166 protein-coding genes, 2 pseudogenes, 3 riboswitches and 1 other annotated feature (1 of these 172 cut by a window edge) are annotated in these 178,440 nt (G+C 31.3%); of the genes and pseudogenes, 44 read left to right on the top strand and 124 right to left on the bottom strand.

Translation table 11 applies throughout. The features are described from left to right. The 12 genes from CCE28_RS08465 to CCE28_RS08410 form a co-directional block, all read right to left on the bottom strand. On the bottom strand, positions 1-1,321 hold a 1,321-nt coding region (locus CCE28_RS08465), incomplete at its 3' end, for a coiled-coil domain-containing protein (RefSeq protein ID WP_141228338.1). A 29-nt stretch (positions 1,322-1,350) separates the two neighbouring features. Next, positions 1,351-2,499: an S-layer homology domain-containing protein gene (locus CCE28_RS08460; RefSeq protein ID WP_176461729.1), complete on the bottom strand. Its 1,149-nt coding sequence runs from the start codon at positions 2,497-2,499 to the stop codon at positions 1,351-1,353. A gap of 112 nt (positions 2,500-2,611) precedes the next feature. Then, a complete protein-coding gene (locus CCE28_RS08455; protein WP_095132923.1) occupies positions 2,612-3,247 on the bottom strand; it encodes a TasA family protein in 636 nt (211 codons plus the stop codon). A gap of 118 nt (positions 3,248-3,365) precedes the next feature. Next, on the bottom strand, positions 3,366-3,938 hold the full coding sequence (locus CCE28_RS08450; RefSeq protein ID WP_176461728.1) for a TasA family protein: 573 nt from the start codon (positions 3,936-3,938) through the stop codon (positions 3,366-3,368). Positions 3,939-4,116: 178 nt separating this feature from the next. Beyond that, entirely contained in the window at positions 4,117-4,695 is a 579-nt protein-coding gene (locus CCE28_RS08445; RefSeq protein ID WP_095132920.1) for a signal peptidase I, read from the bottom strand. A 221-nt stretch (positions 4,696-4,916) separates the two neighbouring features. Then, positions 4,917-6,485 (bottom strand): DUF3794 and LysM peptidoglycan-binding domain-containing protein, encoded by a 1,569-nt coding sequence (locus CCE28_RS08440; protein WP_095132918.1) that lies wholly within the window; start codon positions 6,483-6,485, stop codon positions 4,917-4,919. A gap of 463 nt (positions 6,486-6,948) precedes the next feature. Continuing rightward, positions 6,949-7,215, bottom strand: a complete 267-nt coding sequence (locus CCE28_RS08435; protein ID WP_095132916.1) for a Veg family protein — start codon at positions 7,213-7,215, stop codon at positions 6,949-6,951. Positions 7,216-7,398: 183 nt separating this feature from the next. Then, positions 7,399-8,829 carry an N-acetylmuramoyl-L-alanine amidase gene (locus CCE28_RS08430; protein WP_095132914.1) on the bottom strand — a complete coding sequence of 477 codons (1,431 nt, stop codon included), beginning with the start codon at positions 8,827-8,829 and terminating at the stop codon, positions 7,399-7,401. Positions 8,830-8,955: 126 nt separating this feature from the next. Then, positions 8,956-9,633: a YkgJ family cysteine cluster protein gene (locus tag CCE28_RS08425; RefSeq protein WP_095132912.1), complete on the bottom strand. Its 678-nt coding sequence runs from the start codon at positions 9,631-9,633 to the stop codon at positions 8,956-8,958. Between the two features lie 93 nt (positions 9,634-9,726). Next, the gene (locus CCE28_RS08420) at positions 9,727-10,902 is read right to left on the bottom strand and encodes an acetyl-CoA C-acetyltransferase (protein ID WP_095132909.1); all 1,176 of its coding nucleotides are present in this window, start codon (positions 10,900-10,902) and stop codon (positions 9,727-9,729) included. Positions 10,903-11,244: 342 nt separating this feature from the next. Next, positions 11,245-12,627, bottom strand: coding sequence for a recombinase family protein (locus tag CCE28_RS08415; protein ID WP_095132907.1), 1,383 nt, complete (start codon positions 12,625-12,627; stop codon positions 11,245-11,247). Positions 12,628-12,798: 171 nt separating this feature from the next. Next, entirely contained in the window at positions 12,799-13,359 is a 561-nt protein-coding gene (locus CCE28_RS08410) for a YhcN/YlaJ family sporulation lipoprotein (RefSeq protein WP_095132905.1), read from the bottom strand. Between the two features lie 493 nt (positions 13,360-13,852). Here CCE28_RS08410 and CCE28_RS08405 point away from each other — a divergent pair, with 493 nt between their 5' ends. The 3 genes from CCE28_RS08405 to CCE28_RS08395 all read left to right on the top strand — a co-directional run bounded on the left by CCE28_RS08405 (position 13,853) and on the right by CCE28_RS08395 (position 16,667). After that, positions 13,853-14,302, top strand: coding sequence for a hypothetical protein (locus CCE28_RS08405; RefSeq protein ID WP_095132903.1), 450 nt, complete (start codon positions 13,853-13,855; stop codon positions 14,300-14,302). Between the two features lie 254 nt (positions 14,303-14,556). Further along, positions 14,557-15,483, top strand: a complete 927-nt coding sequence (locus tag CCE28_RS08400) for a DUF2156 domain-containing protein (protein WP_176461727.1) — start codon at positions 14,557-14,559, stop codon at positions 15,481-15,483. 8 nt (positions 15,484-15,491) lie between these two features. Next, positions 15,492-16,667: a GNAT family N-acetyltransferase gene (locus CCE28_RS08395; RefSeq protein WP_095132899.1), complete on the top strand. Its 1,176-nt coding sequence runs from the start codon at positions 15,492-15,494 to the stop codon at positions 16,665-16,667. 315 nt (positions 16,668-16,982) lie between these two features. Here CCE28_RS08395 and CCE28_RS08390 read toward each other — a convergent pair whose 3' ends face one another. The 3 genes and pseudogenes from CCE28_RS08390 to CCE28_RS23010 all read right to left on the bottom strand — a co-directional run. After that, positions 16,983-17,288 carry a metal-sensing transcriptional repressor gene (locus CCE28_RS08390; protein ID WP_095132897.1) on the bottom strand — a complete coding sequence of 102 codons (306 nt, stop codon included), beginning with the start codon at positions 17,286-17,288 and terminating at the stop codon, positions 16,983-16,985. Positions 17,289-17,300: 12 nt separating this feature from the next. Continuing rightward, positions 17,301-19,421 carry a heavy metal translocating P-type ATPase gene (locus tag CCE28_RS08385; RefSeq protein WP_408607022.1) on the bottom strand — a complete coding sequence of 707 codons (2,121 nt, stop codon included), beginning with the start codon at positions 19,419-19,421 and terminating at the stop codon, positions 17,301-17,303. 147 nt (positions 19,422-19,568) lie between these two features. Next, positions 19,569-19,703, bottom strand: a pseudogene (locus CCE28_RS23010) (cation transporter); the annotation flags it as partial. Between the two features lie 264 nt (positions 19,704-19,967). Between CCE28_RS23010 and CCE28_RS08380 the strand changes: the two are divergent. Then, a complete protein-coding gene (locus tag CCE28_RS08380; protein ID WP_095132895.1) occupies positions 19,968-20,411 on the top strand; it encodes a hypothetical protein in 444 nt (147 codons plus the stop codon). 244 nt (positions 20,412-20,655) lie between these two features. Here the strand turns inward: CCE28_RS08380 and htrA are convergent, their stop codons facing one another. From htrA to CCE28_RS08365, 3 genes are all read right to left on the bottom strand, one after another. Next, on the bottom strand, positions 20,656-21,882 hold the full coding sequence (htrA, locus tag CCE28_RS08375; RefSeq protein WP_242972933.1) for a serine protease HtrA: 1,227 nt from the start codon (positions 21,880-21,882) through the stop codon (positions 20,656-20,658). Between the two features lie 72 nt (positions 21,883-21,954). Then, complete coding sequence (locus CCE28_RS08370; RefSeq protein ID WP_095132893.1) at positions 21,955-23,367, bottom strand: sensor histidine kinase; 1,413 nt, start codon at positions 23,365-23,367, stop codon at positions 21,955-21,957. Between the two features lie 12 nt (positions 23,368-23,379). Continuing rightward, positions 23,380-24,057 (bottom strand): response regulator transcription factor, encoded by a 678-nt coding sequence (locus CCE28_RS08365; protein ID WP_095132891.1) that lies wholly within the window; start codon positions 24,055-24,057, stop codon positions 23,380-23,382. A gap of 124 nt (positions 24,058-24,181) precedes the next feature. Between CCE28_RS08365 and CCE28_RS08360 the strand changes: the two genes are divergently transcribed. Further along, entirely contained in the window at positions 24,182-24,442 is a 261-nt protein-coding gene (locus CCE28_RS08360) for a cysteine-rich small domain-containing protein (RefSeq protein ID WP_095132889.1), read from the top strand. Between the two features lie 37 nt (positions 24,443-24,479). On the opposite strand, the gene CCE28_RS08355 is transcribed toward CCE28_RS08360, so the two are convergent. After that, entirely contained in the window at positions 24,480-25,715 is a 1,236-nt protein-coding gene (locus CCE28_RS08355) for a putative manganese transporter (protein WP_176461725.1), read from the bottom strand. A gap of 52 nt (positions 25,716-25,767) precedes the next feature. Beyond that, complete coding sequence (locus CCE28_RS08350; protein WP_095132885.1) at positions 25,768-26,097, bottom strand: hypothetical protein; 330 nt, start codon at positions 26,095-26,097, stop codon at positions 25,768-25,770. A 144-nt stretch (positions 26,098-26,241) separates the two neighbouring features. On the opposite strand from CCE28_RS08350, the gene CCE28_RS23100 reads away from it, so the two are divergent. Further along, the gene (locus CCE28_RS23100; protein WP_095132883.1) at positions 26,242-26,784 is read left to right on the top strand and encodes an RNase H family protein; all 543 of its coding nucleotides are present in this window, start codon (positions 26,242-26,244) and stop codon (positions 26,782-26,784) included. A gap of 39 nt (positions 26,785-26,823) precedes the next feature. Here the strand turns inward: CCE28_RS23100 and CCE28_RS08340 are convergent, their stop codons facing one another. Genes CCE28_RS08340 through CCE28_RS08325 form a run of 4 tightly spaced genes read right to left on the bottom strand, consistent with a single transcriptional unit; the run spans position 26,824 to position 30,345 of the window. After that, entirely contained in the window at positions 26,824-27,255 is a 432-nt protein-coding gene (locus CCE28_RS08340) for a tetratricopeptide repeat protein (protein ID WP_095132881.1), read from the bottom strand. A 56-nt stretch (positions 27,256-27,311) separates the two neighbouring features. Next, positions 27,312-28,274 carry an acyl-CoA dehydratase activase gene (locus CCE28_RS08335; RefSeq protein WP_095132879.1) on the bottom strand — a complete coding sequence of 321 codons (963 nt, stop codon included), beginning with the start codon at positions 28,272-28,274 and terminating at the stop codon, positions 27,312-27,314. A gap of 15 nt (positions 28,275-28,289) precedes the next feature. Beyond that, positions 28,290-29,384 (bottom strand): hypothetical protein, encoded by a 1,095-nt coding sequence (locus tag CCE28_RS08330; protein ID WP_095132877.1) that lies wholly within the window; start codon positions 29,382-29,384, stop codon positions 28,290-28,292. After that, positions 29,314-30,345: an acyl-CoA dehydratase activase-related protein gene (locus tag CCE28_RS08325; protein WP_095132875.1), complete on the bottom strand. Its 1,032-nt coding sequence runs from the start codon at positions 30,343-30,345 to the stop codon at positions 29,314-29,316. Before CCE28_RS08325 ends, CCE28_RS08330 begins: the two co-directional genes overlap by 71 nt. 151 nt (positions 30,346-30,496) lie before the next feature. Next, positions 30,497-30,677, top strand: a riboswitch (cobalamin riboswitch). Between the two features lie 45 nt (positions 30,678-30,722). Between CCE28_RS08325 and CCE28_RS22200 the strand changes: the two genes are divergently transcribed. Continuing rightward, entirely contained in the window at positions 30,723-30,884 is a 162-nt protein-coding gene (locus tag CCE28_RS22200) for a hypothetical protein (RefSeq protein WP_176461724.1), read from the top strand. A 126-nt stretch (positions 30,885-31,010) separates the two neighbouring features. Here CCE28_RS22200 and CCE28_RS08320 read toward each other — a convergent pair whose 3' ends face one another. The 8 genes from CCE28_RS08320 to CCE28_RS08280 all read right to left on the bottom strand — a co-directional run bounded on the left by CCE28_RS08320 (position 31,011) and on the right by CCE28_RS08280 (position 39,616). Next, on the bottom strand, positions 31,011-32,120 hold the full coding sequence (locus CCE28_RS08320; RefSeq protein WP_095132873.1) for a M20/M25/M40 family metallo-hydrolase: 1,110 nt from the start codon (positions 32,118-32,120) through the stop codon (positions 31,011-31,013). A 110-nt stretch (positions 32,121-32,230) separates the two neighbouring features. After that, the gene (locus CCE28_RS08315; protein ID WP_095132871.1) at positions 32,231-33,784 is read right to left on the bottom strand and encodes an AbgT family transporter; all 1,554 of its coding nucleotides are present in this window, start codon (positions 33,782-33,784) and stop codon (positions 32,231-32,233) included. Positions 33,785-34,519: 735 nt separating this feature from the next. Further along, positions 34,520-35,608 carry a YibE/F family protein gene (locus tag CCE28_RS08305; protein WP_095132867.1) on the bottom strand — a complete coding sequence of 363 codons (1,089 nt, stop codon included), beginning with the start codon at positions 35,606-35,608 and terminating at the stop codon, positions 34,520-34,522. Positions 35,609-35,617: 9 nt separating this feature from the next. Then, positions 35,618-36,610, bottom strand: coding sequence for a dipeptidase (locus CCE28_RS08300; protein ID WP_095132865.1), 993 nt, complete (start codon positions 36,608-36,610; stop codon positions 35,618-35,620). A 108-nt stretch (positions 36,611-36,718) separates the two neighbouring features. Next, on the bottom strand, positions 36,719-36,862 hold the full coding sequence (locus CCE28_RS23000) for a FeoB-associated Cys-rich membrane protein (RefSeq protein WP_095132863.1): 144 nt from the start codon (positions 36,860-36,862) through the stop codon (positions 36,719-36,721). Next, complete coding sequence (gene feoB / locus CCE28_RS08290) at positions 36,862-38,826, bottom strand: ferrous iron transporter B (protein ID WP_095132862.1); 1,965 nt, start codon at positions 38,824-38,826, stop codon at positions 36,862-36,864. The genes CCE28_RS23000 and feoB overlap by 1 nt, the downstream gene beginning before the upstream one ends. Before the next feature lie 121 nt (positions 38,827-38,947). Beyond that, the gene (locus CCE28_RS08285; protein ID WP_242972932.1) at positions 38,948-39,235 is read right to left on the bottom strand and encodes a FeoA family protein; all 288 of its coding nucleotides are present in this window, start codon (positions 39,233-39,235) and stop codon (positions 38,948-38,950) included. Positions 39,236-39,310: 75 nt separating this feature from the next. Continuing rightward, a complete protein-coding gene (locus CCE28_RS08280; protein ID WP_095132858.1) occupies positions 39,311-39,616 on the bottom strand; it encodes a DUF2325 domain-containing protein in 306 nt (101 codons plus the stop codon). Positions 39,617-40,059: 443 nt separating this feature from the next. Between CCE28_RS08280 and hydG the strand changes: the two genes are divergently transcribed. After that, positions 40,060-41,475: a [FeFe] hydrogenase H-cluster radical SAM maturase HydG gene (gene hydG, locus CCE28_RS08275; RefSeq protein WP_095132856.1), complete on the top strand. Its 1,416-nt coding sequence runs from the start codon at positions 40,060-40,062 to the stop codon at positions 41,473-41,475. Positions 41,476-41,520: 45 nt separating this feature from the next. On the opposite strand, the gene CCE28_RS08270 is transcribed toward hydG, so the two are convergent. From CCE28_RS08270 to CCE28_RS08260, 3 genes are all read right to left on the bottom strand, one after another. After that, positions 41,521-42,207 carry a TIGR00266 family protein gene (locus CCE28_RS08270; RefSeq protein ID WP_095132854.1) on the bottom strand — a complete coding sequence of 229 codons (687 nt, stop codon included), beginning with the start codon at positions 42,205-42,207 and terminating at the stop codon, positions 41,521-41,523. Between the two features lie 63 nt (positions 42,208-42,270). After that, positions 42,271-44,028 carry a methyl-accepting chemotaxis protein gene (locus CCE28_RS08265; RefSeq protein ID WP_095132853.1) on the bottom strand — a complete coding sequence of 586 codons (1,758 nt, stop codon included), beginning with the start codon at positions 44,026-44,028 and terminating at the stop codon, positions 42,271-42,273. Between the two features lie 126 nt (positions 44,029-44,154). Then, complete coding sequence (locus CCE28_RS08260) at positions 44,155-44,631, bottom strand: QueT transporter family protein (protein ID WP_095132851.1); 477 nt, start codon at positions 44,629-44,631, stop codon at positions 44,155-44,157. A 566-nt stretch (positions 44,632-45,197) separates the two neighbouring features. Between CCE28_RS08260 and tyrS the strand changes: the two genes are divergently transcribed. Then, on the top strand, positions 45,198-46,427 hold the full coding sequence (gene tyrS / locus CCE28_RS08255; protein ID WP_095132849.1) for a tyrosine--tRNA ligase: 1,230 nt from the start codon (positions 45,198-45,200) through the stop codon (positions 46,425-46,427). A 251-nt stretch (positions 46,428-46,678) separates the two neighbouring features. On the opposite strand, the gene CCE28_RS08250 is transcribed toward tyrS, so the two are convergent. From CCE28_RS08250 to CCE28_RS08220, 7 genes are all read right to left on the bottom strand, one after another. Next, complete coding sequence (locus CCE28_RS08250; RefSeq protein ID WP_095132847.1) at positions 46,679-47,179, bottom strand: GAF domain-containing protein; 501 nt, start codon at positions 47,177-47,179, stop codon at positions 46,679-46,681. Between the two features lie 11 nt (positions 47,180-47,190). Next, on the bottom strand, positions 47,191-48,351 hold the full coding sequence (locus tag CCE28_RS08245) for a class I SAM-dependent methyltransferase (RefSeq protein ID WP_095132845.1): 1,161 nt from the start codon (positions 48,349-48,351) through the stop codon (positions 47,191-47,193). Between the two features lie 82 nt (positions 48,352-48,433). Next, a complete protein-coding gene (locus CCE28_RS08240) occupies positions 48,434-49,261 on the bottom strand; it encodes a GGDEF domain-containing protein (RefSeq protein WP_095132843.1) in 828 nt (275 codons plus the stop codon). Positions 49,262-49,345: 84 nt separating this feature from the next. Beyond that, entirely contained in the window at positions 49,346-50,083 is a 738-nt protein-coding gene (locus CCE28_RS08235) for a polysaccharide deacetylase family protein (protein ID WP_095132841.1), read from the bottom strand. Positions 50,084-50,204: 121 nt separating this feature from the next. After that, positions 50,205-50,432, bottom strand: a complete 228-nt coding sequence (locus CCE28_RS08230; protein WP_095132839.1) for a hypothetical protein — start codon at positions 50,430-50,432, stop codon at positions 50,205-50,207. Positions 50,433-50,435: 3 nt separating this feature from the next. Further along, entirely contained in the window at positions 50,436-51,620 is a 1,185-nt protein-coding gene (locus CCE28_RS08225; RefSeq protein ID WP_278277531.1) for a Ger(x)C family spore germination protein, read from the bottom strand. Next, positions 51,621-53,177: a spore germination protein gene (locus tag CCE28_RS08220; RefSeq protein WP_095132835.1), complete on the bottom strand. Its 1,557-nt coding sequence runs from the start codon at positions 53,175-53,177 to the stop codon at positions 51,621-51,623. A 152-nt stretch (positions 53,178-53,329) separates the two neighbouring features. On the opposite strand from CCE28_RS08220, the gene CCE28_RS08215 reads away from it, so the two are divergent. Beyond that, on the top strand, positions 53,330-54,457 hold the full coding sequence (locus tag CCE28_RS08215; RefSeq protein WP_095132833.1) for a GerAB/ArcD/ProY family transporter: 1,128 nt from the start codon (positions 53,330-53,332) through the stop codon (positions 54,455-54,457). A 10-nt stretch (positions 54,458-54,467) separates the two neighbouring features. On the opposite strand, the gene CCE28_RS08210 is transcribed toward CCE28_RS08215, so the two are convergent. The 5 genes from CCE28_RS08210 to CCE28_RS08190 all read right to left on the bottom strand — a co-directional run bounded on the left by CCE28_RS08210 (position 54,468) and on the right by CCE28_RS08190 (position 57,027). Next, positions 54,468-55,541: an NAD(P)/FAD-dependent oxidoreductase gene (locus CCE28_RS08210; RefSeq protein WP_095132831.1), complete on the bottom strand. Its 1,074-nt coding sequence runs from the start codon at positions 55,539-55,541 to the stop codon at positions 54,468-54,470. 88 nt (positions 55,542-55,629) lie between these two features. Then, positions 55,630-56,079: a hypothetical protein gene (locus tag CCE28_RS08205; RefSeq protein WP_095132830.1), complete on the bottom strand. Its 450-nt coding sequence runs from the start codon at positions 56,077-56,079 to the stop codon at positions 55,630-55,632. 25 nt (positions 56,080-56,104) lie between these two features. Further along, positions 56,105-56,557, bottom strand: coding sequence for a hypothetical protein (locus CCE28_RS08200; protein WP_095132828.1), 453 nt, complete (start codon positions 56,555-56,557; stop codon positions 56,105-56,107). A gap of 12 nt (positions 56,558-56,569) precedes the next feature. Next, positions 56,570-56,797 (bottom strand): hypothetical protein, encoded by a 228-nt coding sequence (locus CCE28_RS08195; protein ID WP_095132826.1) that lies wholly within the window; start codon positions 56,795-56,797, stop codon positions 56,570-56,572. An 11-nt stretch (positions 56,798-56,808) separates the two neighbouring features. Further along, positions 56,809-57,027 carry a hypothetical protein gene (locus CCE28_RS08190; protein ID WP_095132824.1) on the bottom strand — a complete coding sequence of 73 codons (219 nt, stop codon included), beginning with the start codon at positions 57,025-57,027 and terminating at the stop codon, positions 56,809-56,811. A gap of 128 nt (positions 57,028-57,155) precedes the next feature. On the opposite strand from CCE28_RS08190, the gene CCE28_RS08185 reads away from it, so the two are divergent. After that, positions 57,156-58,211, top strand: a complete 1,056-nt coding sequence (locus CCE28_RS08185) for an FAD-dependent oxidoreductase (protein WP_095132822.1) — start codon at positions 57,156-57,158, stop codon at positions 58,209-58,211. Positions 58,212-58,357: 146 nt separating this feature from the next. Here the strand turns inward: CCE28_RS08185 and glsA are convergent, their stop codons facing one another. The 8 genes from glsA to ribD form a co-directional block, all read right to left on the bottom strand. Beyond that, complete coding sequence (gene glsA, locus CCE28_RS08180) at positions 58,358-59,275, bottom strand: glutaminase A (RefSeq protein WP_095132820.1); 918 nt, start codon at positions 59,273-59,275, stop codon at positions 58,358-58,360. A 127-nt stretch (positions 59,276-59,402) separates the two neighbouring features. Then, positions 59,403-60,740 carry a sensor histidine kinase gene (locus tag CCE28_RS08175; protein ID WP_095132818.1) on the bottom strand — a complete coding sequence of 446 codons (1,338 nt, stop codon included), beginning with the start codon at positions 60,738-60,740 and terminating at the stop codon, positions 59,403-59,405. A 76-nt stretch (positions 60,741-60,816) separates the two neighbouring features. Beyond that, positions 60,817-62,214, bottom strand: coding sequence for a sensor histidine kinase (locus tag CCE28_RS08170; RefSeq protein ID WP_095132816.1), 1,398 nt, complete (start codon positions 62,212-62,214; stop codon positions 60,817-60,819). Then, entirely contained in the window at positions 62,211-62,864 is a 654-nt protein-coding gene (locus tag CCE28_RS08165; RefSeq protein WP_176461723.1) for a response regulator transcription factor, read from the bottom strand. The genes CCE28_RS08170 and CCE28_RS08165 overlap by 4 nt, the downstream gene beginning before the upstream one ends. Positions 62,865-62,968: 104 nt before the next feature. Beyond that, complete coding sequence (gene ribH / locus CCE28_RS08160) at positions 62,969-63,430, bottom strand: 6,7-dimethyl-8-ribityllumazine synthase (protein WP_095132812.1); 462 nt, start codon at positions 63,428-63,430, stop codon at positions 62,969-62,971. Between the two features lie 277 nt (positions 63,431-63,707). Continuing rightward, positions 63,708-64,895 carry a bifunctional 3,4-dihydroxy-2-butanone-4-phosphate synthase/GTP cyclohydrolase II gene (locus tag CCE28_RS08155; protein ID WP_095132810.1) on the bottom strand — a complete coding sequence of 396 codons (1,188 nt, stop codon included), beginning with the start codon at positions 64,893-64,895 and terminating at the stop codon, positions 63,708-63,710. 20 nt (positions 64,896-64,915) lie between these two features. After that, complete coding sequence (locus tag CCE28_RS08150) at positions 64,916-65,554, bottom strand: riboflavin synthase (RefSeq protein ID WP_095132808.1); 639 nt, start codon at positions 65,552-65,554, stop codon at positions 64,916-64,918. Beyond that, on the bottom strand, positions 65,554-66,651 hold the full coding sequence (ribD, locus tag CCE28_RS08145) for a bifunctional diaminohydroxyphosphoribosylaminopyrimidine deaminase/5-amino-6-(5-phosphoribosylamino)uracil reductase RibD (RefSeq protein WP_095132806.1): 1,098 nt from the start codon (positions 66,649-66,651) through the stop codon (positions 65,554-65,556). Before ribD ends, CCE28_RS08150 begins: the two co-directional genes overlap by 1 nt. Before the next feature lie 307 nt (positions 66,652-66,958). Next, positions 66,959-67,073: riboswitch (FMN riboswitch) on the bottom strand. A 141-nt stretch (positions 67,074-67,214) separates the two neighbouring features. Between ribD and CCE28_RS08140 the strand changes: the two genes are divergently transcribed. Genes CCE28_RS08140 through CCE28_RS08130 form a run of 3 tightly spaced genes read left to right on the top strand, consistent with a single transcriptional unit; the run spans position 67,215 to position 68,239 of the window. Next, a complete protein-coding gene (locus tag CCE28_RS08140; RefSeq protein ID WP_095132804.1) occupies positions 67,215-67,382 on the top strand; it encodes a spore coat associated protein CotJA in 168 nt (55 codons plus the stop codon). Between the two features lie 11 nt (positions 67,383-67,393). After that, a complete protein-coding gene (locus CCE28_RS08135) occupies positions 67,394-67,648 on the top strand; it encodes a spore coat protein CotJB (protein WP_095132802.1) in 255 nt (84 codons plus the stop codon). Between the two features lie 18 nt (positions 67,649-67,666). Beyond that, a complete protein-coding gene (locus CCE28_RS08130; RefSeq protein WP_095132800.1) occupies positions 67,667-68,239 on the top strand; it encodes a manganese catalase family protein in 573 nt (190 codons plus the stop codon). A gap of 42 nt (positions 68,240-68,281) precedes the next feature. On the opposite strand, the gene CCE28_RS08125 is transcribed toward CCE28_RS08130, so the two are convergent. The 3 genes from CCE28_RS08125 to CCE28_RS08115 all read right to left on the bottom strand — a co-directional run bounded on the left by CCE28_RS08125 (position 68,282) and on the right by CCE28_RS08115 (position 70,404). Next, the gene (locus CCE28_RS08125) at positions 68,282-68,659 is read right to left on the bottom strand and encodes a RidA family protein (RefSeq protein ID WP_095132798.1); all 378 of its coding nucleotides are present in this window, start codon (positions 68,657-68,659) and stop codon (positions 68,282-68,284) included. A gap of 83 nt (positions 68,660-68,742) precedes the next feature. Further along, the gene (locus CCE28_RS08120; protein ID WP_095132796.1) at positions 68,743-70,131 is read right to left on the bottom strand and encodes a tryptophanase; all 1,389 of its coding nucleotides are present in this window, start codon (positions 70,129-70,131) and stop codon (positions 68,743-68,745) included. A 96-nt stretch (positions 70,132-70,227) separates the two neighbouring features. After that, positions 70,228-70,404, bottom strand: coding sequence for a PAS domain-containing protein (locus CCE28_RS08115; protein WP_278277532.1), 177 nt, complete (start codon positions 70,402-70,404; stop codon positions 70,228-70,230). A gap of 146 nt (positions 70,405-70,550) precedes the next feature. Between CCE28_RS08115 and CCE28_RS08110 the strand changes: the two genes are divergently transcribed. After that, the gene (locus CCE28_RS08110; protein WP_095132792.1) at positions 70,551-72,164 is read left to right on the top strand and encodes a sensor domain-containing diguanylate cyclase; all 1,614 of its coding nucleotides are present in this window, start codon (positions 70,551-70,553) and stop codon (positions 72,162-72,164) included. A gap of 10 nt (positions 72,165-72,174) precedes the next feature. Here CCE28_RS08110 and coaBC read toward each other — a convergent pair whose 3' ends face one another. The 10 genes and pseudogenes from coaBC to CCE28_RS08060 form a co-directional block, all read right to left on the bottom strand. Continuing rightward, positions 72,175-73,374 (bottom strand): bifunctional phosphopantothenoylcysteine decarboxylase/phosphopantothenate--cysteine ligase CoaBC, encoded by a 1,200-nt coding sequence (gene coaBC, locus CCE28_RS08105; RefSeq protein ID WP_095132790.1) that lies wholly within the window; start codon positions 73,372-73,374, stop codon positions 72,175-72,177. 366 nt (positions 73,375-73,740) lie between these two features. Then, a complete protein-coding gene (locus tag CCE28_RS08100; RefSeq protein WP_095132788.1) occupies positions 73,741-74,970 on the bottom strand; it encodes an NAD(P)/FAD-dependent oxidoreductase in 1,230 nt (409 codons plus the stop codon). A gap of 3 nt (positions 74,971-74,973) precedes the next feature. Next, the gene (locus tag CCE28_RS08095) at positions 74,974-75,417 is read right to left on the bottom strand and encodes a 4Fe-4S dicluster domain-containing protein (protein WP_095132786.1); all 444 of its coding nucleotides are present in this window, start codon (positions 75,415-75,417) and stop codon (positions 74,974-74,976) included. 14 nt (positions 75,418-75,431) lie between these two features. After that, positions 75,432-77,297 carry an anaerobic carbon-monoxide dehydrogenase catalytic subunit gene (gene cooS / locus CCE28_RS08090; RefSeq protein ID WP_095132784.1) on the bottom strand — a complete coding sequence of 622 codons (1,866 nt, stop codon included), beginning with the start codon at positions 77,295-77,297 and terminating at the stop codon, positions 75,432-75,434. A 109-nt stretch (positions 77,298-77,406) separates the two neighbouring features. Continuing rightward, on the bottom strand, positions 77,407-77,808 hold the full coding sequence (locus CCE28_RS08085) for an RrF2 family transcriptional regulator (protein ID WP_095132782.1): 402 nt from the start codon (positions 77,806-77,808) through the stop codon (positions 77,407-77,409). 170 nt (positions 77,809-77,978) lie between these two features. Continuing rightward, positions 77,979-78,854 (bottom strand): type III pantothenate kinase, encoded by an 876-nt coding sequence (locus tag CCE28_RS08080; protein WP_095132780.1) that lies wholly within the window; start codon positions 78,852-78,854, stop codon positions 77,979-77,981. A 470-nt stretch (positions 78,855-79,324) separates the two neighbouring features. After that, on the bottom strand, positions 79,325-80,092 hold the full coding sequence (locus tag CCE28_RS08075; protein WP_095132778.1) for a type III pantothenate kinase: 768 nt from the start codon (positions 80,090-80,092) through the stop codon (positions 79,325-79,327). Between the two features lie 62 nt (positions 80,093-80,154). Next, on the bottom strand, positions 80,155-80,742 hold the full coding sequence (locus tag CCE28_RS08070; protein ID WP_095132776.1) for an ECF transporter S component: 588 nt from the start codon (positions 80,740-80,742) through the stop codon (positions 80,155-80,157). A gap of 212 nt (positions 80,743-80,954) precedes the next feature. Next, positions 80,955-81,518: pseudogene (locus CCE28_RS08065) on the bottom strand (peptide-methionine (S)-S-oxide reductase MsrA); the annotation flags it as partial. 59 nt (positions 81,519-81,577) lie between these two features. Further along, the gene (locus tag CCE28_RS08060) at positions 81,578-82,168 is read right to left on the bottom strand and encodes a DNA-3-methyladenine glycosylase (protein ID WP_095132772.1); all 591 of its coding nucleotides are present in this window, start codon (positions 82,166-82,168) and stop codon (positions 81,578-81,580) included. Positions 82,169-82,253: 85 nt separating this feature from the next. Between CCE28_RS08060 and CCE28_RS08055 the strand changes: the two genes are divergently transcribed. Both CCE28_RS08055 and CCE28_RS08050 read left to right on the top strand, forming a co-directional pair. Next, the gene (locus CCE28_RS08055) at positions 82,254-82,778 is read left to right on the top strand and encodes a hypothetical protein (RefSeq protein WP_095132770.1); all 525 of its coding nucleotides are present in this window, start codon (positions 82,254-82,256) and stop codon (positions 82,776-82,778) included. A 125-nt stretch (positions 82,779-82,903) separates the two neighbouring features. Continuing rightward, positions 82,904-84,103 carry an MFS transporter gene (locus CCE28_RS08050; RefSeq protein WP_095132768.1) on the top strand — a complete coding sequence of 400 codons (1,200 nt, stop codon included), beginning with the start codon at positions 82,904-82,906 and terminating at the stop codon, positions 84,101-84,103. A 57-nt stretch (positions 84,104-84,160) separates the two neighbouring features. On the opposite strand, the gene CCE28_RS08045 is transcribed toward CCE28_RS08050, so the two are convergent. Beyond that, complete coding sequence (locus CCE28_RS08045) at positions 84,161-85,039, bottom strand: DegV family protein (protein WP_095132766.1); 879 nt, start codon at positions 85,037-85,039, stop codon at positions 84,161-84,163. A gap of 241 nt (positions 85,040-85,280) precedes the next feature. Here CCE28_RS08045 and CCE28_RS08040 point away from each other — a divergent pair, with 241 nt between their 5' ends. Genes CCE28_RS08040 through CCE28_RS08030 form a run of 3 tightly spaced genes read left to right on the top strand, consistent with a single transcriptional unit; the run spans position 85,281 to position 87,690 of the window. Continuing rightward, positions 85,281-86,255: an ABC transporter substrate-binding protein gene (locus CCE28_RS08040; protein ID WP_095132764.1), complete on the top strand. Its 975-nt coding sequence runs from the start codon at positions 85,281-85,283 to the stop codon at positions 86,253-86,255. Further along, positions 86,236-86,985: an ABC transporter permease gene (locus tag CCE28_RS08035; protein WP_095132762.1), complete on the top strand. Its 750-nt coding sequence runs from the start codon at positions 86,236-86,238 to the stop codon at positions 86,983-86,985. Before CCE28_RS08040 ends, CCE28_RS08035 begins: the two co-directional genes overlap by 20 nt. Continuing rightward, positions 86,986-87,690: an ABC transporter ATP-binding protein gene (locus CCE28_RS08030; protein WP_095132760.1), complete on the top strand. Its 705-nt coding sequence runs from the start codon at positions 86,986-86,988 to the stop codon at positions 87,688-87,690. It begins immediately after the preceding gene. 82 nt (positions 87,691-87,772) lie between these two features. Here the strand turns inward: CCE28_RS08030 and CCE28_RS08025 are convergent, their stop codons facing one another. From CCE28_RS08025 to CCE28_RS08005, 5 genes are all read right to left on the bottom strand, one after another. Then, positions 87,773-88,684, bottom strand: a complete 912-nt coding sequence (locus CCE28_RS08025) for a M14 family metallopeptidase (protein WP_242972931.1) — start codon at positions 88,682-88,684, stop codon at positions 87,773-87,775. A 100-nt stretch (positions 88,685-88,784) separates the two neighbouring features. Further along, on the bottom strand, positions 88,785-90,146 hold the full coding sequence (gene bioA, locus CCE28_RS08020; protein WP_095132758.1) for an adenosylmethionine--8-amino-7-oxononanoate transaminase: 1,362 nt from the start codon (positions 90,144-90,146) through the stop codon (positions 88,785-88,787). Positions 90,147-90,190: 44 nt separating this feature from the next. Beyond that, positions 90,191-90,880, bottom strand: a complete 690-nt coding sequence (gene bioD / locus CCE28_RS08015) for a dethiobiotin synthase (protein WP_095132756.1) — start codon at positions 90,878-90,880, stop codon at positions 90,191-90,193. Between the two features lie 259 nt (positions 90,881-91,139). Further along, the gene (locus CCE28_RS22915; protein WP_408607021.1) at positions 91,140-91,253 is read right to left on the bottom strand and encodes a DUF378 domain-containing protein; all 114 of its coding nucleotides are present in this window, start codon (positions 91,251-91,253) and stop codon (positions 91,140-91,142) included. Between the two features lie 126 nt (positions 91,254-91,379). Continuing rightward, positions 91,380-92,726, bottom strand: a complete 1,347-nt coding sequence (locus CCE28_RS08005) for an MATE family efflux transporter (RefSeq protein WP_095132754.1) — start codon at positions 92,724-92,726, stop codon at positions 91,380-91,382. Between the two features lie 133 nt (positions 92,727-92,859). On the opposite strand from CCE28_RS08005, the gene CCE28_RS22995 reads away from it, so the two are divergent. Further along, a complete protein-coding gene (locus tag CCE28_RS22995; RefSeq protein WP_095132751.1) occupies positions 92,860-93,153 on the top strand; it encodes a transposase in 294 nt (97 codons plus the stop codon). 261 nt (positions 93,154-93,414) lie between these two features. Here the strand turns inward: CCE28_RS22995 and CCE28_RS07995 are convergent, their stop codons facing one another. The 8 genes from CCE28_RS07995 to CCE28_RS07960 all read right to left on the bottom strand — a co-directional run bounded on the left by CCE28_RS07995 (position 93,415) and on the right by CCE28_RS07960 (position 106,654). Continuing rightward, the gene (locus CCE28_RS07995; protein WP_095132749.1) at positions 93,415-94,113 is read right to left on the bottom strand and encodes a response regulator transcription factor; all 699 of its coding nucleotides are present in this window, start codon (positions 94,111-94,113) and stop codon (positions 93,415-93,417) included. Positions 94,114-94,219: 106 nt separating this feature from the next. Beyond that, complete coding sequence (locus CCE28_RS07990) at positions 94,220-95,326, bottom strand: efflux RND transporter periplasmic adaptor subunit (RefSeq protein WP_095132747.1); 1,107 nt, start codon at positions 95,324-95,326, stop codon at positions 94,220-94,222. Continuing rightward, positions 95,313-98,597, bottom strand: coding sequence for an efflux RND transporter permease subunit (locus tag CCE28_RS07985; protein WP_095132745.1), 3,285 nt, complete (start codon positions 98,595-98,597; stop codon positions 95,313-95,315). Before CCE28_RS07985 ends, CCE28_RS07990 begins: the two co-directional genes overlap by 14 nt. Positions 98,598-98,781: 184 nt before the next feature. Beyond that, positions 98,782-99,480 (bottom strand): response regulator transcription factor, encoded by a 699-nt coding sequence (locus CCE28_RS07980; protein ID WP_095132742.1) that lies wholly within the window; start codon positions 99,478-99,480, stop codon positions 98,782-98,784. Positions 99,481-99,502: 22 nt separating this feature from the next. Then, positions 99,503-100,948, bottom strand: a complete 1,446-nt coding sequence (locus CCE28_RS07975) for a sensor histidine kinase (RefSeq protein WP_095132740.1) — start codon at positions 100,946-100,948, stop codon at positions 99,503-99,505. Positions 100,949-100,960: 12 nt separating this feature from the next. Further along, the gene (locus tag CCE28_RS07970; protein WP_095132738.1) at positions 100,961-102,067 is read right to left on the bottom strand and encodes an efflux RND transporter periplasmic adaptor subunit; all 1,107 of its coding nucleotides are present in this window, start codon (positions 102,065-102,067) and stop codon (positions 100,961-100,963) included. Beyond that, positions 102,054-105,338, bottom strand: coding sequence for an efflux RND transporter permease subunit (locus tag CCE28_RS07965; protein ID WP_095132736.1), 3,285 nt, complete (start codon positions 105,336-105,338; stop codon positions 102,054-102,056). Before CCE28_RS07965 ends, CCE28_RS07970 begins: the two co-directional genes overlap by 14 nt. A 269-nt stretch (positions 105,339-105,607) precedes the next feature. Then, positions 105,608-106,654: a cache domain-containing protein gene (locus CCE28_RS07960; RefSeq protein WP_095132734.1), complete on the bottom strand. Its 1,047-nt coding sequence runs from the start codon at positions 106,652-106,654 to the stop codon at positions 105,608-105,610. Positions 106,655-106,804: 150 nt separating this feature from the next. Then, positions 106,805-106,923, top strand: a riboswitch (molybdenum cofactor riboswitch). A gap of 111 nt (positions 106,924-107,034) precedes the next feature. On the opposite strand from CCE28_RS07960, the gene CCE28_RS07955 reads away from it, so the two are divergent. The 5 genes from CCE28_RS07955 (at position 107,035) to CCE28_RS07935 (ending at position 112,539) form a co-directional block, all read left to right on the top strand. Next, positions 107,035-107,910, top strand: coding sequence for a substrate-binding domain-containing protein (locus tag CCE28_RS07955; protein WP_207652871.1), 876 nt, complete (start codon positions 107,035-107,037; stop codon positions 107,908-107,910). Positions 107,911-107,974: 64 nt separating this feature from the next. After that, positions 107,975-108,664, top strand: a complete 690-nt coding sequence (locus tag CCE28_RS07950; RefSeq protein ID WP_095132732.1) for an ABC transporter permease — start codon at positions 107,975-107,977, stop codon at positions 108,662-108,664. Continuing rightward, positions 108,664-109,395, top strand: a complete 732-nt coding sequence (locus tag CCE28_RS07945; RefSeq protein ID WP_095132730.1) for an ABC transporter ATP-binding protein — start codon at positions 108,664-108,666, stop codon at positions 109,393-109,395. Before CCE28_RS07950 ends, CCE28_RS07945 begins: the two co-directional genes overlap by 1 nt. After that, complete coding sequence (locus tag CCE28_RS07940) at positions 109,382-110,608, top strand: molybdopterin molybdotransferase MoeA (protein ID WP_095132729.1); 1,227 nt, start codon at positions 109,382-109,384, stop codon at positions 110,606-110,608. Before CCE28_RS07945 ends, CCE28_RS07940 begins: the two co-directional genes overlap by 14 nt. 11 nt (positions 110,609-110,619) lie before the next feature. Then, entirely contained in the window at positions 110,620-112,539 is a 1,920-nt protein-coding gene (locus CCE28_RS07935; RefSeq protein WP_095132728.1) for a molybdopterin biosynthesis protein, read from the top strand. Between the two features lie 59 nt (positions 112,540-112,598). On the opposite strand, the gene CCE28_RS07930 is transcribed toward CCE28_RS07935, so the two are convergent. Together CCE28_RS07930 and CCE28_RS07925 are read right to left on the bottom strand one after the other, a co-directional pair. Beyond that, positions 112,599-113,108 carry a nitroreductase family protein gene (locus CCE28_RS07930; protein WP_330396831.1) on the bottom strand — a complete coding sequence of 170 codons (510 nt, stop codon included), beginning with the start codon at positions 113,106-113,108 and terminating at the stop codon, positions 112,599-112,601. Between the two features lie 16 nt (positions 113,109-113,124). Beyond that, positions 113,125-113,622 (bottom strand): lactoylglutathione lyase family protein, encoded by a 498-nt coding sequence (locus CCE28_RS07925; RefSeq protein WP_095132726.1) that lies wholly within the window; start codon positions 113,620-113,622, stop codon positions 113,125-113,127. 130 nt (positions 113,623-113,752) lie between these two features. Here CCE28_RS07925 and CCE28_RS07920 point away from each other — a divergent pair, with 130 nt between their 5' ends. From CCE28_RS07920 to CCE28_RS07905, 4 genes are all read left to right on the top strand, one after another. After that, the gene (locus CCE28_RS07920) at positions 113,753-114,088 is read left to right on the top strand and encodes a winged helix-turn-helix transcriptional regulator (RefSeq protein WP_095132724.1); all 336 of its coding nucleotides are present in this window, start codon (positions 113,753-113,755) and stop codon (positions 114,086-114,088) included. 303 nt (positions 114,089-114,391) lie between these two features. Beyond that, positions 114,392-115,261 (top strand): FAD binding domain-containing protein, encoded by an 870-nt coding sequence (locus CCE28_RS07915; protein WP_095132722.1) that lies wholly within the window; start codon positions 114,392-114,394, stop codon positions 115,259-115,261. A gap of 30 nt (positions 115,262-115,291) precedes the next feature. Continuing rightward, entirely contained in the window at positions 115,292-115,789 is a 498-nt protein-coding gene (locus CCE28_RS07910) for a (2Fe-2S)-binding protein (RefSeq protein WP_095132720.1), read from the top strand. After that, positions 115,789-118,062: a xanthine dehydrogenase family protein molybdopterin-binding subunit gene (locus CCE28_RS07905; protein ID WP_095132718.1), complete on the top strand. Its 2,274-nt coding sequence runs from the start codon at positions 115,789-115,791 to the stop codon at positions 118,060-118,062. Before CCE28_RS07910 ends, CCE28_RS07905 begins: the two co-directional genes overlap by 1 nt. 57 nt (positions 118,063-118,119) lie before the next feature. Here the strand turns inward: CCE28_RS07905 and CCE28_RS07900 are convergent, their stop codons facing one another. The 5 genes from CCE28_RS07900 to CCE28_RS07880 all read right to left on the bottom strand — a co-directional run bounded on the left by CCE28_RS07900 (position 118,120) and on the right by CCE28_RS07880 (position 124,331). Continuing rightward, positions 118,120-119,391 (bottom strand): methyl-accepting chemotaxis protein, encoded by a 1,272-nt coding sequence (locus CCE28_RS07900; RefSeq protein WP_095132716.1) that lies wholly within the window; start codon positions 119,389-119,391, stop codon positions 118,120-118,122. 176 nt (positions 119,392-119,567) lie between these two features. Further along, positions 119,568-120,245: a HesA/MoeB/ThiF family protein gene (locus tag CCE28_RS07895; protein WP_095132713.1), complete on the bottom strand. Its 678-nt coding sequence runs from the start codon at positions 120,243-120,245 to the stop codon at positions 119,568-119,570. 1 nt (position 120,246) lies between these two features. Continuing rightward, positions 120,247-120,471: a MoaD/ThiS family protein gene (locus CCE28_RS07890; RefSeq protein WP_095132711.1), complete on the bottom strand. Its 225-nt coding sequence runs from the start codon at positions 120,469-120,471 to the stop codon at positions 120,247-120,249. A gap of 10 nt (positions 120,472-120,481) precedes the next feature. After that, positions 120,482-122,293: an aldehyde ferredoxin oxidoreductase family protein gene (locus CCE28_RS07885; RefSeq protein WP_095132709.1), complete on the bottom strand. Its 1,812-nt coding sequence runs from the start codon at positions 122,291-122,293 to the stop codon at positions 120,482-120,484. A gap of 124 nt (positions 122,294-122,417) precedes the next feature. Continuing rightward, the gene (locus tag CCE28_RS07880) at positions 122,418-124,331 is read right to left on the bottom strand and encodes a sigma-54-dependent Fis family transcriptional regulator (protein WP_095132707.1); all 1,914 of its coding nucleotides are present in this window, start codon (positions 124,329-124,331) and stop codon (positions 122,418-122,420) included. Positions 124,332-124,721: 390 nt separating this feature from the next. On the opposite strand from CCE28_RS07880, the gene CCE28_RS07875 reads away from it, so the two are divergent. Beyond that, positions 124,722-125,894 carry an MFS transporter gene (locus tag CCE28_RS07875; protein ID WP_095132705.1) on the top strand — a complete coding sequence of 391 codons (1,173 nt, stop codon included), beginning with the start codon at positions 124,722-124,724 and terminating at the stop codon, positions 125,892-125,894. Here CCE28_RS07875 and CCE28_RS07870 read toward each other — a convergent pair. From CCE28_RS07870 to CCE28_RS07850, 5 genes are all read right to left on the bottom strand, one after another. Then, the gene (locus CCE28_RS07870) at positions 125,891-126,106 is read right to left on the bottom strand and encodes a hypothetical protein (protein WP_095132703.1); all 216 of its coding nucleotides are present in this window, start codon (positions 126,104-126,106) and stop codon (positions 125,891-125,893) included. The two genes, CCE28_RS07875 and CCE28_RS07870, sit on opposite strands and share 4 nt — an antisense overlap. 71 nt (positions 126,107-126,177) lie before the next feature. After that, positions 126,178-127,539: a hypothetical protein gene (locus tag CCE28_RS07865; protein WP_095132701.1), complete on the bottom strand. Its 1,362-nt coding sequence runs from the start codon at positions 127,537-127,539 to the stop codon at positions 126,178-126,180. A gap of 271 nt (positions 127,540-127,810) precedes the next feature. Next, entirely contained in the window at positions 127,811-128,794 is a 984-nt protein-coding gene (locus CCE28_RS07860; protein WP_095132699.1) for a YeiH family protein, read from the bottom strand. Between the two features lie 112 nt (positions 128,795-128,906). After that, positions 128,907-129,788, bottom strand: coding sequence for a LysR family transcriptional regulator (locus CCE28_RS07855; protein WP_095132697.1), 882 nt, complete (start codon positions 129,786-129,788; stop codon positions 128,907-128,909). Further along, positions 129,781-130,881: a GerAB/ArcD/ProY family transporter gene (locus CCE28_RS07850; RefSeq protein WP_095132695.1), complete on the bottom strand. Its 1,101-nt coding sequence runs from the start codon at positions 130,879-130,881 to the stop codon at positions 129,781-129,783. Before CCE28_RS07850 ends, CCE28_RS07855 begins: the two co-directional genes overlap by 8 nt. Before the next feature lie 257 nt (positions 130,882-131,138). On the opposite strand from CCE28_RS07850, the gene CCE28_RS07845 reads away from it, so the two are divergent. Then, on the top strand, positions 131,139-132,743 hold the full coding sequence (locus CCE28_RS07845; protein WP_095132693.1) for a peptide chain release factor 3: 1,605 nt from the start codon (positions 131,139-131,141) through the stop codon (positions 132,741-132,743). 52 nt (positions 132,744-132,795) lie between these two features. Here the strand turns inward: CCE28_RS07845 and CCE28_RS07840 are convergent, their stop codons facing one another. The 4 genes from CCE28_RS07840 to CCE28_RS07825 form a co-directional block, all read right to left on the bottom strand. Further along, a complete protein-coding gene (locus CCE28_RS07840; protein ID WP_095132691.1) occupies positions 132,796-133,257 on the bottom strand; it encodes a RidA family protein in 462 nt (153 codons plus the stop codon). Between the two features lie 65 nt (positions 133,258-133,322). Further along, on the bottom strand, positions 133,323-134,531 hold the full coding sequence (gene thrC / locus CCE28_RS07835) for a threonine synthase (protein ID WP_095132689.1): 1,209 nt from the start codon (positions 134,529-134,531) through the stop codon (positions 133,323-133,325). Between the two features lie 121 nt (positions 134,532-134,652). Next, complete coding sequence (locus tag CCE28_RS07830) at positions 134,653-136,107, bottom strand: APC family permease (protein ID WP_176461722.1); 1,455 nt, start codon at positions 136,105-136,107, stop codon at positions 134,653-134,655. Between the two features lie 420 nt (positions 136,108-136,527). Further along, a complete protein-coding gene (locus tag CCE28_RS07825; protein ID WP_095132685.1) occupies positions 136,528-137,085 on the bottom strand; it encodes a helix-turn-helix domain-containing protein in 558 nt (185 codons plus the stop codon). Between the two features lie 502 nt (positions 137,086-137,587). Here CCE28_RS07825 and CCE28_RS07820 point away from each other — a divergent pair. Continuing rightward, on the top strand, positions 137,588-138,424 hold the full coding sequence (locus tag CCE28_RS07820) for a hypothetical protein (RefSeq protein WP_095132683.1): 837 nt from the start codon (positions 137,588-137,590) through the stop codon (positions 138,422-138,424). A gap of 205 nt (positions 138,425-138,629) precedes the next feature. Here CCE28_RS07820 and CCE28_RS07815 read toward each other — a convergent pair whose 3' ends face one another. From CCE28_RS07815 to CCE28_RS07765, 11 genes are all read right to left on the bottom strand, one after another. Further along, entirely contained in the window at positions 138,630-140,066 is a 1,437-nt protein-coding gene (locus CCE28_RS07815) for a putative bifunctional diguanylate cyclase/phosphodiesterase (protein WP_176461721.1), read from the bottom strand. Positions 140,067-140,443: 377 nt separating this feature from the next. Next, a complete protein-coding gene (locus tag CCE28_RS07810; protein ID WP_095132679.1) occupies positions 140,444-141,211 on the bottom strand; it encodes a formate/nitrite transporter family protein in 768 nt (255 codons plus the stop codon). Between the two features lie 114 nt (positions 141,212-141,325). Continuing rightward, positions 141,326-142,330 carry a sulfite reductase subunit C gene (gene asrC / locus CCE28_RS07805; RefSeq protein WP_095132677.1) on the bottom strand — a complete coding sequence of 335 codons (1,005 nt, stop codon included), beginning with the start codon at positions 142,328-142,330 and terminating at the stop codon, positions 141,326-141,328. Between the two features lie 12 nt (positions 142,331-142,342). Further along, on the bottom strand, positions 142,343-143,134 hold the full coding sequence (asrB, locus tag CCE28_RS07800) for an anaerobic sulfite reductase subunit AsrB (RefSeq protein WP_095132675.1): 792 nt from the start codon (positions 143,132-143,134) through the stop codon (positions 142,343-142,345). Next, positions 143,127-144,149 (bottom strand): anaerobic sulfite reductase subunit AsrA, encoded by a 1,023-nt coding sequence (gene asrA, locus CCE28_RS07795; RefSeq protein ID WP_095132933.1) that lies wholly within the window; start codon positions 144,147-144,149, stop codon positions 143,127-143,129. Before asrA ends, asrB begins: the two co-directional genes overlap by 8 nt. Positions 144,150-144,357: 208 nt before the next feature. Beyond that, a complete protein-coding gene (locus CCE28_RS07790; protein ID WP_095132673.1) occupies positions 144,358-145,107 on the bottom strand; it encodes a tRNA threonylcarbamoyladenosine dehydratase in 750 nt (249 codons plus the stop codon). 205 nt (positions 145,108-145,312) lie between these two features. Continuing rightward, entirely contained in the window at positions 145,313-145,495 is a 183-nt protein-coding gene (locus tag CCE28_RS07785) for a hypothetical protein (protein ID WP_095132671.1), read from the bottom strand. Between the two features lie 5 nt (positions 145,496-145,500). Further along, a complete protein-coding gene (locus tag CCE28_RS07780) occupies positions 145,501-146,610 on the bottom strand; it encodes an NAD(P)/FAD-dependent oxidoreductase (RefSeq protein ID WP_095132669.1) in 1,110 nt (369 codons plus the stop codon). A 249-nt stretch (positions 146,611-146,859) separates the two neighbouring features. Then, positions 146,860-147,483 (bottom strand): flavin reductase, encoded by a 624-nt coding sequence (locus tag CCE28_RS07775; protein WP_095132667.1) that lies wholly within the window; start codon positions 147,481-147,483, stop codon positions 146,860-146,862. Positions 147,484-147,771: 288 nt separating this feature from the next. Beyond that, a complete protein-coding gene (locus tag CCE28_RS07770; protein ID WP_095132665.1) occupies positions 147,772-148,845 on the bottom strand; it encodes a sensor histidine kinase in 1,074 nt (357 codons plus the stop codon). Beyond that, entirely contained in the window at positions 148,842-149,525 is a 684-nt protein-coding gene (locus tag CCE28_RS07765; RefSeq protein WP_095132663.1) for a response regulator transcription factor, read from the bottom strand. Before CCE28_RS07765 ends, CCE28_RS07770 begins: the two co-directional genes overlap by 4 nt. 511 nt (positions 149,526-150,036) lie before the next feature. Here CCE28_RS07765 and CCE28_RS07760 point away from each other — a divergent pair. Continuing rightward, positions 150,037-150,681 carry a TVP38/TMEM64 family protein gene (locus CCE28_RS07760; protein WP_176461720.1) on the top strand — a complete coding sequence of 215 codons (645 nt, stop codon included), beginning with the start codon at positions 150,037-150,039 and terminating at the stop codon, positions 150,679-150,681. Positions 150,682-151,064: 383 nt separating this feature from the next. Here CCE28_RS07760 and CCE28_RS07755 read toward each other — a convergent pair whose 3' ends face one another. The 8 genes from CCE28_RS07755 to ilvA all read right to left on the bottom strand — a co-directional run bounded on the left by CCE28_RS07755 (position 151,065) and on the right by ilvA (position 159,760). Then, entirely contained in the window at positions 151,065-151,550 is a 486-nt protein-coding gene (locus CCE28_RS07755; protein WP_095132659.1) for a shikimate kinase, read from the bottom strand. A 309-nt stretch (positions 151,551-151,859) separates the two neighbouring features. Beyond that, entirely contained in the window at positions 151,860-152,966 is a 1,107-nt protein-coding gene (locus tag CCE28_RS07750; protein WP_095132657.1) for a chorismate mutase, read from the bottom strand. Next, complete coding sequence (gene aroC / locus CCE28_RS07745; RefSeq protein WP_095132655.1) at positions 152,954-154,054, bottom strand: chorismate synthase; 1,101 nt, start codon at positions 154,052-154,054, stop codon at positions 152,954-152,956. The genes CCE28_RS07750 and aroC overlap by 13 nt, the downstream gene beginning before the upstream one ends. Further along, positions 154,032-155,330, bottom strand: a complete 1,299-nt coding sequence (gene aroA / locus CCE28_RS07740) for a 3-phosphoshikimate 1-carboxyvinyltransferase (protein WP_095132654.1) — start codon at positions 155,328-155,330, stop codon at positions 154,032-154,034. The genes aroC and aroA overlap by 23 nt, the downstream gene beginning before the upstream one ends. 29 nt (positions 155,331-155,359) lie before the next feature. Next, complete coding sequence (aroB, locus tag CCE28_RS07735; RefSeq protein WP_095132652.1) at positions 155,360-156,409, bottom strand: 3-dehydroquinate synthase; 1,050 nt, start codon at positions 156,407-156,409, stop codon at positions 155,360-155,362. After that, the gene (locus CCE28_RS07730; RefSeq protein ID WP_176461719.1) at positions 156,397-157,251 is read right to left on the bottom strand and encodes a prephenate dehydrogenase; all 855 of its coding nucleotides are present in this window, start codon (positions 157,249-157,251) and stop codon (positions 156,397-156,399) included. The genes aroB and CCE28_RS07730 overlap by 13 nt, the downstream gene beginning before the upstream one ends. Positions 157,252-157,264: 13 nt before the next feature. Then, entirely contained in the window at positions 157,265-158,278 is a 1,014-nt protein-coding gene (gene aroF / locus CCE28_RS07725; protein ID WP_095132648.1) for a 3-deoxy-7-phosphoheptulonate synthase, read from the bottom strand. A gap of 276 nt (positions 158,279-158,554) precedes the next feature. Further along, complete coding sequence (ilvA, locus tag CCE28_RS07720; RefSeq protein ID WP_095132646.1) at positions 158,555-159,760, bottom strand: threonine ammonia-lyase; 1,206 nt, start codon at positions 159,758-159,760, stop codon at positions 158,555-158,557. A 189-nt stretch (positions 159,761-159,949) separates the two neighbouring features. Then, positions 159,950-160,202, top strand: a binding site (T-box leader). A gap of 126 nt (positions 160,203-160,328) precedes the next feature. Between ilvA and CCE28_RS07715 the strand changes: the two genes are divergently transcribed. Both CCE28_RS07715 and ilvB read left to right on the top strand, forming a co-directional pair. Next, positions 160,329-160,556 (top strand): hypothetical protein, encoded by a 228-nt coding sequence (locus tag CCE28_RS07715; protein ID WP_095132644.1) that lies wholly within the window; start codon positions 160,329-160,331, stop codon positions 160,554-160,556. Positions 160,557-160,571: 15 nt separating this feature from the next. Next, the gene (ilvB, locus tag CCE28_RS07710) at positions 160,572-162,212 is read left to right on the top strand and encodes a biosynthetic-type acetolactate synthase large subunit (protein ID WP_095132642.1); all 1,641 of its coding nucleotides are present in this window, start codon (positions 160,572-160,574) and stop codon (positions 162,210-162,212) included. A 364-nt stretch (positions 162,213-162,576) separates the two neighbouring features. On the opposite strand, the gene CCE28_RS07705 is transcribed toward ilvB, so the two are convergent. After that, complete coding sequence (locus CCE28_RS07705; RefSeq protein WP_095132640.1) at positions 162,577-162,750, bottom strand: aspartyl-phosphate phosphatase Spo0E family protein; 174 nt, start codon at positions 162,748-162,750, stop codon at positions 162,577-162,579. Positions 162,751-163,112: 362 nt separating this feature from the next. Here CCE28_RS07705 and CCE28_RS22195 point away from each other — a divergent pair, with 362 nt between their 5' ends. Together CCE28_RS22195 and CCE28_RS07700 are read left to right on the top strand one after the other, a co-directional pair. Continuing rightward, positions 163,113-163,271, top strand: a complete 159-nt coding sequence (locus tag CCE28_RS22195; protein WP_176461718.1) for a hypothetical protein — start codon at positions 163,113-163,115, stop codon at positions 163,269-163,271. A gap of 270 nt (positions 163,272-163,541) precedes the next feature. Further along, positions 163,542-164,600 (top strand): Gfo/Idh/MocA family oxidoreductase, encoded by a 1,059-nt coding sequence (locus CCE28_RS07700; protein ID WP_095132638.1) that lies wholly within the window; start codon positions 163,542-163,544, stop codon positions 164,598-164,600. A gap of 116 nt (positions 164,601-164,716) precedes the next feature. Here the strand turns inward: CCE28_RS07700 and CCE28_RS07695 are convergent, their stop codons facing one another. The 3 genes from CCE28_RS07695 to CCE28_RS07685 are packed head-to-tail and all read right to left on the bottom strand — an operon-like array spanning position 164,717 to position 168,941. Continuing rightward, entirely contained in the window at positions 164,717-166,225 is a 1,509-nt protein-coding gene (locus CCE28_RS07695) for a glycine betaine uptake BCCT transporter (protein ID WP_095132636.1), read from the bottom strand. A 15-nt stretch (positions 166,226-166,240) separates the two neighbouring features. Next, positions 166,241-167,590: a betaine reductase selenoprotein B gene (gene grdH, locus CCE28_RS07690; RefSeq protein WP_095132634.1), complete on the bottom strand. Its 1,350-nt coding sequence runs from the start codon at positions 167,588-167,590 to the stop codon at positions 166,241-166,243. A gap of 16 nt (positions 167,591-167,606) precedes the next feature. Further along, positions 167,607-168,941 (bottom strand): glycine/sarcosine/betaine reductase component B subunit, encoded by a 1,335-nt coding sequence (locus tag CCE28_RS07685; protein WP_334293511.1) that lies wholly within the window; start codon positions 168,939-168,941, stop codon positions 167,607-167,609. A gap of 246 nt (positions 168,942-169,187) precedes the next feature. Between CCE28_RS07685 and CCE28_RS07680 the strand changes: the two genes are divergently transcribed. The 3 genes from CCE28_RS07680 (at position 169,188) to CCE28_RS07670 (ending at position 172,223) form a co-directional block, all read left to right on the top strand. Then, positions 169,188-169,853 (top strand): TetR/AcrR family transcriptional regulator, encoded by a 666-nt coding sequence (locus CCE28_RS07680; RefSeq protein WP_095132630.1) that lies wholly within the window; start codon positions 169,188-169,190, stop codon positions 169,851-169,853. Between the two features lie 296 nt (positions 169,854-170,149). Continuing rightward, on the top strand, positions 170,150-170,845 hold the full coding sequence (locus CCE28_RS07675; RefSeq protein WP_330396830.1) for a response regulator transcription factor: 696 nt from the start codon (positions 170,150-170,152) through the stop codon (positions 170,843-170,845). Beyond that, the gene (locus tag CCE28_RS07670) at positions 170,838-172,223 is read left to right on the top strand and encodes a sensor histidine kinase (protein WP_095132628.1); all 1,386 of its coding nucleotides are present in this window, start codon (positions 170,838-170,840) and stop codon (positions 172,221-172,223) included. Before CCE28_RS07675 ends, CCE28_RS07670 begins: the two co-directional genes overlap by 8 nt. Before the next feature lie 208 nt (positions 172,224-172,431). Here CCE28_RS07670 and CCE28_RS07665 read toward each other — a convergent pair whose 3' ends face one another. Continuing rightward, positions 172,432-172,887 carry a pyridoxamine 5'-phosphate oxidase family protein gene (locus tag CCE28_RS07665; RefSeq protein WP_095132626.1) on the bottom strand — a complete coding sequence of 152 codons (456 nt, stop codon included), beginning with the start codon at positions 172,885-172,887 and terminating at the stop codon, positions 172,432-172,434. Positions 172,888-172,899: 12 nt separating this feature from the next. Continuing rightward, positions 172,900-173,439 carry a TetR/AcrR family transcriptional regulator gene (locus CCE28_RS07660; protein ID WP_095132624.1) on the bottom strand — a complete coding sequence of 180 codons (540 nt, stop codon included), beginning with the start codon at positions 173,437-173,439 and terminating at the stop codon, positions 172,900-172,902. Between the two features lie 148 nt (positions 173,440-173,587). Here CCE28_RS07660 and CCE28_RS07655 point away from each other — a divergent pair, with 148 nt between their 5' ends. Further along, positions 173,588-174,667 carry an HD-GYP domain-containing protein gene (locus CCE28_RS07655; RefSeq protein WP_095132622.1) on the top strand — a complete coding sequence of 360 codons (1,080 nt, stop codon included), beginning with the start codon at positions 173,588-173,590 and terminating at the stop codon, positions 174,665-174,667. Positions 174,668-174,687: 20 nt separating this feature from the next. On the opposite strand, the gene CCE28_RS07650 is transcribed toward CCE28_RS07655, so the two are convergent. Beyond that, positions 174,688-175,422, bottom strand: a complete 735-nt coding sequence (locus CCE28_RS07650) for a response regulator transcription factor (RefSeq protein ID WP_095132620.1) — start codon at positions 175,420-175,422, stop codon at positions 174,688-174,690. Between the two features lie 202 nt (positions 175,423-175,624). Here CCE28_RS07650 and CCE28_RS07645 point away from each other — a divergent pair, with 202 nt between their 5' ends. Next, positions 175,625-176,935 (top strand): YjiH family protein, encoded by a 1,311-nt coding sequence (locus CCE28_RS07645; RefSeq protein ID WP_095132618.1) that lies wholly within the window; start codon positions 175,625-175,627, stop codon positions 176,933-176,935. An 80-nt stretch (positions 176,936-177,015) separates the two neighbouring features. Continuing rightward, positions 177,016-178,440: the 5' portion of a sensor histidine kinase gene (locus CCE28_RS07640; protein WP_095132616.1), read on the top strand. 435 nt of this gene lie beyond the right edge of the window; the window shows 1,425 of its 1,860 coding nt (coding positions 1-1,425); it begins with the start codon at positions 177,016-177,018; its stop codon lies off the right edge, out of view.

Here is a 178,440-nt window from a genome sequence, read left to right as displayed (position 1 = left end):
CATTATCTGATGAATCGTTGTCTTCTCCATCATCCGGTTTTGGATCTGGCGTCGGATCTGGTGTCGGGTCTGGTGTCGGATCTGGCGTTGGATCTGGTTTACTACTTCCACCTCCGCCTCCACTAGAAGTACTACTTGACTTAGATTTTAGCCTATCTATTTTATCATTTAGTTTATCTATCTTCTTATTCAGATCTTTGTTAGAATCTTGTAACTGATCGTTTAAATCTTTTAAATCTTCATTATCTTTTTCTAATTTTTCTATTTTTGCTAACAATTCTTCCTTTTCCTTTTGAAGATCAGATTTTTCTTTGTCTAATATCTCTATTTTTGAAGTCAATTCTGTAATTTCTTTAATTTTTTTATTTATCTGTTCCACTATATTATCTATGGTATCATATACTTCATTTAAATATTCTGTTAATTTAGGAACTATAATATCCATAATCTCTATTTGTTCTTCTGTCAACTCAACTTTCGTTATAGGATTTTCTATAGTTTTGAAACTAGAATCCTCTGACTTCAATTCCATTGGCATTGCCATTGGCACATACATCATAGCTTTACTGCTTGTTACTTTTTTTGATGTATAATCGAGATCATTTAATTTCTGTATCGTATTTTCAGTTCCATTTTTCCACTTAACCTCTTTCCAAATTCCATAACTTGCTGCCTCTAGCATTATGTTATTTATCTCTTTTCTAAATAAACCTTCATCTTCAGATGATAATTCTTTTACAGAGGTCTTTTTCATTGATTTGCTTCTAATAGGGCTCTTAAATTGATTTTTCAAATATTTTATAGAAACTTCAACATTCTTTTCTTCATCAATATATTCGTTAAGATACTTTGCCCTTATTTTCCCTGTGACCTTTCTCTTATCATTACATCCACTTACCTTATCTAGATACATTCTTTGAAATAGATTCACATTCATCCTTAAAGGAATCTTATATACTGTATCTTTTTCTAGTTTAATAGGGTTTATATGCAATGTATAATCACCCAAATTAGTAAGATTCTTAGCACTACCTTTTGATACCTCAAAGTATATTATTGGATCATATGTTAAATTAGGTGCTTTTTGTACACGTATTATTGGTGTACGTTTTTTATCATAGCAGATATCATATTTTATAAGTATATCCTTTGTATCAGCGGCACTAACCTGCATATTTCTTTTCATGGTAGAAGTAAACCAGGAGAAAGTGTCTATTCCTCCTAACATAGCCATGCTCACTAATATACTACAAATGAAGCAACAACATATACGAAGTAACAGGAGTTTTATGTTGTCCTTTTTTCCTCTGTTTCTTTTCACTCTTTCACCTCCTTATAAATAATTTTGTATTACTTTTTGTGTTCATCGTGATAACCTAATATTTTACAGATTATAGTAAAGGCTTCTGCCCTTGTTATATTATTTTGAGGTTTAAAAGTATTGTCTGAGTAGCCTACTAACATGCCCTTTTCTACTCCAGTTTTTACATATTCAATTGCCCAATCTGATATGTCTTCTCCATCTGTGAATTGAAGCATTATATTTTTGTCTCGTTTTATATTAAAGGCTCTTATTAATACGGTAGCTATTTCTTCACGGGTTATGTTTTCATTTGGTTTGAACAAAAATCCTGGATATCCCTTAAATACACCTGCATCCGATACGGCAATTATATGACCTCTGGCCCATTTAGGAAGGGCGTCCACATATCCTGAGAAGAATCTGTTTACAGGTTTTAGTTTTAACGAATTTGCCAGTACCACAGCAACCTCTGCCCTAGTCATACTAGTCTCTGGGTGAAGTTTTATACTAGGATAGCCATTAATTATGCCTTTAGCTAATAAGGTTTTAATACAGTCATGGGACCAATGTTCTTTTACATCCTCGCTTTTTTTACTTCCTCCTCCACTACTACTAGTGTGAGTTGTATTATTATGGACTGAGTTTATAATAAAGTCCACTGTAGCCTTTAACCCCTGCATATTGTTTCCTGCTCGCTCTTCCATATGTACTGTGTATTCTAAATCTAAATCATCATTCACTTCTATCTCTACTGGATTTTCTAATGCTGGATTTTTTTGCATATCATTAAAATCACCATCATATACAGTGCCTTTAAATACAAGCATTTTCCCCTGTCTAATCTGAAGTTTCATATTTTTTCCGTACTCTTCTTCTATGGCAGGAGTAACAGTTTTTCCATTTACATATTCCAAACTCATAGTCATACCTAAATTTGTTATTTTCATCTTGTCTGAGTAATTATTATGTATTCTTAAAATGCCACTTTCCGTCTTTCCAGGATACCAAAGTCCATTTCCTATATCTCCCGATTGATGAAAAATTGGACCACCTCTACTTTTTTCTCCTTGAATATATAAATCTACTACTTTCTCTTCATCTGCTGCATATACAAGTATATTTTCTAAAGGTAAAAGTCCAAAAATCATGATAAGAATTAGTATAGTGATTGATAAATGTCTATATAATTTTTTCACACGTTCTCTCCCTCCTTTGTTCATAAAATCAAGAAGAATTTAAAAGATTAAATTCTTCTTGATTTTATAAAGTCAGAATATAGACAAGCCGTAACTTTATATTATTTAATTTTTACGGATTTAATAACTCATCAACTGCTGCATCATCATCTTGAGTTCCATACAGGATTAAGTCCACTGTTGCACTAACCCCTTGTATAGCATTACCAGCCTTCTCACTCATTATTGCTTCAAAATCTAATTCTGCTTCTAGGCCAGGACTAACTTTTATGGATTTAGTTTCACCCTCTTTAGTGTAAGTTAATTCTTGTGGCGCTGCTAATAATTCACTTAATTTTCCTCTAAAGCAAACATAGTCACCCTTCGTTATAATTATAGTCATTTTATCAGCAAACTCATTTTCAGCATCTGGGTTATTTTTAGGATTGACAAATGTGTCCATGTCAGCTGATACAGCACAAATGCGCGCTGTAAGAGTTCCATTGTTTACTATTCTCAAACTTCTACCATTAACACTTAGCCCTGGATACCATTCGCCCACCCCATATTCATCATCATAATTTGGATCATCATACTCAGTTGCAAATAATGGTTGAGGAATTTCCGAAATACCCAAATCTACAGTTCCTGCTTCAAATACATTGTCTTGACTAGTTGTTGTACTAGTAAACCAGGCATATGTTCCCATTCCTGCTAGCATACATACCAACATAACTGCAATAAATGTAAGTGCTACCTTATGTTTCACATTTTCACCGCCTTTTAACTAAAATTCTATTGTTTAAAGTAATATAAAGTATTTTATAGTATTAGAAGTCAGAATTTTTCTGACTTCTAATACTATATTCATGAAATTATTTTATTTTTTATAGACCACTTTCAGTATAAGCGTTATTTCCTACTTGAGTTGCTTCAAATAAGAAATCAAAATCTCCTGTTGCATTTTTATATAAATTGTTTGCTGCTGTTGGCAGACTAAATTCAATTGTAAAAGTACCAGATTGGTTAGCTGGTATAGTTCCTAAATTAACAAATCCGTTTACTCCAAGTGCATTAATATTTTGAGGAGTACCACCATTTATACTTACTTGAAGTGGAGTAGCTCCATCATATAACAGAGTATTCATGCTTGCTGGCAGACTGTCTATAGCTGTATCATTAAATTGTGAAACACTCATTCTATATTGAAGCTCTAAAGTACCATTATTATTTACATTAATTGTTTTTACCCCAGATGTCCATCCTGGGTATATACCTGTGCTACTAGCAGCTATTGTTACCTGATCCATCGTATTTATGTCACCAATTTCCAATGTTCCTGTTTCAAATAAGTTATTTTCACTTGTTGCTACACTAGTAAAGTATGCGTATGTTCCCATACCTACTCCAAACATTAATACACCAATTAACAACATACTAAGTAAAACCTTTCTGTTCATGTAAATTCTCCTCTCATTCTTGTAATAAAATATTTTTTTAATTTTTTCTTTATAGGTTACCATCCCTAAGGTGACCTATTTTTTTCACTCTCTCTAACCCCAATTACACCTCCCATATTAAATCTTTCGTTTTCTGTTTTGACTAAATAGTACATTTAATATCAAAATTATATTTAAGCTATACTCCCATATTATCTTTTGGATTTGGGTTATCTTTGTTATCCTTTTCATCTTTTCCCAATTCCAGCAATATGCTTTTTAGCTCATAGGCAATTAATAAAATAATAGGTACTAGGATAAATAATACAAATCCCTTTGGACTTTTAGCAAAATTAGATATATATCCTCCTTTAGGAATATTAAAGGATAATGTTCCTATTATTTGCTCGCTTTTAATCAATTCAAAGTCCTCTGTATTGTTTGCATCTCCCTTTGTTCTAAATAGTAGATTTCCATCTTCATTTATTATTTCTACTACCCTATGGGTAACTAATGTATCTTTGTTCATTCTATAGGTAATTACATCTTTTTCCTTTATATCTTCTGGATTTATTTCTTTAATGACAATCATATCTCCCGGTTCAAGTACTGGCCTCATACTACCTGTCAGTACAGATAATAGCTTATATCCCACAATCGAAGGAATATATGTTGGATTCCTCTTTCCTTGAATCATGGTAAATAAAGCCAGGAAAATAAGCAGCACCAAAAAACCAGTCATAATATTGCCAATCCATTTTAATATTGTTCTTGTCATTTGTCTCTACCCCCTAATTCTTTACCCTCTAAAAGTATATACATATGCATCTATTTTTATTCCACATTTTAGTTTATAAATTAATTATTTATATTTTTTTAGTTTTCAGGTTAATTATTTTTCATTCCTTCCTTTTTACATAACTATATTTACGTAACTTTTGCCAATTTATTCCTAAAAAATTTTATTAAAAAGAAAAAGCTGCGACTAAAAGTCACAGCTTAAAATTTATATTTATATATTTTAGGAATTATCAATACATCACCAGGCATTATCATATTTGGGTCTTCTATATCATTTGATCTTACTAGGGCAGGTATGGTTGTATTATATCTCTTAGCAATCTTCCATAGGCTATCTCCTGGTTGAACATAATATACAATTATGCTTGGCATGTTATTTATATAATCCTTTTCTTCTAACTCTTCCATGTTCATAACAGCATCTAATGCATACTTGTGATTAACACTACACATGGCCACAATACCGTTTCTAACTTCTATTTGCTGAGGATTTATAAGTGAATAGGAAACATCACTTAAAGTTAAATGAGCTGTAGCAGCCATGCCTTCTTTAGCATTATGCACATCTACAAAATGTCTAAATGGTATTTCTTGTTTAAAGGAATGGGCCTTCTGATTTTGACACATATAAACTATGTCCGTTTCAGCAATACCTTCTATTATTACTTTCTCATCTACTACACTTGTATCTGTAATTACTGGCTTTGCATATACATTAAGTACTTTGAAAATATCTGGATCCTGTGGTTGGATACTAAGAGTTTCTTTTACCATCATACTTGCATTATTTTCACCAATTACCTTATAAAAATCTACCTTTTCTTTTTCCAATTTTAGATTCTTAGTAGGAGAGTACACATCTGTTATTACTTCTTTTTCTTCCTTGTCTATTACGGAAGCATCTACTTTTACAACAGCTTCCATTTCATATAACTTTCTTTCTCCTTCTAAATTTTCTCCCACATCAGTGTATACTTCATCTATTTTTAATGTGAGCTTAGGCTCCATTCCTTTTAAAGCACCAGTGACTTCTACAAAGTGAGTGAATGGGATTTCATGCTTTAGAACATGAAGAGAATTACTTTCGTCATCAGCCACATATAGGGTATTAGTTTTAACCGTACCACTTACAATAACTTTTCCATCTGTTACCTGTCTTTCCTTTTCTACTGCATAGGCATCACACTTAAGAATTTCTGCTATTTCTGGTGAATCCCCATCTAATTCAAATTTTTCTCTAATCATAGTATCCGATTTATTACTTCCTACCATATTAGTATAGGAAATTGTCTTTTTAAGAGTTTGTAAATCATTAAGTCCACTTATATCCTTTATAACTTCTATTCTATTACTACTTAAAGTTTTTCCATCAAGATTTACTACTGCCTTTACTGATAATTTTCTTTCATTTATTATGTCAAAATCTATATGTTCTATATTACATGATACTTCTTCATTCATACCTACTGTTGTTCCTGGTATATCTATGTTTTGACTAAATCCCGCATTGGCATTCATACTATATACAGAATAGTCTCCTGCATCAGAATTATAAAGTATCTTAAAATTAACTACCCCATCTACAATTATTTTATCTTGTACTGATTCTCTTTTAGTAACAATAACATCTCCGTCTGCACATAATATATTAGATATATCTGGTTTTACATCAGGAACTAAAATATCCCCTTCAACTAGAACCTGTGTATCTCCCTCCCCTAATATCTGATCTATTTTCAGTAAATCTGTTATAAACTCCATGGCCATATTCCTTATCCCCCTTTACTATGTACTACTTATTATAATCATATTTAATAATCTAGAAAATATGTATAAGTTATACTTACTTATTCAGATTCTTTACAAGTATATTTTCTATAAGTAGGCTTATTTATCTATATATATGTATGCATTTTTATAAAAAAAAAGAAGTGAAAAATTAAATTTTCACTTCGAAATTCCATTATATCTATTAAGTTTCATATCAAATTAATAAAATCACCCATCTTCACATATTCCCTTTTGAACAGAAAAATAAATTTTATTAAATGAACCTTTTGTATTGACTCAAAAACTATTTTATCATTGTCAAATAAAAAAGTCTTCCTCATAGTAGGTTGATTATTTTATAACCTAATTATGTAGGCTATAAAATATCTCATCCCTATAACCTGGAAGGATGACTTTATAGATAAATGTGTTGGTAAAAATACCTTCACTATCTATTATATTAGCTTACTTGCATATCGCTATCATTGCTACTTCTGATTATTTCTACCGTTTCTGTTAATATGTCTGAATAGCTATAAGATACTCTCCTTACTGTGTTGTATCCTCCATCTATACATACCACAAAGATGTTAGGGTAAGCTTTCTCTATAATACCTTCTTTTACAGATACTTTCTTTCTACCCTTATTAGCTCGTAGCTTTACCTTTTCACCTACCAGAAATTCCACATTTTTCTTGATTTCCGTTAAAGTGCGTTTAGTAGCCACCTAATCACCTTCTTTCGCAATTTACACTCTAATTATAGCATATGCTAATACTTTTGTCAAACATAAACTAAATATTATACAACTTCTAAAGGCCTATGTCAATACTCTTTAGAATTTTAACAAGGAAAACATTTTCACACGCCAAACATCCCAAAAAAAATTCCCTATATAGCGGGAATTTTTTTAATTATAATTATAGTATTCGACTATTGCCTTGCTAATATTCATTCCTATATTGTTTTGAAATTCTTCGTCTAAAAGTCTTTTTTCTTCCTCCTCATTGGTTATGAAACCAACTTCAATTTGAAGAGCACTAGATCTTACTTCTCTTAATAAGAAAAAGTCTGCTATCTTCACTCCTCTAGATACTACTTTTGCATTTTGAGAAAGCTTCTCTAATATAATTTCTGCCAAAGTAGCACTTTCTTCATCTCCCCTATATATATATATTTCACTTCCGCATATATTAGAATTCTTAAAAGAATTTTGATGTATACTTAAGAAAAAGTCTGGCATAATTTCATTTGAAATATTAGCCCGTTTACCAAGGGACACATATTCATCCTTATCTCTCGTAATAATAACCTTAGCACCTAATTCTTCTAAAGACTTTTTCAACTTAATTCCTATACTTAAATTTATATCCTTTTCTCTAGTTCCCAATATTCCCTCATTGTCCTCAGAGTGTTCTCCTCCATGGCCAGGGTCTATTACTATTACTTTATTATATAGAGGTTTTTCTTTGTTAGGCATTTGTAACTCTTTTATCTTTACGCCTGTGAAATAATATTTTAAAATTTCTTCATAGTTTTTTCCCAAAATGGCCATTTTATTAGCACCATACTGACAAAGTCCTAATCCATGACCTTTACCCCTTGTATATATTTTAAATTTTATGGGCTGCCATCCAAACCTAGTAGAATTTATTCCTAGTTTTTCCACTAATTCAATGCCCTTTAGTTCTTTATCTCCAACTTTTATACTCTTTATTCTTCCAGTTTCATCCCTCTTAGTGTCGTATATTATGCCCTCCATACGAGGACCACTTGTGGGGGTACTTTTATCTATTGATATTTGGAGTTTTTCTAAAAACTCTTCTATAGATATTTCTGTACATTCTTCATAATATGGTGAATCTGTACAATATTCACAAAGCACCTTTCTTAGATACATGACCCTATGTTTTCCTACCATCTCTGAATTTTCAGTAGCTCCACCGCAAGTTTCATGAAATCTAGGATATACAGAGTTGTTATTCATAGTGATAATTTTATTTCTGGTATTTTTAACTGCATAACTTATAGTTTCTTTTATATTATCATATTGTTCCTTATACTTACATTTAATTTCTTCTAAAGATTTAAGGATAAATTCTCCCTCTCTATTAGTTATATCACATCTTTCATATTCTACTCCCATACCACCAAAGACTCTCATTTTCCTTACTAAATAAGTTCTTATGATTATGGCATGGGCTTTTAATGCTTCCATATGAAAAGATGAAATATCTAAACTCATCAAAATTTCCTCTATAGCATCCTCCATGAACTTCTCTACTATATTATTTTTATCTAGGTTATATATTTTTACTTTTAAACTATTATTTTTTTCCAAGACTCCCCCTCCTTTGTACTCTACATGTTTGTTCTGGTTATTAGGAGGATCATTTTCTCTGGAATCCACTAGTATGGTTTGTAGATAGTTAAAGGGTGTAATGAATTCATTACACCCTTTAACTATCTATCTACATATTTCTTTAGCCCTATTTATTTTTTCATTAAATATATCTGTACCATATAACTTATACATAAACCAATCTACCAGTCCTAAATTCATATAATCTTCATCGATTAATTCCATAATAAAATATTTTGAGTCAATATTTAAAATATTCTCTTGTATTTCTAATCGATCTTCTTTACTTAATCTACTATCTGTACTAAATTCGCTACAATAGGATATTTTTTTATTTACTACATCTTCTGGAACGGTAAGGTCATATTCTTCTTTTAAGTATTTTTTAATACTCTTATTAGTTTCTAACACATTCATGTAGTTTTTTTCATGTTCATCCTCTGTATAATGGCCAAATAATCTACAAACCAATGGACGTACTTCATATATATGACATTGACCTTTTTCATTTAAAAATGGACACTTATTATTTTTATATAATTCTTCAAAATAATACTTTTTTATTTTGGGGATTAGTATATCATATACATCCTTGTTTTTCATAAGGTAATCATATATATTTAGAAACTCCACATAGTAAGTATGAACAGACTCTGCACAACAATTTGTACATCCTGCACATTTTCCACCATCTATTTTTTTATATTCTTCATTTAGTTTATTAAAATAGGACTGCTCTTTGGCTAGTTCTATAGATTTTTTAATAGTATTTTCACTTAACATTATATTTGCTCCTTTTGTAGATATTTTTACTTTTTCTACAATAGAATAACATAAAAAGGGGGCTAATAAATAGCCCCCCTTGTTTATATTATATTATCTCTTTACGATTAAAGATGTACCCATTCCGCCACCGATACATAACGTAGCTAAACCATACTTAGAATCTCTTTTCTTCATTTCGTGAAGTAATGTTACTAAGATTCTAGCACCACTTGCTCCGATTGGGTGACCTATAGCAATAGCTCCACCATTTACATTAACCTTTTCCATATCAAATTCTAAATCTCTAGCAACTGCAAGAGATTGAGCTGCAAATGCTTCATTAGCTTCAATTAAATCCATATCTTCTATAGTTAATTGAGCCTTTACTAAAGCTTTCTTAGTTGCAGGAACTGGACCGATTCCCATTATAGATGGATCCACACCAGCAGTAGCAAAAGATACTATAGTAGCTAGAGGCTCAACACCTAATTCTTCTGCTTTTTCCTTAGACATAACTATCACTGCAGCTGCACCATCATTGATTCCTGATGCGTTAGCAGCAGTTACAGTACCATCTTTTTTGAATGCTGGTCTTAATTTAGCTAAACCTGCAGCAGTTGCACCTTCTCTAATAAATTCATCTTCTTCAAATACGAAAGAACCTTTTCTACTCTTAACTTCTACAGGAACTATTTCATCCTTAAATTTACCAGCTTTTTTAGCTGCTTCAGCTTTATTTTGACTTGCTGCTGCAAAAGCATCTTGTTCTTCTCTAGTTAATCCCCACTTTTCAGCAATGTTTTCTGCTGTAATTCCCATGTGGTAGTCGTTGAAAGCATCCCATAATCCGTCTTTAATCATTTCATCAACAACTTTTCCGTCACCCATTCTGTGACCCCATCTTGCCTTTGGCATTAAGTAAGGTGCCTGGCTCATTACTTCAGTTCCTCCTGCAACAACAATGTCTGCATCTCCAGACATGATCATTTGTGCTGCCATAGAAACACTTCTAAGTCCAGATCCACAAATAATGTTTAAAGTTGAAGCTGGTACTTCTACTGGAATTCCAGCTTTAACTGCCGCTTGTCTAGCAACCCCTTGACCTTGACCTGCTTGTAATACACAACCATATAATACTTCATCTACTTTTTCTGGAGCGACTTTAGCTTTTTCTAAAGCGTCCTTAATAACGATTGCTCCTAAATCACTTGATTGAAAATCCTTTAAACTTCCACCATAGTTTCCTACAGCTGTTCTCACTGCACTTGCAATTACTACTTCTCTCATAATCTTTTCCTCCTCAAATCCTATGTTTGAAATTTTATAGTACTATACATTATATATAAATCCACCAATAAAATTCTTAATTTTATTAATTTAATTTTATTTTTTTCGTAATAATTATTAAGCAAATACCTTGCCAACTTTTTAATTTCCCCTCTGTTTCGCCATACGCTTTTGAGATTTTTCTACTAAATTCCCCATATTTCCTGTTTCCTATGAACATTTAGTTTGAAAGTTAATTTTATAACATATCCCTTCTAATTTACCCATTGGTGGATTCTTATAAACACACATAAAAAGTGTCCATTTCCCCACACAAGTGTGCGTTTTTTTGGACATGTATATTTAAAGATTTACCCTATATTCAATTTCTATATTTTCTTTAGATACAACTATTCTTTTTACATACCTACTGATAAATTCTTTATCAATGGTACAAATTTTATCACTATCTTTTATTATTTTAGAAATTCCTTCTCTTTCTTTTTTTAATAATTCTATTTCCCTTTCTAAAATAGAGCTTTTCACTTTATAAGTATTCTCGTCTATTACTACATCTAATAGATAATCTACTAATTTATTTTGTCTATTTTTAATGGTTTCTATATTTTCATCTATATTTTTAATAGTTTTTTCTATTTCCTGATTATCATAATATGAAATTTTTGTTAAAATCCCATCCTTAATTTCATCTATGAATTTTTCTTTTATCCTATCTTCTTTTATAGATACTCCAGAACAAATATGCTTTCCCTTTTTAATATAAGTACTACACAAATATCTGTCAGCATTTTTTCTATAATACATTTTACAACCACATTTTTGGCAATATAATTTATTTGAGAATAGGCTAGTATTTGGACATTTCTTATATTTATTATTCCTTAATTTCTTCTGTACCTCATAAAATAGATCTTCATCTATTATAGGTTGATGAGTTTTTAGCTTATATATAAATTCATTTTTTTCCTTTTTATACCTTTTTTTTGTTAATAAATTTTTATTCTTACTTCTATTTTGTATTAAATTTCCTATATAGAATTCATTAGATAATATATTTCTTATGGTACTCTCATGCCACTTATTTTTTTGTATTATTCCCCTACTTTGTGAAGGGGTAGGATATTTATTATTATTAAGATTCCTTGCAATAGATGCTAGACCTTCTCCACTTGCATACATATCAAATATCTTTTTAACCACTAATGTACTAATGTCCTCCTTTGGCAAAATAGTATTTTTATCTAATTTCATATACCCATAGGGTACTATACTTCCATTAAAGTGACCTTCCTTTGCCCTACACAATTTCCCAAAGGAAATTCTTTCACTAATTTTTTCCGATTCCTTTTGAGCTAAGGATAATAGTATGGTAAAAGTAAATTCATCATATTCATCTGAATCAAAACTATCTTCTATAGTTATAAATCTTATATTTTTCTCTTTAAATTGTCTTATTATAGTTAATCCTTCTAAGGTATTCCTGGCAAATCGAGAAATGCTCTTCGTAAGAACTATGTTAAATTTTTTCTCTTCACTATCTTTTATTAGTTTTTTTAACCCCACCCTATTTTTTAAACTACAGGCACTTTCCCTATCCTTATATATTTTATATATGGTAAGGCCCTTTTCTCTCACATACTTTTGAAAAAATTTTTCTTGATGTGCCATACTGCTATCTTGTATCTCTTTTTCTGTAGATACCCTTACATATACAGCACAATTCATAACCTTTCCCCCTTTTTCACAAACTACATTCTATTAGTATGAAATGTAGTGAACTCACACATAATTCATAATATGCTTGTTTTAGTTAAAATGTGAAAAAACAAAAGCCATTTTTTTAATATGACTTTTGTTTTTATATTCTTTTAAAGGCTAGTATTAAATTGATTGTTATTACATATCAGTACCTGGTCCTGTCATGTTTTTTATGGGTGATTTAAATAAGGATTCTATTTCAGGTATTAAGGTTCCATTTCTAATATTTTCATTCTCATATTTTCTTAATTTTCCAATTGTGCCTTCTTCTGCTGAAAAGTATACATTTGCCACTTTAGGATCTTCTCTTTTTACAATATTTTTTATTTCTGTTTCTAATAAATTTAATCTAGTTGAATTGTTTACTCCATCTTTTAGCCTTACTGCCACATAAGCATTTCTGTCACTTAGTATTACACTTGTAGCGTCTACTTCTGGAATATTGTTTATTTTTTCAATCATTCTTTCTTCTGTATCATTATTTTGATCTGGCAAAACAGTGTCAGGTCTATTTCTCATTTCAGCATCTCTTAATGGTCGATTGTTAATCTCATCATCTCTTAATCGTCGATTGTTAATTTCATCATCTCTTAATTGTCGATTATTAATAGGTTTTTGAGCACCTTCTCTAGTACATGCACCAAATGTTCCTATTAATAAAACGAATATTAATAAAATAAATACATATTTATTTTTCATAAGATTCTCCTTTCATTTGTATTTTCAAGTTTATTTTTTGTTTTAATTAAAGGTATTACACTAGTAATTTGATACAGTTTTGTAAAAGAAAAAATTATTTATAACACATATATTTAAAAGTTAAATTATTTCCTATATTTACATTTTTTTTACGAAATCATTACATGACTTTTTTATAGTATTTTCCATGATATAATTTAATTAACAATTATTTGGTGGTGATGTGGATGGATTTCTTATTTGTATTATTTTTTGTAATGTTATATAAAATAATTTGATTTAATACTTATATTTTTTTGAACTCATATTTTATTTACTTAAATCTAAAATCAATAACCCTGTATACCACTAATGAAGATATTTATGCAAAAGACTTGATTTTTACAATCAAGTCTTTTTTATTAATGTTATAATAAGATTAGTAAAGTAATAAACTTTATAAAAAACTTACTGAAATGTAGTGAAAAAACAAATCCTATTTTAGAGGTGTAATATGGTAAAAAATAAAAATTATAATAAGGGTATATTAGTAAGAACTTGCAAAAAGTGTAAGAAGATAATTGATGAAAAATCATTATATGACTACTGTCCTGAATGTTTCAAAAGGATTGAGGAGATATTTGAAAAAATCGAAGCATATTTAAAAGAATATCCTGGCGCTACTGCTTTTGAGATTGAGCAAGAAACAAAGGTTCCATATCATGTTATTAATAATTTTGTCAGAGACGGAAGACTTATCGAAATTCCAAATGAATACTTAAATTTTGAATGTAAAAGATGTGGATGCTTGCTTCTTTCAGCCCATCACAAATATTGCCCTATTTGTAGGAAAGAATTAGAAAAAGAAATGGAGTTAGCAAAGATGCAATTATATAAATCTATGCATCATGGAAATGCAAAAATGCATATTAGACATGGTGATACCAGACGGAAAAAATATTAGAATAAAATTTTAATGTGTCAATAATTATCCACTAAAAAAATCTAGTCATGGGCTAGATTTTTGTGATTTATTGTATTCTTTTAATTTATAGGAAATTATAAAATTATAATTTCCTATAAATTAAAAGAAAGATAAAAAAACAAAACGAAATATAACATAATATGCTATCATGAATATGTTATATCTATGGATATGTGGGTATATTATTAGTTATGTGTAGTTATATAATCAATACTAAATTAAAGGAGTTTTTTATGTTTGAGAAAAAGATTTCATTAGAAGATAAAGATTTATTCGAGAAATATATATATAATAACAACCATGAGACTTCAGGTTTAAGCTTTGCAAGCTTGTATATGTGGAAGGATATAAATGATATTCACTACGAAATAATAAATAATCATCTTTGTATTAGGGCTCTTAATTATTTAACAGAAGAAGGAAAACCACAACATTTCATATTCCCACCCCTTCCAGTCGGTGAATATGATTCAGATACATTTAATGATACTTTAAAAATATTAGAAAAAAATTTCAAAAAAGATAATCAAAATTTAACTATAAAACTTGCTCCTGAAAAATATATTAATTACTTTAAAGAAACTAACAATAGTAATGTATTAATAAAAGAGGACAGAGAAAATTTTGATTATGCCTATTTAAGTGATAATTTAGCTACTTTAAAGGGACGAAAGTATCAGTCTAAAAGAAACCATCTAAACTACTTTTATAGAAACTATTCCTTTGAATATAGACCATTAACAAAGGATTTAATGGAAGAATGTATTCATTTAAATGATAGTTTAATAGAAAATAAAACCTTTGAAAATGATATGGCTGAGGAATTAATGTCACATGAAAGAAAGGCTATAGAAGAAGCCCTTTATAACATGGATACACTAGGTTGCAGGGGTGGAGCAATTCTAATAAATGATAAAGTTGAGGCCTTCACTTTAGGATATAAAATAAATCCAGATATGATGGTAGTCCATATTGAAAAGGCTAACCCTTCTATTAGAGGATTATATCAGGCTATCAACCAACAATTTGTTCAAAATGAATGTACCGATGTAACTTATATAAATAGGGAAGAAGACATGGGATTAGAAAGTCTAAGACGTGCAAAGCTTTCCTATAGACCTGATAAAATGATTAAAAAGTTTGATATTGAATTTAAGTAGGTGAGAAAATGAAAATTAGTCTATTAAATAAAAATGATAAAGAGAAGGCTAAAAGTTTATGGGGTTATGCCTTTGAAACGGATGAACCCTTTTATAGTTGGTATTTTGATAATGTATATGATGAGAATAATTGTGTAGGAATTTATGATGATGAATTAGTTTCATATTTACAGCTAAATCCCTACAATTTAAAATTGAATAATAATATTTTCCCATGTTCCTATGTGGTAGGAGTAATATCTGCACCAGAATACAGGAACAAGGGCGCTATGAAAAAACTACTTCCTAAGGCACTAGAAGAAATGAACAACAAGGGGCACGCCATATCTATTCTCATGCCCTTTGATACTAAATTCTATAGTACTTATGGATGGGAGCTTTCCTATAGTCAATTAAAATACCATGTTCCCATAGATGTAATTAAGGGACTTAAAAATAAATCTGGTGATTTTAAAAAAGTTAAAATTGGCAGTTCTACAGATTCATTAAATGAAATTTATGAAAGTTATTTATGTAAATACAATGGATATGTTAAAAGGGATAATATAGAGTGGGAATACATTATGCGTGAGATAGATTCCTATGGTGGGTATATGTATCTACTAACTATAGATAATAAGCCTTGTGGATATATATTTTACTATATAGAAAACAAGACATTAAACATAAGGGAGATGGCTTATACTAACTTAGAAGGTATGGGAGCTTTATTTAATTTCATATATTCACATACATCTCAAGTAAAGTATGTGGATTGGCCTGCTCCTATAGGAGATAATCTTTATCTATTTATAAAGGATACTATAAAGCCTGAATTCACTAACGATATTAGGGTACATCCTTTCATGTGCACAAGGGTTATAAATGTTAAAAATGCCATAGAAAATTGTATATTTGAAAATGATGCTGAGTTTATTTTCACTGTAGATGATACTTATGCTCCTTGGAATAATCATACTTACAAAGTAATTGTAAATGATACTAAAGCTAAGGTCATCATGATAGATCCTATCCATTCTCAATTTTCATGTAATATAAATACTTTCTCTCAACTATTCTTTGGAAGTATAGATATTTATGAAGCCATATTTTTAAATAAGGTAAACGTGACAGACGAATCAGGAATTCATGAGTTTAACAAGGTTTTTTATAAAAAGAATAATTTTATAAATGAATATTTTTAAGGACGGTTTTCACCGTCCTTTAAATTATATATAGACAAACTGTCCAATCTAAATGTGTATGAACTTACTTCGGTCATATGGATAAAAAATATTTTATAAGGTAAGTCACTATCATAATATATGGTTTTTATCTCATAACAACTACAGAAAGTTCATAAATGTTTGCAGCAAAGTGAATACTGATGTTCCACCTTCTAAAAATTTTTCATCCATATTCCCTTGTAAGTAGCTATGTGCTTTTGAACTGAAATAGGTCAACATAAGTAAAATTTAGAAGTGGCATATCTATATAGATATACCACTTTTAGACTAAACTTATTTCATCATTCTATTTATGCTGTTTAAAAGTTCATCTACTGCAACCTGTTCATCTTCTTTCATCTTATCTAAGATACAAGTTTTCACATGATTTTCAAACAAAATCTTGCTTACACCCTTCATGGCCGATTGAACTGCAGATATTTGAATTAAAATATCATCACAATAGATTCCCTTTTCTATCATGCCCTTTATACCTCTAATTTGTCCTTCTACCTTATTTAATCTACTTACTAATTTCTTTTCAATTTCCTTGTCCCTATAGTTTACTGTTCTCTCATCATTACAATTATTACATGCCATATTTTTTTCTCCCTACAGGTTTTCTATTTTTACTACCTCATATCCTAAATCTGCCACTACTTCTTTAACTGTATCATCTACATTGCTACTAGTCTCTATTAAAGCATACTTTTCTTCTAAGTTTACGTCAACCTTATCTATTCCTGGTATTTTACTTAATCCATCATTTACATGCTTTTGACAATGTCCACACATCATACCATTAATATATATTTTCTTCTCCATTTTATTTTCCCCTCTTTCTTTTAGTTTAAAACTTTTAAGTCTAAGTGCATTAGTCACAACAGATACGGAACTAAATGACATGGCCAAGGCTGCAAACATGGGGTTTAACTTAGGTCCCCCAAATATATAAAATATACCTGCTGCCAGTGGAATTCCTAAAATGTTGTAGAAAAATGCCCAAAATAGATTCTGTTTTATATTCTTTATGGTAGCTTTACTTAGACCAATACTAATGAGTAGATCCTTTAAGTCACTTTTCATTAAAACTATATCGGCCGATTCAATGGCCACATCTGTACCTGAACCAATGGCAATTCCCACATGGGCTTTAGTTAAAGCAGGTGCATCATTTATGCCATCTCCTACCATGGCAACTATTTTGCCTTCTTCTTGAATCCTAGCTATTTCATCAGTCTTATCCTTAGGCAATACTTCTGATAAAACCCTATCTATGCCAACTTTCTTACCTATACTTTCAGCAGTTATTTTATTGTCTCCTGTTAACATTATAACTTCAATTCCAGCTTCTTTTAATTTATCTACTGTATATTTACTATTTTCCTTTATGACGTCTGCTATGAATAGCGCACCCTTATATATATTATCTATTGCCACATATACTGGTGTTTTTCCTTCTTTCAGATATTTTTCAACAGATATTTTTTCCATATCTATGTTATATTTTTTCATTAATTTATCATTTCCAATAAGAACATGCTTATTATCCATATATACTTCTATACCAAATCCTGATATGGCCTCTAAATTTTCTACGGGAAGCAATTCTATATTCTTATCTAATGCATATTCTACTATGGCTTTACCAAGGGGATGTTCTGAACCCTTTTCACTAGATGCAATTATTTTTATGAATTCTTCTTCATCCATGGAAGTGATTATGTCAGTGACCTTTGGTTTTCCCAAAGTGATTGTTCCCGTTTTATCAAATACTATAGTATCTATTTTGTGCATAGTTTCTAGAACTTCTCCACCTTTTATCAATATACCATATTCTGCTCCCTTTCCCGTAGCAACCATTATGGCCGTTGGTGTAGCTAATCCTAAAGCACATGGACATGCTATAACTAGTACAGATATGAATATACTCAAGGAAAACTCTAAATCTGAAGTTGCAATATACCAACCTATACCAGCCACTAATGCTATAACAAATACAGTAGGTACAAAATAGGATGAAATCACATCTGCAAGTTTTGCTATGGGTGCCTTTGATCCTTGGGCCTCTTCCACCAGTTTAATAATCTGGGCCAGGGCCGTTTCTTCTCCTACCCTAGTAGCTTTAATATCTACCATATGATTTCCGTTTACTGTTCCTCCTGCTACTGCGTGACCTATCTCCTTTTTAACAGGTATACTTTCACCTGTAAGCATGGATTCATCCACATAAGTGCTACCTTTAACAATTTCACCGTCTACTGGAATCTTTTCTCCTGGTTTTATTCTTACCAGATCTCCCACTTGAACTTCATCTATGGGAATTAATATTTCTCTGTCCCCTTCTATTACTAAAGCTTCCTTGGCAGATAGACCTGCTAACTTTTTAATGGCTTGGGAAGTCTTATTTTTACTATTTTCCTCTAGATATTTTCCTAGGGATATTAATGCTATTATAACCCCTGCCGATTCAAAATATAAATCATGGACAAAGTGCATATTTCCAGTAAATATTTTATATATGGCATATATACCATATACTAATGCAGCACTAGTTCCAAGAGCCACTAGAGAATCCATATTTGGACTTCTTCTTATTATTGCTGGAAATCCACTTATATAAAATTTCTTTCCAGAATATAATATGGGAATAGTTAATATTAATTGAACTAAAGCAAAGTTTTTAGGATTATAATCAGGACTTATAACCTTTGGAAGCTTAATTCCCACCATAGGTCCCATGGCTATAATCAATAATAGGGATGCAAATATTATAGATATAATAAGTTCCCTCTTATTTTTTTTCCTTTCTAGCTCTTCTTCATTCTCCTTTAGATCATTTCTTTTATTTTTTTCTATATCTAAAGGTTCATAGCCAGCCCTCTTAATAGCATCCTTTATTTGAGATATTCTAACTAAATCATTATTATAGATTACCTTAGCCTTATTAGTAGCTATATTCACATTTGTCTCTATAATACCGTCTAACTTGTTGATAGCCCTATCAACACTGCTAACGCAGGCGGCTCATGTCATGCCTTTTATAGGTATGTTTACTTCTTTTATATTTTCCATATACTATACCCCCCTATGGTATAATTATAAGATTAATATGTACTTATTGTCAAGTATATTTCTTATGAATATCATGTCCAATTATACTAATAATATTATTTCCTTTTTTACATGCAACAACCTATTTGTGTCAAATGAATATGACTATGCATATTTTAAAAGGGAAAGGATTTTTATTAATTATTAATTACAGGGGGAAAGAAAATGGATAAATATATTGAAGATCTAGATTATGATATGGAAAAGGATGATGCGATGGCTCAATCTATCCATCCTATGATGCCACCTATGGGTAGTTTTCCTTCCATGAAACCAAGAATGAACATGGACTCATCCGCAATGGAAATGTCCTACATTCCACCAAGACCACCTATGGGTAGACCTTATATGGAAGAAGAATCTCATATTCCTGAGGCCCCTTATATGCCAGAAAGATCTCATATGCCTCAAGGTTCTTATATGCCAGAAGGATCTCATATGTCTCAGGCCCCTTATATGTCATATATGGATCAAATGCCTATGATGCCATCTATGGAGCATATGGATATAGATGAAATGCGCTATATGGAACATATGAATGAGTATATGACTGCCATGTATCATGCTGAAGCATGTAGGATGAGAGCTCTGCAATGCCTAAAGAAATAAAGTTATTAAACTTCCATTTAATAATCTAAACTATTCTATCAGTTAGAAGCAAAAAGGCATGCGACCTATGCGATCTTATGGAACCCTATGGTTCCCTTCGACGATTGCTGTCGCAATCTGAACACCCTTCTTTAAAGAGGCAGGGGAATACTTCCCCTACAACCCCTTTATTTTTTATCTACAAATTTTAAAATATTATAATTCCCTTAGGGATAAAAAATAAAAGTCAATTTAAAATTGACTTTTATTTTTCGTTATAGTAACCCTTAGGACTCTTTTGTAATTTTATACTTACTTCCTTTTCTTTTCCGTCCCTTAGGATTTTCATATTTATAGTATCCCCAGGCCTATACTTGTATAATATTCGTGATACTTCACTCATACTGCTTATATTTTCATTTTCAATAGACTGTATTACATCGCCTGAAGTAAGGCCTCCTTTAGCAGCTGGTGAATCAAGTATAACTTCTACTATATATACCCCTTTTTCAGCCTCTATATCTACACCTATTGCCCTTTCAAATCGATCTACTTCCATTCCCCTTATTCCCATATATACCTTCTCATATTGGCCGTTTTTTATAAACTGTTCAATGATGGGTTTTGCCACATTTATAGGCACTGCAAATCCTAGGCCTTCTGCAGTTTTAATTTTTGCAGTATTTATACCAATTACTTGTCCTTTAGAATTTAGTAAGGGTCCACCACTATTTCCTTCATTTATTGATGCATCTGTTTGAATTAGACCTTCTATAGAATCATATTCGCTTATATCAATCCTTCTTTCAAGTCCACTTATAATACCAGATGTAACAGTTCTTTCAAATTGTAATCCCAATGGATTTCCTATAGCTACAGCCACTTCTCCAACTTCTAAGTCCGTAGAATCTCCTAATTCTGCTGCCACTAAATTTACATTATCCACTTTAAGTACGGCTAAATCTAATACAGGATCTTGCCACAGAATTTGACCTTCTGTCTTAGTTCCATCATAAAATAAAACATTTACTTTCTCTGCATTTCCATTATTTATTACATGGGCATTAGTAAGTATATACCCTCTAGAATGCACTACTACTCCTGTACCTACCCCTTGTGCTTTTCTCTCTCCAAGCCAATAGTCCCTTTGTACAATTTCTGTAGTTATACCCACAACAGATGGCATGGCCTTTTTAGCTATAGCAGATACTAAAAACTCCGTATTAGCATTATCCACTTGTATAATTTCCTTTGTGTCATTTCCGAAATAATTATCTGGATATGGTATTATTTTTCCAAATATGAATACGGGCATTATATAACTTGAAATTAATCCTCCAATTAAAGCTGAGATTATTATTATAGTAATTAATTTAAAATTTTTATTATTTCTTTTCTTATTGTTCTTTCTGTATATTCCATCATTATTATCAACTTCTTGGGTGGATTCCATCTGTTCTTCATAAAGATTTGAATAGTTATTTTCAGTCATTTTATTCCTCCTTTGAGATTAATTATAATTTATTAATATTAATAAATTATGAATAATCCATTAAGGATTTTTCTAATTATTCTTATGTAGTTGAAGGTAGAATACAAAGTATGTTCCCACACCCACTTCTGACTTTATTTCTATTTTCTCATTGTGTATATCTATAATCTTCTTTACTATATGAAGTCCCAGACCAGTGCCCTTTTTATTTCTGTTTCGAGATTTATCCTCTTTGTAAAATTCTTCCCATATATTTTGTATATTTTCTTTGCTAATGCCAATGCCGTTGTCCCTTATTATAACTTTGCATTTATTACCTTTTTTCTTAGTTTTAATAGTAAGTACAGGATCTTCTTTCATAAATTTAATAGCATTATCCACTAAATTAATTAGTACTTGTTGAATTGAATCCTTATCTGCACAAACGTATATATTATCCTCTAAATCTAATTGTACTTCAATATTATTTTTTTCTATTTCCTCTTCATATCTTATTAATGTCCTACTTATCAACTCATTCATATTAAATTCACTTTTATTTATAGGATATTTTCCAGACTCCATCCTTTGTATATCCAATAAATTTGTGATTAAAGCATTAAGTCTCCTAGTTTCTCTCAAGATTATATCCAAGTATTTAGGATGATCCCTCTCTTCAATAGTGCCATCTACCATTCCTTGGGCAAATCCTTTTATTAGGGTAAGGGGTGATCTCAATTCATGGGCCACTGCTGATATGAAGCTTTTTCTATTCTTTTCTATCTCTCCTAATTTTTCAGTCATTTTATTAAAAGTATCTATTACCTTACCAACTTCTCCTTCTTCCTCAATTTCTATTCTATAAGAAAAATCTCCATAGGATATTTTTTCTGCCCCTATTACTAATCGCTTTAATGGATAGGATATTTTCTTTGAAACTATCCACAATAATATGAAAGCTCCTACAAAGGTTATGCTCATAGAAATTATAACCATCTTATGAACTTCTCCTATAACATTAGTAACTTCATATAGGGGTGTATGCATTATTATGGCATTACTCACTTCCCCGTTTATATATATGGGCATTCCCACCGTTAATAGTGGAACTGTTTCATTTTCATGATACATACCCTTTTTAGTTATTATTTTGCCTTCTAAAACTTGTAGCATTTCCGTTGCCGTAATCTGCTTTCCTATCCACTCCTCATCATCTCCCGATACGCCATATATGATTCCTTGTTTATTAATAATCCATATTCTTGTATTTAAAAATTTCTCCACTGCCTGTAATTCCAATTTTAATCTTTCATTAGTTATATCATTATTTAAATAATCTATAACTAGATAGTTTATCTTCTTCCCTTCATTTAGTAATACCTTTTCTTGTCTATTGAAATAATAACTACTAAATAATTGGGAAAAAGCTATTCCAAGTATTAAAAAGGATAAAAGTATTATTACAAAATAAAAATATAACAACTTCTTAAATACTGTATTTCCCATATTTTTCTCCTTTTATATTATTTCAAATTTATACCCTACACCCCATATGGTCTTTATATTATATTTATCGCTTAGATTAGATAACTTTTCCCTTAATCTTTTTATATGTACATCTATAGTCCTTGTATCTCCAAAGAAATCTATTCCCCATATATTATCTATGAGCTGTTCTCTTGTGAATACTTTACCCTTATTTTTAACTAAGAAGTATAATAACTCCATTTCCTTTTTAGGCAATTTCATATCTTCATCATCTATTCTAACTATATATTTATCTAAATCTATATACAAATCTGGAAGACTTATACTTTTAGTAGACACAGTAGAGCCGTATGTTCGTCTTAAGACCGCATCTATTCTGGCTATAAGTTCTCTAGGTTCAAAGGGCTTGACCATGTAATCGTCAGCTCCTAATTTTAATCCTAATACCTTATCAAAGGTATCTCCCTTTGCACTTAACATTATTATTGGAATGTCACTTATTTTCTTCATTTCTGTACATACATCCCAACCATCCATCTCTGGAAGCATTATATCTAGTATAACTAAATTAGGTCTTTCCTTCGCTAACACATCTATGGCACTTTTACCATCATGGGCAAATACAATTTCATATCCTTCTTTTCTTAAATAGAGTCCTATTAACTCACAAATATTTATATCATCATCCACAACTAATATTTTCTTCATGGGTATTTCTCCTTCTTTTAAATTTTTAATATACAAATAACAATATCATTATATACAATTTTTTTAAATATTATATTGTTACTTATTTAATTATAATATACAATTTTTCTAGGAGGGGATAAACATGAGTGAGAATTATAAGTTTAACCAAAATAGAAAATGTGAATATTTCCCATGTCATAAGGTAAGTGATCCTGAAAAGTTTAATTGTCTATTTTGTTATTGCCCACTATATATGTTAAAAGAAAATTGTGGTGGTAATTTTAAATACAATAATGGCATAAAGGACTGTAGTGGATGTCTTGTGCCCCATGGGCCTAATGGATATGATCATGTTATGTCTAAAATGGGAGATGTAATTAGAATAGGAAGCGAAAGAGAATAGAAACTAGCTGTGATTAAACTAAAATGAGGATGGTTATTTAAACCATCCTCATTTCTATGAAGTAAATTATTAATCCTATAATTAAAGCAGGAATAGTAGTTATTATAGTTGCCCACAGTGAACTTTTCCTATCTATTACTAATAGTGGAAACAATGCATCTCCATCTTGAGATATGGCATTAGCAACTAGAGCTCCAAAGGGTACTAGTCCCTTAGTAAATAAAGCGACAAATATTACTTGTGGACCACAACCTGGTATTAATCCTATTAATGCCCCTACTAATACGGCATATAATCCAGCAGATGTCATAAGATTTGTCATTATAAGTTCTCCTGCTCCATAGTTTCCTTTACCTAGAAAGAATATACCAAATTCATATATTAAATAGGCCAAATAGACCCAAGTAGATACAAATGCCGTTTCAGAAGCACTATGGATAATAGTCTCCTTTAAGGATATACTCTTTAATTCTGCTTCTTCGTGGGTGTCATCTCCAATAAATTTCTTACTCATAATCATTAAAATTATGGATAATATTGTTCCTCCTATACCTACTATTTTTCCTAAATCCTTTATAATTAGATCATTAACATCCATTTGGAACAATAACATAATACCTAGTATTAATCCTATAACAAGAACTCCCCAATATATTATGAATCCCTTATGGGTTATTTCATATGCAACGGTCCCATGCTCTTGATGACCTTTGGCATTGTGGTGAAGAATTACATCTATCTCATCCCCTTCATCATGACCTATATGAACAAATTCTTCTACGCTCTCATTATTGATAATATTATGATCTGATTTTTCATTTATAATATGAGCTTCTTCTCTTGTTATTATATTCATATTTTTGAGTAATTTATCACCCACATGATAATAGTCTACTACGTACCCTGTTATTATGGCTGCAATAAAAGAAATTACACTAACTAGTATATATTCCAAGGGCAAAGTAGATATTATTACAAAGGCCGAGTCTCCCATAGTGGCTATTAGGGTAGCTATTATGGTTCCAAAAGTAACCTTCCCTTTTACAAATAAGGGCATAACGAAGATAGCTCCCCCACAGCCAGGTGTTAGTCCTAATAAGGCTCCCAATATGGGTTGTATTTTTTTTGATTCTTCTATTTTTCTTATGAAATTTCCCGATTGCTTATAATTAATATAGCCAAATAGTAATAGAACAGCTCCTACAAAAACACCTACCTGCAAGAAAGCATTTTCTGCACTATTTAGTATGATGCTTAATACTTCACTTCCCATAGGTTCCCCCCTTAAGTCTTTTTCATTAGTTATATACCCATTCATTCATATTTTATTCTTCCCAAAGTTCAATTATATAATCTTCTATAATGTTCATTATACTCTCTAACCAATCTTCTTTTATACAATCCCCCTCGTATGTCATCTCTGGAGAAATTATTATGGTAGCAGTGGTTTTTCCCCTAATATTTTCTATATTAATACATAAAGTTTCAACCTTTTCATCTCTTAATTTATTTTTTTCAAAGACCATGTATATAATTTCTTTTTCTCCATCTAATCTGAATGAATCCTTATATATTAAATCTGCATCAATATCCATAATAAATAAACTCATAACCTCTTTTGGATCTGCTGATAGAGATGCAATCTTTGTACACATCTTATTAACCTCCTTGTGCTTTTATTTTATCTATATTCACAAGGAGCATAAATATTGCATAGGTTGTTAACAAAATTAACAGTTTTTTAATTAATGATTTTGTTATAATATAAATATGCTATGTATTTTAAGGGAGGATTACTTATGGATTCTATTTACATATATACGGATGGTGCCTGTTCGGGAAATCAAAATGATACTAATTTAGGTGGCTGGGGAGCCATATTAGTTTATAAAGGCCATAAAAAAGAATTATATGGTGGAGAGAAAAATACTACTAACAACAGGATGGAAATGACTGCATTTTTACAGGCATTAAAATCTTTAAAAAAAGGTGACCTATCAATAAATATCTTTTCTGATAGTGGTTATTTAATAGATTGCTTTACTAAAAAATGGTATGTTAATTGGCAAAAAAATGGTTGGAAAAATGCTTCTAAAAAGCCCGTAGAAAATAAAGACCTTTGGGTAGAATTACTAGATGAGGTTAAAAAGCATAAAAAAATAAACTTTTATAGGGTAAAAGGCCATTTAAATATTAACAGTGCAGCTCAAATGAATAAATGGTTTCCTAAATTCAAATCTTGGAATGGTCCTAATTTCACCATGGAAGAATTTGTACATGTTACTAAAATGAATATTCGTGCCGATGAATTGGCAAATATGGGTGTAGATGAAATTAGATAATAATTATTAAAGACTAGGAATTTATCCTAGTCTTTTAAATTACAATCTTTCTTTGTAAATGGCTTCTGCTGCTCTTTCTATGTAATCATTTCTCTTTTTCATGATTTTTTCAAAGTAATCAGCAATCTTCTCATCTTCTATTTCTATCATTTGTGTCATACTATCAAAATTATTTAACATGTCAAAACCAATTTCAAGATAAGCCCTTGCAATATCGATTTGACATAATTCATAGAGGTTATCTTCCCCTTCATATTCATTAATTATCTTTTGATATAAATCAATAGCTTGGAAAAAATCTTTTCTTGTCAAATGTCCTACTATGTCTCCCAAATATTTAAAAGACCAATAATATACTTTAGGCTCATCCTTATATTCTCCTAACATATTATTAAAATGGCTAATAGCTCCATTATAATCTTTTACTCTGATTAGTTCTTCACCTTCTTTAAATTTATCTTGCCAACTCATGAAATTTCCTCCTTGGTATTTAAGCTTATAATATATTTTACCATGTTTTGTGAATTTTAAAAGCTATTAGTCCATTTTCCACATTTGTCCCCCCACATGGCCACTACTTCCTTATTTACTTCCACTTTTATAACTTCACACACGTTACTGCATCCACTACACTCAAAGGTAGTAGGCACAAAATCTATATTGGCAGTTTCAAACCCCCTAAAGTTGGTTTTCCTTTTAGTTTCATAAATAAATTCTTTTGCTAATATGGCTACTCCTAGTGCTCCCATTACATGAAAATTTTCTGGTACAAATACTTTGGCACCTAGTTCCCTTTCAAAGGCATCCTTTATTCCATTGTTAGCTGCAACTCCACCTTGGAACACATAGGGAGGTTCTAATTTTTTACCCCTACCTAAGTTACTTAAATAGTTTCTAACTAGTGCTTCACATAATCCATTTATTATATCTTCCTTTGAAAAACCAAATTGTTGTTTAGATATCATATCTGACTCTGCAAATACGGTGCATCGCCCTGCTATCCTCACATTTCTATTAGCCTTTCTAGCATGGTCACCAAATTCTTCTATGGGCACACCTAGTCTCTCGGCTTGATGATCTAAAAAGGAACCTGTTCCTGCTGCACAAACTGTATTCATGGCAAAATCTGTTATGAACCCATCCTTTAAAAAAATCATTTTGGAATCTTGACCACCAATTTCAAAAATTGTTCTAGCATCTTTTACATAATTCATTGTGGCTGTGGCATGGGCTGTTATTTCATTTTTTACCACATCTGCTCCCAACATCATTCCTATTAATTGTCTACCACTACCTGTAGTTCCTACACCACATATTTCATAGTTACCATCTAGCTTATCTTTTAAATTCAATAGAGCTTTCTTAGTAGATATAAGTGGTTGACCGTTGCTTCTACTATATTCCTTAAATATTATTTCATTATTATAATCTATAGCAACTAAATTTATACTTACAGAACCAATATCTACTCCTAAGTACACCTTTTTCATACTATCACCACCATCTTAAGAAACTATTTTTCTTTTTTTCTTTGTTTTTATAATGTCTACAAAGGCCTCTATTCTAGTCAGATTATTAGAAAGGCCACTTTGTTCATCTAGGGCAATACTAAGTATGGGCATGTCTATTTCCCTAGACATTCTAGGTATAATGCTTTGTGATACTAATTCTGGTAGACAACCAAAGGGAAGTAAATGGATTATTCCATCCAAGCCCTTTTCCTTATAGTCCACTATGTGGCCTAAGGTCTCCTTAGCATGACCACCTATTTGTACTTCTATATAGGGTTCTCCCTTTTTTAATATTTCTTCTTCCCTGTCATGTCTGAATATTTTAGGAACTATATTATGCTCTGCCCAATCAGATAGATAATGACTTCTTCTTACTTCACAGCCAAGGGATGCCAATACTTCTTCTATTTTCATATTTACAGATGATTCCATAACCACATATATTTCACCCACTATACCTATTCTTATTTTATGATCTTCCTCCACATATTTTATAGGTATATTGTCTACTATATATTCACTTGTTTTTTTTATTTTTTCTAGTTCTTTATGGTCTTGTACCTTATCATATAAACTAATAATTTCTTGCAATGCCTTACTACATTCTCCCTTATTAATTTCATAGGCCCTTTTAGTTTGTATAATCTTCTCAAAATAATCTATGTCTTTAGTAATCTTATAAACTAGTCTAAAACTCTTATATACTTTTAGAAGGGACGAGTGTTTAACAAGTTTCATCATATTCTTCATAAAGCCTTTAAAGTCCTTATGTATAGAGTCAAACACAATAAACTCCACATCATATCCCATATTATTTAAAATTTTCTTATGGACTTCACCATAAAAACCAGCTCTACAAGGGCCATGTCCTCCTGATGTAACTATAACGTCTGCTCCCCTTTCTAAAGATTCTATATAAGTTCCCATTATGGCTTTCATAGGAAAGCAGGCAAATTCCGGACTATGTTTTACACCTAGTTCTATGGTTTTTTTAGTTGGTTTATTAGGACATACTATCTCATGCCCCAGTAGTTCTATTAATTTTTTGTAAATTATAGGATTTCCCATGTGAGGAAAAGTCATCTTCACTTTTAATCACCCCTATCTTTTTTCTTTTAATCATATCTACAAAGGCTTCTATTCTAGTCAGCAAATGATTTTCTCCCGTATGTTCATCAATCCTAATGGTCATGAAAGGTGTCTTATAATTGTCGCTATCTATTTCTAGAACTTTTCCTATAAATGAATCTGGCCCACATCCAAAGGCAGTAAGATGAATTACACCATCCACATTATCATCATTAAAAAAATGGTAACCAGCCCCTAGGAGTCTATTACTGAAGGTCCAAAATAATTTTTTCCTCATAAAGTCTATAGATTTATCTAACTCCTTTTCCTCTATCATTTCAAAAGTTTTAACGTTAACCCCTAAGTTCTTTAATTTCTTTATTATATCCATGCTAATATATTCATCATATACATTGTATACATATCCTAATAGGCCTATATTTATTTTTTCATTTGTTTTTTCTATTATTTTATTTTCCATTATTTCATCTATGGTATATCCTTTTTTACTTGTCTTTCTAAAATCTTGCCATTCTTTACGAGCCACCTTTAAAGCCCTTTTTAAATCTTTATAAGTAATAGGGAGTTTCTCTATTAATTCCTTATAATTTTTTATATTTGATATATCTTCCTCTAATGATTGAATTTTAGGGCTTAAAAGTTTATCTTCTACCCTAGGAATTGTATATTTAATCATATCTGGAAGACCCATGAACTTAGGACAGAAATATTCATTTCTACCTATTTTCATCATCCTTGGAACAAAAATATAATCTACCTTGTCCAATAAGTAAACCACATGACCTGAAAATATCTTCATAGGCACACATATTTCAGATGCTGAATATTCTATCCCCTTGTTGAGTATTGACTTTGAAGTCTTAGGTGACACTACTACTTCCATTCCTAATTCCTCAAAGAGCCGTTTAAAAAAGGGATAATAAAAATAGTAAATCAATGCTCTAGGAATACCTATTCTCACATATCTCATCTCCTTGTTGTGTATTTGTTAAATTAATCTGTATGTTCTATAAATATGTATGAAATCCTCAGTTATTCCTAAAATCTATCATGTCTTTTCCTAATTTCATATGTTTATATTTCTTCTAATAAATGGTATAATTATGATGGAATAATCATTTACTGCTAAAGGTACTCTAGTAGAGTTTAATAGGGAAGATTGGTGTAAATCCAACACAGCCCCCGCTACTGTAATTAGGGACGAAACCTCAGTTTACCACTGTTTTTTAACGGGAAGGAGAGGAAGTAGGTTGATCTATTAGTCAGGAGACCTACCTTATGTAGATGTACATTCTTCGGTGGGAAGAATAGTATTTTATTAAATGAGGAGTGATATAAATGAATATGTACAAAAATTTAGGTAAACCAACTGATAAGGTCTTTACTGGCAACAAAGAAGGAGATAAGATTATATTCTATACCCTAAAGGAAAACTGCGCCAAAGACAAATCTGAGCTAAAGAAAAAATTTTTTAGTAGCATGATACGCCTATTTAAATAATATGGATGTTGATCCCATAGCCCTTAAATCTTCCCACCAGAAAAAGGGCCTACCAACAAGCCCCTAAATTACTTTCATATATAATTTTCTAGTAATCAAAAAAAGAATTTGCCCGAGGGCAAATCCTTATGCATTCTTAATTATTTCTAATACTAACTTAGCAGTTTTTGTTAAATCATCTATGCTAATATACTCTTCTAGTGTGTGAACCTTTTTCATTCCAACACCTAAGTTTATGGCCTTAATTCCATTTCCATTTAGTATATTAGTATCACTTCCACCACCAGATGCTTTAGTAGTAGCTTCAAATCCTAATATGTCACAAGCCTTTTTAACTAACTTTACTATCTCATCATTTTCGTCTACACTAAAAGCTGAGTAGGCACGTGGCGTTTCTATTTCTGCCTTAGCTCCAAACTCTTCACAAGCCTTTTCAATACACTCAACCATATGACCAGTTTGCTTATCTAATTTTTCGTTTACTAAACTTCTAGCTTCTCCTGTTATAGTAACTTCTGGACAAACTATATTAGTAGCTTTACCACCTTCTATTATACCAATATTAGCAGTAGTTTCTTCATCTATTCTAAGTAGATTCATCTTAGCTATGGCTGCTGCTGCCACTTGAATAGCACTTATTCCTTCTTCTGGACATACTCCCGCATGGGCTGGTGTACCTATAATCTTAGCCACTAATTTATCCTGAGCAGGTCCCTTTATTATAATTTCCCCTGGTGATCCACCACTGTCTAGTACAAAGGCCCTTTTAGCTTCAATCTTATCATACTCTAGGTTTTTAGCTCCATAAAGACCGCCTTCTTCATAAATACTAAATACTACTTCTATATTTCCATGATCTATGTTTTCTTCTTTTAATACTTTTACTGCTTCTATAACTGCTGCTATACCTGCTTTATCATCTGAACCTAATATGGTAGTTCCATCACTGTATATTACTTCATCCTTTATAACAGGCTTAATTCCTATACCAGGAGTAACAGTATCCATGTGAGCACTAAATAGGATAGGCTCAGCATCCTTATTACCTTCTAATTTAGCTATGACATTTCCAGTGTTTGAACCTACCTTTTCTCCTGCCTTATCTATGTATACACTAAAACCTAGTTCTTCTAATTCACCTTTAATTTTCTCTGCAAATTCCTTTTCGTTCTTTGTTTCACTATCGATTTGAACGTACTCTAAAAACTTTTCAACTATTCTTTCTCTGTTTATCATAAAAATCCCCTCCTAAGCATATATTATACACCAATTATTCTAATTATATAAGCTAATAAATAGGACGGTTATTTTAAAATAACCGTCCTTAATAATAAGTCTTTATTTAATTACATAGGTAATTTAATGAATGCATCTGGTCCAATTGGAGCTCCAGTTATGAACCATATGATTAATAATATTGACCATCCTAATAAGAACATCATAGAGTATGGTACCATTGTAGAAATTAATGTACCAATACCAATTTTCTTATCATACTTTTGTGCAAAAGCAACGATTACTGCAAAGTATGACATAAGTGGAGATATGATGTTTGTAGTTGAATCTCCTATTCTATATGCAACCTGAGTAAATTCAGGGCTGTATCCTATTCTCATAAGCATTGGGATAAATACTGGTGCCATAATAGCCCATTTTGCAGAAGCAGAACCAATGAATAAGTTAATGAATGCAGATACGATGATGAATCCTATGATCATAGGAAGTCCTGTCATACCTGTAGCTTGTAAGAAGTCTGCTCCCTTTACTGCTAATATAGTACCTAAGTTTGTGTACTTGAAGTATGCAACGAATTGAGCTGCTACGAAAGCTAATACTAGGTATCCACCCATTGTGCTCATAGCTTTAGACATGAATCTTACTACATCCTTATCTGATTTTACAGTCTTAGCTGCTATACCATATGCAACACCTGGTATTAGGAAGAATAAAGTGATAATTGGAACTAATCCAGCCATGAAAGCTGATCCTTTCATGATTCCACCAGTTTCTGGGTTTCTTAATATAGCACCCTCTGGTACTACTAATGCTACTATAGTTCCAACGAATATTAATAATGCAATTCCAGCCATTCTTAGACCACGTTTTTCATCAGCAGTTAATTCATCTAAATCAACAGCTTCTTCACCTTTATATTCACCAAGTCTTGGCTCTACGATTTTTTCTGTTACTAAAGTACCTATTGCTGTTATTATGAAAGTAGATACAATCATAAAATACCAGTTAGCTGTAGGTGCTACTGTATATCCCTCAGAAATAAATCTAGCTGCTTCTGTAGATATACCTCCAAGTAGTGGGTCAACAGTACCTACAAGTAAGTTGGCACTGAATCCTCCAGATACTCCAGCAAATGCTGCTGCAAGTCCTGCTAATGGATGTCTTCCAAAGCTTAGGAATACGATTGCTCCAAGTGGAACTAAAACAACGTAACCAGCGTCTGATGCAACGTTAGACATGATTCCTGCAAATACAACTACCATTGTTATAAGTTTTTTAGGTGTACTTAATACTAATTTTCTAAGTAATGCTGAAATAAGTCCAGTTCCTTCAGCAACACCAACCCCTAACATGGCAACTAATACTGTACCTAATGGTGCAAAACCTGTAAAGTTTTTAACTGCTTTAGAGAACATATATCTAATTCCATCTGCATCTAAAAGAGTTACTGCTTGAATAGTTACATCTTTAACTTCGTTAGTTTTTCTGTCAATCATTGTAAAGTCAATTTGTACTCCTGCTTTAGCTGCAATATGAGATATTACCATTACAGCAAGCGAGAACAGTAAGAATATAGTTACTGGGTGAGGTAACCTATTTCCTACTTTTTCAATTGTGTCAAGAAATTTAAAAAATAGTCCGTTTTTTTTCTCTGTTGTCTTCATAAGTGCCTCCTTCTGTTTTTTAATTTAATGCAATCTTACTAATTGTCTAACAATTCACAACGCTGTTAACAACTATGTTATAACCACTTACATAATAACATATTTAATATGCAGATTTCTACACAAATTATAAAAAAACCACAATTTACCGTACAAAAACACAATTTTCTGCCTATTTGTTCGTCACTCAAAACCATAGTTTTTTATTACGCATACATTTATAGAAAATTCTCTTTTTTAGTAATATTTATAAAATACAAAAGACTTTTTTAACACTTTTTTATCCTTTGAATAATATATATCAAGGAGGGATTTCACTTCATGAAACAGGAAAATTTATATGATAGTAGCCTCTTATTTTTTTATATAGCGCTCCTACTTATATTTAGTCAAGATGATTATTGTAGGGAACATGGTACTGAATTCTTATTATTTTTTCTAAATTTAGTGGTCATTCTTAATCCTTTTTACACTAATCCTTTAGCCCTTTATCCTCAAACTTGCTTCAAATAAAAAAGGCATACTTCGTATGCTTCGCTAAGGAACCCTATGGTTCCTTTCGACGATTACTAGCGTAATCTGAGCATCCTCCTTTAAAGAGGCAGGGGATGTTCCCCCACACCCCCTTTAATTTTTTACTTATTTTATAGTTATGAAACTTTATAATTCCTTATAAGTAAAAAATGGGCTGCCTTAAAATTACTTTAAAAGTCATTTTGAGGCAGCCTATTTTTATTATATATTTTCTTTTTTAATCAACATACTTGCCACAAAAGCTGTAATAGGAATAGTCATAACCAAACCTATGCTACCGGCTAGAGATCTTATTATTTCTGTGGCCACTATATCTAAATTCAATATTTTGACTAAGGAACTTTCATAGGCCATAAACAATAGTAATAGAGGAATACTACTTCCTGTATAAGCCAATATGAGGGTATTGCTCATGGTTCCCATCACATCTTTCCCCACATTCATTCCTGACATGAATAAGTCTTTTTTAGTCATACTTGAATTGGCCTTATATATTTCTTCTATGGCTGATGATATGGACATGGCCACGTCCATTACAGCTCCCAATGCTCCCATTATTATTCCTGAGAAGAGTAGACTTTTAAAATTAAATTTTATCTCTTGAGGAATATACATGAGCATCATGGCCTCCTCACTACTAAGGCCTGTTAACTTGGCCGTGGCCCCCACATAATATGCCAGTAATCCTGCTATTACTACTCCTAATGTGGTTCCCACTATGGCTGAAATACTTTTAGAATTAATTCCTCCTATAATTACTAAGGTAATAATTGTAATCATAGTAGATATTCCAATGGTTAACCAAATGGGATTATATCCACTTAATATTCCAGGGAGAAGAACCTTTAAAATCAAAAACATGGTAAAGAATAGTGTTATAGCTGCCTTAATACCTTTAACCCTTCCTATTAGTACTATTAAAAATATGAATAACAAGGCCATATATAATATTTTATCCCTTCTCACAAAATCAGATATGGCCACATTTAACTCTCCATCTATATTTTCTACTACAGTAACTACCTTATCTCCTTCTTCTACTATAATAGAATAGGCTATATTTTCTGGTATATAATGTACTACGCTAAAAGTTTCATCCTTATATTTTCCACTAGTTATTTTTATATCTACCATTTGAAATTTTTCTGCGGAAGTATCATCAACTTTAACTTCACTAGCCTTTAATATAATACCTGTCTCCGTATGAATATTTTCCTCGCCCATCTCCTCGGCAAAGGAAATAGATGTAATAGATATGATAATCATTAATATGTATAATAATCGTCTCATTCTTCCCTCCTACTTTAGTACCTTATCATATACTCTAATCCAGTTTTGTCCTAATATATCATCTATATGTTCTTCTGTATACCCTCTTAGTTTTAACTCTTCTTTTATTTTATAAACCTGTGAATGGTTTTTTATAACATCAAAGAACTTATTATCCTTATCTTCCTTGTATTCATATTTTCTTATGTGGTCACAAAGGTCAAATCCTAGTGCCACATGTTTATGACCTACTAAATTACATATATAGTCTACATGATTCACATAAGATTTATAGTTAGCACTATTATTATCTTTGGAAACAAACATATTTGCAGCATTTATTCCTATAACTCCACCAGTATGAGCTATTGCCCTTATTTGCTCATCACTTAAATTTCTACTCACATCTACTAAGCCCTTACAATTAGAATGGGATGCTATTATGGGATCTTTTGTAATTTTCATCAAATCCCAAAATCCTGGTTCATTTAAATGGCTTACATCTATTATTATGCCCAGTTCTTGAGCCCTTCTAACTACCCTATATCCAAAGTTAGTAAGGCCTCCTACCTGGCCTTCCTCTACAGGTGAAAAATATACACCATCAGCAGCATAGTTTCTCCTACTCCATGTAAGGCCCATAAGCCTAACTCCTAGCTCATAGAATATCCTCAGTAAGCCTAAATCATTGTATATGGGTTCAATCCCCTCAAATGACAAAAATATACCTAATTTATTTAATTCTAAAGCCTTATTCATATCATCCACATTCTTACAGAGTTGTATCTTATCTCCCGATTCTTCTATTTCTTCATACAAGGAGTTTATCTGATCCAATCCTCTTCTTAAGGCCATCTCTGGTATGAATTGAGAGTCTATAAATAGTGAAGATACTAATACATTAACTCCACCCTTTTTAAGGTCATCTAAAAAATCATTCTCTATTACATGAGTCTTTCCCATTTGCCTCTTTCTTAACACATCATATAATAAATCAAAATGTCCATCTATAGTAATCTTCATAATCCCCCTCCTCTTCTAAATCTAAGTATATAGTAGGAGTCCTTTTTAAACAAGAAAAAAACCTTCATGCATATGGTAACAAATGACCATACATATGAAGGTATAATTTTATTTTTTAGTGTTGCACTTGCTCTTACTTGAGCAACTGCTACAACCACCGCACCTACTGTTTTTAACGTCATTACGAGCTCTCTTAAAAGCCCAAAATACGATGCCAGCAAAGATAAGTCCAACTATTATATTAGGTAACATTAGGCACTCATCTCTAACTCTTGTAATCTTTCACGTTCTTTATCAGCTTTCTTAATAGCTGTAACAAGATATACTACAGTAGCAACGGCTACAATAATAGCTGGAACAAAACCTGTAGCTGGTGTACCATATACTATTAATGAACCTATTTGAGTAACTAACATAGCTAATACATATCCTACTCCAAATTGGAATGCAAGACCTTTAAATAACCATTTCTTAGAACCCATTTCTGAATTCATAGCACCTATTGCAGCAAAGCATGGTGGTGTAAATAAGTTAAATACTAAGTATGCAAAGGCAGTTACTGGTGTAAACAGTTCTGCTAGAGCTCCTCCAGGTAAATGAAGTGCCTCTTCAGATGCTACAGCTAATAATACGGCAAAAGTAGCTACTACATTTTCCTTAGCAATAAATCCAGTTATAGCTGCTGCTGCTAATTGCCATCCTACAAATCCAAGTGGAATTAATATAGGAGCAATCACTGTTCCTATTGAAGCCAGTATACTTAAACTTTGATCTTCCACTGGATTAAGTCCCCAGCTATAAGCTTGAGCAAACCATACAAATGTATTACATACTAATATGATAGTTGTTGCCTTATAAATAAATCCTTTAGCCTTATCAATCATTTGCTTAAATGCATGAGATAAACTTGGCCATTTGTACTCTGGAAGCTCCATGATAAACATAGAAGTATTTTCCCATACAAATAATTTCTTTAATAAAAGACCACCAATAATAATCATAGCTATAGCAATTATGTACATACTAGGTCCAACCCATGTACTTTCTGGGAAAAACACTGCTGCAAATAAAGCTATAATTGGTAACTTTGCACCACAAGGTACAAAAGGTGTAAGTATTGTTGTCATTCTTCTTTCATTTACATCTTCAATAGTCCTTGTACCCATAACTCCCGGTATAGCACAGCCAGAACCTATGATCATTGGTATTATAGATTTTCCAGATAAACCAATTTTCTTAAAGTATCTATCCATTATTACTGCTACTCTAGCCATATATCCACAATCTTCAAGTAATGATAAACAAAAGAATAATACCATGATTAAAGGTAAGAAACCTACTACTGCTCCTACTCCTCCAATAGCTCCATCTACTATAAGTGCTTGAAGTATCGGACTAACTCCTAATCCCTCTAAAAATCCATTAGCTGCCTCTGGCACTACTTCACCAAATAATACGTCGTTAAAATATCCTGATAAGTATCCACCAAGTCCTTCAATTGAAAAAGTATACACACCCCACATTATAAGGAAAAATATAGGTAACCCTAACCATTTGTGAGCTACAATCCTATCTACCTTATCAGAAAAAGTAACTTCATCTACTCTTCTCTTTGTCACTTGACACTTACTTATGATCTCGTCTACAAATTTTTGTCTCTTTTTATCTGAATCAGCTGATTCTTTTCCTTCAAATTTTGGTGCAACTTGAGTTTTATTTTCTTTTCCTAATGCTATGGCTTCATTCATAAGATTTAATAATCCATCTTCTGATGTAGCCGTAGTAGGAATCACTTTAGAATGAAGGAGTTTTCCTAGAGTAGCTTTATCTACTTCATCTCCTCTTTTATTTAAAATATCTTCTTTATTAAGTGCAATTATTACAGGAATACCTAATTCCATAAGTTGAGTTGTGAAAAATAAACTTCTACTAACATTCGCACCATCTACAATATTTACTATTACATCTGGTTTCTCGTCTAAAATAAAATCCCTTGTGATTGCTTCTTCACCAGTAAATGGCGAAATAGAATATGCCCCTGGAAGATCCACTATAGTCACATCTTCCTTTTTAGGATTATACTTCTTTTTAAGACTGCCTTCTTTCTTTTCCACAGTAACTCCAGACCAGTTTCCAACTGTTTCTGTCTTTCCTGTGATGGCATTAAACAGTGTAGTTTTTCCACAGTTTGGGTTACCTGTCAATGCTATTTTCATACTAACGCCCCCTTTATAAATAATTGTTATTATTTGAATTTGATAATTATTATCATTATGTAGTCAAAATATAATATGCTACTTCCATAGCATATTATGCGTAGTTATACTAATTTATGTCTTATCCTTTAAGAGTTATACATTTAGCCATGCCTTCATCGATGGCATATCTACTATCTTTAACATTGATCACATAATTTCCTGCTAATTTAGAAATAAGAGTAACTTGTTGGCCCTCAAAACATCCTAATGAAAACAGGAATTTTTTAATTTTTTCTTTTCCTTCAACCTTTTCTATTATAAATGTTTCTCCTAGCTTTGCCTTTGACAATAACATAAATAAAATCACCTTATTCCTACTATTTCTTATTGGTATTACTAACCATTCTACATTGATAAATGTTATCACTTTTCTGACCCATTGTCAACACATCGTTAACACATTTTTTTCCAAAAAAAAGTATGGATTACTCCATACCAGTAATTACATATTCTTCACGCACTTTCTACATTCTCTACACTTTTCTAATTGAATCTTTAAATCACTTACAGACCTCTTAGCGAAAACACAGGGCACTTCTATATTCTTAATTTCTTTCTTAATTATCTTAGCTAAGTTATGTTCTATGTAATCATATAAAACAATAACCATATCTATATTTTTAGGTATGGTCATATTCCTCATACCTTTTTTTCTGCCCTTCCAATGTATAAAATCAGTTATTCCTTCTTCGTTCAATATATCTGGTATATTACCTAGCTTATCCGCACCTACCACTAAAGCCGTCACAATTTTCCCCTCCTTTTTTAATTGATAATGATTATCATTATTATACATTTGATGTAAACGCTTGTCAATAGGCTTTTTGCAATATGTACAGATCCACCCTTAGAAGTTTATTTAATAAAAGGTATAAAAGGTAATAATTTTTTTAATATTTGTTAAATTTATACATGGTAAATAATAATTAATTAAGTTATAATTTATATAATTAAGTCTCCCATATGAGTTTTTTCTTTTATGGGGGTCATTACAAATTATTTCTTACCTAATTACAAAGTGATCTGAGTAAAAGGGAAGGATGTTATAGGTTTACCTTATTTTATAAGGATTTAACATAGCATTAGATTTTGTTAACTTTTTATCAAGTATTAATCCTTATATTCTATGGACTATCCTTTTATAACTTCCTATGCTCAGGAAGATTTTTTAGTTTAAGGAGGTTATTTTAATTGAAAAAATTAAAGGCTGTAGAATTTATTAATCATGAAGAAATATTATCTTCTATTAAGTATGGTGAAGAAAAATCAAAGGATAAAAATTACATCAGAAGTCTTTTAGAAAAGGCACGAAAATTAGAAGGACTTAATCATAAAGAGGCAGCAGTGTTATTAAATATAGATGATCCAGAAATATTAGATGAAATCTTTAAAGAGGCAAAGGAAATAAAAGAAAATATATATGGGAAAAGGATAGTAATGTTTGCCCCCCTATATGTTAGCAATTATTGTGTAAATAATTGTGTCTACTGTGGATACAAACATTCTAATTCAGATCTAGAAAGAAAAAAATTGGCTATGAATGAATTAGCTACTGAAGTGAAAGTATTAGAAGGTTTAGGTCATAAGAGATTGGCATTGGAAGCTGGTGAAGATAATGTTAATTGTTCACTAGATTATATATTAGAATGTATTGATACTATATATTCATTAAAATTTGATAATGGTAGTATTAGAAGAATCAATGTGAATATAGCTGCTACTACAGTGGAAGACTACAAGAGATTAAAGGATGCAGATATAGGAACTTACATATTGTTCCAAGAGGCTTATCATAAGGAAACATATGAAAAAATGCACCCTACTGGCCCTAAACATAATTATGAATGGCATACTACAGCCATGGATAGGGCCATGGAAGCTGGCATTGACGATGTTGGTATAGGTACTTTATACGGACTTTATGATCACAAATATGAAACTATTGCCATGTTAATGCATGCAGAACATTTAGAGGATACTTTTGGGGTAGGACCTCATACCATATCTGTACCAAGATTGAGAAATGCCTTAGATGTAGATACTAAAAACTTCCCACATCTTGTGAATGATGAAGATTTCAAGAAAATCGTAGCTATTTTAAGATTGGCAGTTCCTTATACGGGAATGATTTTATCTACTAGAGAAGAACCGGAATACAGAAGCGAAGTTATGGCTCTTGGTGTTTCTCAAATAAGTGCTGGTTCTTGTACAGGAGTTGGTGGTTACTTAGAGGAATATGAGCATACTAATGAAAGAAGAAAACCACAATTTGAAGTGGGAGACCATCGTTCTCCTATTGAAGTATTAAAGGAACTCTGTGAAACGGGATATTTACCAAGTTATTGCACTGCCTGTTACAGGGAAGGGCGTACAGGAGATAGATTCATGAGATTGGCTAAAACTGGTCAAATCCAAAATGTATGTTTACCTAATGCCCTTCTTACTTTTAAAGAATTTTTATTAGATTATGCTGATGATGAATTAAGAGAAAAGGGTAAAGATGTAATAGATAAATTTTTAAAGGATATTCCTAATGAAAAGGCCAAATCGGCTGCTATGAACCTTTTAAAAAGACTGGAAGAAGGAGAAAGGGATTTAAGATTTTAAATATTAAAAAGGGACGGTTATTACCGTCCCTTTATTAGTTAATTTCTACTTACCACTTGGCATTGGAATATATGGCTTTAACCAAGTTCCAAATGATCCTGGATTTCTACTTTGAATATATACTTTTCCAGGTCCCCTAAATTTACATACTAGTCCTTCTCCAGATGTGAAACTTGATATCCATCCCTTTGAAGCCTTCTCTATAGTATAGTCCATATAATCTGCCCATGCTACTAAGTGGCTGTTATCTACTATCATTTCTTCTCCTGGTTGTAAATTCAACTCATGGATTGCTCCAAAAGAATTTAAGAATAAATGACCTTTACCACTTATCTTTAATATGAAAAAGCCTTCTCCAGAAAATATTCCTTTAGCTAAATTCTGCATGTTTGTTGATACTTCTATACCTTCTTGTCCTGCTAAAAATCCATCCTTTTGAACACACATACCATGACTTCCGTCTAAAGTAATATCTACTATATCACCCGTACTAGATGGAGCTAATAATACGGTTCCATCTCCACGAGATGCATTTAATGTTTGGAAGAAAAACTTTTCTCCAGCTAGTAATCTTCCAAGACCTGCCATAAGTCCACCTTCCATTTTTCCGTCCACATCAATAGTATTTGACATGGCAACCATGGCACCAGATTCAGCCTTTAATCTTTCACCTCGACCTAAATTTACTTCTACTAATGGGTATGCACCCTTATGCAATATTTTATACTCCATTTTATGAACCTCCTGTTCTGATACTTAATGATTTTATTTTATCATACAAAACTTAAACTAATCTTAAATAGTAAACTTATTTACAATATCTTTTAAATTCTCCGTTGCTTCTTTTATTATTCTATTTTTGTCATTTAAATTTTTTACTAATAGATTTTCTTCTTCTACTAAAGTAGCCGTTTCTTCTACAGATGCTGAATTTTCCTGGGCTATGGCACTTACCTCTTCTATAGTATTATTTATATTAGAACTATATTCTTTAATAGTAGTTAAATTGCCACTCATTTGTTCTATCTGTCCATATATGGAATTCACTTCTTTATTTATCTTTATGAATGCCTTTTCCGTATCTTTAATTTGATTGGAACCAATTTCTACTTGTTTATAACTTTCATTTAATGACTTTATCATATAATTAGATTCCTGTTGTATATCTGAGACTATACTAGTTATCTCTGACGTGGAATTATTAACTTGTACTGCTAATTTTCTAATTTCTTCTGCAACTACGGCAAATCCCCTACCTGCTTCTCCTGCACGAGCTGCTTCTATTGCTGCATTTAAAGCTAATAAATTAGTTTGACTTGATATGTCATTTATAACACCAATTAGTTTTGATATATTTTTTGATTTACTATCTAATGTTTGGACCTTATTTCCAAGTTCTCTTACTACTTCATTAATATTATCCATTTGCTTTACAGAATCTATTATTAAATTATTTCCCATATCTGATACGTCTTTTACTTCTTCAGAACTGTGTTTTACTTTTTCTGAATAATTTACAGATTCATCTATTAAATTTTCTAATTCATTAATAGAATTTAATATGTTTACAGATGAATTAGCTTGATTTTCAGCTCCATTAGCCAGTTCGTCCATAGTAGATGCAATTTGGGTACTACCCCTATTTATTTCCCCCGTAATTTGAACAAATTCTAAAGTTTCGTTTTTTACTTTATCAGAAGTATTTATTATCTCTTTTATTATTTCCCTTAAATTATCTGTCATAGTATTAGTAACTAAAGCCAATTGTCCAATCTCATCTCTTCCCTTATATTCTATTTTCTCACCAGATAAGTCTCCATTGGCCACACGTTTACTAACATCTACTACTCTATTTAAGTTTTTATTAATATTTCTAGATATAAGATACATCAATATAATTCCAAGAATTATGCATGCTGTAATAGATATTCCTAAAGAATAGACAGCCTTTGTCATGCTAATCTCTACAGATTTGTTAGCCTTTTCCCTCTCCATATCTAATTCTTTACTCATCTCCTTTAGTAAAGCTATGGCAGATTTCCTTTTAGATTGGAGAGCTATCTTTGCATTTAATACTAATAAATCATTTCTGTCTTTTACACCCTTGATTATATTTGAATTGAATTCCTCGTCTATGCCCTTATCTTTTAATTTAACTTGCTCATATAAAAAGGGTAGGTTTTCACCTTTAATTAATGGATCTAATTCTTTAATAAGATTATCTAATTCTTCCTTAGATCTCTCATAGTCATTAATATACCCTGTACTTTGAAAATATATAAATTCTGATATATGATACAACTTTTTAGTAAACCCATCACTCATCTTATTGTACATAATAACTTGCCTATCAATGTTCTCTAATTTATTCATATTTCTTTCTATGGTTTTTATGGAATTTACCGTTATTATGGTAGATATTAAAAATAAAATTATAATAGTTATATTAGCCACTCCATATTTTTTACCTATACTTAAATTACTCCACACATTATTTTTTTCTCTTTTTTTCTTTATTTTATTTATCTTCTTTTTAAATTTAAATTTCTTCATAAAAACTCCTCCTCTCCATTATCATAATTTTCTACATTTTTCTTAATTTTCCTTCCGTTCTTCTTTTAACATACAAAAAAAACATGTGATAAAGATTTTTTGTCTTTATCACATGTTTTTTCTTGTCTATATACCGTTTTTAAATATTCTATCCTTGTATCTTTCTAAAACCATCATTAGTGGATAACCTAGTCCATAGCATGCTACTATTTGACCTAACCCTACCCATAGGGCACTTATAAAAAATGGAAGGTTAAATAAATAGTTTAATATAAAACCTACTGCAACTGCATTTATGAGTACAGGCGGTAATGGAACTAATATTTTTTTAGGCATTTTATATGATACAAAGGCTGCAAATAAGGTTGCTAAACTACCAAATACTATATCAACCATGCCTCCACCACCATATATATTAGCAATTACACAGCCTACAAATAGTCCTGGAATGGCTGCTGGTGTAAAAAAAGGTAATACGGTTAAGGCCTCTGAAATTCTTACCTGCACAGGACCATAACTTATTGGAGCAAATATTATAGTAAGTACCACGTATATGGCTCCGATTATAGCACTATGTACTAAAAGTCTAGTCTTATTTTTCATATTTTTAACTCCCCATAGTTTTTTTAATGTGAAAATATTGCCAACTGACTTATCTATTTTAAAGGTTTTTACTAAGTTTTTCAATGATTTTCTTATATTTAGGTTTTTCACTTTACTTATTTATTATTCATATTATCCTTTTTAGGTATAAGAGAAAAATAAACTAGCCCTATTTCAAAGTAATTTTGATTATGCCTTAAACAAAATCTTGTCATATTGCATAAATATATGGTAATATAGGATAAAATAATAATGACAAAAACATTGAAGATTGACTATTAAGTTATCATGGTTACAATTCAGAGAGTAGATTGGTTGGTGAAAAATCTATAGAACATGATATACGAATTACACCTGTCTGAGTTTCAAATTAAAGTTTGACGGTTCCCACCCGTTATAGTGGATATGAGGCTTTATGCAAATTAAGGTGGTACCACGGGTCCTCTCGTCCTTAAAAGACGAGAAGGCCCTTTTTTTATTTGAGTAATAGTTGTAGACAGTTATTTATATCCAATAACAGTCTACCATTTAAATATTTAAAAATTTTACGAAAGGAAGTGAAGTTAATGGCTAATGTATTTGATACTCTTAAAGAAAGAGGATTTATACAACAAACAACTCACGAAAATGAAATCAGAGAACTTTTAGGTAAGGAATCTGTTACTTTCTATATTGGTTTTGATCCTACTGCAGATAGCTTACATGTGGGACACTTTTTACAAGCAATGACTATGATGCACATGCAAAAGGCAGGTCATAGACCTATTGTTTTACTAGGTGGAGGAACTACAATGGTAGGAGACCCTTCTGGAAAAACTGATATGAGAAAGATGCTTACAGTAGAAGATATTGACGCTAATGCTGAAAATTTTAAAAAACAATTATCTAGATTCATAGATTTTACTGATGACAAAGCAATAATGGTTAATAATGCAAATTGGCTAAGGAATTTAAATTATTTAGAATTCTTAAGAGAAGTGGGAGCTAATTTCTCTGTTAATAGAATGCTAGGTGCAGAGTGCTTTAAATCTCGTATGGAAAAGGGATTATCCTTCTTAGAATTTAACTACATGATAATGCAAGCATATGACTTTTATGTATTAAATGAAAAATATGGTTGTAAGATGCAAATGGGTGGGGATGATCAATGGTCTAATATTATCGCTGGTTCTAACTTAATTAGAAGAAAATCTAGTAAACCAGCCTTTGGTATGACCTTTACTCTACTTACTACTAGTGAAGGTAAGAAGATGGGTAAAACAGAAAAGGGTGCCCTTTGGTTAGATCCAGAAAAGACTTCTCCTTATGAGTTCTTCCAATACTGGAGAAATGTGGCTGATGCTGATGTGGAAAGATGTTTAGCTCTATTAACATTCTTACCTATGGATGAAGTTAGAAGATTATCTGCACTTGAAGGAGCAGAAATCAATAAGGCTAAAGAAATATTAGCATTTGAGGTAACTAAGTTAGTTCATGGTGAAGAAAATGCTACTAAGTCATTAGAAGCTACTAAGGCTTTATTTGGAAAGGGACCTGCTAGTGCCAATGTTCCTTCTACAGAAATGAGTTCTTCTGAATTCACAGAAGGGATTGGACTACTTAAATTACTTTGTGATTTATCCCTTACTCCTTCTGTTAGCGAAGCTAGACGTTTAGTAAAACAAGGTGGAGTATCTCTAAATGGAGAAAAGGTTACAGACTTTAAATACGAAGTTACTTTAAATGACTTTAAAGATAATGAGTTAATGATTAAGAAGGGTAAGAAAACTTATCATCAAGTTAAACTTAATGGATAATTCATTTAATCAGGAGTTTTGTGAACCTACTGCATTTCAATAAATCAAAACGTTTCACAGGTAAGTCACTATCAGATTCTAAAGTTTATATGTGATAGTTACCATAGAAGGTTCACAATTATTTGCAGCATAGGATGTTCTCATGTTCCACCTGCTGAAAAATTTTTGATTCATTTCAACTTGTAGGTAATATAGTTTTATATTGATAAATAAAAAGGACGGCTTTGGCCGTCCTTTTGTTGTTGATAAGTTTATAAAATTTGTGAAATATTCACATATTTATTCAATGTTTCAACAGCTTTCTCAAGACCTATCTGATCTTCTTCATCAAATCTGTTTTTTATAGGACTATCAATGTCTAGTACTCCTACTAGTTTTCCATTTTGAACTAGAGGTATGACTATTTCAGATTGGGATGCACTATCACAAGCTATGTGGCCAGGAAATTCATGTACATCTGGTACTAATTGAGTTTCTAGACTTTTAGCTGTCGTACCACATACACCCTTTCCCATTTCTATATGGGTACATGCTGGCTTTCCTTGAAAGGGTCCCAATACTAGTTCATCATTTTTATAAAGATAAAATCCTACCCAGTTTATATTATCCAATAATAAATTAAAAAAGGCACTGGCATTAGAAAGATTAGCTAATACGTCTTCTTCTGATGAAACTAGACCCATTAACTTTATATTTAAGTAATTGTAGAACTTATCCTTTGTATCAAAATCAACTTTCTTAATTTCATTCATGTTTATTCCCCCTAAATATTAATCCTATTGCTATCTACTAATAGTTTTTCTAAATATGGCTCTATATTTAAAAATTTCTTAAAGGCCTTGTACTCTTGTAATAATTCTTCCCTTTTGTTATTAGCTTTTATTGCCCTTATTAAAAGATTTTTAGGCGTATGCTCCGTTTCTATAAACTCTATTATCTGGGTATCATATCCTATTAATTCTAGTAGATTTACACGGGCTGAATCAGTAGCTAAGGAACTAAATCTCTCTTTTATTATTCCATGTTTAAGCATAGGTTTTAAAGTTTCACTCTTTACTTGATTCATAAGTTCATGTTGACAGCAAGGTACAGACAATATAATTTCACTATTCCAGCATATGGCCTTAAATAAAGCCATATCCGTGGCCGTATCACAAGCATGAAGGGTAACTACTATGTCCACTTGATCAAACTCATTAAACTCTCCTATATTTCCCACTTGAAAAGATAAGTGTTCGTATCCTAAGTTTTTAGATACTTGGTTGCAGTATTCTACTACGTCTTTTTTTAAGTCTAATCCTATAATATTAACTTTTAGATTTAATACTTTAACTAAATAATAATATAAGGCAAAAGTTAGGTATGACTTTCCACAACCAAAATCTATTATTTTCAACTCTTTATCCTTATCTAAATTATTTTCCACATCCCTTACCATTTCTAAGAATCTATTTATCTGTCTAAATTTATCTCGCTTTTGACTTTTTACCATTCCTTCCTTATTCATAACTCCTAAGTACATTAAAAAGTCACAGGGTTCATCTTCTTCTATTATGTATTTTTTCTTTCTATTATGAGTTATGTTTCCTAATTTTTTACTTGGTTTTTTCTTTAATATTTTTTCTTTAAATTTCTTGCTTATCAATATTTGGTAATCATTTTCTACCCCATATATTTGACATTGTTTAAAATCTAAATTTATATACTTACTCATTTTATCTATGGCTTCATCCTTAGATATATTCTTATGGATTTCTTTATTATCATATACATAGGTAAATTGATATACTAATTCATCCTTTATAAGGATAGGTCTTATATTAACTTTCCTATAGTCATCATCCTTTTTTCTTTTATTACTTAATATAGCTTGTATTAATTCTTCCTTTTCTATTATATTTTTAACTATCTCCTGAGAATTCATTTTTTACTTCCTTTCTATTTCATCTTATTATCTTAATTATACCTTACTATTTAAAAATAGCTAAAGTAAATACTTTAGCTATTTAATAATTCTTTTTATATGTATTTTTTCCTAATCTTTTAGCTTCATACATGGCCTTATCTGCATAATTTATTATGGACTCCATATCATTTCCGTGTTCAGGGAACATTCCAATACCTATACTACAAGTTATCTTTATCTTTTTTTCTTTCACTATTATAGGCGTCTGTAATTCTTCTATTATTCTCTCAGCCACAGAATTTGCAATTTCAATTTTAGGCATATCTTCTAATATTACTAGAAATTCATCTCCTCCAAATCTAGCTATTAAATCACTTTTTCTTAGGGCTCCTTTTATATGTTTACTTACGGTTTTTAAGGCTTCATCTCCTGCCATATGACCATATGTATCATTAATGCTTTTAAAATTATCTAAATCTATAAACATTAAGCCTATATTTTTATTTTCTCTCATGGCACTATTAAAAATCACCTTAAGATAATCGTCCATATACCTTCTATTTGGCAAGTTAGTCACCGTATCATGATAAGCAATATACTTTGCTTCTTCTTCTTTCGTTTTATACCTACTCACATCTATTAATTGTATCCATATATAATCTTTATTTTCTAGATTTATTTTTTTCAAATAAACATCAAACCAACTATGAAAAATATATTTATTCCTCAAGATATAATCTATTTTTATTTTATCTTTAATATGTATATTTACATATGGAATGAAATCTTCTATTCTATTAACTTTACTTAAGTCCATATTACATAGATTTTTAGCTTTTTCATTTATATTTACCACATTAAAGCTATTATAATCTATTATAAACATTGGATGGAATCCTTCGTAGAAAAAAAACATATCATTCTTCATATTTATCCCCTTCGTTTCCAACAGGTCCTAAGTACTATATTATTCTACAATTAAAAGAATTATCCTTTTAACTTTTTAATATTTTTATTCTGCTGTAAGATTTAATAATTCTGAAATAGTCAGAAACTTAAAACCTCTTTTCTTTAATTCCGGTAATATAGTCTCTAAAGCTTCTATTGTATGGCATTTTCCTTCTACATAATCATGAAGTAATATAATATCTCCATTTCTAGTTTTATTCAATACAGTGTTTACTATTTTATCTACTCCAGGGCTACTCCAATCCTTTGAATCCTGATGGGTAGACCACAGGATAACATCACATCCAGCCTGAGATGCCATATTCTTAATCATATTGTTATAATAGCCAAAAGGTGGCCTAAAAAGTGTAGGTTTTTTCCCTGTCACCTTATATACTATGTCTTGAGTTTCTTGAAACTCTTTCCATATTCTCTTAGAAGAATTGGCTCTTATATTAATATGTGAAAAAGTGTGATTTCCCACTTCGTGACCTGAAATCACCTCTCTTTTCACCACTTCAGGATATAGTTTTACATGCTTTCCTATTACAAAAAAAGTAGCTTTAGCGTCATATTTGTCTAATAAATCTAATATTTGAGGGGTATATCTTGGATGGGGGCCATCATCAAAGGTAAGGGCCACTACCTTTTTATCTTTAGGTCCATTCAATATTATTTCTCTACTATTTTCCATATCAAAAAAAGTTTCAACATACACTTTGTTTAAAATTATGTTGTTAATTTGTATTAATAAAACAATAATTATTATAAGTATTAAAGAGTAGAATATTTTTTTATACATGCCTATTACTCCTTTTTTTATTCTTCTCTTTATATTTATTAATTTTTTATGATTATATGAGTAAAGGGCATGTACATTTATCCTTTTTATAACTTTGTTATAATTCTCTTTATTCTTGGTCTTATAGGGTTACTCCGTATATGGCATTTACTATTTTAGCAAAAATCATATTAATACCTTCTGTAGGTCCAGGTAGGGGTTCCCCTACCATATAGAAATAGGAATACATTGTACTGATTATAATGAAAGTATTTCCTATAATCATCTCTCTCTTCAGTTTATTTTTTCTACAATAAATTGTATATATTACCATACTCACAAGAAATATTAACATTACTATGTATATCATATTTTACTTCACCTGCTTAATCCTATCTCCTATTAGGTTAAAGCCCTTAATTTTCACTTTAACTTCATATTCTATAGGAATTTCTTTAAATATTTTATCCCAATCATCTTTTATTTCTTTCCATACTTTTGGATATGTTTTATGAATTTGTTCAGATATTCCAAATATATCAGAATTTAATTCTTTTGCCTTTTTCATAGAGGCTTCCATACGCTCTCTAACTTCTTTTGCTGCCATTTCTTCTATTTCTTTGATAAACTTTTTATCCTTTAATCTTAATTCTTCTGTAGTCTCAACTATTAAAGTATCTAACTCCACCTTTATATTTGCTTGTATTTTATTGTCTTCCATATTGATTTCTATTTTACTATCTGGTTTTGAATGATCTAAAAATACATATTGATCTTCTTCTACTTTCACAGGAATCCCACCGCCTTTAGCTTTTCCTGTAATAAACAAAAAACCACTAGTTTCTAAATCATTTAGAAACCCAGCCAATTTCATTCCCTTAAAAACAGATGTCCCTTCTAAGGCTATATACTTATAGTCTTTTTCGTCATTTAATTTCATTATGGTTTCTCTATTTGATGAAAATGTTATTTCTCTATCTTGAGAATATCTCAATCTTCCACATACACTTCCCACAGTCTCACTGTCCATACTTTGTAGAAAATCCTTTAACTTTTCCACATAGGCCTTAGTATAATCTGATGTATTCTCAATTAAGCCACCAATCTCAGATGCTAAGCTTGTCTCTAAATCAGCAGGTGCCGATAAGGCTTCATCTGCCCTACCTTCACATACTATTATATTATTTGAATATCTTATTTGTTGATTTCTAGAAAGATAATCTAAAACCTTATACATGTCCTTTCTAGCCAATTTTTCTCCTATTAATACTAGTTTACTATGATACCATTCTGGTTTCTTACTAGTATGCTTCCTTATATTCTTACTAGCATCCATTAAAGTCTTTCCCTTAGATTTACCATACCAGGTAGTCGATTGCTGCACCTCACTACCTAGGGGAATAACCATAAGTACACTCATGGTTATTTGTCCATCATCTTCTAAATCTACTCCCATAGCTGTAACTATGCCTACTTCCTTCAATTCAGTTTTGTCCCAACAGCCTGTCATTAACAGGCATATTATTAGAATAATACCTATCTTCTTCAATTTTATCACCTATACTTTATTTATAGATTTATTAGTTTTCTTAGGCATACTATTTCCCTGTTGCTTTTTTTGAGATTTAGGATTTACGAAGGTTGGTCTGCTTTCATTAGCCCATATGGGTACCTTGTAAAATATATCTTGCCAATCTTTTATGGACATGGGAGCAAGGGGAGATAAATAGGGCACTCCAAAGGATCTTAGAGATACTAAATGTATAAGTATAACCATTAGACCTGTTACTAATCCTAAAATTCCTAACATGGATGATAATATTATTAGTACAAACCTTAAAAGTCTTATGGCTACTTCCATGGAATATACAGGAATGGCAAAGGATGAAATCCCCGTTAATGCTACTATAATAACTATTTCTTGGGATACTAATCCAGCCTTTACTGCCCCTTGTCCAATTACTAATGCTCCAACTATACTTACAGCTGAACCAATGGGTTTTTGTAGTCTAAGGCCTGCTTCCCTTAGTAATTCAAAGGTCATTTCCATCAATAGTACTTCAATAGTTGCTGAAAATGGCACCTCGGCGTGGGCTGCTGATATTCTAATAAGTAGTGTTGAGGGTATCATAGCCCGATGGAATGTGGTTAAAGCTATATAAAATCCCGGTGTTATTAAGGATGTAAATAAGGCTGCATATCTTAACATTCTCACAAAGGTAGCTATATAGAATTTTGAATAATAATCTTCTGGTGCAGTTAAAAAATCTATGAATACACCAGGAACTATTAACGCAAAGGGGGATCCATCTACTAATAGTACTACTCGCCCTTCACTTAAAGCAGCTGTACATGTATCTGGTCTTTCTGTATGAACCATTTGTGGAAATACAGACAAGGGTGAATCCTCAATTAAATGTTCTATGTATCCGCTATCTATTATGGTATCTATTTCAATCTTATCTAATCTCTTTTTTACTTCTTTAACCAGATTATCATCTACTATATTTTTTAAATAGCATATGGTAATGTTAGTCTTGCTTAACTTACCTGCATTAATATTTTCCATCTTTAAATTATTACTTTTCAATCTCTTTCTTATTAAGGATGTGTTAGCCCTTAAATTTTCTGTAAATGCTTCAAAAGGCCCCCTTATATTAGCTTCTGTTACAGGTTGTCCTATGGTTCTTCCAGGAGGCTTTATGGTAGATAAGCACAATCCCATATTTATACCATCCATAAATAAAATAGTATTTCCCTCTACTATTTTGCTTATACAATCTTCTATAGTCTCTACTTTTCCTATTTCTCCTATGGGCAAATCATAGTCCTTAATTATATCTAACAAAAACTTTTCCTTTATCTTTACAGGATCATCACAACCTCTCATGTTCACTAAAATATTACTAAGTACGTTATCCTGTAAAACTTGCTTGTCTACTATGCCATCAATGTAAAATATAACTATTCTAGTATGGGTTTTACTCAGTTTAAATTCTCTGTCAACTAAGTCGGAACAATCTTGAAATTCTTCCTTTAACCGATCAATATTTTTATCTATATTTTTACTTAAGTACTCTTCTTCTTCTCTATCTTTTTTTCTATTAAAAAACATAGCACATCTTCCTCATAATAGTTTTTCTTAGTTTTCCTGAAATTTATATAAACTATTCTATTTTTCCAATATGATATAAATGAGTATATTAAGTATTTTTTTTACAAAAACTATCTTTCACATACTTTTAATATATACTAAGGAGAGTTACAATGAAATTTCAGACAAGTACATCAATCGACGAACATAATATTTCCTCATTTCAGGCAGCATTAGTACTTCTTACTTACATATTATCAACAGGAAGTATTGTACTTCCCGCATCTGTAGCGCAAGAGGCTGGTGCAGATGCATGGTTAAGTGTTTTAATTGCTACCTTATGTGGAGTCCTTATGATGTATATATACATATTAATAACAGATATGTATCCATATATGTCCCTAATGGAAATAAATAATGAAATATTTGGTAAGTTCTTCGGCACCCTTCTTAATCTACTTTTTATGTATTATTTTTTTGAGATGGGAAGGTTAGTATTAGGAGAATTTGGCCAATTTTTAAAAGATACCACAAATCAAGCAACTCCTTTTATAATCTTCTATATTATTGGAGCTATCATAAGTATCCTGGCTCTATCAAAGGGAATAGAAATAGTCTGTAGATTGAACGAATTATTACTTCCTATAGGTACAATAGCCATAGGCCTCATACTAATTGGAAACCTTAAAAACCTTAACCTTTCCAACTATCTCCCCATATTGGAAAATGGTTTTACTCCCGTATTTAAAGGAAGTATTTTATTAAATGGTTGGTTTGCAGAATTAGTAATAATAATACAACTATCAAAATTTATTAAGGAAAGAAAACATATAAGAAAGATACTAATTTCATCTGTGTTATCAATTGGATTGTCATTTATTGTAGGCATATTGATAATAGCTGTATTTGGCAGTATAACAAGGAATTTAATGTATCCTGCTTACAACTTCGTTAGATATGCTAGCTTTGGCAAATCCCTCGCCAATTTAGATGTTCTATTTATAAGTGTATGGATAATGGGTATATTCATAAAAATAGCTCTCCTTACCTATGGATTTTGGTCTTGTGTTTATGAAATATTTAAAATTAAAAATCACAATTTATTATTGTTTCCCATATTCCTATTACTAGTTACCATGGCAATGACCACCATAAAAAGGGATGGATCTTTAGTTTTATATTTACACTATACATTCCCTATCTTTTCCATATGCATGGGATATGTGATCCCAATATTTATTCTTTTATGTGCAGTGATTAAAAATAAGTTCTCGGAAAAGAAGAAAAAAATAAAATCCTAGTTAAAGGATTTTATTTTTTTAATTTATTAAAAAGATTAAAAGATGTTCCTCCCCACTTTACTATATCTATATTGGTATGGTATATGGTATGCTTTATCCCTGGAGTTCCTATGGTCTGAATTAATCTATCATAATCTTTATTTGTCATTTTGTTGTATTTCTTCCTAAACTCATACATCCATAGATTTCTTTGTGTTAAACTATTTATTAATTTATCATAGCTCTTATTTTCAGCAATTGCTCTAGCTACCATTACCCCTTGAATTATACTATTTAATTGACCAAATCCTAAAAAGGGATCTATTCCCCCTGCTGAATTCCCTGCAAAATATATATTGTTTACTTTTCTAGGATAACAATATCCAGCTGCATGTTCTAGCATAAAGGACTGTAGTATTTTGTTATTTATATTTTCAGTTTCTAAAAATCGTGTCCAATACATATCTATTTCTTTTTCTTTTATATCTGTTACTATTAATATTAATACGGCTGTTTTATTATCTATTGGTGTTAGATATGCATAACCCTCTTTACAATAATCCTTATTTATCCATACGATTAATGTATCCATATGAAAATTTCCACTTATGACTGCTCCCTTTACTATGGTTTTTACCCAGGTTTGCCAACATCCATATTCAAGGGCTCCATAATGATTTCCCGTGGCTAAAACCACATGATCATATTCTTTAGATAATTTATCCGAGTCTCCCATAGTACTAAGGAGTATATTGGGATTTTTCAGTTGATTAAATAACTGCATTTTAAAGGAGTTCTTATGGTTTCCCCTATATATAATTTGCCCTAGATTTGCCTTTTCCACTAGGGTAGTTTTATTTGGAGAATGATGAACAATTTTATTTAGTGTACTTAATTCCTTTATTTTTATTTTATAATTTCTTTCAAAATACTTAAGAGCATCTCCCTTTGTCCTATCTAATATATTTAAAAAAGCTGCCACATGTGGTATACCTTCTCCAATAAAATTATTTCTTTCAAATATAGTATAAGATATGTTATATTTTTGTAATTCACAGGCACAAGAAAGGCCTGCAATACCTGCTCCTATAATGGCTACTTTCATATCTGCCCTCAATTCCTTTTACATATATTAAGCCAAACTAAAGTTAAAATTCCAACAAACGCCAAACTTAAAGTGTAAGTAATTGTACTCATATGCTCTCTCTCCATTTATTTAATACAACTAGATTAAACCAACTTATGGTTATTATGGCTAATATATCTATTACTAAACTTTCAGCAAAACTCCAATTCATATATATTAAATCACCTTTTAATAAAAGTATATATTCTACAGAGTAAAATAATATACTTAGTACAAATACATTTAGAATCCTATATAGCTTTCTCTTAGGATAATATTGAGACATTAATATACCCATTGCTAGGGGTGCACTAAATGTAAATATAATAGGCACTCCCTTTATTTCAAATAAATTATTTATAGTTTTAAATAAATTATGACCTATAAAAAGCATATCTATTAAGAATTCCATACATGCTGCCAACAAGCCTGACCAAATAGTATATTTTAACATTTTAAAATCTACTGCTATAAAAAATATTATCCAACTTATTATAAATAGTATTATCCACGACATATACATACCCTCTTAATTATTTAATCTATGGAACACTTTCTCTCCATTTATTTAATACAACCAAATTAAACCAGCTTATGCTCATCATAGTTAATAGATCTATTATTAAACTCTCTATCCAAATCCAATTTATATATATTAAATCACCCTTTAATACAAGTATAAACTCTACAGCATAAAACAATATGCTTATTATAAATATATTTAAAATTCTATATAACTTTTTTTTAGGATAATATTGACTCATTAATGTGCCTATTACAATGGGAACACTAAATATAAAAAAAATAGATATTCCCTTTGTTTCAAATACATTATTCACAGTTTTATATAATTTATGGCCTGTATAAAGAATATCTATTGATACTTCTATTAATGCTGTTAACAGGCCTGACCAAATAGTATATTTTAACATTTTGAAATCTACTGCTATAAAAAACATTATCCAACTTACTATAAATAGTATTATCCACGACATATTCATGCCCTCTTAATTATTTAATCTAGTAGAAAAAACATGAGATAATATATTAGGTTTAGCTTCTAATTTTTCAATCTTTTGTTGTAATTCTGATATATACCTCATTTCATCATCTCTTAAATCTAAAAATAATTTTCTTAGTTCTGGATTTCTACTTTTAATCATAAATTCATTGTACATCCTTTGGTTTTCTGTTTTAGTTCCTAATAAATCCTTTAATATATCTTCATTTTTCATATAATCACCTATTACTCTAAATTTAATTTAATCATCATGTCTGTACAAAGATTTATATGTTCCCTTGAAGTTTTTATCATTTGCTTCAAATAACTTTTCACCTCTTTTTCCTTTATGAAAGATACATATAATTGGATTTTATTTATTAAAAGTTCTTCTTTTTTTCTGCTTTCATCTAAAAAAGCATACATCATTATTTGGGTTTTAGCATTTTTATATGCATGATCCATAATTTTCTCCTCTTCATATGTACTTGCTGAAATATTTTTTAATATTTTTTGTTTCTTCTTCAAATATTATACTTATGAAGTGAAACTTAACTCAAAGTTTGGTTTTCGCAATGAAAGGTTGAGTAAATATGAAGGTTGCAATTATAGGGGCTGGACTTGCAGGTCTATCTTGTGCCCATGCACTAGAAAGTTTAAAAATAGACTTTCATATATTTGAAAAGAATTTAGAAAATTATTATCTAGAGTATTCTATAGCCACTATGAAATTACAAAATTTATTTAGGAAAGATTTAATAAAGCATATAAAAAAAACTATGGGTTTAAAGCTTACTCCTCTGGATAAATTACATACCATAGAAATGTATTCACAAAACTCCTCTTTTCAAGTGTGTGGAAATTTAGGTTACATCTTTCAAAGGGGATCATTTAATGAAAATACATTAGAAAAACAAATTATGTCCCAATTAAAAACTAAGATTAACTACAACTCCCATATTGAAATAGACCATATAAAAAATGAGTATGATTATATAGTTGTAGCCACAGGAACAAATAAAATTCCTAAGAAATATAATCTATGGACTAATACTTTTTCTGCTTATACTAGGATTGGTAAAATGGTAGGAGATTTTAGAACAGATCTTTTAAAAATGTGGATTAACAAGGATTATTGTAACAATGCCTTTGCCTATTTAATACCAAATAACTCTAAAGAATCTTTTGCCATGTTAGTAGTGGATAATATATCCCATCCTGAATTGGATTTTTATTGGAAAAAATTCTTAGACACAGTTCCTTTAGAAGGAACTTTAATTAGTACCTTTGACGTATACAAGGATACGGGATTCATGAGTAATTTAGTTCATGAAAATGTGATTTTCGTAGGTGACGCAGCTGGATTTTGTGATAATTTTTTAGGTTTTGGTGCTATGGGTGCTATCCACAGTGGTTATGCAGCAGCTCAACATATAGGTCATAATTTAGATTATGAGAAAGAAATGACACGTCAAATAGAATATATAAGAAATATGGATTATTATAGAAAAGCCATGAATAATATGGATAACAAGGACCTAGACCATTTAATAAATATATTAGATCTACCCATACTAAAAGGGGTCATATATAAAAATCCATTTTTTCGCATGGATAAAATGGCTCCCCTCGTAAAAAAACATTTTTAAAAATAGGGTTAAGAGTTTAAAGTTTAGAGTTGGGAGTTTTTATCCCCAAACCCTTAACTTAATCTCTTAACCCTATTAATATAAAGCTAAAAATTTTTCAAGTAATTATTTATTAAATAAAATTTTTAGTATTCTCTATCTATATATTAAAATATACTTAAATTTAATTCTTTACTTAACTGATCTAATACTTCAATTCCTGCTATACTATTTCCCTTTTCATCTAGTGCAGGACCAACTACACCTATACCCATTTTATTAGGCACCGTAGCTAAAATCCCACCACCTACACCACTCTTAGATGGTATTCCTACTTTTACAGCATACTCTCCCGATGCATCATACATACCACAAGTCATCATTATAGCCTTTACCATTTTAGCTATATGAGACTCAATTATTCTTTCGTCATTATGCCATAAAACTCCATCTAAGGCTAGCATAGCTGCTATACTAGCTATGTCCTTACAAGTCACCTCAATAGAACACAATTTAAAATATACATCTAGTATTTCTTCCACATCACCTTCTATAACATTTGTACTCCTCATAAAGTGAGCTAAGGATCTATTTCGATGTCCAGTTCTTTTTTCTGATAAATATACTTTTTCATTTAATTGAATCTCGTTATTATTGCAAATTTGCCTTATAAAATTTAAAACATTTTCAAATTTTTCATTACTAGTGGTGCCCTTTAACATGGATGCTACTGCTATAGCACCTGCATTTATCATTGGGTTTAAGGGCTTATTATAATTTTTCACTTCTAAATTTACTATGGAATTAAATCCATAAGCCGTAGGTTCTGCACTGACTTTTTTAAATACAGTATCTATTCCAGTATACTTTATGGCATACATTAAACTAACTATCTTTGATATACTTTGTATAGTAAATTTAGTCTCAAAGTCTCCTGCTTGAAAAATTTCCTTATCCTTTGTTATAACACAAATTCCTAATGCACTTCCATTTCCATTTGCCAACTCTGGAATATAAGTTGCAACCTTTCCTTCTTTAGTTAAAGACCTATTATCTTTAACTATTTTCTCTAGTAAGTTCTCCATTCTATTCACCTGCCAATAATAGTTTCCCAATTAATAGTATATCAAACTATCTTATTTTATTATAGCCTAATTCCAGGAGTTAAATCTTATGTATGTAAAACTATAATTAAAAAAACTACAAATGCCCTTAAAGAGCCCTTTGTAGTTTATTTTCTCCATGTAATGGGAATTTCATTTTAAATTGTGTTTCATGTTCATTACTTGTAACTTCTATAACTCCACCATTATTCTCTACTAATTCCTTTACAATATATAAACCATATCCTCTGCCACTAGATTTCTCACCCTTGGTAGAATAACCCTTTTTAAACATCTTATTCCTTAATTCTGTGGATATGATAGGGCCATTATTACTTATTGATATGCAATATACATCTCTCTCTAAATATGTATACACACCTATTACTTTATGGTCATTATCATATTTTTCCATAACATCAAAGGAATTGTCTATTATATTACTGAACATACTTATTAGGTCTTGTCCTCGCATATTTATATGCTCTAAAGAACTCTCAAATTCCACATCAAGATTTATTGACTTTTCATAGGCCTGACTACTTTTAACTAGTAATAAACTATCCACATAATCATTTCCCGAATCATAATAGTGATAAGAATCCCTTAATCCCTCAGATAAATTTTCAAGATATTTTCTTATTTTCTGTACAGCATCTGGTTTATTCAGTAGACATAATGCATGTATAGTACTTATATGATTTGAAAAATCATGTTTCTCTTTTCTTATTATTCCAATTATATTCTCTATATTTTCTATATGTTGATTTTGAAGTTCATATTCATGCTCTATTCTTACTAAATTATCCCTTTCCCTTACTATCATTATGGAAGTTATTACAAATACCAAGAATAATATATTAATACTAATTTCAAATAAATATATTTGTTCATTCTTATATAACAATTCCCTAAAGGTCAATCCTAATAGAATCAAACTAACTACAGATATTACCCCATAGTTAAGAACAAAATTTTCTCTATACCTTTTAAGAGTTAAAATAAATTTAAATTCTCTTTTTTTAAGAATATATATACAAATAAAACCTATAATTCCACTTAAGCTTCCTACTAATGCCTTCGTATTTGTGAGTTCAATTACATCTACATAATATATTTTAGAAGTCATAGTAAGTATAATCATACTTATGCTTTCACATATGATTATAAATATGAAGCTACAGAATACAGGAAATACAGAATCTACAAATTTCATTTTGTATAATCTAGAAAATACGATCATATTAGTTATACTAATTATAATAGCCTTATAGGCCAAAGGTAAGTTAGGGATTAGGAATAAAGCAATTGAAAAGTAATAGACTAATATAATTATTTTTTTTATATTACTATTTAATGCTCTTTCTTTATTTGAAATAATTTCGTATAAATTAATTACATTTATACACTCTAACATAATCATAAATATATAGCCTACATATGACATAATCTTTCCCCTTAATTTCGACTAAATTCGTGTTTTTAGTATTTTAGTCAAATTATACCATTATATTATTTTTTTATCAAATTGGTATATTAAACCAAAAAGCTACACCATCCTTCTGATTATCCACTCCATATTCTCCGTTATGAAGTTCTATTATTTCCTTAACAATTGCAAGACCCAAACCTGTACCTCCATCTGTTCTATTTCTAGACACATCTCCCTTATAAAAACTTTCCCATATTTTGTTTATATGCTTTTCTTCAATATTAGGTCCTGTGTTTTTTACTGTGACCATAACTTTATTATCCTTTTCATAAATTTTTATGCCTATTCTTTTATCATAATCTACATGGTTTATGGCATTATTAGTTAAGTTAGTTAATACTTGTTCTATTTTATAATAATCTCCATTTATCATTATATCTTTTTTTAAATACTCTATTTCATAAGTTATATTCCTTTCTAAGAATATATTTTTATATTTTTTGTTAGTCTCTTCAATTAGCTTGACTATATCAAAATAATTTTTATTTAAATTTACTTTTCTAGACTGGAGTTTAGATAAGTTCAACAATTCTTTAATGAGTTTATTCATTTTATCAGATTCATCTATTATTACATCACAATAAAATTCTTTATCTTCTTTCGCATCTAAAACATTTTCCTTAAGGCCTTCTGCATAACCTTGAATGAGGGATATGGGAGTTTTAAGTTCATGGGATACATTGGCAATAAACTCCTTTCTTATTTTATCAAGTTCCCTTTCCTTTTCTATGTCATCTTTAAGCTTCTCAATATAGAAATGTAATCTTCTAGATAGTTGATTTATAGTATATGACAGTTGACCGATTTCATCGTCCTTACCATACTCATATTTTTTACTAAAGTCTAAATTTAACATGTCTTTAGCTACTAAATTTAATTCTATAATAGGTTTAGTAAATTTCTTGCTAAATAAATAGGCAAATACAATAGATACCAGTATACTTATGATTCCAATATACCAATAAAAGCTATTTACCACATGTACAGATTCTTTTATGGGAGCTATGGGAATTTGCATTATTAATATACTGTTATCTTTCATTAGTTTGTTTAGTACTAGAAACTTCATTCCAAATCTATTATAAGTATACATGTCTATAATAGTATTATTTTCTTTCGTAAGATCTGAATTAAATTTACAAAGCATTCCCTTACTATCTGAATAATATACGAATTGATTTTTATTATCTAGCAAAGATATCTTACCATTTAATTCATTCTCTATTTTGGTAAGTTCATGCTCTAAATTTTCATCTTTATTAATATACAAACTTTCAATATCGTTCCCATATTCTACTAGTTTTTCCTTCTTCTTAAAAATATAATATTTCTCCAAATATTTAGTATTCATAAACCAGCTTATGCTCATTATTAATAGGGCCAATATGGTAATACTTATAAATAACTTAAACCATATGGATTTTCTCATAATTGCACCTCAAATCTATAACCTATACCTCTCACAGTTTTTATGTACTTTCCACCTTCTTTTAATTTAGATCTTAATCTCTTTATGTGAGTATCTACAGTTCTTTCATCTCCATAATAATCATACCCCCATACAACATTGAGTATCTGCTCCCTAGATAAAGCCAGTTCCTTATTTTTAACTAAATAGGTTAACAAATTATATTCTGTTTTAGATAATGTGAGCTCTTCTCCATATAAAAATACCCTATGCCCTTTATAGTCTATAGACAAAGGACCATACTCAAAATTATCCTTGTCTTGTCTTTTTAATATGGAATTAATTCTAGCAACTAGTATTTTAGGTCTAAATGGTTTAGTTACATAATCATTCACACCTAATTCAAATCCAAACAATTCATCCCATTCTTCACTTCTAGCCGTAAGCATTATTATGGGTACATTGGATTCTTTCCTTATATTTCTACAAACAGTCCATCCATCATATATGGGCAGCATCACGTCTAATATTATTAAATGCGGATTTTCCCTTTTAAATAAATCCAATCCTTCTTTTCCATCACGAGCCTCTACTATTTCATACTCCCTTTTAAGATAGTCCTTAATTAGGCGTCTCATTCTCTCTTCATCTTCTATAATTAATATTTTCATAAAAATCATCTCCTATCTATAGGATACTATTTTTCTATGGCAATTTGGTTACAAAAAATAAAAAGGATAGTAAATTTTACTATCCTTAAGGTGTTAAACAATCATTAAATTTCTTTTAATAAATTTGCCATTTCTATAGCTGTTGAAGCTGCTTCAAAGCCCTTGTTACCAGCTTTAGTCCCAGCCCTTTCTATGGCCTGTTCTATATTATCTGTAGTAAGTACTCCAAATATTACTGGAATCTCACTTTCTAATGATACTTGTGCCACTCCCTTAGATACTTCACTACAAACATAATCATAATGACTTGTAGTTCCTCTTATAACTGTACCTAAACATATTACACTATCATACTTTTTACTCTTTACCATCTTCTTTGCCACTAACGGAATCTCAAAGGCCCCAGGGACCCATGAAATATGTATATTTTCTTCCTCTACCCCATGTCTCTTAAGACCATCTATACAACCATCTAATAACTTAGAGTTTATAAACTCATTAAACCTTGCCACAGCTATTCCTACCTTTAAACCTTTACCTATTAAATTACCTTCATATATTTTCATAACTTATTCCTCCTTATTTTTATGTTCCCTTTATTTTAATTTCTTCATACTTTTTCAACGTTTTCATAATCCAATAAACTCTGCTACCTACAAGTTTCTGTGAATCAAAATTTTTTCAACAGGTGGAACATCACAACATCCTATGTTGCAAACAATTATGAACTTTCTACAATACGTATCAGATAAACATTCTAGCATGTGATAGTGACTTACCTGTGAAACGTTTTGATTTATAGAAACGTAGTAGGTTCATATACCTGTTGCACACACCCTTCACCTATAACATGTGTCCCATTTTTTCTTTCTTAGTCTTTATATAATTAATACTCTCATCATGAACATGAGTCTTAATAGAAACTCTATCCACTATATCTAGTCCATATCCAGACAATCCTGATATTTTCTTAGGATTATTAGTTATTAATTTAATCTTCTTAACACCTAATTCTTTTAATATTTGAGCCCCTATACCATACTCCCTTAAATCTTCTTCAAATCCTAAGGCAATATTAGCTTCTATAGTATCCATTCCTTTGTCTTGTAACTCATAAGCCCTAATCTTATTTATAAGACCTATTCCTCTTCCTTCTTGTCTCATATAAAGAAGTATTCCTCTTCCTTCTTCTTCTATCTTCTTCATGGCAGCACCATATTGATCTCCACAATCACATCTTAAAGACCCAAAAGCGTCTCCAGTCAAACACTCTGAATGAACTCTTACTAATACTGGTTCCCCATCATCTACATTTCCCTTTACTAATGCCACATGATGTTCCCCATTCAATTTGTTTATAAAACCCACTATTTTAAAATCTCCATATTTAGTAGGCATATTAGCCGCTGCTATCTTTTCTACTAAACACTCTTTTTTTCTTCTGTATTCTATTAAATCTGCTATGGTGATTATCTTTAAATTATGATTCTTGGCAAATCCCAATAGTTCTGGTACTCTAGCCATGGTTCCATCCTCACTCATAATTTCACATATGACTCCCATGTTTCCAGTGTTTGATAATTTAGCTAAATCTACAGCTGCCTCCGTATGACCTGCCCTTTTTAATACGCCACCTTCTTTAGCTACTAGTGGAAATATATGTCCTGGTTTAGTAAAGTCATCCTTTGTAGAATTTTCATCTACCATTTTTAATATGGTGTCTGCCCTTTCAAAAGCAGATATGCCAGTAGTACACTCTTTACTATCTATTGATACGGTAAAGGCAGTCTCCTTTGGGTCCGTATTATTAAATACCATCTTTTCTAAACCTAATTCTAGTGCTCTTTCTTTCTCTAAGGGAGCACATATAAGTCCTCGCCCATACTTAGCCATAAAGTTCACACTCTCAGGTGTAACCATACTGGCTGACATAAGTAGGTCCCCTTCATTTTCCCTATTTTCATCATCTACCACAATTACCATTTTCCCTAATCTTATATCTTCTATAGCCTCTTCAATTTTATTAAACATAATATTCACTCCTCAGTTAATTAGCAAAATCCATTTAGTTTTAAGAAACTCTCATCTATATTACTTTTAGCAGTATAGTTTAAAGCTTTTTCCACATACTTTCCGAGAAAATCACACTCTATATTCACCCTATGGCCTATTTTTCTAGTATAGAGAGTTGTTTCTTCCTTCGTATGAGGAATTATGGAAACAGAGAATCTGTTTTCCTTTGTATCAACTACAGTCAAACTAATTCCATCTATACCTATGGAACCTTTAGGTACTATATACTTGGTTAAAGTTCTTTCCACTTCTATTTCAAAGATTCTAGCATTAGAATCATCTCTTATATTTACTATCTTTCCAACCCCGTCCACGTGACCAGATACCATATGACCACCTAGCCTGTCTCCTAATTTTAAAGCCCTTTCTAAATTCACTAAATCATTAGATTTTAATAGGGATAAATTAGTTTTGTTCATAGTCTCAGGCATGGCATAAGCAGTGAATTCATCTTTGCTAAAACTAGTTACAGTGAGACATACCCCATTAGTGCTTATACTGTCTCCTAATTTTACATCTTCTAATATTTTTTCTGCTTTTATAACTATATGAGCACCCTTATTATCTTTTGTAATATTCTTTACCCTACCAATTTCCTCAACTAGTCCTGTAAACACTACACATGCCTCCTTACATAACCTTCTATCATAACATCATCATGAAAAGACTTAACCTTTATATTCTCCACTTCTATAGAATCCCTCATGAAAGACACTCCCATTCCTTCTACAGGACTTTTGCTTTCCTTCCCTCCTATAATCTTAGGACCTATAAAAAATATGATTTTATCTATTAAGTCTTCTCTTAACAAACTGTCATTTAAGGTTCCTCCACCTTCTACTAACACACTATCAATCCCTTTATTCCCTAATTCTTTAAATAAATATTTCAAATCTACCCTATTATCTTTAAGGGGAGTCTTAATTAAATTAACTCCTCTATTTTTCAATTCTTCTTCCTTTTCTTTATCTACTAAATTAGTAGTGACCACTATAACGCCCTTGTCAGAATCCATATTTACAACCCTAGACTCTATAGGAATTCGTCCTTTAGTGTCTACTATTATCTTTATAGGATCTATACTTATACCTGCAAGCCTAGTATTTAGCATGGGATCATCTTTAATGATAGTATCTACACCTACCATAATGGCACTTAATCTATTTCTCAATTTGTGTACATATTCCCTACTCTTTTCATTAGTTATCCATTTAGAATCACCAGTTTTAGTGGCAATTTTCCCATCTAAAGTCATGGCGCTTTTTAATATACAAAATGGTTCTTTAGTAGTTATATATTTTATGAATTCCTCATTTAAAATCTTTATTTCTTCACTGCAAACCCCTACAACCACTTCTATTTTTTCATCTTCTAAAAGTTTAATACTCTGACCTGCCACTAATGAATTAGGATCTTTTATTCCAATAACTATTCTTTTAATTTTTCTTTTTATTATTTCATTTACACAGGGTGGAGTTTTTCCCTGATGGAAGCAAGGCTCTAGAGTCACATACATGGTAGCCCCTTCTACCTCATCTACAGCTGAATTAAAAGCTTCTATTTCAGCATGATTACCACCATAGTATTTGTGATAGCCTTCTCCTATGACTTTTCCATCCTTTACAATCACTGCTCCTACTAAGGGGTTAGGACTTACTAATCCTTCTCCTTTTTTAGCTAACTCAATAGCTCTTTTCATATATTTTTCATCCATATTTTCACCTCTTAAAGAAACAAAAAATTATTTCATACACCATGTTTTCTTATTATGTTCCACCAAAGCTTATGCTTTTATAACACATTAAAAATATTTAATAATACTGATTTATTTGCTTTCAGGAAAATGTTCTCAGACAAGAGAAGGATTTGATCGTTCGAAAGATTTGAATCTTGAGAATTTATAGTTATTTAAATATAAATAACCTATTCTTAAAAGATATGTATTAAAAAACCCTGAAGAAATAATTCTTCAGGGTAAATATACAAAATATCATAAACATAGCCATATTACTATAGCTAATTCTCTCCTTCTCTCATCCAGACTTTACTGTCGGTCTTGGAATTTCACCAAGTCAGCCTATTGGCTCGCGGACTTTAACCGCCGGTCGGGAATTTCACCCTGCCCTGAAGGTTTACACTATTTAATTAATTTGATTATAGTTTAACTTATTATATTTGTCAATATACATTTTCTAGTATTCACCACCTAAGTGACCTTTACATACTATATTTTTATAGAGTTTTTTAAAATAAAACTATAAAATTGGAGGTGTTTTTATGCACGAGCACAAGTCCCCTTATATGAAAGAACCCAAGAAGAAAATGATTCTAGCCCGAGCTTATGTACCCTTTCAAAGGCTAGATAAAACCTACTCTCCAGAAGAAGCTCTAATGAGAGGAACCCTATTTCCTGAACTATATCAACCTTTTGTACGTGGCCACTAGGAGGTGTTATTATGGATAAACGACAATCTAGTATGTTAAAAAAACTCATGGAAATAAGCTTTGTTCTTCTTGAGATAAGCCTGTATCTAGATACTCATCCTGATGATAAAAAGGCCCTTCAGATTCACAATAATATTCGCATGCAACATAAATATCTTAGAGACAAATATACAACAATGTATGGTCCTTTAAGTATTTCAGATGAAAATAAAGATACTTGGCAATATATACAAACACCTTGGCCTTGGGATTATGATTTTAGTTAAATTATAGGAGGTTTTTATATGTGGGTATACGAAAAGAAATTGCAATATCCAGTTAGAGTAGATACTACTAATCCAGCACTAGCTGCTATGATACTAGAACAATTCGGTGGTGGAGATGGTGAATTATCTGCTGGCATAAGGTACTTAACTCAAAGATATTCCATGCCTACCAATGAGGCTAAGGGAATACTAACAGATATAGGCACAGAAGAATTGGCCCATTGGGAAATAATAGGAACCCTTGCATGGAAATTAGTAAAAAATGCTTCCATTGACCAAATAAAAGGAACTCCCTTTGAAGCTCATTTTGTATCCCATGGTCGTAATCCATTCCCCCATGACGCTTCTGGAGTGCCTTGGACAGCCACCTTTATCCAAGCTAAGGAAGACCCAATAGCAAACTTACATGAGGATATGGCAGCAGAACAAAAGGCTCGAGCCACTTATGAAGCCATTATAAAAGTAAGTGATGACCCAGGAGTGAATGAAGCCCTGGCATTCTTAAGGGAAAGAGAAATAGTACACTTCCAAAGATTTGGAGAAACCCTTAGAATAGTTCAAGAATTTCAAGATAGTAAAAAGTTCTTCTAAAGTAAATAAGTAAAAAAGGTGGCTAAAATTAGCCACCTTTAATTATTCTGATAATGCAATCGCTTCAATTTCAACTAATGCGTCCTTAGGAACTCTTGCAACTTCCACAGCGCTTCTTGATGGGTATGTACCACTAAAGAACTCTCCATATACTTCGTTCATTTGAGCAAAATCATTCATGTCATTTAAGAATACAGTAGTCTTAACCACCTTATCCATAGAAGTACCTGCTTCTTCTAATATGGCTTTAACATTCTCTAGGGATTGTCTAGTTTGCTCTTTAATTGTCTCTGGCATTTCACCAGTTTCTGGATTAATAGGTAATTGTCCAGAAGTAATGATCATATTTCCAAACTTAACTCCTTGAGAATATGGTCCAATAGCACCAGGTGCTTTATTTGTACTTACAGCTTCTTTCATCTTCTATTCAACCTCCTTAATAGTAAATATAATTTTAGTATATCATACTCAACTGCCAATATATTCAATAATTTCTATATATACTATTTTTTATCTACTGGCTTTAATCTAGCTGTGAAATGTCTTAAAACTTCTGGTTCGTAAGTAAAGTCAAGACCTTTTAGCTCCTGGGCCTTATCTTTTATTTTAATTAGTCCATCTGCTATAACATCCATATGGGCAAAAGTATATACTCTTCTTGGAATAGTTAACCTAAGTAATTCAAGTGGAGATTCTATTTGTTCTTTAGTTTCAGGATCCCTTCCTAATAGGAATGATCCTATTTCAACGCCCCTAACTCCTGACTCTATGTATAGGGCATTGGCTAATGCTTGTGCTGGGAATTGATCGTATGGTATATGAGGTAACATCTTCTTAGCATCTACAAATACAGCATGACCTCCTGTTGGATGTTGAATAGGTATTCCAGCCTCCATCAATCTATCACCTAAATATTTCACTTGACCAATTCTGTATTCTAAGTAACTTTCTTCTGTTCCTTCTACTAGACCTACTGCTAAGGCAGCCATATCTCTACCATTTAGTCCACCATATGTAGGGAATCCTTCCATAGGTACTAATGTGGATCTACAAGCCACATAAAGGTCCTTATCTTCCTTAATTCCAATAAGCCCTCCCATATTTACAATACCATCTTTTTTAGCACTCATGGCAAAACCTTCACCATAACTAAATTGCTCAAGTATAATTTCTCTTATGGACTTATTTTCATAACCCTTTTCTCTCCTCTTTATGAAATACGCATTTTCTGCATATCTAGCTGCATCTATAAATACTCTTATGCCATACTTATCTGCCATTTCTTTTACTTTTCTAGTATTTTCCATAGAAACGGGTTGACCACCTGCACTATTACAAGTAATAGTAACTAATATGAATGCTACATTTTTTCCGTTATCTTCTTCAATTATGGCCTTTTCTAATTTTTCAAGGTCAAAATCTCCTTTAAAATCATATGGAGTCATAGTATCAAAGGCCTTATCTGTAACACAATTTACAGCTCTAGCTCCTGATAATTCAATATGTGCCTTTGTAGTATCAAAGTGCATGTTCCCTAAAACTGCTTGCCCTTTTTTTACTAAGTTAGGAAACATTACTTGTTCAGCTCCCCTACCTTGATGGGTAGGAATAATATATGTATATCCAAATAATTCTCTTGCCACTTCTAGTAACTCATAGTAGTTTCTACTTCCTGCATAGGATTCATCACCCATCATCAAGGCTGACCATTGTCTATCACTCATGGCACCAGTTCCGCTATCAGTTAAAAGGTCTATATATACGTCTTCTGATTTAAGGGAAAATGGATTGTACCCTGCTTCTTCTAAAGCCTTTTCTCTGTGCTCCCTTGTAGTAGTCTTAAGAGGTTCTACCATCTTAATCTTAAATGGTTCTGGAATTATTTTTTTCATTATTAATCCTCCTCATAATAATTATTTTACCTAAGCATCTATATACAGCGGCCTCTGAAACCTTCAACACTTTAGCCACTTCAGTTACTCACCCTTTTAATAAAATATATCCTTAGTGTTTAATTCCATATTTGCAACTATATTATTATTCCCAAAATGTTCATCTATATTTACACATAACATTCCCACTATTTTATTATTATCATCTTTTATAAAACAACTGAATGATATTAATATTTTCTCGTTTTTCATGTGAATCTTATAATTGCAAATGAAAGAATATATTCATGCTTAAGCCGTAGAATTTAAACATTTTCCATTATGTATATATACAAATATTACAATTTCTTTAAGAGGATTTTTATAAATAATGTAGAATACTGTTAAATATTGTGTTGTGGAACAAAATAGGAGGTTTTATGGAACTCTATTGTAAAAATTCAAATAAAATTTTATATAAAAATATATTAAAATATTTTACTATCTTAAGTATGATAACCCTATTTATCTGTTATGAAGTATATTTGATAGGTTTTAAATACACGAAGGATATAATGATAAATAATCAGAAAATTCATTCCCAAATTGTAAAAAATACTATTAATAATGAATTTGAAAATGTAATTGGAGATTTAAAGTACTTATATGAAAAAGAAGAATTGCAAAACTATATAAACTATGGAGATGAATCTGAACTAGAAGATTTGACTAATCAACTTTATACATTTTCTAATTCAAAAAAAATTTATAATCAGATTCGCTTACTAGATGCAGATGGAAATGAAATAATTAAGGTACTTTATGGAGATAATTTACCTCAAATTATACCAAAAGAAAATTTACAAAATAAAAAGGAAAGATATTATTTTAAGGAAACAATGAAGCTAACAAAAGGTGAACTCTACATTTCTCCATTAGATTTAAATCTGGAAAATGGCGAGCTTGAATTACCATACAAACCAACCATAAGGTTTGGTACTCCCCTTTATGATGATGAGAGGAATAAACGTGGTGTATTAATGATTAACTATTTTGGCAAATATCTCATAGACAAAATAGATGTGAGATATAACAAAAATATATATAAGTTTTTAACTCCTGAATTAATGCTTCTAAACAATGATGGATATTGGCTTATGGGTAATAACACTAGTACTAACTGGACTTTTATGATTGATGGTAAAGAGCATATTTCTTTTAAATCCTCTTATCCAGATGCTTGGAATTCTATAGTTGAAAATAAATATGGAGTACATAAGGATGAAAACGGAATATTCACCTTTGATACGGTATATCCTACTTCTGGTTACACTAAACTAAACAATAGATGTAATTTCCCCAATGAATATACTTCTATAGTATATAATTCAGACTATTCGTGGAATCTAGTATCCTATATAGATGATTATTCCATAGCCCAAATAAAACAATATGTCTTAAACTCATTAATTGGCTGGAGTGCTCTAATAATAATTTTTATTTTTATTTTATCCATAGTACTAGCCTATATAGATTTTAATAATAAGTTATTTAAAAATCAGTTAAAAAGGGATGCCCATACGGATACCCTTACAGGATTATACAACAGACGTGCTGGATTAGATATATTAAAAAAACATATAGAAGATTTAGACGAAACTAATAAACACCTAACCATAGCTTATATTGATATAAACAATTTAAAAATGGTTAATGATATTAATGGTCATAAAGAAGGAGATTTTTTAATTTGCGAAATATGTAACATAATAAAAGAATGTATAAGGTCTACAGACACATTTTGTAGATTAGGCGGAGATGAATTTTTAATAATATTGAACAATTGTAGTGAAATTCAAACAAAAAAAATTATTACTAAAATTAAAGTAAAACTTAGTCAATATACTAGAAAATCTAAGAAAAACTATGTATTCTCTATTAGTGTGGGAATTTGTCAATACGACAATAGAGTATTCCATACCTTAGATCATTTTTTAGAAGAAGCTGATAAAAGGATGTATTTGGACAAAAAAAATTATAAAAAAGTATTATAAAAGGGGACGGTTATAACCGTCCCTTACTAATTTCATTTCCCTTATCTAATATAATATCTGCCAAATCAATTTTTTTCATTTCTCCATATTCAGTAATATTACCATTTCTTTCTAATATAGTAACTATATTTGTATCCTTTTTAAATCCTGCACCCTTTTTAGTCAAATCATTAGCAACAATCATATCTACATTTTTCTTGTTAAGCTTAGACTTAGCATTTTCTATTAAATCATTAGTTTCAGCTGCAAAGCCAATTAAAGTCTTATTATTGTCTTCATTCATCCTACCTAGTTCTTTTAATATATCATAGTTTCGCTCTAAAGCTATGGCCAATTCATCATTGCTTTTTTTAATCTTTTTATCACTCACATCTTTAGGTTTATAATCTGCAACGGCAGCAGACTTAATTATTATATTAGCCCACTTAAATCTATTAGTAACCTCATTATACATATCATTTGCATTTTCTACAGATATGAACTCTACACCCTTTGGTTTATCTAAATTTGTAGGACCTGATATTAAAACCACATTGGCCCCCCTTTTAGCAGCTCTCTCTGCTATGGCATAGCCCATTTTCCCCGATGAATGATTAGTTATATATCTAACTGGATCTATAGGTTCCCTTGTAGGTCCAGCCGTAATTAATATGTTTTTACCCTTTAAGTCCTGCTTTTCTTCTAATAACTTCACAGCCTCATTAACTATTACTTCTGGATCTGCCAATTTACCCTTTCCCAAATCTCCACAAGCTAATCGCCCTTCTGCCGGGTCTACAAAATTATATCCTAATCTCTGTAGCTTTTCCATATTCTCCTGTACTACCACATTCTCATACATATTTGTATTCATGGCAGGTGCTATTAATATTTTAGCCCTTGTGGCCATAAGTGTGGTACTAAGCATGTCATCAGCTATACCATTAGCCATTTTACCTATTATATTTGCAGTTGCCGGTGCTACTAAAAATAAATCTGCCTTTTTAGCAAGTGCAATATGTTCTATATCCCAAGTCTTAGGTTCATCAAACATATCTGTTACCACATAATTTTGAGATAGGGATCTAAATGTAAGGGGAGTCACAAACTCTGTTGCAGACTTAGTCATAATAACATCCACATTATATCCCTTTTTCTTTAGTCTGCTTACTATATCACAAGCTTTATATACTGCAATTCCACCTGTTACCCCTAAAACTATATTTTTCATAATTTACACCTCTTTATTGTATTATCTTAAATAATATTATCCTTAAATCACATGATAATTATATATTAAAATCCCATTTAATATAAGAGGTTCTTACATAGAAATCATTTTTTATTTATTTCACTCCATAGATGATCAAAGTCTATAGCTACTTACAAGGGACTATGAATGAAAATTTTTCAGAAGGTGGAACATGAGAATATCATATGCTGTAAACAATTGTGAACTTTCTACCCTAATTATAAGATTCATTTTATTTAGTCTGATAGTGACTTGCCTGTGAAAATATTTTTGATTTATAGAAACGTAGTAGGTTCACAAACCTCTAGATTGGACATAATCAATATATAAATTTAAGGCTGTAGTTTAAACTACAGCCTTAAATTTATACTCACCATTTTCACTTATCTCAAAGAAATCTCCATAACCTATGTTGAATGGATCATATTTTATATGGGATACATCTATCTTATTTCTTATTAATTCTATATAAGCGCCACAATAATCAATTTCACCTTGAAGTATTACTCCATATATTACTCCATCCTTATATACTATCTTTTTATAGTATTCTGATCCTTCTTCTGTTAACACCTCATATGTTTCATCTGGTGGATTGACCTGCCCTATAGATACAGTAGGCACTCCTAGGAAGTTCATCGAATTCCTAAGTGCAAAGGAATCAGTTATTCTTTCATCTCCCCCTACCATATTTCTAGCAGCAATCTTCCCCTCTTTCATGGCTAGTGGCCAAATAGGACTTACTCCTCGCACATCTCCTATGGCATATATATTTTCTACACTAGTCTCACACTTGTCATTAGTAACTATCCCCCTATTAATTTCCATGCTACCTTCCCTAATAAATCCTATATTAGGCTTTACTCCTGTGGCAACTATGACCATATCACATTCTATTATTTGTCCGCCTTGAAGTTTTATTGCCTTAGGATCATTAGTCTCATCTAATATAACTTCCTCTACCTTAGCAGAAGTATATATACTAGCTCCCTTTTCTATAAATTTTCTTTCATAAACCTTAGCTGATCTTTTATCTAGTTGAAGGGGTAATACTCTATCTGCCATATCAATAATACTTACCTTTTTATTTTTTTCCAGTAATGATACTAGGACATCTACGCCTACTAGGCCTGCTCCTAATATGGCAATCTTTTCTTTTGTCTCTAATGCGTCTTTTATGCTTAAAGCATCCTCTATATTCCTAAGGGCATAGATACTTTTACTTTCCCTTAGATTTTTTATTGGAGGAATAAAGGCATGAGCTCCTGAACCAATTAATAATTTATCATATTTTACACTTCTCTTATCCGTATATAATATTTTCTTATTCACATCTAAATCATTAACTGTCTGACCTTTTAACCATGTAATATTATATTTATTAAAAAAATCATCCTCCACAAAATTTATATCCTTCAAAGTTCTATGACCACTAATTATATGGTGTAGCATACATCTTGAGTATACGTTTTCATCACGGGAAATCAAAGTTATGTTACAGTTCTTATCTAGATTTCTAAGCTCTTTAGCAAAACTCATTCCAGAAGCACTAGCTCCTATAATTACATAATTCATATACTACACCTCCTCAAAATAAATGGCCCTTGTAGGACAATTTTCTACACAGCGTGGAGTCTCTCTATTCTCACACATATCACACTTGACTATTTTACTCTTGGTCTCTTCATCAATTTTTAATACTCCGTATTTACAAGACATTACGCACATGAAGCAGGATGCACATTTTTCTTCATCATACTCCACATATCCAGTATGGGGATTTTTCTTCATGGCTCCACTCATACAGGTATTTACACACTCTGGTTCATCACAATGTCTACAGAATATGGGAATATTTTCTTTACTGTGATTAACTTCTATATGATTTCTACACTCGTTGGATTTATCTTCTAAATCCAACGAGTATATATCCTTTCCCTTTTCATTGTGTTCCATCATACAAGCCAATATGCAGTTGTAACATGCCATACATTTATTTTTATCTATCTTTATCCTCTTCATAAAAACCGCCCCTTTTATAAGCCTAATGCCATTCTTCTATCCATGACAATCTTCTCTAATCTATCAGCAGTACTAATTACATCGTCATCTAATATTAACTGCCCTCCTGTTATACTAGGTAGATCTTCCGTTAATACTTTAGTTATAACTTTGCTTCCAGTTACAAAAGGTGGTATTGCTAAGTGAAGTGGTAATCCTAATGCAAGACCAAATGCTCCATCCGCTAACGCTTGTTCTTCTAACCATTGTGGAGCAGATAATACAAGGGGTAATTGAGGAATATCTATTCCCAATTCCCTAGCCAGTTCTGTAGCCACAATTTCTAATCTTCCTATAGCTAAACACGGCCCGAAGTTTAGTACTGGTGGAATACCTAGTGACTTACATACTTCTTTTAATTTGTCACCTGCTAAATCAGCAGCCTTTGGCGACATAAGTCCTACATTTTCTAAACCTCCACTTGAACAACCAGCAGATAAAACAATAATATCTCTTTTAATAAGTTCTCTAGTAAGTTCCACTGTAAATACATCATGGCCCTTGGCAGTTAAATTTGAACAACCTACAACAGCTGCTACTCCCTTAATTTGACCACTAGCTATTAATGATAGAAGTGGCTTATATGAATCTCCTAGGAATTTCTTTAATGACTTCTCACTTACCCCTGTAATTACATCATCATGTCCATGATCCTTTGGAATATTTATTTCAATTTCACTTCTTCTCTTTCCATAATTATTCAATGCTTCTTCTACTATTTTCTTAGAAATCTCTACTCTTTTTTCCATGGAGAATTCCATATACTCAGAGTTTTTCTTTTTAGCCACATCATCTAGACAAATCATCTTAACTTGATATTTATCTGCAAGATCTTCAATTCCAGGTAATGTACAGTTGAACTCTGATAATATTAAATCTATAGCTCCTGTAGAAATTAATGGTTCACTAGTGAAGTTGTTTCCAGCATGACCTGAGAATACTTCCTCATAGTGTTCTCCCCTTAATTGTAAATCTTGACCTACACAAGTACATCCTACAAGTTTAAATCCTTTAGCTCCCACATCTTGAGCTGATTTTTTCACTTCATCACTTATTAAGTAATCTTGCAAATGGCCTATTATAGAATGCTGATGTCCAGTAATCATAATATTTATGTAGTCTTCATCTACTACTTTAAAACCTACTTTCGCTTGCCTAATAACAGGCTCCCCTAACATTACATCATTTAAAAGGTTAGTTAATGTAAGTCCATAAAGACCCGTTGAAATTCCTAAGTTCAATGAATGCATCAACATATCTACTGGATCAGAGTTTAAGTTAGTAGAAGATTTTACTATGGCGTCAAATACTTCAGATTTTGCTCCTCCAGGCATAATACCAAGTTCTTTCCACTTGTCTACGCGAGGTCCATAGGCAATCTTTTCTGTTAATTCCATTTTTTCAAAACGAGGTTTATAAAGGTCTCTTAATACTAAATCAGCAACTTTCTCTGCTTTTAAATGCATATCTTCTTCTTCTACTCCAAAAGCTTTAGCTAATTCATTTAAAGTCTCTACACCTTTTAATACGCCCTTTTCTTCACCAGTCTTTTTTAAGTTTCTAGCAGTAGTCTCCACTATATGAAGATAACAGGCTGCTCCCGATGCTACTGATCTTAAGAAGTTTCTTCCAACTATAGTATCTGCAGTGGCACCACATACACCTTGAGGTGATTTAGGAGTTATTCTACAGGGTCCATTTGAACAAAGCCTACAACAGACTCCCTGTTGTCCAAATCCACATTTAATTTGTTGGTCCAAAACCCTATTAAAAGATGTGTTTTCCCCTTTCACCTTAACAAAATCTAATAACTTATGGTCTGCCGATGTACAGCACTTCATTACGATTCCTCCCTTTGATTAAAAAGTATACCATTTTTGTATAGTTTTAATTAAAATCTTATAACTGATTATAAGATTAATAAATTTATAATGATTAAGTAATCTACTCTTATAATAAATCTCCAAAATTAATACTAGCCAACTCATCGTTTAACATCTTCTGAGTATTGCCTAGTGCCTTATGGATTGTGCATTTATGAGCTATATTTAAATTACAAAGATTCTTATCAATCAAACATCTATTCACACAAATAGGTCCATCTATGGTTTCTATTACATCTTTAAAAGTGACCCTTTTAGGCTCCTTGTCTAATGCATATCCTCCATTTACGCCCCTATAGGATTTCACTATTCCACTATGAGCTAACTTTCTCATTATCTTTAATGTAAATCTTTTAGGAATATGAAGTTCATCTGATATTTGATTAGCTTCAGTTTTTGCTCCCACACCTAATTTGGATAAATAAAGTATTATCCTTAAGGCATAGTCCGCTTCTTGAGTAATTTTCATTTTTTCCTCCAAAAGTATACTTTTTTAGTATAGTTTTATATTAGTATACTTATTTTTATTTGTCAACAATTAAACAAATTTTATTCAATAAATATAAAAAGACGACTATTAAGTCGTCTTAGGCTGTTGATAAATCCGAATTTCTTCGTTGTTGCTAAAACTAAGAACCCTTACGTATGTCTATATACGCTGCGGTCTCTCGGTTTCAGCACACCTCGAACTTCAACTTTGTCTACAAGATGAGACGACTTAATAGTCGTCTCCCTTTTATCTATAAATTCNAAATTTTTTTCATATATTATTCTAAGTCCATTTAATGTAAGAAGTGGATCGTTTATATCTATCACATCTGTTTCCTCTGCAATTATTTTAGCAAGGCCACCTGTTGCTATTACCTTAACATCTGGATTGTTCATCTCTTCCTTAACTTTGTTTACTATATATTCTACTTGACCTATATATCCATATACTAATCCAGCCTGCATACTTGTTATGGTATTTTTAGCCATTATACTGTCAGGCTTTTTAATGGCTATATTAGGAAGTTTAGCTGCTCTACTCCATAGGGCATCTGCAGAAATTTTAATCCCTGGTGACGTTATTTCTGCTATAAACTCTCCATTTTCTGTAACCACATCATATGTAGTAGCTGTACCAAAGTCTATTACTATGGCAGGCCCTCCATATGTATAGTATGCTCCTGCACAGTTTACAATACGGTCTGCGCCTACTGCTTTAGGATTTTCCGTTTTAATGTTTATTCCCGTCTTAATGCCAGGCCCTACAATGATAGGTTCTATATCAAAGTATTTCTTAATTCCATTTACCATAGAATACATTATATCTGGAACTACAGATGATACTATAACTTCTCTAACTTCTTCAGTTTTTAGCCCTCTATTCTCTATAAGAGAGTAAAATAATATACCAAATTCATCTGATGTTCTTTTAGTTGAAGTAGTTAATCTCCAACTCCCAATTAATTCTTGTCCATCAAATGCACCTAAGACTATATTAGTATTTCCTACATCTACCACTAAAATCATGTCTTTCATCTCCTTTAATAAAAAGATGAATAGTAATCACTACTACCCATCCCAGCCTAGGGCCATTTATATATTTTCTTAGCCTCTACAACTATGGCAGCACATATAATTCCAGTAACTATGACCTAAGCCATACCGTTAGTCCATACCACTGTGATCATGAGAATCTTTGTAGCTATTCCATGTAGTATTAGCTCCATTTTATTAGCATATTCGGATATAACATTACTAATACTCCAACCCTATTAATCAAACTTCCAAAAACCCTTACACTCTGTCCTTGCTCTCATAGATACAAGACATATTTCTTAGTAATGCCATTTAATTATATACAGAACATATGTAAAAATCAATATAATTTTACCTGTTATAATCTCCAAATAATTCTTGATATTATTATTCAGTTTTGCATTTTCTTATAATTCACATAAACATAGAAAGAGACAGCCCCATAGCTATCTCCCCTTTATCTATAAATTTTTTTCATATATTATTCTAAGTCCATTTAATGTAAGAAGTGGATCGTTTATATCTATCACATCTGTTTCCTCTGCAATTATTTTAGCAAGGCCACCTGTTGCTATTACTTTAATATCTGGATTCTTCATCTCTTCCTTAACTTTGTTTACTATATATTCTACTTGACCTATATACCCATATACTAATCCTGCCTGCATACTTGTTATGGTATTTTTAGCCATTATACTATCAGGCTTTTTAATGGCTATATTAGGAAGTTTAGCTGCTCTACTCCATAGGGCATCTGCAGAAATTTTAATTCCCGGTGATGTTATTCCTGTTATAAACTCTCCATTTTCTGTAACCACATCATATGTTGTAGCTGTACCAAAATCTATTACTATAGCAGGACCTCCATATGTATAGTATGCTCCTGCACAGTTTACAATACGGTCCGCACCTACCTCTTTAGGGTTTTCCGTTTTAATGTTTATTCCCGTCTTAATTCCAGGTCCTACAATGATAGGCTCTATATCAAAGTATTTTTTTATTCCATTTACCATGGAATACATTATATCTGGAACTACAGAAGATACTATAACTTCTCTAACTTCTCCAGTTTTTAGTCCTCTATTTTCTATAAGGGAGTAGAATAATATACCAAACTCATCTGATGTTCTTTTAGTTGAAGTAGTTAATCTCCAACTACCAATTAATTCTTGCCCATCAAATGCACCTAATACTATGTTAGTATTTCCTACATCTACCACTAAAATCATGTCTTTCATCTCCTTTAATAAAGGGACGAATAGTAATCACGCCTACCCGTCCCATCCTATAACTATTTATATATTTTTTTAACAGCTACAACTATAGGAGTACATACAATTCCAGCAGCGATTGCCTCAGCCATACCGTTAGTTGATGCCACTGTGATCACAAAAGCCTTTGCAGTTGTTCCCTCTAGTATTTGCTCTATTTTATCAGCATATACTAGGTATAACATTCCTAATACTCCAACTGTATTAGTTAAACTTCCAATTGCAGCCCCTATAAATACGCCTACACTTTCCTTTTGTCCCTTAAATAATTTCTTTACAAATTCATATCCATAGTATGCCATTACACCAATAAATATTCTTGGCACAATAGAAATTATTGGATTTATGAATAAAACTGATAATGGACTTGGTGGTCTAGTTATTGAATGTATTAAACTTGCAGCCCCCATACAAAATCCAACTACAGCACCCATTACTGGACCCATTACTATTCCTGCTATGACCGTTGGTAAATGAACTATTGTTATTGCAACCATTGGTAATGGTATCACCCCTATGGTGTAATCCAAAAGTACTGTAATAGCAACCATCATTGCAGTAAGAGTCAATTTCTTTGATGATACTCTTTTCTTATTTAAAACTTCCATAAATTCTTACCCTCCGTTCTCGTTCTCATAGATACAAGACGCATTTTTTCATGATGCCATTTAATTATATACAGAACATATATAAAAATCAATATGATTTTATATTATTTTATAGGATTTGTAAACGATTGCTCTTCGTGTACATGTATGCAATTCCAAGGCCTCTACAGTTAATCATATAATAGATAAAAGATGACATATAAAGCCATCTTTTATCTATTATAATTATCTATTATTTTTTTAAGCCATTCTATAGTTTCTTCTTTAAAATTCCATTTCTCCCTATCTCTCTTCAAATCTTCTAATGTACCGTATCCACCACAATGTCCATTTAATTTAGTAGCCTTTTCACTATTAATAAGATCGTCTTCACTGTTAGCTCCCACTTCTTTTAGTATGACCTTATATTTTTGTAAATAGTACTTTTGATGATAAAACTCTGCTAGATAAAACCTCTCAAAGGGAACTATATCTGTGTTGAAGAAATATCCCTTTTCTTCAAATTCCCTTTTCTTTTTAAGGGCAACTTCCCTTTGTTCCTCATCATGATAAAAAATAATTGACTTATATTGAGTACAACCTGTCCTATTCTCTGGAGTGTGACTTACAAAAAATAAGTCCATAATGTCTTCGTAGGTCATATACGCTCCATCAAATTCCATCTCTATAGTTTCTGTATGATCTCCAATATTTGTGTATGTGGGATTTAAAGTAGTTCCTCCAGCATAACCTACCCTAGTCTTTTCAATACCTTGTAATATACCAAACTTGGCATCTGGTGTCCAGAATCATCCCATACCTAGGGTTGCAATTTTAACCATATGATCATCTCCTTTTATTTCTTTGATATATATTTATTATCTTTTATGTAAAATCTCCATAGCTTATCTTTATATTCTTCTCCATAATCAATATTTATCCTAGTAGATTCTATTATTTCAAACTTTTCCTTAGAATCTTCTATATAAAGTTCATCACTTTCTACTAAATCTAATTTATTAAGACTTCTATCAATATTTAAAGCTTTGCACAATTTTCCAGGTCCATTAGTTAAATCTTCTATTTTATTTGATTTTATATTTCTATATTTTTTTAGAATCTCTATTTCATTCAATGGCTCCACAGCTCTTATCAAAACAGCCTCTGGTTTATCCTTTATTCCACTTACAATATTCAGGCAATTATACATACCGTATATTAAATATATATAGGCATATCCGCCTTCTTTAAACATAGCTTCTGTTCTATTAGTTTTTTTATTATTATAGGCATGACAAGCCTTATCCTCTGGTCCTATATAGCTTTCCACTTCTACAATCTTACATTTTACTAATTTATCATCTAATCTTCTCACTAGTATTTTTCCCAATAGATTTTTAGCTAGTCTTATACAATCCACTGTATAAAATTCTTTATTCAATTTCATAATAAAACACTCCTAACCACTCACAAAAGCTTTACTTGTCTTATATTATATAGAAAAGGCTAATAAAAAATAAATAGGTGATATAATGTATGATTATTTACAACAATATTCAGAAGACTTTATACTAACTTTATCTACTTTATATGGAATAGAAAATGCTTCCATAGATAGTTCTAATCCTAATAGTACTATCTATAATCCCCTTTTACTAAGGGCAGGAGAAATTAATGAAAGTACATTTATTAGGCCCTATTATAATTCTTATATTAAATTTAATACTAAGAATTACAAGGGTCTTACTATTTCTAAGGGTTATTTATCCTTATATTGTAATTACTTTACAAAACCTGCCTTTCATGGAGAATTAATTGTAATAGAAGACCCCATTGATTTTAAAAATATTACATGGAATACTCAACCCCTATCCTATAGAAAAATAGCTGATTTTTCTATAGAAGATGAAGGTATTATAAATATTCCAATTCCATCTTACAAAATCATGAAGGATATCTTATTGTTAGGATTATTATCTAAAGAAGGAAATAGTCTAGCTACATTCCATAGTTCTATTAATTATAAGCATAAACCAAAGTTTGTACTAAGCTTTTGACTTAAAGAAAGGACGACTAAAATAGTCGTCCTATAAATTTGTCATTCTATATATTGTCCTTGTATATTCAACAAAAGAAAATAGCACACTAATATAGGACTTAGTATACATAAGGAGATTTTTTCATGAACAATAATAGACATTGGCAAATACGAATATTTATTTTATGTTGGACAACTTATGCTCTAATATATTTTGGAAGATTGAATTTATCCGTAGCTTTACCAGAACTTCAAAAAACTTTCCATTGGAGTAAATCTAACTTAGGTTTAATAGGCACTTCTTTCTTCTGGTCATATGGTATCGGGCAATTAATAAATGGCTATTTAGGTGATAGACTCTCTAGTAGAATATTTATTACTATAGGTATATTATGTTCTGGATTAATAAATATATGTTTTTCTTTTTCCAAAAGCTTTTATATTATGATAATCTTATGGGCCTTAAACGGTTATTTTCTATCTATGATTTGGGGCCCTATGGTAAAAATCCTATCTAAATGGTTTTCTACTGAGGAGCGAAATAATCTATCCATAGGAATATCCACCTCTAGTGTAGGAGGATATTTATTAGGTTGGGGAGTTATAGGTTTTATAGTAAAAAAAATTGGTTGGACCTATGGATTTTTAATTCCTGGTATAGTCTTATCAATCTACTCATTTATATGGTATATGTCAATAAGAAATAATCCTAAAAAAAATCATAGGGCTGTAAAAGAAAAAAACAAAGATTATACATTAACATATGTTTTAAAAAAGAAAGGTCTATACTTCATAATCCCATGTGCCTTTTGCCAGGGTATTATAAAAGAATCTATAGCACTTTGGGGTCCCTTATTATTAATGGAGACTAAAAAACTAAGTCTAGGTTCTGCCACTAAATATATCTTATTATTACCATTTATGAATTTTGTAGGAATTACACTAGGCGGTTTTTTAAATAAAAAATTAAATTATAAACCTAAATTTACCATGTTCATATTATTATGTATTGGTCTTGTGAGTACAACTATTTTTTTAATAATACCTTTAAATGTAGTTTATACGCTATTCATATTAGGAACCATATCAGCTTCTGTATATGGAGTAAATTCCATATTACTCAGTTATATTCCCCTTAGTGTGGGAAAATACAATAAATCTTCCTCGGTAGCTGGTCTTCTAGACTTTTGCTCTTATTTTGCGGCAGGTATTGCTATATATGCCACTGGTTACATAGTTGATAATTTTTCTTGGAGTGGTGTCATATATGTATGGATTGTAGTGACTCTATTGGCCTTAATCTTTTTATTTGTAAATTATTTATTTAGAAAAGTGCATGATTAAAGGCCTTAGTTTTAGACTAAGACCTTTTTAGTATGTTTTCCTACAGAAAATCTTTAATTATACTAATGATATATAATCCTTTGGCTTTTTATTCAAAAAGAATATGCCCCTTGTTCCTATTCCTAAATTACTTCCAAATGAACTTCCTATTAGGTTTATCATATAATCTTTTATGCCTAATCTCTCCGTTAGCATCTCTTTTAATTTAAGAGCTCCTTCTAAATCTTCTGCATGGCTTATTCCTATTAGTTGATCCTTAAAATCTCCTATTCTTTCTTCTGCAATATCAACCATAGTTTTTAAGGCCTTTTTATTTCCTCTAACCTTGTCTAAAGGCTCCACTGCTCCCTCTTTTAAAGACAATATTACTTTAATTTTAAACATATCTCCTAATAGTGCAGCACTTTTACTAAGTCTTCCACTCCTATATAGGGCACTTAAACTATCTACAGTGAATATATGCTCAATATGATTTACTTGAAATTCTAAACTTTCTACAATTTCATCAAACGTTCTGTTATCATCTATCTGCTTTAAGGTTTCATAGGCCATAAGACCAATAGCCGTAGAACCAGCTTTAGAATCTACTATCTTTAGTTTAAAGTCTGGATATTCTTCCTTTAAATCCCTAGCCACCAATAGGGCCGTTTGGTAGGTTCCTGATAATTCACTAGATATGGTTAAATAAATACATTCATTACCTTCCTTTGCATGTTTTTCAAAAACCTCTTTCATATGATTAATATTAACTTGAGATGTCTTAGGATGATGGCCTTGTCGCATAAGTTCATATAGATTCTCTAGTTTGATAGTTACCTTATCTAAATATTCTTTTCCATCAATATAAATTCTTAAGGGAAGTATATCTAAATCATACTTTTCTATTATTTCCTCTGGTAAGTCACAGGTACTGTCTATTATCAGCTTTATACTCATGTATGTCTCCTTTCAAATTCATTCTAAATCCCCTTGTTTTTAATTTATACCCCCCATAATAATCTTTAACTTATCTTAATTATATATTAGAATCAACGACTTTCAATAAAAAAAACATAAATATGTAGAAAATTAACATATTAATTTATTTTTTGTCAGTTATTTCTATGTCCTTAAATTTATAATACCTACTATTATTTCATTCTTTTAGTGGTAAAATTAAGTAGAAGGAGGGATTATTTTGAAAAAAATAATTAGTTTAATATTAACCTTATTAGTTATGTTATCTTTTGCTGGGTGTACTAAAGAAGTTGAACCAAAGGTAGAAACAGAAAAAATCAATGTTAACGTGGCATCTTTAAAGGGACCTACTGGCATGGGAATGGTAAGACTTTTAGAAGATAAACCAAATTTTGGAGAAAATATAGAAGTAAATTATTCCATAGAGTCAGCACCAGATTTATTAAAAAGTAAACTTTTAAATAAAGAAATAGATATAGCAGCATTACCAACTAATTTAGCTTCTATTATGTATAATAAAACAGAAGGTTCATACCAATTGGGAGCTGTAAACACCCTTGGTGTCTTATACGTTGTCACTAGCCGTGATGACATAAAATCTATAAATGATTTAAATGACAAAGAAATTGGAGTGAGCTCAAAGGGTTCTGTACCAGATTTCATATTCAACTACATATTAAATAAAAATAATATTGAAAATATAAATATAAACTATATTGTAGAACATGGAAATTTAGCCAAACAACTTATTTCTGGAGATAGGGATCTAGCCCTACTTCCTCAACCCTTTGTAACTATGGTAACAATGAAAAATAAAAATTTAAAAATTGCCATGGACATTCAAGAGGAATTTAGAAATATAGAAGGACAGGATAGACATATCCCTATGGGTTGTATAGTAATACGTAAAGAATTTGCACAAAATCATCCTCAAGTGGTAGAACAGTTTTTAAAAGAGTATGAGAACTCAATCAAATGGACTAGTGAAAATGTGGTAGAAGCTTCAAAGTTAATAGAGAAATTTGAAATATTACCTAGTGCTAAAATGGCTGAATTGGCCATTCCAAAATCTAACTTAGTTTATATAGACTCTAAAGATTCAAAGGATATGTTAGATAAATTTTATGAGCTTCTAATGAATTTTAACCCTAAATCTATTGGAGGAAAAATTCCAGATGAGAGCTTCTACTATTAAATTGAAAAAAATTATATACATCTTATTCTGGATTATATTATGGCAGATAATAGCTGTAGGACTAAATAGGGAGGTTTACCTCCCTACTCCTATTAATACTATAAAAGCATTGTTTAATATTGTTCAAACTAAGGGCTTTTTCATGTCCATATTCTATACATTACTTAGAGTTTTTACAGGATTTCTTATATCCTTTATTCTAGGTATAATCATAGGGTTATTCAGTTCTTTTAATAGACATATATACGATTTACTAAATCCTTTAGTTATATCCATAAAATCCACCCCTGTAATATCCATAATAATCATATTTTTAAGCTGGTTTAAATCTGGTATAGTACCCATTATTATAACTTTTCTAATGTGTTTTCCCATCATATGGACTAATGTAGTGGAAGGAGTAAAGAGTACAGATAAATCACTAGTGGATATGGCTAAAGTATATAAGGTTAGTAAATATAATATATTAAAACATATATATTTGCCATCTATTCTGCCCTATATAGTATCCGGTTCCTTAACTACCCTAGGTCTAGGTTGGAAGGTGGCCGTAGCAGCTGAAGTATTAAGCCAACCAAATTATTCTATAGGAGCTCATCTTTATGACTCTAAAATATATTTAGAAACGGAAAGCTTATTTGCTTGGACATTAGTTGTTATAATTCTTAGCTTTATATTTGAATACTTTTTTAAATATATTATTAAGCTGAAAATGAAAGGAAGAATTTAATTGTCTATTTCCATTAAAAATTTAAATAAATCCTATGATGATCTAAAAGTTTATAAGGACTTTAATATAAAATTTGAAAAAAATAAAATCAATACACTTTTGGGCCCTTCTGGTTGTGGTAAAACCACTTTAATAAATATAATAGCAGGTCTTTCTAAATATGATTCTGGCCATATAGAAGGTCTTGATTTTAGGAACATTTCTTATATATTTCAAGAACCTCGTTTGATTCCTTGGCTTAGTGTATATGATAATATAGATTTTGTTTTAAAGGGACAATTTGAACAAAAAAAAAGAGACCAAATCATAAGATCCCATTTAGAATTAGTTAACTTACATGAATTTAAGGACTATTATCCAGAAAACCTCAGTGGTGGTATGAAACAAAGGGTATCCATAGCTCGCGCCTTTTCATATCCCTCTAATATACTTTTAATGGATGAACCCTTTAAAGGATTGGATATGAGTTTAAAACAAGATATAATAAACTCATTTATAAAGTTATATGAAAAGCAACCTAAAACCATCATATATGTAACCCATCACATTGATGAATCCTTACTTTTAAGTGATTACATATATATATTAAATAATTCCCCTGTTGAAATAATAGAAAAAATTAGCATATTTGAAGAAAAAAGAGAGCGTGATCTAAGTAAAGAGTATTTCCTAGACTTAAAAGAATATATTTCTTCTAAATTATAATAAGGTTAAGAGATCAGAGTTAAGGGTTTAGGGCTAAAATCTCTTAACTCTAAACCCTTAACTCTAAACCAAAGGTTCTTTTTTATCTTGTAATTACTGAACTCAATAATAAGATACTTACATTATTATTATATATAGTATTGAATTGGCTAATAGGTAATGGATTTTTTCCCTTACCTACTTCAATAGTGTATCCTGGTCGTCTAAACTCAAAAATAAACCAATCCTTATATCCTCCATAGTAAGCTGATCCCGATGCTATGTCTAAATAGTAGGAACTTTCTTTAGCCAAAGCCTGACCTATTACCTTATCCCTTTCACTTGCCAGGTTTTGAAAATTCCAATATATGACTCTGCCCTGGGAATGATATGCCAAAGTGAGATTAGGATTTACTTTTCTAGTAAAATTAACTAGCGCCCTTGATTCCGGCTCTGATAGTGGATATTTTCCTGAGTATCTAGCAGGTCCTGGTCCATATACTCCTGTGGATTTTTCCTTTTCCTTAGACTTTTCCCATAGGGCTGGGTAGTTTCTATTCAAGTCTACACCTCTTATATTAGCCTTCCATGTTTTTGAAAAATCTTTACTTCCATTATTCCACTTTATTAATTGTTCATAGTATGGATTACCCTTATTAAGACCATTTAATACTAAATTAACACCATCTGGATTTACCATGGGAACTATATATATACTACTATTAGTCCATACTTCATTTAAATCATATCCCTTCATAGGATATTTATTAGAATAGTTTTCTAAAAACTCATCCATAAACCGCATGAGAACAGGGGTAGTAATCCATTCTATACCATGATGACTTCCATTATATAATACTTTATTAGGACCTTTTCCCAATCTAATATAATATAATTTCTTTCCTAATACGCTTTCTCCTATGGACCCTACCTCTATAAATTTATATAAATTCTTTAAGTTATTTATATGTTTCTCCATTGCCTCATAAGTATAGGGTACATTTAAATTAATCACCTGTAATCACTCCATATGGTTTTATATTATTTTATACACTTAACATGAAATAAGTGATTTATTAATAAAGGCCATCAAATTTAAATTTGATGGCCTTTATCTATTTTCTATTCTCAAAATACTCTAATATGGATTCTCTAGCTACATCTATCATAAATTCTATTTCTTCTTCATTAATCACATATGGAGGCATGAAGTATACCACATCTCCCATAGGTCTTATTAGTACCCCCTTTTCTAGGGCTATTTTATATATTTGGTATCCTACCCTTTCATCCCAAAGGAATCTTTCTTTACTTTCCTTATCTTGAACTAGTTCTACTGCTCCTACCATACCAATTTGGCGATATTCACCTACCTGTGGTATATCTAATAACTTTTCTTCAGCTATTTTTCTAAGTACCTTGGCTTTTTCTTCATTTACCTGAAGTACATTATCTTCTTCAAATATTTTTAAAGTCTCCACTGCCACACTACAGGCTAAAGCATTTCCTGAATAACTATGACTGTGAATAAAAGATCTTCCTGCCGTATAATCATCATAAAAGGCATCATATATTTTATCTGTCATAATAGTTAGTGCAAGTGGTAAGTATCCTGCCGTAATCCCCTTTGATACAGTCATTAAATCTGGTGTAATACCAGCATGCTCACAGGCGAACATCTTACCAGTACGTCCCATACCCATGGCAATTTCATCAGCAATTAGGTTTATATCATATTTATCACATAGTGCTCTTAATTTCTTAAGATACTTTGGAGAATATATTTTTATTCCACCAGCACCTTGTACCATAGGCTCTATTATTACAGCACTAATTTCTTCATGGTTTTCTTTAACAGTTTCCTCCATGTGTTCAAAACACTCTGCATCACAATTATCCCTGCATTTTCCATATTTACATCTATAACAATCTGGACTATCTACTCTCTCCACGTCTAATAATAAGGGCTTAAATATTTGGCTATATCTATCGCATCCTCCCATAGATAGAGCGCCTATAGTCTCTCCATGGTAGGCATCTGTCAATGCCACAAACTTTTTCTTCTTTTCTTTCCCCGTTTGATAGTGATATTGGAAACTTATTTTTAAAGCCACTTCTATAGATGAAGATCCGTTATCGGCAAAGAATACTTTTCCTAATCCCTTAGGTACTAATTTCATTAATCTCTCACATAGTTCTATGGCTGGCTCATGGGAAAAGTTTGCAAATATTACATGTTCCAATTGATTCGCCTGTTTATATAATGCATCGTTTATCCTTTGATTAGAGTGACCAAATAAATTTACCCACCAAGAAGACACGGCATCTAAATATCTCTTTCCTTCTATATCTTCTATAAATACTCCATCACCTTTTTTTACTATTATAGGTGGCAATTCTTCATAGTCCTTCATCTGAGAACAGGGATGCCATATGTATTGTAAATCTTTCCTTTGAAGTTCCTTTACCTTATTCATCTTAAAATCCCCCTTAGCTTATGGTTGTGAAAAATAATTTTCCTCTACAAGATACATTCAACATTAAATTTATCAAACTCATTCCTTATTTCTTCTATAGACTCACTGTTTTGTGTCCTATTAACTACTCCTAATATTTTTTCTCCAGTTATATCTTTAATTATGTTTATATTATCATCTTCATAATAGGATCCTGTATATCCATTTACTATAATACCTTTAATGTTTATATTTTTACTTCTTAAAAATTCTATTGTAAGAACTGTATGATTAATAGTCCCCACACCAGCACGAGTAACTACTATAACCTCTAAATCCAAGTCTTTCACCATATCATATATATAGTATTCATTTCTTACTATAGGAACTACTACACCTCCAGCCCCTTCTACTACCACATATTCATACTTTTCAGAAAGCTTATTATAGTCATTTATTATCTTTTGTCTGTCTATGTTCACATTACTTCTCTCCGCTGCTATATGGGGAGATACAGGATCTTTGAAACAATATGAATTCATATTCTCATACTCTTCATCTAAACCTGCCACATCCTTTACAAAGGATACATCTCCAGGAATCAATTGATTATTTTCCATGATTCCTCCACTTAATACAGGTTTAAACACACAAGTATCCATACCTGTTTCTTTAAGCTTATACACTAGCCCTGCCGTTACAAAAGTCTTGCCCACATCTGTATCAGTACCTACTATAAAAATTCCTCTGCCCATTTCGCACCTCTTTTGTTAACCTTTTTATTTTTATCAGTTAACAAAATTGTATTTCATATTTATTCCTTTGTCAATTATATATACTACTTCCAAACTTATGTGAACTTATTGAGATGAAGAATGAGTTATTAATAATGTATTTGTGTTATCATGTACTTTAAGAAATAAAATAAAAAAGCAAAATAAAAGGGGCTGTCTCACAATAAAAAGTGAGACAGCCCCTTTTCGATTCTTTCTCTTTCCTTAGATAAAAAGCTAACTACATATATTCACCTAGTCCAACAAGTGAATACACAATTCTACTAAGTATTGAAGCTTGTCCTCCTAACAAACTTGCAACTAAATAAAACTGAAAAGACCAATGAGTCCCCAGTTAAGTGCACCTACAATAACTAATTAAAGTGGTACTTTATCTATCATTTCAGCTTCTTTTTATATGTTTTCATCTATTAACATTCCAATTGTATGAACAAAAATACTATATATAATATAGTTTTTTCTAAAATTCAAGCTTTGCCCATTTTTGTTTACGAAAGCGATGAAACATAACTGGAATAAAAACAATAAAAGATATAATTTCCCCAATCCACATGCCCGATAGACCCCTATCAAGAAATATTGTTAAAATATAAAAAACAGGAATGGATATACACCACACTCTAAGTATGGTAATGATGGTAACAGATTTTGTATCTCCAGTACCTCGTAATGAACCTGAAAGCACAATCATAAGATTGAAAAGAGGTTGTGTAATTCCAGCAATAATCATTGTAAACACAGAACTATTTATAATAATGGATTCTTTAGTAAATATTCCCAATAAAAAAGTAGGAAAACAAATAAAAACAATTCCTATTAAAGTACCCCAAAGTGCCCCTAAAAAAGATGCTGTATAGCCAGTATATAGTGCTTTTTCTATATTTTTTTCTCCAATAGTTTTTCCTACTAAGGTAGCTGCTGCAATAGAAAGACCTATAGCAGGCATAAATGAAATCTTCTCAATACTTATAAGAATTCGGAAAGCTGCTTCAGAATTTGTGTCGAGTTTGGATATGATCATACCAAAGGCAATAAATGAAAGATTTAAAGCAAATTGTTCGATGGCTCCAGGATAGCTTATACGCCAAAGTGGCTTTAGTATTTCTTTTGAAACTTTCATAGTAGCTAGTCTTACTTTAATATTATTTTTTCCTTTTAAAAGTATATATAAATAGATCAGTATACCTGTAAATCTAGCACATGAAGTAGCTATTGCAGCACCTTCTATTCCTAGATTTGGAAATATCCAAAATCCTGTCATTAAGCAATAATTTCCTATGATATTAAAAATATTTGTAAATATTGTAATGAACATGGGTGTTTTTGTATCCCCAGCGCCTCTTAAACTTGCCGCAGAAGCAAAGGATATGAACATGAAAAGAATACTTGGAGAAACGGATTTAAAATAGATTTGTGCCATATGAAAAACAGTAGGTGATATATCATATATTGTAAATATTTCCTTTGTAAACAATATAGAGAAAGTGAAAATAACTATGCCAATAAGTATATTGAGTAATAAGTTTTGTCCAATAACCTTATTTAATTTTGGATAGTTTTTTTCGCCGTATAGTCTAGAAATCATAGCTGTTGCCCCTGTATTAAAAGAAGAAAAAATAAAAATAAGTGCAAACATGATTTCATTACAAAAGCCTGTTGCTGCCAATCCTTCTTTTCCAATAAACCAGCTAATCATAATAGTATCTGATATATTAAGAAGTGTATTTAAGGCCATTTCTATGATAGCGGGTAAAGCGATTGCTATTATGGATATTAGTAATGGTTTATTTTTCTTTAGTAATATCATACTTTTCCTCCATACTACAATAAATTTATATTGTATTATAACACATAACCAAAAGTTGAAGTAATATGATTTGTGATTTAAAATCCATAACATTGTATGCGATAGCATCTAAATGTGAAAAGTATCAAAATGGATTATCTATAACAAAACAAGCTTTGAGAAACAGGGTTATGAATGGCTCTGCCTCTATGGAAGAAATGTTGAAACTGAAAAACTAACACGTAATCAAATATTAGAAGTTTATAGAGTGAGATGGCCAATCGAATTATTATTTAAATCGATGAAAAGTCGTTTAGATATTGACGAGTTTGAAAAAATAGGATTACCATATTTAAACTGTATTATTTATGGGAAGTTGATCACGCTTATGCTCACAACACCAATCTATAATTACTATGATATTAAAACTTATAAAGCTGAAAGATAGGGGTTAGCCTGTATAAGTTTCTAAGGAACGTAGTTGTAAAACTATCAGAGATTAATAGAATTATAACCGATGTAAAGAAAAATATAGATGAACCCATTGATATATTTGAAAAAATATGTAAAAGAAGTGGGTTCCATAAGAGGAAAAGAAAAACTACGAACCAAACACTTAGGACGGTTACTGATTTCGTAGTTGGAAAATTATAGTGTTAAGTTTACGCTCATGATATCTATATAATAAAAATAACTAGGATAATTTCTCCTAGTTATTTTTGGTTTTTATCCTATATCCAAGACCCCATAAAGTTTCTATGTATTGCGGATTAGATGGGTCTAGTTCAATTTTTTCTCTTATCTTTCTTATGTGAACTGTTACTGTGGATATATCTCCAAAGGAATCTAATCCCCATATTCTCTCAAATATTTCTTCCTTACTAAAGACCCTATTAGGATTTTTACCTAATAGCTCTAATATGTCAAATTCCTTAGAGGAAAGATTTACTTCCTTGTCGTTTACATAAGCTCGTTTTGAGTAATTATCTATAACTAATCCATTTATCTCTATATTTTTATTATTACTTACACTCTTACTGGTAAGGCGTTCATATCTTCCAAGATGAGCTTTAACTCTAGCCACCAATTCACTTGGACTAAAAGGCTTAGTTATATAATCATCCGCACCAAGACCTAATCCCCTTATTTTGTCTACTCCCTCTCCCTTAGCAGAAACCATAAGTATGGGAATATCTATATTTGTTCTAAAGGACTTGCATATTTTAAATCCATCAATTTCTGGAAGCATCAAATCTAATATTATTAAATCAAACTCTTCCTTTAATGCCCTATCTAGACCCTTTTGGCCACTTGTTTCTATTTCTACATCATAGCCATGAATTTCTAAATAGTCCTTTTCTAATTTGGCAATACTTACATCATCTTCAATAATCAATATTTTCTTCACACAAGTCCCCCTCTCTCTTCATTTAATATTTGAGAATCATAGGGATGAGAATCACCCCTATGTGTGAAAGTATAAGCCTCGTTCTTATAAGCATAGTTTCCTCCAATTAGTTTACTATCTTAACTTCACTTTTTTCATCCACATATTCTTGACCTGTTACAACTAATATATCTCCTGCCTTTAATCCATTTTTAACTTGAACTAATCCGTTGCTTACTATTCCCGTCTCCACAACTATTTTCTTAGGCATATTATTTTCCATATCTACTACATATACATAATCTTCCTTTTGAGCTTTTAAGATAGATTTCTTAGGTACTTGAATTTGGTCTTGAAGATTTGCTATTTTAAAATTAGCCTGTGCAAACATTCCCGTTCTTATTTTATAACCTTCATTTACAACTTCTATTTCTACAGGATATGTTGAGTTATTTCCTGTTCCTATGGGGCTTATGGAACTTATTGTTCCATTATAGTTTGCGTTTAACGATTCTATATATACATCCACATGGTCTCCCTCATTAATTCTGTTTACCACATTTTCTGCCACATTAACTTTAATATTTATTTTGTTTAAATTAACTATTTTAAAGTCAGCATTTCCTGCCATTTCTCCAACTTCTATATTCTTCTCAGCAACAATACCACTTATAGGACTCTTCACTATAGTATCTCCAATGGATAGTTCTCTCTCTCTTTTATTTAATTCCAAATCCTTTTTTGATTGATCTAAGTTCAATTTAATTTGATTTAATTGAGACTGGGTATTATCTAAATCGTTTTTAGAAGCTGCACTATTTTCATATAAGGTCTTAGTATTATTGTAAGTTCTAAGGGCATCATTATATTGAAGTTCTAAATTCTTAATAGACTTTTCTAATGAGCTAATTTGCATATCATAGCTATTTACAAGGGTATCACTATCTACAACATAAAGGATATCCCCCTTACTTATCTTATCTCCCACATTAAAGTTTATATTCTTTATTTCACCTTTAGTCTTAGCTGACACAGTAGTTTCTTCTAATGCATATGTTTTTCCAAAGGAATCATATTCTTCTGTAACTGTAGATGTACCTAATTCCACTACTTCCACTGGCACAACTTTCTTTTGAGCAACTTCCGCCTCCGCTTGTTTTGCCCCACAACCTGTGATACTAAATAGTAATCCTATAGTTAATGCGACCATTGCACCCATCTTAAACTTCTTCATTTTCTACTCTCCCTTTCTTCTTATTTGACCTAAATATTTTAAATTCCTCTAGTAAAGAATATATTATTGGAATTATTACTAGAGTCAGTACAGTAGAAGCAACTAATCCAAATATTAAGGCGTAACCCATTTCACCATATTCAGCACTCTTTATGGATAAAGGTAATATTCCCCCTATAGTAGTTATCGATGTTGCAAATACTGGTAGAAATCTGGTCTTTCCTGCTTCCCTAATAGCATCTAATAGGCTGTGGCCATTTTTTCTTAAATAGTTAGTATAATCAACCAATACTATGGCATCATTAACGGCTATACCTACTAAGGATACTACTCCCATAAATCCATAGACACCGAAGTTATTATTAGTTATTATAAGCCCTACCATTACACCTATTATGGCTAATGGTACAGATGCTAATATTACTAATGGTTGAGATAGGGAGTTAAATTGTACTGCTAATATGATAAATACCAATAATACAGCCACTGTCATATTGGAAATCAACTGAGTAAAGATCTCTGTAACGTGTTCTGTCTCACCACCATAGGATATGGTTATTCCCTTTGGTAGGGGATAATCTGTTATTTCCTCTTTAAATTGGTTAATTACCTCACTTGCAGTTATACCTTCTACATTACCTTCTATTTTTACTATTCTGTCTAAATCATCATGTTCTATCTTAGATAGACCTATATCTTCTTTTATACTTGCAACTGTTGTAAATGGTACTTTTTCACCATTATTAGAAGTTATATATATCTTCTCTAAATCTTTTAGAGTTTTAAACTCATCCTTATAATTTTTTATTATTATATCTATCTCTTCATCATTTTGTTTAAACTCAGATATAGTTATGCCTTGGATTGTATTTCTTATTTGCCTAGATACATCTGATACACTTAAGCCTAATGTGGCTGCCTTTTCCTTATTAACTTCTATTTGAAGTTCTGGTCTACCACCTTCTAAAGTAGTAAACACTTCTTTAGTTCCTTCTATATTAGCTATGATTTCTTTAAAGTCATTTGCAACTGCTTCTAGGCTATCTAGGTCATCTCCCCTTACTTCAACACTTATATCTGCTCCACCAGCAGGACCACCTTCATCCTCTTCTACAGTAATCTTTGCCCCAGGGATGTTTACAACTTCACTTCTAATCATTGCTGTAATCTCACTACTAGTTTTTTCCCTTTCATTTGTTTCTAATAAGTTTACATCTATTGATGCCGTATTTGAATCACTTCCTAGAGTACTTACAAAATTATCTACTTCTTCATACTTGTATAGTAAACTTTCTACATCTTCAACTACTTCAGCCGTTTCACTTAATAGATACCCTGGTGGTGTCTCTATATTAATAGCAAGCGCTGTAGCATCTTCATCTGGCATTAATTTAATTTTCAACAAACCCATAGGGATTGTTGCTAAACTTGATACAAATAGGACTAAAGCACATACTAACACTAAAATCCTCTTCTTTTTAGATTGTAGTAATCCATCCATAAAGTTTGAATACTTCTTGATTATGATCATATCATCATGGGGAGTATTTTCTTTCCTCTTAAATTTCTTTATGAACATGGCTCCTGCAAATATAACTGACAACACTACAGTTATTATGGCAATCTCTCCATCTATACTAAAGGCATACATGGAAAGTATAAGCACAAATAATACAGCTAGTATATTATTTAATTTCTCTATCTTAGGAGCAAATTTCTTTCCATCATCCTTATATCTACTTAATAACTTAGAACAAAGTACTGGAGTAATTCCTAAAGATACTACAAAGGATGAACCTATGGCAAACATTACACCAATTGGGATTACCTTCATAAATTGCCCTATTGGTCCTGTCATAAGGGTCATTGGGAAAAAGGCTGCCATTGTAGTTAAGGTAGATGCCATTACTGCTGGTGCCACTTGGTTTGTAGCAACCTTAGAAGCAGTCTTCACATCATACCCTTCATCCCTTATTCTATCTATATTCTCCATTATAACTATGGCATTATCCACAAGCATTCCTAATGACAAAATCAACGCCAATACCGTCATTTCATTAAAGGTCAAATCCGCACTTTGGAGAAGATAGAAAGTTGCTAATAGGGATAATGGAATTACAAAGGATACTATTATGGATTCCCTAAGGCCTATAAACAGGAATAAAACTATTATTACTACTAATAATCCTGAAACAGCGTTAGATGTTACATCATTTAAAGAATTCTTCACATCTACAGCTTGATTGTATGCCACACTTACAGATACATCTGATGGATATAAAATTCCTTTTTCATCTTCTATTAAGGCTATTATTCCATTAGCCGGCCCAATTATATCTCCATCATTTTCCCTTTCAATTGTTAATTTTATCGTATTAGTAGTCTCATTTTCCTCAGAAAAGCCCCTTTCAAACATTTGAGCATAAGTCTTTACGTCTTTAAAGGTATCCTTCACCTCTGCCACATCTTTTAATTTTACAGACACATTGTCTTTAGTCATTATGACAATGTTTTCTATTTCTTCTATTTCTTCAAAAGACCCAACCGTTCTTATATTGTAATTTGTATCATCTAATTCTATATCTCCACCTGGAAAATTCAAATTAGAATTTGAAACGGCATTATTTATATCTGTGGTAGTAAGGTTATATGTTCTTAACTTGCCTTCATCAATGTATATGTGTATTTCCCTATCAAGTCCACCTGTTAACCCTACTTCTTTTATTCCATCTATCTTTTCTATTTCATCCTTAACATCTTCTGCTATGTTTTTTAAAGTAACTAAATCATAATCACCATTTACATTTAATCTCATAATTGGTCTTTTTAACATATCATTTTTAGTAATTACAGGCTCATCACTATCTTCTGGTAAGTCACCTTTTATTTTTGCTATTTCATTATTTATATCTTGCATTTTTTTATCTATATCTATTCCATATGGGTATTCTACAGTTATGGTAGATCTACCACTTAGTGATGTGGATGTAATATTTTTTATGTCCTCTAATCCATTTATCTGAGTTTCTATTTCATCTGTAATGAGGTTTTCTATCTCATTAGATGATGCTCCCACATATGTAGTGCTTATAGTTACCTCGTTAAATTCAACTTCAGGTCCTCTTTCCCTAGGTAACCCTAGGTAGGCACTTCCTCCCAATAATAATAATCCTATTAGAATTAAATACACTACTCTGTATCTTTCCACGAAAAAATTAGATATTTTTCCTAGAATATTTATTTTATCGTTTATTTCATTTCTATTGCTCAAGTTCCCTTCACCGCCTTTATTTTTTTAACAGAATAATACAATTAATTTATCCATATATAACTGTCTATTATAGATTAATCTATAAGGTTTAAATAAGAGGAAAGTAAATATTAATCTTTCTTAATTTTTTATGAACTAATATAAAGAAGGTTTTTGTATAAAAAAATAACTAGGAGAAATTCTCCTAGTTATTTTTATCTTTAATTCTATATCCAAGACCCCACAGTGTTTCTATGTATTGTGGATTAGATGGATCTGCTTCAATTTTTTCTCTTATCTTTCTTATGTGAACTGTTACTGTGGATATATCTCCAAAGGAATCTAATCCCCATATTCTCTCAAATATTTCTTCCTTACTAAAGACCCTATTAGGATTTTTACCTAATAGCTCTAATATGTCAAATTCCTTAGAGGAAAGATTTACTTCCTTGTCGTTTACATAAGCTCGCTTTGAGTAATTATCTATAACTAATCCATTAATCTCTATATTTTTATTATTACTTACACTCTTATTAGTAAGGCGTTCATATCTTCCAAGATGAGCTTTAACCCTAGCCACCAATTCACTTGGACTAAATGGTTTGGTTATATAATCATCTGCACCAAGGCCTAATCCTCTTATTTTATCTATTCCCTCTCCCTTAGCAGAAACCATCAGTATTGGAATATCTATATCATTTCTTAAAGATTTGCATATTTTAAATCCATCTATTTCTGGAAGCATCAAATCTAATATTATTAAGTCAAACTTTCCCTTTAATGCCCTATCTAGTCCTGCTTGACCACTTGTTTCTATTTCAACTTCAAAGTCATTGATTTCTAAATAGTCCTTTTCCAATTCGGCAATACTTATATCATCTTCAATAATTAATATTTTCTTCATACAAGTACTCCTCCCTCTTTATTTAACATTTTCTTATGGAGAAAAATATACTAGTCCCTTCATTTATCTCACTTTCAGCCCATATATCTCCACCATGAGCCTTTATAATCTCCTTAGATATGGCCAAGCCTAATCCGCTTCCGCCAATGGATGTATTTCTAGATTTGTCTGCCCTATAGAATCTATCAAAAATATATGGAAGGTCCTCTTTGCTTATGCCCTTTCCATTATCTTTAATTTCAATTTTAACAAGGTCTTCATATTCTTTAATATTTATTTCTACTACTAAATTTTTTTCTGATTTATACTTCATGGAATTTTGTATAATGTTTAGTATTATACGCTGAAGTTTTTGTAAATCTGCTATTACCATAATTTCTTCATTTTTCTGATTAAACTCTATAATTCCACCTGTCTTTTCCATATCAAAACTTAAATCTTCAACACAGTATTTTAAATATTTTACTATGTCAATAGTTTGAAAATCAAAATCAACCTTATTTAAATCAAGCTTTGAAAATAAAAACAACTCATTTATTAGGTTCTCCATGTGGTTAGTTTTATCATATATGGTATTTATATATTTGTCCATTTTTTCTGGAGATTTTGCAACTCCATCTTTTATTCCCTCTATATATCCTTTTATGGACATTATGGGAGTTTTTAAATCATGGGATATATTAGATATTAGGTTTTTTCTATTGGCTTCATACTTAATATGCATATCCCTAGCGTGTCTTAACCTCAATCTCATATCTTCAAAATCTCTTATTAATTCTCCCATCTCATCATTTCCATGTTCTTCAATATTGTGATCTAAATTACCTTTTTTAATCTGGCTAGTTCCATTTTTTAATTTTTCAATAGGTTTTATTATTCCCCTATACATGGAAAAAGTTAAACCAAAAGCTACTATTAATACCGCTAAGGTAGCTATTGCTAAGGTATATATTTCAATTTTTTTTATGATGGTTCTTCCTTCTAATACGTCAGCTATAAGATAAATACTCATATTAGAATCATCTATTATGAAATCCCTTTGGGCTCCTACTACAAATCCATGTTTTTCAATAGTGTCATATTGCATATCTGCATTTTCACCAAAGTCAGGTATGTTAGTTAGTATTCTCTCTTCATTTAATATATCTGAAACATATTTTGTTTCTCCATTCTCCTTTACAACCATACCTAAAAATACTTCATCTAGTTCCTTATCAAAGGATTTTAAATAATTTATATCCTTTAGTTTTTCCTTATTATTAATATAATCTATATTTAGTTTCCTTAAAATTTTCTCACCCTTATATACACTTCTTCCCATCAATTTAACTGGATTTGCCTTTTCATAATAATTTAATTCATCATTAAATACTAAACTACCTAACATACCATAAAAAAGATAAATGAGAATCATAGGGATGAGAATCATCCCTATGTATGAGAGTATAAGCCTAGTTCTTATAGACATAGTTTCCTCCAATTAGTTTACTATTTTAACTTCACTTTTTTCATCCACATATTCTTGACCTTTTACAACTAATTTATCTCCTGCCTTTAATCCATTTTTAACTTGGACTAATCCGTTGTTTACTATTCCTGTCTCCACAACTGTTTTTTTAGGCATATTAGTTTCCGCATCTACTATATATACATAATCTTCATCCTGAGCTTTTAAGATTGATTTCTTAGGTACTTGAATTTGGTCCTGAAGATTTGCTATATTAAAATTAGCTTTTGCAAACATTCCCGTTCTTATTTTAGATCCTTCATTTACAACTTCTATTTCCACAGGATATGTGGAGTTATTTCCCGTTCCTATAGGACTTATGGAAGTTATTGTTCCATTATAGTTTTCATTTAACGATTCTATATATACGTCCACATTGTCTCCCTCATTAATTCTGTTTACTACATTTTCTGCCACATTAACTTTAATAGTTATCCTATTTAAGTTCACTATTTTAAAGTCAGCATTGCCTGCCATTTCTCCAACTTCCACATTCTTCTCAGCCACAATACCATTTATAGGACTTTTAACTATGGTATTTCCAACGGATAGCTCTCTGTCCCTTTTATTTAATTCTAAATCTCTTCTAGACTGATCTAAGCTTAATTTAATTTGATTAAAACTAGATTCTGCATTATCTAAATCATTTTTTGACGCTGCTTTATTTTCATATAACATCTTAGTGTTATTGTAAGTTCTAAGGGTATCATTATACTTTAGCTCTAAATCTTTAATGTTTTTTTCCAAAGAGCTTATTTTCATATCATAATTATTTACAATAGTATCACTATCTACAGTATATAAAACACTTCCTTTGCTTACTTTGTCTCCCACATTAAAGTTTATATTCTTTATTTCACCTTTAGTCTTAGCTGCCACAGTAGTTTCTTCTAAGGCAAATGTCTTTCCAAAGGAATTATATTCTTCTGTAACTGTAGACGTTCCTAATTCCATTACTTCCACTGGTACAACTTTCTTCTGAGCAACCTGTGCCGCTGCTTCTTTTTTTCCACAACCTGTGACACTAAATACTAATCCTATAGTTAATGCGATCATTGCACACATCTTAAGCTTCTTCATTTTCTACTCTCCCCTTTTTCTTATTTGACCTATATAGTTTAAATTCCTCTAATAAAGAATACACTATTGGAATTATTACTAAAGTCAATACAGTAGACGCAACTAATCCAAATATTAAGGCATAACCCATTTCTCCATATTCAGCATTCTTTATAGCTAGGGGTAATATTCCACCTATAGTAGTTATTGACGTTGCAAATACTGGCATAAATCTAGTCTTTCCTGCTTCCCTAATAGCATCTACTAGGCTGTGTCCACTATTTCTTAAATAGTTAGTGTAATCAACCAGTACTATAGCATCATTAACTGCTATACCTACAAGGGATACTAATCCCATAAATCCATACATACCAAAGTTATTGTTAGTTATTATAAGCCCCATCATTACTCCTATTACAGCTAATGGTACAGATGCTAATATTACTAATGGTTGAGATAGGGAGTTAAATTGTACTGCTAGTATGATAAATACTAGTAATACAGCTATCACTAAGTCTATGGCTAATTCTGTAAAGGATTCTTGTGTCTCCTGTGTTTCTCCACCATAAGATACGGTTACACCCTTTGGAAGAGGATAATCAGTTATTTCTTTTTTAAATTGTCTTATAACTTCTCCTGAAGTTATTCCTTCTACTTCACCCTCTACTGTTACTATTCTATCTAAATCATCATGTTCTATCTTAGATAAACCTATGTCTTCTTTTATACTTGCAACTGTAGTAAATGGTACTTTTTCACCCTTATTTGAAGTTATATATATCTTTTCTAAATCTCTTAAAGTTTTAAATTCATCCTTATAATTTTTTATCAGTATATCTGTCTCTTCATTGTTTTGTTTAAGCTCAGATACCTTTATCCCTTGAATTGTATTTCTTATCTGCATAGATACATCTGTTACACTCAATCCTAATGTGGCAGCCTTCTCCTTATTAACCTCTATTTGAAGCTCGGGTCTACCTCCTTCAAGAGTAGTAAATACTTCTTGGGTGCCTTTTATATTCTCTACAATGTTCTTAAAATCACTTGCCACTTTTTCAATGCTATCTAGGTCATCCCCTCTTAATTCAATACTAATAGGCTTACCAGTAGGCGGGCCATTTTGTTGCTTTTCTATAGTAATCTTAGCTCCTGGAATATCTATTATTTCATTCCTAACTTGTGCAGCAATTTCATTACTAGTTCTTTCTCTTTCATCTGATTCAACTAAGTTTACATCTATTTCAGCTTTATTAGAATCACTCCCTAAAGAACTTACAAAGTTATCTACTTCTTCGTATTTATATAATAAATCTTCTACGGTTTTAACTACTTCCCCAGTTTCCTCTAGAAGGTATCCTGGAGGTGTTTCTATCTTTATAGTAAATGTAGTACTATCAGTATCTGGTAATAGCTTAATCTTTAATAATCCCATAGGGATAGTTGATAAACTGGCTACAAATACGCCAAATGCACATGCTAATACTAAAATTCTCTTTTTCTTAGAACTTAATACACTGTCCATGAATTTTGAATATTTCTTGATTACAGCCATATCTTCATGGGAAGTATTTTCTTTCATTTTAAATCGCTTTATAAACATGGCCCCTGCAAATATAATTGCCAATACTACAGTTATTATGGCAATTTTTCCATCTATACTAAATGCATACATGGAAAGTATGAACACAAATACTACAGCTAATATATTATTTAATTTCTTTATCTTAGGACTAACTTTCTTTTCATCCTTCTTGTATTTACTTAATAACTTAGAACAAAGTACTGGAGTAATTACTAAGGACACTATAAATGATGAACCTATGGAAAACATTACAACTATGGGGATAACCTTCATAAACTGTCCCATGATTCCCCCCATCATAGCCATAGGTAAGAAAGCTGCCATGGTAGTTAAGGTAGATGCCATTACTGCTGGCGCCACCTGGTTTGTAGCAACTTTAGAAGCAGTCTTTACATCATATCCTTCATCCCTTATTCTATCTATATTCTCCATTATAACTATGGCATTATCCACAAGCATTCCTAAGGCTAAAATTAATGCCAGCACAGATACTCCATTAAAGGTCATGTCTGTATTTTTCATAAGAATAAAACTGCATAATAGGGATAACGGAATTACAAAGGATACTATTATAGACTCTCTAAGGCCTATGAACAGGAATAAAACTATGATTACTACTAATAATCCTGAAACAGCATTAGATACTACATCATTTAATGAGTCCTGTACATCAACAGCCTGATTATTAGCCACACTTACAAATACATCTGATGGATATAAAATTCCTTTTCCACCTTCAATTAAAGCTATAATCTCGTTACATGGTCCAATTATATCTCCATCGTCTTCCCTTTTGACTGATAATTTTATGGTATTAGTAGTCTCATTTTCATCAGACATGCCTCTTTCAAACATTTGAGCATAAGACTCCACATCTTCAAAAGTATCCTTGACCTCTGCCACATCTTTTAATTTCACTGGTACATTATCTTTAGTCATTATGACAGTGTTCTCTATTTCTTCTATTTCTTCAAAAGAACCAACAGTTCTTATATTGTAATTTGTATCATCTAACTCTATATCTCCACCTGGAAAATCTACATTAGAACTTGAAATAGCATTTTTTATGTCACCAGTAGTAAGGTTATAAGTTTTTAACTTACCTTCATCAATATATATGTGTATTTCCCTATCAAGTCCACCTGTTAAGTCTACTTCTTGTATTCCATCTATCTTTTCTATTTCATCTTTAATATCTTCTGCTATATTTTTTAAAGTAACTAAATCATAATCTCCACTTATATTTAATTTCATAATTGGTGATTTTCCTATGTCATATTTTCTAACTATAGGATCATCACTATCTTCTGGTAATTCACTTTTCATTTTTGATATTTCATTATTTATATCTTGTATTTTCTTATCTACATCTGTTCCAATTTCATATTCTATAGTTATACTAGACACACTATTTTGTGATGTGGAGGTAATCTCTTTTATATCCTCCAATCCATTTATTTTAGTTTCTATTTCATCTGTAATGAGGTTTTCTATCTCATTAGGTGATGCTCCCACATATGTAGTCATTATATTTACGTAGGGAAGTTCAATTTCAGGTGCTCTCTCTCTAGGTAATCCTATGTAGGCAGTTCCCCCTAGTAATAATAATCCTATTAATATTAAATAAACTACCCTATACCTTTCAACGAAAAAATTAGATATTTGACCTAAAATATTTATTTTATCATTTATTTCATTTTTATTGCTCAAATCCCCTTCACCGCCTTTATTTTTTTAACATATAACTGTCTATTATATATTAATCTATAAGGATTAAATAAGAAGAAACTAAATATTAATTTTTTATTAACTAATTATAAAAAACATATTAATAGGGAACTTTTTCTTAGCTCATTCGTCTAATAAATATCCACATATACAAGAGATCTCTAGCACACCAATCTAGCGCCCATACCATACTTTAAAGGGCTAATAGGTCTTTTGTATAAAAAAAGGATGTGAAAATTCACATCCTTTTTTTAAATTTCATATTCATCAATTATACTTGCCCTTTTTCTATTGTACTCTTCTTCCGTTATTGCATTATTTAACCTATAAGTTTTTAGTTTTTCTAGTTTCACTTTTAATTTATCATCCTTATGATCATTAATAAATGTTCCATAATCATTATTATCTTTAAATAAAAATTTAATGAGAATTGTACATAACAAGATAGTTACTAGTATTATAGATCCTATGATTATTATAAAAGTTTCTTTATCTACATTACTAAGGTCCTGTTCCCTAGCCATGAAAACTAATTTAAATCCTGATTTTAACGTTCTATAAACAACTATTTTATTTTCGTCATTAAATACATAGGATACTACTGCTGCATCAGAATCCATTACTTCATGAGCAAATTCTTCTTTTAAAATATCTCTTCCTATAACTTCTTTGTTTGGATGAATTAATATTTTCCCATTTCCATCTACTAAGAACATATATGAGGTTTCACCATTTTGAATATGCCTTAATATATCTTCCATATTATTTAATTTTATATCCATACCTATAATATTAGTACCCTTGGTCTTCATTGGTATACTTATGGTATGGATTATATTTGATCCTATAATATCTATATAAGTATCCTCATAGAAAGTATCTCTCTCTACCAAGGCTCCCTTGTACCAAACTCTACCAGTAGGATCATAACCTTCTGGTAACGGATCTCCTGAAGATAGATACATGTCTTTATCTTCATTCCCCAAATATAATTCTTCTATTTCTTCATATATCTTTTTATAAGATCTTAGGCTATTTATTATATTATTTCTATCTTTATTTTCTATATAATAGATTAAATCCTCATTGTTACTTATACTTTCTAATAAATTTTTCTTTTCTACTATTTTATCATCTATCCTATTTGCCACTTGTTCAACTAGAGCATTTATATCATCTATTCTAGAACCATACACCCTTTCTTCCATTACTTTATAAGATATAGTTCCTATTAATAAGTTTGATGTAAAAATTATAATAATTAAAGTTAAACACAGGACTAATTTTCTTCCTCTCACTTTATTATCCCCCCTTATTTCATGCACCTTTTATAGTTCTTTAAATTTCTACATATTCCTTTATTTTTTGTATGTATATCCTAATTAAATCCAGGTCATATCCAAATATTGTTAATAAATTATAATTGTGTTATAATTTAGTAAATTCTAAAAATTTTATTTTTCCGAGTCAAAAATTCTAAGGTACAGACTAAGAATTTTTGACCTATAGGTACAAAGAGAAATCCTTGTGCCTCCCATGGTTGGAAAGGAAATTAACTCTATAATGTTTAATTAAGCATTCCTTTTCTAATTTTGGAATGTTTTTTTATTGGCCCAATCCTTTTAAAGGATTTGGCATTATTATTTTTTTAAGTTACTAATTTACGAGGGGGATAATCATGAACGTAAAAAAAATCTTATCTTTAACACTATGTATTTTTTTAATCTTTACAATGTTAACAGGCTGTGGAAAAAAGGAGGAACCTGCTTCCCAAGAAACTAGCGCACCAGCTCCTGTAGAAGAAAAAGCTTCCATAATATTGGCAACTACTACTAGTACAGAAAATAGTGGACTACTTGATAACATACTTCCAGATTTTACAGAAAAAGCTGGAATAGATGTGAAAGTAGTAGCTGTAGGTACAGGAAAAGCACTTCAAATGGGTAGAGATGGAGAAGCTGATGTGCTTTTAGTTCATGCTAAAAGTTCTGAAGAAAAATTTGTTAGTGAAGGTCATGGAGTAAATAGAAGTGATGTTATGTACAACGATTTTATCATAATTGGGCCTAAAGACGATCCTGCAAAGTTAAAGGAAAAATGTCCTAATGATGTTATAGGTGCTCTAAAAAATATTATGGATTCTGAATCTAAATTCGTATCTAGGGGAGATGACTCTGGTACTCATAAAAAAGAAAAAAAATTCTGGACTGAAGCTAGTGTGGAACCGAGTGGTGATTGGTATGTATCTGCTGGTAAGGGTATGGGAGATGTAATCCAAATGACAAACGAACTTCAAGGATACACTATGAGTGACAGGGCTACATATCTATCTATGAAGGACAAATTAGATTTAGAGATATTAGTAGAAGGTGATTCTAAGTTATTTAATCAATATGGTGTAATTCCAGTAAATCCAGATAAAAATGAGAAAATAAATAAGGCTGGTGCTGATGAATTCGTTAAATGGATTTTAAGTGAAGAAACTCAAAAATTAATCGGAGAATTTGGTAAAGAAAAGTTTGGACAACCACTATTTATTCCAAATGCTAAATAATTAATTAAACTATAGGACGATTATTTAATAATCGTCCTATTACCACCTATAAAAGGAGGAACCTATGTCATACATATTAGATGGATTTAAAGAAGCTATAAATCTTCTTTTATCCTTAAACACAGAAATATATTCAATAATTTTATTGTCCATATATGTATCTATCTCATCCACAATAATATCAGCTTTAATTGGTATTCCTGCTGGTTTTTATATGGGTCTTAAAAATTTCAGATTTAAAAAAACAATCACAAGAATCATATATACGTGTATGTCCCTACCTCCCGTTGTAGTAGGTCTTTTAGTTGCCATATTAATTTCAAGGAGAGGTCCTTTAGGTGAATATGAACTTCTTTTTACATCCACTGCTATGATTAGTGCTCAAACTTTATTAGTCACTCCTATTATTATAGGTATAGTATTTAATAGTACTAAAGAAAGGGGTCCTGCAATACTAGAAGTATGCAAAACCCTAGGTGGTACTCCCCTAGACACATTGATTCTTCTTTTTAGAGAAATGAAAAAGACCATACTTGTGAGTATAGTAACAGGTTTTGGAAGGGCCATATCGGAAGTTGGGGCAGTAATGATAGTAGGAGGAAATATAAAAAATCATACTAGGGTTATGACTAGTTTTATAGCTATGAATAACAGTATGGGTAATTATTCCATGTCCATAGCCATGGGACTAGTACTTCTTTCCATATCCTTTTTTACTAACTCTATTTTATACAATATGACAGGTGATAGATAATGAATATAACTATGGAAAACTTATATAAAATCTATAATAATAAAAAAGTTCTAGATATAGGTAATTTAACCTTTGAAAAAAATAAAATATACGGCATAGTAGGCCCAAATGGCGCTGGAAAGAGCACTCTATTAAAAATCATTGCTTCTTTAGAAAAACCTACTGAAGGCATAATACTTTATGAAAGTTCTCCCATCTCTTCTGAAAATCTAAAAGGTATGACTTATGTTAGTCAAAATCCTTATTTACTAGATCGAAGTTGTTTTAATAATATATCCTATCCCCTACAAATTAGGAAGATGGATAATAAAACTATTGAAGATAGAGTCTTAACTATTATGAAAGATTTTAAAATAGAGTATTTAAAGGAACAAATGGCTACCAAATTGTCTGCAGGAGAAGGACAAAAGGTAGCATTAGCCCGTGCTTTAGTATTTAAACCAGAACTTTTGTTACTAGATGAACCTACCGCAAACATGGACCCTAGTTCCATAGAGATGGTAGAACATATTTTATTAAACAAAATCAAACCTCTAGGCACTACAATCATCATAATTACCCACAACATAGGACAGGCCAAACGAATATGTGATGAAATAGTTTATATAGAGGATGGTATTATTTACGAAAAGGAGGAAAACAATAATTTTTTTAGGACTGATAATTTGAAAACTAGAAAGTTTTTATCACTAGAATATACTGATATGGGGTGGAAATATGGAAATGTTTAAAGTAACAAAGGTATGTGAAGTAAAAGAAATTATGGACCAAAACTTTTCAAGTTACGATCTTCCTTCAGAAACTATAGATATATTAAATGCTCAAGGAAGAATACTTAGCAAGGATATTTACGCGCTCGAAAATGTACCTCATTTCAGGAGATCCACAGTGGACGGTTATGCAGTAGTATCTGCTGATACCTTTGGAGCAAGTGAAACTTTACCTGCTTTTATAAACCTGATAGGTGATGCTCATATGGGAGAACATAACCAATCCCACCTATGCTCAGACAAGTGTATGTATGTGCCTACAGGTGGTATGTTGCCTGAAGGTGCTGATGCTGTTGTAATGATAGAATACGTAGAAAAATTTCAAGATGAAATAGCCATACATAAATCTGTAGCTCCTAAAGAAAATGTTATGGATATTGGGGATGATATAAAACAAGATCAATTACTCTTTACGAGAGGAACTAAAATAAAAGCCCATCATTTAGGTGTATTAGCATCCGTAGGTATAACTGACGTGGATGTTTTTGTTAAACCTAAAATATGTATATTATCAACAGGAGACGAGCTCATAGATCCAAAGGAAGACCTTAAGCCTGGTGTTATTAGAGATATAAATACCTATACCCTATCAGGCCTATGTACAGAACTCGGATGTGACGTCATAGAAAAAAAAGTAGTAAAAGATGATTTTAATAACTTAAAGGATACATTAAAGTCTTTTATAGATAAAAGTGATTTAGTACTTCTCTCTGGTGGAAGTTCTGTAGGAACTAAAGATATGACTCCAGATGTGATAAATGCTCTAGGCTCTCCAGGAGTTTTAATCCATGGAATTGCCATGAAACCAGGTAAACCAACTATCATAGCAAAGATAAATAATAAGGCCGTATTAGGTCTTCCAGGCCAGCCCGCTTCTTGTATTATGGCCTTTAGAGTACTTGGAGAGTACCTCATTAAAAACCTGTTACACCTAAATACTCATGAGGAATTATTTCTAGAAGGTGTATGTTCTACTAATATTCACGCATCACCTGGAAGGGAGACCTATCAAATGGTCACCATAGAAGAAAGCTCTGATGGATATATTATAAATCCCGTTCATGGAAAATCTGGAATGATTACTTTAATCTCTAGAGCACAGGGGTATATTAAAATTCCAATGAATAAGGAAGGTATCAGTGTTGGTGAGAAAGTTAAAGTTTATTTATTTTAAGGAGGCTAACTATGAAAAAATTTGATAGAAATATATATTTATCTAATATGGAGCTTCATGAAGCTAAAAAGTTATTCTTTGATGAAATAGATAAAATAAACAAATATGTTAGTACAGAAACAATACCCACAATAGATAGTATGGGACGTATAACTACAAGGGCTGTTTTTGCTAATAGTTCTAGCCCCCATTATAATGCTTCTGCCATGGATGGTATTTGTGTAAAGGCTAGTTCCACTTATGGTGCAGATGAAAGAAATCCTGTTAAACTTTTATTAAATGAGGATTTTATATATGTGGATACGGGTGATCCTATTATGCCTCCTTATGATGCTGTAATAATGATAGAAGATGTTATGGAAATAGATAATAATAATGTAAAAATAATGAAACCTGCTTATCCTTGGCAACATATTAGACCTGTAGGTGAGGATATGGTGGCAGGTGAAATGATAATTCCATCCTTTAAAAGAATACACCCAGTGGACATTGGTGCCATGCTCTGTGGTCAAGTCCTAGAGGTGGAAGTGTCTAAAAGGCCAATGGTAGGATTAATTCCTACTGGTACAGAAATAGTAGAGCCCCATGATGAATTGTCTCCAGGTAAAATAATTGAATCTAATTCTAGGGTATTTGAAAACTTAGTTAAAGAATACGGTGGTATTTCAAATAGATATCCACCTGTTATAGATAATATGAATTTAATTGAGAAGGCCATACTAAGAGCCTGTGATGAAAATGATATAGTAATAATAAATGCCGGTTCTTCTGCTGGAACAGAGGACTATACCTCTACTATTATTAAAAACATAGGTAAGCTTCTAGTCCACGGTATAGCAATAAAACCTGGAAAGCCTACCATATTGGGTATAGTAAATGATACTCCTGTAATAGGAATTCCCGGTTATCCTGTATCAGCATTTTTATCCTTCGAAGAGTTCGTAAAACCCTTAGTACATAAATTTTTATCTCTTAAGGACAAGAAAAAAAAACTATTAAAAGCTACTTTATCTAAGAAAATAGTTTCATCCCTTAAACACAAGGAATTTGTTCGTATGAAAATAGGTAAAGTGGAAGATAAATTTATTGCCACTCCCCTAAATCGTGGTGCAGGAGTTACCATGTCCTTAGTTAGGGCCGACGGCATATTGAAAATTCCTCAAGAACTAGAAGGAATCCAAGGTGGAAAAACTGTAGAAGTTGAACTTTTAAAGGATAAAAATGAAATAGAAAACACTATCGTATCTATTGGTAGCCATGATTTAATACTAGATATACTATCTAATATAATTAGTAAAACTCATAATAATATTTTCCTATCATCTGCCCATGTGGGAAGTTTAGGTGGTATCATGTCCATGAAACGTGGAGAAGCCCATATGGCTCCTATCCATTTATTAGATGAACTTACAGGAACCTATAACGAGTCCTATATAAAAAAATACTTGAAAAATAAAGATATGGTTTTAATAAAGGGGATAAAACGACAACAGGGCTTTATCCTTCAAAAGAACAACCCTAAGAATATTAAAGTATTTGAAGATTTATTAAATAAGGATTTAGTATTTGTAAATAGACAAAAGGGCTCTGGTACAAGGGTCCTCCTTGACTATAATTTAAAGAAATTAGGTTTAGATTCATCACTAATAAGGGGTTATGAAAGGGAAATGACTACCCATATGAATGTAGCCTCTTGTGTTCTATCAGGTAGTGCCCATGTGGGTGTGGGAGTAAAATCTGTGGCCAATACTATGAATCTAGACTTCATTCCTATTGGTTTAGAAGATTATGACTTTTTAGTTCCAAAGAAGTTTATTGACACTCATATGATAAATAATTTCATTAGTATACTAAAAAGTCAAGAGTTTAAAGATGAACTTGAGAATTTAGGTGGATATGAAATGGAAGATATACAGATTGTAGAAGTTTAAATGTAAGATTATTAAAAAGGATATCTAATTTTTAGATATCCTTTTTAATAATTTGCTAATTACCAATTTTCATAATGTACATTATTTTCATCATATCTATCTACAACAGTTCTTTCTTCTCCTGGATAGCCTAAAGATACTATAGAAAAAGGAATCACATTTTCTGGAGCTTTTATGAGTTTTCTCACACCATCTACCCTATCCATTTCCGGGTACAATCCAAGCCATACGGATCCAATTCCCAATCCATGAGCTCCTAAAAGCATATTCTCAGTGGCAGCTGAACAATCCTGAATCCATAAATCCTTGAACTTTTCCTTTTCTAGATTTCCACATACAATGATAGCGCAATCTGCTTCTTTTAATGGATGGGAATAAGGATGAATTTTAGTTATTTCATTTAATAACTCCTTATCCCTAACTACTACAAACTCCCAAGGTTGAGCATTACCACCTGATGGAGCGTACATGCCCGCCTTTAATATTTCCTTAATTTTTTCATCAGATATTTTTTCATCTGTATATTTTCTAATACTTCTTCTTTCAATTATTCCTTTTATAATGTCCATATTTAATCTCCTCCTTTTAATATGCTCCTGAAGAATAAGTTAACTCATAACTATGGCTATATACTTCAAATATATTTCCAAAGGGATCTTCCACATAGCACATTCTATAGGGTTTATCCCCTGGATAATATTCTCTAATAGGCATTCTTTGCTTTCCACCATACTTAACTATTTTTTCTACTAACCCCTCTATATCTGGGTCTTGGATGCAAAAGTGGAACAATCCTGTTTTCCAATACTCGAAATTATTTTTAGGATTTTCATTTTGTGAGAATTCAAATAATTCTACTCCTATCTTATCTCCAGTGGATAAATGGGCTATTCTAAATGATCCCCAATCCTCACCAAATACGTCATTACACATAACACCAATAGCACTATCATCTTTCTTTACTTCACTAGGTTCCATCAATACATACCACCCAAATACTTCTTTGTAAAATTCTACTGCTTTATCTAAGTCCGGTACTGATATACCTATATGTGAAAAAGTTCTTGGATATACATTACTCATAGTTAACTCTCCTTTTTTCATTTTAATCTTATACTTCACTTGTATATATTATTCTATACTCATATAATATAATAAAAAAGTATGCACTTTTTAGGTATATACTACCCAAAAGGGTAGTTAGGAGGTAAGTATGAGTAAATCTAAAATACAAGTAGATGAAAATGGAAAATTAAAATGCTGTTTAGAAAATACCCTATCTATAATAGGTGGTAAGTGGAAACTTGTTATCCTTTGGCATCTTGGTGTAGAGGGTATCCATAGATATAATGAGTTAAGACGTCTTATGCCTGGTATAACTCATAAAATGTTAAGCCAAAAACTAAAGGAGTTAGAAAGTAATGGTCTAGTCCATAGGGAACAATATAATGAAGTCCCTCCTAGGGTTGAATATTCTTTGACAGAAAAGGGCTATTCTGTTATGCCCATATTAGAAGCTATGCATAAATGGGGAAATGATAATTGGTAAGTATAAATTAATCATAATAGTAAGAATGTTAAACTTAAAGTAATTAGGTTTAGATTTGTATATGATACATGACTATGAAGTGAAAATTATGGAAGTTTAATTTAAGAAAGAGGATATGCAATTATGCATATCCTCTTTCTTATTTGAAAAGCATTGCAAAAATTGATAAAATATAGTAACAAATCCATATTTTTGTAAATATTTGAAAATATTTGTAACTATGCGAAGTGATATGAAAATATGGTTATAAGAAAATAAAGAGAAAAAATTAATTTTTACAAAATTTTAAGAGGAGGTATTAAGTTGTTAAAAGATTATATCATAGCTAAATCTACAGAAGATGTGATTAAGAGCTTGGCTCTATCTCCTGGCAATGCTAGAGTAATTGCTGGGGGTACTGATTTAATCTTAGATTTAAAATCTGAGAAAATAGAATGCAGCCATCTTATCGACATTAATAAAATTGAATCCTTAAAAAAAATCCAACTAAAGGATGGAGAAATTATCATAGGAGCTGGAGTTACCCATAATCAAGTGAATAAATCTGAGTTGATAAATGCTAAAGGATCTTTATTATCTAAGGCTTGTGGAACTGTTGGATCTCTTCAAATTAGAAATACAGCTACTCTTGTGGGAAATGTTGTAAAAGCTCAGCCAGCAGCTGATGGAGCTGTTGCCTTAGTAGCTTTAGGAGCCATAGCACAAGTTAAAGATAGTAATGAAGTAAAATATATCCCTGTAGAGGACATGTATAGGGGACTTGGTAAATCAGTTGTTGATTCAACAAAAGAATTAGTTACACATGTGAAATTTAAAGCCCTTAGAAAAAATCAAGGAAGTTCTTTTATTCGATTAAGCCAGCGTAATGCATTGGCTCTACCAATGCTAAATGTAGCTGTTGTAGTATCCTTAAATGAAGATTCTTCTGTTGATTGGACTAGAATTGTTATGTCTCCAGTTGGCCCTAAACCCATGAGAGCTACAAAGGCTGAAGAGCTTTTAAAGGGGTCCACAATTAGTGATAATTTGATTATTGAAGTTTCAAAAGTAGCGGCACAATATGCTCATCCAAGAAGTAGTGCTTTAAGAGGTTCAGCCGAATATAGAAAAGAAGTATTAGAAGTTCTAATACAAAAGGCCTTAAAAGAAGCTCTATTAAAAGCTACAGTATAAAATACATATAAAACTCAGGAGGTTAGCGAAGTGGAAAAGAAATTATTGAAGTTTACATTAAATGGAGAAATGGTAGAAGTATATGTATCTCCAGATGAAACTTTATTAGATATAATAAGAGATAAATTTCAATTAACAGGTACAAAAAAAGGTTGTGGCCAAGGAGAATGTGGTGCTTGCACTGTAATTATGAATGGTAATGCAGTAAATTCATGTGTGGTTTTAGCTATGCACGCTATGGATTCTGTTGTGGAGACTATTGAAGGTATCGGTACTAGTAATAATCTACATGAATTACAAGAGTCATTTATTAAGCATGGTGCAATACAATGTGGTTTTTGTACTCCAGGTATGATAATGTCATCTAAAGCTCTTTTAGATAAAAATCCATCTCCATGTAAGTCACATGTGAAAGAAGCTATTTCTGGTAATATTTGTAGGTGTACAGGTTACGTGAAGATTGAAGAAGCAGTTTTATCAGTATGTGAAAAAAGTAGATCTGAAAAACTTGTTGTGGAGGGAGAATAGTGAAAAGAGAATATTCTACTATAGGTAAAAATGTAAAAAAATTAGATGGAATTGAAAAAGCCATGGGAAAAGCCATGTTCACAACGGACATGAAACTTCCTAAAATGCTTTATGGTAAAACCTTAAGAAGTCCCCATTCCCATGCACGAATACTTAAAATAGATACTACAAAGGCAGAGGCCCTACCTGGAGTTAAGGCAGTTGCCACATATAAAAATACGTCTAGGGCAAAATTTAATACATCAGTGGCAGCACTAACTACTATCCCACCTTTAAAACCTGTGGAAGATCAATACTTATTCGATTCAGTAGTTCGTTATGTGGGAGACGAGGTTGCTGCCGTAGCTGCCGTATCTGAGAAAATAGCAAAGGAAGCATTAAAATTAATTGAAGTTGAATATGAAATTCTACCTGCCGTGTATGACCCCTTTGAGGCTATGAAAGAAGATGCATTTCAAATCCATCCTACAGAAGAAGGAAATAATATTCTAGGGGAAAAGGTTCACATAGAAAAAGGAAACATAGATGAAGGTTTTCAATCTGCAGATCACATATTTGAACATACCTTTAAATTGCCAGTTCAAAAACAAGCTCAGTTAGAAACTCAGGCTGCCGTGGCTGAGGTAAGTGTAGGAGGTAAAGTTACAGTTTGGTCTACCACTCAAACACCCCATCCTACTAGAAGAATTCTAGCTAGTATATTTAATTTACCGTATAGCAAAATAAGAGTATTAAATCCCCCTTATATTGGTGGAGGATTTGGTGTTCGTATTGGATTGTCTGCAAAAGCAGAACCTATTGCTGTTGCCTTATCCATCCTTTCAGGACAACCTGTTAAAGTTGTATATGACCGCGAAGAGGATTTTATTGCATCAGATACTCGTCATAGTGGCTATGTAACTTTGAAAACTGGTGTTAAAAATGATGGTACCTTTACTGCTAGAAAGATGTCATCTGTTTTAAATGGAGGAGCATATTGTAGCTTTAGTGCGGAAGTACCTGGAGTTTTAGGTGCCATGGGTCTTTCCATATATTATTGTGAAAATCAAATGTATGATGGTCACGGTGTATATACAAATACTACACCGGCTGGGGCCATGAGAGGTTTTGGTAATCCACAGGCCATGTTCGCAATAGAGTCTCAAGTAGATATTATTGCCCATACCTTAGGTGTAGATCCTTTGGAAATTAGACGTAAAAACATGATGACACCAGGTAAGTCCTGGATATTGCCTTACGAATGTTTAAGTTCTGGTTTAGAAGAATGTATGGACAAAGGTGCAAGTGCAATCGGATGGGAACGTAGAGGTGAGCTTAATAGAAAGGATACAAGAATACGCAGAGGTATAGGTATGGGTATTGGTACCCACGTATCTAATGCATGGCCATTTTGTGTAGATTATTCAAATGCTTATGTAACTATCCAACAGGATGGTTCTGTTCATGTTGCCAGCGGAGTACCAGATATGGGTACAGGAACCATAACTACATTGAGTCAAATGGCAGCAGAAGTTTTAGAAGTTCCCTTTGAGAAAGTATCAATAACCTTTGCTGATACAGAATCTACTCCATATGAAATTGGAAGTCATGCTAGTAGAACTTGTTATGCTTCTGGATCAGCTGTAGTAGCCGCATCTAATGATGCAAAAGAACAAATATTAGAATATGCGTCAACTAAGATGGGAACAAAGGATCTAACTATGGAAAATGGTTTCATCTTCTGTACAAATAACCCACAAAACAAAATGAGTCTAAGCAAAATTGCCCTTGATGCCCATGTGGAAGGGAAGCAATTTGTTGGTGTAGGTAAGATTGTACCTAAGAATGCACCTCCTTATTTTGCTCAATTTGCTGAGGTAGAAGTGGATATGGACACAGGGAAGGTTAATGTTATAAAGGTAGTATGTGCTAACGACGTTGGTAAAGCCATCCATCCTCAGATTGTAGAAGGACAATTAGAAGGAGGAGTGGTTATGGGTATGGGTTATGCCTTAGGAGAAGAAATTAAGTATGACCCTAATGGAAAACAATTAAATTATTCCTTTGAGAAATATAACCTTCCTACAGCAATGGATATTCCAGAGATTGATACAATCATTGTAGAATCTCATGACCCTACAGGACCCTTCGGAGTTAAGGGAGTAGGAGAAACAAGTTCAGTAGCCACAGCTCCTGCCATATCAAATGCAGTGTATGATGCCATAGGTATCCGTTTTCATGAACTTCCCTTAACTGAAGAACGTGTCTATAAAGGAATTAAAAATAACAAGTAGTTTCACTTGTAAGTTAATAAATAAAGAGGATATCTAATTAGATATCCTCTTACTTATTTAAAACTTAAATTTACCTATGGATTCTTCTAGTTCTTGTGCTAAACCAGATAAACGTTCACTAGAATTAGCAACTTCCTCTATTGATGCAGATTGTTCCTCTGTGGAAGCTGCCGCTTCTTGAGTACTAGCTGCATTTTGTTGAGCTATAGCCGACAATCCTTCAATAACCTTTAATAGGTCTTCCTTTTTCCTTGTCATTTCTGCTATGGATATGGCAAGTCTTTCCATGGCCTTTTCTGATAAGGATGTGGCATTTGCTATTTCATTATATTTAGCCTCTGTTTCATCTACACTTACCACTTGATCATGTACTATTTTTGAAACTTCTTCCATCTTAGTAACGGCACTACTAGAATTTTCCCTTAATTCTCCTACGATACTATCAATTTCTTTAGTTGAGTTAGTAGATTCTTCTGCTAACTTTCTAATTTCTTCTGCTACTACAGCAAATCCCTTTCCTGCCTCCCCTGCTCTAGCTGCTTCTATGGCTGCATTTAAGGCAAGGAGGTTCGTTTGCTCTGCTATATTTGCAATAACAGCACTAGCTTGTCCTATCTTCTCTGTACTATCGTTAGTCTTAACTATCACACTAAAGATATCTTTTGATGCCTTTCCACTCTCATCTGTTTTATCTATTAGTTCCTTAATTACATTTAATCCTTCATTTATTACTTCAACCACTTTATTGGAAGATATATTTAAATCATCCATCAATACTCTATTTGATTCTATTATTTTATCTAATTCATATATGGACTGAGATCCGTTTTCCGTCTCCCTCGCTTGACTAGTAGCTCCGCTAGCTAATTCCTCAATAGTTCTTGCAATTTCCTCTGAAGAGGTGGATGATTGTTGAGATATGACTTTTAGCTCCTCTGAAGACGTGCCAACCTGTTTTGATACCTCTTGTGACTTTTTCATCAACTCTATTAAGTTCATTTGCATAGTAGCCAAAGACCTAGTCATGTCTCCTGTTTCATCTTTATACTCTAAGTACTTTACAGCTTCACTTTTTTCATCAAAGGTAAAATCATAAGTGGCTAATCTATCTATAATATCAGATAACATTACAATAGATTTTGTTACATATTTATTAGTAAAGTATGTAGCTATTCCCGTAATTAATATTCCTATGACGGATACAATAATCATGGTATTTGCCATTTCAATATTATTATAAGTATTAATCATTAAATAACTCATAATAGATGCGAATGCAATTATACACATTCCTAAATTCATTAAAATCATTTTTTTACGTAACTTCACTTTCACTCCTCCTATATTATATTTCTTTTCTACACATATTTTTATATTTTCCTATATATTACATTATATAACAAATAATTCTAATTTTCATAGTTTTAGGATATTTTTTTACATGCTTTTTACGCATTGGTGCTAAATATACTAAAACAAAAAGGTAGAAGCCACAGCTTCCACCTTTATTCTAAATTAAGAGTTATATATTCATTTTCCAGTAAGTCTATATATAAAAGTTTCTTTCTAATTAACTCTCCTTTATTCATCAATACTTTAAGAGCTTCACTTACCTGTATGGAAGCCACTAATGCAGGAGTAAATGATGGATTACCTATTTTTTTTTCAAGGCCATTCCCGCTTTTTTTGTATATAATATTTAAAGTATCATCTCCTGGCAGTATGGTACAGACTTGGCCATACCAGCCAGCAATAGCTCCATGTATTAGGGGTATGCCCAATTCTTTGCATATGTGCTGTAGGAGCAATCTAGTATCTATAGAATCCAGTGCATCTATAACTAGATCATGGCCTTTTAATATTTCTTCTCCGTTTTTTCCATCAAGTCTTTTATATATAGGATTTAAAGTTATGGTGTCATTTACTTCATCCATTCTCTCTTTTGCCACCATAACCTTACTCTTTCCAATTGTATTTTTAGTAGATAATATTTGGCGGTTTAGATTAGTTTCGTCAAATACATCAGAATCTACAGCAGTTATATGGCCTATACCTAACCGCCCTAGCATTTCTATCACATAACCACCAAGTCCACCAGAACCTACTACACATACTTTAAAACTACTTAATTTTTTATTTTCATCTTCCGATAACATGGACATGTTTCTCTCGTATCTCTCCATTTTAGCCTCCTCCAACTGGTGGAAATATGGATAAATAATCTCCTTCCATAAGAGGTCTATCAAAGTCTCCATCTCTACCATTTATTAATAAAATAGCTATATCCTCTTCTTGAATATTCAGCTCTTTTATTATGATCCTTGGAGTTAGACCAGCCTTTAGTTGAAAATAAACCTTTTTCCCTCTGCCTTCCCTTAATGTGGCAAACAGTCTTACTTCTACGTTCAAAGTATCACTCCTATGCTTTTGCCATATCCTCACTTATGCCTAATTTCTCTAATCTTTCATCCGTTGGTATACCTTCCTTACTCCATCCACGTAATTCATAATATTCTGGAAGTAGATCAGATAATTTGTGTACCCATCCCTTAGATGGCCCTTCTGGAATAGGCTCTTCTAATAACCTCTTAGGTAACTTATCCTCAGAAGGAGCTACACCTGATTCTAAGTTAAATAATTTTTCTATATTCCAGATTCTTTCTCCAGCTTCAAATATGGAGTCTGCCGTATGGTCAGTTCCACAAACGGCATTTATTAAGCTTGCATAATCCCCAGCGCCTAATGCAAAGGATGTGAATAGACATAATCCTAACGAATCTATGGCAGCCGTTAGATCTTGGAAAGCCTTAGCCCAAGTGGCTTTTCCATCTAATTTAAATCTATCTAACTTTTCTGGTAAACCTAAAATTTCAGGAGAAATTAAGTATCCTCTTACGTGGCATCCACCTCTATTTGATGTGGCATATTGCAATCCATGGCCTTGAATTCCTCTAGGGTCATATGCTGGTATTTCTTGTTTTTTAACACTCATAGATAATTCAGGAACTCCATACATTTCAGCTAATCTATATGAACCTTCTGCTAATTTATCTCCAAAACCTTCTCTAAGTCCCATCTTCTTAGTCCACTCAATGACAGCCTCATCATTACCAAACTTAAGTGGAGTTCCATCTATTTCCTCATCTCTAATATATCCCTTTTCATATAATTCCATGGCAGTAGCTACTGTAACCCCTGCTGAAATAGTATCTAAACCCATTTCATTACACCAGTAGTTAGCCTTAATAATATTTCCTAAATTACTAACTCCGCAATCTGAACCATAAGCCCAAATAGTTTCATACTCAGGTCCTCCACCTTCTATGTCATCAACTTTACAGTATCTTCCACAGGCAATAGGACATCTGTAACAGGCTTCTTTTTTAACTAAGTACTTCTCTGCTAAAGTTTCGCCACTAATGGCTTCTGCTTTATCGTCATAAGATTTTTGGAAGTTGTTAGTAGGTAGTACTCCGTTTTCATTAATAATGTTAACTAATACGGCTGTTCCATAAGTAGGTAGACCTTGACCTGTAACTCCATTTTCTCTTATCTTTTTCAAAGACTCAGAAAATACCTTCTTAAGTCCATCTGGATCTTTTACTTCTACTTTACTACTACCTTTAACTACGATAGCCTTTAAGTTCTTAGAACCCATAACAGCTCCTACACCAGAACGTCCTGCCGCTCTATCCTTATCATTCATAATAGCAGCTAATCTAGATAATTTTTCTCCAGCCGGTCCTATAGTCATTACTTTTGATTTTTCTCCACATTCTTTTTCCAATACATCTGTTGTCTCTGATACTACTTTCCCCCATATATGAGATGCATCTCTGATTTCAACCACACCATCAACTATGCTTATATATACGGGTTTATCTGCTTTCTCTTCAACTACTATTACATCATATCCTGCAAACTTCAGTTGAGCTCCCCAGAATCCACCAGAATTAGAACTAGCAATAGTACCTGTTAGGGGTGATTTTGTAACTACCATGTATCTTCCACCTGTAGGTGTTGGACTTCCTGTCAATGGACCAGTTACTACTAACAGTTTATTTTCAGGACTTAGAGCATCTACCTTAGGATCTACTTCATCCATAAACATTTTAGTTCCTAGACCTCTACCACCAATATACTTCTTTGCCATATGTAGATTTAAATCTTCAACCTTATATGTTCTATCCTTTAAATTAACTCTTAATACCTTACCTTTGTATCCAAACATAATAATCCCCCTTTATTTTTTCATTAACACAAATATAAAACGCAAGTCTTGTGCCAAGAAATTTAATATATGTTTTTCAACACATCCATGCTTTTTTGTTCCATTTAGGAACACTTTTACCCCTTTATTTTTGTTCCATTTTGGCACTTTGTTCCATTTGTGAACAATTAATATTATATTTTCTTATTTTCCTATATAAAGTATTTCTTCCTATGTCTAAGGCTTTAGCTGATAGTGCAACACACCCTTTAAATTTAGTAAGTACATTTTTAATATGGCGCTTTTCTACTTCTTCTAAAGTTGGTACATTGTGTTCCTTAAAATTCTTTATGCTTTCTATGGATATGGATTTATTGTTTAAATCTATTGGAATATTTTCCGTATTAATTACTAATTCAATTAGATTTTCAAGCTCCCTTATATTCCCTGGCCATTCGTAGTTTATTAAAAATTCCATATACTCCTTATTGATTTCAACGGGTCTTTTATTTAATTTTTTACTAATCTTTTTCATGAAGTATTCTATTAAAAGGGGAATATCTTCTTTTCTATCTCTTAATGGTGGTAATCTAATGGGTAGCACATTTAATCTATAAAATAAATCCTTTCTGAAATCGCCCTTCTTAACTTCCTCAAATAAATCCTTATGGGTAGCTGCAATTATTCTCACATCCACAGGTATAGACTTTCCACTTCCAATACGATTTACAGTTCCCTCTTCTATAACTCTTAAAAGTCTAGTCTGCATGTCTAGTGGCATCTCACCTATTTCATCTAAGAATATGGTTCCCTTATTGGCAAGTTCAAACTTACCCAATTGGCCTCCCCTTTTGGCACCAGTGAAAGCTCCCTCTTCATACCCAAATAGTTCTGACTCAATTAAACTCTTTGGAATAGCCCCACAATTTATGGCAACAAATGGTTCATTTTTTCTTTTACCATGGTTTTGTATTCCTTGGGCAAATACTTCCTTTCCCGTTCCACTCTCTCCCATAATCAGTATGGTAGATTTACTATCTGCAACCTTTTTAGCAAATTCTACTGCTTGGATAAAAAATCTATTCTCACCTATAATCTTATCGAAGGTGTAGATTGCCTTACTTTCTAATATTTTATTTATGGATTTTCTATCCCTTTTAACATCTTTAAATATATAAACTATATTATTTATTTCACCCTTAACATCTTTTATAGGATATGCTGTTAAATTAAAATATACCTTATTAGTTTTGGCATTTATTATTACATCCTCATTGAAAGTAGTTTCTCCCTCTTCAAAGGAATTTTTAACCTTCTCCCAATTGGAAAATATATTTTTTATTTCTAACCCTTCCATATTTTCTTCATCATATCCAAACATTTTTAAAGTTTCCTTATTGGCAGATATGATACTTCCATAAGGATCGCATGTGATTATTCCAAAGGGAATGGAGTCTATTATGGTCTCTACAAATATTTTATTATTCTTAAGTTCTTCATTATACCTATTTATTTCTAACATTTTTTCTATGGCATTGGCCGCTGCCACTACCATGCCCAGAGTATGTGAGTGAACATTTTCACTATATCCAGTTAAATCTAAGGACCCTATTATGTTCCCATTCTCATCTTTTATAGGTGCTCCCGAACAGGTCCATCTATGATATGCCTCTATGAAATGTTCATCTGCCGATACTTGTATAGGTCTATTTTCAGCTATGGCAGTACCCATGGCATTAGTTCCTATATTTTCTTCATTCATGAAAGCCCCTGGTATCATCTTTAAAGAAAAGGCATCTGATAATATTTCTTCATCTCCTATAACTGTAAGAATACAACCTTCCTCGTCTGTTAATACAGAGAAAAAACTAGACCCTTTTACAAAATTATACAATTGATCCATAAAGGGCTCTGCCGCTATTATTAGTTCTCTCCTGTATTCATGCCTTACATACAGATCTTCACTATTTAATATTTTTTTGCTATACACTCTATCTTTATTTATTTCATATTCTCTACACCGGTTAAAAGAACGCTTTATATAATCCGTTTTATTCAAAGACAATTCCTCCTACTTAGATAATATATTAAAATTTCTGTATTTTCTTTCAATTCCCTTTTTTTAATAAAAAAGCATACTCCGTATGCTTCGCTATGGAACCCTATGGTTCCATTCGACGCAACCAAAGTTGCTGAGCACCCTCCTTTAAAGAGGCAGGGGAATCCTTCCCCTACACCCCCTTCATTTTTTATCCACAGATTTTGAGATATTATAATTTCCTTTGTGATAAAAAAGGCAGATCAAATGACCTGCCCAGTTAATTAAATTATTCAGTTTATGTCATATGCTAATTGTTGATATTTGGAAATTGCTAATATATAATTAATTAATGTTATAAATATTCACAATTACTCTCATAATATTGAATTTTAAGAAGGGAGAATTTCTATGGAATTTAAAAAGAAATCCACATTATTTTTACTTTTTTTAACCTATGGAGAAATATGCTATATATCGTCTCTTCGTACTAATATATTTTCTATTGTTCAACAAGAATACTCTCTTGATTATAGTCATATAGCCACTTTAGTGTTAATTTCTGGAATAGTCATGCAAATTTCAACTTATATAACAGGTATCTTCTCAAAAAGATTGGGATATAACAATTCACTAATTATAGGTTTATTCATATCAGGTGCCAGTATCTTTTCCATGATTTTTGTAAAAAGTATTGCACTTTTCAATTTTCTCTTCATACTTTTTATGTTTGGTTTTGGAGTATGCACCCTTGTATTAAACATGTATGCAGGTCTTTTAGCAGGAGATTCTCGTGGAAAGGTTCTTATGAATCTTCATCTAGGAGCAGCCCTTGGAATGAGTGTTGGTCCTACAGTTATAAGTCAATTAGTTAATATTGGCTTTTCATGGCAATTCATAATGGCCATGTCTAGTATACCAGCTTTTATATTAATAATAATTCTATTCATAAGTAATAGCTATAACAAAAAAAATAATGATTTTAATAATGCTGTAGAAAAAAGTATCTCCAATAAAAGATTTAAATATGGAAGTTATATAGTATGGTTATACATTCTCATGTTCATATGCGCACAAATTTGGGAGTACGGCGTAGGCACTTGGTTTGTAATCTTTGCAAGACAAACTAAAAACTTAACGGAGATAGAAGCAGCAAAATATTTAACCATATTTTTAGGCAGCTTTCCAATAGGTAGGATCATATATGGTAAATTACTCAATTATATAGATTCTTATAAAAGTATGTTAATTTCTTTTATTGGAAATTTCATATTAATACTTTTAAGCTTTCTAACAAAAAAACTTGTTTTTATATCTTTAACAGGCCTACTCACTTGTTCCATGTTCCCAGTTATGATGTCCATGATGCAAGAGGAGTTTGGTGATGATAGTTCAGATTTGATAGGGTTTATTTGCATGGCTGGGGGTATACTTCAATATGTATTTATCTGGTCTGTAGGAGAAATAGGAGACTTATACGGTATAAAAGTTGGATTTGGTAGCTTAATAATTTATATGTTTATAGGAGCTTTAAGTATATTATTAATAAAAAAAACAAAACCAGCTAAGATTTCAGCTGGTTAATTGAATTTAATTATTATCCAAAAGGCCATCATTACCAATATGGCCCCAGGAACCATTACTTGCACTCCTAATTTGTTACTTTTATAAACTAATTCTTTATTAACTATTCTTTTTAATGGAGATAATTCATAGTTTACAAATAACATGCCTAAAGATACGAACAGTGCTCCTAATATTACAAAAAATAAGGATAATACATATATCATGATCATGTTTTTCACTCCAAATCACCTTTTTAATAATTATATCAAAAAAATTCGAAGAGGAATAGGATAGCCTATTCCTACTTTCTATTAGTTAATTTACTTACATCCCACACATATATATTATTAGACAGTTCATTATCCCAAAATAGACCTTCCCCAGATAAAATAACTTCCTTATCATGACTAATACTAAGTATATGGGCAATTTTCTTATTCTTAATCTTGTCCTTTACTAGTCCATTTTTTATATCTACCACATTATAAAACTCACTAGGCATACTAACATCTTCTCCATACTTTAAAAAGGCTGGTATAAATATTAATTCGTCTGTAGCCACAAATATGGGTAAGGTGCTTGGATTTTCCAGTTTCATACTACTTATTTTTTTCCCCGTATAAGAATTTAATATTCTTAAAGTTTTATCAGAATATAGTCCTATTATTTTAGATTTATCTAAGGTTAAGGCACTACCCATTAATGTCCAATCACTATTTATACTTCTCTTATAAGTGGCATTATACTTCATACTTCCATCCATATTATTAAATCCATATATGGATACATTCCCCACATCATAATGAGCCATTAGTACGTTTTTACTGTTTATAAATTCTACATTTTTAAAGGGTCCATATTTGGGATCTACTTTAATATCCTTTATTATATACTTTTCCACATCTATTATTTTCTTTACATGATAATAGCTCTTTGTATAATAACGTTTTTTGCCATTATAGTATAAATATACTCCATCATAAAATATCTTTTTCCCATCACCAGATAAAACTATATTTTCAATTTGAATTGGGTCACTTTGGAATTTTTCTTCTATACTTATGTATTTTAATTGTTTCATATTTTCTAAATCATATAAGATTAAATTAGTAAGTCTAGGTAATTTTATATTATTACTTTCTTCCATAAAAGCTTTTTTCCTAGGACCCATTGGGTATATTAAATATTTACTATCCTCTGAAAAACTTATGAAAGATTGTCTTCCCCTATTCTCTTCATTTATTGAAATAGTTTTTAAAAGTTTAAATTCATTTAAATCATATATATCTATTTTATTTTCTGTTCCCTTGTTCAAATACTTATATACCATTAGATATTTAAAATTATTATCCACTTTACCCTTTATGGAATAATGGGGTACTAACTCCTTAGTCTCCATAGTCTTTGTGTTCTTATTTTTTCCAGTATTTCTGTCGTAGATCATTAATTTAAATTTATATTTTTTAAATACATCTAATTTTTCTTCTTTCATTGTTACCACATATATATCTTCATCCTTATTGGCAAAACCGGATTTTAATAGGATTTCATCCTGTGGAACATAAATTGTAAACTTTAATTTTTCTAATTCCTCATCCCCATAGGCTACAATAGAACTAAGGCACATGAATAGGGCAAATAATAGTATAATCAATTTCTTCATAAGAACGCCTCCTACTAAAGATTAATTTCTACAAATTTTGCTAAAAACCTTCAAAATAAAAAAAGTCATACTTCGTATGATTCGTTATGGAACCCTATGGTTCCCTCCGACGATTGCTCTTGCAATCTGAACATCCTCCTTTAAAGAGGTAGGGGAATTTTTCCCCTACAACCCCTTCATTTTTTATCCACAGATTTTGACATATTATAATTTCCTTAGGGATAAAAAAGATATGAAAAGTAACTTTTCATATCTTTATCTCTTTTATTGTTTATATAAAGTTAAGAATAGTAATTAAACTCAAAGTGGAAAGAATTATAAAAAGTATGGTTCCTATTACTAATGACTTTATTCCCTTATTTACAATACTTTTAAAATTAACTGATAATCCCATTGCTGTCATGGCCATAAGTATTAATAGGGAACTTCCCTTTGTTAAAATGCTAGTAATATTTACTGGAATTATTTTAAATGAGTTTATAATACCAGCTAAAATAAAGTATAGGACATACATGGGAAACTTAGCTTTCTTATTTCCTATACTTTCTTTATTAAAAATAGAACTTAATATTATTGATACAGGAACCATCATTAATACCCTTGTCATTTTAACAATAGTTCCAATTTCTCCAGCTGTATCCCCAAGGGCAAATGCTGCTGCCAGGGCATGGGCCACACCGTGAAGAGAAAGGCCAGACCATACTCCATATTGAGTTGCACTTATATTTATGGAACTTGTAGCAATTCCTGAATATATTATTACTCCAAGTGCACCTAAGAGACTTACAATAGATACGGAAATTACTGAATCATCATCATCTGCATTTATACAAGGAGCCATGGCAACTACTGCCGATGCACCACATATACTGGTTCCTACACCTATTAATGTGGCTAATTTTTTATTTACTTTAAATATTTTTCCTAATATTATAGATAAAGTTAATGCAAATGGAACATACACTAACACCATGATTAATATTTTAGGTCCTAGTTCTAATACGGCATAAATATTAAGCTTGAAACCTAATAAAACTATTCCTATTTTAAGGAGCTTTTTTAAAGAAAAGGTCACACCCTTTTTAAAAATATCTTGAGTCCCTACTGTATTGTTGTAAATAATCCCTATGATTATGGCAATTGTAAGAGCTTCAATATTTATATAACTTTTAAATAAGTCATTTATAAACATGGATAAATAAGAAATTCCTAGAACAAAAATAATACCAGGTATGTATTTTTTAATATCTTTCATTTATAATCACCCCTTCTACATATGAATTTGCAAGGTAATTATATCATTATGAAAACATAAGATAAAATTATAATTTTTTATGTATTTATAAGAAATTCTTATGTAGTATTCTTTAGTTTTTATTGCAAAATCTAATAAAATCATTTATAAATGTTTCATGAATATGATCTAAATATATGAAATTAAATTCTCTAATAATCTTAAAATTATCTATTGGAATTACCTTAAGCTTATTAGATTCTAAAGAACCTTTTATGGCCTCCTTTGAAATAATTGTACATCCTATATTAGCCTCTACTAAAGAAATCAATGCGGTTATGTTTCCAATTTCCATATATATATTCATATCCTCTAAGTTATAACCAGCCTCTATTAACTTGTTCTCAAAGAACTTTCTCGTGCCAGATCCTTCTTCCCTTAAAATGAGCTTATTCTTTAAAACGTCCTCAATGGTCACTGATTTTTCATTAGCAAGGTCATGATCAGGAGAAAGGGCTAATACCAGTTCATCATCTTTAAATTTTTTATACTTTACTTTGGATTTATTAAAGGGTCCTTCCACAACTCCTAAACTAATATCACCACTAAATAATCTTTTTATTATGGACTGAGTATTTTCCACATACAGAATAATATCTGTATTTTCATGCAACCTTCTGTATTTACCTATAATTTCAGGAAGTACATAACCTCCTATTGTTAATGTGGCCCCTACAAAATATCTATTTATTATGGATGATTTATTATTTAGTTCAATTTTTATCATTTTACTTATTCTTTCTAGCTCTAGAGCATACTTTAATAATAATTTTCCTTCTTGTGTTACCTTCATTTCTTTTCCATCTTTATGTAAAAGTTTCACATTATAATATTGTTCTAAGGCTCTTATATGCTGCGATACAGCTGGTTGGGTTATATTTAAAATACGAGCAGCTCGTGTAAAATTTTTTATTTTAGCTACAGTTATAAAGGTTAACAGTTTTAAATCAATCACATCCACCCACCCCCTTAAATTTCTTCTTCCTTATTTGGATAACAAGAAGGATTATTATAGGTAAAATTACTTGAAATACAATTGCATAGTAAGGCCATATGTTGAAAGCCCACTGGGTCATCTCTCTTACATTATTATAAATTATATTAGATAAATTAATCATTAATAAACCAACTGGCACTACTATATATCTATAGTCTTTCAGTCCAAAAACCTTTTCAATGCCTTTACATGCTCCCATAAGACATATACATATTTTAATAAATCCCCCTCCCATAAAAGATATTGACACTATGATCTCTGATCTTTGTATAATATCTCCAATATCTATTCTGCTAACCGCACTATAGGCAGGAAAAAATAATTCAGTATAATTCACTTCTCCTAAAACGAGCATTTCTGTAAAAGCTGTAACAAGGACAACAAATCCTCCTATTACTAATCCCCCTGTATAAACTTTGTATGGAGATTTACTATCCTTTAATGATGAAAAAACAAGACAAAACATAATCGTTTCAGCAAATGGAAATGAAAAAGCTGAAAAGGCTCCTCTAAATATGGGCTTCATACCATCTGATAAAATAGGCATTATCCTGTTTATATCCATATTTGGTATTAACAACAATATAGTTAAAGTTACCAATACCAGAAGTATATTTAAAGTGATTTGTGCCCATCTAGCTAATACCTCAATTCCATTTATTACACCCCAAATACACAATATGGCAAGACCTATTATAGTTACAGTCATAGGAGTTTTCAATAATGACACAGTAGATACAAACTCACCAAAATTTCTAAGAACTAATACGCCTAAATGAAAGGCAAGCCATGTATATAATATGGAAATACATTTTCCTAAGAATTTACCAAAAACACATTCAAGTATATGAAATAAATCTTTTCCAGGGAAAGTAGCAAGTATTTTTGCATAAATCATTAAAATGGGAAATGCAATAATTATTCCTACTATAATTGCTATCCAAGAGTCTTTACCAGCATCCCCTCCAGTACCCATTAGTAAAGTACTTCCCATTACAAACAATACTACTAATACTATTCCTTGTCTATCTGAAATTACTTCTCTACTCATTACTTTTCCTCCAAAATATAATTAATATGAATTAAATGGAATATCATATATTATTTCACAAACTAATTGAATATATCAGCGAATTCTTTTAGTAAATTTCCTAAATATAAGCATACTAGGATGAGTGACATTTACGAGGTTTATGAAGATTTTTATAAATAACAATTGACAGTTAAACCATATCGTTATAACATCAATACGATTACATTTTTATATTAAGTATAAGATTACAAATTTAAGATAAAGGAAGATTAAAAATGACAGAACAAAATTTAAATTTTATTGATGAAGTTCGAAGAAGAAGAACCTTTGCAATCATTTCCCACCCCGATGCGGGAAAAACAACGCTAACTGAAAAATTCCTATTATACGGTGGAGCCATTCGTTCAGCAGGATCTGTTAAATCCAGAAGATCACAAAAGCATGCTGTATCTGACTGGATGGAAATAGAAAAACAAAGGGGTATATCAGTTACATCCAGTGTACTTCAATTTGAATACAACAACTTTTGTATCAACATTCTAGATACACCAGGTCACCAGGATTTCAGTGAGGATACTTACAGAACTCTTATGGCAGCGGACAGTGCCGTTATGGTTATTGATTCTGCAAAGGGTGTGGAAGATCAAACAAAGAAATTATTCCAAGTATGTAAAATGAGAGGGATTCCGATTTTCACCTTTATAAATAAGATGGACCGTACAGGAAGAGAACCCTTTGAACTACTTGAAGATATTGAAAATGTATTAGGAATCCGTTCTTGCCCTATGAACTGGCCTATTGGCTCAGGTAAGGACTTTAAAGGAGTTTATAACCGTCACAAAGAACAAATAGAAGTTTTTGATGATGGTAACCATGGACAATCTATTGCTGATGCAATTAAAGGTGATTTAACAGACGAAAAATTTAATGATTTATTAGGTCCAGGACTTCATGAACAATTAATGGGAGATATTGAACTTTTAGATATTGCAGGAGATAATTTTGATTTAGATAAGATATTAAAAGGAGAATTAACTCCAGTATTCTTTGGAAGTGCCCTTACTAACTTTGGGGTTGAGCCATTCTTAGAGTCCTTCTTAGACATAACTATGCCTCCTACACCACGTATTAGTAATTTAGGTGAAATTGACCCTGAATCAGATAACTTCTCTGGATTTATTTTTAAGATTCAGGCTAACATGGACCCTGCCCATAGGGATAGAATAGCATTCTTAAGAATTTGTTCTGGTAAATTTGAAAAGGGTATGGCAGTAAATCATGTACAAAGAAATAAAAAGGTTAAGTTAGCCCAACCACAACAATTTGTGGCACAAGACCGTGTAATGGTGACTTCAGCTTATCCTGGTGATATTATAGGTATACATGACCCAGGAATATTTAATATTGGTGATACCCTATCAGCAAAACAATCAAAATTAAAATATAAGGGTATACCACAATTTGCCCCTGAACATTTTGCAACTATATCTACAAAAAATTCTCTTAAGAGAAAGCAATTCTTAAAGGGAATTACTCAAATTGCCCAAGAAGGAGCAATCCAAGTATATAAGCGTCCTAATATAGGTATTGAGGAAGTTATTGTAGGAGTAGTTGGAGTCCTTCAATTTGAAGTATTAGAATATAGACTTAAAAACGAATATGGTGTTGATATTACTATGCAAAGATTACCATATCGTTATATTCGTTGGGTTGAAATGGACAACTTTAATGCGGCTAGATTCTCCATGACTATGGATACTATGTTAGTTGAAAATAAGGATGAAGAACCTGTATTATTATTCCAAAACGAATGGTCTATTAGACAAATAATAGAAAGAAATGAAGGATTATCATTAAGAGAAACTTCTTTAGTAGAATAAAAAAATAAAAATAATGCCTATGCTTTGTATATACTCAGCATAGGCATTTCTTTTATCTATTTACTTTAACTATTATTTCCACTTCAACGGCAGCATTGCCTGGTAGAGAATTAGTTCCTACAGCTACCCTAGCATGCTTGCCCCTTTCACCGAATACTTTTTCTAATAATTCAGATGCACCATTAATCACAAGGGGATGCTTTTCAAAATCATCACAACAGTTTACATATCCAGTGACTTTAACTATTCTCTCAATCTTATCTAAATCTCCAATAATACTTTTAATAGCACTAATAGATCTTAGAACGCATACTCTTGCTGCATTATATCCATCCTGAACTGATAAATCTCGACCAACCTTTCCCTTGTAAATTAACTCTGTTCCATCCTTAGGTGTTTGCCCTGCCACAAATACAAAATCATCACTTAATACAGCAGACACATAGACGGCAGCAGGTGGTGGACAAGGTGGAAGCTTAATATTTAATTCTTCTAGTCTTTTTTCAATTTCCATATATGTTTCTTATAGAACAACTTTCTATAAGTTCCTCCCTTCATAAAATATCTTTAATACTAATATTAAAATTCATCCCTTATAAAATCACTTAATTCTTCTATCTTACATTCCATAGCTACTAAATTATGTTTTTCAAAGGCAGCCGTATATTTTAATCCACTACCTGTTACAACGCACACAATCTTTTCGTTTCCTTTGAAATAATTCTCTTCTTTTAACTTTCTAACAGCAGCTAAGGGAACTGCCGATGCAGGTTGTCCAAATATACCAGATTGGGCTAAGATTCCTTGGCACTCTACAATCTCCTCATCAGAAACGGCAACAAAAGTTCCACCATTTTTCTTTATGATTCTCAATGTTTCATTTCCACTTGGAGGAAATGGATTTTCAATGGCATGGGCAATAGTATTAGGATTCTCAAATCTTTCAATTGTTTCTGATTTATTATTATATGCATTATATATGGGCGAACAACCACTTGCCTGAGCACAAATAATCTTAGGGACTCTATCTATAAAACCACAGTTTTTAAACTCTCTAAATCCCTTTTCTATTCCCCTAATATTACCACCAGCACTAGTGGGAACTACTACATAATCAGGCATATTAAAGTTTAATTGCTCACATATTTCAAAGGCTATAGTTTTTGATCCTTCCACTCTAAATGGAGCATCAGAATTTATGAAGTATATATTATTTTCTTTTCCTATTTTTAAACTCTCATAATAAAGGCTCCCATAGTCCCCATCTACTTTTATGAGATTAGGATTATAAATAGCTATAGGATTAAGTTTCTCAGGAGCTATATGCTTACTTACAAATACGAATGTTTCCAAGCCTGCTTTACTTCCATAGGCAGCCACAGAAGGTGCCATATTTCCAGTAGATACAGTTCCAATTCTCTTATATCCTAATTTAAGGGCGTGCTGAACTCCCGCAATAGTTCCCCTATCTTTAAAGGACCAAGTTGGGTTTTGACTTTCATTTTTAAAATATATTTTTCCTACTCCTAGATTTTCAGCAAGTTCTTTAGATTCTACTAAGGAAGTAAATCCTTCCCCAAGACCTATCTCATTATCCACATTTACAAATGGAAAAAACTCTGAGTATCTATCTAAAATCGTTTGATTAAGTACATTTCCCTCTTTTATCTTTCCCTCTTTTATTTCTTCTACCTCTAAGGGTTCATTGCAAACATCACATCTATAGAGAGCCTTATCTATTGGAAATTCTTTATTACATTTTGTACAAATGAACTTAATATCTTTCATATACTGTCATCCCCTTTGTCCTTAATATAATTTTTTTCATATCTATTAATAATACTACAAAAGAAAATAAAGCCCTCCTTACGAAGAGCTTTATTTTGCAGATTAAAAGATTAATAAAATCTTACTTTTTAAGTTTAAAAATTGAAGCAATACGTTCTTCTTCCGAAACTGCATTTCTATACTTGCTTGAACCAAAATAGAATAATAAACCAAGGACTATCCATATGAAGAAAATAGATACACCTAGATTACCCATAAATCCTGGTAGTCCAGGAATAAATGTACTTAATATTATTGCTCCTGAAACAAGGGCTCCTATCCCTGCTGTTTTAATTCCACCAGGCATTTTAAATGGACGTTTCATATGTGGGTCAGTTTTTCTAAGCCTTATGGCACAAAGGGCAACAGCAAACCATCCAATGACAAAGGCCGTTGCTCCAACAATAGTTAGTGGATCAATAACTCCCATTCCAATAAATGGACCTATTAATGTGGCAATAGCACTGAAACAATTTGCTCCCTTTGGGGTACCGTACTTAGGATGAATAGTAGAAAAAAATGCAGGAATTAAACGTGCTCTACTCATACCAAGGAGTAGACGAGCTGAAGCCATATAAAGACCATTCCAAGTAGTTAAAAGTCCAGCCAAGGCTGCTATTAATGCTACCCAATACATGCAACTTCCAATGAACCCATCTCCATATAAAACGGGAAACATTAATGCTATGGCAGGTCGCTTAAGTTCTACAAATTCTTGCCAAGGCATGGCCATACCTGTTGATAATATAATAAGACAATAAAATCCTCCAGCTGCAATTATGCATCCTACTAGGACTTTTCCTAGATTAGTATAATTGATTTTAGCTCCTCCCTCTTCAACCCCCTGTGGAATTGTATCAAAACCAGCTAAGAAAAATGGGGCCATTGCAAATATGGCTACTACTCCACCAAAGAAACTCTTATGAGTTCCCTTTCCCACATTTACATAGGTTGGTTGTAAATTAGCTGGATTAGCTTTGAATAAAGCAAATATTATAATTAAACCACCAGTAATTGCTAATAATCCTGTTAGGTAGGTCTGAACTTTTGCAGCTACCTTTGACCCAACCCAATTAAGGGCAATTACCATTGTAGAAAGTATGATTCCGATTACTAGGCCCTTGCCATATATGGGCACCCCAGCAATAGAGTATAGTGGGTTTCCTGTTTTTAATATGGGAAACATAAGGGCAAGAACATCATTAATATAAATGGCTTCCCATGGCAATACAGTAATGTAAGCTAGTGCAATAAACCAACCTGATAAAAAGGATGGAAAAGTTCCAAATGCTTTATAAGCAAAGGCAACAGCACCACCAGCAACAGGCATTGCAGGTGTGAGTTCAGCATAACAAAATCCTATAGGAATCATTAAAAGGGTTCCAATAAAAAAAGCTATTAATGTGGTCAATGGTCCTCCACCACTGGCAAACCAACCATTAACGGCCACAGACCAGCCTACACCAACCATAGAACCAAATCCAAGCATGAAAAAATCAACAAGATTCATGGAGCCTAGTTTACTCTTATTCACCATATTATTCCCCCCCATCAAAGTGTATATAAAATAGTTGTGTACACATTAATACCTCATTTGTTTCAAAGTGGGCACCCTCCTTTAATACAAATCATATTCCTGTATTTCCATGTATTATTCTTTTTTTAATAAAAACTTAGTTACAGATTTATATCTTCATTTAATTAAAAGTGGTAAAAAATAGACAAACTACAAGGTAAGTTGCAAGATTTAGGAAAATGATGCGTAGATTTAAAGATGATTCAACAGTTCAGTTAGACAATATACTAGATTTTGTGTAAATGGTTATTTACTATAAAATTTTATAAAGTATTTTATTTAAAAGTTTCTATAAAAATATGAGGGGGAAATTATAATTTCCCCCTCATATTTTTACGTCATAATGACAGTTTTGAAGTTTATATTTATGAGCACCTTTAACTAATTGCCTGATCCGTAGAATATGATTGAATATGCCTTTGCATCCTTATGCCCCTCATTTATATAGGCGTGAGTATTTTCTGCCTCAAACCTAATAGAATCACCAGCATTCAATCTAAACTTTTCACCATCAACTTCTGTAACCAGCTCTCCTTCATATACAAAAGTGTATTCTTCAACACCTTTATTGTGTCCTTTAGATTCATGTTTACTCCCTGGTGAGAACTGTATATGATAAATTTCAAATTTCTTTTCAGGGTCAAATTCAAATATTGACGATATCTTAAATTCATCCTTTTCAATGAATGATTTAGTGTCTTTTTCTCTGACCATAGTAACAGTAGGCTTTTCCTCTTGAATTAACATTGTAAAGGGAATCTTCAACCCTCCAACGATTTTCCAAAGTACCGTAATTGTGGGATTAGTCACAGATCTTTCTATCTCTCCAAGCATACTTTTACTTACACCCGTTATATCAGATAATTCCTGAAGGGTAAGCTGTTTTTCTTTTCTTATTATTCGCAAGTTATTACCAACGATTGATCTAATTCTTTCCATAAGTCACCCCGTATTTTTAAATAAAATTTCTTATTTACTATATGATACTATTGTTCCACATGAAATGTAATTATGGTATAACATAAAAAAATATTTCATAGTGTATTATATCATTTAAAAGAATTCTTTATCAATGTTAATAGTTAAATGATAATAACAACCTTTTCCAGGTCTTTTTCTTCAATTTATAGATCTATAGTGTTTTTTTGTACACTATATTGTGTTTTATTATAACTTAAGATATAATTACGGTATAGCATAAAAAAATATTTTATAGTGTTATGTTTCACAAGGTTATGGTCAGAATACTTAGGTTATTAATTTCTTATACTACAATATTTTACTTATAATCTTCGGCGTACTTAAGGCAATGATTTTCTAATTTAATAAATTTAAAGAATTAAATCTAGATTTCTCAGATTAAAGCCTAAGATGAATGCCTTTCCCATATATATTTAAAGGGGACAATAATAATGAGATATATTTAAAGGGGGAAATAATAATGAAGCTACATTTTATAAAGGCAAATCCAACTGAAAACATGACTGTGTTTATTGTTGATCCAATACCTCGTTCCATGTATATGGAGGTAGCAAAAAAGGTAATGGATTATAGTAGCATTCATGCAGAGCAAGTGGGATTTATAGAAAAGACTTCCTGTGAAAATAGTGAAGCTTGTGTGAGACTTCATATGATGGGCGGTGAATTTTGTGCTAATGCCACCAGAGCATTGGCAGCTGTCTTAGTACAAAGAGGGCACTGTAAAATTCAGAGAAAAGAAGGCGAATTTATTGTGCCTTTAGAAGTTTCAGGCTCAGATGAAATCATTTATTGTACAGTAAAACCCAATAACAATATAAATAGTTTCATTTCAACTGCTAAAATACCTTTACATAGACATATAAAAGATTTTTCTGTTAATTATAAGGATGGTATTAGGAATGGAACACTTGTTGAGTTTCCTGGAATAGTCCACCTAGTGATTGACAGTGAAGGAATCGATTCAAAAGAAGAATTTTTCATAAATGTGAAAGACCAATTAAAGAATTTAGCATATGAGGCACTTGGAATAATGTTTTATAATGAAGCAGAATCATATATAGAACCCTTAGTATATGTCAAGTCAACAGAAAGCCTTATTTGGGAAAGAGGATGTGGTTCAGGAACTGCAGCTTTAGGCATAACACTTTCACATCGATTAAAAGAAGGTATAGATATGATAGTGAAACAACCTGGTGGCCATTTAGATATATGTACCCAATGGAATGAAAATAAAATAAGTGACATTTACCTTAAGGGCATAGTAGATATTCCAGCGGAAGGAATTATATATATATAAGGTATAGCATATTAGATATTTTTTTTGTGAATGGCTATTTACTATAAAATTTTATAAAGTATTTTTATACAATAGTTTCTATATATTAAGAGGGAAAATTATAAATTTTCCCTCTCATATTTTTTCCTATGTATGTTCTATTATAAAAAAACATGAATAATATGTTTATAATTATTTTATTAAGATTATGTGGTTCTTAATAAACTTACCCCTGTGTAACTTCTAATTTTTGTATGTAATTTTTTTCTATTTCAATAGGACCATTAGGTTTTCCAGTAAAATACCCTTGTATAAAATCACAGCCACATTTCCTAAGAAACTCTAATTGTTGATTCGTTTCTACCCCTTCTGCTACTACGCTTAAGTTCAAAGAATGGGCCATAGTAATAATCATTGAAATAATTGCTTGGTCTTTAGTATTATAAGTACTATGACTAACAAAGGAACGATCAATTTTTATGGAATTTATAGGTAAATCATTTAAATAACTTAATGAAGAATATCCTGTTCCAAAATCGTCTATTGATATATTTATGCCATATTCTTTTAATTGGTTTAGTTTTGCTGATATATCTGCCATATTTTTAGCAACTAAGGTTTCAACTATTTCCAAAGTTAAATATTTAGGATCTAATTTGGTCTCTTCTAATATGTTTAAAACCATATTAACAAAATCATTATTTTGCAATTGACGTATGGATATATTAACAGACATTTTAATATTTTCATATCCCTTTTCCTGCCAAGTTTTATTTTGTTTACAAGCTTCTCTTAGTACCATTTCACCTATAGGAATTATTAATCCTGTTTCTTCAGCAAGTGAAATATACTCTAAAGGAGAGATTATACCTTTAGTATGATGATTCCATCGTAATAAAGCTTCAACACCTATAATTTTATTACTCTTTGCATCTACTTGTGGTTGATAATGAACATAAAATTCTTTATTTTCCAATCCTTTTCTAATATCATTTTCAAGAATGACCTTTTTACATATTGAATGGCCCATATCTGAATTATACATCTCATATTTCATCCCATGGATTTTTGAATGGTACATGGCAATATCTGCACATTTTATAATTTCTTCAATATTATCTCCATGAGTTGGAAAACTACTTAAACCTACACTTGCATTAATGATCACATTATGTTCTTCCACTTGAAAAGGATTTGAAAAAGCATCTACTATTCTTGAAGCAATTTTTTCAATTGATTCCCTATGAGTGTTTTGACTCATAATCAAAAATTCATCTCCACTGACACGGGACAAAATGTCCGTTTCTCTTATATGGCTTTTTAGTCTTTTAGATACTTCTCTCAACAAACTATCCCCTACACTATGACCTAGTGAATCATTAATCATTTTAAACCTATTTAAATCTATAAAGAAAACCTCTACTGTTGTATCATTTTTTATAGCAATTTCAAGTTCTTTTTCTGCCTTTTCAAAAAAGCCACGTCGATTTAATAGGCCTGTAAGTGGATCAAATATAACCATCTTTTTTAATTGTTTTATAATTAAAGAAAAACTAATTACAGTAATTAATAATCCTACAAGTAATGATATATCATTGTAGTATTTATCAATTACTCGTGGAATATGAATGTAATTATCAAACTCATCTATAAGATCCACCATAAAACTTGATATGATAATTATCCATCCTATTTGTAGTAACTTAAATTTTGTTTTACTAAGAATTATAAAACCAATAATTGAAATGGTAACGTAGCAACTCTCTATTATTATATCTTCTATCTCTAGATTAAATTGAGTGCAAAATAGAACAAAACAAAAATTAATAAAAAAAAGAATGAGTATATTTTTTTTAATTGATATATGCATAATATGGCCATCTCCCTACAGTCCTTAACCTTTAACAAAGAATAAACAACTTTATAGTATACATATATATACTAAAATAAAGCCCTGCAAGTAGCAAGGCTTTACTAAATAAATATTGAGTTTACAAAAGAAACATAGATTTAATTTATCTCATTATCTATTTTTTAGTTCTAATCTTTTTTACCTATATAATAGGCACTTCCACCTAAAAATAATGCTCCCCCTATGAAGTTTCCTATGGTAACAGGTATTAAGTTATTAAACATACCTACTAATGAAATAGTCTCTGGATGAGGCATAAACATACCAATCGATAAAATAGTCATATTTGCTATACTATGCTCAAATCCAGTAGTTATAAATGCAAATAAACACCAAAAGATCATAATTAATTTTCCCGATTCACTATTCATTCTTATTGAACATAGTACGGCTAAACATACTAGAATATTACAAAGTATTCCCTTCACCAACAATGGCATAAATGTACCATTCATTTTAGCTGATGTTACTTTTAATATGAAATCTGCCGTTGCCCCTTTGGCAAGACCTGTATATATAAACAATAATGCAATGAGTATTGAACCCAGAAAGTTTCCAATATAGCTATATATCCAAATTCCTATTGTATCTGACCAGGATACTTTTTTATTTAAAACTCCTACCATCATAATGAGATTATTCCCTGTAAATAACTCTGAACCTGCCATTAATACTAAGCTCAGGGCAATTCCAAAGGATACTCCCATTACTATCTTTGTATATGGTGACTCTGCATTTGAAAGTATACCTCCAATAGTCATAATTAATAAAATTCCAAGTCCCACATAAAATCCTGCTAAAGCTGAAGCAACAGTATATTTGCCTTTACTCCTTCTTAAGAAATCTACTTTTAATTTTGCCACATCACATAATTTACTAAGAACATCACCAGACATATCTTTTCTCCTTTTTATTTTACAGGTTTAGAGTTAAGGATTAAGATATTTTGTCCTTAATCCCTTAACCATATTAATATAAGTGCCTAATCTAAACTAATATTTTAAATTAATTTAATTATATCCTCTTGTAAACATTGTGTTTCTATCATACATATAACCACCAAAATCTATGTATCTGGCTACCTTAACCTTTGTATCTAGAGTAATATCCCTAAGTACCTCTTTTTTAAATAAATCATATCCAGTTCTATCAACTATATAACCAACATGCTCTTTAGGTAAGGTTCTATCAATATATTTCTCAATATAATGTTCATAACAATTCTTAATTACTTTAATTATAGTTTCTTCATCAACCCATTCTAAAAAGGCCCTTGCTATTCTAGGGTTTTTCTTTCCTGTCCTCCCCATTATAACTAATCTAAAATATTTCTCTCTACTTCTAGTTAAAGCTCCAGTAGGGCACTTTAGTATACATTCGCCACATCCAATGCATCTATCTGCATCCCTCTTAACACTGTAATTCTCAAAATTTAAAGCATTAGTAACCCTTTTTTTACAATTTTTAACGCATGCTCCACAGCTTATACATCTTTCTTGGGCATATTGAGGTTCAGTTAAACCTATAATGCCAAAGTCTTGTATATGAGCCTTAATACAATCATTAGGACATCCTGTTACAGCTATTTTCACATGATAATCGTTAGGATATATTTCCTTTTCAATTCTCTTTGCTAAATCCGTCGTATCAAAATTAGCAAATTGACATACTCTATTTCCAATGCAAGCTGATACATTTCTGGTTCCAGCAGCACAATATCCACTTTCTAGATCTGATATATCCACACCTATAGCAAGTTCTAATCCTTCTAAAATTGGCCTAATCATTTTATTCACTTCAGGTATTTTATCAAAATCTATATCAGGCAGTTCAAATCCTTGTCTAGTTGTAATATGTACCGTTCCATTACCATATTCGTCTGCAACCTTTTTAATAATATCAAAATGTTTTACTTCTAAATGTCCACCTGGGACTCTTATTCTTAAAGCAGTTTTCCCTCTAGTTTTTGTTATTCTATATGCATTCTTTTTAACTTGTTTAGTATTGATAGACATATTATCACCCCATTAGTCTATTAGGTTCTTAGCTTTTGTATAATTAAATACGGGTCCTTCTAAACATACATATGTATCATCAATTTTACAGTGTCCACACTTTCCTATGCCACAGCTCATTTTTCTTTCAAAGGATACCCATACCTTATCTTCTGGCACTTCCCTATTCATAAGTTCAATATTAGAAAATTTCATCATCATTGGCGGTCCTACTACTATTGCTTCTGTTTTTTCCTTATCTAAAATTTCTAATTTCTTTATATACTCTGTAACTAGTCCTGTGTTTCCTTTCCAATTTTCATCTCCCTTATCTACTGTTAAGGTTACATCTATTTTTCCTTTCCATCTTTCAATATCATCTTTAAATAGAATATCTTTAGGAGATTTAAATCCTACAATTAATTTAAAGCTTTTAAGTTCATGCATATTATCATAAAAATAATTAATAATACTCCTAACTGGAGCAAGTCCTGTTCCGCCTGCAACTATTATTAAATTCTTTCCTATATAATTCTCTAGCAAAAACCCATTTCCATAGGGTCCCCTTGCATATAGATAATCTCCTATAGCTAAATCAAATACTTCCCCTGTTAGTTTTCCAACCTTTCTTATGGTTAAATCTATAAATCCATCTCCAAAATCACTTATAGATATGGGAGCTTCACCAATGCCAGGTAATGATACTTCTAAAAACTGGCCATTTTCAGGTTTTATGTCACTTTCAAATCTATATGTATAATCTATATCAGTTTCTTTAACTATATCTATTATGGGAAGTCTAAAGGATACATATGGATTATTCATTTTTAGGACCTCCTTCTACTATGTCATATAATTTGTTTATACACTTTGATAAGGAAATATATTGTGGACAAACATCGTCACATCTTCCGCAACCTACAGTCATGTTACAACCAAATCTTTTATGAAAATCACTTACCTTATGTAGGGTCTTAAATCTCATCCTTGCTCCATTTTTTTGCCTGAAACTGTGACCTCCTGCCATATCAGTAAATCCATCCACATGACAACCTGTCCATGCTCTTCTTCTTTCTCCAACCTTTTGATTACTATCGTAAAATACATCTTGCATGGTAAAGCAACTACATGTAATACATGATGTATTACATCTGCCACAGGCAATACATCTTTCATCATATTCTTTCCAAACTTCATGTTCAAATATATCAATGGTTAATTTTTCTGGATCTGGTACATTAACTTCAATTTTGTTCTTCTCTATGAAATCTGGTTTAAAATCAACCTCATCACCTAGATTACCAAAAACTTCTTCTAAGTCTTTATCTTTAATATGTAAATATATTTCCCCATTCTTTACTCTCATACCTACTGAATAGTTATCTGTTTTATTGGCTTTCATTGCAACACAGAAACAGGTATCAAAACCTTCTGCACACTCAATCATAAAAAATTTAACTTTATCTCTAAGCTTCTTATAATATATATCTTCATAGGTACCATTGTGAAGAAAAATACTATCAAGTCTTTCTATTCCATTTATATCACATGGTCTTAAAAGGATTATTGTATCTTTATCATCAACCTTTGGTTCTTTAACCTCATCATCTCCAAAATAAAATAGAGTTTGTCTAATTGGAAATACAATTTCCTTAGGAGAATAATAGGACTTCAAGCCAAAAACTGCATCTTCAATTTTATTAATTTCACCATAACCTACCACATCTGTTCCAGAAAACCGTCCCTTTCCATTCATATTAATAGGTGCATAAATTTTATAGTTCCTAGACAATTCCTCTAAAGCATTATTAAATTCTTTATAATTCATTTTTAAACCCATCTTATCTCTCCTATAACCATAATTCATAAGTATGTCATCAATAATAAATGCTATGAACATACTGGATTTTAATACCATTTTATTATTCCCATAACTTTATTCCTTGTATGCATCATATTAATTGGTATTTGTTACACAAATAAAAAAACCTTGGTATAGACTAAGGCCTTAATTTGCCATTAATTCTATACTCAAGGTTTTTGTTTTATTATTTTTTAATTAAGTCCTTTACAACTTCTGATGCAATAATAAGTCCTGCCACAGAAGGCACAAAAGAAACACTGCCTGGAATAGCTCTTCTTTCAACGCAAGTTCTATCTTTATTAGGACAAATACAGTTTGTCTTACAATCTCCTGCTATAGGCTTAGTTTCTATTGGTTGTTCCTTAGAATATACTACCTTTAACTTCTTAATCCTTCTATTTCTTAATTCTTTCCTCATAACCCTTGCTAAAGGACAAATACTAGTTTTATGAATATCCGTTACTTCTAACATGGTTGGATTAAGTTTATTACCTGTACCCATAGAACTAATAATTGGAAATCCCCTTTTATTACATCTTTCAACCAAATCTAATTTAGCCGATACCATGTCAATGGCATCTACAACATAATCGCAATGCTCTGGAAGAATTTGCTCAGCTGTATCTTTATTATATAACATATGATATGTCTCTACAGTTGCCTTTGGATTAATTTCTAAAATTCTCTCTTTCATAACCTCTACCTTCTGCTTACCAACAGTTTTTCTAGTGGCATGAATTTGTCTATTAATATTTGTTAAGCATACATCATCATCATCACACAGAATAAAATGGCCCACTCCTGAACGAGCTAAACCTTCTGCTACAAAAGAACCTACTCCACCAACTCCAAAAATTAACACTTTACTTTCTTTTAATTTATCTAATCCTTCTTTACCGATAACCATTTCTGTTCTTGAAAATTCGTGTAACATGTTGTTCCTCCTTAAAAATACTCTAGTAACACTTTACTTTATATGATAATGATTTTCAAGTTAATTTTAGTTAATCCTATAGGGAAGTTAATGGCAATCATGGATTTAATTTTGTTTTATTTCAATAAAAAACTTATATGTACAAATATAGCTAACTTAGGATAAAAATAAAAAGTGATTTACACCACCTTTTAATCTAGTATCTTTAACCTTTTTCACACCATGTTCTATGAATAACAAAAGACTCATTATCACAATCTAAGCATTGCCTTTCGATTCCTTCTGCGTATTTAACACGTTTTCCTAACCGATCAATTTTATTTTTACCACTCTTCTCAATAACCTTATCTGAACCGCATTGACTGCATATGATTTTAAATCCACCCAAAATCACTACCTCCTTTTAGTTGATGAAACTTGGTTTTTACTTTCACCTAAAACTAACTTTAAACCATTTGAAAGGAGTTTAATCATATCAATATCAGTCCTATATACCATGCTTCTCAGTCCAGGAGTTTTCATAATACCTAATAATCGGTCATAATCATCATTTGTAGCAGTATTCAATAAGGGTCTAAAGGTAATCAACTGCTGACTTTTTTTGTGCAAATCCTTTAATAGCAAGTTTACATCTGTTCCTTGGGCAATGCTCCTAGCTACCATCACACCAGAAATCACAGCGTTAAACTGGCCAAAACCCAAGAAAGGCTCAACTCCCCCTCCTGCAGCACCCGCAAAGTAGATTTTTCCTACCCTATTAGTAGTAACAGTACCAGCATGGTGAGGTCGTTCCCAGTATTCTATCATATCATATTCTTTTAAAATTCCATGGGATTCTAAAAAGCGGTACCAATACCCATTTAAATCCTCATGCCCTATATTTTGAACCACATGGGCAATAACAGCTTTCTTTTTGCTGTAAGGGGCTAAGTAAATATATACTCCTTTTGTGAGTTGGTTGTCGAGCCACATTTTTAAAGTGTCATTTTCAAAGTCACCTTCAAAGATACCACCACTTACCCATGTACGCATTACTTCCTGCCATATACCATACCTAGTAGGGATGGCCCAGTGACCATCGGCCACAACCACATAATCGAAATCCCTTTCCAAATCTTCGGGCTGAACAAAACTGTTTAAATGAATCTGTGATTTAACTTGCCTACAAAGTTGGTTTTTCACAGAGTTTTCTTCTTTCCCCCTAATCATAAAGTAGCCTAATGGACCTGATACAGATACTTGATTATTAGGTGAGTAGTGGATAACTTTTCGAAATTTTTTTAGGGGCTTTAATTTAATTCCGAATTCTTTATCTATATATTTTATGGGATCAGCCGCTGGTCTAGTAATTAGTCCTAAAAAGGCTGACACATGAGGGTGGTGCTCACCAATAAAGCTATTACGTTCAAAAATTTCTGGATAAATTCCATGCTTTTCTAATTCAATTGCACATGACAATCCAGAAACACCAGCTCCAATAATGGCTACCTTCACAACAAACATTCCTTTCTAATCTATATCCATTTATTTCTGCTGTTAGTTTTTGCAAAAAAAATGAATTTATGCTTAGGAATCATTTGCATAGTTAATGAGCCTCCGTTTATCTGAAGTTTTTTATTCCAATAAAAAATCACATGTCTACAAAATATTTGACGATCTATATAATTAATCTAATAAAAAATAATTAGGAACCTATGACAAAAAAGGACACGGTTTAAATCCGTGTCCTTAAAATTTATTATTAATTATGTATTATAGTTTTTCAAATTGATCATGTCCTCGTCCGCATATAGGGCATATAAAGTCTTCAGGAACTTCCTCTGCTTCTAGAACATAACCACAAATTTTACAGCGGTAGCCCTTTTGTCCAGTTTCTTCTTTATATGATGGTGAATTTTTAGGTGTTATTCCTTTTTTAACCTTATGGTAGTATGCGTAGGTCATAACTTTATCTTCGCTTAATACTTCAGCTTCTAGAACTTCACCAATAAACATAATATGAGTTCCTAAATCAAGTTTATTAATTACTTTACAACTATATCTTGCAGCGGCAGAGTCAGTAATATACTTAATTCCCTTTTCATCCATTTTGCTATTGAATTTAGCAAATTTATCTACAGTTTCACTTTTCTTAAAACCAAATTCACCGATTAAGTCCATTTCAGCATTTTGTGTTAATGCTATTGCAGCAAAATATCCTGATTTTTCAATAATTTGTTCTGTAAAATTATCCTTTGAAATAGTGACAGAAAGCTTTGCTGGCTTGGATGTAACCTGTGAAAGTGTGTTAACTACACAGCCGCTTTGTTTATCCTCATGACAGCTTGAAACTATATAAAGACCATAACTAAGTTTAAAAAATGCCTTTGTATCCATATAATTCACCCCTTATAATTTCATAAATTCACGCCATTTAATTTATTGTGGGTTAATCATTATATGACAGCCCCCTTTTGACATATAATCATTACTTGAATTTTTAAGACGTTAGATATTTCTAACATTCTGACATAACATAGTATTTATATGAGTTACTTTTGAAATATATTCAAGTTTATGTATTAATTTCTATATTTTATGATATTAATATATTTTTATATAAATTGTCGTTATTTATGATAGGGTTCACCGTTTCGCTTTAACTAAGGTTTCTTGTTTTTCTATCTAAATTAAAATATTTATCCATATGTTGTCATTTTCACAGTTTGCCCATATAGTTCCCCCATGAAGGTCTATAATTCTTTTAGCTATGGAAAGTCCTATACCACTACTCTCTAAGCTGTCTTGTCTTGACTTATCAATTCTATACAATCTATCAAATATTTTATTTATTTCATCTTCTGGTATATAATCACCTTTATTCTTTACTATAATTTTCACTTTATTTTCTAATTTATAGGCTTCTACTACAACTGTAGAATATTTATGAGCGTATTTTAAGGCATTAGATAGCAAATTATCTAGAACTCTCATAAATTGATCAATATCAATATTTACTATAAGCTCTGTATCTTCAGTCTTTTCCTCTATTCGTAGCTCGTTCTTCTCAAAAATAGGAGTATACTCCCCAACTATTTGATTAATAAGTAATGATAAATCTACACTTTCTTTATTTAATTGAAAATCTATGCTACAAAGTTTTGTATATTCAAAAAGCTGATTGATTAATTTTTTCATCTTTATGGAAGTGTTATAAGCTGATATGGAATATTCATCCATAGACTTTTCATCTTGAAATTTATGATCTTTAATGAGTTCAAGATATCCTATTATAGATGTAAGAGGTGTTCTTAAATCATGAGATACATTTGTGATTAAATCATTTTTAATCTTCTCATTTTCTCTTTCTTGATCAAATTTTTCTTTAAGTTCTAAAGACATGGTGTTTATACTATTACAAAGCTCCGCTATTTCATCATTTCCCTTCACCTCAATAGTATAGCCTATATTCCCTGTAGCAATTTCTTTTACTTTTTCTGATATATGTTTTATATATTTAATTTTTTTATTAGTCATAAAATAAAAAATTCCTATAAAGGTGATCATCCCTGCCATAGTAATTATTATATGAAAGATAGTAACCAAGACAGCATCAACATGCTCACTATGATAATGTAATATATATCCACGCAAAAGACCGCCTAAAAGCTTGAATACGAGAGCCATGGTTGTAACAAAACTAAACATTACAACCAATAAAATCTGTATACTTATTTTGCTACTTATAAAACGTTTCATATTTTATAACCAACTCCCCAAACAGTCTTAATATAAATAGGCTTTTTAGGATCTTCCTCTATTTTGTGTCTTATTTTGGTAATATGAACCATTACCGTATTATCTGATTTGAAAAATTCTTCTCCCCATACAACCTCATAAATTTTAGGTATATTCATAACGATTCCTTTATTTCTTCCTAGTAACTCTAAAATTTCAAATTCTTTAGCCGTAAGAAATACTTCTTTATTTCCTACAAAAACCTGTCTTGTGTTGGAATCAATTTTTAAATTTCCAATTTCTATAACTTTTTTGTTATTGTCTGCTTGGTTATATCTTTTGTATCTTCTAAGCTGTGATTTTACTCTTGCAATAAGTTCAACAGCACTAAAAGGTTTTGTAATATAATCTTCTGCGCCTGATGATAATCCTAATATTTTATCAATTTCTGTATCCTTTGCTGATAAAAATATGATAGGCATCATATAATCCTTTCTTATTTCATTACAAATATCTATTCCACTGATTCCTGGCATCATAATATCTAATAATACTAAATCTATGTCTTCTTCTTTGATTATCTCTAAAACTTTGTATCCATCTTCAGCCTCAATTACTTCATACCCTTCATTTTTAAGATATATAGACACAATATTTCTAATTTCATGATTGTCATCTACAATCAATATTTTATCACTCATATAAAACACCTCATTTTTAGGAATTTTAGATTTTTAGTACATACGCTAGTGAAAGATTTATAAACACTTTTTTCTATCTATATTTTAAAAGTATTGTCTAAAAATTTTTCTTCTCAATAAAGTCTGTTAAAAAGTTATAAACATGCCTTCTCTTTTCTAAAAATATCTTTTGTAATTTTTAATATCTTCAATCATCTTATGGGCTAACTTTTCAGACCTTGGAATAATAGCATTAATATTTTTGGATTTTTAATATATTTCTTTATAAAATTCTTCCATTCCATTATATACTACCTCCTTTTCATATTAAGATAGTATATTATATAAATCTTAAGGTCCTAATTAAAGAAGTCTTAAGAATCCTTAAGACTTTTTTTTATTCTATATTAAGATTTAAGAGATACAATATGATTGTAACATAATGAAGGAGGTTTTCTTCTATGAGAATACTCAAAACACTAATTCTAATTACATGGAGTGCACTGTTTGTATTGAGAAGAGGTGGGATACTATGAAAAAACATAATACAGTACCTAAAATATTAATGATCATCATATGGGCTTTCATACTTCTTTTAATAAGATATTATTTTAAAATTTCCTCCTTAAGTGATTTAATGAAATTCATAGAATATAATAAAGGATTATCAACAGTCACTTTTTTTATAATATCTAGTATAAGAATTTTTGCTCTTTTACCAGGAATGCCATTTATGATCATGAGTGGTATATTGTTTGATCCTATAGTAGGCTTTACCTTATGTATGCTTTCAATTATTATAAGTGAAACCCTTATATTTATATTAGGTAAAAATTCTTACAATATGAAATTTATAAACAAAATTAATAATAAATTTCCTCAACTAATGCATGTATCTAAAAAATATAATTATAAATTCTTAGTATTAGGAATTTTATGTCCTATTTCTCCAACGGATATAATTTGTTTTATTTCCTCCTACATGGGTTTAAGTTATAGAAACTTTCTTTTGACTATTATTATTGCTCATATGCCACTAATACTTATTTATAACATTTTAGGACAAAGCTTTTTATATTCAACATACTATTTTATATTCCTAGCAGTTACCTTATTTGTAATAAGTATATATTTAATAAGCATCTGGAATAAAGTAATGAGACCTACTCCTCAGTAGTATGATTTCTTATTCTAGTTATATTAGATCAACTTTAGATTCTGCTCCACTTTTCGATTATAACTGCATACAAATAACCATTTTTTTGTAACCATGAGAAATTAACTTTATGAAATAGGGTATTAAATTTTAATACCCTATTTCATAAAGCATCGTTATTTCTGATAATATTCGCTGTTTCACTATATCTATAGCTTTTAGTAGCAATTTCAATCACTTTTTCTTTTCTTCAATATATTAACCCTAAGATAAACTTTTTACACCTAAATTGGCTTATGATTTGTAAACACTTCTTCAATAAAAACCGCCGTTATTTATGGTACGATTCGCCGTTTATTATTGTAAATCTCATAAAAAAAGCTCTGCTTACGCAGAGCTTTCTTCTAATTAGTCATCTTTATTATATTCTCTATAATATCTTCTACACTACCATCATTCATAACTTCCATGTGACAATATTCCTTATACAAATCATATCTTTCTTCATACAACTTCAACAAATTTTCCTTCTTACTTAAAAGAGGTCTAGTTTCCGTGTCTACATCCTCTAATATATTATCTATGGGCCTATTTATAAAAATAATAACACCATCTCTCTTAAGTAACTCCATATTATATGGATTCTTTATTATTCCTCCACCTGTAGATATGACTGTATTAGTCCTCTCACTAGCAATCTCAGTGGCCTTCGTCTCCATTTCCCTAAAATGACTTTCCCCACTTTTAAAAATCTCAGTGATAGTTTTTCCTGCCATCTTTTCTATCTCTTCATCTATATCTATGAATTCTCTATTTAAATTGTGGGCAACTTCCTTTCCTATGGTAGTTTTTCCACAACCGGGCATACCTATTAACACAATATTCTTCATAATCTATCATCCTCTTATTTTTAGGGTTAAGAGTTTTAAGTTAAGGGTTAAAATCTTTTTCCCTCAACTCTCAACTTTAATCTCTAATTCGTTAACTCTATAAACTTCAGCACCTACAAGTTGAAATAAATCAAAATTTTTTTAGAGGTGGAACATCAGAACATCCTATGATGTAAACAATTATGAACCTTCTATAGTTTCTATCAGATTCACACTCTCTAATCTGATAGTGACTTACCTCTAAAACGTTTTGATTTATTGAAACACAGTAGGTACATGAACATCTATTTATTACATGATTTTTATATTTTAAGAACCTGAAATATAATTCCCCATTAACTTAAAGTAATTTGCATTGTCTTCAATTAACTTAATGGCCTTCTTAACATGCTCATCATGTATATTCCCTTGAAAATCTATATAAAAGAAATATTCCCATGATCTACCTATGATTGGTCTAGACTCTATCTTTAACATACTTATATCATTGTCTGCAAAATATCTTAATACATTAAATAAGGCTCCTGCCTCATGGTTAGTGTTCACTAGTACACTTACCTTATTAGCATTTTCACAAATCTCGGGATTTTTCCCTATTATAACAAACCTTGTATAGTTATTATGATTATGATGAATGTTCTCCTTTAACACTTTAAGATTATAAATTTCAGCTGCATTAACACTTGCAACTGCACCCTTTTTAACATCTTTTTGCTCCATTATATATTTAGCACTTATGGCAGTGTTTTTATATGGAATCAATTTTATATGTGGATATTTCTTTAGAAATTCCTTACTTTGTTCCAATGCCTGTGGATGGGAGTAGATTTCTTCTAATAACTCTATAGATGATCCCTCCACCCCTAATAAATTGTGCTTAACTTTTAAACAAACTTCTCCTATAATGTATCCATTATACTTCTTAAGTAAATCATATACCTCTGATATTCCTCCTGTAGAAGAGTTTTCTATGGGAAGCACACCATAATCTATATGATTACTATGAAGACTTACAAATACATCTTCAAAGGTTTCCACATTCATACTTTCCACATCTGTAAAGTATTCATTAAGTGCTGCTTCACTAAAGGAACCAGACTGGCCTTGGAACCCTACTTTTATTTTAGATTTCTTATCTATAACCCTATTTAACATTCTTTCCCTTTGAACATCACGACTTATCTCCATTACCTTTTTGAAGAATTCCTTCATTGGTCCTACTAGCTCTTCATCCTTTAGGTAAGAAGCATTCTTCTTTAAAACTTCTTCTTCCCTACTTTTGTTCAATATGGGCATATTTGTTTCTTCTTTGAATTTACCTATCTCAGTTACGATCTCCATTCTTCTCTCGAAAAGTTTTACTAATTCCTTATCTACACTATCTATTTCACATCTCAATAAATCTAATTTATCCATTCTAATCCCTTCTTTTCTATTATCATATCTAGTAAGGTAAGGGCAACCCCAGCTTCAATTACCGGTATAGCTCTTGGAACTATACATGGATCATGCCTACCTTCTATGGAAAGGGAAGTTTCCTCTTTACTCTCTATGTTTATAGTTCTTTGTTCCATACTTATGGATGGAGTTGGTTTTATGGCACATTTAAATACTATAGGCATACCATTTGATATTCCACCTAGTATTCCACCGTTATTATTAGTATAAGTCCTTATTTCTCCATCCTTTATACAATACTCATCGTTACTCTCATTCCCCTTCATTTTGGCCATATTAAAACCTTCTCCAAATTCTATTCCCTTAATGGCAGGTATGGAAAACATCATGCTCGAAATTCTGCTTTCAATAGAGGAGAAAAATGGTGAACCAATGCCAGTTTCCACATTTAATATGATCGTTTCAACTATTCCTCCTACAGAGTTTCCCTCTTCCTTTGCCCTTAGGATTATATCTTTCATAGAATCTGCCTTGCTTTTATCTATAAGTGGAAATTCTTCCAGTCTTAAATTTTTCACTAGTTCCTCATTACAATTAACATAATCGAATGTTTCATCAACTTGTGTATATATACTGCTAATGTGACTTCCTATAAGTATATTATTCTTCTCTAGTATTTGTTTAGCTATACTTCCTGCAAATACTAAAGGTGCTGTAAGCCTTCCTGAGAAGTGGCCCCCACCCCTATAATCGTTTGACTGATTGTATTTCATATAACCTGTATAATCAGCGTGACCTGGTCTCATTAAGTCCTTAGTTTTACTATAATCTCTAGATCTTGTATTAGTGTTTTCTATAAATGCACATAGGGGAGTTCCCGTAGTTTTGCCATTAAAGTATCCACTTAAAATCTTTACTTCATCAGCCTCTTTCCTACTGGTAGTTAGCTTACTCTTTCCAGGCTTTCTTCTGTCCATTTCATATTTTATATAATCCATATCTAACTTTATTCCCCCTGGAAGACCATCTATTACTATGCCTACTCCATGTCCATGGGACTCTCCAAATATGGATACCTTTATGTTATTCCCCCATATTCCACTCATGAACATGACCTCCTAAACTCTTGAAGTCTTCCCAGAAGGATGGATATGATTTTTCCACGCTAGAGCTGTTTTCTATAGTTAACTCTCCACTACATTTCATACTGCCTATTCCTAGAGCCATGGCTATTCTGTGATCATTCCAGCTATTTACCACTCCACCAGTTAGTCCTTCCACTCCATGAATTTCAAGACCATCTTCTAACTCAATAATATTAGCCCCCAATTTATTAAGCTCTGTAGATATGGACTTTAATCTATCTGATTCCTTTATTCTAAGTCTTGCTGCATTTACTATTTTAGTTACTCCCTTAGAAAAAGTTCCTAATACAGTAAGGATTGGAACCAAATCTGGACATTGGGATACATCTATGGTTATACCATTAGTTTCACTTGGATGAACTAAAATACCATCTTCTTTGTACTCTATTTTTCCACCCATTTTCTCTACTATTTCTAATATTTCCTTATCTCCCTGTTTAGAGGCTAAATCTAAATCTAGACATTTAATAGAATCACCTATTAAACCTGCCACAATCCAGAATGCTCCTTGGGAAAAGTCTCCTTCTACCCTGTAGTCCTTAGGAGTATACCTTTGATTTCCATCTATTTTAAACTCTTCATAGTTTTTGTTTTCTATCTTTATTCCGAACTTCTCTAACATATCTAAAGTTAAATCTATGTAACCCTTAGACTCTAGATTAGTAGTTATAGCTATATTAGAAGCTTTATTTAACTTAGGTAATGTAAATAATAGTCCGCTTATGAATTGAGAACTTACATTTCCCACTACTTCATATTTATCTGCCTTTAATTTCCCGTCCACAGTTAATGGTAGATTTCCATCATCTGTTTCATAGTTTAATCCTTGTTTTTCAAAGATTTCATAATAAGTATCCAAAGGCCTTTCCACAAGTTTTCCCTTTCCTGTGAAAGTTACCTTATCATCTGCTAAAGTTCCTATGGGAATTAAAAATCTTAAAGTTGAACCAGATTCATTACAATCTATAACTTCATTTAATACTTTTAAATCATCTCTTCCCTCTATAGTAATTTCATATTTATCATTATCATCTTTCTTAGTATCTATCACCTTAACACCTAAGTTTTTCATAGCCTCCGTTGTGGCTATTATATCCTTAGACATAATAAGGTTGCTTATTTTACTTTTCCCATCACCTAATGCTGCACATATGATAGCCCTATGACTCATGCTCTTAGATGGAGGGATAATTACTTCCCCTTTTAATCTATTAGGAGTTATCCTTACTGCCTTCATCATACTCTCTCCTTAATTAGTTAGTTTATCTATATATAGTTCTTAATTTCATCACTCTTAATCTTTTTAATATAACAATTCCCTATTTCTTTTAACAATATTATTTTCAAATATTCTCCCGTTCTCTTCTTATCCTTCTTTATTGCATCTATTAGATTTTTCTCCTCTACCACTGGTAACTCATAGGATAAGTTATACTTTTCTAATAAATTCTTAATCTCATCTGCAGTTCCCATCTTAGTTAAACCTAGTTTTTCACTGTTCTTGCTAATAACATACATACCTATAGCTACAGCTTCTCCATGGGAATATTTTTTATAATCAAATACTTTCTCTATTCCATGGCCTATGGTGTGACCAAAGTTTAGAATCATTCTAATCCCCTTATCCAGCTCATCTTCACCAACTACGTCTGCCTTTATTTCACAACAAGTATATATTATCTCTTCTATTATTTTATTAATATCTGTACATTCCTTAAGATTATTAAAAAGTTTTTCATCTCTTATGCACCCATACTTTATTACTTCAGCCATGCCATCACTAAAGTATTTTTCATCTAATGTACTTAATAAATCAGGATCTATGAATACGGCCTTGGGTTGATAAAAGTTGCCTACTAGGTTTTTTCCACTTTCTAAGTTTATGGCAACCTTACCTCCCACACTGGAATCTACTTGGGATAAAAGGGTAGTAGGAACTTGGATAAAATCAACTCCTCTTAAATAGGTGGCTGATATGAAACCTGCTAGGTCTCCTACTACTCCCCCTCCAAAGGCTACTATTAAATCACTTCTAGTAATATTTAACTGAGCCAATTTCTCACAACAGATTTCCATAGTTTTAAAACTCTTACTGGACTCTCCTGGCTCTACTTCTATAAAATCAACTTTAAAGTATTCACTTAAAGTTCTATCTATTTTTTCTTTATATAATCTAGATACATTAGTATCTGTAATAACCAGCAATCTTTTACCTTTATATAAAAGTTTAATATGGTCTCCCAATTTTTCTAGGATTCCCCTTTTAATGTTTATTTTATATTGTCTACTCTTTGCATTTACATTTAATGTGAGCATCTTAAATTTATTTCCTTCCTTTTAATTCTTCCACTTTCCAGTTGAGAACAAAGTATATCCATATCGTCCTGTTTCAAGGCCTCTTTTATTATTTTAATATTTTCTTCAAATTTATCTATTTCATTTAATACATTCTCTTTATTATTTATTAGGATTTTACTCCACAAATATGGATTTAAATAAGCAACTCTAGTAACATCCTTAAAACTACCACCTATAAAATCATTTGCTTCTTCATTAGTATTATTCACAAAAGCATTTGCTATTACATGGGATAAATGACTAGTGTAGGCCACCAGTTCATCATGCCTTCTAGGAGTAGTCATAATTATGTTATTACTACCAATTAATTCAGCAATTTGCTTTACCTTGTATATATTCTTCTCCGTATTCTCAGGTATGGTAGTTATTATATAGTTACAATTCATAAATAGATTCTCATCTGAATAATCAAAACCATTGAATTCTCTCCCAGCCATAGGATGGCCACCTATAAATTCCATGGAATCCTCTATTATATTATTTATTCTTTGTACCATATCACCCTTAACTCCACATACATCTGTGATTACTAGATTTTTATTTAAATGAGTTAGATTCTCTCTTATGAATTTTATGTTATCTTCTGGATATAGGCACATTATTAAAATATCTGTCTTATTCAGTACCTTTTCCATACTTTCACATTCATCTATCACATTTAAATCTATTGCTTTCTTAATAGTATATTGGTCTTTATCTATGGCCCATAGATTTCTAGGATTATTACGCCGCAGTGCTTTGGCGTAAGATCCTCCTATTAAACCTAATCCAACTATAGTTATATTAAAGTCACTTAACAATGTTCTCCCCCCATTATATCTTAATGTTAAATAGATTTGCCATATTCTTTAAATCACCCATAAGTTTTTGGAACTTTTCTGGCTTTATTGATTGTTGTCCATCACACTTGGCATTTGCCGGGTCATGATGTACTTCTATCATAAGTCCGTCTGCTCCCACTGCCATAGCTGCCTTTGCAAGAGGTTCAACTAACCACCATAAGCCTGCCGCGTGGGATGGGTCCACTATTACTGGTAAATGACTCTTTTTCTTAATCATTGGTATGGCACTTAAATCTAATGTATTTCTCGTGTATTTTTCAAAAGTCCTAATTCCTCTCTCACAAAGGACTATATTCTCATTTCCTTCAGACATGATATATTCTGCTGCCATTAGTAATTCTTCTATAGTAGCCGACATGCCACGCTTTAATAATATTGGTTTATCTGTTTTACCAACTTCCTTCAGTAAATCGAAGTTTTGCATATTTCTAGCACCAATTTGTATTACATCCACATCTTCTACAAATCTATCTATAGTGTCTATAGTCATAAGCTCTGTCACTATGGGTAATCCAGTCTCTTCTCTAGCAATCTTTAAAAGATCTAGTCCCTCTTCTCTTAATCCTTGGAAGCTGTATGGAGATGTTCTTGGCTTGAATGCTCCTCCTCTTAGGAAATGTGCTCCTGCTGCCTTTACTGCCTTTGCCGTATGAACTATTTGATCCTTAGTTTCTACAGAACAAGGTCCTGCCATTATAGCAAAATTTCCTCCACCAATTTTAGCTCCATTTATATTTAAAATAGTATCTTCCGGATGGAAGTATCTATTAGCCTTCTTGTATGGTTCTTGTACATGCATTACTTTTTCCACATTTCTATTTGAAGCTATTAAATTAGCATCAATTCTGCTTGTGTCTCCCACAAGACCTAGTACGTGATGATTTTTACCTCTGATTTCATTCACTTCACAACCTAATTCAGTCATTTTGTTTTTAATTTTTGCACACTCGATTTCCTCTGTTCCTGGTTTTAATACGATTATCATGCTTATTCCTCCTCATAATTTGTTTTTTGGGTATAAAAAAATAAGGCCCAATAATGAGCCTTATGTATTGAAAACTTATTTAATATAGTCTTGTTTAACTTTTAACTATACTCATACATAATTTTGTAGGATAACCCATCAGAGATAAATTTTTTAAATTTTTGGCAACAGAAATAACTAGCGCTAAAATAAAAGCTCCAGTTTCTAAAATAAAAATAAGTATAAAATTTCTTTGCCATATCTCTAATAGTTTTCATTTTATTTTCTCCTATCCTCTTAATATATTTGTTTTATATCATATCCAACTTCATTAAGTTTATTCTTAATTTTTTCAATATGATCATATCCATGTGTTTCCACTGTAACTTCTAAAACCACATTATGAATTCTATTTAAAGCTTTAAACTGATTGTGTTCAAGCTTGATTACATTTGCATTTAAGTCCTTTAGTACTTCTGATATTTTTAATAACTCTCCAGGAACATCAGGCATTTCTGCTGAGAAACAGAATAATCTTCCTGAAGATACTAAACCATTATTTATCATTGAAGATATTGTTACTACATCTATATTCCCACCACTCACAACTGATACCACTTTTTTATTATAAAAATTTAATTTTGTAGTTGCAGCTAGTGTTAATACTCCTGCATGCTCACAAACTAATTTATGCTTTTCAAGTAATTTTAAAAAGGCCTTCATAAGTTCATAATCAGATACAGTTATAATATCATCCACATAATCCTTTATTATATCGTAGGTTTTGTCTCCACATTTTTTAACTGCTACTCCATCGGCTATAGTTTGAACCCTATCTAGTTCAGTGACTTTACCATTCATAAGAGAGGTCTTTAAGGTTGTGGCTCCTTCTGGTTCTACACCTATTACTCTAATATTTGGGTTAATACTTTTTATGGCTAAACTTATACCACTTATTAATCCTCCACCACCAATTGGTACTAATACAGCATCTGCATCTTCTAGTTCTTCTAATATTTCAAGACCTATTGTACCCTGGCCGTATATTACATCCATATCATTAAATGGATGTATGAAAGTTGCTCCATTATTTTTTTCTATCTCTAGAGCTTTTTCATAAGCTTCATCATAACATGAACCATGGAGGACTACTTCTGCACCATAACCCCTTGTAGAATCTACTTTGATAAAAGGAGTATTCTTAGGCATAACTATGGTTGCTTTAACACCCAGTTCCTTTGCAGCATAGGCCACACCTTGGGCATGGTTTCCTGCTGATGATGCAACTAAACCATTTGACTTTTCTTCATCACTTAGTTGAGATAGTTTATTATATGCGCCTCTTATTTTAAAAGCGCCAGTCTTTTGTAAGTTCTCTGGCTTGATGTAAACTTCATTAGATGACAGTTCACTAAAAAGGTCACTATAAATAAGTGGAGTTTTCTTGATTACATTTTTTATTCTTTCTTTTGCTAAATTTATTTCTTTTAAATGATTTTTCATAATGATCCCTCCATATTTTATAGAGAGATAAAAAAAATTTATTGGGAATTTTAAGTTTGATTCTAACAGTATTAAAATACTTTGTCAATGCATTTTATAAATTTTCAAAAAATTATAAAATATTATTGACAAAAGTGAAAAATAACTATATACTACTTTTAAATAAATTTTTAATCCACATGTTATATTCATAAAGCTGTGATGGAGACAAAGATAAATCTGTTACTATGTACAGAGATTTAGGCATTGCTGAGAGCCTAATCATAGATGATTTATGTAATGATCACTCCTGAGCTTCTAAGTCGAAATTTTTTAAATAGTAGACAAAGACGGGCGCCACCGTTATATGGCTAGGGTTCAAAGGAAACTTTCGACCTGATATAAGGTAGATATTTTTATATCTATAAAGTAGAGTGGTACCACGAAAACTTTCGTCTCTGCAAATACAATGTTATGTGTTTGTAAAGCCGAGAGTTTTTTTATTTTCAAAAATCATTTAAAGATTAAAAATGTTAATTGTGTACGTTATTAATTCAGAATATTCAAATTATTCGAAAGGAGTAGAGAGATGAAAAGAACAATTATTGGGGAAATGGAAAAGGGTATGGATAATTTAATAAAATTAACAACATCTTTAAGGAGAAAAGAATTCTATATTAGTGAACTAGAAATAAAGGAATTTGATATAAGTAGTTCTATTAAAATAACTTTTGACGAAGCTAAGGGACATACTGCAGATAAGGCAGCCTTATATTTAAAAAAATACAGTTTGCTAAACAGTATTCAAATTAATTAAAAGTAGGTGAATTTCATGAATAGATCAGGCTCAAAAATAGTTTTACAATCCTTAAAGGATTTAGGGGTAGATACACTTTTTGGCTATCCTGGAGGAGCTGTAATTCCATTATACGATGCTTTATATGACGAGACGGATCATTTTAATCATATAAGAACGGCCCATGAACAAAGTGCCATTCATGGAGCTGATGCATATAGCCGTGCCACAGGAAAGGTAGGCGTTTGTATTGTTACTTCAGGTCCGGGAGCTACTAATGCTATAACGGGTATAGCTAATGCTTATTTAGATTCTGTACCTTTATTAGTCCTATCAGGTCAAGTTCCCTGTGCTTTACTGGGAAAGGATTCTTTCCAAGAAGTTGATGTGACAGGAATTACTATGGGTATAACTAAGAAAAATTATCTTGTTAGGGATATAGATGATTTAGAAAAGACCGTTAAGGAAGCTTTGTCCGTTGCCACAACTGGCCGTAAAGGACCTGTTTTAATCGATATTCCTAAGGACGTATTTTTAGCTAAAACAGAATATAAAAATCTAGAAGTGAATTTAGACATAGACAATCTAGTCTGTGATAATTGTAATAAGACTATAGATTTGTTAAAAAATGCTGAAAGACCTGTTATTATAGCTGGAGGAGGAATTAAGTCTGCTGGTGCATCAAAGCTTTTAGTAGATTTAGCTGAGAAACTTCATATTCCAGTTTTAAATACCTTAATGGGTCTTGGTACTATAGATAGGAATCATGACCTGTCCTACGGTCTTGTGGGTATGCATGGTTCTAAAGAAGCTAATCTGGCAGTAAAAAATTGTGATTTACTTTTAGCCATAGGTATGAGATTTAGTGACAGGGTTATAGGAAATCCTAAGTTCTTTGCTCCAGATTCAAAGATAGTACACTTTGAAATAGACAGTACCGAATTAGATAAGAACTTAGACACTTATCTTCATGTGACAGGAGATTTAAAAGTAAATTTAGAGCATATTTATAATAATGTGGATAAACAATATGATACGAGTTGGGCAGACAAGGTATCTACTTTTAAAAGTTCTAGACAAAAACTAGAGGAATTTAATGCAAAACTTATTATAGATAGTTTAAATAAACAATACGAAGATGCCTTTATAGTAACGGATGTAGGTCAGCATCAAATATGGACTGCTCAGCATTGGAGTTTTAAACGTGATGATTCATTTATTACAAGTGGAGGCCTTGGAACTATGGGATTTGGTATAGGAGCTGCCATAGGTACTCAAGTTGGTAATCCCAATGATACTGTAATATTATTCACTGGTGATGGAAGTTTTAGAATGTGTGCTCAAGAACTTTTAACTATAAGTAAATATAATCTCCCTGTAAAGATTATATTATTCAACAACCATAGCTTAGGCATGGTGCGGCAATGGCAAGACCTATTCCAGGACAAAAAGTTCTCAGAAACTACCCTATATGATCATGTTGATTATATTAAACTATGTGATGCCTTTGGCATAAAAGCATATAAGACTGAAAACAATAATGAACTTCAAGAGGTTCTAGAAGCCAACAAGGATTTCAATGGACCTATATTAATAGAATGTGTAATTGATAACAATCAATTTGCTTATCCAATAATACCTCCAGGTCAATCAGTAGACCACATTATGGAGGGATAAAAAAGTTTGCCCTCCTAGGAAGTAATGGCTTCCTTAGGAATTCTACAAACCCCGTGGTTCATGAGGAAGGATAATAAATTCCTTAGGTTATCCTTCCTCAATTAACCACATTATCTTTCCTAATTTTTTGTTCATAAGCACTTACTTCCATCTCTACTTGAACAATACTGCGAAATCTTTAATATATTTAACAATAATCCTAGGTACTAACTAACCTCTAAGTTAATCTTTAAAGCACAATAAAAAAACACCTAGATTAATCCACGTGCTTTTGATCTATGATACTCAAATTAGATTGTGTTACATAATTAAGCTTTTAATTTATCACGAGCTTTATATGTTAGGCTGTATCTTTATATATTAATCAGTTAAGGTTACTTTTGATTTTGGCTTGATAATATTGATCTAATACTTTATCAAGCATTTGACTTACATGTATTACTTCGGAAGCTAAAAGGTTTTCTTCTTTATCAATTAATTCATGCATCTTATCTCTTAAGTCTGTTACTTTCATTTGAATTTTTTGTAGATCACTCATACTTTTTTCCTTTCCTTAACTGTTTCAGTTAAACGTTCTACCAATTTTTACTGCCAAGAATTATTATACTATTATTTGTATTTTTTTTCATGTGATTTTTTGAAAAAAATTATACTTTTTTGTAAGTTTTAACAATCTATATACAATTGTAATTTTATTGCATACAAATTACATATATCGACATTTTTTATTCTCTTTATAATGTATACTTTAAATGAATAAAAATACCTAAAAGACTCTGGAATTATTTACACAATATTATAACATTGGTAGGAAAATTCTAAGTGGGTATTGGGATATATTAATATGGTATTACAAACACTGCTTATTAATTTAGTATATCTTTTGGGGAGGTTTTGATAATGTGTGATGAATTAAATGATATAGAGACAGAATTAAAGATGTTCTGTATTAAGCTTATTAGTATGTTCGATGAACTTAAAGAAAAAGGCTTATTAAGTGAGGAAGAGTATTTAAAGCATGTAATCTTAAAGAAGAAGTTCCTGGAAGGTAAATTGTAATTTGATAGAACAAAAGTAACATACACCATTGGGTTATTTTCCTGTGGTTTTTTTATTTGTCATACTTTATTACTGAAAAGTGATAAAATAATATCCCATTTTATATTTTAATAGAAAACAGGATGAGAGCATTTAAACTTGAGAGAGTCTATGGTCTATAATAAAATACTAGTAACCTAGCTTCCATGATTTATTAAGTTGCTTTATAATATTTATAGAGATATTTTAATGTATATAATTTATCTCTATACCATACTTAGGGAGGTATTTATGGAAATATTAAATGTAGGATTAATAGGTTTTGGTACAGGTGGTAGAGTGTTTCACGCACCTATTATAACTAGTATAGATGGTTTTAATCTAAAATCTGTTTATACGAGAAGTGAAGCTAATAAAGAAGTATTATCTAAATATTATCCAAATTCTAATCACGCAGATGATATGGATATGATTTTTAATGATAAGGACATAGATTTAATAGTGGTGGCTACTCCTAATAATTCCCACTATGAGTTAGCTAAAAAAGCTTTATTACAGGGTAAGCATGTGGTAGTGGAAAAACCCTTTACTGTACATACATGGCAAGCTGATGAATTAATTTCTTTAGCTAAAGAAAAAAATAGAGTATTAACTGTTCATCAAAACAGAAGATGGGATAGTGGATATAAGACTGTAAAGAAGGTAATAGAAAGTAACATGCTAGGTGACTTGGTAGAATATGAGGCACACTTTGATCGCTTTAGAAATTATATAAAAGAGGGCTCTTGGAAAGAGATAGATTCTCCTGGAAATGGTATGCTATATGACTTAGGAATCCATTTAATAGACCAGGCTCTCCATCTATTTGGTCTTCCTAAAAGTGTATTCTCACATTTAAGATCACAAAGAAAGAATAGTAATGTTACAGATAACTTTGAAATAATCCTATTCTATGATAAAATGAAAGTAACTCTAAAATCTTCCATGCTCGTGAGAGAAGATTTACCTCGATATATACTATTAGGTAATAATGGCTCCTTTGTTAAATATGGGATAGATGTTCAAGAAGAAAATTTAAAATCCTTTAAATTTCCTAATGACGACCCTAATTGGGGTGCTGAACCAGAATCCATATGGGGAACTATTAATACAGAATCAAATGGTATCCATGTTAGAGGAACTGTAACGAGCGAGAATGGTGATTATAGACAATACTATAGAGACGTATATGAATCTATAGTAGAGGGCAGAGAACCTAAAGTAAGAGCTCAAGAGGCTAGAGATGCCTTAAGGGTTATAGAACTTGCCTTTGAAAGCAATGAAAAGAAATGTATAGTTCATTGGAACTAAACTAATATTGCTATATACCACTCTTTATAAATATATTAAAACGGGCTGAGGGGAATCTTATAAAAGATTCCCCCCATTTTTTTATATTTATTTAATTAGCTCGTGCTAAAAATTTACTAAACTACTCTTTTATTTTCTTTATTCTTTCTACCTACTATAGCCTCATCGTTCTTAAGTGCTTTCACTAAACTCATCATACCACCTATCATGATGAATATGAATGGGAATGCAGCTGCTATAGATGCAGTTTGTAACATTCCAAGTCCACCAGAAATCATTAAAGCTAAAGCTAGGGCAGATTGAATAATTCCCCAGATTACTTTTCTTTGAGTTGTTGGGTTTAAGTCTCCATTAGAAGACATCATACCTAATACGAATGTAGCTGAATCTGCAGAAGTAACAAAGAATGTACATAATAAGATTATAGCTACTAAGGATATAATACTTCCCATTGGATAATGGCTCATTACTACGAAGAACGCTGTAGAAGTAGATTTAATAGCTTCATTAGCTACTTCAACTCCTAAGTCTAATCCCATAGTACCAAATACTGAGAACCATAAGAAAGATCCTAATGCTGGAACTAATAATACTCCAGAAACGAATTCTTTAATAGTTCTACCTCTAGATATTCTTGCAATGAATGTTCCAACAAATGGTGCCCAAGCAATCCACCAAGCCCAGTAGAATACTGTCCATCCACCAAACCATGAATTGTCTCTAAAAGCTTCCATCTGGAAACTATCTCTTATGAAGTTACCTAAGTATAGACCTATACCATTAGTAAAGGCGTTTATAATCATCATAGTAGGTCCTATTACTAAAGCAAGTATTGTTAATATACCAGCCAATGAAAGGTTAGCATTAGATAATATTTTTATACCCTTATCAAGACCTGTTACAGCAGATATCATAAATAACACTGTTACTACTGTAACGATTATGATCTGTACTAAGGCGTTTTCTGGAATTCCAAATAAGTAGTTAAGTCCACTGTTTATTTGTAGTGTTCCTAATCCTAATGAAGTGGCAACACCTGCAACAGTAGCAAATATACCTAGTATATCTATTGTTTTACCAATAGGTCCTTCCACACCTTTTTCTCCAATAAGTGGAATAAATATTGAACTTATAAGACCTGGCTTATTCTTTCTAAATTGGAAATATGCTAATGCAAGGGCTAATACTGTATAGTTTGCCCAAGGGTGAAGACCCCAGTGGAAGAAAGATTTCTTTATGGCAAAGTCAGCAGCAGCTGCTGTACCTGCTTCTATACCAAATGGTGCTGCGAAATGATTAAGTGGTTCTGCTACTCCCCAGAATACTAGTCCGATCCCCATACCGGCACTAAATAACATGGCAAACCATGATACATATGAATATTCTGGTTTTGAATCGTCTGGACCCAGTTTAATATCCCCATATTTACTAAACCCAATCCATATAGCAAATACAACAAATGAAAACATTGAAATCATATAAAACCAACCAAAATTTCCTACAAGAAAGTTAAATGCTCCCTTAGCGGCCATTTCAAAGTTGCTTGGGGCAAATATTCCCCAAGCAACTATTAAAATAGTCACTATAACTGATATAACAAAGACCTTATTATCTTTTTTATTCACGTATAGTGTCCTCCTTTATATTTTTACTTTAAATACAGTTTGCTCTTCTATTTCTGTTTCTAAAGCTTCAAGTGCTACACCAACTCTGTGATATCTAAGCTTCCATTGTTGTTCCTTAGAAGTTGAAGGATCTCCCAATGGATATGGTATAGATATTGTCGGAACCATTCTATTAGCTCCTACAGTTTTTGCAACTGGAATTAAGTTTGCCATTTGAACAATTGTAAATCCAGCCTTTTCAATTTCTTTTACCATCGTTGCACCGCAACGAGTACAAGTACCTCATGTAGATGTCATGATAACTGCATCAACGTTAGCAGCTTTTAAGTCTTCAACGATTTCTCTTGCCATTCTAGCTGCTTCAGCTTCCGTAGTACCTGTTCCAACAGTAGTATAGAAATAGTTGTGAATGCTTCCTATTCTACCTTCTTTTTCGTATGCACGAAGTGCATCAAGAGGAACAATTACATCAGGATCTGCATCTGCTGCTGCTGGGTCAAAACCTGCATGGATAGTCTTATATGACTTGTACTCAGTATCTACTGTACACTCTTTGTCCTTAGATGGAAGAGTCTCAAGATTACTAATGTCATATTTACCCCATCTTGTTGCTGAAGCTGATTGAACTCTGTCTGGATTTTCAACAGGAACTATACCACCAGTAGTAGCAAAAGCAATTTTTGCCTTTGATAAGTCCTTAATTGCAGGTGCAATAGGAACTAGATCTTGCTCTGGTATTGGAAGTTCTGTTTGGAATTCTTCTCCATTTATTTTCTTAAGTAACATGTCTATTACTCTATCTACTGCTGGTACTTCTGACTTTAACCATCTTTGATGTCTCTTACCTCTTACGAAGAATCCTTCCTCTTGCGCTGTTAATAATTCTTCTCCAAATAATAACTTCTTACCGAATTTAGCCATCTTTGTCATGTCTTTTCTCATGGCAGCGGCACTTTTACCACCTTCAAAGATGTATAAATCCTTCTTGAACATTTCAACTCCAGGGTTTTCATCGTTCATAGAAGTTACTACAGGTACTCCAAACGTTTCTTCTACTGCCTTACAGATGAATCCACACGCACTTCCATATCTTCCTGCTCTAAATGCTGGACCTGCAAAGAATATGTCAAACTCTAATCCGTTTAACATTCCTAGTATTCTCTCAATAGCTTCATCTTGGTTAGATCCCATAAAGTTATCTCCACAAATAATTGTGTGAGTTACTTCCACATCTTCACCTAGGGCTGCATTTAATGCTAATGCTGGACCAACTAGGTTTTCTCTTATTTCTGGTTCAAAATCTGCTTTATCTTCTCCTCCAATTCCTGCAAAGAATTGGTTTATATATAATATTGCCTTTTTCATCTGATCCTACACCTCCTTAATATTCTGACATAGTCTTAGTAGACCATCCTGTTACTCTATCACCACAGAACATAGCATTGTTTTCCATAACTATTGATCCATCTTCTTTTACTGAAGATCCTAACACTTCGTCAGTTGACCATCCACCTGATAAACCATCACGTGCTAAAGCTTCTAATTCACCAACTACAGTTTTCATTGGTGGTAATTTAATTAACTCAGATACGTTACCACAAGATACAATAGCATCTGCCTTAACATCTAATGTTACTAATGGTTGAGACATTCCATCTCTACCTGTACACTCATTAGTTAATCCTACGGTCTTAACTCCTGCATCCTCTAATGCAACTACACAAGCTATAAAGTCTGCATCTGGATTTCCGTATCCTTCTTCAGCTACTATAGCACTATCAGCTCCTAAAGATTTTGCCATTTGAGCTACGAATAAAGCTGCTCTTTGCTTTTGCTCTAGAGCAACATTTAAGTTTGACATTATAACTCCTAAGAAGTTTAACGTTTTCCCATGTTCTGCATATAGTCTTCTAATCATTTGATAGTTTTGGAAGTCATAAGTTGACCATTTAGATGAACAAGGCATAAATGATCCAGAGATCATAGCTCCATCTAAAACTTCATTTGGATGCATGAATGTAGGTACCATTCTGTTGCAATCCCATCCATAGTTTAAGTCATTGTATCCTAACTCTTCCATTTGAGATTGAGGTTGAAGTACTAATACTACACTTGGTAGCTTGTTTACTTCTTCACTTCTCTTAGTAACAGGAGCTAATTCATAAGTATCTAATGTTTCAGGCTCCATGTCAGCTACACAGCTTCCTAAGTATTCAGATAATCTCATTCCAGCCCATCTAAGTGCATGGTTTTTCTTTTGTTGCTCACGCTTTTCAAATTCTTCGTCTGTATCAGCTACTAGACAAATATTTATAAATTGAGAGAATAAAGTGTACTTAGCACCTTCTCCAGACATATCTATAAGACCGTCTTGGAATCCTCCCCAATGCTTTCCTACAACTAATACACTACAATCCTTTAGGCAGTGAGTTCTACCGTTTCCAGCTTGCATTAAATCTCCAGTTACTCCAGGGAAAACTGGACCTCCACCTACTCTATGTCTTGGCTCAATAGCTTCCTTAACCGGCATTATACGAACTTCATCACCTGGCTTTACAATTACTAAGTCTGCTTCTGTTATATGCTCATCTTCAAATACTACCTTTAACGCTTCTTCTTTGTTTACTGTAAGTAGTCCATCTTTATAAGAAGTCTCTTCTCCAAATACGATGTCTTTTACATAAAAGTTTCCTAATTCTAACTTCAACTCAGGCACTCCCTTCTTGTTTAAATTATAACAATCACATTATATTTTATAATCGTAATCGCTTTTATAATCATGATTACTTTTGATATAATAATAACATAACTTTCAGAATTTTAGAAGTATAAAAATTTTTTTTATTAAATAAATTTTTAACTTATAATAGCTTATCCTAAAGTCTAATAGGTTATGATATAATATAAAGATAGGTTAATTTTAGGATAGTAGGAAATTCTTTTAATATAGAAAGGATATATTATGGATAACAAAAGTTTAAGAAAAAGGCGTATGATGGGATACTTTATTGAAGCAACCCATAAAATCATCGAAAATGAAGGCGTAGAAAATGTAACCATTAGAAAGGTAGCAGATTTGGCAGGATACAATAGTGCTACTTTGTATAATTATTTTAAGAACTTGAATCATCTAGTATTTTTTGCTTCTGTAAAATACTTAATGTACTATTCATTTAGTCTTCCAAGTTACTTAAAGGACAAAGCAAATTCAGTGGAGAAATTTTTTGGTGTATGGGAGTGTTTCTTATATTATTCTTATAATAACCCTAAAATATATCAAGCCATATTTTTCAATGAATTTAGTGGAGACTTAAATGCTACCATGAGAGAATACTACACTCTTTATCCAGAAGAATTAAGTAGTGATTTCGAAGATCTAATTCCTATGGTTACTGATGGTAATATCTATTCTAGAAATAAATTTATATTATATCCCTGTGTGGAAGATGGTTTCATTAATGAAGAAGATATGGACGGAATAAACGAAATGATACTTCTTATATATCAGGGTATGCTATCTAAAGTTATAAATGACAATACAACATACACAGTTCATGAGGCAGTAAAGAAAACTTTAGACTATATAAAAAGGGCTATGACATCTTATGTGAAAAAACCGTATAAATAATGATAAAGCATCAACAAATTATGTTGATGCTTATTTTTTACTTACTAGAAAATTATAACATTATCAAACCTGTGGGTAAGTAAAAAAATAAGGGGTTGTAGGGGAAGAATTCCCCTGCCTCTTTAAAGGAAGGTGCTCAGATTGCGATAGCAATTGTCGAAGGAAACCATAGGGTTTCCTAGCGAAGCATACAGAGTATGCATTTTTTACTTACTAGGAAATTATAATTTTAATATTTTTTACTTAAAGACTTGCCATAAATTGTTTATACTATATATATAAGAAGGAGGAGTTTTATGCCCATTAGAATTTTAATTGCTGAGGATGAGGAAAACATAAGAAATTTAGTTAAGCTTCATTTATCAAAAGAAGGATATGAAGTCATAGAAGCATCCAATGGTCGTGAAGCATTACTTAAGTTCAAAGACAATAATATAGATTTATTAATATTAGATATTATGATGCCAGAAATGGACGGATATAGAGTATTAGAAGAAGTGAGGGCAAGTAGCCAAATTCCAGTTATATTCTTAACTGCCCAAGGTGAAGAACGAAATAAAGTACTAGGACTAGGTTTAGGGGCCGATGATTATGTGGTTAAACCCTTTAGTGTTGTTGAACTCATATCTAGAGTACAGGCCCAATTAAGACGATACCTAAGATATTCGTCTAGGGTGAGTGCTAGGATCATATATAATGGGGACTTGACCTTAGATTTAGATTCCTATTCTATAAAAAAGGGAGATACGGTTTTAGATCTAAACCCTAAAGAACTAAAACTTTTAATGCTTTTTATGGAAAACCTAGGGAAGGTTTTTACTAAGAAACAGCTCTATGAAGAAGTGTGGGGAGACATGTACTTTGGGGATGATAATACTATTATGGTTCATATAAGTCATATTCGTGATAAAATCGAAGACAACCCAAAGAAACCTAAGTATCTACGTACTATTAGGGGTATAGGATATAGAATGGTCAAGTCCAATGGCTAAAAAGAATTTCTTCACAATCCATTCCCTTGCCACTAAATTCTTCTTAAATTATATATTATTATTTGTTATCCTCATTACCATATTATTCTCCACTGTGATCGGAAGTATATACTTAGTATTCAAGCAATACAGTATTCCTCTTATAACATCAGAGGAAGTATATGATAACGTTGAAAAGTACGGAATAGAAAAGGGCTTTTCAGAATCTAAACTACCTGATAGTGCTTATATAGAATTATTAAGTGAAAACTTAGTAGTAAAAGAACAGTATAATAGTATTCATAAGGTGGGATACCAATATTCCTATGAAGATTTCAGAGAGTTGGAGACTAGTGGTCAAGCTAGTAAGGATATATTTTACCCAGCTGATAAAAATATCATATTATTGACCGTTAATCCTAACTACGATGATATTAATTCTAAGTTTATAGTGAGTACATTTAAAAAATCGTTTTTTTTCTTAATTTTGAGCTATTTACTTGTATTTTTAATTTTTGCTAAAGTAACTTCCACTAGTATTATAAAACCTATAAAAAAGCTAGTTAAAGGTGTAGATGAGATTAGTAAAGGAAATTATAGGGTAAATATAGATTTCAAATCTAAAAATGAACTTCAGCTTTTAAAGAACTCCATTAATAATATGGCCCATAAAATAAACCAAGAGATTAGTTTAAGAGAAAAGTCTGAAGCCAATAGAAAAAGACTTATTCTAGATATTTCTCACGATTTAAAAACACCCCTTACTAATATTATCGGCTATGCAGATACCCTATATGAACAAAAGGATTGTAATAAAAAATATCTAGAGATTATAGTGTCTAATAGCAAAAAAGCTAATAATTTAATTCAGGATTTATTCGAGTTATCCCATATGGAAAGTGGTAACTATTCTATTGATCTGGAAGAAAGAGATATTTGTGAATTTATAAGACGAGTTTTAATAGACTTCATTCCTGAATTTGAAGAAAATAATATAGAATATGATTTTCACATACCTGATAATAGAATACTTTTACAGTTTAATCCTAATAAATTAGAACGAGCTATAAACAATTTAATAAACAATTCTATTAAATATGCTTATGAACATAATAGTATAACCTTAAAATTATTAGATTTTAAAGATAATATATCTATAATTATAGAAGACACTGGTCCTGGAATAGATGAATCTATTGCACAGGATATATTTGAACCCTTCGTAAGAAAGGATAGGTCTAGGAGTTCTCAAACTGGAGGTACAGGACTAGGTCTTTCCATAACAAGGGCCATTATAGAACTTCATGGTGGTACTATAACTTTAGACACTACCTATGATAAGGGATGCAGGTTTGCAATAGATCTGCCTAAAAAAGGCATACTCCGTATGCTTCGCTAAGGAACCCTATGGTTCCTTTCGACGATTACTAGCGTAATCTGAGCATCCTCCTTTAAAGAGGCAGGGGATGTTCCCCCACACCCCCTTGATTTTTTACTTATCTACAGTTTTGAAAATTTATAATTTCCTAGTAAGTAAAAAATAAATTACCTCCTGAATACACCCTAATAAGGTATTTTCAGGAGGTTTGTTTTAGAATTTAAATATATTATCTATAGCTAACTTCTTCCGTATGTCCAAAGCTTACATTGTTATCAGTTAATTTAACTGTATCTAACTCTACCTTAATTCCTAAGAAATCTGTTGGCTCACCTGGTAAGTCTTTAAGGTGTGGGAACTTAGTCATGATCGCACCAAATATTTTTCCCATTTCTTCTTCTGTTTCAGCTATGTATGCCTTTCCACTTGCTTTTAAGTACATCATTTTACTTAATTCTTCCATAGACTTTCCATCTTCATCAATAGAAATATATACATTAGGATTAGCTTTAATTTCCCCAACCTTGTCTGTAAACTTATGAGTTATAAAATATAGTGTAGATTCATCCTCTCCCATAGCATAGTCTACAGAACGAACCTTTGGCATTTGATTTTCATCTACAGTTGCAATACTCATTAAATTATGTTTCTTCATCACTTCTACTATTTTTTCTTTTGAGTTCATTTTAACTCCCCCTTATTTTAATAAATCATTAAATATATGGTCATGAAATACTTTAAAGTATTTATCACTCTTTTCTAATTTTGTATTCATTATAATACCTTCAAAGGTAGCTACTATGAAAGCCGCCTTACTCTCTGGAGACTCTATGTTCTCTTTTTTTAGTACATGTCCTATTCCATTTTCTAAAAATCTTAACCATTCTAACAATCTAATTCTAAAAGTTTCCTTCTCATCTGCTAGTTCAAGTATTAAATTACCTACAGGACATCCCTTTTTATAATCCATACTTCTTAACATATTGAAAAACATATTGAAGAATTCCTTTAGTCCATCTTTACTTTCATCTACACTAGAAAACATTGCTTTTGTTCTATTAATATGGAAATCTATTATACATAAAGCTAAATCTTCTTTACTTTTAAAGTAATGATAAAAGGATCCCTTAGGAATTTGAGCTACATCTAGTATTTTTTTTATTCCCACATTATGATATCCATATTCATGGATCAACTCTGCCCCTATTAAGATAATTTCTTCTTTTTTTCCACTCATATATACCACATCTCCATTTATTAGACCGGTCGTCTAGTAAGAATTTATCATAAGTATTAAAATTTGTCAAATATTATCTTTTAATCAAGTAGTGTTATACGGTATTATATAATTAGCATAATTATTTTTCATTAGAAAGGATGTTTATATGTCTAATAACATAAGAGTCGTTAGACCTCACCGCCTAATACCCGGTATGACATTAGCTCTTGATTTAGAATATAATGATACGGTCTTACTAAAAAAAGATGTGGTCCTTACTAGGAAATACATAGAAAAAATCCTAAAAATTGATGAGACCTTATCTGTTTTTATTAAAGGAGATTTTAAAGAAGATAAGAATATTCAAAATTTTATAGATGAATCTAGTAAAAATTTAAAAAATAAAGTACACGTATTAGAGAATATGTCTAATAACGTAAAAACTATTTTTAATGATTTTGAATTTCATAGTCCCCAAAGTATGACCCATTTAAAAAATGTTCAAAATGAAATAGCTAAAGAATTTACTGATTTTAGAAATACCTTAGTGAACATTATAGGAAGAGACCCTAATAATGAATATTTATATTCTCACTCTATTAATGTGGCTATTTTAAGTTATATGTTAGGAAAGTGGTTAGAGTTAGAAGATGATGAATTAAATAACCTATTATATGCTGCCTTACTTCATGACATTGGCAAAATTAAAATAGATCATACTGTTTTAAATAAAATTAATAAGCTTACTCAAAAAGAATATGAGTACATACAAAAACATGCCTTAATAGGATATGAAGTATTAAAGGATATACCCCATTTAGATAGATCTGTTTCCATGGGTGTTTTAATGCATCATGAAAGAATGGACGGCTCTGGTTATCCTCTTAAAATAACGGGAAATCAGATTCATAAGTTCGGTAGAATTATAGCCATAACGGATGCATTTAGTGCCATGAATACGGAACGTTCTTATAAAAAGAAATATTCTCCACTAAAGGCATTAGCTATAATGCATAAGGAGTCTTTACATAAATATGATTATACCTATTGGAATACCTTCTTAAATAATATGATAAATTATTATACAGGAGAAAGGGTGTTACTTAATACTAAAGAGGAAGGTAAAATTATTCAAGTGAATAAAAAACATCTATCTAAACCTCTTATAGTTTTAGATGATTCTCAAGTTATAGATTTAAGTAAAGATAAGGATAGATTTGTTGTAGACATAATAGATAGTGAATAAGGATAGCCATTTGGCTATCCTTAAGTTTCTTTTGAATTAAATATATATCCTACTCCTCTAATGGTCATTAAATTCTTAAAATCCTTCGATTTAGCTTCTAATTTTTGTCTTAATCTCATGACGTAAGTATTTACCGTATTTTCCGTATATATATCACTATCCCATACATTTTTTAATATTTGTTTCCTAGATAAAACCGTGTCTAAATTATTTAAAAAGAATATTAGTAAATTATATTCTGTATTAGAAAGATTAACTTCATTCCCATCTACGTATATTCGGTGGGAAGAAACTAATACTTTAAGAGTTCCTACTTCTATAGTCTTTTCTACTTTAGAATTACCACTTTCCTTAAAGGAATTATATCTTCTTATTTGGGCTTTCACTCTTGCTACTAATTCTAAAGGATCAAAGGGTTTGGTTACATAGTCATCGGCTCCAATACCAAGGCCTAATACTTTATCATATTGGGATGTTTTTGCACTTAAAAATATTATGGGAACATTATATTTTTTTCTAATCTCCCTACACACTTCCAGACCATTTATGTCATCCATATTTATATCTAAAATAATTGTCTGTATCTCATCATCCATAAGGGCTAGGGCATCCTTTCCAGAAAAACCTTCAATAACCTTTATATTATTTATTTTCATAAATTCTGAAATCATTCTTACAATATTTCTATCATCATCTACAACTAATATTCTATCCATCATATCATCCCTTTTAAATTCATTTGTCCTATATACCATTTTATATTAGGAGCTTGTCCTAATCAATCAATAAAGAGGAGAACTACTGTTTTTCCAAAGATTTCATTTCTATTCTTTCAATTATAACAATATTATAACAATTCCATATAAATATAATGAATTTTCTAAGTTTTCTAATACAACCTATTATAATGAATAACATAAACAGTCGACTGAATAATAAAATTATGGGAGGTATAAAATGGACAATACAAGAGCTAACACAAGAAATTCTGTAGATATTTTAAAATTTATATTCTTAAGTGCCATCGGAATTTTTATGTTTTTTATTCCTATTACAATAGGGGGCAAGAGTACTATTCCTCTAGATCATGTGGTTACAGGTATTAAAATCCTTTTAGGTTCCTTTACTAAATATTATGCTCTAGTAGTTATCATATTAGGAGGAATATATCCTTTTTATAAAAAAACGTGGAACAAAGATATGGTTACTACTATATTTTCATTGTTTAAAATAGTAGGAGTTTTCGTGGCCTTCTTAGCTATTACAAACACAGGTCCTGAGTGGTTATTCACAAAGGATATGGTACCATTTTTATATGATAAATTAGTAATATCTGTTGGACTAATAGTTCCTGTGGGTTCTGCTTTCTTAGCCTTTTTAGTTGGATATGGATTACTTGAGTTTATAGGAATTTTAATGCAACCTGTTATGAAACCTATATGGAAGACCCCTGGTAGATCTGCCATAGATGCAGTTGCATCCTTTGTAGGAAGTTATTCCATAGGCCTTTTAATAACTAATAGAGTATTTAAAGAAGGTAAGTATACTATAAAGGAAGCATCCATAATAGCTACAGGATTTTCCACAGTTTCAGCAACTTTTATGATTATCGTAGCTAAGACCTTAGGTCTTATGGATATGTGGAACTTTTATTTCTGGTCCACATTAGTTATAACTTTCATAGTAACAGCATTAACAGTTAGAATATATCCCCTTTCAAAGAAGGAAGATACTTATATAACAGAATCTGGAGATGGTGAAGTAAGATTAGAAGGAAACATCTTTGAAAATGCTTTAAATGAAGGTTTAACTGCTGCTTCTAAATCTGAATCCATTGGAAAAAACATTGTAGATAATTTAAAAGATGGATTTATCATGACTATGGGTATACTACCATCCATACTATCCATAGGGTTACTTGGATTAATATTAGCTAAATATACACCTATCTTTGATGTATTAGGTTATATTTTCTACCCAGTTACACTATTACTTAAAATTCCAGAGCCTATGTTAGTAGCTAAAGCATCAGCTGTTGAGATTGCAGAAATGTTTTTACCTGCATTAATTGCCAAATCTGCACCACTTATTTCTAAGTATGTAATTGGAGTAGTATCCGTTTCAGCTGTATTATTTTTCTCTGCATCTATTCCATGTATCATGTCTACAGAAATACCTATCTCCATTACGGAAATAATTATTGTTTGGATTGAAAGAACCATATTCACTTTAATTCTAGCAGCCCTTACAGCATTTATGTTCCTATAGTACATTAATACATTGTGTTAAAATAAGGATATGAAATTCATGTCCTTATTTTTATTTTTCATTTTAAAGGTGGTGTATCCATGTCCTTAAAGAAAAAGATTACTGTGTATATATGTAGCTTTACTGTAATTATGCTTATTATCCTATCTTCTGTCATATATTTTCGTTCTGAAAAAATGTTGAATAGTGAAGCTGAAACCCTCATGATGGCCCAACTAGATAGGGCACAAGAAAATATATACTTTCTTACAGAAATAAACAAAATAGAAGCAGAAGAACTATCTAAGGACTTTTTAGTTCAAGAGTTTTATAATAAAGAAGTTTCTCAGGAAACAGTCGAAGCCTATCTAGATAAAAAAATGAAGGCCATGAACACTAACTATCCATTCTATAAGGATTTATTCCTTTTAAATAAGGATGGAATAATTATAGCCACCTTAGTTGAATCTGCTAGAAGAATAGATTTATCTACAAGACCCTACTTTAAAAGGGCTAAAATTAGTGATAATACAGCCATTAGCGATATTCTCATAGCAAGATCAGATGGAGATAATATAGTAAATACATTAACTCCAGTATTCAATAGTAAGGGACAGGTTCAAGGCTATGCAGGAATAGCTGTAAAAGCTAAATATTTCTCCACATTTATTGAAAATTTCTCTTTAGGTGAAACAGGCTATTATATAGTCGTAGATTCTAATAATCTCATTCTATCCCACCCTGATACAAATAAAATATTTAAGAAATTTAAGTATTCCCATTTAATAGGTTCAAAGGAATATAAGGGACATCATATAGAAATAGATGGTGAAAGGGTTTTTATGATAGGAAAAACTATGGAGAGAAAAAACTGGAAGATAGTAGCTATTTTAAAGGATAAGGAAATCTATGAAAAGTCTATCCAATTGTCTGGTTATATTATTATGTTTGGTATTCTACTAATCTTAACTGCCATATTTCTAGGTAAATATTTATCTGACAAGATTTCCATGCCCATTGTGGCCATGACTAACTCCATGAATACATTAGTAGATGGAACTTCTTCCTTTAAATCCAATCTTCAAAACACTATAGATGATTTAAGAGAAGAAACTATTCCTCATAATTATACTAAGGAACCTAGTGAAATAGGCAATTTAAGAAACTCCCTATTAACTTTAAAGGGACACTTTTTAAAGGGGATATATAAATTTGAAAAGGAAAGTAAGATTCTCCAAAAAAGAGCTAATAATTTAATAAATGAAATAGATGAGACCCAAAGCCAAACCCTGGATTTCATTTCAAAATTATCCCACGATATTAGAACTCCTTTAACTTTAATTAAGGGGTATTCCAGGGGATTAGAGGATCATGTGGAACTTCCTAAGGAAGTTAGAAAGCAGTTTTTAAATGGCATAATAGACAATGTATCTAACATAGAAACTATAGTTCATGATGTACTAGATACATCTTACGAAGTATATAATACACCTTCTTTAAGAAGGAAAAGGGTAACCATAAGAGAT

Source organism: Anaeromicrobium sediminis, from assembly GCF_002270055.1.
Taxonomy (GTDB): domain Bacteria; phylum Bacillota; class Clostridia; order Peptostreptococcales; family Thermotaleaceae; genus Anaeromicrobium; species Anaeromicrobium sediminis.
The sequence above is the reverse complement of the archived record's forward strand: the minus strand, read 5'-3'. Positions and strand labels throughout refer to the sequence as shown.

Excerpts from the sequence above, each read along its gene's own strand:
- ribD (WP_095132806.1), bottom strand. The coding sequence starts at position 66,651 with ATGGATGAAAAATATATGAAAAGAGCTATTGAGTTAGCTAAAAAAGGA.
- CCE28_RS08170 (WP_095132816.1), bottom strand. The coding sequence starts at position 62,214 with ATGAGAAAATCCATATGGTTTAAGTTATTTATAAGTATTACCATATTG.
- CCE28_RS08450 (WP_176461728.1), bottom strand. The coding sequence starts at position 3,938 with ATGAACAGAAAGGTTTTACTTAGTATGTTGTTAATTGGTGTATTAATG.
- CCE28_RS08060 (WP_095132772.1), bottom strand. The coding sequence starts at position 82,168 with ATGAAATTGAATAAAGAATTTTATACAGTGGATTGTATAAGACTAGCT.
- CCE28_RS07920 (WP_095132724.1), top strand. The coding sequence starts at position 113,753 with ATGAGTAAATCTAAAATACAAGTAGATGAAAATGGAAAATTAAAATGC.
- CCE28_RS07665 (WP_095132626.1), bottom strand. The coding sequence starts at position 172,887 with ATGAACTCAAAAGAAAAAATAGTAGAAGTGATGAAGAAACATAATTTA.
- CCE28_RS08390 (WP_095132897.1), bottom strand. The coding sequence starts at position 17,288 with ATGGCATGTAATAATTGTAATGATGAGAGAACAGTAAACTATAGGGAC.
- CCE28_RS07950 (WP_095132732.1), top strand. The coding sequence starts at position 107,975 with ATGTCATACATATTAGATGGATTTAAAGAAGCTATAAATCTTCTTTTA.
- CCE28_RS07925 (WP_095132726.1), bottom strand. The coding sequence starts at position 113,622 with ATGAGTAATGTATATCCAAGAACTTTTTCACATATAGGTATATCAGTA.
- asrB (WP_095132675.1), bottom strand. The coding sequence starts at position 143,134 with ATGAATAATCCATATGTATCCTTTAGACTTCCCATAATAGATATAGTT.
- CCE28_RS23000 (WP_095132863.1), bottom strand. The coding sequence starts at position 36,862 with ATGTTACCTAATATAATAGTTGGACTTATCTTTGCTGGCATCGTATTT.
- CCE28_RS08320 (WP_095132873.1), bottom strand. The coding sequence starts at position 32,120 with ATGATAAACAGAGAAAGAATAGTTGAAAAGTTTTTAGAGTACGTTCAA.
- CCE28_RS08110 (WP_095132792.1), top strand. The coding sequence starts at position 70,551 with ATGGAACTCTATTGTAAAAATTCAAATAAAATTTTATATAAAAATATA.
- CCE28_RS07970 (WP_095132738.1), bottom strand. The coding sequence starts at position 102,067 with ATGAAGAAGCTTAAGATGTGTGCAATGATCGCATTAACTATAGGATTA.
- CCE28_RS08385 (WP_408607022.1), bottom strand. The coding sequence starts at position 19,421 with ATGGTGGGAATTAAGCTTCCAAAGGTTATAAGTCCTGATTATAATCCT.
- aroB (WP_095132652.1), bottom strand. The coding sequence starts at position 156,409 with ATGCTCACATTAAATGTAAATGCAAAGAGTAGACAATATAAAATAAAC.
- CCE28_RS08075 (WP_095132778.1), bottom strand. The coding sequence starts at position 80,092 with ATGATTTTAGTGGTAGATGTAGGAAATACTAACATAGTATTAGGTGCA.
- asrA (WP_095132933.1), bottom strand. The coding sequence starts at position 144,149 with ATGGGTTTAAAAATGAATTATAAAGAATTTAATAATGCTTTAGAGGAA.
- asrC (WP_095132677.1), bottom strand. The coding sequence starts at position 142,330 with ATGTCTATCAATACTAAACAAGTTAAAAAGAATGCATATAGAATAACA.
- CCE28_RS22195 (WP_176461718.1), top strand. The coding sequence starts at position 163,113 with ATGTGTGATGAATTAAATGATATAGAGACAGAATTAAAGATGTTCTGT.
- CCE28_RS08230 (WP_095132839.1), bottom strand. The coding sequence starts at position 50,432 with ATGATATACATAGTAATGTTAATATTTCTTGTGAGTATGGTAATATAT.
- CCE28_RS08070 (WP_095132776.1), bottom strand. The coding sequence starts at position 80,742 with ATGGAAGTTTTAAATAAGAAAAGAGTATCATCAAAGAAATTGACTCTT.
- CCE28_RS07830 (WP_176461722.1), bottom strand. The coding sequence starts at position 136,107 with ATGGTGAATAAGAGTAAACTAGGCTCCATGAATCTTGTTGATTTTTTC.
- CCE28_RS08240 (WP_095132843.1), bottom strand. The coding sequence starts at position 49,261 with ATGAAGAATGATATGTTTTTTTTCTACGAAGGATTCCATCCAATGTTT.
- CCE28_RS08125 (WP_095132798.1), bottom strand. The coding sequence starts at position 68,659 with ATGAAAGAAGCTGTAAGTACAAATAAAGCACCTGGTGCTATTGGACCA.
- CCE28_RS08340 (WP_095132881.1), bottom strand. The coding sequence starts at position 27,255 with ATGAGTTGGCAAGATAAATTTAAAGAAGGTGAAGAACTAATCAGAGTA.
- CCE28_RS07760 (WP_176461720.1), top strand. The coding sequence starts at position 150,037 with ATGAAAAAACATAATACAGTACCTAAAATATTAATGATCATCATATGG.
- CCE28_RS07840 (WP_095132691.1), bottom strand. The coding sequence starts at position 133,257 with ATGGAAATTGAAAAAAGACTAGAAGAATTAAATATTAAGCTTCCACCT.
- CCE28_RS08235 (WP_095132841.1), bottom strand. The coding sequence starts at position 50,083 with ATGTATAAAAAAATATTCTACTCTTTAATACTTATAATAATTATTGTT.
- CCE28_RS08045 (WP_095132766.1), bottom strand. The coding sequence starts at position 85,039 with ATGAGTATAAAGCTGATAATAGACAGTACCTGTGACTTACCAGAGGAA.
- CCE28_RS07975 (WP_095132740.1), bottom strand. The coding sequence starts at position 100,948 with ATGTCTATAAGAACTAGGCTTATACTCTCATACATAGGGATGATTCTC.
- CCE28_RS08425 (WP_095132912.1), bottom strand. The coding sequence starts at position 9,633 with ATGTTAAGTGAAAATACTATTAAAAAATCTATAGAACTAGCCAAAGAG.
- CCE28_RS08085 (WP_095132782.1), bottom strand. The coding sequence starts at position 77,808 with ATGAAAATTACTCAAGAAGCGGACTATGCCTTAAGGATAATACTTTAT.
- CCE28_RS08195 (WP_095132826.1), bottom strand. The coding sequence starts at position 56,797 with ATGAAAAATGAAGATATATTAAAGGATTTATTAGGAACTAAAACAGAA.
- CCE28_RS08050 (WP_095132768.1), top strand. The coding sequence starts at position 82,904 with ATGAACAATAATAGACATTGGCAAATACGAATATTTATTTTATGTTGG.
- CCE28_RS08265 (WP_095132853.1), bottom strand. The coding sequence starts at position 44,028 with ATGAAGAAATTTAAATTTAAAAAGAAGATAAATAAAATAAAGAAAAAA.
- coaBC (WP_095132790.1), bottom strand. The coding sequence starts at position 73,374 with ATGAAAAATATAGTTTTAGGGGTAACAGGTGGAATTGCAGTATATAAA.
- CCE28_RS08130 (WP_095132800.1), top strand. The coding sequence starts at position 67,667 with ATGTGGGTATACGAAAAGAAATTGCAATATCCAGTTAGAGTAGATACT.
- CCE28_RS08260 (WP_095132851.1), bottom strand. The coding sequence starts at position 44,631 with ATGAAAAATAAGACTAGACTTTTAGTACATAGTGCTATAATCGGAGCC.
- ilvA (WP_095132646.1), bottom strand. The coding sequence starts at position 159,760 with ATGAAAAATCATTTAAAAGAAATAAATTTAGCAAAAGAAAGAATAAAA.
- CCE28_RS08380 (WP_095132895.1), top strand. The coding sequence starts at position 19,968 with ATGGATAAATATATTGAAGATCTAGATTATGATATGGAAAAGGATGAT.
- CCE28_RS08035 (WP_095132762.1), top strand. The coding sequence starts at position 86,236 with ATGAGAGCTTCTACTATTAAATTGAAAAAAATTATATACATCTTATTC.
- htrA (WP_242972933.1), bottom strand. The coding sequence starts at position 21,882 with ATGACTGAAAATAACTATTCAAATCTTTATGAAGAACAGATGGAATCC.
- CCE28_RS07790 (WP_095132673.1), bottom strand. The coding sequence starts at position 145,107 with ATGTTACACGAATTTTCAAGAACAGAAATGGTTATCGGTAAAGAAGGA.
- CCE28_RS07750 (WP_095132657.1), bottom strand. The coding sequence starts at position 152,966 with ATGGATAAATTAGATTTATTGAGATGTGAAATAGATAGTGTAGATAAG.
- CCE28_RS07670 (WP_095132628.1), top strand. The coding sequence starts at position 170,838 with ATGGCTAAAAAGAATTTCTTCACAATCCATTCCCTTGCCACTAAATTC.
- CCE28_RS08410 (WP_095132905.1), bottom strand. The coding sequence starts at position 13,359 with ATGAAAAATAAATATGTATTTATTTTATTAATATTCGTTTTATTAATA.
- CCE28_RS07770 (WP_095132665.1), bottom strand. The coding sequence starts at position 148,845 with ATGAAACGTTTTATAAGTAGCAAAATAAGTATACAGATTTTATTGGTT.
- CCE28_RS07865 (WP_095132701.1), bottom strand. The coding sequence starts at position 127,539 with ATGAAGAAATTGATTATACTATTATTTGCCCTATTCATGTGCCTTAGT.
- bioD (WP_095132756.1), bottom strand. The coding sequence starts at position 90,880 with ATGGGCAGAGGAATTTTTATAGTAGGTACTGATACAGATGTGGGCAAG.
- CCE28_RS08095 (WP_095132786.1), bottom strand. The coding sequence starts at position 75,417 with ATGAAGAGGATAAAGATAGATAAAAATAAATGTATGGCATGTTACAAC.
- CCE28_RS07825 (WP_095132685.1), bottom strand. The coding sequence starts at position 137,085 with ATGGAAAGAATTAGATCAATCGTTGGTAATAACTTGCGAATAATAAGA.
- CCE28_RS08200 (WP_095132828.1), bottom strand. The coding sequence starts at position 56,557 with ATGTCGTGGATAATACTATTTATAGTAAGTTGGATAATGTTTTTTATA.
- CCE28_RS08405 (WP_095132903.1), top strand. The coding sequence starts at position 13,853 with ATGGTAAAAAATAAAAATTATAATAAGGGTATATTAGTAAGAACTTGC.
- CCE28_RS08360 (WP_095132889.1), top strand. The coding sequence starts at position 24,182 with ATGAGTGAGAATTATAAGTTTAACCAAAATAGAAAATGTGAATATTTC.
- CCE28_RS08210 (WP_095132831.1), bottom strand. The coding sequence starts at position 55,541 with ATGAAAGTAGCCATTATAGGAGCAGGTATTGCAGGCCTTTCTTGTGCC.
- CCE28_RS08155 (WP_095132810.1), bottom strand. The coding sequence starts at position 64,895 with ATGTTTAATAAAATTGAAGAGGCTATAGAAGATATAAGATTAGGGAAA.
- CCE28_RS07845 (WP_095132693.1), top strand. The coding sequence starts at position 131,139 with ATGACAGAACAAAATTTAAATTTTATTGATGAAGTTCGAAGAAGAAGA.
- CCE28_RS07815 (WP_176461721.1), bottom strand. The coding sequence starts at position 140,066 with ATGGTGGATCTTATAGATGAGTTTGATAATTACATTCATATTCCACGA.
- CCE28_RS08300 (WP_095132865.1), bottom strand. The coding sequence starts at position 36,610 with ATGAAGATTACTATAGATGGACATTTTGATTTATTATATGATGTGTTA.
- CCE28_RS08185 (WP_095132822.1), top strand. The coding sequence starts at position 57,156 with ATGAAGGTTGCAATTATAGGGGCTGGACTTGCAGGTCTATCTTGTGCC.
- feoB (WP_095132862.1), bottom strand. The coding sequence starts at position 38,826 with ATGAAAATAGCATTGACAGGTAACCCAAACTGTGGAAAAACTACACTG.
- CCE28_RS08190 (WP_095132824.1), bottom strand. The coding sequence starts at position 57,027 with ATGGATCATGCATATAAAAATGCTAAAACCCAAATAATGATGTATGCT.
- aroC (WP_095132655.1), bottom strand. The coding sequence starts at position 154,054 with ATGAGTGGAATATGGGGGAATAACATAAAGGTATCCATATTTGGAGAG.
- CCE28_RS07935 (WP_095132728.1), top strand. The coding sequence starts at position 110,620 with ATGAAAAAATTTGATAGAAATATATATTTATCTAATATGGAGCTTCAT.
- CCE28_RS08135 (WP_095132802.1), top strand. The coding sequence starts at position 67,394 with ATGGATAAACGACAATCTAGTATGTTAAAAAAACTCATGGAAATAAGC.
- CCE28_RS08350 (WP_095132885.1), bottom strand. The coding sequence starts at position 26,097 with ATGTGTACAAAGATTGCATCTCTATCAGCAGATCCAAAAGAGGTTATG.
- CCE28_RS08120 (WP_095132796.1), bottom strand. The coding sequence starts at position 70,131 with ATGAAAAAAATAATTCCAGAACCATTTAAGATTAAGATGGTAGAACCT.
- CCE28_RS07650 (WP_095132620.1), bottom strand. The coding sequence starts at position 175,422 with ATGGTATATAGGACAAATGAATTTAAAAGGGATGATATGATGGATAGA.
- CCE28_RS07980 (WP_095132742.1), bottom strand. The coding sequence starts at position 99,480 with ATGAAGAAAATATTAATTATTGAAGATGATATAAGTATTGCCGAATTG.
- aroA (WP_095132654.1), bottom strand. The coding sequence starts at position 155,330 with ATGAAGGCAGTAAGGATAACTCCTAATAGATTAAAAGGGGAAGTAATT.
- CCE28_RS07660 (WP_095132624.1), bottom strand. The coding sequence starts at position 173,439 with ATGAGTGGAAAAAAAGAAGAAATTATCTTAATAGGGGCAGAGTTGATC.
- CCE28_RS07955 (WP_207652871.1), top strand. The coding sequence starts at position 107,035 with ATGAACGTAAAAAAAATCTTATCTTTAACACTATGTATTTTTTTAATC.
- CCE28_RS08270 (WP_095132854.1), bottom strand. The coding sequence starts at position 42,207 with ATGGAGTATAAAATATTGCATAAGGGTGCATACCCATTAGTAGAAGTA.
- CCE28_RS08220 (WP_095132835.1), bottom strand. The coding sequence starts at position 53,177 with ATGTTTTTTAATAGAAAAAAAGATAGAGAAGAAGAAGAGTACTTAAGT.
- bioA (WP_095132758.1), bottom strand. The coding sequence starts at position 90,146 with ATGAATAAGGTAAAGGAACTTCAAAGGAAAGATTTACAATACATATGG.
- CCE28_RS08335 (WP_095132879.1), bottom strand. The coding sequence starts at position 28,274 with ATGAAAAAGGTGTACTTAGGAGTAGATATTGGTTCTGTAAGTATAAAT.
- ilvB (WP_095132642.1), top strand. The coding sequence starts at position 160,572 with ATGAATAGATCAGGCTCAAAAATAGTTTTACAATCCTTAAAGGATTTA.
- CCE28_RS07895 (WP_095132713.1), bottom strand. The coding sequence starts at position 120,245 with ATGGAGAGATACGAGAGAAACATGTCCATGTTATCGGAAGATGAAAAT.
- ribH (WP_095132812.1), bottom strand. The coding sequence starts at position 63,430 with ATGAAAATATATGAAGGTAATTTAATAGGTAAAGGTTTAAAGGTAGGA.
- CCE28_RS08420 (WP_095132909.1), bottom strand. The coding sequence starts at position 10,902 with ATGAGAGAAGTAGTAATTGCAAGTGCAGTGAGAACAGCTGTAGGAAAC.
- CCE28_RS08415 (WP_095132907.1), bottom strand. The coding sequence starts at position 12,627 with ATGAATTGTGCTGTATATGTAAGGGTATCTACAGAAAAAGAGATACAA.
- CCE28_RS08215 (WP_095132833.1), top strand. The coding sequence starts at position 53,330 with ATGAAATTTCAGACAAGTACATCAATCGACGAACATAATATTTCCTCA.
- thrC (WP_095132689.1), bottom strand. The coding sequence starts at position 134,531 with ATGAAAGATATTAAGTTCATTTGTACAAAATGTAATAAAGAATTTCCA.
- CCE28_RS07755 (WP_095132659.1), bottom strand. The coding sequence starts at position 151,550 with ATGAAGAATATTGTGTTAATAGGTATGCCCGGTTGTGGAAAAACTACC.
- CCE28_RS08055 (WP_095132770.1), top strand. The coding sequence starts at position 82,254 with ATGTATGATTATTTACAACAATATTCAGAAGACTTTATACTAACTTTA.
- CCE28_RS07810 (WP_095132679.1), bottom strand. The coding sequence starts at position 141,211 with ATGTCTGGTGATGTTCTTAGTAAATTATGTGATGTGGCAAAATTAAAA.
- tyrS (WP_095132849.1), top strand. The coding sequence starts at position 45,198 with ATGGCTAATGTATTTGATACTCTTAAAGAAAGAGGATTTATACAACAA.
- CCE28_RS07765 (WP_095132663.1), bottom strand. The coding sequence starts at position 149,525 with ATGAGTGATAAAATATTGATTGTAGATGACAATCATGAAATTAGAAAT.
- CCE28_RS07700 (WP_095132638.1), top strand. The coding sequence starts at position 163,542 with ATGGAAATATTAAATGTAGGATTAATAGGTTTTGGTACAGGTGGTAGA.
- CCE28_RS07655 (WP_095132622.1), top strand. The coding sequence starts at position 173,588 with ATGTCTAATAACATAAGAGTCGTTAGACCTCACCGCCTAATACCCGGT.
- cooS (WP_095132784.1), bottom strand. The coding sequence starts at position 77,297 with ATGAAGTGCTGTACATCGGCAGACCATAAGTTATTAGATTTTGTTAAG.
- CCE28_RS08395 (WP_095132899.1), top strand. The coding sequence starts at position 15,492 with ATGAAAATTAGTCTATTAAATAAAAATGATAAAGAGAAGGCTAAAAGT.
- CCE28_RS08205 (WP_095132830.1), bottom strand. The coding sequence starts at position 56,079 with ATGTCGTGGATAATACTATTTATAATAAGTTGGATAATATTTTTTATA.
- CCE28_RS07930 (WP_330396831.1), bottom strand. The coding sequence starts at position 113,108 with ATGGACATTATAAAAGGAATAATTGAAAGAAGAAGTATTAGAAAATAT.
- CCE28_RS08365 (WP_095132891.1), bottom strand. The coding sequence starts at position 24,057 with ATGAAGAAAATATTAGTTGTGGATGATGATATAAATATTTGTGAGTTA.
- CCE28_RS08440 (WP_095132918.1), bottom strand. The coding sequence starts at position 6,485 with ATGGCCATGGAGTTTATAACAGATTTACTGAAAATAGATCAGATATTA.
- CCE28_RS07945 (WP_095132730.1), top strand. The coding sequence starts at position 108,664 with ATGAATATAACTATGGAAAACTTATATAAAATCTATAATAATAAAAAA.
- CCE28_RS07775 (WP_095132667.1), bottom strand. The coding sequence starts at position 147,483 with ATGGATACAAAGGCATTTTTTAAACTTAGTTATGGTCTTTATATAGTT.
- CCE28_RS08175 (WP_095132818.1), bottom strand. The coding sequence starts at position 60,740 with ATGTCATATGTAGGCTATATATTTATGATTATGTTAGAGTGTATAAAT.
- CCE28_RS07940 (WP_095132729.1), top strand. The coding sequence starts at position 109,382 with ATGGAAATGTTTAAAGTAACAAAGGTATGTGAAGTAAAAGAAATTATG.
- CCE28_RS08445 (WP_095132920.1), bottom strand. The coding sequence starts at position 4,695 with ATGACAAGAACAATATTAAAATGGATTGGCAATATTATGACTGGTTTT.
- CCE28_RS07645 (WP_095132618.1), top strand. The coding sequence starts at position 175,625 with ATGGACAATACAAGAGCTAACACAAGAAATTCTGTAGATATTTTAAAA.
- CCE28_RS08400 (WP_176461727.1), top strand. The coding sequence starts at position 14,557 with ATGTTTGAGAAAAAGATTTCATTAGAAGATAAAGATTTATTCGAGAAA.
- CCE28_RS08140 (WP_095132804.1), top strand. The coding sequence starts at position 67,215 with ATGCACGAGCACAAGTCCCCTTATATGAAAGAACCCAAGAAGAAAATG.
- glsA (WP_095132820.1), bottom strand. The coding sequence starts at position 59,275 with ATGGAGAACTTACTAGAGAAAATAGTTAAAGATAATAGGTCTTTAACT.
- CCE28_RS23100 (WP_095132883.1), top strand. The coding sequence starts at position 26,242 with ATGGATTCTATTTACATATATACGGATGGTGCCTGTTCGGGAAATCAA.
- CCE28_RS22200 (WP_176461724.1), top strand. The coding sequence starts at position 30,723 with ATGAATATGTACAAAAATTTAGGTAAACCAACTGATAAGGTCTTTACT.
- CCE28_RS08245 (WP_095132845.1), bottom strand. The coding sequence starts at position 48,351 with ATGAATTCTCAGGAGATAGTTAAAAATATAATAGAAAAGGAAGAATTA.
- CCE28_RS07850 (WP_095132695.1), bottom strand. The coding sequence starts at position 130,881 with ATGAGTAGAGAAGTAATTTCAGATAGACAAGGAATAGTATTAGTAGTA.
- CCE28_RS08305 (WP_095132867.1), bottom strand. The coding sequence starts at position 35,608 with ATGAGACGATTATTATACATATTAATGATTATCATATCTATTACATCT.
- CCE28_RS08370 (WP_095132893.1), bottom strand. The coding sequence starts at position 23,367 with ATGGGAAATACAGTATTTAAGAAGTTGTTATATTTTTATTTTGTAATA.
- CCE28_RS07885 (WP_095132709.1), bottom strand. The coding sequence starts at position 122,293 with ATGTTTGGATACAAAGGTAAGGTATTAAGAGTTAATTTAAAGGATAGA.
- CCE28_RS07780 (WP_095132669.1), bottom strand. The coding sequence starts at position 146,610 with ATGTTTGTTGTGAAGGTAGCCATTATTGGAGCTGGTGTTTCTGGATTG.
- CCE28_RS08315 (WP_095132871.1), bottom strand. The coding sequence starts at position 33,784 with ATGAAGACAACAGAGAAAAAAAACGGACTATTTTTTAAATTTCTTGAC.
- CCE28_RS08005 (WP_095132754.1), bottom strand. The coding sequence starts at position 92,726 with ATGATATTACTAAAGAAAAATAAACCATTACTAATATCCATAATAGCA.
- CCE28_RS07875 (WP_095132705.1), top strand. The coding sequence starts at position 124,722 with ATGGAATTTAAAAAGAAATCCACATTATTTTTACTTTTTTTAACCTAT.
- CCE28_RS07990 (WP_095132747.1), bottom strand. The coding sequence starts at position 95,326 with ATGAAGAAGTTTAAGATGGGTGCAATGGTCGCATTAACTATAGGATTA.
- CCE28_RS08250 (WP_095132847.1), bottom strand. The coding sequence starts at position 47,179 with ATGAATGAAATTAAGAAAGTTGATTTTGATACAAAGGATAAGTTCTAC.
- CCE28_RS07680 (WP_095132630.1), top strand. The coding sequence starts at position 169,188 with ATGGATAACAAAAGTTTAAGAAAAAGGCGTATGATGGGATACTTTATT.
- CCE28_RS07715 (WP_095132644.1), top strand. The coding sequence starts at position 160,329 with ATGAAAAGAACAATTATTGGGGAAATGGAAAAGGGTATGGATAATTTA.
- CCE28_RS07820 (WP_095132683.1), top strand. The coding sequence starts at position 137,588 with ATGAAGCTACATTTTATAAAGGCAAATCCAACTGAAAACATGACTGTG.
- CCE28_RS08165 (WP_176461723.1), bottom strand. The coding sequence starts at position 62,864 with ATGAAAATATTAATTATAGAAGATGAAGAGAGAATGAGACGCCTAATT.
- CCE28_RS07705 (WP_095132640.1), bottom strand. The coding sequence starts at position 162,750 with ATGAGTGATCTACAAAAAATTCAAATGAAAGTAACAGACTTAAGAGAT.
- CCE28_RS07675 (WP_330396830.1), top strand. The coding sequence starts at position 170,150 with ATGCCCATTAGAATTTTAATTGCTGAGGATGAGGAAAACATAAGAAAT.
- aroF (WP_095132648.1), bottom strand. The coding sequence starts at position 158,278 with ATGATAATCGTATTAAAACCAGGAACAGAGGAAATCGAGTGTGCAAAA.
- CCE28_RS08100 (WP_095132788.1), bottom strand. The coding sequence starts at position 74,970 with ATGAATTATGTAATTATAGGAGCTAGTGCTTCTGGAATGAGTTTTGCT.
- CCE28_RS08355 (WP_176461725.1), bottom strand. The coding sequence starts at position 25,715 with ATGGGAAGTGAAGTATTAAGCATCATACTAAATAGTGCAGAAAATGCT.
- CCE28_RS07860 (WP_095132699.1), bottom strand. The coding sequence starts at position 128,794 with ATGAAAGATATTAAAAAATACATACCTGGTATTATTTTTGTTCTAGGA.
- CCE28_RS07870 (WP_095132703.1), bottom strand. The coding sequence starts at position 126,106 with ATGATCATGATATATGTATTATCCTTATTTTTTGTAATATTAGGAGCA.